Annotated in this window: 221 protein-coding genes, 11 tRNA genes, 4 pseudogenes and 3 riboswitches; of the genes and pseudogenes, 155 read left to right on the plus strand and 81 right to left on the minus strand. The window is 39.4% G+C overall.

Translation table 11 applies throughout. From position 1 onward, the window contains the following. The first annotated feature begins 92 nt into the window (after nt 1–92). From AA980_RS17390 to AA980_RS17440, 11 genes are all read left to right on the plus strand, one after another. Nucleotides 93–165, plus strand: a tRNA-Ala gene (locus AA980_RS17390). Nucleotides 166–173: 8 nt separating this feature from the next. Next, nucleotides 174–266: transfer RNA gene (locus AA980_RS17395), tRNA-Ser, on the plus strand. A 170-nt stretch (nt 267–436) separates the two neighbouring features. After that, nucleotides 437–510 (plus strand) — tRNA-Met (locus AA980_RS17400). A gap of 3 nt (nt 511–513) precedes the next feature. Beyond that, nucleotides 514–590: transfer RNA gene (locus tag AA980_RS17405), tRNA-Asp, on the plus strand. Nucleotides 591–774: 184 nt separating this feature from the next. Further along, nucleotides 775–847 (plus strand) — tRNA-Phe (locus tag AA980_RS17410). Nucleotides 848–871: 24 nt separating this feature from the next. Continuing rightward, a tRNA-Tyr gene (locus AA980_RS17415) sits at nt 872–956 on the plus strand. 5 nt (nt 957–961) lie between these two features. After that, nucleotides 962–1,037 (plus strand) — tRNA-His (locus AA980_RS17420). A 13-nt stretch (nt 1,038–1,050) separates the two neighbouring features. Then, nucleotides 1,051–1,124, plus strand: a tRNA-Cys gene (locus AA980_RS17425). A gap of 11 nt (nt 1,125–1,135) precedes the next feature. Beyond that, nucleotides 1,136–1,209: transfer RNA gene (locus AA980_RS17430), tRNA-Gly, on the plus strand. Between the two features lie 13 nt (nt 1,210–1,222). Continuing rightward, a tRNA-Ile gene (locus AA980_RS17435) sits at nt 1,223–1,297 on the plus strand. A gap of 20 nt (nt 1,298–1,317) precedes the next feature. After that, a tRNA-Asn gene (locus AA980_RS17440) sits at nt 1,318–1,392 on the plus strand. 159 nt (nt 1,393–1,551) lie between these two features. Here the strand turns inward: AA980_RS17440 and AA980_RS17445 are convergent. Beyond that, nucleotides 1,552–2,223, minus strand: a complete 672-nt coding sequence (locus AA980_RS17445; RefSeq protein ID WP_024028721.1) for an HAD family hydrolase — start codon at nt 2,221–2,223, stop codon at nt 1,552–1,554. 215 nt (nt 2,224–2,438) lie between these two features. Between AA980_RS17445 and AA980_RS17450 the strand changes: the two genes are divergently transcribed. Both AA980_RS17450 and AA980_RS17455 read left to right on the plus strand, forming a co-directional pair. Continuing rightward, nucleotides 2,439–3,608, plus strand: a complete 1,170-nt coding sequence (locus AA980_RS17450; protein ID WP_024028722.1) for a uracil-xanthine permease family protein — start codon at nt 2,439–2,441, stop codon at nt 3,606–3,608. 306 nt (nt 3,609–3,914) lie between these two features. Further along, entirely contained in the window at nt 3,915–4,109 is a 195-nt protein-coding gene (locus AA980_RS17455; protein ID WP_024028723.1) for a hypothetical protein, read from the plus strand. Between the two features lie 171 nt (nt 4,110–4,280). On the opposite strand, the gene AA980_RS17460 is transcribed toward AA980_RS17455, so the two are convergent. Continuing rightward, nucleotides 4,281–5,195, minus strand: coding sequence for an MBL fold metallo-hydrolase (locus AA980_RS17460; protein ID WP_024028724.1), 915 nt, complete (start codon nt 5,193–5,195; stop codon nt 4,281–4,283). A gap of 196 nt (nt 5,196–5,391) precedes the next feature. After that, entirely contained in the window at nt 5,392–5,829 is a 438-nt protein-coding gene (locus AA980_RS17465; RefSeq protein WP_024028725.1) for an Rrf2 family transcriptional regulator, read from the minus strand. A 200-nt stretch (nt 5,830–6,029) separates the two neighbouring features. On the opposite strand from AA980_RS17465, the gene AA980_RS17470 reads away from it, so the two are divergent. Next, entirely contained in the window at nt 6,030–6,662 is a 633-nt protein-coding gene (locus AA980_RS17470) for an NAD(P)-dependent oxidoreductase (protein WP_024028726.1), read from the plus strand. 65 nt (nt 6,663–6,727) lie between these two features. Here the strand turns inward: AA980_RS17470 and AA980_RS17475 are convergent, their stop codons facing one another. Then, nucleotides 6,728–7,516: a CPBP family intramembrane glutamic endopeptidase gene (locus AA980_RS17475; protein ID WP_024028727.1), complete on the minus strand. Its 789-nt coding sequence runs from the start codon at nt 7,514–7,516 to the stop codon at nt 6,728–6,730. A gap of 181 nt (nt 7,517–7,697) precedes the next feature. On the opposite strand from AA980_RS17475, the gene AA980_RS17480 reads away from it, so the two are divergent. From AA980_RS17480 to AA980_RS25870, 4 genes are all read left to right on the plus strand, one after another. Then, nucleotides 7,698–8,837 (plus strand): sensor histidine kinase, encoded by a 1,140-nt coding sequence (locus AA980_RS17480; protein ID WP_024028728.1) that lies wholly within the window; start codon nt 7,698–7,700, stop codon nt 8,835–8,837. An 8-nt stretch (nt 8,838–8,845) separates the two neighbouring features. After that, nucleotides 8,846–9,490: a response regulator gene (locus AA980_RS17485; RefSeq protein ID WP_193392252.1), complete on the plus strand. Its 645-nt coding sequence runs from the start codon at nt 8,846–8,848 to the stop codon at nt 9,488–9,490. A 198-nt stretch (nt 9,491–9,688) separates the two neighbouring features. Continuing rightward, complete coding sequence (locus tag AA980_RS17490; protein ID WP_024028730.1) at nt 9,689–10,300, plus strand: TetR family transcriptional regulator; 612 nt, start codon at nt 9,689–9,691, stop codon at nt 10,298–10,300. 2 nt (nt 10,301–10,302) lie between these two features. Continuing rightward, a complete protein-coding gene (locus AA980_RS25870; protein ID WP_024028731.1) occupies nt 10,303–10,740 on the plus strand; it encodes a hypothetical protein in 438 nt (145 codons plus the stop codon). Nucleotides 10,741–11,122: 382 nt separating this feature from the next. Here AA980_RS25870 and AA980_RS17500 read toward each other — a convergent pair. Both AA980_RS17500 and AA980_RS17505 read right to left on the minus strand, forming a co-directional pair. Beyond that, a pseudogene (locus AA980_RS17500) lies at nt 11,123–11,837 on the minus strand (ABC transporter ATP-binding protein). 184 nt (nt 11,838–12,021) lie between these two features. Then, on the minus strand, nt 12,022–13,254 hold the full coding sequence (locus AA980_RS17505) for an MDR family MFS transporter (protein ID WP_024028734.1): 1,233 nt from the start codon (nt 13,252–13,254) through the stop codon (nt 12,022–12,024). Nucleotides 13,255–13,600: 346 nt separating this feature from the next. Between AA980_RS17505 and AA980_RS17510 the strand changes: the two genes are divergently transcribed. Continuing rightward, nucleotides 13,601–14,176, plus strand: coding sequence for a lysozyme inhibitor LprI family protein (locus AA980_RS17510; protein WP_024028735.1), 576 nt, complete (start codon nt 13,601–13,603; stop codon nt 14,174–14,176). 199 nt (nt 14,177–14,375) lie between these two features. Here AA980_RS17510 and hxlB read toward each other — a convergent pair whose 3' ends face one another. Together hxlB and hxlA are read right to left on the minus strand one after the other, a co-directional pair. After that, nucleotides 14,376–14,933, minus strand: coding sequence for a 6-phospho-3-hexuloisomerase (hxlB, locus tag AA980_RS17515; protein ID WP_024028736.1), 558 nt, complete (start codon nt 14,931–14,933; stop codon nt 14,376–14,378). 6 nt (nt 14,934–14,939) lie between these two features. Further along, a complete protein-coding gene (gene hxlA / locus AA980_RS17520; RefSeq protein WP_024028737.1) occupies nt 14,940–15,572 on the minus strand; it encodes a 3-hexulose-6-phosphate synthase in 633 nt (210 codons plus the stop codon). A 207-nt stretch (nt 15,573–15,779) separates the two neighbouring features. On the opposite strand from hxlA, the gene AA980_RS17525 reads away from it, so the two are divergent. After that, nucleotides 15,780–16,145 carry a winged helix-turn-helix transcriptional regulator gene (locus AA980_RS17525; protein WP_024028738.1) on the plus strand — a complete coding sequence of 122 codons (366 nt, stop codon included), beginning with the start codon at nt 15,780–15,782 and terminating at the stop codon, nt 16,143–16,145. Nucleotides 16,146–16,398: 253 nt separating this feature from the next. On the opposite strand, the gene AA980_RS17530 is transcribed toward AA980_RS17525, so the two are convergent. The 3 genes from AA980_RS17530 to AA980_RS17540 form a co-directional block, all read right to left on the minus strand. Continuing rightward, the gene (locus tag AA980_RS17530; RefSeq protein WP_024028739.1) at nt 16,399–17,613 is read right to left on the minus strand and encodes a MalY/PatB family protein; all 1,215 of its coding nucleotides are present in this window, start codon (nt 17,611–17,613) and stop codon (nt 16,399–16,401) included. A gap of 66 nt (nt 17,614–17,679) precedes the next feature. Continuing rightward, a complete protein-coding gene (locus AA980_RS17535) occupies nt 17,680–18,408 on the minus strand; it encodes a helix-turn-helix transcriptional regulator (RefSeq protein WP_024028740.1) in 729 nt (242 codons plus the stop codon). 206 nt (nt 18,409–18,614) lie between these two features. Continuing rightward, complete coding sequence (locus tag AA980_RS17540) at nt 18,615–19,805, minus strand: MFS transporter (RefSeq protein ID WP_024028741.1); 1,191 nt, start codon at nt 19,803–19,805, stop codon at nt 18,615–18,617. 447 nt (nt 19,806–20,252) lie between these two features. Here AA980_RS17540 and AA980_RS17545 point away from each other — a divergent pair, with 447 nt between their 5' ends. Then, nucleotides 20,253–21,293: an alpha/beta fold hydrolase gene (locus AA980_RS17545; protein WP_024028742.1), complete on the plus strand. Its 1,041-nt coding sequence runs from the start codon at nt 20,253–20,255 to the stop codon at nt 21,291–21,293. Nucleotides 21,294–21,541: 248 nt separating this feature from the next. On the opposite strand, the gene AA980_RS17550 is transcribed toward AA980_RS17545, so the two are convergent. Beyond that, nucleotides 21,542–22,375, minus strand: a complete 834-nt coding sequence (locus AA980_RS17550) for a CPBP family intramembrane glutamic endopeptidase (RefSeq protein ID WP_024028743.1) — start codon at nt 22,373–22,375, stop codon at nt 21,542–21,544. Between the two features lie 184 nt (nt 22,376–22,559). Between AA980_RS17550 and AA980_RS17555 the strand changes: the two genes are divergently transcribed. The 9 genes from AA980_RS17555 to AA980_RS17595 all read left to right on the plus strand — a co-directional run bounded on the left by AA980_RS17555 (nt 22,560) and on the right by AA980_RS17595 (nt 32,153). Next, nucleotides 22,560–23,699 carry a sensor histidine kinase gene (locus AA980_RS17555; RefSeq protein WP_024028744.1) on the plus strand — a complete coding sequence of 380 codons (1,140 nt, stop codon included), beginning with the start codon at nt 22,560–22,562 and terminating at the stop codon, nt 23,697–23,699. A 7-nt stretch (nt 23,700–23,706) separates the two neighbouring features. Continuing rightward, nucleotides 23,707–24,351, plus strand: a complete 645-nt coding sequence (locus tag AA980_RS17560; RefSeq protein WP_201779388.1) for a response regulator — start codon at nt 23,707–23,709, stop codon at nt 24,349–24,351. 679 nt (nt 24,352–25,030) lie between these two features. Beyond that, the gene (locus AA980_RS17565; RefSeq protein ID WP_024028746.1) at nt 25,031–25,651 is read left to right on the plus strand and encodes a hypothetical protein; all 621 of its coding nucleotides are present in this window, start codon (nt 25,031–25,033) and stop codon (nt 25,649–25,651) included. Nucleotides 25,652–25,782: 131 nt separating this feature from the next. Next, on the plus strand, nt 25,783–27,012 hold the full coding sequence (locus AA980_RS17570) for a serine hydrolase domain-containing protein (protein WP_024028747.1): 1,230 nt from the start codon (nt 25,783–25,785) through the stop codon (nt 27,010–27,012). 210 nt (nt 27,013–27,222) lie between these two features. Continuing rightward, nucleotides 27,223–28,008: an amino acid ABC transporter substrate-binding protein gene (locus AA980_RS17575; protein WP_024028748.1), complete on the plus strand. Its 786-nt coding sequence runs from the start codon at nt 27,223–27,225 to the stop codon at nt 28,006–28,008. A 181-nt stretch (nt 28,009–28,189) separates the two neighbouring features. Further along, nucleotides 28,190–28,849: an amino acid ABC transporter permease gene (locus tag AA980_RS17580; RefSeq protein ID WP_024028749.1), complete on the plus strand. Its 660-nt coding sequence runs from the start codon at nt 28,190–28,192 to the stop codon at nt 28,847–28,849. A gap of 15 nt (nt 28,850–28,864) precedes the next feature. Further along, nucleotides 28,865–29,602, plus strand: coding sequence for an amino acid ABC transporter ATP-binding protein (locus AA980_RS17585; protein ID WP_024028750.1), 738 nt, complete (start codon nt 28,865–28,867; stop codon nt 29,600–29,602). Between the two features lie 682 nt (nt 29,603–30,284). After that, nucleotides 30,285–30,794, plus strand: a complete 510-nt coding sequence (locus tag AA980_RS17590) for a DoxX family protein (protein ID WP_024028751.1) — start codon at nt 30,285–30,287, stop codon at nt 30,792–30,794. 252 nt (nt 30,795–31,046) lie between these two features. Then, nucleotides 31,047–32,153 carry a hypothetical protein gene (locus AA980_RS17595; RefSeq protein ID WP_024028752.1) on the plus strand — a complete coding sequence of 369 codons (1,107 nt, stop codon included), beginning with the start codon at nt 31,047–31,049 and terminating at the stop codon, nt 32,151–32,153. Between the two features lie 798 nt (nt 32,154–32,951). Here AA980_RS17595 and AA980_RS28275 read toward each other — a convergent pair. Next, nucleotides 32,952–33,281, minus strand: a complete 330-nt coding sequence (locus AA980_RS28275) for an MFS transporter (RefSeq protein ID WP_407937468.1) — start codon at nt 33,279–33,281, stop codon at nt 32,952–32,954. Between the two features lie 509 nt (nt 33,282–33,790). Here AA980_RS28275 and AA980_RS17605 point away from each other — a divergent pair. Beyond that, entirely contained in the window at nt 33,791–34,717 is a 927-nt protein-coding gene (locus AA980_RS17605) for a hypothetical protein (protein WP_024028753.1), read from the plus strand. An 80-nt stretch (nt 34,718–34,797) separates the two neighbouring features. Here the strand turns inward: AA980_RS17605 and AA980_RS17610 are convergent, their stop codons facing one another. From AA980_RS17610 to AA980_RS17640, 7 genes are all read right to left on the minus strand, one after another. Next, complete coding sequence (locus AA980_RS17610; protein ID WP_024028754.1) at nt 34,798–35,682, minus strand: fructose bisphosphate aldolase; 885 nt, start codon at nt 35,680–35,682, stop codon at nt 34,798–34,800. 400 nt (nt 35,683–36,082) lie between these two features. Beyond that, nucleotides 36,083–36,523, minus strand: a complete 441-nt coding sequence (locus tag AA980_RS17615; protein ID WP_024028755.1) for a DUF5085 family protein — start codon at nt 36,521–36,523, stop codon at nt 36,083–36,085. Next, nucleotides 36,516–36,974 (minus strand): DUF5085 family protein, encoded by a 459-nt coding sequence (locus tag AA980_RS17620; protein WP_024028756.1) that lies wholly within the window; start codon nt 36,972–36,974, stop codon nt 36,516–36,518. Before AA980_RS17620 ends, AA980_RS17615 begins: the two co-directional genes overlap by 8 nt. Next, the gene (locus tag AA980_RS17625; RefSeq protein ID WP_024028757.1) at nt 36,971–37,723 is read right to left on the minus strand and encodes a hypothetical protein; all 753 of its coding nucleotides are present in this window, start codon (nt 37,721–37,723) and stop codon (nt 36,971–36,973) included. Before AA980_RS17625 ends, AA980_RS17620 begins: the two co-directional genes overlap by 4 nt. A gap of 9 nt (nt 37,724–37,732) precedes the next feature. Further along, on the minus strand, nt 37,733–38,860 hold the full coding sequence (locus AA980_RS17630) for a hypothetical protein (RefSeq protein WP_024028758.1): 1,128 nt from the start codon (nt 38,858–38,860) through the stop codon (nt 37,733–37,735). Nucleotides 38,861–38,894: 34 nt separating this feature from the next. Continuing rightward, complete coding sequence (locus tag AA980_RS27615; protein WP_024028759.1) at nt 38,895–39,257, minus strand: hypothetical protein; 363 nt, start codon at nt 39,255–39,257, stop codon at nt 38,895–38,897. An 801-nt stretch (nt 39,258–40,058) separates the two neighbouring features. After that, a complete protein-coding gene (locus AA980_RS17640; RefSeq protein WP_024028760.1) occupies nt 40,059–40,508 on the minus strand; it encodes a CoxG family protein in 450 nt (149 codons plus the stop codon). Nucleotides 40,509–40,793: 285 nt separating this feature from the next. Here AA980_RS17640 and AA980_RS27530 point away from each other — a divergent pair, with 285 nt between their 5' ends. The 9 genes from AA980_RS27530 (at nt 40,794) to AA980_RS17680 (ending at nt 50,675) form a co-directional block, all read left to right on the plus strand. Further along, complete coding sequence (locus tag AA980_RS27530) at nt 40,794–40,943, plus strand: hypothetical protein (protein WP_024028761.1); 150 nt, start codon at nt 40,794–40,796, stop codon at nt 40,941–40,943. 162 nt (nt 40,944–41,105) lie between these two features. Beyond that, a complete protein-coding gene (locus AA980_RS17645; protein ID WP_024028762.1) occupies nt 41,106–42,938 on the plus strand; it encodes a sensor histidine kinase in 1,833 nt (610 codons plus the stop codon). Then, nucleotides 42,916–43,617 carry a response regulator transcription factor gene (locus AA980_RS17650; protein ID WP_024028763.1) on the plus strand — a complete coding sequence of 234 codons (702 nt, stop codon included), beginning with the start codon at nt 42,916–42,918 and terminating at the stop codon, nt 43,615–43,617. The genes AA980_RS17645 and AA980_RS17650 overlap by 23 nt, the downstream gene beginning before the upstream one ends. A 99-nt stretch (nt 43,618–43,716) precedes the next feature. Then, on the plus strand, nt 43,717–45,009 hold the full coding sequence (locus AA980_RS17655; protein WP_024028764.1) for an ABC transporter substrate-binding protein: 1,293 nt from the start codon (nt 43,717–43,719) through the stop codon (nt 45,007–45,009). A gap of 62 nt (nt 45,010–45,071) precedes the next feature. Next, nucleotides 45,072–45,764 carry a hypothetical protein gene (locus AA980_RS17660; RefSeq protein ID WP_024028765.1) on the plus strand — a complete coding sequence of 231 codons (693 nt, stop codon included), beginning with the start codon at nt 45,072–45,074 and terminating at the stop codon, nt 45,762–45,764. Between the two features lie 116 nt (nt 45,765–45,880). Continuing rightward, complete coding sequence (locus AA980_RS17665) at nt 45,881–46,708, plus strand: carbohydrate ABC transporter permease (RefSeq protein ID WP_082195771.1); 828 nt, start codon at nt 45,881–45,883, stop codon at nt 46,706–46,708. Then, complete coding sequence (locus tag AA980_RS17670) at nt 46,698–47,534, plus strand: carbohydrate ABC transporter permease (RefSeq protein ID WP_024028767.1); 837 nt, start codon at nt 46,698–46,700, stop codon at nt 47,532–47,534. Before AA980_RS17665 ends, AA980_RS17670 begins: the two co-directional genes overlap by 11 nt. Nucleotides 47,535–47,590: 56 nt before the next feature. Continuing rightward, the gene (locus AA980_RS17675) at nt 47,591–48,931 is read left to right on the plus strand and encodes an FAD-dependent oxidoreductase (protein WP_024028768.1); all 1,341 of its coding nucleotides are present in this window, start codon (nt 47,591–47,593) and stop codon (nt 48,929–48,931) included. 94 nt (nt 48,932–49,025) lie between these two features. Beyond that, on the plus strand, nt 49,026–50,675 hold the full coding sequence (locus AA980_RS17680) for a DUF4127 family protein (RefSeq protein ID WP_024028769.1): 1,650 nt from the start codon (nt 49,026–49,028) through the stop codon (nt 50,673–50,675). A gap of 42 nt (nt 50,676–50,717) precedes the next feature. Here the strand turns inward: AA980_RS17680 and AA980_RS17685 are convergent, their stop codons facing one another. The 3 genes from AA980_RS17685 to AA980_RS17695 form a co-directional block, all read right to left on the minus strand. Further along, nucleotides 50,718–51,338 (minus strand): FMN-binding negative transcriptional regulator, encoded by a 621-nt coding sequence (locus tag AA980_RS17685; RefSeq protein WP_024028770.1) that lies wholly within the window; start codon nt 51,336–51,338, stop codon nt 50,718–50,720. A gap of 180 nt (nt 51,339–51,518) precedes the next feature. Further along, nucleotides 51,519–52,745, minus strand: coding sequence for an EAL and HDOD domain-containing protein (locus tag AA980_RS17690; RefSeq protein ID WP_024028771.1), 1,227 nt, complete (start codon nt 52,743–52,745; stop codon nt 51,519–51,521). Between the two features lie 613 nt (nt 52,746–53,358). Then, nucleotides 53,359–53,778 carry an SRPBCC family protein gene (locus tag AA980_RS17695; protein WP_024028772.1) on the minus strand — a complete coding sequence of 140 codons (420 nt, stop codon included), beginning with the start codon at nt 53,776–53,778 and terminating at the stop codon, nt 53,359–53,361. Between the two features lie 296 nt (nt 53,779–54,074). Between AA980_RS17695 and AA980_RS17700 the strand changes: the two genes are divergently transcribed. Together AA980_RS17700 and AA980_RS17705 are read left to right on the plus strand one after the other, a co-directional pair. After that, complete coding sequence (locus AA980_RS17700) at nt 54,075–54,281, plus strand: cysteine-rich CWC family protein (RefSeq protein ID WP_024028773.1); 207 nt, start codon at nt 54,075–54,077, stop codon at nt 54,279–54,281. 187 nt (nt 54,282–54,468) lie between these two features. After that, a complete protein-coding gene (locus tag AA980_RS17705) occupies nt 54,469–54,984 on the plus strand; it encodes a DinB family protein (protein ID WP_024028774.1) in 516 nt (171 codons plus the stop codon). A 274-nt stretch (nt 54,985–55,258) separates the two neighbouring features. Here AA980_RS17705 and AA980_RS17710 read toward each other — a convergent pair whose 3' ends face one another. Continuing rightward, complete coding sequence (locus AA980_RS17710) at nt 55,259–55,654, minus strand: hypothetical protein (protein WP_024028775.1); 396 nt, start codon at nt 55,652–55,654, stop codon at nt 55,259–55,261. A gap of 737 nt (nt 55,655–56,391) precedes the next feature. Between AA980_RS17710 and AA980_RS17715 the strand changes: the two genes are divergently transcribed. The 3 genes from AA980_RS17715 (at nt 56,392) to AA980_RS17725 (ending at nt 57,683) form a co-directional block, all read left to right on the plus strand. Then, nucleotides 56,392–56,592 (plus strand): cold-shock protein, encoded by a 201-nt coding sequence (locus AA980_RS17715; RefSeq protein WP_024028776.1) that lies wholly within the window; start codon nt 56,392–56,394, stop codon nt 56,590–56,592. A 201-nt stretch (nt 56,593–56,793) separates the two neighbouring features. Next, on the plus strand, nt 56,794–57,138 hold the full coding sequence (locus AA980_RS17720; RefSeq protein WP_024028777.1) for an ArsR/SmtB family transcription factor: 345 nt from the start codon (nt 56,794–56,796) through the stop codon (nt 57,136–57,138). A gap of 29 nt (nt 57,139–57,167) precedes the next feature. Further along, nucleotides 57,168–57,683 carry an SRPBCC domain-containing protein gene (locus AA980_RS17725; protein WP_024028778.1) on the plus strand — a complete coding sequence of 172 codons (516 nt, stop codon included), beginning with the start codon at nt 57,168–57,170 and terminating at the stop codon, nt 57,681–57,683. Nucleotides 57,684–57,813: 130 nt separating this feature from the next. Here the strand turns inward: AA980_RS17725 and AA980_RS17730 are convergent, their stop codons facing one another. Continuing rightward, the gene (locus tag AA980_RS17730; RefSeq protein ID WP_024028779.1) at nt 57,814–58,278 is read right to left on the minus strand and encodes a hypothetical protein; all 465 of its coding nucleotides are present in this window, start codon (nt 58,276–58,278) and stop codon (nt 57,814–57,816) included. 15 nt (nt 58,279–58,293) lie between these two features. Further along, nucleotides 58,294–58,773, minus strand: a complete 480-nt coding sequence (locus tag AA980_RS17735) for a GyrI-like domain-containing protein (RefSeq protein ID WP_024028780.1) — start codon at nt 58,771–58,773, stop codon at nt 58,294–58,296. 108 nt (nt 58,774–58,881) lie between these two features. Between AA980_RS17735 and AA980_RS17740 the strand changes: the two genes are divergently transcribed. The 3 genes from AA980_RS17740 (at nt 58,882) to AA980_RS17750 (ending at nt 60,401) form a co-directional block, all read left to right on the plus strand. Beyond that, nucleotides 58,882–59,844 (plus strand): helix-turn-helix transcriptional regulator, encoded by a 963-nt coding sequence (locus AA980_RS17740; RefSeq protein WP_024028781.1) that lies wholly within the window; start codon nt 58,882–58,884, stop codon nt 59,842–59,844. A 127-nt stretch (nt 59,845–59,971) separates the two neighbouring features. Beyond that, the gene (locus AA980_RS17745) at nt 59,972–60,166 is read left to right on the plus strand and encodes a DUF4177 domain-containing protein (RefSeq protein ID WP_024028782.1); all 195 of its coding nucleotides are present in this window, start codon (nt 59,972–59,974) and stop codon (nt 60,164–60,166) included. 28 nt (nt 60,167–60,194) lie between these two features. Next, on the plus strand, nt 60,195–60,401 hold the full coding sequence (locus AA980_RS17750; protein WP_024028783.1) for a hypothetical protein: 207 nt from the start codon (nt 60,195–60,197) through the stop codon (nt 60,399–60,401). A 192-nt stretch (nt 60,402–60,593) separates the two neighbouring features. Here the strand turns inward: AA980_RS17750 and AA980_RS17755 are convergent, their stop codons facing one another. Then, on the minus strand, nt 60,594–61,226 hold the full coding sequence (locus tag AA980_RS17755; RefSeq protein ID WP_024028784.1) for a flavodoxin family protein: 633 nt from the start codon (nt 61,224–61,226) through the stop codon (nt 60,594–60,596). Between the two features lie 251 nt (nt 61,227–61,477). Here AA980_RS17755 and AA980_RS17760 point away from each other — a divergent pair, with 251 nt between their 5' ends. The 3 genes from AA980_RS17760 (at nt 61,478) to AA980_RS17770 (ending at nt 62,824) form a co-directional block, all read left to right on the plus strand. Further along, on the plus strand, nt 61,478–61,852 hold the full coding sequence (locus tag AA980_RS17760) for a DUF5412 domain-containing protein (RefSeq protein ID WP_024028785.1): 375 nt from the start codon (nt 61,478–61,480) through the stop codon (nt 61,850–61,852). A gap of 66 nt (nt 61,853–61,918) precedes the next feature. Next, complete coding sequence (locus tag AA980_RS17765; protein ID WP_024028786.1) at nt 61,919–62,227, plus strand: hypothetical protein; 309 nt, start codon at nt 61,919–61,921, stop codon at nt 62,225–62,227. Between the two features lie 159 nt (nt 62,228–62,386). Continuing rightward, complete coding sequence (locus AA980_RS17770) at nt 62,387–62,824, plus strand: GNAT family N-acetyltransferase (protein WP_024028787.1); 438 nt, start codon at nt 62,387–62,389, stop codon at nt 62,822–62,824. A 734-nt stretch (nt 62,825–63,558) separates the two neighbouring features. Here AA980_RS17770 and AA980_RS17780 read toward each other — a convergent pair. The 3 genes from AA980_RS17780 to AA980_RS17790 form a co-directional block, all read right to left on the minus strand. Next, the gene (locus tag AA980_RS17780) at nt 63,559–63,873 is read right to left on the minus strand and encodes a DMT family transporter (RefSeq protein WP_024028789.1); all 315 of its coding nucleotides are present in this window, start codon (nt 63,871–63,873) and stop codon (nt 63,559–63,561) included. Further along, a complete protein-coding gene (locus AA980_RS17785) occupies nt 63,873–64,214 on the minus strand; it encodes a DMT family transporter (RefSeq protein WP_024028790.1) in 342 nt (113 codons plus the stop codon). The genes AA980_RS17780 and AA980_RS17785 overlap by 1 nt, the downstream gene beginning before the upstream one ends. A 66-nt stretch (nt 64,215–64,280) precedes the next feature. Further along, nucleotides 64,281–64,379: riboswitch (guanidine-I (ykkC/yxkD leader) on the minus strand. 85 nt (nt 64,380–64,464) lie between these two features. Continuing rightward, a complete protein-coding gene (locus AA980_RS17790; protein ID WP_047771796.1) occupies nt 64,465–64,839 on the minus strand; it encodes a YkvA family protein in 375 nt (124 codons plus the stop codon). Between the two features lie 207 nt (nt 64,840–65,046). Between AA980_RS17790 and AA980_RS17795 the strand changes: the two genes are divergently transcribed. The 4 genes from AA980_RS17795 to AA980_RS17810 all read left to right on the plus strand — a co-directional run bounded on the left by AA980_RS17795 (nt 65,047) and on the right by AA980_RS17810 (nt 72,591). Next, complete coding sequence (locus tag AA980_RS17795) at nt 65,047–67,251, plus strand: methyl-accepting chemotaxis protein (RefSeq protein ID WP_024028792.1); 2,205 nt, start codon at nt 65,047–65,049, stop codon at nt 67,249–67,251. Nucleotides 67,252–67,326: 75 nt separating this feature from the next. After that, on the plus strand, nt 67,327–68,178 hold the full coding sequence (locus tag AA980_RS17800) for an MBL fold metallo-hydrolase (protein WP_024028793.1): 852 nt from the start codon (nt 67,327–67,329) through the stop codon (nt 68,176–68,178). A 208-nt stretch (nt 68,179–68,386) separates the two neighbouring features. After that, nucleotides 68,387–69,184 (plus strand): carbon-nitrogen hydrolase family protein, encoded by a 798-nt coding sequence (locus AA980_RS17805; RefSeq protein ID WP_024028794.1) that lies wholly within the window; start codon nt 68,387–68,389, stop codon nt 69,182–69,184. Nucleotides 69,185–69,561: 377 nt separating this feature from the next. Then, entirely contained in the window at nt 69,562–72,591 is a 3,030-nt protein-coding gene (locus tag AA980_RS17810; protein ID WP_024028795.1) for an efflux RND transporter permease subunit, read from the plus strand. Nucleotides 72,592–72,692: 101 nt separating this feature from the next. Here AA980_RS17810 and bacA read toward each other — a convergent pair whose 3' ends face one another. Then, entirely contained in the window at nt 72,693–73,490 is a 798-nt protein-coding gene (gene bacA / locus AA980_RS17815) for an undecaprenyl-diphosphate phosphatase (RefSeq protein ID WP_024028796.1), read from the minus strand. A gap of 436 nt (nt 73,491–73,926) precedes the next feature. Between bacA and AA980_RS17820 the strand changes: the two genes are divergently transcribed. Next, on the plus strand, nt 73,927–74,679 hold the full coding sequence (locus AA980_RS17820; protein WP_235815156.1) for an EAL domain-containing protein: 753 nt from the start codon (nt 73,927–73,929) through the stop codon (nt 74,677–74,679). 79 nt (nt 74,680–74,758) lie between these two features. Here the strand turns inward: AA980_RS17820 and AA980_RS17825 are convergent, their stop codons facing one another. Next, complete coding sequence (locus AA980_RS17825; RefSeq protein WP_024028798.1) at nt 74,759–76,174, minus strand: PQQ-dependent sugar dehydrogenase; 1,416 nt, start codon at nt 76,172–76,174, stop codon at nt 74,759–74,761. 234 nt (nt 76,175–76,408) lie between these two features. Between AA980_RS17825 and AA980_RS17830 the strand changes: the two genes are divergently transcribed. Next, nucleotides 76,409–77,779, plus strand: a complete 1,371-nt coding sequence (locus AA980_RS17830; protein WP_024028799.1) for an MFS transporter — start codon at nt 76,409–76,411, stop codon at nt 77,777–77,779. Nucleotides 77,780–78,170: 391 nt separating this feature from the next. Here AA980_RS17830 and AA980_RS17835 read toward each other — a convergent pair whose 3' ends face one another. Beyond that, nucleotides 78,171–78,959, minus strand: a complete 789-nt coding sequence (locus AA980_RS17835) for a Cof-type HAD-IIB family hydrolase (protein ID WP_024028800.1) — start codon at nt 78,957–78,959, stop codon at nt 78,171–78,173. Nucleotides 78,960–79,296: 337 nt separating this feature from the next. Between AA980_RS17835 and AA980_RS17840 the strand changes: the two genes are divergently transcribed. Beyond that, complete coding sequence (locus AA980_RS17840; RefSeq protein WP_024028801.1) at nt 79,297–80,004, plus strand: DNA alkylation repair protein; 708 nt, start codon at nt 79,297–79,299, stop codon at nt 80,002–80,004. Between the two features lie 10 nt (nt 80,005–80,014). Here AA980_RS17840 and AA980_RS27880 read toward each other — a convergent pair. Together AA980_RS27880 and AA980_RS17845 are read right to left on the minus strand one after the other, a co-directional pair. Then, nucleotides 80,015–80,157 (minus strand): annotated as a pseudogene (locus tag AA980_RS27880) (helix-turn-helix transcriptional regulator); the annotation flags it as partial. 119 nt (nt 80,158–80,276) lie between these two features. Further along, a complete protein-coding gene (locus AA980_RS17845; protein ID WP_024028802.1) occupies nt 80,277–80,819 on the minus strand; it encodes an ECF transporter S component in 543 nt (180 codons plus the stop codon). A gap of 536 nt (nt 80,820–81,355) precedes the next feature. Between AA980_RS17845 and AA980_RS17850 the strand changes: the two genes are divergently transcribed. The 4 genes from AA980_RS17850 (at nt 81,356) to AA980_RS28165 (ending at nt 83,308) form a co-directional block, all read left to right on the plus strand. After that, a complete protein-coding gene (locus AA980_RS17850; RefSeq protein ID WP_024028803.1) occupies nt 81,356–82,354 on the plus strand; it encodes an FUSC family protein in 999 nt (332 codons plus the stop codon). Between the two features lie 402 nt (nt 82,355–82,756). Next, nucleotides 82,757–83,035, plus strand: a complete 279-nt coding sequence (locus AA980_RS17855) for a hypothetical protein (protein ID WP_024028804.1) — start codon at nt 82,757–82,759, stop codon at nt 83,033–83,035. A 131-nt stretch (nt 83,036–83,166) separates the two neighbouring features. Beyond that, the gene (locus tag AA980_RS27885; RefSeq protein ID WP_024028805.1) at nt 83,167–83,274 is read left to right on the plus strand and encodes a hypothetical protein; all 108 of its coding nucleotides are present in this window, start codon (nt 83,167–83,169) and stop codon (nt 83,272–83,274) included. Then, on the plus strand, nt 83,246–83,308 hold the full coding sequence (locus AA980_RS28165) for a hypothetical protein (RefSeq protein ID WP_328586697.1): 63 nt from the start codon (nt 83,246–83,248) through the stop codon (nt 83,306–83,308). Before AA980_RS27885 ends, AA980_RS28165 begins: the two co-directional genes overlap by 29 nt. Here the strand turns inward: AA980_RS28165 and AA980_RS27890 are convergent. Further along, nucleotides 83,301–83,453: a YjcZ family sporulation protein gene (locus AA980_RS27890; protein WP_235815157.1), complete on the minus strand. Its 153-nt coding sequence runs from the start codon at nt 83,451–83,453 to the stop codon at nt 83,301–83,303. The genes AA980_RS28165 and AA980_RS27890 overlap by 8 nt on opposite strands. Nucleotides 83,454–83,581: 128 nt before the next feature. Between AA980_RS27890 and AA980_RS27020 the strand changes: the two genes are divergently transcribed. Continuing rightward, a complete protein-coding gene (locus AA980_RS27020) occupies nt 83,582–83,809 on the plus strand; it encodes a hypothetical protein (RefSeq protein ID WP_152681176.1) in 228 nt (75 codons plus the stop codon). A gap of 76 nt (nt 83,810–83,885) precedes the next feature. Here the strand turns inward: AA980_RS27020 and AA980_RS17860 are convergent, their stop codons facing one another. From AA980_RS17860 to AA980_RS17880, 5 genes are all read right to left on the minus strand, one after another. Then, entirely contained in the window at nt 83,886–84,416 is a 531-nt protein-coding gene (locus AA980_RS17860; RefSeq protein WP_047771798.1) for a cupin domain-containing protein, read from the minus strand. 227 nt (nt 84,417–84,643) lie between these two features. After that, entirely contained in the window at nt 84,644–85,456 is an 813-nt protein-coding gene (locus AA980_RS17865) for an ABC transporter permease (protein ID WP_024028850.1), read from the minus strand. Then, nucleotides 85,453–86,430: an ABC transporter ATP-binding protein gene (locus AA980_RS17870; RefSeq protein ID WP_024028849.1), complete on the minus strand. Its 978-nt coding sequence runs from the start codon at nt 86,428–86,430 to the stop codon at nt 85,453–85,455. Before AA980_RS17870 ends, AA980_RS17865 begins: the two co-directional genes overlap by 4 nt. A 12-nt stretch (nt 86,431–86,442) precedes the next feature. Further along, nucleotides 86,443–87,252, minus strand: coding sequence for an ABC transporter permease (locus tag AA980_RS17875; protein ID WP_024028848.1), 810 nt, complete (start codon nt 87,250–87,252; stop codon nt 86,443–86,445). Beyond that, the gene (locus AA980_RS17880) at nt 87,252–88,280 is read right to left on the minus strand and encodes an ArsR/SmtB family transcription factor (RefSeq protein ID WP_024028847.1); all 1,029 of its coding nucleotides are present in this window, start codon (nt 88,278–88,280) and stop codon (nt 87,252–87,254) included. The genes AA980_RS17875 and AA980_RS17880 overlap by 1 nt, the downstream gene beginning before the upstream one ends. Before the next feature lie 522 nt (nt 88,281–88,802). Between AA980_RS17880 and AA980_RS17885 the strand changes: the two genes are divergently transcribed. Continuing rightward, a complete protein-coding gene (locus tag AA980_RS17885; RefSeq protein WP_024028846.1) occupies nt 88,803–89,321 on the plus strand; it encodes a GNAT family N-acetyltransferase in 519 nt (172 codons plus the stop codon). 250 nt (nt 89,322–89,571) lie between these two features. Here the strand turns inward: AA980_RS17885 and AA980_RS17890 are convergent, their stop codons facing one another. Beyond that, entirely contained in the window at nt 89,572–89,799 is a 228-nt protein-coding gene (locus tag AA980_RS17890) for a heterocycloanthracin/sonorensin family bacteriocin (RefSeq protein ID WP_024028845.1), read from the minus strand. Nucleotides 89,800–90,808: 1,009 nt separating this feature from the next. Between AA980_RS17890 and AA980_RS17895 the strand changes: the two genes are divergently transcribed. Continuing rightward, nucleotides 90,809–91,183, plus strand: a complete 375-nt coding sequence (locus AA980_RS17895) for a hypothetical protein (RefSeq protein WP_024028843.1) — start codon at nt 90,809–90,811, stop codon at nt 91,181–91,183. A gap of 164 nt (nt 91,184–91,347) precedes the next feature. On the opposite strand, the gene AA980_RS17900 is transcribed toward AA980_RS17895, so the two are convergent. Next, nucleotides 91,348–91,764, minus strand: a complete 417-nt coding sequence (locus AA980_RS17900; protein ID WP_034724194.1) for a hypothetical protein — start codon at nt 91,762–91,764, stop codon at nt 91,348–91,350. Between the two features lie 290 nt (nt 91,765–92,054). Here AA980_RS17900 and AA980_RS27280 point away from each other — a divergent pair, with 290 nt between their 5' ends. The 7 genes from AA980_RS27280 (at nt 92,055) to dmpG (ending at nt 99,416) form a co-directional block, all read left to right on the plus strand. After that, entirely contained in the window at nt 92,055–92,204 is a 150-nt protein-coding gene (locus AA980_RS27280; protein WP_156351186.1) for a hypothetical protein, read from the plus strand. A 351-nt stretch (nt 92,205–92,555) separates the two neighbouring features. Continuing rightward, nucleotides 92,556–93,173, plus strand: coding sequence for a TetR/AcrR family transcriptional regulator (locus tag AA980_RS17905; RefSeq protein WP_024028841.1), 618 nt, complete (start codon nt 92,556–92,558; stop codon nt 93,171–93,173). A gap of 471 nt (nt 93,174–93,644) precedes the next feature. Then, nucleotides 93,645–95,063 carry an amino acid permease gene (locus tag AA980_RS17910; RefSeq protein ID WP_024028840.1) on the plus strand — a complete coding sequence of 473 codons (1,419 nt, stop codon included), beginning with the start codon at nt 93,645–93,647 and terminating at the stop codon, nt 95,061–95,063. 34 nt (nt 95,064–95,097) lie between these two features. Further along, on the plus strand, nt 95,098–96,378 hold the full coding sequence (gene kynU / locus AA980_RS17915; RefSeq protein ID WP_024028839.1) for a kynureninase: 1,281 nt from the start codon (nt 95,098–95,100) through the stop codon (nt 96,376–96,378). A gap of 281 nt (nt 96,379–96,659) precedes the next feature. Then, complete coding sequence (locus AA980_RS17920; protein WP_024028838.1) at nt 96,660–97,439, plus strand: IclR family transcriptional regulator; 780 nt, start codon at nt 96,660–96,662, stop codon at nt 97,437–97,439. Between the two features lie 44 nt (nt 97,440–97,483). Then, complete coding sequence (locus AA980_RS17925) at nt 97,484–98,374, plus strand: acetaldehyde dehydrogenase (acetylating) (protein WP_024028837.1); 891 nt, start codon at nt 97,484–97,486, stop codon at nt 98,372–98,374. 16 nt (nt 98,375–98,390) lie between these two features. Continuing rightward, nucleotides 98,391–99,416 carry a 4-hydroxy-2-oxovalerate aldolase gene (gene dmpG / locus AA980_RS17930; protein WP_024028836.1) on the plus strand — a complete coding sequence of 342 codons (1,026 nt, stop codon included), beginning with the start codon at nt 98,391–98,393 and terminating at the stop codon, nt 99,414–99,416. A 130-nt stretch (nt 99,417–99,546) separates the two neighbouring features. Here the strand turns inward: dmpG and AA980_RS17935 are convergent, their stop codons facing one another. Further along, on the minus strand, nt 99,547–100,059 hold the full coding sequence (locus AA980_RS17935) for a flavin reductase family protein (protein WP_024028835.1): 513 nt from the start codon (nt 100,057–100,059) through the stop codon (nt 99,547–99,549). 266 nt (nt 100,060–100,325) lie between these two features. Between AA980_RS17935 and AA980_RS17940 the strand changes: the two genes are divergently transcribed. From AA980_RS17940 to AA980_RS17950, 3 genes are all read left to right on the plus strand, one after another. Continuing rightward, complete coding sequence (locus tag AA980_RS17940) at nt 100,326–101,102, plus strand: IclR family transcriptional regulator (protein WP_024028834.1); 777 nt, start codon at nt 100,326–100,328, stop codon at nt 101,100–101,102. Between the two features lie 316 nt (nt 101,103–101,418). Then, on the plus strand, nt 101,419–102,915 hold the full coding sequence (locus tag AA980_RS17945) for a 4-hydroxyphenylacetate 3-hydroxylase family protein (protein ID WP_024028833.1): 1,497 nt from the start codon (nt 101,419–101,421) through the stop codon (nt 102,913–102,915). Between the two features lie 26 nt (nt 102,916–102,941). Beyond that, nucleotides 102,942–103,469, plus strand: a complete 528-nt coding sequence (locus AA980_RS17950) for an FAD synthetase family protein (RefSeq protein ID WP_024028832.1) — start codon at nt 102,942–102,944, stop codon at nt 103,467–103,469. A gap of 200 nt (nt 103,470–103,669) precedes the next feature. Here the strand turns inward: AA980_RS17950 and AA980_RS17955 are convergent, their stop codons facing one another. The 3 genes from AA980_RS17955 to AA980_RS17965 are packed head-to-tail and all read right to left on the minus strand — an operon-like array spanning nt 103,670 to nt 105,491. Next, on the minus strand, nt 103,670–104,455 hold the full coding sequence (locus tag AA980_RS17955) for a 2-keto-4-pentenoate hydratase (RefSeq protein ID WP_024028831.1): 786 nt from the start codon (nt 104,453–104,455) through the stop codon (nt 103,670–103,672). Nucleotides 104,456–104,497: 42 nt separating this feature from the next. Further along, nucleotides 104,498–105,289: a 2-keto-4-pentenoate hydratase gene (locus AA980_RS17960; protein ID WP_024028830.1), complete on the minus strand. Its 792-nt coding sequence runs from the start codon at nt 105,287–105,289 to the stop codon at nt 104,498–104,500. 19 nt (nt 105,290–105,308) lie between these two features. Next, complete coding sequence (locus AA980_RS17965) at nt 105,309–105,491, minus strand: tautomerase family protein (RefSeq protein ID WP_034724189.1); 183 nt, start codon at nt 105,489–105,491, stop codon at nt 105,309–105,311. Between the two features lie 274 nt (nt 105,492–105,765). Here AA980_RS17965 and AA980_RS17970 point away from each other — a divergent pair, with 274 nt between their 5' ends. Then, nucleotides 105,766–106,512, plus strand: a complete 747-nt coding sequence (locus AA980_RS17970) for an IclR family transcriptional regulator (protein ID WP_024028828.1) — start codon at nt 105,766–105,768, stop codon at nt 106,510–106,512. A 305-nt stretch (nt 106,513–106,817) separates the two neighbouring features. Then, nucleotides 106,818–108,233 (plus strand): purine-cytosine permease family protein, encoded by a 1,416-nt coding sequence (locus AA980_RS17975; RefSeq protein WP_024028827.1) that lies wholly within the window; start codon nt 106,818–106,820, stop codon nt 108,231–108,233. A gap of 377 nt (nt 108,234–108,610) precedes the next feature. Here the strand turns inward: AA980_RS17975 and AA980_RS17980 are convergent, their stop codons facing one another. From AA980_RS17980 to AA980_RS17995, 4 genes are all read right to left on the minus strand, one after another. Continuing rightward, nucleotides 108,611–109,123: a flavin reductase family protein gene (locus tag AA980_RS17980; RefSeq protein ID WP_024028826.1), complete on the minus strand. Its 513-nt coding sequence runs from the start codon at nt 109,121–109,123 to the stop codon at nt 108,611–108,613. 33 nt (nt 109,124–109,156) lie between these two features. Further along, nucleotides 109,157–110,722, minus strand: coding sequence for a phytoene desaturase family protein (locus tag AA980_RS17985; RefSeq protein WP_024028825.1), 1,566 nt, complete (start codon nt 110,720–110,722; stop codon nt 109,157–109,159). Between the two features lie 117 nt (nt 110,723–110,839). Further along, nucleotides 110,840–111,922, minus strand: a complete 1,083-nt coding sequence (locus tag AA980_RS17990; RefSeq protein WP_024028824.1) for an LLM class flavin-dependent oxidoreductase — start codon at nt 111,920–111,922, stop codon at nt 110,840–110,842. Between the two features lie 318 nt (nt 111,923–112,240). Further along, entirely contained in the window at nt 112,241–112,519 is a 279-nt protein-coding gene (locus AA980_RS17995) for a hypothetical protein (RefSeq protein WP_024028823.1), read from the minus strand. Nucleotides 112,520–112,707: 188 nt separating this feature from the next. On the opposite strand from AA980_RS17995, the gene AA980_RS18000 reads away from it, so the two are divergent. Further along, the gene (locus AA980_RS18000) at nt 112,708–114,462 is read left to right on the plus strand and encodes a thiamine pyrophosphate-requiring protein (protein ID WP_024028822.1); all 1,755 of its coding nucleotides are present in this window, start codon (nt 112,708–112,710) and stop codon (nt 114,460–114,462) included. Further along, nucleotides 114,462–115,259 (plus strand): cyclase family protein, encoded by a 798-nt coding sequence (locus tag AA980_RS18005; RefSeq protein ID WP_024028821.1) that lies wholly within the window; start codon nt 114,462–114,464, stop codon nt 115,257–115,259. Before AA980_RS18000 ends, AA980_RS18005 begins: the two co-directional genes overlap by 1 nt. 125 nt (nt 115,260–115,384) lie before the next feature. Here the strand turns inward: AA980_RS18005 and AA980_RS18010 are convergent, their stop codons facing one another. Together AA980_RS18010 and AA980_RS18015 are read right to left on the minus strand one after the other, a co-directional pair. Next, nucleotides 115,385–115,990 carry a Crp/Fnr family transcriptional regulator gene (locus AA980_RS18010; RefSeq protein WP_024028820.1) on the minus strand — a complete coding sequence of 202 codons (606 nt, stop codon included), beginning with the start codon at nt 115,988–115,990 and terminating at the stop codon, nt 115,385–115,387. A 37-nt stretch (nt 115,991–116,027) separates the two neighbouring features. Beyond that, nucleotides 116,028–116,657, minus strand: a complete 630-nt coding sequence (locus tag AA980_RS18015; RefSeq protein ID WP_024028819.1) for a Crp/Fnr family transcriptional regulator — start codon at nt 116,655–116,657, stop codon at nt 116,028–116,030. A gap of 390 nt (nt 116,658–117,047) precedes the next feature. On the opposite strand from AA980_RS18015, the gene AA980_RS18020 reads away from it, so the two are divergent. The 8 genes from AA980_RS18020 (at nt 117,048) to AA980_RS18055 (ending at nt 125,319) form a co-directional block, all read left to right on the plus strand. Continuing rightward, nucleotides 117,048–118,544: an aldehyde dehydrogenase family protein gene (locus tag AA980_RS18020; protein ID WP_024028818.1), complete on the plus strand. Its 1,497-nt coding sequence runs from the start codon at nt 117,048–117,050 to the stop codon at nt 118,542–118,544. Nucleotides 118,545–118,870: 326 nt separating this feature from the next. After that, the gene (locus AA980_RS18025; RefSeq protein ID WP_024028817.1) at nt 118,871–119,422 is read left to right on the plus strand and encodes a 3-hydroxyanthranilate 3,4-dioxygenase; all 552 of its coding nucleotides are present in this window, start codon (nt 118,871–118,873) and stop codon (nt 119,420–119,422) included. 28 nt (nt 119,423–119,450) lie between these two features. Then, nucleotides 119,451–120,461: an amidohydrolase family protein gene (locus AA980_RS18030; protein WP_024028816.1), complete on the plus strand. Its 1,011-nt coding sequence runs from the start codon at nt 119,451–119,453 to the stop codon at nt 120,459–120,461. Beyond that, complete coding sequence (locus AA980_RS18035; protein WP_024028815.1) at nt 120,458–120,907, plus strand: RidA family protein; 450 nt, start codon at nt 120,458–120,460, stop codon at nt 120,905–120,907. Before AA980_RS18030 ends, AA980_RS18035 begins: the two co-directional genes overlap by 4 nt. A gap of 11 nt (nt 120,908–120,918) precedes the next feature. After that, nucleotides 120,919–122,388, plus strand: coding sequence for an aldehyde dehydrogenase (locus tag AA980_RS18040; protein WP_024028814.1), 1,470 nt, complete (start codon nt 120,919–120,921; stop codon nt 122,386–122,388). 139 nt (nt 122,389–122,527) lie between these two features. Next, nucleotides 122,528–122,709, plus strand: a riboswitch (Lysine riboswitch). A gap of 148 nt (nt 122,710–122,857) precedes the next feature. Then, nucleotides 122,858–123,697: a transporter substrate-binding domain-containing protein gene (locus AA980_RS18045; RefSeq protein ID WP_024028813.1), complete on the plus strand. Its 840-nt coding sequence runs from the start codon at nt 122,858–122,860 to the stop codon at nt 123,695–123,697. Between the two features lie 77 nt (nt 123,698–123,774). Continuing rightward, nucleotides 123,775–124,557, plus strand: coding sequence for an amino acid ABC transporter permease (locus AA980_RS18050; RefSeq protein WP_024028812.1), 783 nt, complete (start codon nt 123,775–123,777; stop codon nt 124,555–124,557). Nucleotides 124,558–124,575: 18 nt separating this feature from the next. After that, nucleotides 124,576–125,319, plus strand: a complete 744-nt coding sequence (locus tag AA980_RS18055) for an amino acid ABC transporter ATP-binding protein (protein WP_024028811.1) — start codon at nt 124,576–124,578, stop codon at nt 125,317–125,319. 170 nt (nt 125,320–125,489) lie between these two features. Here AA980_RS18055 and phnE (AA980_RS18060) read toward each other — a convergent pair whose 3' ends face one another. The 4 genes from phnE (AA980_RS18060) to AA980_RS18075 form a co-directional block, all read right to left on the minus strand. Then, nucleotides 125,490–126,293 carry a phosphonate ABC transporter, permease protein PhnE gene (gene phnE / locus AA980_RS18060; RefSeq protein WP_024028810.1) on the minus strand — a complete coding sequence of 268 codons (804 nt, stop codon included), beginning with the start codon at nt 126,291–126,293 and terminating at the stop codon, nt 125,490–125,492. Then, entirely contained in the window at nt 126,290–127,081 is a 792-nt protein-coding gene (gene phnE, locus AA980_RS18065; RefSeq protein WP_024028809.1) for a phosphonate ABC transporter, permease protein PhnE, read from the minus strand. Before phnE (AA980_RS18065) ends, phnE (AA980_RS18060) begins: the two co-directional genes overlap by 4 nt. Continuing rightward, entirely contained in the window at nt 127,078–127,851 is a 774-nt protein-coding gene (gene phnC / locus AA980_RS18070; protein WP_024028808.1) for a phosphonate ABC transporter ATP-binding protein, read from the minus strand. Before phnC ends, phnE (AA980_RS18065) begins: the two co-directional genes overlap by 4 nt. Nucleotides 127,852–127,976: 125 nt before the next feature. Continuing rightward, nucleotides 127,977–128,876, minus strand: coding sequence for a phosphate/phosphite/phosphonate ABC transporter substrate-binding protein (locus AA980_RS18075; protein WP_407937470.1), 900 nt, complete (start codon nt 128,874–128,876; stop codon nt 127,977–127,979). Nucleotides 128,877–129,071: 195 nt separating this feature from the next. Between AA980_RS18075 and AA980_RS18080 the strand changes: the two genes are divergently transcribed. Next, on the plus strand, nt 129,072–130,658 hold the full coding sequence (locus tag AA980_RS18080; RefSeq protein WP_047771803.1) for a bifunctional metallophosphatase/5'-nucleotidase: 1,587 nt from the start codon (nt 129,072–129,074) through the stop codon (nt 130,656–130,658). A gap of 70 nt (nt 130,659–130,728) precedes the next feature. On the opposite strand, the gene rpiA is transcribed toward AA980_RS18080, so the two are convergent. Continuing rightward, a complete protein-coding gene (gene rpiA / locus AA980_RS18085; RefSeq protein ID WP_268926622.1) occupies nt 130,729–131,433 on the minus strand; it encodes a ribose-5-phosphate isomerase RpiA in 705 nt (234 codons plus the stop codon). A 260-nt stretch (nt 131,434–131,693) separates the two neighbouring features. On the opposite strand from rpiA, the gene AA980_RS18090 reads away from it, so the two are divergent. Together AA980_RS18090 and AA980_RS18095 are read left to right on the plus strand one after the other, a co-directional pair. Then, on the plus strand, nt 131,694–132,803 hold the full coding sequence (locus tag AA980_RS18090) for a YibE/F family protein (RefSeq protein WP_024027280.1): 1,110 nt from the start codon (nt 131,694–131,696) through the stop codon (nt 132,801–132,803). Then, nucleotides 132,800–133,552 (plus strand): YibE/F family protein, encoded by a 753-nt coding sequence (locus tag AA980_RS18095; RefSeq protein ID WP_024027281.1) that lies wholly within the window; start codon nt 132,800–132,802, stop codon nt 133,550–133,552. The genes AA980_RS18090 and AA980_RS18095 overlap by 4 nt, the downstream gene beginning before the upstream one ends. A gap of 129 nt (nt 133,553–133,681) precedes the next feature. Here AA980_RS18095 and AA980_RS25875 read toward each other — a convergent pair whose 3' ends face one another. Both AA980_RS25875 and AA980_RS28280 read right to left on the minus strand, forming a co-directional pair. Then, nucleotides 133,682–134,197, minus strand: a complete 516-nt coding sequence (locus AA980_RS25875) for an SH3 domain-containing protein (protein ID WP_024027282.1) — start codon at nt 134,195–134,197, stop codon at nt 133,682–133,684. A gap of 66 nt (nt 134,198–134,263) precedes the next feature. Next, nucleotides 134,264–134,536: pseudogene (locus tag AA980_RS28280) on the minus strand (SH3 domain-containing protein); the annotation flags it as partial. 308 nt (nt 134,537–134,844) lie between these two features. Here AA980_RS28280 and AA980_RS18105 point away from each other — a divergent pair. Beyond that, nucleotides 134,845–135,849 (plus strand): DUF3231 family protein, encoded by a 1,005-nt coding sequence (locus AA980_RS18105; RefSeq protein ID WP_024027283.1) that lies wholly within the window; start codon nt 134,845–134,847, stop codon nt 135,847–135,849. An 83-nt stretch (nt 135,850–135,932) separates the two neighbouring features. On the opposite strand, the gene AA980_RS18110 is transcribed toward AA980_RS18105, so the two are convergent. Continuing rightward, nucleotides 135,933–137,168, minus strand: a complete 1,236-nt coding sequence (locus tag AA980_RS18110) for an SH3 domain-containing protein (protein ID WP_047771806.1) — start codon at nt 137,166–137,168, stop codon at nt 135,933–135,935. Between the two features lie 489 nt (nt 137,169–137,657). Between AA980_RS18110 and AA980_RS27285 the strand changes: the two genes are divergently transcribed. Continuing rightward, the gene (locus AA980_RS27285; RefSeq protein WP_156351157.1) at nt 137,658–137,834 is read left to right on the plus strand and encodes a hypothetical protein; all 177 of its coding nucleotides are present in this window, start codon (nt 137,658–137,660) and stop codon (nt 137,832–137,834) included. 100 nt (nt 137,835–137,934) lie between these two features. Here AA980_RS27285 and AA980_RS18120 read toward each other — a convergent pair whose 3' ends face one another. Further along, the gene (locus tag AA980_RS18120) at nt 137,935–138,687 is read right to left on the minus strand and encodes an ABC transporter permease (RefSeq protein ID WP_024026787.1); all 753 of its coding nucleotides are present in this window, start codon (nt 138,685–138,687) and stop codon (nt 137,935–137,937) included. Beyond that, nucleotides 138,684–139,415 carry an ABC transporter ATP-binding protein gene (locus AA980_RS18125; protein ID WP_034723162.1) on the minus strand — a complete coding sequence of 244 codons (732 nt, stop codon included), beginning with the start codon at nt 139,413–139,415 and terminating at the stop codon, nt 138,684–138,686. The genes AA980_RS18120 and AA980_RS18125 overlap by 4 nt, the downstream gene beginning before the upstream one ends. Nucleotides 139,416–139,668: 253 nt before the next feature. Between AA980_RS18125 and AA980_RS18130 the strand changes: the two genes are divergently transcribed. After that, nucleotides 139,669–144,597, plus strand: coding sequence for a bifunctional 2',3'-cyclic-nucleotide 2'-phosphodiesterase/3'-nucleotidase (locus AA980_RS18130; protein ID WP_024026785.1), 4,929 nt, complete (start codon nt 139,669–139,671; stop codon nt 144,595–144,597). Between the two features lie 203 nt (nt 144,598–144,800). Here AA980_RS18130 and AA980_RS18135 read toward each other — a convergent pair whose 3' ends face one another. Then, nucleotides 144,801–145,751, minus strand: a complete 951-nt coding sequence (locus AA980_RS18135) for a C40 family peptidase (RefSeq protein WP_047771851.1) — start codon at nt 145,749–145,751, stop codon at nt 144,801–144,803. 456 nt (nt 145,752–146,207) lie between these two features. Between AA980_RS18135 and AA980_RS18140 the strand changes: the two genes are divergently transcribed. Continuing rightward, complete coding sequence (locus tag AA980_RS18140) at nt 146,208–147,314, plus strand: lactonase family protein (protein WP_024026783.1); 1,107 nt, start codon at nt 146,208–146,210, stop codon at nt 147,312–147,314. A 118-nt stretch (nt 147,315–147,432) separates the two neighbouring features. After that, nucleotides 147,433–149,748: a xanthine dehydrogenase family protein molybdopterin-binding subunit gene (locus AA980_RS18145; RefSeq protein WP_024026782.1), complete on the plus strand. Its 2,316-nt coding sequence runs from the start codon at nt 147,433–147,435 to the stop codon at nt 149,746–149,748. A 105-nt stretch (nt 149,749–149,853) separates the two neighbouring features. On the opposite strand, the gene AA980_RS27290 is transcribed toward AA980_RS18145, so the two are convergent. Both AA980_RS27290 and AA980_RS18150 read right to left on the minus strand, forming a co-directional pair. Beyond that, nucleotides 149,854–150,009: a hypothetical protein gene (locus AA980_RS27290; RefSeq protein ID WP_156351156.1), complete on the minus strand. Its 156-nt coding sequence runs from the start codon at nt 150,007–150,009 to the stop codon at nt 149,854–149,856. 262 nt (nt 150,010–150,271) lie between these two features. Continuing rightward, entirely contained in the window at nt 150,272–150,799 is a 528-nt protein-coding gene (locus tag AA980_RS18150; protein WP_024026781.1) for an alpha/beta hydrolase, read from the minus strand. Between the two features lie 276 nt (nt 150,800–151,075). Between AA980_RS18150 and AA980_RS18155 the strand changes: the two genes are divergently transcribed. Further along, the gene (locus AA980_RS18155) at nt 151,076–151,711 is read left to right on the plus strand and encodes a GDSL-type esterase/lipase family protein (RefSeq protein WP_024026780.1); all 636 of its coding nucleotides are present in this window, start codon (nt 151,076–151,078) and stop codon (nt 151,709–151,711) included. A 127-nt stretch (nt 151,712–151,838) separates the two neighbouring features. Here the strand turns inward: AA980_RS18155 and AA980_RS18160 are convergent, their stop codons facing one another. Then, complete coding sequence (locus tag AA980_RS18160) at nt 151,839–152,132, minus strand: hypothetical protein (RefSeq protein ID WP_235815107.1); 294 nt, start codon at nt 152,130–152,132, stop codon at nt 151,839–151,841. A gap of 188 nt (nt 152,133–152,320) precedes the next feature. Here AA980_RS18160 and AA980_RS18165 point away from each other — a divergent pair, with 188 nt between their 5' ends. From AA980_RS18165 to AA980_RS18215, 12 genes are all read left to right on the plus strand, one after another. Continuing rightward, a complete protein-coding gene (locus tag AA980_RS18165) occupies nt 152,321–153,514 on the plus strand; it encodes an oxalate decarboxylase family bicupin (protein ID WP_024026778.1) in 1,194 nt (397 codons plus the stop codon). Between the two features lie 367 nt (nt 153,515–153,881). Continuing rightward, complete coding sequence (locus tag AA980_RS18170) at nt 153,882–154,682, plus strand: alpha/beta fold hydrolase (RefSeq protein ID WP_024026777.1); 801 nt, start codon at nt 153,882–153,884, stop codon at nt 154,680–154,682. A gap of 21 nt (nt 154,683–154,703) precedes the next feature. After that, nucleotides 154,704–154,934 (plus strand): PAS domain-containing protein, encoded by a 231-nt coding sequence (locus AA980_RS28170; RefSeq protein WP_328586672.1) that lies wholly within the window; start codon nt 154,704–154,706, stop codon nt 154,932–154,934. 69 nt (nt 154,935–155,003) lie between these two features. After that, nucleotides 155,004–155,684: a GGDEF domain-containing protein gene (locus AA980_RS18175; RefSeq protein WP_328586671.1), complete on the plus strand. Its 681-nt coding sequence runs from the start codon at nt 155,004–155,006 to the stop codon at nt 155,682–155,684. Nucleotides 155,685–155,883: 199 nt separating this feature from the next. Further along, nucleotides 155,884–158,182, plus strand: a 2,299-nt coding sequence (locus AA980_RS18180) for a bifunctional 2',3'-cyclic-nucleotide 2'-phosphodiesterase/3'-nucleotidase (RefSeq protein WP_236691749.1), incomplete at its 3' end; no start/stop codon positions are given. Nucleotides 158,183–158,189: 7 nt separating this feature from the next. Continuing rightward, nucleotides 158,190–158,468 carry a hypothetical protein gene (locus tag AA980_RS28285; RefSeq protein WP_053005480.1) on the plus strand — a complete coding sequence of 93 codons (279 nt, stop codon included), beginning with the start codon at nt 158,190–158,192 and terminating at the stop codon, nt 158,466–158,468. A gap of 243 nt (nt 158,469–158,711) precedes the next feature. Continuing rightward, the gene (locus tag AA980_RS18190) at nt 158,712–159,389 is read left to right on the plus strand and encodes a FadR/GntR family transcriptional regulator (protein ID WP_024031162.1); all 678 of its coding nucleotides are present in this window, start codon (nt 158,712–158,714) and stop codon (nt 159,387–159,389) included. A 16-nt stretch (nt 159,390–159,405) separates the two neighbouring features. Next, the gene (locus AA980_RS18195; protein ID WP_024031161.1) at nt 159,406–160,569 is read left to right on the plus strand and encodes a trans-sulfuration enzyme family protein; all 1,164 of its coding nucleotides are present in this window, start codon (nt 159,406–159,408) and stop codon (nt 160,567–160,569) included. Nucleotides 160,570–160,659: 90 nt separating this feature from the next. Beyond that, nucleotides 160,660–161,973 (plus strand): ABC transporter substrate-binding protein, encoded by a 1,314-nt coding sequence (locus AA980_RS18200; protein WP_024031160.1) that lies wholly within the window; start codon nt 160,660–160,662, stop codon nt 161,971–161,973. A 64-nt stretch (nt 161,974–162,037) separates the two neighbouring features. After that, the gene (locus AA980_RS18205) at nt 162,038–162,970 is read left to right on the plus strand and encodes a carbohydrate ABC transporter permease (RefSeq protein ID WP_024031159.1); all 933 of its coding nucleotides are present in this window, start codon (nt 162,038–162,040) and stop codon (nt 162,968–162,970) included. Next, a complete protein-coding gene (locus AA980_RS18210; protein WP_024031158.1) occupies nt 162,970–163,803 on the plus strand; it encodes a carbohydrate ABC transporter permease in 834 nt (277 codons plus the stop codon). The genes AA980_RS18205 and AA980_RS18210 overlap by 1 nt, the downstream gene beginning before the upstream one ends. Before the next feature lie 243 nt (nt 163,804–164,046). Beyond that, nucleotides 164,047–164,841: an ABC transporter ATP-binding protein gene (locus tag AA980_RS18215; protein WP_024031157.1), complete on the plus strand. Its 795-nt coding sequence runs from the start codon at nt 164,047–164,049 to the stop codon at nt 164,839–164,841. A gap of 432 nt (nt 164,842–165,273) precedes the next feature. Here AA980_RS18215 and AA980_RS27295 read toward each other — a convergent pair whose 3' ends face one another. Next, nucleotides 165,274–165,432, minus strand: a complete 159-nt coding sequence (locus AA980_RS27295) for a hypothetical protein (RefSeq protein ID WP_160310253.1) — start codon at nt 165,430–165,432, stop codon at nt 165,274–165,276. 412 nt (nt 165,433–165,844) lie between these two features. On the opposite strand from AA980_RS27295, the gene AA980_RS18220 reads away from it, so the two are divergent. Then, nucleotides 165,845–166,564 (plus strand): DUF421 domain-containing protein, encoded by a 720-nt coding sequence (locus AA980_RS18220; RefSeq protein ID WP_236691750.1) that lies wholly within the window; start codon nt 165,845–165,847, stop codon nt 166,562–166,564. A gap of 41 nt (nt 166,565–166,605) precedes the next feature. Here AA980_RS18220 and AA980_RS18225 read toward each other — a convergent pair whose 3' ends face one another. From AA980_RS18225 to AA980_RS18240, 4 genes are all read right to left on the minus strand, one after another. Continuing rightward, nucleotides 166,606–166,791: a hypothetical protein gene (locus AA980_RS18225; RefSeq protein ID WP_024027019.1), complete on the minus strand. Its 186-nt coding sequence runs from the start codon at nt 166,789–166,791 to the stop codon at nt 166,606–166,608. 150 nt (nt 166,792–166,941) lie between these two features. Further along, nucleotides 166,942–167,154: a TM2 domain-containing protein gene (locus tag AA980_RS18230; protein ID WP_235815109.1), complete on the minus strand. Its 213-nt coding sequence runs from the start codon at nt 167,152–167,154 to the stop codon at nt 166,942–166,944. A gap of 137 nt (nt 167,155–167,291) precedes the next feature. Continuing rightward, complete coding sequence (locus AA980_RS18235) at nt 167,292–168,161, minus strand: GGDEF domain-containing protein (RefSeq protein ID WP_024027017.1); 870 nt, start codon at nt 168,159–168,161, stop codon at nt 167,292–167,294. Between the two features lie 586 nt (nt 168,162–168,747). Continuing rightward, nucleotides 168,748–169,026, minus strand: a complete 279-nt coding sequence (locus AA980_RS18240) for a hypothetical protein (protein ID WP_024027016.1) — start codon at nt 169,024–169,026, stop codon at nt 168,748–168,750. Between the two features lie 633 nt (nt 169,027–169,659). Between AA980_RS18240 and AA980_RS18245 the strand changes: the two genes are divergently transcribed. The 14 genes from AA980_RS18245 to AA980_RS18310 all read left to right on the plus strand — a co-directional run bounded on the left by AA980_RS18245 (nt 169,660) and on the right by AA980_RS18310 (nt 186,677). Next, entirely contained in the window at nt 169,660–170,943 is a 1,284-nt protein-coding gene (locus tag AA980_RS18245; protein ID WP_024027015.1) for an ABC transporter substrate-binding protein, read from the plus strand. Nucleotides 170,944–171,019: 76 nt separating this feature from the next. Next, nucleotides 171,020–171,991, plus strand: coding sequence for a carbohydrate ABC transporter permease (locus tag AA980_RS18250; RefSeq protein ID WP_024027014.1), 972 nt, complete (start codon nt 171,020–171,022; stop codon nt 171,989–171,991). Further along, the gene (locus AA980_RS18255; RefSeq protein ID WP_024027013.1) at nt 171,991–172,812 is read left to right on the plus strand and encodes a carbohydrate ABC transporter permease; all 822 of its coding nucleotides are present in this window, start codon (nt 171,991–171,993) and stop codon (nt 172,810–172,812) included. Before AA980_RS18250 ends, AA980_RS18255 begins: the two co-directional genes overlap by 1 nt. Before the next feature lie 94 nt (nt 172,813–172,906). Beyond that, nucleotides 172,907–177,142, plus strand: a complete 4,236-nt coding sequence (locus AA980_RS18260) for a GH92 family glycosyl hydrolase (protein WP_024027012.1) — start codon at nt 172,907–172,909, stop codon at nt 177,140–177,142. A gap of 232 nt (nt 177,143–177,374) precedes the next feature. Beyond that, complete coding sequence (locus AA980_RS18265) at nt 177,375–178,574, plus strand: ROK family transcriptional regulator (protein ID WP_024027011.1); 1,200 nt, start codon at nt 177,375–177,377, stop codon at nt 178,572–178,574. A 370-nt stretch (nt 178,575–178,944) separates the two neighbouring features. Then, entirely contained in the window at nt 178,945–179,577 is a 633-nt protein-coding gene (locus AA980_RS18270) for an FMN-dependent NADH-azoreductase (RefSeq protein WP_024027010.1), read from the plus strand. A 289-nt stretch (nt 179,578–179,866) separates the two neighbouring features. Next, nucleotides 179,867–180,595, plus strand: coding sequence for an amino acid ABC transporter ATP-binding protein (locus AA980_RS18275; protein WP_024027009.1), 729 nt, complete (start codon nt 179,867–179,869; stop codon nt 180,593–180,595). Between the two features lie 17 nt (nt 180,596–180,612). Beyond that, entirely contained in the window at nt 180,613–181,428 is an 816-nt protein-coding gene (locus AA980_RS18280) for a transporter substrate-binding domain-containing protein (RefSeq protein ID WP_024027008.1), read from the plus strand. 72 nt (nt 181,429–181,500) lie between these two features. Beyond that, nucleotides 181,501–182,154, plus strand: coding sequence for an amino acid ABC transporter permease (locus AA980_RS18285; RefSeq protein ID WP_024027007.1), 654 nt, complete (start codon nt 181,501–181,503; stop codon nt 182,152–182,154). A 12-nt stretch (nt 182,155–182,166) separates the two neighbouring features. Then, the gene (locus tag AA980_RS18290; protein WP_024027006.1) at nt 182,167–182,817 is read left to right on the plus strand and encodes an amino acid ABC transporter permease; all 651 of its coding nucleotides are present in this window, start codon (nt 182,167–182,169) and stop codon (nt 182,815–182,817) included. 181 nt (nt 182,818–182,998) lie between these two features. Continuing rightward, a complete protein-coding gene (gene ptsG / locus AA980_RS18295) occupies nt 182,999–184,534 on the plus strand; it encodes a glucose-specific PTS transporter subunit IIBC (RefSeq protein ID WP_024027005.1) in 1,536 nt (511 codons plus the stop codon). A 1-nt stretch (nt 184,535) separates the two neighbouring features. Beyond that, nucleotides 184,536–185,216: an N-acetylmannosamine-6-phosphate 2-epimerase gene (locus AA980_RS18300; RefSeq protein WP_024027004.1), complete on the plus strand. Its 681-nt coding sequence runs from the start codon at nt 184,536–184,538 to the stop codon at nt 185,214–185,216. A 14-nt stretch (nt 185,217–185,230) separates the two neighbouring features. Continuing rightward, nucleotides 185,231–186,034 (plus strand): MurR/RpiR family transcriptional regulator, encoded by an 804-nt coding sequence (locus AA980_RS18305; RefSeq protein WP_024027003.1) that lies wholly within the window; start codon nt 185,231–185,233, stop codon nt 186,032–186,034. Between the two features lie 145 nt (nt 186,035–186,179). Next, nucleotides 186,180–186,677: a PTS sugar transporter subunit IIA gene (locus tag AA980_RS18310; RefSeq protein ID WP_024027002.1), complete on the plus strand. Its 498-nt coding sequence runs from the start codon at nt 186,180–186,182 to the stop codon at nt 186,675–186,677. Between the two features lie 75 nt (nt 186,678–186,752). On the opposite strand, the gene AA980_RS18315 is transcribed toward AA980_RS18310, so the two are convergent. Next, entirely contained in the window at nt 186,753–187,913 is a 1,161-nt protein-coding gene (locus AA980_RS18315) for a M20 metallopeptidase family protein (protein WP_024027001.1), read from the minus strand. Between the two features lie 274 nt (nt 187,914–188,187). On the opposite strand from AA980_RS18315, the gene AA980_RS18320 reads away from it, so the two are divergent. Both AA980_RS18320 and AA980_RS18325 read left to right on the plus strand, forming a co-directional pair. Beyond that, complete coding sequence (locus tag AA980_RS18320) at nt 188,188–189,057, plus strand: GGDEF domain-containing protein (RefSeq protein WP_082195765.1); 870 nt, start codon at nt 188,188–188,190, stop codon at nt 189,055–189,057. 219 nt (nt 189,058–189,276) lie between these two features. Next, nucleotides 189,277–190,401 (plus strand): nitric oxide synthase oxygenase, encoded by a 1,125-nt coding sequence (locus tag AA980_RS18325; RefSeq protein WP_047771813.1) that lies wholly within the window; start codon nt 189,277–189,279, stop codon nt 190,399–190,401. 88 nt (nt 190,402–190,489) lie between these two features. Here AA980_RS18325 and AA980_RS18330 read toward each other — a convergent pair whose 3' ends face one another. From AA980_RS18330 to AA980_RS18340, 3 genes are read right to left on the minus strand one after another with little or no spacing between them, the layout of a single operon-like run. After that, entirely contained in the window at nt 190,490–190,954 is a 465-nt protein-coding gene (locus tag AA980_RS18330) for a flavodoxin domain-containing protein (RefSeq protein WP_024026998.1), read from the minus strand. Then, a complete protein-coding gene (locus AA980_RS18335; protein WP_024026997.1) occupies nt 190,951–191,997 on the minus strand; it encodes a ribonucleotide-diphosphate reductase subunit beta in 1,047 nt (348 codons plus the stop codon). The genes AA980_RS18330 and AA980_RS18335 overlap by 4 nt, the downstream gene beginning before the upstream one ends. Nucleotides 191,998–192,014: 17 nt before the next feature. Further along, on the minus strand, nt 192,015–194,303 hold the full coding sequence (locus AA980_RS18340; protein WP_024026996.1) for a ribonucleoside-diphosphate reductase subunit alpha: 2,289 nt from the start codon (nt 194,301–194,303) through the stop codon (nt 192,015–192,017). 131 nt (nt 194,304–194,434) lie between these two features. Next, nucleotides 194,435–194,635, minus strand: a riboswitch (cobalamin riboswitch). A gap of 279 nt (nt 194,636–194,914) precedes the next feature. Between AA980_RS18340 and AA980_RS18345 the strand changes: the two genes are divergently transcribed. After that, nucleotides 194,915–195,427: a HupE/UreJ family protein gene (locus AA980_RS18345; protein WP_024026995.1), complete on the plus strand. Its 513-nt coding sequence runs from the start codon at nt 194,915–194,917 to the stop codon at nt 195,425–195,427. 81 nt (nt 195,428–195,508) lie between these two features. Here the strand turns inward: AA980_RS18345 and AA980_RS18350 are convergent, their stop codons facing one another. Next, nucleotides 195,509–196,153 (minus strand): YcnI family copper-binding membrane protein, encoded by a 645-nt coding sequence (locus AA980_RS18350; protein ID WP_024026994.1) that lies wholly within the window; start codon nt 196,151–196,153, stop codon nt 195,509–195,511. A gap of 443 nt (nt 196,154–196,596) precedes the next feature. Between AA980_RS18350 and AA980_RS18355 the strand changes: the two genes are divergently transcribed. The 9 genes and pseudogenes from AA980_RS18355 (at nt 196,597) to AA980_RS18385 (ending at nt 202,615) form a co-directional block, all read left to right on the plus strand. After that, the gene (locus tag AA980_RS18355; RefSeq protein WP_024026993.1) at nt 196,597–197,268 is read left to right on the plus strand and encodes a response regulator transcription factor; all 672 of its coding nucleotides are present in this window, start codon (nt 196,597–196,599) and stop codon (nt 197,266–197,268) included. Between the two features lie 3 nt (nt 197,269–197,271). Next, nucleotides 197,272–198,678, plus strand: coding sequence for a sensor histidine kinase (locus AA980_RS18360; RefSeq protein ID WP_024026992.1), 1,407 nt, complete (start codon nt 197,272–197,274; stop codon nt 198,676–198,678). Nucleotides 198,679–198,735: 57 nt separating this feature from the next. Next, complete coding sequence (locus AA980_RS18365; RefSeq protein ID WP_024026991.1) at nt 198,736–199,299, plus strand: SCO family protein; 564 nt, start codon at nt 198,736–198,738, stop codon at nt 199,297–199,299. 126 nt (nt 199,300–199,425) lie between these two features. Continuing rightward, on the plus strand, nt 199,426–199,851 hold the full coding sequence (locus tag AA980_RS18370; protein ID WP_024026990.1) for an OsmC family protein: 426 nt from the start codon (nt 199,426–199,428) through the stop codon (nt 199,849–199,851). 202 nt (nt 199,852–200,053) lie between these two features. Next, a pseudogene (locus AA980_RS27895) lies at nt 200,054–200,143 on the plus strand (hypothetical protein); the annotation flags it as partial. 445 nt (nt 200,144–200,588) lie between these two features. Further along, nucleotides 200,589–201,233 (plus strand): alpha/beta hydrolase, encoded by a 645-nt coding sequence (locus AA980_RS18375; RefSeq protein WP_024026989.1) that lies wholly within the window; start codon nt 200,589–200,591, stop codon nt 201,231–201,233. Between the two features lie 25 nt (nt 201,234–201,258). Continuing rightward, nucleotides 201,259–202,038 carry a DODA-type extradiol aromatic ring-opening family dioxygenase gene (locus AA980_RS18380; RefSeq protein WP_024026988.1) on the plus strand — a complete coding sequence of 260 codons (780 nt, stop codon included), beginning with the start codon at nt 201,259–201,261 and terminating at the stop codon, nt 202,036–202,038. Nucleotides 202,039–202,072: 34 nt separating this feature from the next. Beyond that, entirely contained in the window at nt 202,073–202,198 is a 126-nt protein-coding gene (locus AA980_RS28290; RefSeq protein ID WP_407937469.1) for a tautomerase family protein, read from the plus strand. A 165-nt stretch (nt 202,199–202,363) separates the two neighbouring features. Continuing rightward, nucleotides 202,364–202,615: a hypothetical protein gene (locus AA980_RS18385; RefSeq protein ID WP_024026987.1), complete on the plus strand. Its 252-nt coding sequence runs from the start codon at nt 202,364–202,366 to the stop codon at nt 202,613–202,615. Nucleotides 202,616–202,693: 78 nt separating this feature from the next. On the opposite strand, the gene AA980_RS18390 is transcribed toward AA980_RS18385, so the two are convergent. Next, nucleotides 202,694–203,473 carry a DUF2268 domain-containing protein gene (locus AA980_RS18390; protein WP_024026986.1) on the minus strand — a complete coding sequence of 260 codons (780 nt, stop codon included), beginning with the start codon at nt 203,471–203,473 and terminating at the stop codon, nt 202,694–202,696. 176 nt (nt 203,474–203,649) lie between these two features. Continuing rightward, complete coding sequence (locus AA980_RS18395) at nt 203,650–204,507, minus strand: 5'-methylthioadenosine/S-adenosylhomocysteine nucleosidase (protein ID WP_024026985.1); 858 nt, start codon at nt 204,505–204,507, stop codon at nt 203,650–203,652. A 312-nt stretch (nt 204,508–204,819) separates the two neighbouring features. On the opposite strand from AA980_RS18395, the gene AA980_RS18400 reads away from it, so the two are divergent. The 15 genes from AA980_RS18400 (at nt 204,820) to AA980_RS18470 (ending at nt 224,021) form a co-directional block, all read left to right on the plus strand. Beyond that, on the plus strand, nt 204,820–205,932 hold the full coding sequence (locus AA980_RS18400) for a sugar ABC transporter substrate-binding protein (RefSeq protein WP_024026984.1): 1,113 nt from the start codon (nt 204,820–204,822) through the stop codon (nt 205,930–205,932). Nucleotides 205,933–206,022: 90 nt separating this feature from the next. Further along, a complete protein-coding gene (locus AA980_RS18405; protein WP_024026983.1) occupies nt 206,023–207,543 on the plus strand; it encodes a sugar ABC transporter ATP-binding protein in 1,521 nt (506 codons plus the stop codon). 20 nt (nt 207,544–207,563) lie between these two features. Then, nucleotides 207,564–208,736 (plus strand): sugar ABC transporter permease, encoded by a 1,173-nt coding sequence (locus tag AA980_RS18410; RefSeq protein ID WP_024026982.1) that lies wholly within the window; start codon nt 207,564–207,566, stop codon nt 208,734–208,736. Between the two features lie 125 nt (nt 208,737–208,861). Beyond that, nucleotides 208,862–209,839: a sugar ABC transporter substrate-binding protein gene (locus tag AA980_RS18415; protein WP_024026981.1), complete on the plus strand. Its 978-nt coding sequence runs from the start codon at nt 208,862–208,864 to the stop codon at nt 209,837–209,839. Continuing rightward, on the plus strand, nt 209,836–211,278 hold the full coding sequence (locus tag AA980_RS18420; protein ID WP_024026980.1) for a sensor histidine kinase: 1,443 nt from the start codon (nt 209,836–209,838) through the stop codon (nt 211,276–211,278). Before AA980_RS18415 ends, AA980_RS18420 begins: the two co-directional genes overlap by 4 nt. After that, nucleotides 211,272–212,831: a response regulator gene (locus tag AA980_RS18425; protein ID WP_024026979.1), complete on the plus strand. Its 1,560-nt coding sequence runs from the start codon at nt 211,272–211,274 to the stop codon at nt 212,829–212,831. The genes AA980_RS18420 and AA980_RS18425 overlap by 7 nt, the downstream gene beginning before the upstream one ends. 15 nt (nt 212,832–212,846) lie before the next feature. Continuing rightward, nucleotides 212,847–213,917, plus strand: a complete 1,071-nt coding sequence (xylF, locus tag AA980_RS18430) for a D-xylose ABC transporter substrate-binding protein (protein WP_024026978.1) — start codon at nt 212,847–212,849, stop codon at nt 213,915–213,917. 249 nt (nt 213,918–214,166) lie between these two features. Continuing rightward, entirely contained in the window at nt 214,167–216,512 is a 2,346-nt protein-coding gene (locus AA980_RS18435; protein ID WP_024026977.1) for a glycoside hydrolase family 65 protein, read from the plus strand. Between the two features lie 28 nt (nt 216,513–216,540). Then, the gene (locus AA980_RS18440) at nt 216,541–217,788 is read left to right on the plus strand and encodes a sugar ABC transporter substrate-binding protein (protein ID WP_024026976.1); all 1,248 of its coding nucleotides are present in this window, start codon (nt 216,541–216,543) and stop codon (nt 217,786–217,788) included. A 72-nt stretch (nt 217,789–217,860) separates the two neighbouring features. Beyond that, nucleotides 217,861–218,742: a carbohydrate ABC transporter permease gene (locus tag AA980_RS18445; protein ID WP_024026975.1), complete on the plus strand. Its 882-nt coding sequence runs from the start codon at nt 217,861–217,863 to the stop codon at nt 218,740–218,742. Between the two features lie 5 nt (nt 218,743–218,747). Next, nucleotides 218,748–219,575: a carbohydrate ABC transporter permease gene (locus tag AA980_RS18450; protein ID WP_024026974.1), complete on the plus strand. Its 828-nt coding sequence runs from the start codon at nt 218,748–218,750 to the stop codon at nt 219,573–219,575. An 18-nt stretch (nt 219,576–219,593) separates the two neighbouring features. Then, nucleotides 219,594–220,259 (plus strand): beta-phosphoglucomutase, encoded by a 666-nt coding sequence (gene pgmB / locus AA980_RS18455; RefSeq protein WP_024026973.1) that lies wholly within the window; start codon nt 219,594–219,596, stop codon nt 220,257–220,259. Nucleotides 220,260–220,330: 71 nt separating this feature from the next. After that, entirely contained in the window at nt 220,331–221,383 is a 1,053-nt protein-coding gene (locus AA980_RS18460) for a LacI family DNA-binding transcriptional regulator (protein ID WP_034723266.1), read from the plus strand. A gap of 27 nt (nt 221,384–221,410) precedes the next feature. Further along, nucleotides 221,411–223,024, plus strand: coding sequence for a glycoside hydrolase family 13 protein (locus AA980_RS18465; protein WP_024026971.1), 1,614 nt, complete (start codon nt 221,411–221,413; stop codon nt 223,022–223,024). 370 nt (nt 223,025–223,394) lie between these two features. Beyond that, a complete protein-coding gene (locus tag AA980_RS18470; protein WP_024026970.1) occupies nt 223,395–224,021 on the plus strand; it encodes a metal-dependent hydrolase in 627 nt (208 codons plus the stop codon). A gap of 207 nt (nt 224,022–224,228) precedes the next feature. Here the strand turns inward: AA980_RS18470 and AA980_RS18475 are convergent, their stop codons facing one another. Both AA980_RS18475 and AA980_RS18480 read right to left on the minus strand, forming a co-directional pair. Continuing rightward, nucleotides 224,229–224,582, minus strand: coding sequence for a hypothetical protein (locus AA980_RS18475; RefSeq protein WP_024026969.1), 354 nt, complete (start codon nt 224,580–224,582; stop codon nt 224,229–224,231). Nucleotides 224,583–224,620: 38 nt separating this feature from the next. Then, nucleotides 224,621–224,989: a hypothetical protein gene (locus AA980_RS18480; RefSeq protein WP_024026968.1), complete on the minus strand. Its 369-nt coding sequence runs from the start codon at nt 224,987–224,989 to the stop codon at nt 224,621–224,623. 337 nt (nt 224,990–225,326) lie between these two features. Here AA980_RS18480 and AA980_RS27625 point away from each other — a divergent pair, with 337 nt between their 5' ends. From AA980_RS27625 to AA980_RS18505, 5 genes are all read left to right on the plus strand, one after another. Next, nucleotides 225,327–225,545 carry a hypothetical protein gene (locus AA980_RS27625; protein WP_193392235.1) on the plus strand — a complete coding sequence of 73 codons (219 nt, stop codon included), beginning with the start codon at nt 225,327–225,329 and terminating at the stop codon, nt 225,543–225,545. Nucleotides 225,546–225,876: 331 nt separating this feature from the next. Then, the gene (locus AA980_RS18490) at nt 225,877–227,988 is read left to right on the plus strand and encodes a BglG family transcription antiterminator (protein ID WP_024026965.1); all 2,112 of its coding nucleotides are present in this window, start codon (nt 225,877–225,879) and stop codon (nt 227,986–227,988) included. A 33-nt stretch (nt 227,989–228,021) separates the two neighbouring features. Next, on the plus strand, nt 228,022–228,465 hold the full coding sequence (locus tag AA980_RS18495) for a PTS sugar transporter subunit IIA (protein ID WP_024026964.1): 444 nt from the start codon (nt 228,022–228,024) through the stop codon (nt 228,463–228,465). Next, nucleotides 228,462–228,734, plus strand: coding sequence for a PTS sugar transporter subunit IIB (locus AA980_RS18500; RefSeq protein WP_024026963.1), 273 nt, complete (start codon nt 228,462–228,464; stop codon nt 228,732–228,734). The genes AA980_RS18495 and AA980_RS18500 overlap by 4 nt, the downstream gene beginning before the upstream one ends. 6 nt (nt 228,735–228,740) lie before the next feature. After that, the gene (locus tag AA980_RS18505; protein ID WP_024026962.1) at nt 228,741–230,003 is read left to right on the plus strand and encodes a PTS ascorbate transporter subunit IIC; all 1,263 of its coding nucleotides are present in this window, start codon (nt 228,741–228,743) and stop codon (nt 230,001–230,003) included. Nucleotides 230,004–230,686 lie beyond the last annotated feature (683 nt).

A 230,686-nucleotide genomic window follows, 5' to 3' on the forward strand; every position in this document is an offset into this window, starting at 1 on the left:
AGCTCAGCTTGGTAGAGCACTTGGTTTGGGACCAAGGGGTCGCAGGTTCGAATCCTGTCTTCCCGACCAGTCGAAAAATAAATTTTTAACATGGGGCCTTAGCTCAGCTGGGAGAGCGCCTGCTTTGCACGCAGGAGGTCAGCGGTTCGATCCCGCTAGGCTCCATTTTATTCGGAGGAATACCCAAGTTTGGCTGAAGGGATCGGTCTTGAAAACCGACAGGCGGGTCATACCGCGCGGGGGTTCGAATCCCTCTTCCTCCTCCATATTTTATTACTATTTAATTTTTATTGTCGCGGGGTGGAGCAACGAGCATTGCTTCAATGAATTAACTGCGAGTTGTATCAATCGAGCTGCTACTTGAATAGGCTTACTGAGATTGATACAGTCCATGTAAACAATGAGCATGGGCAAAATTTAATATAATTTTTATCGTCGCGGGGTGGAGCAGTCTGGTAGCTCGTCGGGCTCATAACCCGAAGGTCGCAGGTTCAAATCCTGTCCCCGCAATATGGTCCGGTAGTTCAGTTGGTTAGAATGCCTGCCTGTCACGCAGGAGGTCGCGGGTTCGAGTCCCGTCCGGACCGCCATTTTTTTTATCCAGGTAGATTCATTGCCGTTGATATATATTCTTTCTGTGGCTCAGTAGCTCAGTCGGTAGAGCAGATTGCTTACTTCTTCGAATAAACTACTGTGGCAATCTGCGAGAAAGAACGAAAGTTCTTTTGAGCAAAGGATTTGTACAAACTTGTTGTAGGTAATTATCTTTTTTTTGGCTCAGTAGCTCAGTCGGTAGAGCAAAGGACTGAAAATCCTTGTGTCGGCGGTTCGATTCCGTCCTGAGCCATCTTTATATGAAATATTCTTTTGTGGAGGGGTAGCGAAGTGGCTAAACGCGGCGGACTGTAAATCCGCTCCTTCAGGGTTCGGCGGTTCGAATCCGTCCCCCTCCACCATTATGGCGATTGTGGCGAAGTGGTTAACGCATCGGATTGTGGTTCCGACATTCGTGGGTTCGATTCCCATCAGTCGCCCCATTAATTATAATGTGGCAGCATAGCCAAGTGGTAAGGCAGAGGTCTGCAAAACCTTTATCCCCGGTTCAAATCCGGGTGTTGCCTCCAAATTTAAGCACGCGGGTGTAGTTTAGTGGTAAAACCTCAGCCTTCCAAGCTGATGATGTGAGTTCGATTCTCATCACCCGCTCCAATCATTACCGTTGGGGCCTATAGCTCAGCTGGTTAGAGCGCACGCCTGATAAGCGTGAGGTCGATGGTTCGAGTCCATTTAGGTATCATAAATTTATATTTATATTGTTCCGCAGTAGCTCAGTGGTAGAGCTATCGGCTGTTAACCGATCGGTCGTAGGTTCGAGTCCTACCTGCGGAGCCATATTTTAAAACGTAGTAGTAGAGAGCAAAGTATCTCTACTTTTTTTGTCGTCTAGGAAACGGGTTGAGTGGTGTCAGCCCCCTACTCTTCAGTGCTTGTTAAAACTCAAACAGCCATTTCTTCAAAGAAACGGCTGGATTCCTTTATATTAAGAGCGTATTAGGTCAATAAGCTATTTTTCATTTTAGGTAATATTGTTTTTAGCTCAATTAAGTCATCGATTACCAAATCAGCCTGGGCGAGTTCATCTGCTTGTGCAAAATCAAAATTACAACCAATTGAAATTAAACCATTATCTTTAGCTGCATTTATATCGGATAGACGGTCTCCGACCACTGCTGCTTTTTTTATATTATATTTTTTTAAAATTGTTTTAACTAAATCTCCTTTATCAAGCGTATGTATTTGTTGAATACTGAATGTTTCAGTAACCCAATTATCTAAATGATAATAACTCACAATTGCTTTTAAATATTCCGTTAAACCATTACTCGCTATGTAAATTGAACAATTATTCTCTTTTAAATAACTGAAAACTTCCTTTACATTAGGATATAAAGCACCTTTCCCCGTTCTTATGTTTTCAACTAATCTTTTTAGAAAATATGCATCAGTTTGTTCCCTTACTTCAATGGAATGATTAGGTAACAAAGCTTCCCATACTTTTGGTAATGGCACACCCATAATTTCACGGTATTTATCAATAGGGGTTTTTGTATCCCATTTATTTAGTGACCGCAAATAGTTAAAAGTATCATCGAGTGATAATTCTAAAATTTTATCTGTTTGAAATAGAGTTCCATCCATATCAAAAATCAGTGATTGTAACATTGCGTTCTCTCCCTTTTTCCCAGTGCTCCTTATCTTCTCAAGTTTAACATAAAGACAGAATAACTTAACCAAACCCTATTCACCTAATCCCGTTTGCGGCTTTTTCTTTTCTTAAAAAATCTAAATATACAGAAAATACTTTACAAATTAATTCTAAAAATAGATAGTAGAAATATATGATATATGAAGGGACAATTAAAGGGGGGGGAAAACGATTGAAAAAATTTTTGAGCGCAATCCCATTATCATTCCAGCATTTGTTTGCGATGTTTGGTGCAACAATTTTGGTGCCGGCACTAACTGGTCTTGATCCAGGCAGTGCACTTATTGCCAGTGGTTTAGGAACATTGATTTTCCATCTTATTACACGCGGAAAGGTTCCCACGTATCTAGGTTCATCTTTTGCCTTTATTGCTCCACTTGCGTTATATGTCGGGGAGTTACATTCACCGGGTCAAGCCGTTGCAGGTCTTATCAGCGTTTCCATTGTTTATGCCATTGTATCTATGATTATTTCCTTTGTTGGTTTTGAAAAAGTTCGCAAGGTAATTCCTGCAGTTGTCGTCGGACCTGTAGTAAGTATTATCGGTCTTTCGCTAGCAACCACGGCGGTGACCAGCATGGCTTCGACCAATTGGGATGTCGCTATCGTCAGCCTTCTGGCAGCAGTCATCGCAACGCTTGCTGGCACAAAGGTGATCCGGCTCTTTCCGCTCCTCATCGGTCTTGCAGTAGGGTATGCATATGCAGCGGTGCGTGGATTTGTTGATTTTCATACAATTGCAACTGCACCGACTTTTGCTCTTCCACATGTTGTCATGCCGGAATTCACGTGGGTCGTAATCCTCGGAATGGCGCCGATAGCCCTGGTTACCATCATCGAGGACCTTGGACATATGTTTGTGCTAAATGAGATTACAGGAAAAGATGTGACAAAGAATCCGGGATTTTCAAGCATTCTATGGGGGAATGGCATTGCAACATTAATCTCTGGCTTCATCGGCGGACCTGCGCAAACCACTTATGCGGAAAACCTAGGGGTTCTAGCCATCACACGCCAGTTTTCCAGTAGGATTATTCAAGGCGCTGCGGTTATTGCGATTCTTCTTGGCTTGTTCGCTAAAGTTGGAGCTGTTATTCAATCCATTCCAGTTGCAGTGATGGGCGGCATCTGTATCCTGTTGTTTGGTATGATTGCTGCAATGGGCATCCGTCACCTCATTGAGGAAAAAGTGAGTCTGGCTAATATGAAAAATTTGGTCATCGTTGCAATTATCTTCATCATCGGAGTTGGGTATGCCCATAATGGTATCGCCTACGCTACCATTGCCGGATTGCTTATCTATTGGCTCATACCCGATTTTACAACAAGGAAGGAACGTTAATACGAAAAAGCCATTCCCAACATTTTCAGCGGAATGGCTTTTTATTTGTCTTTGAACAACTAGATCACAGGAAATGGTTTTGGACGTTGAAAGGCTTATATATCAAGGATTTCAACTGTTTTAATTAAACGTTTGTTTGATAGGGAAAATAGTAGAAGATGGTCGTGGACATGATGTGACAGATGATTTGGAGTGAGGTTGCGCATTACAATCTCAAAATATTGGACGCACAATCACTCATTACCCGTCTTTGTTTCTTGTATAATAATATTTAGGTAAAAAAGAGGAAAGAAGGGGAGTGAAAAATTGAAACCGAAAAGAATTACAGTTGTCATTCCAATCATGATAATCGTTATGGCTGTAGCCCTTTGGATGCTTAATAAGGACTTTTCAGAAATACAATTAGGAATTAGATTAATCATTGCAATAGGAGCTGCACTATTTTCAGGATTAATCTCCTATTTTCTTTTTCCAGAAAATGAACGAAGGAAACGGTCTTGATTACATTGAGGTAGTTTTCATAAGGGTAAGAATAGTAACCGCAAGATATTTTGAACTGCCCGCTAACTTTAAATAACTCAAAGATAGCGGGCAATTCTTTAATTTAAACTAACATTTTTTTGATCCGGTTCACCTTGAAACTGCCCCGAACCAAATGGTTGTTTACTCCTTCTAACTGTAAAGCTCCTTTAGGCTTTGAAAATTCTGCTGATAAATCTCCGGAGAAGTCCAATTTTGATATTTAAATGGTATAAGAATTTCCTCTAAATTAGCTGTGATTGCGATTTGAATCATCTCGGCGATATAATCGCTTACTTCTAAAAGGTCTTTTTTTGTTCCAATTGGGCCATGGCCAGGTACAGCTTTTTGAAAATCAAGACTTCCTACTTTCTTTAAAATTTGAATCCATTGCTCAGGGTTGGATTCCTCAAAAAATGAAGGATGAGAATTTACAAATAACAAGTCCCCCATAAATATTACCTTTTCATTTGGAATAAAGAGAACCGCATCACAGTAGGAATGTCCTCCTCCCCAAGTAAAGAGTTTCGCACTCCTTTTTGTTCCATGAAACGTTATTTCCTCTTTAAACGTTTGCTTCGGCAAGACTAATTCTAATGTTGGTAGTGAGGTTTCTACTTCGCTTAAGAAGCTTATTTTTTGCGCTAGCTTAATATCATTGGTTTTCCTCATTTGCGCTTTTAATGAATGAATATAATTTGTAAGATCTTGTATATTATCTATCTGCTGCCTGATTCGTGTTGGTTGGAGATCCTTTATTTTTTCGTAAGTAAGTTGGCTAGAAATAATCGTACTGTCCTGGAAAACCTGATTGCCGCGGATATGGTCTCCATGCCAATGACTATTAATAACAAAGGTGACGGGGCGGTTTGTTATCTTTGTTGCGATAGATTTCAATTCTTCAGCAGCCTGCTGCGTATTAAATGTGTCAAACACAATTGTTTGGTCCCCTAAATCAATAAAGCCAGCATTGCCTACTGAACCACCGCCCTCTTTTGCAATGGCGGCATAAATTCCTTCACTAACTTTTTCAAGACTAAAATGCCTGCTGAAAAATTCTCCATTCATCTAATTTCTCTCCCTTGCCCCTACTTATTTTTTGAAAACTAAGATGTTTGTTTTATAAATCCATTATATGATGGCTATAGGCACCTCGACTACTTATTGAGCAAAGAGTAAATCGATTTGATGTTTTAGAGCGAATATTCGTGCCAGCTCAATGGGGGTATAAAAAAAACGACATTCAAGGAAGGAATGTGGTTTACTAATGATTCAATTTCTCTTTTTCAATAATATCCTTTACTACATCCTCAATCGTTACATGTCCAAGAGCTTTTTCCAATGCCGTTTGGGCAATTTCAAAAAGTGGACCAATTGCATTTTGAATATTTCTACCGACGGGACATTGTGGATTGGGATTTTCATGTATGCTAAACAATTCTTTCTCTTGGACAACGTTAACTGCTTTATATACATCTAGCAATGTAATTTCGGATAAGTTCTTCGCCAATTCAGCTCCTGCTATACCAGGGCGAACGTTTACCAACCCTGCATTTTTAAGCATCCCCATTATTTTTCTGATTACAGCTGGATTGGTGTTTACACTTGCAGCTAGATATTCAGATGTACTTACCCCGCCTTTATTGATTTCAATAAGTGCTAATATATGAATTCCCACAGCAAAACGACTGCTGATAGACATTTCATTTCACCTTCTTTAATAAGATTCAACCTAATAGTATACCTGTAATTAGTTCAATTACAAGCGTATTTTCCTTTTGTATATGCACAAAATGAAAAAAGGATTTATAAAAGTATTGACAAAAAAGCAAGATGTAATTAATATGGTTACAGGTAATCGTTCTAATTACAAGTTAATTATTATTATAGGAGGGCAATAAAATGAAAATTGGAATTATAGGTGCGAGTGGTAAAGCTGGAAGTCTTATTTTGAAAGAAGCAGTTAGTCGAGGACATGAAGTAACAGCTATTGTTAGAGATGCAGCAAAACTTAAAGATAAAAGCGTTTCGGTCATTGAAAAAACTATATTTGATCTTACTTCAGATGATGTAAAAAAGTTTGACGTAGTTGTTAATGCCTTCGGTGCTCCACTTGGTGAAGAGCAGGCACACGTTGATGCTGGACATGCGTTAATTGAGGTACTAAAAGGAACAAAAACAAGAGCAATAATTGTAGGCGGAGCTGGAAGTCTTTATGTAGATGAAAATAAAACCGTTAAGGTAATCGATACACCTGATTTTCCAGATATCGTTATCCCAACAGCTAAAGGGCAAGGGCGGAACTTGCAAGAATTACAGGAAACATCTGCTATTACCTGGACATTTATCAGTCCTTCTGCGGTATTTGATCCGGAAGGAAAAAGGACTGGATCTTATCAATCTGGAAAAGATCATCTTCTAGTCAATTCAAAAGGAGATAGTTACATCAGCTATGCAGACTATGCAATTGCAGTATTAGATGAAATTGAAAATCCCCAGCATACAAATGAACGTTTCACAGTTGTCGGTGAATAAGTGCCTGTCACCACCCGGATTTTGTCGAAAGCTTCGACATTATTCGGGTAGTGACAGGCACATTTTTAATCCTTCTTGAATTGGCGGAAGAACCAGAAGATGAAAAGCCCCCCTAAAACGAGGCCCAATAACCCTTCCCCGTTAAATAAAACGATATTTCCATTAATCAAGCCTTGTTTATTTGTATAAATATCGCCCAGTACGTTTGTATTGATAACACCCCAGACGGAATGGAGGAAAAGAACAGGGATGATGTTCCCCGATAAATAATAACAATAGGAAAATGGAAAACTAAACACAAACACGCAGCCTGCTTGAATCAAGCAAATTAACCAAGGATGACCTATTCCAGTAGCTTTTGCCAAGAAAAAAACAGTAGGAACATGGTACAATGCCCAAATGATCCCCAGAATGATGGTCGCCTTTGTTTTTCCCCATTGCATTGTAAACTTCGGAAGCAGATACCCTCTCCACCCATATTCCTCTCCTAAAACTGTAAATAGATTGATAAGAATTGTGATTACGAGTGTGACAAGCATTTTAACAACTGGTACTGTGTAAGCATTCCATGTTCCGATCCCTAAGATCTGTGATAGGAAGGCACAAAGCAAAACGAAGCCAATCGGATAAAAAATGCCGAACAGCAATGCTTTTGCATTAAGTTTCTGTTTAAATCCATGAACCCCCTCCCGCCCGAAAATACTAAATATAATCGCGATCGCTGCAGGAATAAACATAATGAGTGGAAACATTTTTAGGCCTACACTCGGCTGAATAAACAGAACTGCTGTGACAATCCATGTAGTGATAAGAACAGTCACTGCGTAAAACAATCCGTTATTTTTTAGAACCATAAAGGTCCCTCCTTTGTGAATTCTTTATGGACTAATGGTAATCTTTTGCAGAAAGGCTTGAAAGAAACTAAAGTAACCAGCTGCATATGACTTTAGTTATCATTTGTCGATTACTTTAGGTATCTATTCTGTTTTTTAGCAGAATAGTATAATGGTATTAAAAACGCTGGAGGTGGTTTCATTGACTAAACATAAGCCGCCGATGATCATTTTGATGTTTAGAATTATTCTGATTGTGACGACTTCCATTGATATCCTTTTGCGCCCCCAAATAGCGATTATGTTGAAGGCTGCGTTCATTTTCGGATTCATCCTTCTTCATCTGAATGATCATTTGAGAAATCGTTACCAACTTTTTGAAAACAATCGTAAAATATATTATCTGTCTATGATGGGAAGTATCGTTGGAACAGGTCTATATTTGATTCGATTCGATAGTCTGCCGCTTAACTTTTATTTTGTTTTTCCAATCGTCGAGATTTTCCTCTATCGTCCTTGGATTCAAAGCGGACTGCTCATCCTTCATGTTTTCGTATTTTTGAGCGTAATGTTCGTTCTTAAGGCGGGAGTTCAGCAGGCCTTGTTCCCGTATCTCGCCATGCTGCTGCTCATCTATCTGTTTCGCAGCAACAGCAGGGAGAAAGAAAAGGGAAATCTGCTTAATGCTGAATTGATGGAGGCTAATGCGAAGCTAAAGGAAATCACGATTGTAAAAGAACGGACGAGAATTGCCCAGGAACTTCATGATTCCATTGGTCATGCCTTGATTGCTTTGAAAATGCACTTGGAATTTACCGAGAATATGATTGACACGGACCCAAAAAAGTCAAAAGAAGTGTTAGGCAAAGCTCTCGGAATCTCGCAGACTTCCATTACAGGTCTTCGCAAAGCGGTTGATATCTTAAAAGATGATCAAGCCTGGAAAAACAAGATCAAACTGCGCGATTCACTTGATGATTTAATCGAAAGCTTGCAAATGGCCGGGGGATTGAACTTTGAATTATTTTTCGATGACACGGCCGAGTACACGAGCAAGGAGATCCAAAAGGGGATTTATGAAACGGTGAGGGAGGCCATAACCAACGGAATCAAGCATGGAAATGCGAGTAGTTTTCATATAGATATTTTTGTACACGACCATAAGCTGTTTGTGAAAGTCGAGGACGATGGGGCAGGGTGTGCCGATATTAAAAAATCTCACGGCTTACAGGGAATGGAAGAGCGAATCCATTCATTAAACGGTAACATTCAGTTTGTGTCGACCAAGGGCAATGGTTTTGCTGTAGAGGCGGAAATTCCATTTGTAACGAGTGCGGGGTGATGAAAATGATTGAGATTATCATTGTGGATGACCAAGGGATTGTCAGGGATGGCTTAAAGATGCTTTTAAGTTTAAATGAAGAAATTCGGGTCATCGGGGAGGCGGCAAACGGTGAGAACCTCCTTAGTCTGCTTAAAGATAAGGTCCCGGATGTTATTTTAATGGACATAAGAATGCCAATTATGAACGGCATTGAGGCAACAAAGGCGGTTAAGGCTCACTATCCACATGTGAAAGTAATTATTTTGACCACTTTTAATGAAGATGAGTATATTTTCAATGGACTGAAAAATGGAGCGGATGGTTTTATTCTGAAGGACTCTGATTTAAAAGAGATTATTAAATCCATCAAAGCAGCGCATGAGGGCACGCTAATGCTTCATTCGCAAGTGACAAGCAAGCTTATTAATGCCCTACAGAATGTTCCAGAATACCCGTCTTCCTCTTCCGAGAAAAAAATCGATTTATCAAAGCTGCTGACACCAAGAGAAATCGAAGTCGTTGAACAAATCATGCAAGGGAAAAGTAATAAGACCATTAGCGCAACATTATTTTTAACAGAAGGCACCGTAAAAAACTATGTATCTCGAATACTTGATAAATTAGAACTGAAAAGCCGTTCTGAATTAATAATTTTTCTTAAGGGGAAATAATAGAAGTAGCCGGGGAGTTTTCATCCCCCGCCAGTGCAATATAAGTGCACTGTCACCACCCGGATTTTGTCGGAAACTTCGACATGATTCGGGTCGTGATAGGCACTTTTATTATTTTTTTATTAGCTACTTGAAAGCCGAGAATACTCTCGTTATAATAAAACCGAGAACAATCTCACTTTTAGGAGGCGGAAACCTTTGACACCGAAAGTTTCAGAAGCATACAAAGAGCAAAAAAGGGTTGAGATCTTAATGGCAGCTGCTCAAGTTTTTCAACAAAAAGGCTTCGAACCTACAACCATGAAGGATATTAAAGAGGCTGCAAACATTAGTTTTGGAAGCTTATATTCATACTTTTCAAGCACAGAGGAAATTTTCACGAAAATTTTAGAGATTTCCCATTCGCAAGATGATTCTCAGGAAAAAAGATTGGCAGGAACGGCTTGGGAAAAGATTGAGTATTTTTTGGACTCACAGGCCGCAGGTTTTGAAGGGATTAAGCAATCCATCGTGCCAGTCGCCTATGAATATTTTATGACTGCCTGGAGGGAGGAAAAAAGGCTCCCGCTTTTGCAAAATCGATACGAACAGGCGGTAACGGAGCTTAATTCCTTTATTCAAGAAGGAATAACAAGTGGAGAATTTCCGCCTGAACTATCCGAAACAGCCATTACGAAAATGATTATTTCAATGCTAGAAGGATTGAATATTAGCTCCTTGTTTTTGGAGCAAAAATTAGTTGAGGCCCAAAGTCAGATTGATGTGTTAAAGTCCGTTTTAAAAACTTTATTACATGTGAAGGAGAAATAAACATGTCCCCTCTTCAGATCGCGGCATTTGTAATGCCGTTAGTATTTCTTGTTTACCAAATGATCATTGACTTTGCCAATCTTTATCCGTTTAATGATATCCATTCAAGGGATCAACGCCTGCGTAAATTTGAGGTTTTAGGCAATTATCCACCTCTTGTCATTATCGCGGCCTGTTTTTTCTTTTCTAATGGAATTGGGCATTGGTTTGGTTGGGTTTTGACGAGCATCATTATGGTGATGCATTTATTGGCATGGTGGATTCCTTATTTGACGGGTTATCCGCACCAGGTTCGGGTGGATTATGAAAAATACTTTCATAACACTTATAAATTTTTGCCGGCGATAAAAAATCATATTATCCCGGATGCTGAGCATGTGGGAGTAGGTGTGCTTCTCACGGCAACCCTTATTGTTCAGAGTGTCTATTTATTTACCTAAAAACAATAGATAAATAACGTTTTTAGTATAAAACTAGCATTAGGATGTTCTCCTAATGCTAATTTTTCCTAATAATGGCTGTTTTTGTGAAAAAGTGTTGTTATAAACGACAATTCCCCTCTAAAAAATCACTGGTTGGTGTAAAATTATACGTTTTAGCAAGTTAACCTAATTTATCAGCGATTTTTGTTAGTTTATCAGCGAATCTAGGATTTTATCAGCGAATCTAACCACTATATCAGCGAATTTTCAATTTTATCAGCGAATCCAAAAAAACAACTAGCTTTATGAAAAGAGCCCGACCAAAAAGACGTCTCCGCTCGAAATCCCGCTAAAAATCTGAACATAGATGGGATCTTGTTCTCTTCCAGTGCACGTTCTATTATGAACGATTTCGACCAAGGGGGACGATAAGCGGCGTATGAGTGACCGGGTCTTCGATGACATGGCATTTTAGACCGAATACTTCTTCAATGAGTTCTTCTGTGACGATGTCGGATGGGTTGCCTTGGGCGATAACCTTTCCTGCTTTCATGGCGATCAGATGGGTGGCATAGCGGGCAGCATGATTCAAATCGTGAAGCACAGCCACTAAAGTATTTCCTTGCTCATTGAGATCCGTAAATAATTCGAGTAACTCAATTTGATGTGCAATATCTAAGTAAGTGGTTGGCTCATCCAAAAGAAGCAATGGGGTTTGTTGGGCAAGTACCATCGCAACCCAGACTCGTTGGCGTTGACCACCGGAAAGCTCATCGACAAAGCGGTTGGAAAGCTCAATTGTATTGGTCAGCTCCATTGCGGTCTCAACGCCCTGTTCGTCTGCCTCAGTCCATTGCTGAATGAGGTTTTGATATGGATATCGTCCATGTGCACCCAAATTGGCAACGGTGATTCCATCATGAGCAGTTGAGGATTGTGGCAGAAGACCAAGCTTTTTCGCCACTTCCTTTGATTTATATGTACTAATTTTTTCCATCCAATAGCACATGACCGGCTAAAGGTTTAATTAGATTGGCAAGGGTGCGCAACAGAGTGGATTTCCCACACGCATTTGGTCCGATAATGACTGTAAAGGATCGGTCAGGTATCTCAATCGAGAGATTTTGGGAAATCACGCGATGATCGTGTTGGGTGGTAACATCTTCTGCTCCTAAACGCGAACGGATAGTTGAAATTGCTTGGGTTTGAATGTCTGCTTTTGATATGGCCATAATCAAAGTCACCACCCGGATTTTGTCGAAAGTTTCGACATTATTCGGGTGATAACAGGGACTTTTATCATCCCTCTTTGATCGTCGTGATTTTTCCACTTACAGTTATTTTCACATATGATCGATTTCCAATAATAAAGAATAGAATACTTCCCAGTACTACGAGTGAAATCGTCCAAAACATGATTTGTCCATGATAGTGACTTAGCAAGAAGCCGCCAAATATGGGTCCGATAAAATTGCCTATTTTTCGAAATTGTCCAGCTCCAAAATAGGTTCCTCTTAAATGGTCAGGGGCCAGCTGGTCAATCATTAGACTATTGGACGGAAAGATGAGGATTTCCCCAAAGGTTAACAATATCATGGAAAGGATTGCTGTAACCCAGCCATTAATCATACCGCAAAGCAATAAACCTATGGCCATGAAGGAGGCGCCAACAATCATTACCTGCATCGGTTTATACCGATTTGCTATATGGCTAATGGGCATTTGCAGGAAAACCACCATCACGGCATTAAGTGTTAACAATACGGAAAAAACATAGACCCCATTACGAAGAGTAGATGACAAAAATTGTGGCAGAGTGGAATCTACTTGAACATAGCCAATATTCACTAGGATAATTCCAAGTAATAAATAGAGAAATGCTTTATCCCTTTTGACCATTTTGATTGCTTGCAAAAATGAGACAGATTTTTTAATCGATTGCTCGGATCGGGGAATGGAAAGCTTTTCCATTAATACTAATAAAGCGAATGCATATACAAGATAGATAATCCCGGTAATAGTGAATGACATATTTGCTGAAGTAGTAGCCAGGTATGCTCCTAAAAGAGGTCCAACTGATGCACCGATATTGAGTGCGGTATATCTTAAGGAATAGGCCTTCATTCGGTTCTTCTTTTCGGTCACATCTCCCATTAAGGCCTGTGAAGTTGGTTCGAAAAAGGAATTGCTAAGTCCATTTAAAGCGTTCAGCAGTATAAAACATCCTTGGCTATTCGCAAGCGCAAAACCAAAATAAACAAAGGCAATCGAGAACAAGGCAAACTGCATGACCCTTTTTCTGCCAAAGCGGTCGGATAAATGGCCGCCGATAAATCCGCCAACGGTTGCCATTAATGGGCTCATTCCAACCGTTAAGCCAATAATGACAGGCGACAGGTCCAGATGTCGGGATAGATAAATGGATAGAAAAGGCAAGGTCATAAAGGCAGATCCTCTTGAAAGAATCGTTCCAATTAACAATACCCATACGATTGGATGAAATTCATTGAAATAACCTTTTATTTTGTTCATATATAGATCCTCATTTCTTTCATCTTTTACTCGGAAAGTAAAAGAATGGCTGTGTAACTATATCATGATTTCATTCATATCGTAGCACCATAAATTCCATAAGGAAATTATATATTTTTTATACTTTTCGATAAGGGAATCTTATCGCTTGTCAAAAGCCTGACATTCAAACCTAGTGCTCGTGAAAGCTACAGCAGGATAGTTTAATAAAAGTAAATTTTTAAACAATTGCAAAAACAGCAGGTTGTTTTCCAATTGTTATTATATTAATGTTAGTTAAGTGAAGAATATTGGTCACTTCAGTAATACTACATAAGGGATTTCATTATAAAAGGAGGCCTATATTATGAAAAACAATAGGAAAATGTTATTAGGAATGTTTACTGTAGGATTTGTAATTTTATTGGCTGCTTGTGGGAACTCATCTAAAGAGTCAAGTGCTCCGTTGGACAACCAGTCACAAAACAATTTATCTGAAAAAACAAAGGACGATTCTTCTAAAATGGATTCAACAGAAAATGCTTCAAATACCGACAACACTGATACAAACAATAATGATACAAACAAAATAGTGGATACATCAAACAATGTACCTGCAAAAGAAGAAGATGCGTCTACTAATAATTCTACAGCGAGTCTGAAGGAAAACTATCTTAAGAAATTAAATGATACTAAAAAAGAAATGGACGAAATCGGAAAAAATTCAAAAGATACATCAACATACGGGATGAAAAATGAGCAAGGAAAAAGATACGACGTTTGGGATGGATTGTTGAATGAAGTTTATGGAGTCCTAAAGAAACAACTTACGACAGAAGAAATGGACAAATTGAGAACAGAACAACAGAATTGGATAAAATATAAAGAGGATACTGCATTAGAGGCATCCCTAAAATATAAAGGCGGTACGGAGGAACATTGAGAATATGTAACGGTGCTGGCAAATCTTACAGAGGAAAGAATCTTCAAATTAGTTGAAGATTATATGAAATAATTTTTCATCACTGGCCATACAACAAATTGTGAATTGCTCTACTTAAATAAAATGGAGCTTTAGTTGAAGAAGAAAACCAAAAAATATTAAAAATAACTCAGTTCTTGCCGAACTGAGTTATTATTCTCTATTCGAGATTAGCATGTTTACCATACATTTTATTCGTATCTAAGCCTTTTTTCTCCATAAAGCGCAAGATTAAGGCATCATAAAATAACAACATTGTTTGCTCAAATAGAGATCCCATCGGTTGAATGGTCTTGTAATCACCTTGAGACTGGTCTTTCGTTACTCCCGGTAATTTGACAATAATATCAGCTAATTTTCCAATGGTTGATTCTGGCGAAATCGTTACAGCTGCGACTGTACCTCCCAGGCTTTTTGCCTTTTCAGCAATAGCAACTAAAGTTTTGGTTTCTCCTGAACCTGATCCAATGATTAATAAATCGTCCTTTTCTAAGTTAGCTGTTACGGTTTCACCAACTACATAGGCATCAATCCCCATGTGCATCATTCGCATCACGAAAGATTTACCCATAAATCCGGATCTGCCCGCACCAGCTACAAAGATTTTCTTGGATTCTAAAATCTGATTGACTAATTTTTCTGCTTCTGAGTCAGAGATTAAGTGTACCGTTTGCCTTAATTCTTCCACGACTTTTGCTAAATATTGAGTAGTCTCCATCGGACATTAACCTTGTTTAATTAATTCCTGCATTTCACGTGCAGTGGCTTGTTTATCTTCTTTGCTTGTGATACCGCCGCCGACAATGATGAGGTCAGGGTGTTCCTTGATTACTTCCGGAAGTGTTTCTAATTTGATTCCACCGGCAATCGCCGTTTTGGCATTTTTTACAACGCTCTTAATCGTGTGTAGATCTTCAAAGGAGTTTTTTCCTACAGCTTGCAGATCGTAACCTGTGTGTACGCAGATATAATCGGCACCAAGTTCGTCCAATTCTTTCGCACGGGCTGCAATGTCTTTCACTGCAATCATATCCACAAGGATTTCTTTTCCTTGTTTTTTCGCTTCTTCAACTGCGCCTTTAATGGACTCGTCTTCTGCGGTTCCAAGAATCGTAATGATGTCAGCACCTGCTGCAGATGCTTGGCTTACTTCATATCCAGCGGCATCCATAATTTTTAAGTCAGCTAATACAGTTAAGTTAGGAAAAGCAGCCTTTACTTCTTTCACTGCTTTAAGACCTTCATTGATTACCACTGGTGTACCAATTTCTACTACATCAATGTACTCTTCTACCTCTTTCACTACTTCAATGGCTCCTGGAATATCGACAAGATCTAATGCTAATTGTAATTTCATGTATATTCGCTCCTTTTAGAATAGTGTTATTGGTTGTGCCAAGTGGCTTCCACAAATCAGGTGGAAATGTTTCCTATTGAAAATCCATTTGCTCACCAGCACGATGTTTAGTATACTCACTATGTCAATAAATTAAAAGTACGCACTTTCAACGCATATAGTGCTAAAAAGTATACTATTGGATAAAATAAAGGAGAGGTGAAGGAAATGCCAAATTTAGGAGAGAAATTGTTTAACTGTGAAAAAGAATTAACGCTTGCCGTTATTGGTGGTAAGTGGAAAATGTTAATTTTATGGCATCTAGGCAAGGAAGGAACGAAGCGATTTGGTGAATTAAAGGCTCTTATACCGGGTATTACCCAAAGGATGCTTGTTAATCAATTACGCGAACTGGAAGATCATTTAATCGTTCATCGAGAAGTTTACCCTGTAGTTCCGCCAAAAGTGGAATATTCCTTGACAGAGTATGGAAGAAAACTGATGCCGATTTTAGATGCTATGTATGAATGGGGCAAAAATTATATTGAGTATGTATTGGAAAAAGAACCTGAGCATCAATCCGTTGTTAAGTAGAAAAGGCTTCTTACCATACGGGAAAAGACAATTATAACTTCCCACGGTTTAGCTATTTTTAACCGTGGTTTTTCCATTGCTTTGTATATAAAGAGTAGAGATAACAACAAATTTAATTAAAAAGCCTTGAACAGCGATTTTTACATATTGCTGCTCGAGGCTTTTTTACTTAGAGCCCCCCTTTTTTAAGAACCTTTTGGGCGGTAGGGAGGTCCCGATCTTCAGCTACTTTCATACTTTGCTGCTTTAAACTTTAGCTGAGTGGGGGTCTGACCCCGACATGAAGGTCTTCAAATTCTCTTGCGATTCTTTCGAATGCTTCCTTTATAATCGGCCGTGGAGAAGGGATGCAAATTCTCTGATACTGTAATCCTTCTTCTCCAAACATACTCCCATCCTCTAGTAGAACATTCGCTTTGTTATAAATTCGATCATGAACTTCTTCAGGTGATAGCCCATACGCACTAAAGTCCATCCACATCACGTAAGTCCCTTCAGGAATTCTAACTTTTACATGTGGCATTCTTTCAGCCAAGAAATTGACTACCCATTCCATTGTGCCATCGATGTATTCTTTCAATTGGTTTAGCCAATCTTCGCCCTCATTATATACGGCTATAAGAGCGGAGATTGTGAATGGCGATGCTAATTGAAAGCCCATGGTGTCGATGAATGTTTTTCTTAGCTCTGGATTTGGGATGATCACGTTCGTACAATGAAGTCCTGCTACATTAAAGGTTTTATTGATTGCCGTACAAGTGATAATATGGTCGCCTTTGTCGGTAGATTTTGCAATAGGAGTAAATGTAAGGTTGCGTCTAATTAAATCTCCGTGAATTTCATCCGCAATGATAAGCACATCATTTTCCGCGCAAATTTCAGCTAATTTTTGAAGTTCTTCGCTATTAAGGACTCTGCCTGTTGGATTATGAGGATTGCATAGAATGAACATTTTCGTCTTTTTATCCTTTGCTTTCGCTTCAAAATCTTCGAAGTCAATAGAATAATAACCTTCTTCATCACATTTAAGTGCATTATTGATCACTTGTCTTCGGTTATTTTCTATCGCTGCTGTAAATGGCGGGTAAACGGGACGTTGAATGATGATCCCATCGCCAGGTTCTGTGAATGCTCTTACGGCAATATTTAAAGCATTGACAGTACCTGGGCTATAAATGATTTCTTCCTTCTTGATGTTCCAATTATGTCTCCTGCTAAACCAATGTTGAATGGCTTCATAATACTCTTCGGGAAATATGGAATAACCAAATATCTTATGATCAACCGTTTTATGCAATGCGTCAATCAATGGCTGTGGTACAGGTAAATCCATGTCAGCTGTAAATAATGGGATAGAATCTTCATCATATCTTTCCGTGATGCCGATTTCTTTAATTAATTCCCCGCCATCCCATTTTAATGAATAGGTTCCTCTGCGATTGATTACTTCATCAAAGTTGTATTTCATCTGAAATCCACCCTTCTCTTTTTATCATTCCACTTCCTATTTACCCTTTTTGCATTCAACACAAGTTCAAACTGGCTGCTCATTTGAAAATCTCCCATTTTGCTGTTTAGTATCGAGTTTGTTTAAATACCGATAGACTGTAGCTTCTGATGTTTTCAAATACAATGCCACTTCTGATACAGCACCCTTAATCAAGAAAACGCCCTTTTCATTTAATTGTTTAACTACATCAATCTTTTCATCAGCCGACATTCGATCTGGAGGAATATTTGTTTCCGAAAGAGTTTTAAAAAGAATGGAGGTAGTGAGCTCTTCTATAGACTTATGAAAATCTTCAATTGGATTTTCAATATTGCCTGGAACCCTTCCGTTTAAATCTAAGCCATTTGACGATACCTCAAATACTCCATTGATCAAACTATCCAAAAGATTCCTAGTTTCAACCATTTTGCTTTGATCCATGTTAAAACAAAGCAGACCGACAACATTCCTACTGTCATCTTTAATGAAGAATGTAGACGATCGAACAATTTTTCCTTCATGGGTTTTTCCAGAATAATTTACTAAAAAGTCTTTTTCGACATATGATTTATTCTTTAATATTTTTAAGGCTAAATCTGTAAGTGACCCACCTACTTTTCTGTTGCTAATGTGGCTATTTTTAATTGCAACAATTGAATTCTCAATATTTCTCACATCATGCAGAACGACTTCGCATTGGTTACCCATTACACTGCCTAAAAACTCAACAAGTTGAACATAGGGCTGCAATTGCGAAGGTATGTGATTTCCCATTTTTAAAACCACCCTCCTATTCATAGATAATAATTTCTCATTGTAATAATTTATTATTATTTCTGATTTTCATTATACATAAATTGAAACCGCTTTCAATATTTTTTTAATCTTTAAAATATTTATGAACTAGAGTAAATCGAAAGCCTTGGGAATTAATTCCTAAGGCTTTCGATTGTCGACAAAAGTTATTCCTAGTTTCTCTATTATGATGGTTTCTTTTGTTTTTGGTCTAAAATATGACTAAAGAATGTTAGCAGACTTGCACCGACCGCAACAATCCCACCGACCCATGTTACATTCATTAAATTCCCCTGATGGTATACAATTCCGCCTAGTGCAGAACCAAATGCGATCCCTACGTTGCTTGCCACTGGCATTAGTGAAGCAGCGAGTCCTGTTGCTTTTGGCTGATAAATTCCGGAAAGGTCTATTAAATAAAGTTGGGTAGATGTAGTTAAGAGGATAGCCATTAACGACATCAATCCAATGTTTGCAAGTCCTAAACTAAAATGATTTGTAGTCCAAAATAAGCTTGTCAGAACAACAGCCTGCACGAGAAAAACAAACTGAAGGCGACCGATTGCATTGTGACTGGCAATTTTACCGGCGAGGATATTGCTGAAAATCGAGATAAATCCGTAACCAAATAAGATTAAACTAATTGAATGATTTGGTGCTCCCATTCCCTTCAAGATCGGAACAAGGTACGTAAAGACGGCATAAGTTGCGCCGAATCCAAGAGCGGGAATGAAAAAGGCCATCAAAATTCGTGGCTTGGTCAATAAAGAAAACTGATCCCGTATCGAACTGCGTATTTGGCTGAGCTTATTAGGCAAGACGAAAAAGGATGTTAAAAACGCTAATCCACCTAGGAAGGTAGTTAACATGAAAGTGGCATTCCAGCCGTACCATTCAGCAATTACAGTACCAATGGGCACTCCGACTACATTTGCAAGTGTGAAACCACCGAAAACGAATGATATAGCAAGTCCACGTTTATTAATCGGCATCGTTTCACTTGCAACAATCATTGCTAGAGAGATTAATACTCCTGTTACAATCGCTGTCATAATCCGAAGGGCAAGGAGCATGATGTAACTCGTCGAAATTACGCACAAAGCATTCAGGAGGATGAAAGATCCTATCAAAAACAACATCCATTTACGTTTTGGAAAATGACTTGTTATTGACATCACGATTGGTGTGGCGATGGCAAACGTAATTGCAAACGCAGAAACGAGTGTGCCTGCTTTTGCATTTGTCATATGAAGGCTTGAGGAAATATCGGTTAAGATTCCGACAATAACAAATTCGCTTGTTCCGAGAACAAATGTTAATAAAGTAAGAGTTAAGATGAGCAACCAATGTTGCTTGGATAATTTTGTGGAGTGCATAAATACCTCTTTTCTAAGATGAATGTAAATGTGTCACATAGTAGATACACAGCTTAAACATCATACCATAAAATTAGTTTAGATCCGGTTTGGGGATCATCGAGTATTTTTAAACAGAGATTTAATTCCTTGTTTGTAAATTCTCCGCTTGGAGGTGCGAGGTTAGGTTCAGAGTGTCTTTCCATATGAAAGAATTGAAGCAGGGAGGATTCATATTGATCCCATTTCCCTTCTGTTACTTCAATCGAAAGCTTCGGGCACGGTGCATTCTCGAAGAGTCCGCGTACAATCTGGTCGTATTCCATTAGGAACTAATAGTGAAATTGGTCTAGAATTGGCAGGAAAAAAAGCATTTTTTATCGAATTGATTACCAGAAACTTTGAATTGAGGGTGAATTAGGTTGGATTTTCGGTTTCAAATGGAAAATGAGCGGAAGGAGAAATGTGTTGAATAAAAAGAAAAAAAGATTGATACAGGCTAGTATTTTCATTGTTGGTCTAATTATTATTGCCTTTGTTTTTCCTACTTGGACACCTCCTATAAAAGGTGGCAATAGCATTAGTACGTTAGAGCAGATTGAAATAAATGGGACCCAATTAGAAGTGATGATTAGAGGGCATGACCATTCTAATCCCATTATCCTGTTTGTTCACGGCGGGCCGGGTTGTTCGGAAATACCTTATGTACGAAAGTATCAAGATTTACTTGAGGAAAATTTCACGATTGTGCACTATGACCAGCGAGGCAGCGGGAAATCCTATCACTTCTTTGAGGATTACTCGAATCTATCAACCGATGTTCATGTGAATGATCTTTTGGCATTGACAGACTATTTTACGAAAAAGCTGGGACAACAAAAGGTCCTTTTAATTGGCCATTCATTTGGAACCTATATTGGCATGAAGGCTGCAAGCATTGCCCCTGAAAAATTTTCCGCTTATATTGGAATTGGGCAAGTTTCCGATCATATCCAAAGTGAATTGGACAGTTTAAATTTTACCATCCATCAGGCTAAACTCGCCAAAAACAGGAATGACGTAGAAAAGCTGGAGAGTCTAAAAAGCACGATTGAAACTGGGGAATCGCTGACACCAAGAAGTTTCGTGCGTAAATATGGTGGAGCGGCAAGGCTGATTAATGACAACATGGATTATTTTTGGGGATTTCTGCTAAGCCCAGAATATAATTTACTTGACGTCATTCGTTATGCAAGAGGAGTCTCAATCTCACAAGATATCTTAATATCCGAAGAAAAAAAGCAAAATATTACGAGTCTAGTAAAACGTTTGGAAATACCTTGTTTTTTTGTCATGGGAAAGTTCGATTATATGACGTCCGTTAATGCTGCAAAAGATTACTTCAATAAAGTGGAAGCGCCGGTAAAGGAGTTTGTTATTTTTGATCAATCCGCCCATTATCCTCAATTTGAGCAAAAAGAGCAGTTTGCCGATTGGTTAAACAGAACATGGGGTTTGCTAAATAAATAAGAATAGAACAATGCCTTTCACTCCCTGAATAATGTCAAAGAATTCGATAAAACGCTGGTGCAGACGGTTACTTAACCAAAGGAAACTCGAACGATGATCGAGAAACCATTATAGCGAAAGGGAGGATATTGATGTCAAAGAGTTGTTAAAGAGACTGCTTGACGAGGTGATGCCTATTGAAGAGGTACAAATACGTAAAAAGCAGAAATACACATAAGTGCGTATTTCTGCTGGATTCATTAAAAGCATTATATTAGTTTCTTCAAACCTTCATAACTAGTTTTAACCAAAGGGTGATCCTTCTTGAATTGGCGGATGAACCAGTAGATGAAAAGTGCACCTAAAACAAGACCCAATAACCCTTCCCCGTTAAATAAAACGATATTTCCATCCACCAATCCCTGCTCGTTCGTATAAATATCGCCCAGCACGTTTGTATTGATCACATTCCAGACAGAATGTAGAAACAGGACAGGGATGATGTTCCCTGATAAATAATAGCAATAGGAAAATGGAAAGTTTATCGCAAACACGCAGCCTGCCTGAATCAAGCAAAGTAACAATGGATGGCTTATTCCAGTTGTTTTAGCTAGGAAAAAAACGGCAGGAGCATGGTACAATGCCCAAATGATTCCGAGAATGACGGTAGCTTTTGTTTTTCCCCATTGCTCCGTCAACTGCGGAAGCAGATAACCTCTCCAGCCATATTCCTCTCCTAAAACCGTAAACAGATTGAGGAGAATCGTGATCACGAGTGTGGCAAGCATTTTACCATCAGGAAATTTGTCAGCATTCCAGGTTCCGATTCCTAAAATCCGCGCCAGGACCGCGCAAAGCAAAATAAAGACAAGTGGATATAAAATGCCGAACAGCAATGCTTTTGCATTCATTTTCTGTTTAAAGCCATTGAATCCCTTTCGCCCGAAGATATTAAAGATAATGGCAACGGCGGCTGGAATAAACATAATGATTGGAAATGTTTTTAGACCTATACTCGGCTGAATAAATAGAGCGGCGGTGATGCCCCATGTAAGGATAAGAACTGTTAATGCGTAAAATAATCCGTTATTTTTTTGTACCATTACTGGTCACTCCCTTTGTGAATTCCTTATGGTTCCATGGTAATATTTTGCTGGTATGGTTAAAAGAAACTAAAGTAACCAGGTGCATATGACTTTAGTTATCATTCGCTGAATGACTTTAGGTATCTATTCTGTTTTTCATCAGAATAGTATAATGCTATTAAAAACGATGGATGTGGTTTCATTGACTAAACATAAGCCGCCCATGGTCATTATGATTTTTAGAATCATCCTGATTGTGACGACTTCCATTGATATCATTTTGCGCCCCCAAATACCCCTTATGTTGAAGGTTGCTTTCATTTTCGGAATCATCCTTCTTCATATGAATGATCATTTGAGAAATCGTTACCAATTTTTTGAAAATAATCGTATACTTTATTATATATCGATGATGGCAAGTATCGTTGGAACGGGTCTATATTTAATTCGATTCGATAGTCTGCCGCTTAACTTTTATTTTGTTTTTCCAATTGTCGAGATTGTTCTTTATCGCCCTTGGATTCAAATCGGACTGCTCATCTTCCATGTTTTCGTATTTTTAAGCGTTATGTTTGTCCTTAAAGCCGGAGTTCAGGAGGCCTTGCTCCCGTATCTCGCCATGCTGCTACTGATTTATCTGTTTCGAAGCAACAGCCGGGAGAAAGAAAAGGGAAATCTGCTTAATGCCGAATTAATGGAGGCAAATGCGAAACTAAAGGAAATCACCATTGTAAAAGAACGGACGAGAATTGCCCAGGAACTTCATGATTCCATTGGTCATGCCTTGATTGCTTTGAAAATGCACCTAGAATTTGCCGAAAATATGATCGACACAGACCCGAAAAAGTCAAAAGAAGTGTTAGGGAAAGCCCTCGGAATCTCGCAGACTTCTATTACAGACCTTCGCAAGGCAGTTGATGTGTTAAAAGATGATCATGCCTGGAAAGTTAAGATTAAACTGCGCAATTCGCTTGATGATTTAATCGAAAGCTTACAAATTGCCGGGGGATTGAAATTTGAATTATTTTTTGACGACACTGCCGAGTACACGAGCAAGGAGATCCAAAAGGGGATTTATGAAACGGTGAGGGAGGCTATAACCAACGGTATAAAGCATGGAAATGCAAGAGGCTTTTATATTGAAATTTTTGTACACGACAATAAACTGCTTGTGAAAATTGAGGACGACGGGGCTGGGTGTGCTGATATTAAAAAATCTCACGGCTTACAAGGAATGGAAGACCGAATCCATTCATTAAACGGAAAAATTCAGTTTGTGTCGACCAAGGGCAAGGGTTTTGTTGTGGAAGCGGAGATTCCATTTGTAACGAGTGTGGGGTGATGAAATGATTGAAATTATCATTGTAGATGACCAAGGAATTGTAAGAGATGGCTTAAAAATGCTACTAAGCTTAAATGAAGAGATTCGAATCATTGGGGAGGCAGCAAATGGCGAAGAGCTCCTCAGCTTGCTTAAAGATAAGGTCCCTGATGTTATCTTAATGGACATAAGAATGCCAATTATGAACGGCATCGAGGCAACGAAGGCAGTTAAGGATCAATATCCAAATGTGAAAGTCATTATTTTAACCACCTTTAATGAAGATGAATATATTCTCAATGGACTGAAAAATGGTGCTGATGGTTTTATTCTAAAAGACTCTGACTTAAAAGAGATTATTAAGGCCATCAAAGCTGCGTATGAGGGTACACTTATGCTTCATTCTGAAGTAACAAGCAAGCTGATTAATGCCCTTCAGACTATTCCGGAATACCCTTCTTCCTCTTCCGTGAAAAAGATAGATCTATCAAAACTGCTAACACCAAGAGAAATCGAAGTCGTGGAACAAATTATGCAAGGGAAAAGTAATAAGACCATTAGCACAACATTATTTTTAACAGAAGGTACCGTAAAAAACTATGTTTCTCGTATACTTGATAAATTAGAACTCAAAAGCCGTTCTGAATTAATTATTTTTCTAAAAGGGAAATAGTAGAGAACCGTCCCCTTGCTTCCCCTAAAAAATTTTCCCTCGGCGAAAATAAAAAATGTTCTAAAAAATTTGTAAATATGGTAAAATACTCCTATATATTATATGATGGAGGGCTATTAAATGAGTGATATAGTATGGGGGAGTCCAGCTAGTTTATTTTGTTTAGGTTTTTTCTTTGCAGGGTTGGGAGTCTTTATTAAGCTTTCTAGAATATCTAAGAATTAAAGACTGCAAATTTCATTGCAGTTTTTTTTATGCTTTAATCCTGAAAAACAAGAAATCTCGAAGGAACAACAACAAAAGGAAATCATTGATATGGCTAATGAGATTATACATAACTAATGGGACAGGGACAGGCTCCTTGTCCCAATTATTGTTTAGAGATCCAATGTCTCCTGGGGCATTCTTGTTTTACGGTAAATACTTATGACATATCTTAGAGGACTTATGACATATTTTTGGCTATTTACTACACATTTTCCGCTACTTACTACGCATTTTCCGAAACTTCCGACATTTAGCGGGAATTATTGGCAACTAACTTCGAATTCCGTTTATTTTGGAACCTAAGCTGGTTGAGAGGTATTTTTTTAGAATAATATCCTAATGATTTCCAACGCCTCATATTAATGAATATGTGCTTTTTGCACAAATTTAAAGATGGAAAGGTGGGAAATCGATGTCCTCTAAAAGTCTGTTTCGTTTTTCCGGGAATGTCTTGTTATTGGGCGCTCTTTTAAACCTCGTTGCCGCCATCTGGTCGTTTTTTGTGAATTCCAATTTCCCTTCAGCTTCGGCTAGCGAACTTCAAAATCCACAGTGGGTAGTTTTTAACATTATAGGTTTCGTGGCATACGCTTTGATCCTCATCGGACTGCCTGGACTTTATTTACACCAGTCAGGTGGGAGGGGAGGCAAGGTAGGACTGATGGGATCATTATTTATCGCTCTTAGTACTTTTTTTAGAATCGGAGTGGCTGCCTATTTTATCGCAGTTGTGCCTATACTTGCTGAAAAGGCCCCGAAAATGATTGAAGAAACTGTCTTTTCTGGCTTTGTGCTTTTTCCATTTGGTGCATTTTTCTTTGGCTTGATTGGTTTTATTCTACTTGGGACCTCCATCATTCGCGCAAAAGTATTTCCGACATATGTAGCAATATTACTTATTATTTCGTCTGTAATTGAGGTTTCGGGAATTTTCATTGATGGCGCAACTGCTTCAGCTGTAATTTTGGTGTTAATTGCGCTTACTATGGGTATTGCGCTCGGTGTTATTGGGCTAAGATTAAAATCCAACTAGGGGTGTCAGTCTCTTGTTATCAATGAGGGCAATATTCTCAGATGTGAGGATATTGTCCTTTTTATTAGAAGAACAATGTATCATTTTTTTCCTTGTTGACAGTAAAATTTTTTAGAAATTAAGGAGGTAAAATGAAGAAGAAAACTACCAAGCTATTACTTATTTTCTTAACATTCCTCTTGTTAGGTTCAATACTGCTTGTATTAGTTTCCACTATCATACTTTCCCCACAATATGTTTTTAGGACAATCATAAATGGAGATTCGGATGTAATGGATTACAATGTATTTCCGAGGCGGATTATTCAAAAAAGCTCCCAACCCTATTATTACAAATATAACCTGGATGAATCCTTAAAAAAGATGTCAATAGACTATATGTATAAAGGGAAAGGCAGAACGACACGATTGGATACCTTTCTAAAGGAAACAAATACCACTTCATTTATCATTGTCCACGATGACAAGGTAGTGCTCGAAGAATATTTCAACGGATATGACAAGGATGCGGTTAATACATCTTTCTCAATGGCTAAGTCAATCGATTCGTTGTTAATTGGAATGGCGATTGAAGATGGTTATATAGAAAGTGAAAAGCAATCGATTGCGGATTATATAATCGAGTTCAAAGGAACGAATATGGAGAGGATTACAATTGAAGATTTACTTCTGATGCGTTCAAACATTAGCTATGAGGAAGGAAATATCTGGTTTAGCGACGATGCCAAAACGTATTACATGCCGGATTTACGTAATTTAGCGTTGACTCATACTAATCTGACTACAAAATACCAAGGTAAATTTCATTATAACAATTATCATCCTTTATTACTTGGCATCATCCTGGAGCGCAGTACGGGTAAACATGTAGCGGAATATTTCCAGCAGAAAGTTTGGGATAAGATTGGAGCCGAAAATGATGCTTCGTGGAGTCTAGACAGTAAACAGACAGGTTTTGAAAAGATGGAGAGCGGTATTAATTTCAAAGCGATTGACTTTGTAAAGATAGGCAGTCTGTTGCTTCATGGTGGAACGTGGAATGAACAGTATATCCTGAATGAAAAATGGATAAAACTGTCTACAATAAGCGGATTACCTTTAAATAGAGATGAATATAAAGGCTCATTCTTAGAAAATAAAAATATCGGATATAAATACATGTGGTATAGTACACAAAATAATAATGGGGATTTAGACTTTTTTGCGATGGGAAAGTATGGACAGTATCTATATATCTCTCCGGCAAACAATATTGTTATATTACGAACGGGTAAATCGCTAGGAAATGTAGATAGCTGGGAGGATATTTTTAAAGAAGTATCTTTAAAAGTAGGTAAAGATAAATCCAATCATAGAAATTAACAAGCCAAAAATAACAAGGGTGTATAAAAACTTGTATATTTTTGGCTTGTTAAAATTTGCGCATGCGATCCAGTATCCCCGGAAAGTGACAAGGGATTGTCCCTTTGTCCCTCTTGCCTAAAAAATATTATAGTGTTATAATTCGATAGTGTGATAACATGGTAACGTACTAAAGTAAAATTAAAATCGAATTAAGGTGGTTTTTTTCATATGAAACGTCTAGTATCTATAGTTCTAGTGATCGCAGCGGTATTTTCTGTTTTAACAGCCTGCTCGAATAATACATCGGGCGATAAGGAAAAGGATGATCAAACGCTGATAATCGGTATTGACGATAAATTTGCTCCGCTTGGATTCCGTGACGATGCTAATAATATTGTTGGTTTTGATATTGACTATGCAAAAGCAGCTGCTGAAAAAATGGGCATGAAGGTTAAATTCCAGCCAATTAACTGGAAAACTAAGGAATCTGAACTAAGCAGCGGCCGGATTGATCTTATTTGGAATGGTTATACAATTACCGATGAACGTAAGAAAAAGGTTCTTTTTACAAAGCCCTATTTAAAAAATGCTCAGGTAGTGGTCACACTGGCTGATTCTAAAGTATCCAAACTGGCAGATTTAGAAGGCAAAAGGGTCGGGCTGCAGTCTTTATCTTCAGCTTCGGATGCCTTGGATGCGAATCCAATAAAGTCCAAGATTAAAGATGTGACGGAGTTTTCCGATAATGTGATGGCCTTGAATGATTTAAAGAGCGGCCGATTAGATGCGGTTGTGATTGATGAAGTTGTGATTGATTATTACATGACAAAAGAGCAGGGTACGTTCAAAGTGCTTAATGAATCCCTCGCTCCTGAGGAATATGGAGTAGGCGTGAAAAAAGGGAATGAGGAACTGCTGAACAAACTGCAAAAGGCACTCGATAAAATGAATGAAGACGGCACGGCCGCTGAAATTTCAAATAAATGGTTTGGAGAAGATAAAGTAGTAAAATAATGATAAATAGGTAGCAAAACAGGATTCCAAAGGGACCCTGTTTTGTCTTGCGCTGGGCTACAGAGAGCTATCGCTTTCTGCACGCATTAAGGGAGACTAAGCCGATTTCCAATCGACTAAGTCTCCCTATATCGGGGCTGATCAAGGCTCTTATGCTTTTTGTTATTGGAGGAATCCTGTTATGTCGTTTGAGTATATTATAACGATCCTTAAGCCGATGCTGGAAGGGGCGCAAATGACGGTTCTTTTGTTTGTGATTGCCATTGTTGTGTCGCTTCCGCTGGGCTTTTTGTTAACGTTAGCTGTAAAAAGCAGCTTCAAGCCACTTTCTATGCTGGCACAAGCTTTTATTTATGTGATGCGCGGGACACCGCTTTTGCTTCAGCTATTAGTGATCTGTTTTGGGCTGCCGATGATTCCGGGCATCGGGGAATATTTGGTGCTGGACCGCTTTGTCGCTGCTTGTATCGGGTTTATCCTTAATTACGCTGCCTATTTTGCTGAGATTTTCCGCGGCGGACTTTTGGCCATTGATAAAGGACAGTATGAGGCTGCACAAGTTCTCGGTTTTTCTAAATGGCATATGACGACAAGGATCATTCTGCCGCAAATGTTTCGTATTGCCCTTCCTGCTGTGGCAAACGAATCGGTGACACTTGTCAAGGATACGGCCCTGCTATATGCCGTTGCGGTTCCGGAATTATTGCATTATGCAGAGACAGCAGTCAATCGTGATTTTACGATTATTCCTTTTGCTGTAGCGGGTGTTATTTATCTGCTGATGACGCTTGTATTAACGCTGTTCTTTAAATGGATCGAGCGGCGGTTTAGATTTGAATAAGGAGGGGGAATGAGGATGGCAATCATTGAAGTTTCGAATCTCAAAAAGTCGTATGGCAATCTGGAAGTCTTAAAACAGATTAGCTTTGATGTTAATAAAAACGATGTAGTGGCTGTAATTGGCCCCTCCGGATCTGGGAAAAGTACGATGCTCCGAAGTCTTGTCCACCTGGAAAAAGTTGATGGAGGCAGTATTCGGGTTTCCGGTGATGATCTTGTAAAGGATGGAGTTTACTCAAAGCCAGACGAAATCAAGCAGATTACCACCAAGATGGGAATGGTATTTCAGCACTTTAACCTGTTCCCACACCTAACAGTCAAAGAGAATTTGGAAATGGCTCCACGATTAGTGAAAAAGGAGTCTGCTTCCGATATAAGGAAGCGAAGCAGCGAGCTTCTGCAGAAGATTGGGCTTACGGGCCGGGAAAATGCTTACCCTGCTCATTTATCAGGCGGCCAAAAACAAAGGGTAGCCATTGCTCGGGCGTTGATGATGAATCCTGATATTCTGCTGTTTGATGAGCCTACTTCGGCGCTCGATCCCGAGTTAACCGGCGAAGTCCTGCAGGTGATGAAGGACCTGGCAGAAGAACACATGACCATGATTGTCGTCACCCATGAGATGGGATTTGCAAAAGAAGTAGCCAGCCGTGTTATTTTTATGGACAATGGAGAAATTATTGAAACCGGTCATCCTTCTGATGTATTGACCAACCCGCAATCCGAACGGACGAAGGCGTTTTTAAAACGTTGATGGTGGTGCCGTAGAAGCGTGACGAAGGTAATTATATAGTAACAATTCAGGGTTCAGTCCGAGCTAATTTAACTGCAGGGCTGAACCCTTTTACGTAGGGGTACATGATTTTTTAAGTATTTGGACCAAATTCAATATCCATGTAATCTGCAATGGCTGGATATGGCACAAATTCTAGTGCAGCCGCCAACCATAGTTCCTTTTTATAAAGGCTCTATTATAAATGAATGTTGATTTCACTGTGTTTGAAAAATAAACGGAAAAATTCCGTTTAAATTGGGAAATACTCATATTTTCTTAAAAATAAAGGGAGTATTTCCGCTTATATTATCTAAATCGTTGGATTTTGCCTTATTTAGAGCAGTTAATCGGAATATCTCCGCTTATATCTGCTTCTTAAGCTTCCTCTATATACATTAGCCGGAAATTCTCCGCCTATGAATTTTCATACCTACACGAAAATCATCAATGAAATAATAACAGAGCCTTTATAAAAGTAATTTTTAGCCTGGAGGATTCATTTTTCACAATCTAGTCAAAACTTTGTTGCAAAATTATGAATAACATCACAGACAGCTTTTTTAACTTGGGTAAAGTGCTAATATGTAAGTGTAGTAAGAAACAAACAAGATCTTGTAAAATAAAAAACAAATTAATTTTAATCCTAAGGGGATGGAGTATTATGTTAAATCTTTTAAGAAAAAATACTATTGCTGCAGGGGTTTTAGCAATCATTCGGATTTATATAGGTTATCAATTTATACATGCAGGTTTTGCAAAAATTACAAGCGGCGGATTTGATGCAAGTGGGTTCTTAAAGGGCGCGATTGCTTCTAGCACAGGAGAACACCCAGCTGTTCAAGGCTGGTGGGCAGCATTTCTAGAGCATATTGCATTGCCTAACGCTGATCTGTTTTCTTTCTTAGTGCAATGGGGCGAAATATTAGTCGGAATTGCGTTAATCCTAGGTCTTCTCACTAACTTTGCCACACTAATGGGATTGGTGATGAATTTCTCTTTCTTATTCAGCGGCACGGTGAGCACTAACGGCCAACTGATTCTTTTAGCCTTCTTCGTTCTCGTTGCCGGAGCAAATGCTGGCAAATTCGGCTTAGACCGTTATGCAATGCCTTATGTACGTAAATACTTTACAGTTAAAGGTAATCATCGAAAAGGCACAACCGTTGCTTAAATACTATATAAATAGTCGAGGAAAGGCATTCGAATATTAACTTATTCGGATGCCTTTTTCCGCATTTATTAAACAATATGAATGCTTTAGGAGTTGGATTTACTTTTAATCGCATGACCGCAGATTTTAGGGATTCCTTCCAGCTTGGAATCTATTCCGAATTGGTTCCTCCCATGCTTCTTTAATGTTTTTAGATTTTCATATAAAATGGAACGAGTATGGGAAGGGGACTTTTCCCTGGGAGGGCTGAGGATGAGAAAGAAAAGGAAAGTTATTCTGATTGTTTTTATTGGTATTGCATTTCTATTAACGTTTTGTCGTTCCGATTATAAATATGATGTGAAGAGATATATAAAGGGAAAATATCATTTTGATGTGGATGTACTTAATACACCTACTATTAATACAGGGAATATGGGAAATAGTTCTTTTACTGTAAGACGTTCCGATATACCAGAACTCATCTTTTCCGTTGACACAAAGGGTTTTTTTGTTAATAAAATTACAGGTGATAATTATCAAAAAGTAAACAAAGTTTATCAGTTAAATCAAAAGTACCAAGATTCGGAGGATTACAAAGCACTTTTAGCCAAGGGGATTCATTCGTTTTTGTCTTTTTACGGGATGAGCAAAGAGGAGGATCATCTGGGAGTTTCGCTTGTATTAATGAAGAAAGATGCTTTAGAAATAAACGATTCTAATTTCACAGACCTTTATAATGGTTTACAAACAATGAGGGCATTTATTCCCAATGATTATCTTGCAAAGGAGCTAATCATTCTTGATGCATTTGACAGCAGCCTTAATAATGTCCATTCTACATATGAAAAGCACGGTCCTTTAGGATACTTAAGTTTTGGATGGGAATTAAGCGAGGTAACAGACTCGATTTCTTTCAAAAAGCTCCTAGAGAAAGAAAATGCAGAATCAGGTGAAATGGTAAAAACACATTTTTATAAAAAGGATTTCCATTTAATAAAAGGAATAGAAGCCGATTTAAACAAGTTAGGTTTTTTTGTCAGAAAAGATAGGCATTTCTTTCCTTTAGTCTGCGATTCTACAGCGGAGACGTTTGATGCAATAAATTTAGACACTTGTGACCAATATCGTCTATCGTTAAAAGTTAAAGAGCAAGAATACGAGGAAATGCTTGATCATTTGTCTAATTATAAAGTATCCAAATTTTATCAATCTATTTTGCTTTATAAAGAAACAGGGTTACATATATCAACACTTATCATAGCAAAAGAGAATGGAAGTAATAACGACTTTTTATATTTAAAACTTCAGTTAAATGAAATAAATTCCGAAAATGACGCTAGAGAGGTTTTAAAAAAGGCGATTGACGAAAAGCATTAAAGCCGGGACAAGGGGACTGCGGGACAGGCACCGTGTCCCAAGTACACAGCTCTATTCTCACTCCTCGCCAAACTGTTTACCATGGGAGGGGTCCTGAAATTTACCACCAAAGTCTTCAAAAACTTAAGGGGCTGCTGGCAAGTCATTCTTACTCTGTTCTATATATTGAGCAGACGTTGAACTGAATGTTGAAGATGTTAGTAAAATGTTTAATAGAAAAATTGCCATCAGCCTTATACAAACGATTGTGTAAGGCTGACGAAAATAGTTACTGTGCTTTCTTAAATGTGAGTTCTTTTCCTTTTGTTTCTTTCTTTTACTAACATTATACTTATAATAGAAATGATACTTGCTACTACTAAATACATCGAAATTGGGATCGAGCTATTAAATGTTTTTAGGAGGCTTAATGAAATTAATGGAGCCAATGAGCCTGCTAATATGGGTGCTATTTGATAGCAAAAGGACAAAGCTGTATATCTGATATGAGTAGGGAATAACTCTGTCATTAATGCTGAGTATGGTGAATACGTCATCGATTCAATGAATAAACCAAGCGTAATGGCGGCCATGATGATCCAATTGTTTCCGGTATCCATCATTGGAAACCCAATAAATCCCAAAATGCCGTTAAAATGGCTCCTGTCATATAGATTGGTTTACATCCCCAAACATCACTTAAGTGTCCCATTAATGGAATAAAGAAAAAGTGAAGAGCATGGGCACCAAACATTAATAATAAAATTTGTGAAGTATCTTTATGGACCACAAGTTTTAAATATGTAATGGAGAACGTTACTACCATATAATATAAGTTGTTAAACGTAACGAAACGAGTAAGATTGGAGCCCAATAACCAATACTACTGAATGTTGGAATACATCCCATTAAGAAGGTCGTAATTCCAACGATAATTAAACTAAGCTGTAATAATTTTTTTCGCCCAATTCTATCCCCATAATGACCAAAGACAAGCCCGCCGATCGGTCTGGCTAAAAAGCCTACTGCATAGAGAGCAAATACGGCTAGGATGCCGTCGATAGCGCTTCCAGTTTGTTGAAAAAATAATTCTCCAAAAACTAGAGCTGAAGCGGTACCATATAAGAAAAACTCATACCATTCAGCCACAGATCACCTTCACGTTTCTGGGTCAGGTGATCGATTATTCCTCTTTCATCTTATTTCTTGCACCATTGTTCATATGCATTTTTACTTAAACAGGCTTCTTTGAAAAATAAGACAGGATGGGGGCGGAGCACTTCATGAATCCATCTAGCGGATTTGCCGCTCCACTCAAACTGTCGATATAATAGGCTGCAAAAGATTACTTCAATCAAGTGGAAGCACCGGTAAAGGATTTTGTTATTTTTGATCGAGTGGCCCATTATCCCCAATTTGAGCAAAAAGAGCAGTTTGTAGATTGGTTAAACAAAACATGGGGTGTGCTAGAATAGTGCCTTTCATCACCCGGATTTATGTTAAAGCAATAGGCAGACTAAGTGCCAGGCACCAGCAACCTAAGCAGTTCCCTGCATGATCTTTATTTATTCCGTATATTGTTAATAAGAAGGGATTATTTTCTTATTTGTCGAAATAAACTTAAGACCCACTATTTAAGAAGGAAAGCGGGAATATTTATGCTGAAAAAAGGGATTATTGCCTTATTATTGATGGGAATTGGTTTCCTCTGTACTTCATGCATAACTGTACAGCAAAAACAGACTATTGGTGATGGTGTCAAACTATTCGAAACCGGTTATGATAACAAAATGCGCGATTTCACTTATGATCACAAAGTAGACGATTTTGCCACGACCAATACTGATATTAAAAATTTTATTCTTCTCCAATCCGAGGGTGCATTCATGCTCGGCCCGGCAGGAGTTGATTATTATAAAACCAGTGTGGCTAATATGATTCTAACCTTGCAAAGGTTCACCGATGAGATGGAACAAACGTCCGTTCCAAAGCAGTACAAACAGGCACATGAGGACTTGTTGCAAGCTTATCAAAATTTCTTCGATGCAGTAACGGTTTATCAAAAGGCCTTAAACAAAGACGGCATTACCACTTCAAATATAGAGGGTTTATTCTCCGCTTACCCGCAAATTACACTAGCTTCGGAAAAGTGGTATACACTTTATAAAAAAGGAAAAGCGATTCAGGGACCTAGTAAATATATAGTTATAGGAAACTTGCAGGACCGGTGGTTCTATATAAACAGCACACAATCCCGTATAGAAGAAACCTTGGGCATGATTAAGTCCAATCTACTTCCGCGGGTTGAGAAAAAAGATAATAATAGCGCAGATAAAATGCAGCATAACTTGGTTCATCACCTTCCAAGTGTGATTTTCTATATGAAGATCATACAAGTTCCGGAATCTTTTTCGACCGCACACCAGCACCTTCTTAGTGCCTGCGAAAATTTTTATAATTTTATAAAAGATACCCAATATCAACAAAACAACGAGGAATATCAAGAAAAATTAAAAGGTTGTTATGAGGATATTGAGAAAGCTTGGAAAGAGTGGAAGTTAGTAGAGGGGGAAGACCAATTCTAGATTAGAGCAGTGCCTGTGTCACCACTCGGATTTTGTCGAAAGTTTCGACATGATTCGGGTCGTGCCAGGCACTTTTATTTTTAAATAGATGCTTCGTAAATAGATTCAACTGCCTTCGAAAGGGCAGTATTAAATTCTTCATCTGTTTGATGGACATTTAAATCTTGGCTCAAAGCCCTGGAGAAACTGGCGATTAAACCATCATTCATTTTTAGCTTTTCGTTTGCCTTATCTCTTGAGTAACCACCGGAAAGTGCAACGACACGAACCACTTTTGGATGGTTAATAAGTTCTTTGTATGTGTTTGCTTGTGTAGGAATCGTTAATTTTAACATCACAAATTCATTATCACTCAAATTATTAAGGTGATTTAGAATTTCCGTCTTTAGTAGTTCCTCACACTTTTCTTTTTCGAGGCTATTAATATCCACTTCCGGTTCAATAATTGGAATCAGACCTGCAGCAATAATCTGTTTACCAACCTCGAATTGTTGTTCAACAACGTCTTTAATTCCTGCTATATTGGCTTCTTTGATAACTGAACGCATTTTTGTGCCAAATATATGACGTTCATTCGCACGTTTCAATGTTTCGTCCAGATCGGTGATTGGCTTCATCAATTGCACGCCATTAATTTCCTCAGCAAGTCCTTTGTCCACTTTTAAAAAAGGGACGATGCCTTTCACTTCAGCGAGATAATCGCCCGTATACTTACCCTCAATTTTGCGGTCCATCGTTTCTTCAAACAGAATAGCACCCAAAATTTTACTCGAATCAAAAGCGGGTGATGTGATGATTCTTGTCCGCATTTCATGCACCAAATTGAACATTTCATCCTCGCCCGAATAGGCATCCTTTAAAACACCGTAGGCAGCTAGTGCTTTAGGTGTACTTCCACCACTTTGGTCCAGTGCTGCAATAAATCCTTTTCCCATTTTCATTTTTTCAAATTGATCTTGTTGCATCATCTTTCACTCCTTTTCCCTAATCGTGTCATCCTTCATTGGTATGGAAAGAAATATATGAAGCAATTACATATTTCATTATAGCATTAATGAGGATAAGGTTATAATCATGGTTAAGTCGCTGGGATAAAACGGTTAAAGAAATATCTTAAAAAGTTCTAAATCATCCGAAAATATGGTGAAATGTCCCTACGTTATCGATAATGGAGGGGTATAAATGAGCGAGATCGTTTGGGGGAGTCCAGCCAGTTTATTTTGTTTAGGTTTTTTCTTTGCAGGATTGGGAGTTTTTATTAAGCTTTCTAGAATGCCTAAAAAATAACAACGAAAATCAAAAAATCCACTCCCCAAGCCGGGAGTGGATTTTCGCGATCATCTCGTGTAAGTGCAAGTACATTCCTTACTCGCTAACCCCAATTTTAATAAACGAATACTGAAAATTTTCATCACCAGAAACAACATGAAAGATTGGTGTTGCCTGCTCCAGATTATGCTCCTCCATATAATCGAAAAGCAGCTTATAGGCGGCTTCTGTCTTTGCCTCGACGTTTTCTGCGAGGCAAAGTGAGACCATGTTTTCAATGCTGAAATAGGTGTGGAAGCGCATGTCTTCCACGGGTTCAATCCAGTCCTCCTCCATCGGCATGAAAATTTCCGCGTTTACCATCTCATCGAGCGGGACATTGTGGATGGAGTAGAAGAGCGGGCCGCGCACTGCTGCCTTCAGAGAGCCAACATCGTTTAAAAAATCTTCAAGAGCCTCATTCATATCTAGATAATGGAAGCGATATTTTCGCGAAAGGACATTGGAGAAGCGGATGGAATCGTTTGGGTTAATCATCCAACCGCCCCTTTGCGATCGGGGCATAAATATCAATGATCCCGCCACCGTATACATCTAAATAAATATGGTAAAATGGCTCTTGCAAATCAAAACGGAACTCGTCGGCACAGGCCCGCAGTATTTCATAGGATTCTTCCAGGTCTTCCTCTAAATCAGCATGGCGCAAAATCAGGCAGTCGGCAAACTCCCATTTCGGATAGAACTGATATTTCCCATTTTCCCCAAGCTCAATCGGGGCATTCACCGGCAAGTAAAAGGTATAATCGGCTAAATCGGTTTTCGGGTCATAATTTGCAAATTGATAGATGACTGGGCCTGTCCCATATAGACCGCTTTTGATGACCGCATTTCTTAATTCAACGGCGCTCACAAACCATTCTTCCGATTTACATGTGGCTTTCGCGCTTATCACATTATGAAACACAACCGGTTTCCGTTTAATATTCATCGTTTCACACCTCGTTCTGCTAGTTTTTTAGGCGGCTTTTTCGAAAAGGAATCAAACCGGCATTTACAGTAGGCTAATAGAAAAAACTCTGGCCAGGCGATGGCAATAAAGTACTGTATTAGGACAAATGCCCCCAGCAGGATGTAGATTTCAGCGAAACCACTACCATTGCTTGACAGTGTTTTGATAATCGAACCCCCAAAAATCGTAGCTCCGATGACAAACGATAGACTTATATGACCTTTGGATGTTTGAAAATCGTAGAGTAATTTTCCGCCTTTTTGGAAGGCGCCTTTTTTAACTCGAATAATTGCCCGCCAGGTCGAAAGGAATAAATAGACCAGACCACCGCCAATCAGAACATAACCTGTGGTCCACATATAGTCTGGAGCAAGGCGGTCTTCAAGAGCGAGAAAATAGACCTTATAAAAATCAAGTGAAAATTTTAAACCGATGATGGCAAGTAAAATCGATTGGATCTTTTGAAATTTATATGTATTTTTTGAAAAGGTGAAAAAGATCGCAATCACGAGCTGTGCCAGTAATAAATAAATATCGATTCTAATAAATCGAATCCAGGCATCACGAATAAACATCATGGAGTCGGCTCCCACGGTCACTACGATGGTGGAAACCGCGCTGATTAAAAAAGTGACCCAAAAAAAGGCAGAAATGCGATCAGGGCTTAACCGCCCGTTCGCCACTGTCTTCAGTTCATAGAAATCTGTTTCGTTACTATTTTTTAACATAAGATGCTCCTACCAGAAGATTTTTTTAAGCGAATTGGATATCTTGTTTCCGATTGCTTTTGCCGTCTTAATCGGGTGATTGGCAATGTCCTTTACCCGGTCGGTAACACTTTCCGCCGGCGGTCCGCCAAATTTAAAATTGGCAGCGGCATTGATTGTAAATCCGACAAGGCCCCCGACAACGGTGCCAACAGGAGGGAGGAAGAAGGAACCTGTAACTGCGCCTATCGCCGTTGCCCCGCCTGCCATCCCGATATCAACGCCAAGGTTGACGCCAAACTCTTTTACCTTCGTTGAGTTATAGTTCCATTGTCCGGTATGCTTATCTTGGAAACTGTCCTGAAAATCACTCCACACCGTGAGGCCTGTTCCGAGGATTCCCAGGGCTTTTCCGGTGTTTGCCAGGCCTTGGGCATTTTTCCAGCCTTTAAAATCGTCCCAAACCTTCACTCCGCCAGTAAACCCATCTTTTGCCGCTCTTCCCACTAGCTTCACTTGATCTTGACCAATGTTTCGGACTGCTTTATTTAAGTCATCAAACTGGGTGTTCATAAATTTATTGCGGTTGTTAAAAAAACGGCCGCGATTTTCGTCATAAAGCGCCACACCCTCATTCGCTAATTTTGTGACGAAAGTCCGGCTCCATTTAGCTGTTCCGCTGAGGTTTTGCTTCATTAAGTTATAGTACTTTGAAAATTCCTGGTGGCTGCCTACTTTTCCTCTTACGACCTTAATGAGGACTTTTCCGTCTTTACGATATAGCCTGAAGGAAAGGCCCTTACCTGCCCGAAGAAGGGTTTTCGGGTTAACGGCCATAGCAGTAGCGCCCAGCATGAAATTGCGGACTAGCACTTTCCAGTCATTTGAGCCGGTGATTTTTTTCTCGGCTTCATCATAATAATTGGCTGATTGTTTTAAAAAGCTGTCTAATTCCATTACTTGTTTCGTTAGTTTATCGAGGGAAGTGTTAACAGCCTGGAGCCTGCCACTGAGATTTTTTCGTGCTAAGATGCGGCTATCGATTTGATGGGTGGTGGATTGCAGGTTGGTTTTGGCCGTTATTAATTTTTGCGCTTGATGCCGGACAAGACTGCTGTTTTGCTCAACGCTGCCAGTATTGATTTTGATTTGAGACATGTTTCCGTTTTCACCTCCAGAGTCGACTCTTTCCTTATGGATTTGCCTTGGCTTTAGCAGCGGCTTCGGCTTTTGCCTCTGCCTCCGCCTTTGCTTTCGCTTCTGCCTCGGCCTTCGCCTTCGCTTCTGCTGCTTTTTTCTCTTCTATTTCTCTATGTATTTCATTTGCTGTACTTTGAATATCGTGTCCAATGGAGTCTAATTCGGTTGCCAACCGGGAAAGCTCTGTTGTCAAGTTGTCAAAATGATGATTAATATAGGTCACTTCAGTAGCCTTCCAGCTGCTTTCCAGGCTGCCTTTCACCGTATTCAAACTGTTTTTACTTCCTCTAATATCTGCAGCAATATCATTTACCCGTCTTCCTTGATTAAGGGCATTGCTTAGATTAAATTCCATAATTTCATCACCTCCTCCTATTGTATTATTTCTGATTAGATTTTTTTGGAAAAACGCAAAAAATGAATCGTTTTTCCTATGAGTAAAGGAGAAAGGTCCTAGGTACAGGGGTGCGGTAGCTGGCCGGGCGACAGTGGTGGGATGAGGGGACAAGCCATAGGCTTGATGAAGGACAAATCGATGTCAATTACGACATATTTCTAGCCACTTACGACATAAATACACTCACATTTTACCTCATTTTCAAAACTTACGACATTTACTGGATATTAATTGGAAATTTCCTCGAACCTCGAGAATTTACGACCTATTTTGAGCCACATACGACATGAATCCACTCACATATTACCTCATTTTCAAAACTTACAACATTTGCTGGATATTAATTGGTAATTACCTCGAGCCTCGAGAACTTACGACATATTTTGAGCCACTTACGACATAAATCCACTCACTTATTACCCCATTTTCAAAACATACGACATTTGCTGGATATTAATTGGTAATTACCTCAAGCCTCGAGAACTTACGACCTATTTTGAGCGACTTACTTCATAAATCCACTCACATATTACCTCATTTTCAAAACTTACGACATTTCCTGAATATTAATTGGTGATTGCCTCGGTCCTCGAGAACTTACGTCGCAGTTTCCTCCAATTATGCAAAATAAGAACGCCGTTAGTGAGCTACAGCATCTCTCGCATTTACTCCAATAAAATGAGCAGCTCACTTAATTCTTGTATTAATAGATGTTTAAGTCCAAAGACTTTTAAGGACTGCCCTTTATTAGATCCAAAATTAAATTCTATTAAGCTCCTCCAATTTTGTGGAGATAGCTGTAGCCATTTCTTTTGTTACTTTAGGAAGATAAGACTTTAAAACCGTATTAACCAGTGGACCCATTGCGCCAGCAGCGGTGATTTCTAGAAAGCCTGTTATGCTCGTTTTATTTGTATCTATCGCTTCTGCTAGGAAATATCCTCCGCCTGAAAGTTCCTCATTTAATCCATTTAAATGAAAAGTGACCCGTGTTGGTTCAATCCATTCTTTTATCGTGACCATCAGACTAATCTTTTTCTTTATGAATCCAATGTTACTATTAAATTCCCAGGTGGATTGACGGTTGGAAAATTTCCGATGTTGAATATATCCAGGAATAAGTGGAGCCCAGTTATCCATATCCTTAACAAAATCCCAAACCATATTGATTGGTAAGCCTATCTCAACTTGATGCATTCCGCTCGGCATTCATTTTCCTTCTTCCCATTTCAATATAAAGACCTCCATATATTTATATGTTTTCTCCAGCAATTGCGGGACATGGGGACAGGCAAAGCGTTTTGGATGCCGGTGCTACCCGAAATATGTCGAGAATTGCAGAATAACACTTTCAGAAAAAAGACCGCTGCAGTCACACGTTTGTTCAACAAAAGCCCTTTTTACTTTAAGTGAATTTGCTCAAATCCTCGGGGCATATCGAGTGTTTTTTTGTAAATAATAAGATTGTTAAATAGTAAATTGAGGAGGGTTTGTATGCAGCAGGATAAAGAGAATTTGGGTTCTACTATGAAGCCGGAATTTGCCGCAACTGATGCACAAAAAGTAAAACAAGAAATTCAAAAAGATGTAAGCCAAGGACAAGGTGCAATGACTTCCCGAGAGGCAGGAGCAATGCGCGACTAAAAAACCACTCAGAGTGGTTTTTTATTTTTCTGATTTAAAATTAAACAACTTACATTAATTTCCGATTATAAACCATTCACCATTCTTCACCCCAACAAAGGAATATCCGCTAAAAATGTAGAAAGAAGTAAAAAGGTATTATTTAGGGTGAAGGGGATTCGAATGGAATTAAGGACTATTAAACAAAACATCAAAAGATCGTTACTATCACTTCCGTATCGGGTTAAATTAGTTCTTGTTTTCTCACTGCTTATTTTGACTACGGGAATACTTCTTGGAAGTATTACTTATTATCAAGTTGCAAAATCAAGCCAGGAACGTACAGAGGAGTATCAAATCCAATTAGCAGACCAAATCAATCAAAATTTAGATCGCTATCTGAAAGAAATGCAAATCACTTCATTATCCCCGCTCTATAATCAAGAGGTAATGGATATTCTTATAAACCACCAAGCACCAAGTGATAAAACGATGTTTCCGCCTGCAAATGAAAGAATTACATTATGGCGTTATATTTCTAGTTTGATACATATGAGAAATGAAATTAAGGGAATTCATATCATGGGCAATGATGGAACCATCTTCAGTAATTTAGATTCTAATACCGTCATGCTGAAAGTGTTTGATCGGAATAGTGAATGGTTGAAGACAATTGAGAAAGCTGACGGGAAGTGGGTACTGCTTCCTCTCCACCAGCCTAATTATTATTTACGCAAAGATGTCACTGTTTTTTCTGTTGCGAGGTTGATTAGAGACCCGGAGTCGTATAAACCGCTGGGGATTATCAAAATCGATTTAAAGGAGGAATTAATTCAAGATATTTTAAGTAGAACGAATAAAGCTAGCAGCATTTTTATTCTAAACAAGGAGAATCAATTCATTTATCCAAAAGAAAAAGATCAACTTATGGGGAATACGATTTTGTCAAAAATAAATCTGCTCAAAGAAAACAATCATATGAATATTTCCATTAAGGATCAGAACTATTTGGTGGTATATAATGAGTCACTCTATTCAGGAGTTAAAATGATTATGTTAACTCCAAGTGCAACGATATTAAGTGAAGTAAACCACATCCGTAAAGTGATGATCGTGGTTGTTTTAATAGGTATTTTTATCTCGTTATTATTAGCCTTTATGCTTTCCAAACCTTTGGTAGGGTCTATTTATACGTTAAGAAAAGCGATGGAAAATGTTCAAAAGGGCAATCTGAATCAAAGGGTGTCGATACAATCAAATGATGAAATCGGCCAGCTGGGAAATGGTTTCAATCATATGATTAATGAAATAGACCGTTTGGTGTCAGAAGTTTACAAAACAGGGTTGCGGGAGAAAGAAGCGGAAATCAAAGCATTGCAGAGTCAAATGAATCCTCATTTCCTTTACAACACATTAGAGACGATTAATATGCTTGCTTTAACAAAGGGGAATTTGGAAGTATCCGATATGGTCTCCTCTCTTGGCAGATTATTACGGTATACCATTGATAACTCTTCTAAAATAGTAACCTTAAAGGAAGAGTTGTCTTTTATTCATTCATATGTTGCCATTCAGAAGGTAAGGATGGGGGAGGATCTTCAATATGTTGAAGAAATTGAACCATCTTTACATCATATCCTCATTCCAAAGCTAGTATTACAGCCGCTTGTAGAGAATGCCATAATCCACGGCCTTTTTGTACAAGGCGGGCGGATTGTTATCAAAGCAGCAAGTAAGAATGAAAGTGTAGAGATCATAATTGATGATAATGGCAAAGGAGTTACAACTGAAAAGTTAGAAGTGCTAAGGAAATCATTGGAAACAGGAGAAACAAATCCAACTCAAAACCATACCGGGATTGCTATGCCAAATGTTCACGAACGAATCCAACTGCTTTATGGGAAAAAATACGGGATGAAGCTAGATGGTCAAGAACATCGCGGTTTTTCCGTTATCCTGACAATGCCGATTCAACGAAGGGGGACAGAGAAAATTGAAAGAAATATTAGTGGTTGAAGACGAGGCAGTTATCAGACAAGGTCTAAAGGTTTTACTGGAACAAGTTATGGGTGGTTTTCAAGTATTGGAGGCAAAAAGCGGTGAGGAAGGAGTATCCATTATCCACCAGCGAATTCCCCATTTAATCATAACGGACATCCGGATGGGAGGGATGGATGGCCTTACTTTTATTTCAAAGGTAAGACAAATTTCCAAGGATGTTCCGATTATCATTTTAAGTGGCCATAGTGACTTTGAGTATGCCAGAACGGCCATGCGTTATGGCATAACGGATTATTTTCTAAAGCCAATCAACCGGATTGAACTGACTGAAGCCATTTCAACTATCTTTAAGGAAAACAAAGCAGAAAGTATGCCTGTTTCCAAGCAGTTTCAGGCTATCCTTCAATTTATCGATGACCATTTAAGCCGTGAAATTGCACTCAGTCAAATTGCAGAACATGTATCTTTGAATCCACAATATGTTGGTCAATTGTTTAAGTCTGAGTTAGGAATGACCTTTACGGAATATATGGTGGAGGTACGGTTAAAAAGGGCCAAGAAGTTATTAAAAGAGACCAATTTAAAGGTATATGAGGTTGCACAGCTTTCAGGCTATAAAAGTCCAAAGCATTTTATGACGGTATTTAAGCAAGAAACTGGGATCACGCCGATAGGGTTCCGTAAATTTTCTTAAAATTTTAAAAATATGAGAATACCGAACTATTTCTAGTTCTGAGAGGATATTTATTCAATCCCTTCTTCATTAAAATGAGAAACAAAGGGAGGTTATAACATGATAAAAAAGCTTGGAATCATTTTTTTAGTTATTTTTTTGATAGCGGTTTCATCTGCGTGTAACAAAGATTCCACTACCACTGCCTCAAATGATAAAGGGTCAAAAGCGAAAGATAAGCAGGTGGAATTGACCTTTATGATGTGGGGAAATGAAGCCCACCAAGAGGTCTATAACAAGTTAATCGGAAAGTTTAATGAAACACATCCAAACATTAAGGTGAAAATGGAAAGCGTTCCTTTCCCTGACTATCAACAAAAGATTACCGTACTAGCTGCCGGAAGAGAATTGCCTGATGTAGGATGGGTAGCAGAGCGAATGGTACCACAATTCATGCAAAATGGCATATTAGATGATGTTTCATCTTTCAAAGACGATAAAGAATACAAGATGGACGACTTCTTCCCGTCCACTTTGGATTTGTTTAGAAAAGACGATAAATTATTTGGCATTCCATTTTCAACACCACCAGAGGTTTTGTTTTACAACAAAGATTTGTTCTTGAAGGCTGGTGAAAAAACACCAAACGAGCATGTGCAGGCTGGAACATGGAATTGGGAACAGTTTGAGAAGTCCGCAAAAGCCATCTCAGCAAAAGGAACTTACGGTGCAAACTTCTTCCGGGATTGGAATACTTGGATTCCATTATTATCACACACTTGGAGTTATGGCGGGGATTTATTTGATAAGAATCAAACAAAGTTCACATGGAACAGTTCCCAGGGTGTAGAGACACTAAAGATGCTTGACCGAATGATGTTTAAGGACGGATCCCATCCGAAAGCTGGCGAGCAAGTAAGCTTTGAGTCTGGAAAAATTGGTATGTTCTTTGATGTATATAGTTATGTTTCCCGTGCCCGTGAAGTAAAGGATTTTGCTTGGGATATCGCTCCGCTTCCTGAAGGACCAGAAGGCAGATTCCCAATGCTAGGGCAGGCAGGATATGGATTATTCAAAGGTTCTAAGCATCCGGAGGAAGCAAAAGAACTGCTGAAGTTCTTTACAAGCCATGAGGGAATTTCCGCGACTTCTACTTACTTTGTACCGCCGCGTGAATCGGTCCTTAGCTCGGATGAATTTGTGAATCAGCCGAATAATCCGCCAGCGGAAAGCATTAAACGAGCTGTCATCGATGAAATGGACAATGCAAGACTACAAGCGGGACATATCGAGTGGCAAAAAATTGATAATGCGATTCAATTTGGCTTTGATGAATTATTTGGCCAGTTGAAAAAGCCTGAGGATATATTAAAAGGTATGGAAGATAAGATTGATCCATTGTTGAAGAAATAAAGCGCGATGCGGTTAATCCTTAAATGGATTAACCGCATCCCTTTTACTAGGGGTGTAAAACATTGAGTGCTTCCTTAACACATTTATTAGAAACGAAAAAACTTACCTTAATTGTCAGTCTGCCGGAAAATCGATTGGATCTTGCAAGGGCAGCCATTGACGCCGGTGTTGATGTGATTAAACTGCATGTGAATGTCCATCATCGTGCCTCGGGAAACAGCTTTGCTGCCGTTAACACGTATGAAGAAGTTTTCCGCAAAATTAGAGAGGAATTTTCCGGTCCTCTTGGAATTGTTCCCGGTGGCGAATTCGAAGATATCAAGCGAATGGAGATGGAGCAGTTAATCCAATTAGGTTTTAATTTCTATTCTATTTATGCCCACCATAAGCCGGGCTGGCTTATGCAGCTAGGAGGGATGGAAAAGACATTTGCGATTACCAATGAGTATCGTTTTAGTCAGTTGGGTAAGGTGAAACATCTTGGAGTGTCTGCGCTTGAAGCGTCGATTATTCCTGGAGAAGAGTACGGGACCCCTTTGACCTTTAAAGATATTCTATCCTATAATGCGCTTGTTCAAAGTGTTGATGTCCCTGTAATGGTCCCGTCCCAAAGAAAGATTGAGCCATCGGATATTCCCTTGCTTTATGAGGCTGGGGTAAAAGCCGTAATGCTGGGGGCCGTTGTAATTGGAAAAACAGAAGAAAGTATTAAAGGAGCCATTTCATCTTTTAGAGAAACGATTGATTCATTGTAAAGGAGGCAGCGAAGTTGGAGTTAAAAGTGAAAGCAGCAGAGGGCCTGCCTGTTAAAAAGATACGAAGGAAAATATGGGGTAGTGAAGCCTTTTATGGCTACTTATTTGTTAGTCCGATGGTGATTGGTTTTTTACTAGTTATGTTAGTTCCTTTCATCTATTCCGTATATATGAGTTTAACAGATTGGAAGCTCCTAGGTGACCCCAATTTTATTGGCAGTGAGAATTACCAGCGTCTAGTGAATGACCCTGATTTTTGGGAGGTTATGAAAAATACACTCCTTTTTTCCGGGGGCTTGGTTCCGTTAAACATTGTGATTGCGTTGTTACTGGCGCTGCTTCTGCAACGTCATTTACCCGGGATTGGCCTGTTTCGAACGGCTATTTTTATTCCGGTTATGACCTCTATTGTCGTTTGGTCAATCATATGGAAGTACATGTTTGGAACGGATGAAGGATTTATTAACCAACTACTCGATGTTTTTGGCATTACTGGTCCTGCCTGGCTATACGACCCAAAATTTGCAATGGGTGCTGTTATTGTTGTAAGTGCGTTGAAAAATGTCGGTCTAAATATGGTTCTATTTCTTGCCGCTCTACAGCAGGTGGATAAAAACCTTTACGAAGCATCCTATTTAGACGGTGCAAATAAACTTAAACAATTTTGGAATGTTACCCTTCCTATGATTACACCGACTGTCTTTTTAACGTTAATTTTAACCGTAATTGGCTCGATGAAGGTATTTGGGCAGATTTATGTGATGACAGGCGGCGGACCAGGAAATCATACGAAGGTATTAGTTTATTATATTTGGGAGAATGCCTTCAAATTGTTTGATTTTGGCTACGCTTCTGCCATTGCCATTGTTTTATTTGTGATTATCTTATTCTTTACACTCGTTCAATGGAGTGTAAGAAAAAGGTGGGTTTTCCATGAACAATAAGAAAAAAAATAATATTTTTATAAAAATAAGCTTTTACGGAATATTATCGATTATCTCTTTGATTATGATTGTTCCATTTTTATGGATGATTAACACATCATTTAAGGACTCTACTAAAATATTTTCGTTTCAATTCATTCCTGATCCATTTAGGTGGGAAAATTATCTACATGTCCTAAAAACGACTCCATTCCATCTATTTTATTTTAATAGTTTTTACATTGCCGTTTTAGTCACAATTGGGACGATTTTCTTCGGTTCACTAGCCGGTTATGCCTTTGCAAAATTGAAGTTTAAAGGAAGCAATCTCCTGTTTTTATGTTTATTAAGCACGATGATGATTCCTGTCGAAGTAATTACGATACCACTTTTCCTCTTCATGAGAGATTTAGGTTTGATTAACACCCATGTTCCCTTAATCGCTATCCCTATCTTAGGTCCGGCGGGAGTGTTTGGGATTTTCGTTATGAGACAATTTTTCTTATTGGTTCCAAAGGAATTAGAAGAGGCGGCAAAGTTAGATGGCTGCTCCTATTTTCGAATCTACTGGAATATCATGCTGCCGCTTTCAAAACCGGCGATTGCAACGTTAACAATCTTTACCTTTTTAACAAGCTGGAATGAATTTTACGAGCCGCTTATTTATATCAATTCAAAAGAATTGATGACCCTGCCATTAGCTCTGGCCCTATTCACGGATGAAGTAGGAACAAGGTGGGAGTTATTGATGAGTGCGTCGGTGATGGCTACTGTTCCATTGTTAGTTATCTTTTTCTTTGCCCAAAAACAGTTTATCGAGGGCGTCACGATGACGGGCGGAAAATAATTGTAAAAGGATATTGGGATGACAGGCGGAAAAAATTTTAAAAGGATGTGTCTGGTTTGAAAACAGAACTAACTTTTGATGTTGTGGTTGCAGGCGGGGGGCCGGCCGGCATCAATGCAGCGATTGCCTCAGGGAGAGCCGGAGCAAAAACACTTCTGATTGAAAGATATGGTTTTTTGGGAGGGATGTCGACGGTTGCACTGGTGTATCCGTGGATGACCTTTCATACGAATTCCGGTAAGCAAGTTATCAAAGGAATTGCTCAAGAAATTGTCGAGCGGTTAATGGACATAAACGGTTCACCGGGCCATTTACGTGATACGGTCGGATTCACCTATTCGTTAACCCCTTATCATCCGGAAAAATATAAACTATTGGCATTAGATATGTTGGAGGAAGCTGGAGTTGAAGTGCTTGTTCATAGTTTCGTAGATAAAGTAGAAGTGGAAGGAAATCAAATTTCCGCGCTTGGTCTTGCAACAAAATCTGGCCCTATCCGCGTTTTTGCCAAGAGATTTGTAGATACGACAGGGGATGCCGATATCGCGTACCTTTCCGGCGCTCCTTGTTTAAAAGGAAGAGATGATGACCATAAAACCCAGCCAATGACGATGAAGTTCCGGATGAGGGGTGTAAACCTTGAAAAAGTAAAAGAGGCGATGAAGGCAAATCCGAGTAATTTTTACAAGAAGACCCCCATAGAAGAACTAGATCACATTCCTTTAACGGGCGTTCAGGGCTTTTATAAGGAATGGAGTGAATCCGGTGTCCCTATTAATCGGGACCAAGTTCTCTTTTTCGCAGGGCCGGAGGAAGATGAAGTGCTTGTCAATTGTACCCGTGTGCAAGGGCTGGATGGAACAGATGTGTTTGATTTATCCGCGGGGGAAAAAGAAGGAAGAAAACAAGTACTGATGATGGCAGAGTTCCTGCAAAAGAAAATTCCGGGTTTTGAAAAGGCATCTATTTCTGCTGTGGGAACTCAAATCGGTATCCGCGAAACACGTCGGATTGATGGCCAATATGTTCTTTCCATTGAGGATGTTGTAAATGGCAAGAAATTCGAGGATACCATTGCTCTAAGCGGCTACCCAATTGACATACATGATCCAAGTGGTAAAGGCGTTCAAGCAAAAGACATCGAAGGAGATGGCAGCTATGGCATCCCGTACCGCTGCCTCGTGCCCCAAAAATTTGATAATTTATTAGTAGCAGGGAGGTGTATTTCAACCACTCACGAAGCATTAGCCACCACAAGACTAACCCCAAGTGCAATGGCAACGGGGCAGGCTGCCGGAGTCGCAGCAGCACTCTCCATCACCGATCATGTCGCACCAAAAGACCTAAACATCACCAAGCTAAGGGCACATTTAGCTGGAAATGGGGTAGTACTTTAAGAAGCATGGGGACGGTTCTCATGCTTCATTAACTAAGTTTTTTGAAGCAAAAGAACCGTCCCCATGGTCTTTTGTCAAAAAAAGGAGGAAAATCGTGAAGCATTGGAGAAAAATTTTTTCGATAGGCCTTGCTGTTGTTTTATTGTTTAGTTCTATGGGGATGATTGAAGCTGCTGGGAAGGAGAAGTCGCTGGCTACCATTTTAATGGTCCCTTTGGATGATCGCCCAGCCAATATTTACTTTCCTCAGCATGTTGGACTGTCATCGGGTGTAGAAGTGATGATTCCGCCAAAGGATATGATTGGTTATTTCACTGAACCGGGTAATGGTGAGGAAATCAGTAAATGGATACTCAAAAATGCTGATAAGGCAGATGGGTTTGTCATTTCCACAAGTATGCTTGCATATGGAGGTCTAGTTGCTTCACGTACAGGTGTTAAATCATTAGATGACTCGCTTAAGGATATTCAGGTCATTAAGAAACTGAAAGAATTATATCCAAATAAGCCTGTATATGTATACGATACGATTCAAAGGCTGGCAGTAACGGCTATTAACGATGAATATGAAAAGTATTATTCTCTTATAAGCGAATGGGCGATTTTGTATGATAAGGTCGTTAATTTAGGAATGGATGGTAAAGAAAGACTAGCACAACTTGAGTCATTAATCCCTGCTGCTGTTTTAGAAGATTACAAGAAAGCTAGAGCTAGAAATCACACAGTGAACAAATTAATGATTGATTGGGTTGATCAGGGTTACATTGACTATTTAATTTTATCCCAAGATGATGCTGCTCCTTATGGAGTTCATCGTGCGGAGAGGGAGCTATTAATTGATAAGGTCAATGAACTTCAAGTTCAGGATCAAGTTTCCGTTTTTCCCGGTGCAGATGAAGTGGATGTAGTATTGGTATCCCGATTTGTTAACCGTTTCTTCCATTCCTTACCAAAGTTCTTTGTTGAATACGGAGGTATCGACGGAAAGGATTGGATTGCGCCTTTTGAAGATACTACTTTTGATTACAATGTGCAAAAGCATATTACTTCAGCGGGTGGTACGATTGTTGGGAATGAAAAACAAGCAGATATTTACCTTTTGTTAAATACACCTTCGTCTAACAGTTCAACGAGATCAAAAGATATTGATGGACTGGTTAATAGAACTAAAGAGTTAATCGCAAATGGTAAGCAGGTCGCCATTGGGGATGTTTTGATTGTTAATAAGGCCGATGAAGAATTAGTCATGAAGCTTGCCTCGGAGGTAGATTTGACAAAAATTCTTTCCTATAGTGGCTGGAACACTGCTGGAAATGCACTTGGGATTACTGTTGGTCATGCTGCTTCAAGGTATGTCTTTTTAGCTCAAAAATCTGGGTTTGGGGTTCCATTGTATGAACAAACGGCGAAAGCACATTACGAATTTTTACTTCACCGGTTTGCCAAAGATCAGGGCTATAAAAATGTTGTCCATCCGGCAGCACGAGCTTATATCCAACAAATAGGGGCAAGCGAGTTTTCCCTTGGTGACAAATATGACCTAGTAAACAGCTTTGTTAAGGAGAAACTTACACAAGAAACTGAATACTGGTATCAATACTTTGATGGTAAGCAGATTTACATTGGCTCAAGGGGAAACAAAGACTTTTATAAAACAATCTCTTCATTAGAAAGAGTCCATGTAAAACTACCTTGGCCGCGAATCTTTGAAGCCGAACTTGAGCCAACATTGAAATTGAATTAATGAAGGTGGGACGAGGCACGGGCGCCTCGTCCCAATTCAATTTCATTTATTTAATTTTTGTAGATTTTTTCTCATAAGGGATGCAATCTGTTTATTATTTTGATCGGAGGTACTTTCTAGCTGCTTAATAACTAACTCTTGTCGTTCAACAGAATGATTTTGACTTAATTTAGCTTTGGCTTCAATTTTTATGATTTTTATTTTGAACGCAACAATCCCTTTACTCATTCCTTCGATAAAACTCTGTTCTACATCATTTAACTTGTATGAGCTGTCTGGATTTTCATATTTATTTACCAGGTCATTTAAAGAATTGTATATTGCTTTTTCATCGTCGATAATCTCCATCTTTCCATATAGATGGATAGACACATAATTCCAGGTAGGTACTGCTTTGCTTGTTTCGTACCAAGAAGGGGAAATATAACAGTGAGGACCTTGGAAAACCGCAAGAATCTGTTGGTTTTCTATATCCTTCCATTGCTCGTTTGGACGTGCAAAATGACCATATAAAGCATGCTCACTTTTATTTAATATCAGTGGGAGATGAGTAGCATACGGTTCACCGTTATGCTGAGAAAATAAAGTTGCGAAGCTGTATTTTTCGATAAAGTCATAAATAATTTCTTCATCATCAATTTTAAAATATTTAGGTATATACATAATTAATTCGCCTCGTTTCAACTGACCTACTTCCGTTTTTGCATCCTTTTCACTACTTAAGGTTTCGTGAAATAATGTGATAGCTAAGATTCCTGTTTAAAACACGTCAATCTCAATGTATAACCTATCATAATGGGACAATGGGACAGGCTCCTTGTCCCAAAGTACTTCCTATGTACCTTAATTCATTAAATTCTTAGCCCAAATAAATGCTTCATGATAGCAGTCCAAGGCAATATCATCTTGGATTTGCAACTTCTTACACCAAAGGCTAACGTCCTCCCAGGCTCCTCTTTCTATCGAAGTAATCAAATCCAATGTGTTTTTCATCTGATTAGCTTTGCCTATTAGAGCATCACAAATGTCATCTTGAAGTGGTATTAATTGAAGTATCTTCTCCATCTCCATACCTAGCAATGCATCCATTAAAGAAAACAAACCGGTTAAGAAGTAGGAGGAAGATTCCTTTCGATTACTTTTACGTAAAGAAATAAGTTCACACACTTTTGCGCGAATGAGACTATTGTTAAATAATTCTCTAGACCATTCATTCTTTCTTGTGGTCGTTCCCCTGAGTGATAGAATATAGAGCCACCTTTTAAGTTCATTTAATCCAAGGCGAACAATGGCTTGTCTAATTGAATTTATTTTACTAATTGAGCCATATGCTGGGGAATTACTAAGTTTAAGTAGTTTATAAGTTAGCGATACATCCTGTTCAATTAACTGGGTTATCAAATCGAGATCTGGTTCACTATGAGACAAATGATTAATGATAGGAAAATAATTTTGAAAATACTCTGGTACATCATGAGTAGATAGAATGACAGGTTTAGAAAAAAAATATCCTTGAAAATATTCATATCCAGATTTTACTGCTGATTCAAATTCCTCTATCGTTTCGATTTTTTCTGCCAGCAGGGTATAGTCGTATTTTAGAGAAAGCCTTTCGATTATTTTTCTCATATAGGGCAAGGTATCTCTAAAATCAACCTTCACAATATTGGCAAGTTCCAATAAGGGGAAGTAATATGGATTATCTTTTTTTAAAACAAAATCATCAAGCGCGATTTGAAAACCCTTAGACTTTAGTTCTTGGCATATATCCAATATTTCCTGAGTTAGTTCAATTGTTTCTAATAGTTCCACTACAATTTCATTTGGATGGAGATAGGTCGGAAGCCTTAGTTTCAGTAGATTTTCAGTAAAGTTAATAAAGCAGACTTTACCATTAGAAAGTTCATCCATTCCGATATTAATAAAACTATTAATGATAACATCAGTCGTAGCGACATCTCCGTTTATTTCAGGAAAACTGTTGTCTAGATTGTTTCGGTAAAGCAATTCATAAGCAAATATCTCTTTCGTTTTTGTGAATATTGGCTGTCTGGCGACAAAAACATCCATAATACACCCCCAAAAATCTAGCATTAAAATGAAAGTTACACGAAATTTGAATAGCAAAGATCTAATAATCCCAGATATATATAAATTTTCCTAATATAAACTAAATATATCTTAAAAAACGATGTTACTCAATAGTTTGTAAAAATTTTGAAAATTTTTATCTTATTACCTCGAATAAGGTTAAAAAAATTAAATTTTGCCAAATTTTGATTTCAGAAGTCTGTTCATGTAACGTTTGGGGTCATTGCTGTTGATGAAGGATATATGACACCCTTACAAGTTGAAGAGATTCATTTGAAGAAAAAACAGGTAGATAATTCCAATTAATCCTTTCTGACCGGCTTGAGACGATTTTCATTGAAAATACTAGTGTCTGCCAAGCCTAGAAATTTTTCGAAAGTTGATAAGAGTTCATTGCATGTATAGAAGATAACACAAAATGACACCACACTTATTATGATAATCATATAAATAAAAAATGGCAGAATCCGTGGATATTGAATAATCATAGCCACAGACTCATGCCACTTTTTTATTTGTGCCTTATTCACGCCACTGATTTAATTTAGTGCCCTTATAAAACTGATTACAAGGGCATCTCTTCTTTGCTTTTTTAAATAGATTCCGCATATTTTTTGAAATTATCTAGGATTGCCTGCCATCCTTGTTGTTGGAACTCGATTGGATTGGTAGTTTCTGCATCAAATGTTTCAATAACTTCGGTTTGGTTTTCTTGGCCTTTAAAAGTGATGTTAACTTTTCTTCCATCACCCAGTGTATAAGCAATAACCTCATGTAATTTCACTTCATCATAAGTTCCGCCAAAATCGAAACCAAAACTGCCGTCTTTGGCTTCCATTCTTGAATGGAATTTCCCGCCTGCCCTTAGATCATTCTCAGCAATTGGTGTGTGCCAGTCATCTGAAGCGCTGTTCCATTTTTTTATATGAGTTGGCTCTGTCCAATATTCCCATACCTTTGCTACTGGTGCTTGAACTGTTGTTTCTACAGTTACTTTATTAGATGCTTCCATTTGATTTTCCGCCTCTCTTAATAGCAATTTTTTTAAGCGATGTCCACAATAGATGCCTGACTATATTTTAGATGATTTCGAAATATTACGCTACTTCTTCATTGTCTCCTTTTACAGTCCTTGTCATTCATTTACTCGCTATCACTAACCTAAGCTGCAAAACTTATGCTGTCTTTTTTTTATTCAACAAACGGAAGGATTGCTTTTTCTTTGTTCAAGGTCAGGCTAGTCGCACAATGAGAAAATAAGTTATGCTAAAATTATCATAACGTTAAAATTTGTAAGGAGGGGGTTAATTGTCCAATAAAAATTGTCCTATATGTGGAAACGAAAACGAATGTATGACAGGTGCTGGAGAACTGAATAACTGCTGGTGTTCTGTAGAAGAATTTCCTAATGGAATCTTTGAATTAGTTCCTCTAGAAAGTCGAAGAAAGCATTGTATATGTAAAAATTGTTTAAATAAATACAAGGAAGAGCAGAGAATAATTAAAAATAGGTAGATGTTCAAGGATTGGCTAAAGAATGGCACTTAACCGTTGGCAGTACCTTTTTATCTCTTTAAAAAGAAGCTCAATAAGCTATTAAACTTATAATGTGAAGGAAAACTCAGGAGAATACTTTTCATCGCAGAGAATATATACAGAATAGGAATCTAAGTACGTACTTTCTAGTGAAGGGAGAAATCTCATGAATAACTTAGTAAATGACAATCTGTTTGAAACGAGAAATAACCTAGTAAAGGTGATTACTTTATTAAGTGATGCACAATTTAATCGTAAACCTGATACGGATATGTGGAGTATTGCACAGGTTTGCCATCACTTAGTTTTAGTGGAAGAGGCATCTATAAAAGCGATTGTATGGGGATTAAAAGAGAGTGATCGTACTCAGAAAGAACGTAAAAACGTTCACCATATCATATTGGATAGAACGAAAAAGTTTAAGGCTCCAAAGATTGTCGAACCAAGTGCAGAACCATTTGAAGTGCAGCAAATAATTGATTTGTTAAACGCTTCGAGAAAAAAATTGATGACGTTTCTTAGTACTATAGAAGATCAATCGATATTGGCAGAAAAATCAGTGGGTCATCCTGCTCTTGGTGAATTACCGCTTGATCAATGGATTGAACAGATTTATTTACATGAACAGCGTCACATTGAACAAATTAAAGAGATAAAATTACTTTTAGATGTGCGGTGCTAAACTTATGGATATAAACGGATTGTTGTTTAAGCGACTACACAAATTAACCCTCCAAACCAATTGTCAAAGGTACAATATTTACCTTCCTTTAACTAACAGAGGATAGTGTTAAAATTAGAGCTGTCATTGTGGCAGTTCTTCTTATTGAGCTAATGAGTCAGAACACCGAGAAGCAACAAGGTGTAAGTGCTGGTGGAAATCAACATTCACTTTTACCACAGCCAAAAAAATAAAAAATAAGCCCAGTCCGTATGAACTGAACTTTGCTCTGTATTCATGCAAAGATAACTACAAGTAAGCACGATAAAAATGTTATACCTGCTAAAGGAGTCATAATCAATTTCTCTTTGTTACTTTTTGAAGCCAGATTCCCTAATGTATTTAAACCCATAAAAATAGTAATAATTATGACTAAAATATTCGTTGGTAAATAGAATGATACTGTTAAAATCTTAGAATATAATAAAAAAATAAAACCAAAAAAGAGTAGTAATAATGCTGATGTCAAACTCATCATTCTCATTTTCTTTGGTAATACACCCTGATATTTACCACCCCAGCTATATTCGGCAAGTGGAAACCCTAAAAAAAGTAAGACTTGAAAGATAGCAATACCACTTGACACCACTGCCACGATAATTGCGGCTACATGGATTAATAACTCTTTCACAAAAAGCCTCCTTCCGATTTTAATTAACATAACAATTTACAAAAGCAAGTTTTGATGTTAAAAACAAACCGCCCTACTTATAATGAATTATACAATATATCCCATAAACTCCATATACTAAAAAGGAAAAACATTAAATACTTCTTAATACGTATTCTCAGGTAGTGAAATTTTCGCATTTTTTAAGTCATATTAATACAATAAGGAAACGTTTTGTCTCAATGGGGGTGAGGGTAGTGAGTATGGCTGCTTGGTTTGGTTTCGGCATTGGAGTAGCGGCTGCAATAGGTTTATTAGGAAAATCGAAAAGGAAAAAATAAATTTGTTTCTTCGAGATGAAAAAAAGTCTTTTTTTATTATCAGGATGCTTAATAAGCTAATATATACAAAAATGCTCAGAGTTCACTGAGCATTTTTTTTCCACTTATTATGCTAATTAGCTTGTTAAGAATAGTTCCCTGCCCGCCACTCCTAGGGGGCTTTCCTTAAAGATACGTGCTGGGGGTTATTATGGCAAGTAACTCCTTAAAATGGGAGATTTAATATTCATAAAGAATGGTTTGTGAAATAAGGATGGTAAACTTGCAAACACTTTCGAATAGTGGTATTCTAAGGTAGAATTATTTTTGTTCGGCGGTTTAAAGGATAGTATAAGTTGAACTTTTCGTCTTAATGATCACTGATAGCAAGGATAGTAACATATTGTGTGCAAAAGCACACAGCAGGAGGAAACACACATGGAACAAGGTAAAGTAAAATGGTTTAACGCAGAAAAAGGTTTTGGATTCATCGAACGCGAAGCTGGAGACGATGTATTCGTACACTTCTCAGCAATCCAAAGCGAAGGCTTCAAATCATTAGACGAAGGTCAAACAGTTACTTTTGAAGTAGAACAAGGTCAACGTGGACCCCAAGCTACTAACGTACGTAAAGCTTAATAATAATTGTCTAATATAAGACAGGCTCTATTTTAGAGTCTGTTTTTTTTGTTTCATTGGTCAAAAATGGATACTTTAGTTTTTGAATATTCCTTGACGGGAATATTCCTATGAAGGTATAATCGATTCAATAGGAAGTTAATACTAGTGATGATGTAGATGTGCTTTAACCGGAGACCATCACTTGACGAGGTGAGGAACATGTCAGGGAAGATTCCGGGCGTGAACATGACAACGCTGAGCGCTTTGTCTGAACCAAATCGTTTGAATATCGTCGAACTTTTGCGTAACGGTCCCCTGACCGTTGGGGAAATTGCCGACCAGCTGGGACTCCGGCAGCCCCAAACTTCGAAGCATTTAAAAGTGCTAAGCGACAACGGGATTGTGGAAGTGCAGGCCGAGGCTAACCGCCGCATCTACAAGCTCCGGCCGGAACCCTTCCAAGCGCTGGATTCTTGGATACAGTCCTTCCGGAGTGTTATGCAAGAAAGATTCGACAATCTAGATGATTATTTGAAGGAATTGCAGAACAAGGAAAAATCATAAAATTATTTCATGATCAAGGAGGAATTACAATGTCAAACAATGAAATGGTATCGAGAGTAGAGAACGATCGGGTACTGGTACTGGAGCGCGTTTTCGATGCGCCACGTGATCTCGTATTCAAGATGTTTAAAGAGTCGGAGCATCTGAAACAATGGTGGGGGCCGAGGGGCTGGGAGATTCCGGTCTGCACCGTTGATTTCCGTCCGGGAGGCGTTTGGCACTACTGTATGAAGTGTGTCGATCAAAATCTTGGTGAATTTTTTGGTATGGAAGCATGGGGAAAAGGGGTTTATAAGGAGATTATCGAGCCGGAGAAAATTGTCTACACGGATTACTTTTCGGATGCCGAGGACAATGTGAATGATTCCATGCCGTCGACCGAGATGACATTGGAATTCATCGATTTGGGTGGAAAGACAAAGCTGATAAACCGTGCTGAATATGTGTCCGCTGAAGCTCTCAAGACTGTCATGGACATGGGCATGCTGCAGGGTATCACCGAAACTTGGGACCGTTTGAACGAGCTAGTAGAATCGCTGAAGTAGAGTTATCGTACCGCTGATTTTTATGGCGATTCGAGACCGCGGATAAGTAAATGATGTTATTGCAAAAAAAGGAACAGCACCCTCTAATTTGATGGAGAGGTGCTGTTTTGTTATTGGAATGCCTAGTACTTTAATATTCTCCTTTAATGACAAAATACGAGCCCCGAATGGTTCCAGCCAGTTTAGACTTTTGCCTAGCAAACTTAAACTTCCCTTCTAACTCCTTTGGTATCTCCATCCCCTCAGAAAGCTTCAAACCAACGGCCCGCTTCTTAGGGTCATCAACCGTATACATGACATTGATCGAAAGACCATCCTCATAAAAGACGTAGGCAATTTTGATATTTTCCACTTGAAAACGCGATGTTTCTAAAGGTTTGGCCGCGAACTCAATATCACGTTCTTCTTTCAAAATTCGGTTCACATAATCAAGGGTCTCGCCGGACTCGCTAGCTGGTACAACCGTAAATTCATGCTTGTATTTGTTCATAAAGTAACGAGCTTCATTCGCACGCAAACCAGCAAGCGTTTCTGCTACCGGTGAAGACTCTAAACCAACCGTAGACACATTTTTAAAATCAACGATATAGGACATTTCCAACCCTCCTCATTATTTCCTAACAACAGGAATCCACATTTCACCAAAGACTAAACCGTTTCGCTGCCCCATCTCAACTGTTGTATTTGGCCCGCCAACATAGGCAACATTCTTTGCTTCTGCCAAGGCCTGACCAAAGGCAATGCCAGTAAGTGTATTACTTAATTCCTCAGCCGTCTTCGCTTCCCCTTTCACAACCAGGTATTCCCCCTTTGGAAATTGGATGACTCTAGTTGCTTCTGGCAGTGTTTCTTTTGTCATGACGCCAGCATAATGCATCATCTTGTTATTCACCGCTTCGTTTACGGCAAAAATATAATCATTTGTGGCTACGGCCTTTAAAGTATCAAGCTTGCCATCTTCTTTTACGGCGTGCCAAAAGTCTGCTTTTTCCTTGGTTATGCCGGCATAGTCTGTGTAATCACTCTTAAGCTCTGTTCCAATACCTAAAACGGTAAAGCTGTCTTTTTCTTCAATGGTATAATTTGTCATTTTTAAAACCTTCCTTTTTTTAATTTATCAAATGATTTGTTTTTCCACTTGATGAGTTTATAATAACTTTAAATCATGTCAAAAAGTGATACTGTTTAGGAGGTCCCGATGAAAAAAGTTGAACGGATTAATACGATTATGCGGTATATCAACAACCGAGCCCACTTTACTATTTCTGAAATCATGGGAGAATTCAACATCTCTCGTTCGACAGCTATTAGAGATATCAGAGAAATCGAAGCCATGGGGATGCCACTTGTCGCTGAAGTTGGAAGGGATGGGGGTTATTTTGTCATGAACAACTCTGTCCTGCCCACTGTCCGCTTTACCGATAATGAGATTAAAGCTCTTTTTATTGCCTTTATGGCCACAAGAAATCAACAACTCCCTTACCTAAAGAGTCGTCAGTCATTAGGTGAAAAATTACTAGGCCTCATTTCAAAAAACCAGCAAGATGACCTTGTTCTTTTAAATCAAATCTTGCTTTTTGAAGGGACCAACCCTTATAATCCCGACTTGCTTGATCTTTCAGACCTCCCCCATCCGATGTTAGAAAAACTCATTCAAATCCTTCTGTTGGATCACTATTTATTGATTACGATCCAAGAAGAGAAGGTAATCAAGTCTTATCCAATTTATCTCTTGCACCTGTATCGTGAAAAAAGCCTTTGGCTGATCGAGGGTTTTGACTTAAAGGAAGAAAAGAAGCAGATTTTTCCTGTCGACCACCTCACCAATGTCGACCCATACCCGACGAAAAAAAGATTAAGTAAGAAACAGATTTTAGAAAAACTAAGTAAGCAGGAAGAAGCAGTCAACCTTGTCTTTGAACTTGGTCCAAAGGCGATTGTCCAGTTCAAAAAATACCATCCTTTAAAAGTGTCGATTTCCTATACGAATCCTTACCAAACCACAGCCATTCTAAAGACTTTTATCAATGTTCATAATCCCGAAGAATTGACCGAAATAACAAATTGGCTGCTTTTTCTAGGTGGGGATATCAAGGTCAAGAAAGTGCCAGAAGAAGTCTTAGAAGGTATACAAGAGAGGCTATGCTTAATATGCCCATAACAGCGCCGGTTAAAACCCAAATAATTTTGAGCTTGAGTAGCAACAGTTTGAATAGTAAAATAAAATCTTTGTTTATGGAAACTTTTCCATTAGATTCAACGTATATATAAAATAAGGGGGAATTATTATGAGTACATATGAATATGAAACAGTTAAAATCGAGAGTAAAGGTTTTTTAAAGACTACCATTAAAAAGGACGACCTATTAAATGAGTATGGAAAAAATGGATGGAAGATAGTTTCAGCTTTTACTGAACAAATTTCTGGTACAACAACTGCTGTGTATTATACGTTTATGAAAGAAAATAAAACTACCATTTAATTAATTTAGATTTGAAGGGGGAATAATTTTGGCAAAAAAAAAGTCAAATAAAAGTGATGAAAAAATTGGCTTGATAATATCTCAAATAATAATCACAGCGATTTTAATTGTAGATATATTCGTTTTTATTAATCAAGATTCAATCATCGCTAAATCACTTGCAGCGATTTCTTTTGTCGGGTTTATGTTTTTATTAATTCCGTCTTTAAAGTTAACTTTAAAATTAAAAGGTTAAACTGCTATTCAAGTAACAGGTACATAGTTGAAAATCTAGCTGCCATTTAGAAGGCTTGGCTACCTGATGAAACAACTTCTAAACAATCCCGTACAGTATTTTCAAAAAAAGAAGCAATCCAATTCTATTTGAATCGGACTGCTAGTTTAGCATGTTATTTGAGTTTTAAATTCAAACTTTTCAAGCACCCTACTATGGACTTTCAATCACATTTCCTTCTGCCGGAATCGGATACTCTTTCAGCAACCGGGCAAAATGCAGTAAATTGTAAGCAGTTATTTTTGCGTGTTGCATCGTAAAATCGTTCTCTTTCCCGTTTGCCTCAATAAAGGATGGACCAGGGCCCGCTTCTCCCACCCAATAGGTATCCACATTTGGAGGAATCGTAAATCCAATATGCGACAATGCGTAAATTAGGTAGCTTGAGACGTTTTTCCCACCGTCTTCATTCCCGGTCACAACCACTCCGCCCACTTTGTTATAGTAAATGTACTGGCCTTTATCGTTCGTAAGACTGCTTCCACCATACAATCTTTCTACAACCAAAGTGGCCAGACTGCTCTGTTCGCCAAGCCAAATCGGTGAGCCAAGCAAAAGGATATCCGCCTGCTTCACTTTTTCAAAAATCTCTGGCCATTGATCCTTATCATTCACTGCCTCATGGGTAATTCCAAGGCCGATATTATAATCAGCCATCCTGAGCACTTCCGTCTCTGCTCTGTTTTCATCAAAAATTTTTACAATCTCGTTAATCAGCGCACGGGTATTGGATTGCTGTGTGCTGTCTTTCAAACTGCAATTTAAAACTAGCGCTTTAATGCTCATTGATACATCTCCTTAGGTCATGGTAATAGTATTTCTATACCCTGAGAATTTTTTATAAAACTAGACTGCAAAACGATTCCTCGAACAAAACCGCAATAGTCTTAAATAATATCTCTTCTTGAACAAAAGGGTAGTTTAAGAATAAGTTGATGAAATTTATTGAAAAATTTTATACTTAATTATATTATTATACATAGAATATCTATATACATAGAATGTTTATAATGCTAAATAAAATTAAGGAGATTACAATGAAAAGTAAAATATCAATACTTAAAGTGTTACTTATTTTGGGACTGTTATTTGCAGGAATTATTGCATATGGAGTGTATTGGGTTTTCTTTGATTGGAGCCGATTTAAAGATGAATTAATCAACCAATCTACTTCTCCAAATGGTACATATACGATAAATGCATATCTATCTAATGGTGGTGCAACAGTTTCGTATGCAGTTTTGGGAGAATTAGTCTTTAATAAAGAAAATAAAAGATCGAAGAAAATATATTGGCAATATAGAGAGGAAAACGCAAAAATAGAATGGATAGATGACAATACAGTGATTATAAATAACGTGGAACTGATGTTACCTAATGAAACCTATGATTATAGAAGTGGGATAAAATAATTATTAAAAATTATTTTATTGAAAGAAAAAGTAATATTTGGGCTAGTGGAAAGGAGATAAAGTTTGATGATTAAGAGGAAATTTTTAGTCCTTTTATTTTTAATAGCAAACCTTTTAGTCTTACTGTCACCATTTTTCAGCAAAAATTTCGTAAGCAATTATGATGATCTAAAAAATGCTGCATTTGGTTTTCCGTTTTCTTTTGTTAATCAAGACCTATCCAGCTATGACCCACCATTTCCTTATGTTATGTCTATTTCTTCTCCCTGGGAAAATCCTATGTCAATAAATCTGTTATCTTTAATTGCCTCTTTGTTGGTTGTAAATGTACCAATTTATGTTATTTACTATATATATGGTTTACTCAGGAAGTAATTTTTCATAATTTTCAGCACTTAGTTCCAAAGTGTCTTATTCGACTAGACGGGGCAGGTTAGTACAAGAAGAATTCAAGTTAATAATAGCCTTTAGCAGAGAATTATTGGGATGTAATACTAAACTGAATAAAAGGAAATTAAAGGACTGATTCAATTAATGGATATTAGAAAACCTAACAATTTTGAACTAAAAAAGGTATTATCTCTTTCTCCACAAGCTGTTTATGATGGCACATTAGGTGAAGTAGAACCTACAAAAGAAAAAATTGACCAACTTGTTAAACCACTTTTGGAAAAGGGAAGCTATTATTTAATAGCAACAGAAAACGATAAATTAATGGGCTGGATTCTTATAGGGGCTAGCAAAGACCAATTTACTGATATGATGAATGGATTTATTTACGAACTATTTGTTATAGAAGAATTTAGAGGGAATGGGATTTCCAAACTGTTAATGAGGGCAGGTATTGACCATCTAAAACAAGATGGATATTCAGAAATCCGTCTAAGTGCATTTGCGGGGAATCAAGCAATTAAACTGTATGAAAAATTGGGATTTACCATTAGGACAATTACTATGAGTTTGCAGTTATAAGAAACTAACTTATTTCATTAACGGGGGCTTTTGTTAAGGATGATATGATCGCTGCGGCGGTCTTTTCTTGTTGCACTAACAGGGCAAGTTACTTTAAGAATGATTATAATTGAATAAAGAACTTAACTCAGAAGTGTTGCAGTTTCTTAATTATGGAGGTAAATGATGAAGTTTTTTATAAAGTTAAATACTATTAGTGCCTTATACGCTGTAGCGTTGTTTATAGCAATCGAACTAATAGTAAATGTATCTCATATTAGTACGTTAACTGGATGGGAATGGGATAATGTTTATTGTGTAATTGCTGTTATTAATGTTATTGGACTTCTACTTTCGACAATTTTATTCATTTTCTTAACAAAAAAATGGACTATAGGTAGAAAATACAGCTATTTGTCACTCCTTTTGTGGGCACCATATTTTATTCTTTTTTTCTCTTTTTTCCCTGTTGTTTTTCCTATTAATGCAGGAGTAACACTTTTTCCGAGATTTAGCCTTCTGATTTATGGGTCGGTCATTCTGTTTCCTGTTTACATATTATTTATTAATCTATATGCTTCACCTCTACGTACAGATTATGAGGAATAAGGCGTTAATAATGATGATCACTTTTTGCACCTAATTCATCTCGCTTATTGACCTAACGGTGAACAAACTAAAAAAGCTGCAAATAGTCCGAATCAGGATACTAAATGCAGCTTATTTTCTTCATAATACAATCTAAATACTCCTTTTTATGAGACGAGTTTCAGACCTATTGCAGCACATAAAACCATAGCTATGAAAATTAACCTTTTCCAGTCCTTTGATTCGCCATATAAAAGCATTCCTAATATCGCTCCGCCAGATGCACCAATTCCTGTCCAAATTGCATAAGCTGTTCCCATAGGGAGTGAATTCATTGCATAAGCAAGAAATAAAAAGCTTGCCCCAAACCCTAGTAATAATAGAATGAATGATTGCCAATTACGGTCCATATGCAATTTATTTATCATAGCAACACCAAACATTTCACAAAAACCTGCTAAGATTAAAGAAATCCATGCCATTAGGATTCGTCTCCTTTCTGAACAGTATCGTTTGTAACTAATTTCAAGCCAATTACTCCTGCTAATAAAAGTAAAATTAAGAGTACCTTTTCCACTTTAAATGGTTCGCCATAGAATAGAATTTCTGAAAGAACAGTTCCTGCTGTACCTAATCCCACAAAAACGGCATATACAGTTCCTACGGGAAGTTTTCGTCCCGCCATAATCATTACATAGAAGCTGATGATGATGGATATAATCGTTCCAGTCCAACTCCAAAAGTCATCTGCGTGTTTCAATCCAATAACCCAAAATACTTCAAATAGAGCCGCAATAAATACTTTAATCCAGTCTGTATTCATTCGAACACACCTCCAATTTTATTTTACTCTAAAAACAAAAAAGCCTGGAAGATAACTGTTAACAGTTTCTCCCAGGCTTTTATCCTTCCGTGACACAGCATGGCTGTGAGTTTTCTCTCGGACCAGACCAACACTAACTGTAGCGGAACCCTAGAAAACATTCGATTTATGCAATTACTTTAATAGTATACACATTTTTGAATCATAGTCAATATTAGCCTTAAAGAGCTTGTAACTGGTTCGTTTTCCATTAACCATTAAGACCTAACATTGCTTCTTCAGCTTTCTTTTTATGTTCCTTCGTAATATATTTATCTAACGTTTTGAACGCCGCAAAAATGGCTGTGGCATCATCTGTAAATCCTAAAATTGGTATAGTATCGGGGATTACGTCAAATGGATTGATCACGTAAGCTAATGCTGCCAAGGCCACGCCTTTTACCCATAATGGAGTTTTTTGATCAATCGCACAATAATACATGGCTACACTATCCTTCACGAAAGGCACTTTTCCGGCAATCCTTTTTGTTTTAGCCCAAAAACCCTTTTTTACGTATTTCTCATTTTTTTCTCTATTATATTGATGTTGATCATCCTCTGGGTTGAAAAAATTAGTTTTCATCATGAAATGCCTCCTTAATTAACTTATTTGGCAGGATAAAACTATATTACCCTCTAGTTACTATTTACCCTCTTTTAGTCTAATCCATTTCAAGTCCATTCATTTGATTCTGCTATTGTTAAACTATTGTAAAATTTAATGAAATAAGGTAATTCACTAGGTCCAAAGGTGTATATTTTTATTATAAAGTCAACAGAGAGTAGGTAAAACATGGGGTCTAAGAAGATATCAGTCGGAACATTGTGGAAAGCACTAAGAAATAGATATATGAAAGTATCTATTGGGATGAAATTATGGGGAAGTTATGTCATCATCATTTTGTTCTTCGCTTCGATTACGTTTGTTTCCTATCAGAACATAAACCACCTAAATACTCAATTGCACGGGTTAGGAACGTCCAAGGTGCCTGCGGGTGAATTGATCGGAAACTTAAAAGAGGAAGTGACTAGAATAAGTCTTTATACGACCAAGCATGCTTTTGAACAAAATGTTGAGGAAAAGTCAAACATGGCGAATATTGTACATAGTGACATCAAAAAAGTCAGAATACATATAGCGGAAATGGAAATGTACGCAAATCAACCAGAAGATAAAAAGTTATTAACAAACTTTAATGATGACTTTAAGGAATACACTGCTGCAATTCCGAAGTTCATAGCAAATTCGTTAACCGGAAATCAGGCTGGGCTGCAAAAACAGATGGAAGTATTAACGCCACTTGGCGAAAAAACAAACCTAGCTCTAGATCAGCTGCAAAAAGGTATTCAAAAGGAAACACAATCAGTCATCAAGGATGCAGAGCAGAGCTCAGCGAATGCTATCAAACAAATGATTATTGTTTCCGTTATTTTAGCTCTTTTTAGTATATTAGTAGCATTTTTAATTACTAGAATCATTAGAAGGTCTGTTTTAGGGGTTATCAAAAATGTTGAGAGCACTACGAATTCAATTGCTGAGATAAAAAAATCAATTGATCGAACAGTTTATAGTTCAGGAGAGTTAGATACTTCAATGAATAACGCAAACCATTCGGTAAGTGAGCTGGTTGCGTCCATTCATCAAGTGGCAGGGAATACCAATGAAACATCGGCAAGTGTGGGTGAAATCTCTGCTGCGGTAGAACAAATGAGTGCCTCTGTTAACTTGGTTGCAGGAAGTGCCAATCATTTATCCACCTCCACAATGGAAACATCTTCTGCTATTCAAGAAATGATGAGCTCCATCGAACAAGTCGCTTCTAATGTAAATAATGCCAGTGCAGGTGTAGATCAACTCTCGGCAGCGATTGAGGAAATGAGCGGATCCATAAAGGGTGTAAATGAACATTCCAACGACTTACAGGTTCAGGCCGAACAAGCATCACATATCATTGATGACATGATTGTTTCTATTAAACAAGTAGCGGACAGTGCGAAAACAGTTAATATCCTTAGTACCTCTGTTAAAAATGATGCGCTAGAAGGTACGAATTCTCTCAATGAAACATTGAATGGAATGAAGGAAATATCCCAGGTTATTATCCAAACTAGCGATATGATGGTAAGTTTAGGAAAGCGATCGGAAGAAATCGGCGGTATTGTCAAAGTCATTGATGATATTGCAGAACAAACTAACCTGTTAGCACTCAATGCTGCGATTGAAGCAGCACGTGCTGGAGACCATGGAAGAGGATTCGCTGTTGTGGCAGGTGAAGTCCGGAAATTGGCAGAACGTTCCACACAAGCTACAAAGGAAATTGCTTTCCTTGTTAACGGAATTCAAGCTGAAACTGCGGTTGCTGTAACAACCATTCAAGAAGAGGCAAACAAGGTTGAAATAGGAAACCAATTGGCGAATAAAACGAAACAAGCCATCAAGAAAATTACTGAAGGTATTGCAAAAGTAACAGAGGAAATGAACCAAATTGCGAAGGCTACGGAACACCAAACAAGAAATAGCGAAAATATAACATCCACGGTGGAGAATGTGACCAAGCGAGCTTCGGCCATGACGTATTCCACTAAAGAACAATCCATTACTGCGGAGGAAATTGTAAAAGAGATCTTTAATATTAAAGACCAGGTACAACAAATTGCAATTGCTACTACTGAACAAGCCAGGGGAGGGACTGCCATCGTAGCAGCCGTCGAAAATGTAGCAAATCAGTCCAACTCTGTTACATATACGACGAAAGAACAGGCCCATATTTCAGAAGAGATTGTGAGGAATATTAACAGTATTAAAGAGATGGTTCAACAAATGAAAACGGCAATGAATAAACAAGCCGAATATGGGCAGGAAATAAAACTAGAAGTAGAAAATGTTCTGAAACAAACGGAGGAATTGAATGCCAGTATCGAGACACAAAGCAGAGAAGTAGTTGAAGTTGTCCAATCCGTTACAGAAGTAAATACACAAATTGATAAAATCAGGTAATTCAGAGCGTGCCCTTCTCCTTCTTCCTAGAATTTGATATTATGATGACACTAATTATCGAGAAGGAGACTAGTCATGCAAAAACTTCAAAAAACTTCAGAACGCATCGTTTATTTGCCGCCGTATCAAGAAACCGATCGGCCTATTTTAGCAGCAGTAGTGGGGGAGGAACGGACATTACTCATTGATGCGGGGAACTCTTCCAGTCATGCACAGCTGTTTTTGGCGCAATTGGAGGAACTTCACATTAGGGGCGACCTTCTTGTTCTTACACATTGGCACTGGGACCATGTCTTTGGCATGAGTGATATGCCCATGCCCGCCATCGCTTATAACAAAACAGAAGAGAAAATCAAAGAGCTGCAGACGCTGTCATGGGAAGATGAATTCCTTGATCAGCGAGTGAATGAGGGGACGGAAATTCCGTTCTGTGCGGATGCAATCAAAAAAGAGCTTGGTAATCAGCGTGAAATCACTCTCACTACGCCAGCAATCATATTCGACAATCGACTGACAATCAACCTTGGCGGCGTGACCGGTATAATTGAACATGTCGGCGGGGACCATTCCGCAGACTCCTGTGTGATTCACATACCTGAGGAAAAAGTGCTGTTTCTTGGCGATTGTTTGTATGCAAATCTTTATTCGAAAAAATGGAGCTACACGATTGAGAAAACGCGGCGTTTAATCGAGCAAATTGAAACATATGAGGCTGAGACCTTTTTCCTTTCTCATCATGAAGCGCCATTAACGAAAAAAGAATTCCAATCCATGCTTTACGTGCTGAAAAGTGCCGCAAACTTAACAGAAAAATTTATTGGAGACCAAAAGGCGATTGTGGCAGAAATGTCGAAGGAGCTTCAAAGAGAGTTAAATGAATTTGAGGCGGAGACAATTGAGTTTTTTGTGAATGGGTATGGGGAGTGAGAGGACACGATTCCTGTCCTCCCTTTCTTTAGATTTTGGTTGAGCAATCGCAAGTGTCGGTGTTTTTGCGGATTGTTGAATTTGTACAACGACCGTTCTACATAGGTGTTATTTTTAGAAAATTATTAATCATGTAAAGAGTTCGCCAAACAGCACGATAATAGATTAAAATAAATGAAAACTGTCATTTTAGGAGGAACTTAGTTACATGAGAGTAGCGATTGCACAATTATCCACAAGTGTTGATAAAACTGCTAATTTAGAAAAGGCGATACAGTACATTGCAAAAGCAAAAGGGGTGGGGGCAGATTTTGTTATCATCCCGGAATTTTATATGGCGCTGGCTACCCCTAAGTCTGGTGTATCGCCGGTTGATGCAGCTGAACCGTTGGATGGTCCGTTTGTTGCTGCCCTAAAGGAGGCAGCCCGTGTAAACGAAATCTATGTCATTTGCGGCCTGTATGAATCAAAACCAGATGACCAAAAACGTGCCTATAACACAACTGTATTTATTGATCGTTCAGGAGAGCTCGTTCATTCTTATCGCAAAACGCATTTATACGATGCCTTTAGTTATCATGAGTCTGAGACGATTATTCCAGGGGATAATCAATACAAGATAGTAGAAACAGAGTTTGGAAAAATCGGTTTAATGGTGTGCTACGAACTGCGATTCCCCGAGATTGCCAGACAATTTGCCCTTCAAGGAGCAGATATCCTGTTTGTTCCTGCCGGTTGGGTAGCGGGACCGATGAAAGAGGACCATTGGCAAACGCTTATTCGTGCGCGGGCAATTGAAAATACGATGTTCGTCTTTGGTGCAAACCTCGTTGGCGATATTTTCTCCGGTCGCAGTGTCATGGTCGATCCAATGGGTGTGATACTAGCAAGCGCAGGCGAAGAAGAAACGTTAATTGTTTCCGATATTGACATAGATCGAATCCGCCGTGTAAGAGAAAAACTTCCGAGTGTAAAGAACCGGAAGCCGGAGTTTTACCGCTTATAGCCTGCTTGGCAGGTCCCGAGATTTGTAGAAGAGTTTAGCTTGTTTACAGCTAAACTCTTTTTTTTCGGGGGCAAATCCCCACTCTCCTGGCAATCTCCAATGCAAAAGAAACCCAAAAAAACATAAGAACCGTCCCTATGCTTCCAAAAGATATGACATTTGTCACTATAAAGTAGGGTTCGGGGGAATTAAACTAGATTTAGCTGGGAAATTATAGGTCTGAGGTCGTAGGTGATATTACACCAACTGCCCGATGCTGATTATGAAATGGAAAACTTATAATAAGCAGGTAGGATTATCCAGAAGTCAAAACTAAAACATGAAAAACACAGGGGAATGGAAAAAAAGAGTAGCTATTATCGGAGGGGAAGAGAGTAATGAGATCATGGATTAAATTTTCACTAAAGAATGCAGGGGTTATTTTTATTGCCATGTTAATGGTGATTGCCGGGGGGATTTATTCAGTCAAAACGATGAAGATGGAGTCAATGCCGAATGTCGACATTCCGTATATTGTCGTCCAGGTTCCTTATATTGGAGCCACGCCTGACCAAGGATTAGAGGATATTGGTAAGCCATTAGAATCGGCATTGTCGGGGATAAAGAAGCTAGATAATTTGTATATTGAAGCACATAGTAATGTCGTCGTAGGGATTCTTGAATTTAATATGAGTAAGAATATGGACGAAGCGGAAAAGGATGTCACAACGGCCGTCGCTTCCATCAAGCTGCCAGCAGGTGCAGAAAAGCCTGCAATCCTAAAGGACGGCCCATCGGCAGCACCCGTATTTACTTTTGCTCTTTCGTCTGAAACTGCCAATCAATCGGACATGACCCAATTTATCAATGAGCGGATCAAGCCGGCTTTGACAGGAATCGATGGAGCGGGAAGCATTGATATTTCCGGTGAGACAGAAAAGGAAGTGGCAATCAAACTCGATCCGGAAAAAATGAAGCAGAATGGAATCACGTATGAGACAGTCAAGCAAACGCTTTTAGCGCACAATTTTTCATTCCCGGCGGGGCAGGTAAATGTTGAAGATAAAACCTTCAATGTGCAAGCTGATTTCAAGCTGAATTCAGTTGAGGATGTTAAAAAAGTTCAAATTTTGGCTCAGGGACCTGCTGGAATGAAAAAACTAAGCTTGTCAGATGTCGCGACCGTTAATTATAGCAACAAAAAGGAAACGGTCTACACTCGCTTGAACGAAAAGCCAGCCGTTCTAGTAGAAATGTTAGCAATTCCCGGCTCTAATACAGTGGAAGTAGTGGAGCAGGCAAAGGAAAAGCTAGATGCATTAGATCTTCCTGCCGGCTACAAATTAACAAAGCTATTTGACACATCAAAAGAAGTAAAAACATCTGTTGATGGGATGTTGCGGGAAGTATTGCTTGGCACATTATTTGCTGTTATCGTCACGTTCTTATTCCTTCGTAATATAAGAGCAACGATTGTTGCCGTTCTGTCCATCCCGTTATCGATATTAGCCTCGATGATTACATTAAAATATTTGGACTATAGCTTAAACATGATGACCCTTGCTGGAATTGCTGTCGCCGTCGGACGGGTGATTGATGATTCGATTGTCGTCATTGAAAATGTTTACCGGCGAACCTTATCAAGCCCGAAGCGTGATGAAAGATTGGTGCTGACAGCAGCCAAAGAAGTAGGTGGGGCGATTACCTCTTCCACCCTGACGACGATTGCCGTATTCGGGCCGCTTTCCTTTGTTCCCGGGATTGTTGGCAAGTTCTTTGCTCCGTTTGGGATCACGGTCATTGTCGCACTTGCGTTTTCCTTAATCGTGTCGTTAACCGTGGTGCCATTGTTGGCCAAATTATTTTTACTGCGGATCAAGCACCAAGAGGTAAAAGAAACGCTTTTTGAAAAAGCTTATAGACATGTATTATCATGGGTTTTAACGAAACGGGCTGTTACGATTGTGTTAGCGATTATCTTGTTTGCCGGTTCGTTGGCATTAGCCCCATTGATCCCGCAGAATTTCTTACCGCAGGAAAAAGCAGTCTCCTATCGTTTAATAGGTGACTTACCAGCTGGAACTTCATTAGAGAAAGCAAACAAGCTCGCGGTTAAAGTAGAAGACATTTTGAAAAATGAACAGGATATTAAACATACGCAAACGATTGTAAGCGGGGAGCATATTCGTTTTTCCATCGATTTAAACGATGGCGTCACAAAAGAGCAAACAAATGAGTTTGAAAAAAGTGTAAGAGCAAAAGTAGAAAAATTGGACGCTTCCATGCGGGTGGCGCTTTCTCCTGTTGGGATTGTTGGAACAAGTGGTTTAGCGTTAATGGTCGAGGGCGGGAATGCCGAAGATTTAGAGACGGCCGGAAAAATGATTACCGATAAAATTAAAGGTATTGATGGCTTAGAAAATGTGGAATCCAATCTCTCAGGAGTCAAGGAACAGCTCCAATTGAAAATCAATGATCAGCTAGCGGCAGAAAAAGGGTTAAGTCCGATCATGATTGCGGGCTTTGTGAGAGAGCTTATTGCCGGTGATCATGTCGCTGAGATGCAAGTTGAAGGAAAAACAACGAGTGTCAATTTGTCATTGAATAGCACTTCCGAGGGCACCATCAATGATATTATGAGTCAAAAAGTGACCAATCCGATGGGGCAGCAAGTAAGCCTTTCAGAAGTAGCTACCCTGACGAAAACGCCAAGTCCGTCCGCGCTGTACCGTTTAAATCAGCAGCCATATGTGCAGATTTCCGGACGGATCACGACGGATAATTCTTCAGGTGTGCAGGCAGAGGTCGATAAACGACTAAAAACCTTAGATTTACCAAAGGGGATAAGCTATCATTCAGAAGGTCAAGCGCAAGCGATGAATGAAGGGTTTACCAATATGATGCTTGCCATGGCCATTGCGGTTGTCCTAGTGTTTATCGTGATGTTGATCGCATTTGGGAATATGCTAATGCCAGTAGCTATCCTATCTTCGCTGCCATTCTTATTTTCAGGTGGATTGCTAGGATTATATCTGACGAATCAAGCACTTGGGATGCCGGCTTTGGTTGGGTTCCTGATGTTAATCGGTATTGTCGTCACCAATGCGATTGTCTTGATGGAGCGCGTGAAGCAGAATGAGAAGAAGGGCATGGCGGTGGGCGCCGCGTTACTTGAAGCTGGAAAAACCCGTCTCCGCCCGATTCTCATGACCGCTCTCGCGACAATCGGTGCATTACTGCCATTAGCACTCTCAAGTGATGGCGGATTAATTTCACGATCGCTGGCGATTGTTGTTATTTCAGGGCTGCTGACATCTACCCTGTTAACCTTGGTGGTTGTCCCGACAACGTATCATGTATTACATTCGGTAAAAGGAAGATTATCTCAGAAGAAAACGAAGAAGATGACTGAAAGGGAATCAGCGTAGCGTCTGGAATCACAATCTGTCCCTAGATACAAAAAAGCCTGTAATTGTTAATTCTGACTAATTAACAATTACAGGCTTTTAATTTGTTTGATTGACCGGACTTAAAGTATTACAAATATAATGAATAGAGCAGCCAATGCAATTCGATAATAGGCAAAAACGGTTAGACCAATCTTTGCTAGTACCTTAATGAACACGATTGCTACACACATTGCTACTACAAATGCAGTGACAAAACCGATTGCAAACATAGGAATATCACTCGTATGTAAGAAATGTAAACTTTTAATTAGATCCAATCCTGTTGCACCGACCATAATCGGAAGTGCGACTAAAAAGGAAAATTCGGCAGCCGTTTTATGATTGGCACCAGCTAGTAATCCCCCTGATATGGTGGATCCGGCACGTGAAAAGCCAGGGATTACGGCTAAGCATTGAAATAATCCAATCGTTAGCGCTTGTTTATAGCTCAGTTCATCAACTGTAGAGGAAACGAATTTCCCGTGTTTTTTTTCGGCAAATATCATCAAAATTGCGCCGGCTATAAGGCTGACTACCACAACATTAGGCGAAAAAAGTTGATTTTTAATGAAGTTATGCAGCAATAGGCCTACTAATGCAGCGGGTAACACGCCCAAGATGATGTGAATAGCGTCTAATTTCTTTTCTGGCTTTCCAATGGTGCTGAAATTTAATAGTGAAAGGTATCGCTTCCAATATAATACTAAAATAGCCAGCATAGAACCAAGTTGGATGATGACTTCAAACGTATTAGCCTTTTCGCCTTCAAACCCTAGTAAATTACCAACTAAAATCAGGTGCCCTGTAGATGAGATCGGCAAGAATTCAGTTAATCCTTCTACGATTCCTAATATAAAAGCAATAATATTTTCGCTCATTGTTTATCGTTTAGCCTCCATTTGTTGTCACATACTTTACATCAAGAAGATATAGATTTTTTTCGACAGATTTTACAAAAATTCGAACACATGCTTACAAATTATAGTATTTGAAGCTACATAATACAACATTTTTCTAAAAATTTTACAGAAGTTTAACATTAACATTTCCATTTGGATAAATTATGTAATATTAAATTTGCTTATATGTTAGTGTTTTTGCCACCATAGCAGAATTTACAGAGAATCAAAGTGAAATTTACATCATTTTCACATTGGATTATTAGTATATAGGTAGATGATAAATAAGTGGGTGCAGCGAATGGACAGTCAAAATAGCGAGATTTTTTCAGGGGAAAGTCCTTTTTATTTATATTTAAAGCACTTAAACAACAGAGGGAGGAAAGAGATTTTATATATTAAAAGGTTGAAGGAAATGCAAAAAATCATAAGAAATAATGCTTTAAATACGTTCTTTCAGCCGATTCTAAATTTAAAGTCAGGAGAAACGATTGCTTATGAAGCGTTAAATCGTCCAGCTGTAACTAAGTTATTTCCTAGCACTGAAGAGTTCTATGAATTTATCGGGCAATCTAATCAAGTGTTCCTTTTTGAATGTTTCTGTAGAAACCTTTCGCTTAAAAGATTTATTGATAGATTGAACGATAATTTGATCCCGAGTACCTCATTGCTTTTTATCAACATTCACCCACATGTCCTGCTCGATTCTAATTATCATAGTGGTGAAACGCTCCAACTCTTATCCAAACTTGGGATTGAACCGAAACAGGTCGTTTTTGAATTGACTGAGAGAAGTGCTGTTTCAGATGTTGCACTTTTTGAAAAAGTCCTTGCAAACTACCGTTCACAAGGATTTCGGATTGCAATTGATGATGTTGGTTCTGGATACAATAGTTTAAAGTCGTTAATCTATTTAAAACCAGAATTTATCAAACTAGATAAGTCACTTATTCAAAATATTGATCAAAATCGAGAACAGCAGCAGCTGGTGAAAATAATCATTGAGTATGCTAAACAATCTTCGACAGAAATAATAGCTGAAGGGATTGAAAGAATCGAAGAACTGGTTTTCACTTGTGAGCACGGTGTCCATTACGGTCAAGGATATGCTCTTGGAAAACCACATAAGGAAATAAAACCTGGGAAGATCCCGCAGTATTCTATGTAGGGGTGCGGGGACAGGCACCTCGTCCAAACTTGGCCACCCCCGCCATGAATTATAGGGCAAGGTGCCTGTCCCCCTGACCCTATGGAGCAATTTCAAACACAGTGCCTTGGTTAAAATCAGTCACTTTCATAGAGCCGTAAACGCCCAAATATAGTCTGGTTTGATCCAGATTCGTTCCCAAATTAACAAAATAAGCTAACCCGGACCCAAAATTATAATCAGTTTCAATCACACTAAAATCATCTAGTTTACCATCTGTTCTAACCCTCGTATAAGCTAAAACTCCTCTAACCGGAGGTCTGGACTCTTCATGCCTCGCAAGATCGGTAAACACAACACTCCCCGTTAAATCGGGGATTCCATTCCCCATATAGGCTTGCACTCCTGTAAGTGCAGTTCCTCCAAACTTATCGGGCCGGGGATCTTTATGAAAATAACTAGTTAAAGGCGGAAGACGGCTCACTGATGTTTTTACTGCTTCATTGTAATAAACAATGGTTGTCTCATCCAAATTCGGATTTTCAGAGCAGCCCTTTATAATCGAAGTAGGAAAGGCACCTTCCCACCCGCGCCAGCCAAAGTTAATCAATCCTTCTTGGTCAGATGAAGCTTGAATGAGCTGGGGAACCGGTATTGGCTTATAATGAACGAATGAAAAAATCGCCTCTGCCAGATCCTGCCCGACATTTCCCACATATTTGATATACTGATGATAAAACCTTTGAAAAGAAATACCTGGTATATTGCGGACCCCTTTGGCCATTACAGTTAGCGTTTCCTGAATAGGTGCGGGCAGTTCATTAAAACGTGTGACTACAGGTGGATTATTGATGGATGTATTCTTATCTACATCAATTTCAATTATCTTACCGGCAATCTCCATATCGTCCTGGCTTAAATTTAAATGATCATAGCCCGCTCCGCCATCTCCAGTTGTTAATACAAGCTTTCCTGTTTCAGGTGAAAAGTTTAAGCTATTGACACCATTATGATTGAAAAATGGTCTTCTTAAGTTAAGTAATATCCGTCGTCTTTGCGGCTGCCCATTCGATTGGAGAATCCATTCTTCCACTGTATCAATATGATCATATTGAGTTTCTCTATTTGTCCACCTTAGGTTTAAGGTTCCGGGATCACATGGGTTAGGCTTAAATTTTTCAGAAAGAGCTCCTGGACCCTGTGTTCCAGCTACTGAATAATGAAGATAAAACAGACCGTTATACTGAAATTCGGGATGAAATGCCAGTCCTAACAATCCCCGTTCATCATAGCCCGCACCAGAAACACCTGGTTCAGAAGTACCTAGTTTTATGATTCTCTGGCGAATATCTAAAAAACTCCTTAAACTTGAGTTTTTTATGTAAAAGATCTCTCCTACCTGGGTTGCAATAAACAAGCTTTCAGTTGAGTCACCTGGAAGGATAGTAGTTTTCAATACAGTGGGTAAATTTAACTTACTTACAATCGGCCGTAAACGAACCTTAACTTTTTTCACCTAACTTTCCACCCCTTCATATTGTTTTCTTCTATAAGAATATGAAAAGATCTGTTCTATAAGTACCAAACTTGGAAGCATGGGGACGGTTCTAGTGCTTTTTCTTAACCATGAAATGTGAATAAAACAGACCATGAGAACCGTCCCTGTGGTATCTTAATAAAAAATGAACAAACTATATTAATAAAAAATGTTAGTTAATCAAAAATATTGAGCTATAGGAGATAAAAATTTATGTCAGTGATTCATAATGAATTTGTAGTTAAAAATCCAAGGTTATTAATAGTGGCAATTGCGCTAGGGGTCATTTTAAATCCCTTAAATACGACGATGATTACGGTAGCATTGCCAGCTATCCAAAATGAGTTTCTACTTACATCAGGAGATATTTCTTGGTTAATTGCTTCCTATTTCATTGTAAGTGCTGTTTTTTTACCTCTAATTGGTAAATTAAGTGACTTTTACGGAAGGAGGAAGATCTTTCTATGTGGATTGATTTTGGTTTCTATTTCTTCTCTTTTGGCTCCTTTATCTCCAAATATGTTGTTTTTAGTAGGAATGAGAACAATACAAGCAATCGGGACATCCGCTCTTTATCCTGCCGGAATAGGGATGGTTCGAGCTTATATTAGTAAAAATCAAAATCGAGTAATCGCTACATTAGCTGTATTTGCAACCACTTCAGCGGCATTTGGACCAACGATAAGTGGATTATTAATTCAGTATGGCGGATGGCCTATTATCTTTTATGTTAACTTTCCTGTTATCATTATGTCTGCAATACTTGCTTTAAAATATATTCCCAAAGACATAAAGAATGACGAAAAAACATACAAATGGGATATTATCGGGATTATTTTGTTTGGTTCACTCATGTCTTGTTGGATGGTCTTTTTACAATCATTGGAAAGAGGTTTCAATATATGGACCTTCATTCTGTCAATCATGATTACCCTTATATTTTATTACTATGAAAAAAAGAGAACAGAGCCATTTATCAATGTTGGTTTTTTAACCAAAAATTTAAATGTCTCCTTCATATATGTTCAATATATATTAGCAACGATTGTTTTTTTCTCTATGCTTCTTTTCATGCCAACTTATTTACAAAATGTGCTCATGCTTGACTCCAAAACAGCAGGAATAATGATGCTGTCTATTTCTGTATTTGCTATGATGATGACGCCTATTGCGACCCGTTGGATAGAAAGTATCGGATTCAGAACTCCGTTAATATTTGGTGCCATAGTGGGGATCGCAGGTGTTGGTTTATTACTAACTTTCAATAATACTTCCTCTCTAGTCTGGTTGTTCATGATATTAGCAATTATTGGAATTAGTAATGGGGTACTTAGCATAGGATCACAAAACCTTCTCTACTCTATTGTGATGAAAGAACAAAGTGGAATTGCTTCAGGTTTACTGATGACATCTAGATTTATAGGGAACATCCTTGCCTCTAGTTTATATGGTGTGATGTTTGCATCTGGAATAAATGATGTGAATAAAAATTCAATGACCTCCGTCTTATTAATCGTATCAGTTATTATGATTCCGGGAATAGTCTTCATTACAAAGAGCAAAGCTTTAATAGGTAAACAATAGGAAATTTCTCTTTTTCCGTTATCCCGAGTCTCAATGTGGTGTTGATTAAGTTTTAGGGAAGCATGGGGACGGTTCTAGTGCTTTTTCTTAACCATGAAAAGTAAATGAAGAAAAACATGAGAACCGTCCCTTTGGTATCAGTATGCTGAATTCATATGATAACCCCTTCTTTTGTTAAGGCTCTATTAAAAGTAAATGTTGATTTCACTGTATTTGAAAAATAAACGAAAAAATTCCGTTTAAATTGGGAAATATCCATTTTTCCTTAATAATAAAGGGAGTTTTTCCGTTTATATGATCCAAATCCGAAAAAAAAATAACAGGTATGTATCTAACGAAATAGATCCACAGCTGTCATTTTTTTATTACAAAAAGTTATGTTGAAATAACTCTAAACTGCATATGATTTATGAAGATAGCGTTCTATAAACTCAGCTAATCCATCATTTTCGTGGTGTCCTGTTACAAAATCAGCTGCTGCTTTAACCTCTTCACTAGCGTTCCCCATTGCCACGCCCGTACCGACATGACGAAGCATCTCTAGATCATTGGGGCCGTCTCCAATGGCGACGACTTCGCTTGGACTAATTCGAAATGTGCGAAGTAAGCTTTTTATAGCAGACCATTTGGAAACATTAGGAGCAACCAATTCAAACCCGTCATTCCAATTGATGACTGCTGCTTCGTTTTTAAACAATGCGGATAGTTCTGGTCTTGGTGCACCTATTCGCACACTATATTTAAGAACATCTTGGTAATTTGCTTGTCTTAAATCTCCAATATAACGCGGCGGAATTTGCCCTACTTTTGTCCAATAATCGATTTCTTCATTTGTTTCCTTACAATAAAGCCCACTTGCTGTATGAATCATAACATTACAAGGATTTTCAGTGGTCAGATGGTGGAAACGTTCTTCGTTCAGTTGGACGGTTTTCATTTGCAAAGCGCTTCCTGTTTCTGCATCGTGAATTGCGGCGCCATTCAAGCAGATCATTGGAGTTCGTAATCCAATTTCTTTATGGTAGGGAGCGGTTACTTCATAATGTCGGCCAGTAGCCAGAAAAACCTGGACTCCCTGATTAACGAGCCCATAAATGGCCTCCATATTTCGGCTGGAAATGTTGTTTGAGGATTTTAGTAGTGTACCATCCATATCAATAAATACTGCACGTACCTTCATTTATACTGCCCCCTCATCCGTTGGTAAACCAATCTTATCATCTGAATATTAAAGCCTTGTAAACGCAATGTACAGATTAAATGAAGTTTATCGGGAAACAAGGGACGGTACTATGCAAGTTATTAATAATATGCCAATAACGGATGTAAGAGTTGAACATCAAGCTGCCATCTTTTTGAGCAACGGAGCCTTTGTTGAAGAAGAATATTAGGTTATGGAGTAGAATATTTGAATAAGATTAATGATAAAATTGAGATGTAATGAAGTCTTGATTAAGAATATAATCTAGTTGGTTACAATTAAATAGGTATAAATTAGGGAAGGAAGTGCAAAAACTATGGATTTTGAAACAGTTATGCAGGAGCTTGAAGTCCTTGGCAAGGAACGAACTAAAAAAATATACATATCCAATGGTGCACACGAGCCGCTTTTTGGGGTAGCTACAGGTGCTATGAAACCAATCGCAAAGAAAATAAAAATAAATCAACGTTTAGCTGAAGAGCTTTATTCCACAGGTAACTACGATGCAATGTATTTTGCAGGAATTATTGCAGACCCAAAAGCTATGACTGAGTCGGATTTTGATCGTTGGATGGATGGGGCGTATTTTTATATGCTGTCCGATTATGTCGTGGCAGTAACTTTATCAGAGTCAGATATTGCACAGGACGTTGCTGATAAATGGATTGCAAGCGATGACGAGCTGAGAATGTCAGCGGGCTGGAGTTGTTACTGCTGGCTTTTAGGGAATCGAAAAGACCATGAATTTTCCGAAAGCAAGATTTCCACTATGCTGGATCTGGTGAAAAATACGATTCATGATTCGCCAGAACGAACGAAATCCGCTATGAATAATTTTCTATATACCGTGGGGATTTCCTATGTGCCGCTACATGAAAAGGCAGTCGAGACCGCAAAGAAAGTAGGCATAGTAGAAGTCAAACGGGACAAGAAAAAAAGCAGTTTCCTAAACGCTGACGAAAGTATTCAAAAAGAAATTGATCGAGGGAAACTTGGTTTCAAACGCAAATATGTAAGATGTTAACTGGCACTACTTATGGGCAAAATAAGTATAATCTCTCTTGTAAACCTTCTAAGACTTCTTCTGGCACATCCCTGACCTTGATATCCCATCTGGGGAAAGTAGCCAATTTGTTATTTCGGTCAATTCTGCGAGATTATTAACATTGATAATAGTAAATTTTAATGTTGTTGTAGTAAATGGGGGCATATGAAGTACAAAGAAGGATAGATAAAGCAAATTTTATCTATCCTCCTTTTTTGCCTTTTGTTGCTGGTTACTTTTTGTATTAACAATCAATTTCTATTTGTTGTCTGTCCAATTCTTTTCTTAAAGCGTCCTGCAAGAGGTACGACAATGATACCAGCTATTACGACCTGCATAATGTTTCCAGGGATGGAGCCGAATGGCTGTATCCAGTTACCGTAAAGGATTACTTCGGTAAAATAGTAGCCAACGACTTTTATGATCAGTGCAGTTGCAACTGCCAGTGTGTTAACAAGGACTCTTTTGCCGGGTACCTTTTCGGAAATAAGTCCGGCTAAGAAGCCCATTGCACCTACGATGATAAATGTAAACGGTGCCCATAGTGCCCAGCCAGAGATAAGATCGAAGAAACCCATTCCGAAAGCACCTGCTATGGCTCCGGATTTTTTGCCGTAAACCAAGGCTGCTATAAAAAGAGGCACGTTACCTAAATGGATTAAACCTCCGTTACCCATTATTGGGAGCCTTATGTTGATAAACATGGTGGCTACAAGGGTTAATGCGATGAAAAGTGCATTGATGACTATGGCTCTTGTTTTAGTTGTTCCTATTGGTGAGTATGCTGAATTCATATGATAACCTCTTCTTTCTTTAAAATAATATCATACAATCAGATACTTAATAAAGACGATCATTTACATTTTTATTCCCTGAAGTGCTTCTATCGGAGTATGTTATATGAATAAAAATAAGCCTAAAATGTGCAAGTTGTGCATGAAAACTTGCATATTTTAGGCTTAAAAATTTTATTCATTACTGTGCTAAAGCACCCGTTAGCCATCCATGAATCGAAAAATCATCGCTTCACCACAGAGAATGAAAGCAAGAATCTTAGCAAATTGTTCACAAATAGAATTAAAGTTATTCATATAATTGAGCCTCCTTTTACAAGAAAAATATCCCTAGTATATTATTTAATGGAAGCCTTGAATATGTAGGAATTCTTATAATAATTGAAATATCCTGCTTCTTTAGTAATAGCACACCTGAATCTTGGTTTGTTTGGTTTAGGTTACAAATTGCGAGTGTGGTTAAGAACAAACATCTGTATAAATAGTGTTAACCAAAACAAAATAATAACTAAGGTAATATATCAGGAGGTAGCTATGTGAATAACAAAAAACTATCGTTCCAACATAAAATAAGTTTGTGTTTCAAAATGGTAATTGGTTCATCCATTTCGTGGGAATTAGCTATTTTATTTGGTTCAAAGTACCCATATTTAGCCCCCATCTCACTTATTCTGTGTTTACAGGCAACTCTTATTAAGTCCATAAGATTTGGAATAGCAAGAATTGTTGGTACGATAATTGGTGGTGTAACGGTTTCTATTCTTGCACCTTCTTTACATGCAAACGGATGGTCAATCGCTATTATAATGTTGGTAAGTCTTATAATTCCACTTATTTTAGGGGCAAATGCAACAAGCCTTCATCAAATTGCTCTCAGCGTTTTGCTTGTTCTTGAATTTGAACATAAACTCCCTGGATATGGGATTGATCGAATTCGAGATTCAATTATTGGAGTGGTGGTAGCTTTGCTACTACTTATATTTATTCACCTTCCTAATCTTACAAAAGGTGCAATAGCAGAAATTGAGGAACTACCAAATAAATTAGCTTATATGCTGAAATCTTTGGGAACATGGTTGGAAGCAGGGGCACCTCATAAAAATTATTTCAATGAAGAATTTAATCAATTACGTAATAAATTATTCGAAATTGAAAAAAAGATTAACCAAGCCCAATTAAGTGTAAAATTTAACCCTTTGTTAAAAAAAAGTAAACAACAAATAATTGAGGGAGATTTTCTGTTTAAAACATTGAAACAAATGAATGCCGATATAGAGGTCCTGTTCAAAATAATGGAGGAGTGGAGAAAATCTGGTTCGTTATCAAAAGAAGTTATGAAATTATGGGTGCAAAATTTTTTAATATTAGAGGCATCACTTCGTAATTGGAATGAGGAAAAAGCAATTTCAGATGTTTTATTTAATGAAACATTTCCAAATGATAAATTTTACTTCACAGCTATTTGGCACGGGCAACATCTTATATCAACACTTAAACAGTCTCCTCGTCTTCCCTTATCACGGTTAAAGAATTAACAATCATGCATATTTTGATATTGTGAGTATCCAGTGTAATTTCAAAAACCCATAATGGGATTATATGAGGAGTATTAACAATGTTAATAAAGTTATCCTCAAAAAATTCGATTGCAATCTTGTTAATTTTACTAGGTTTTTCCACAACTGCCATTCGGGGGTACTTTTGAAAAGGTGATGTTGGATGGAAATAATATGACGGAAATAGTTAAGAAAATGGAATTGCCACTATCTAGTGAATAGGGCTTATTGCATTTCTTAGGAAAAACGTTGATTATATCCTTTTTAATGATGTTTGTCCCTGACAAAACTTGTCTAGAATTTATATACATATTAGTAATAGCTTGAATAAATAGTTACTTACTATTTGTTAAGACTGAGCAAGATGGGAGGATAAAAAGCTTGCCTTCAATTATAAAAATAGGAGTTCTTTTTGTAAACTCTCCCCAACCCAATGCAGCAATCAACGTTGGTGAAACTGTTATTAATGGAATGGACGCCAACAGGCAGTATAATCAAAGCATTGGTGGGAATTATGGTATTAATAATGTAATTACAAATAATCTAAGTACTATCAATGGAAGAATCGATGGGCAGATCTTTGATCAAGACTTCAAACCATTCATTGGTGTCGGAGGAATGTTAAAAAGGAGAGGATTTACTTTATACCGTAATATATAGGGCTTTTCCCCTCTATAGCCGAGGGGTTTTTATTTGCAAATTTCGTTGGCCTAACTTTTAATTTTTCTAAATTCCCGCTTCGCCAATTACTTGATAAAGAATGCTGGTACTATCTTGATGATTACGGTGAAATGCTCACAGGATGGCAATTCATTAAAGGCAAATGGGACTATCTAAATCCTAATGGTGACATGCGGATTGGATGGCTCCGTGAAGGACAAGTGGTACTACCTCAATGAGGACGGCAGCATGGCGACTGGTGAAATCACGTAAAAGGTAAAAAATATAATTTGCGGGCGAATAGATCACCTATTGTGACCACTCGTGATGGAGTAGTTAGAGAGCCCATAAAGGACGCTCCTATAATAATTAGAAGAATGAATAATACAACGATTAATGCAAAAACTTTAACAAGCACCTTCCAAATCTATAAACTCCATCAATATGATGAATTCGTTTATTTTTTTGAGAATTTATTTGATAATACAAACAAAGTTAATAGATACTCATAATATAAAGTAAAACTAATTTTAAGAGGTGTTAGAATTGACTCATCATATTACAACTGGTCCAATGCCTGGACATCCTGAAGCTTGTATTGCTCAATATAATCATAAAATTCTCAGTCACACTCCTTCTATCTACCATTCCAATCATCATTATTCCAATCATCATTTTCCCAATCACAATCACTTAATTCCATATATTCAGCAACCAACGACAGGTTTTGTTCATTATGGGATTCCATCTTGGAGAACGCCAACTGCTCGTTAGTGGAACAACAAAAAGGCTTTACTCCTCTTTGAAGTAAAGCCCCCGTTCGTAAAAGAAGGTATTAATTAGAATTCTATTATTCCGCCGCTAAAGCCTGTGCTTTAGTTAAATGAACCGTACCAGATGGATGTTGCGGAGGAGCATATATAGAATAAAGTTTTAAAGGGATATTACCTGTATTGGTTAGATTATGCCAGGTGCCAGCAGGTATCATAATGGCAGAATCATCATAAACTTTTTGAACAAAGTTTAAATTATCTTTTCTCTTGCCCATTTGCACAACTCCTTGCCCTTTTTCAATCCGTAAGAATTGGTCAATGTTTGGGTGAATTTCTAAACCGATGTCTTCACCAACATTAAGACTCATCAATGTAACTTGCAAATGATTTCCTGTCCACAAAGCGGTACGATAGGTATTGTTATGCTTCGCCGCCTCATTAATATTGACTACAAATGGTTTCCGCCCATAATCTTTTACCTTATTTCTTGCGCTGTCATAAATATTCCAGTAATCAGGCTGTCTTATATAATTATTATACATTGGGACATTAGTACAATAAACATTAGGTTGAAATGGGTATGGATACATCCAAGGAGAATAGGACATCTAATTCAATCCCTTCACAGGTTTATACAAATTATCGTATGACTATTTTATGGGAATGTTCTTATATACAGGGCGAACTTAGCCCAAAACAGTTGGTCAATTTAATGGAATTATTGAAGAAAAGATAAACACAATTTTCAACTAACCTTCCAGTTAGTACAGTAAAATTAATAGCCAGAAACACTGTGGGTAAGATTGTCCTGCTGCTAAAACAAAAACAGCTTTTGTTAAAAAAGAACCATATTTCCAGTTTCCTTTGCGTGTATTTCTGCCTTTTTTAATAGGAATACGGAAGCTGTACATAAAAGGGCGAGAACACAAAATAGTATAAAGGATTGTTCTCCCAATTCGACCAATCCTTTGCCGTTAAGTACAAGATCCCGGAAAATTTCAAGAACATAGGTTAACGGGAAGAAGAAGGCAATGATTTTCCCCCATAACGGAAATGCTAGGACGGGGATCCTTACACCTGAGAAAAACTGCATTGGTTCCTCGAAGATCGTGAACAAAATTCCTGCATCTCGAGAAAATAAAAAGACGATATTCAGGAAGCCCCCCCAGACAATTGCCGATATGCTTAGCAGGATGAAGGCTACTGGCACATTCCACCAGTGAATTTCACCTGCGTGGCCGGTTGTCAAAAGGACAAGAAGGGTGAATGCAGTGAACAGCCATACAGCTTCTAGCATATTACCTGCCGCTCTGGCGAACATGACAGTCAGGCGGGGAACGGGAGTCAAGAATATAAGCTCAAGCGTTCCTGCCTGCCGTTCGTATGACATATTCCATGCCGATTGAACAAGGCTCCAAAAGTAGATATAACACATATAGCCTGTTAGCAGATACATCGTAATTTGGTTAACATCCATGTATTTGGAGAGCTGACTTGAGCTGGACAAATTAAATGGTTTAAAAGAATAATAGGCTGTCACAAATAAAAGTGCCGGCCATATGAGCAATGAAAAATAAATAAGCTTATTGTGAAAGTTATGCTGGTGGCTTTTCACTACTTCTGCCTGCAAAATGGAAAGGATTCTCATGCGGATTTCTCCTTCGCTAAAGCAAGAATAGCATCTTCCAGGCGAGGCCGCTTTAGCTCAAGCTTTTGGATGGACACGGATTCTTTCACACATAGATCAATAATCTGAGCAGTAGGATCAAAAGGAGCCTTAATTTGCATAACCGTAGAATCGGCATTTTCAGTGAATCCTAATGTGCAGCCAATGAGGCCCTGCTTCATTCTGTATTGTACCGGAGCGGACAGGACGCTTGTTTCAATCGTAACATGATAATCTTTTACCACCGAAGCTGTAATATTTTCAGGAGTATCGTGTAGAATTAAAGAGCCTTTTTCGATAATATAGACCCTATCGCAAAGCTCCTCTACTTCTTCCAGATAGTGGCTTGTTAAAAGAATCCCTTTGCGATCTGACTTGGCTAGTGTCTTAACCATTCCTCTTAGTTGTTTGGCAACCGGGGCGTCAAGACCAAGTGTTGGCTCATCTAGAAATAAATACTTGGGGTCATTAATAAGTCCGCGGGCAATTTGAAGCCTTTGCTTCATGCCTTTTGAATACAATTCAACAGGAGTATCGGAAGCATTCGTTAACCCCACTATATCAAGCAAATACTTGATCCTTTTTTCTAAAGCATTGCCCGATAATCCATAAAGTTTGCCAAAGTAGCGGAGGTTTTCAGCTCCTGTCAACCGCCAATACAGCATTCTTTCTCCTCCGGCAATCATGTTTACCATTGCTTTCACCTGGATGGCATCCTGAACAGCATCTAGGCCGTCAACTGTAATCGTGCCCTCTGATGGATTTAACAAAGTACTAAGCATTTTAATCGTAGTTGTTTTGCCAGCGCCATTTAAGCCGAGCAAGCCAACAATTTCGCCCTCATTAATGGTTAAATTAAGACCGTTTACTGCCCGCACTATTTGCTTTTCTGACCGAAAAAAGCTTTTCTTCTTTTTTACTGAATAAACCTTTCCTATTCCTTTTGCTTCAATCACTTTTTACACTCCCTATCCAAAATGCTTTTCTAATACGTATTTCTCCATTCTTTTAATAAGGAAAGAACCGATAGGAAAATAGACCAATCCAAGGATGATCATTTTCCATAGGAGCTGTATTGTCTCCACTAACGGTTTTCCTTCGATCCATACCATCCTTAATGCGTCTACTCCATAGGTTAACGGCATGATATTCCCAATCCACCTTAATCCATCCGGCAAAAAACTGGCAGGGAAGGTGATGCTGCAAACCAATCCCATCATCACAAACAAAGTGTTTTGTGTGATATATGTATCTCTGAAATACAGCATAAAGGAACCGAGTACCAATGCCTGAGAGAAAGTAGCCGCAACCAGGATGACAAGAACGCTAAGGACACCCGGCCAATTTATATGATGCAAATGAAGACCAAAGAAATACCCTGCACTTGTGATCACCGCAAATTCAACACAGACCCTCATCAACCCCTGTGCAACATACCCTAGAAAATACCCCTTTCGTGATGAGGGGGTAAGAAGGAGGGATTCAAGTGTACCTTCCCTCAGCTCGGTGATCAGAGCCCGACTTGCAATCATAAGGAGGGAGACGGAAAAGGAATAAAGGAGCCCTCCCAAAATTACATAAGAAAGATAATCATTCGTACCGGCATATGTAGAAAAACTGCTGGATAAATCCTTCTTAAAAACAAAAAAGTAGCTTAGATATGCAAAGATAATAATATAGAATCCGCTTAAGATATGACCTAAAAAGAACGACCATGGAAATGCCCGCTTCATGACCAGGTAATTTCGCTGGAACGTAGCAGAAAATGGCAGCCACATTATGTTTCCTCCTTATAGCCAACATAAGGCTGATCAAAAAACTGGTTTAGATCGACCTTTAATTGGTCCAAAATGTTTTCGTTTGCTTGATAAAAAACAAAATAACCATGCCTCTCGCCCGTGATTAACCCCGACTTCTCGAGGGTTTTTAAATGCTTCGATATCGTGGCTTTTGCCAAACCGGTCGAATCGGTTAACTGCTGTGTGCAATAGGGATGATGATGCATCAATTTAAGAAGCTTCATCCTTGTTCTGTCTCCAAGTGCCGATAGTATCGAAAGCAAATCCTCAGGAACGGCATTTTCCATCCTTTCATCCGGAAGGGGTACCTGCATATAAACAATAATATGAGGAGCTTCCAATCCTACGAGCAGATGGGGAGCGATGAAACTGGAAGGATAAACCGTTAAAGTATTGATTTCTTCATACGAAAAAATCCAGGTCTCTGCTTTGTAAAACCTAACAGACTTCAAATCAAGCTTGAACCGCGGATGAATCTTGTTCATCGCATGACAAGGATTGACTTCAAATGCACTCTTTAAATCATAAACCGATTTAATTAGCCATGGTTCAACCCTGAACAATTCCCTAGCAAAATGATTTTGGTGATACTCATATAAAAAGTCGCACAGCTTCTCCCGGAAATATAAAGGTTTTTCATGTACTTCCAATTCAACCAAGGTAGAAGCGGCTGTCGAAATATGGGCACGCTTTCCAAGGAGAAGGGAGAGAAAATCGTCTGTAGATAGTTGTTTTAACCGCTCGATTGATTCTTCTACATGCTTTTCCTGAAGTTGTAAATAATCATCTAAATCAAGAAAGTTTAACCATTCATTGCTGATCTGACCAAAGTAACTGACCGCATCCCAAATTTCCGGAGACATGGTCCTTTTCATTTTTTCTGCCCATTCTTGCCTCGTCAGGTGATGAGCGGGATTAGACAAAACATGCAAACTTGTGATTAGTTCCCGAAAGGGAGAGTAAATGATCCGTACATGTTTTTTTAACCAGAGATTTAAATCTTCCATTGTCGACTTCCTTTTATTTGATTCGTTATATAACGAATCAAATTGATAATTTTGCAAAATTATTCAATATTCTAAGTAACAGCCATCCATTTGTCAATCATTTATTAGGTTTGTTGATTGATAAAGTTATAAAGAAGGAATGGCGTTCTGATATTATTAAATATAAGTAAACGCTTAAACTTAATGAACAAACGAAGCTTTTAAAGAAGGAAATCTGAAGCTCATACTTGAATGTTAAATATTGGTATTTTTTTAGTTAGTAGGAAGTGCCTCTCGTGAAATTTCAAAATTCAAAAGGAGTTGCATTGTTATGAAAATTATAAAGAATAATACTAGGGTCATTATACTTTTTATCATGCTAATAATTTTTTTAGTTAATTTCTTTTCAAAAAACAATCAAGCGAAAGATATAACAGCTATATCTGGCTTATTAATAACTATTATTATTTTGATAATAGAGAAAAAATATAAAAAACAGAATTAACGTGGTTCGAAAATGAAAGATAAAAGGAGGAAATGATATTGGTTTACATTGAGTGCCTTGAAGGGTTCAATATAAAAAATGCTACGAATGACGATAGTAGTAAAGTTATTAAAATGTTAAAACGGATCGCTCTATGGATGAAAGATAATGAGATAAACCAATGGAGGTTTCTGTTAGATGGAGGTGACGATGAAGAAATTGAACAAGCGATAACCAATCAAGAAACGTATATTGTTTTAAAAGATAACGATATTGTGGCTACATTTACACTTTTATCTAAACAAAGTGAATGGGACAGGCATATTTGGGGTGAGGATATTACCTCAAAATCACTTTACTTACATAGACTTGCAATTATTCCTACATATATGAACAAAGGTTTAGGTAGAAGTATTTTGGCTTGGATACAAAACATTGGAAGTGACAATGAATATCTTAGATTGGATTGTGTTGCTGATAATAGTAAATTAAATAACTTTTATAAGATTAATGAATTTGAACTTGTTGATTTAACGGATGGTCATAATAAATATCAAAAATGTATAAGAAAGAATTAGAAACAATTCAACTAAAGTGTCCGTTAATCCAAGAAGGATTAACGCTTATTTTTATGGAACTTCTTCAACTAACTACAGTTTAGCGAAAGAGGAATTCTTTTCTTTACCATTGTAAACTATATTTAATGTACTATAATATTTCCATATCATATACACCAAAGAAGTGCCCACGCGGCAGTTTGCGGGGACACTTCTTTTCATAATAAAGCATTTGTTGAAGATTTACCAACCTCCAAAACAGCTAAACCAACTAAATAAAGCCCATACCACCGCACATCATGCCGCCGCACATCATGCCGCCACACATCATGCCGCCGCACATCATGCCACCGCACATCATGCCGCCACACATCATGCCACCGCAACGCATACCGACAAATAATCTCAAATCCTGACTCTGAGGACCCATAGGAATTAACCGGCCAACATGGAATGGATCCATTCCTAAAGTATGAAGTTCATTATGATAATTGAACATTTTTACCTCCCCTGTTTATTTAATAATTAGGTTATACTGACATCTAACAAGAGATTTGAATGAAGTGTAATTAAGAGATACTACGTGTACTCTCTTCAACAAAATATGCTTACTTTTAGGTGACTGTTACTGATTTAAAAGCCTATTTTATGTTAAAAGCTTCATAAAATGTTGTGTCTGGAAGTAACGATGGGGATTAATTTTATTCAACTTGTTTTAATTCTCAACGAAAGATCTCTTTAAGGGGAAGATTTGCTTTTGAAAAGGAAGGAACCCCGTCAACCTTATTCTTGTTAGGAACGAGAGGTGGACTACTGCCCTAGTTTGTGTCGGAGCATGATTGTGAAGTATTACACCTAAACTATCGGGGGCTTGAGTGGAACAAGGAGTTGCGGCGGTATCTCCTTTTTTCTTATTGAGCTAAAGGCTTGGTAATACAGAAAAACGTGCAAAAAAACAAAGCCTAGCATTCAAATAAATCAATGCATATTAGAAATGGTTTTTCAACTAAACGGTGTTTACTTAAGATCAGGCTGCCTTAATTGGCGGCTTTTTAATATGCAACTTACGGCGTTCTTGACTGATTTTTTTGATCAATAAGACAAAGTACCATAAAGTGTTAATGTAAAAATAATTCAAATAATTAGAAGGGTGATTTTATGAGCTTAAGATTAAGGGAAACAAAGGGGTACTTCCAATATAGATATAAAGATTATTTGTGGATGCTATTAGCGTTTGGAATAGGCAGCTTAGCGGTTGTGCTTTTTAGTGACAAGGTGACTTACACGTTATTACCGTGGTTGTTGGGAGGCTTATTAGTTTCTGAAGTCTCACATTTTAATAGTTGGTGTAGAAATAATTACAAAGGAAACAGAGATTAGTTTTAGATCAGGCTGCCATTATTGGCGGCTATTTCTTATCTGACAAACGGCGTTCTATTCTTTTTTCAACTAATTGGGTAGTAAAGTGCAGAACAAGAAAACCAGGTAATTACAGAGGGGGAGAATTATTGAAAACTAAAAATATAGTTATAGTTGTATCTGTCTTGCTAAATCTTATATTAGGTTTTATGGTTATTTATGAAAAACAGACTGGCAATGAGAGTCCTACAGATATAGGATTATCATTCAAAGAAGCAGTAAGAACAGAGAATTATGCACTTGCTAAATCTCTCATTGCTCAAGGACGTAAGGAATATATACCAGATGAGACATTAAAAAAGGTAAATGACATAATGAGTTCTGGCACAAACTTTCAAACTTACGAGTTGTTAGAATTTGATAATGGAGAAATGGTATTACTAAACTTTACTCCAAATGAGAACTATGACGTAAGTTCTCGTTGCTCGAGGGAATTACCAATTAATATCCATGAAATGTCGTAAGTTCTGAAAAATAGGTAATAAGTGAGTGGAATTATGTCGTAAGTGACTAGTGCTCAAAAATATGTCATAAGTGTTCTAGATTCATTATAATTCTCATTTTGGTGCCTGGCACCACCCGTAGGAAAAGCACCCTTTAGCTGAATAAGTTCAATTCTAAATATGATTTATTCATTTAAATGTTTGTAGTCTAATACTTCTACCTTAAAGCCATGGCTACATCCAATTTTAGGACTATCACAAGATGGAGATACTCTTACTTTAACCAAGTCTTTTGCATATTCAAATGGATTATTGTTCCTGTTAGGAACTTGAATTCTTATTGAAATATCATAAGAATGATTGTTGTTATAAATAATATTAACAATCCTCTGTTGCTGCCAGCCAAAACCAGAAGCCTCTTTTCCTCCATACTCTTTTATTACCCTTTTATCTATTGCTGGAAATATAATATCTCTAATAATATCTTCTGGTGTAACATACCAGTCTTCTGCATAAGGTTTAATTTCCTTGGGCTCTGGAGGTTTAGCATTGACCAAGTTATCTGTGGCAAACATTAATAAAATCGTAAAGAGAACAATCATTTTTTTCACGATGCACACTCCTATAATTTTTACTGTTAGATTTCGCATCTTCAATTAGTCTTATCCACAACAGCTACGAACGTCTTTTTTCTTTTATTGATTAGGAAAAAAATAGAGTTGAAAACAGATTGAATAGGGTGTAAAATTACACTAAATGATACATAAATTACTTATAGAAGAGGGCCGATGAATAAGGAGCATATAATCGAACTTGGGGAAACCTTCGTTTAGAAAAGGAGTTAGGAAAAGTTAAATCATTATCTGAAATTTAGGAGAGGGGTAATTCATAGGTGAAAAATATTTTACTAACTTTATCGATTTTGATCGTAATATTAGGAAGTGCCTTTGTTATTCCGAAAGCTTTTGCTAAAGATACAGGAAAAACAACTACTAATGATACAGAAAAGATAACTGCTAAAGATTTAAAAACAATCATTTGAACAATGGGTTAAAGAAAACGAAGAGGAATTTATGCCTGTATACCAAAAAGGTTTAGATGAACATGTGTTTGAAATTCCATTATCTTATAACGAATGGATAAAATTAAACCATTATGGGCAGTCACCTAACTGATATTAAAGAGGAAATATAGAATAATAGTTACGATTATTAATACAGGTCATATTATCACCCGTCTACCTGGACGTTAGAGTGGATTTCGGGTCCAAAGAATCCTTGAAACTGAAAAACTTCGCCATTTGTAAATCTGGTGGAGTTTTTTATTCTTTTTCGCTATGATGAAGGTAAAATACTATTCATTGAGAAGTAGTAGAATTGATAGGTGAATTACGGTGAGAGAGAATAATAACCTCGAAGACGGCAGACATTTAAGGTCCATAATAACCCGAAATAAAATCATCAAAGCTGCACACGTTGTTTTTTTACGAGAAGGCTTTAGAAATACAACGGTTAAACAAATAATGGCACAAGCAAATATCGGCTATGGCACTTTCTATGGTCATTTTAAAGGAAAAGATGACCTATTAATTGTATTAATGGAAAATGTGATGTCCAAATTCTTTGCGATTGCGAACAGCCCATTTTTCCCTTTATCGAAGGAAAATGCAAAAGAGATCATTTTAAGCCAAGTATTAAATTTCCTGAAAATAGCTGATACCGAAAGAGATATTATGAAAGTTTTTTCAGAGGCGATTGGTCTCTCCCCTATTGTGCATCAAAAATGGGAAGAAATTAGGCTGAAATTTATCCAAAGTATTACAAAAGATATTACCTATTCCCAATTTAAAGGGCTGGCTCGGACGGATTTAAAGGCAGAAATTGTGGCTAGAAGCTGGTTCTTCTCAAACGAAATATACCAATGGGAAATTGTTTTTAATAAAAGTAATTTTTCACTTGAAGAAATTGCATCTTCCTTAACTACAATGTATGTTGATGCGATATATTTTTAAAAAAGAACGGATAGATTGATAAGCTGAAACAATTTGACATGATGTCATAAATAATTGTTACTTGTTTAAAAACTTATCGTTAAGCTTCAATTTTGGTAGAATTTGTGTTTATTCTGCGTATGAAAAAGTATGACTTTCTATTGTTGTTTTGCAATCAAACAATACTATGAAAGGCATGCTTTTTTATTTTTTCGCATTGTGGGCTGAAACTAGCTATTTCGAGAAAATCTAATAATAAATATATATTTTTTCTTAACATTATGTCCAAAATATAGTCTGAAATATTATGGACATGATGTCGGGTATATATTATAATCAGAACTATAAGAATATACAGTATATTCTGAAATGAAGTTCGACACTTTAAAAGGCTGCAAATTTTTATCCGAAAAAAGGAGAGGAGGATTAATTGAAAAAAGGAATTACTTTTATCTTTCCATAGATTGACTTCTATTATCCGAGGTGAGGAAAATGAAAAAGAATGATAATTTCCAAGATATTATTGAAAGGGAGAAAGGATTAAATAAGAGTTTAAAAACCTCCCAGCTTACGATGATTGCCATTGGCGGTGCGATAGGAACTGGATTATTTTTAGGTAGCGGTCTAGCAATTGGCAGTGCGGGTCCAAGCGTAATAGTAAGCTATGCGATTGGCGCATTAATCGCTTTGCTGCTGATGGGGTGCCTTTCTGAAATGACAGTTGCTCATCCGACTTCAGGATCATTTGGTGCTTACGCCGAACGCTATTTAAATCCTTGGGCAGGGTTTACTGTTCGTTATTCATATTGGTTTAGTCTTGTTTGTGCAGTTGGTACAGAAATCACAGCAGTTGCCATTTACATGAAATATTGGTTTCCGACCGTTCCGGGGATTGTATGGATCTTACTATTTTCTGCGACGCTTCTTTTTGTAAACGCTACCAGTGTAAAAATGTTTGGTGCTGTTGAATATTGGTTCTCCCTTATTAAAGTTATCGCCATTGTTGGTTTTATTATCTTAGCGGCCTATGTCATTGTTGGAGGAAATCACACGAATATCGGAACACAAAATCTAACTATACATGGTGGTTTTTTCCCAAATGGGTTTTGGGGAATGTGGATTGCAATCTTTGTTTCACTCTTTAGTTATTTAAGTATTGAAATGATTGCCGTTAGTGCCGGGGAAGCGGAAGACCCTGAAAAAGCAGTGCCAATTGCACTTCGCTCTGCGGTTATTCGTCTTATCTTATTTTACCTATTAACGCTTTTCCTTATGATCATGATTGTACCGTGGAGTTCCGCAGGTTCAGACAAAAGTCCATTTGTAAAAGTGATGGAGATTCTTCATATTCCAGGAGCAGCAGGAATCATGAATTTTGTTATCCTTATTGCTGCTCTTTCAGCTATGAATAGTCAATTATATATTTCTACTCGAATGATGTTTTCGTTATCGCGCGCGGGATATGCCCCTAAGAAGTTAGGCCAGTTAAGCAAAAATAAAGTTCCTGTTATTGCTTTATCTACTTCAGCAATCGGGATTGCAATAGCGGCGGTTTATTCAGTTATTTCCCCTGATACAGCATTTGTACAAATGATCTCAATTTCAAGTTTTGGTGCGATGTTTGCTTGGTTCATGATTTTTGTGACACATTTCTATTTCCGTAAAAAGTGGGATCAACAGGGTGGCCGGAAGCTTCCTGTACGAATGATTGGTTATCCTTACTTAACCATTTTGGGTGCAATTTTGTTAGCGTCTGTCGTGTTATCTACTTGGTTTTCTCCTATGTTTAAGGATACCTTACTAATTGGCTTTCCGTGGTTAATTTTCATATCAGTCGCCTATTTTATTTGGAAGAAAACGAAGTCAAAAAGTCACGATGAAAGTATAAGCAACAAAGGCGCCGGCTTATAAAAATTTATTAAACTAATATAAAGGGTGACATAAAATGGTAAGGTTTGAGAACAGCTTGGAGTTTGCTAAGCGGAAGGACCGTGAAGATGTCTTAAGCGATATACGGGAGCGGTTTAGTATTCAAGAGAATGTGATCTATATGGATGGAAATTCATTAGGTCTATGTTCGAAGGATGCAAAAGAGGCATTGTTCCATGTGATTGATCTTTGGGAAAAACACGGAATCGGTATTTGGGATGTCGAGGACAGTAAATATTTTCTCTATCAAAAAGTTTTAGGTGAAAAGCTTGCACAATTGATCAATGCCGAGGCAGACGAGGTAACGGTTATGACTAATACGACCATTAATATCCACCAAGGAATTAGTACCTTTTATAAGCCTACACCGGAACGTTACAAAATTTTAGTGGATGATCTTAATTTTCCAACTGACCGATATGCTGTCGACAGTCAAGTAAGATTAAAAGGGTATGATCCAAGAGATGCAGTTAAGGTCATTCCAAGTCCCGATGGAAATCTAATTTCCGAGGATGCCATTATTGAAGGAATGACAGATGACGTGGCGTTAATACTGCTTCCGTCCGTCTTGTACAGAAGTGCGCAGCTGCTTGATATGGAACGGATTACCGCGGAAGCACATAAAAGAGGCATAATAATTGGCTGGGATTTGTGTCATTCTATTGGGGCTATTCCACATGATTTCAAAAAGATCAATCCCGATTTTGCAGTTTGGTGCAATTATAAATATATGTCCGCCGGGCCGGGTGCCATTGCTAGTTTCTATATCAATAAAAAGCATTTTGGAATGGAGCCAGGCTTGGCGGGGTGGCATGGAAATAATAAAGAAACACAATTCAAGCTGCTAAATGATTTTGATCATGAATTAAATGCTCATGGATGGCAGACAGGAACGCAGCCGTTATTTTCAATGGCGCCGCTAGAAGGTGTTTTGAAGATCTACCATGAAGTCGGCATGGAGAAAATTCGGGCGAAATCATTGGACATTACCGCATATTTAATGAATCTTGTCGATGAACGTCTGGTTAAGTATGGTTATTCCATTGGCAATCCTCGTGAAGATCATAAACGCGGGGGTCACGTATGTCTTGTACACGAAGAGGCCTACAGAATTTGCAAAGCATTGAAAAAACACGGTGTGATCCCCGATTATCGTGAACCGAATGTAATAAGACTTGCGCCTGTTGCACTTTATGTTTCATACGAAAACGTATATCGTCTCGTAGAAATACTTGAAGAAATCGCTATTAATAAAGAATACGAGAATTATAGCAATACTCGAACTTTGGTTGTATAAATCAAAAACCGAAACTAAATTAAATAGTGGGATCATCATGGAAAAGGGACATCGTTTTGATGTGCCTTTTCTCTCTTTATTGCCTGAACTGAAGGTTTACGTTTGTATTTGTCATCGAATGGCCACTAGGATTAACTTTCCATCAGATTATGGAGATACTCTTGCAATAGGGATGAAAATTCAGAATTTTATTGACGAATGCTTGCTTCATACTATACTATTAAATCATACTTAAATATTTACGAATGATATTCGGTAATGTCGAATGGAGGAGGAGAAAAATGGCTGAACGCCTAATCCAATCTATAGAACGAGCAGCAGACATCCTCGAATTGTTTCTGGACTTTGATCAGGAACTAAGTGTAAAGGACATAAGCGTTAAACTTGGATTGTCTAAGAGTACCGTTCACGGTCTTATCAAGACCCTTGAATATCGAGGATACTTGCAGCAAAACAAGGATGATTTGAAATACAGGCTTGGCCTGAAGCTATTTGAGCTTGGAAACAGGGTTAGTCATCAATTTGATCTTGGAAAAATTGCCCGTCCTGTTATTAAAGAACTTGTAGATGAATTAAAGGAAACCGTTCACCTGGTTGTCTTTGAACGCGGAGAAGTCATTTACATTGAAAAGTTAGACGGTCCACGGGCATTAAGAATTTACTCTCAAGTTGGAAAGCGTGCTCCGATTCATTGTACCGGGGTAGGAAAGGCGATTCTAGCTTTTCAAGAGGAAGAAGAAATGGAAAGGCTTCTCTCAAATTCAGATTTGGAATCGTATACAGAGTACACAATGACCAATAAAGAAGAGTTGAAAAAACATTTACTTCTTATTCGAGAACAAGGCTATTCCATCGATGATGAAGAAATTGAATTAGGACTTAAGTGTGTAGCCGCACCAATATTTGATCATCATGGTCAGGTGATAGCGGCGATTAGCTGTGCAGCTCCTAAGGTAAGAATGGATAACCTGAGACTTTCTGAAGTCAGTAAGCAAATTCAACTAGCAGCTGCAAGTATTTCACAGACCATGGGTTACAAAACCAAACCAGCACATGTGTAGGCTTGGATACAAAAAAATTGATTCATACAAAGGAGGAGAATATTTTGTCAAAAGTAAAAGTTGCTATTTTAGGTTCAGGAAATATTGGAACCGATCTCATGATTAAGCTTGGACGCTCTGATGTTTTAGAGCTTACCGCTGTAATTGGGATTGATTCAGAGTCGGATGGTTTACGACGTGCAAGAGAATTAGGGTATTTAGCAATTGATACAGGTCTGCAAGGATTTCTGGAAAACCATTCTGACTTAGCGGATATCGTGTTTGATGCTACCTCAGCAAAAGCTCATGTCCGCCATGCCAAAATGTTAAAAGAGGCTGGAATTAAAGCCATCGATATGACGCCGGCAGCCCGTGGGCCATTTGTTGTTCCATCCGTTAATATGGGGTCGAATATCGAAGAAGCAAATATTAACTTGATTACCTGCGGTGGTCAGGCAACCATTCCGATGGTTCACGCGATAAATCGTGTCAGCCCTGTGGAATATGCTGAAATAGTCGCGACGATTTCAAGCAAAAGTGCTGGCCCAGGAACACGTGCGAATATTGATGAATTTACTGAAACCACTTCGAGAGGAATTGTAGAAGTTGGCGGCGCGAAAAAAGGGAAAGCCATCATCATCTTGAACCCGGCAGAACCACCAATTTTGATGCGGGATACCGTCTATGCCCTTGTAGAAGAGGGAACAATGGATGAAGCAAAAATTACGCAATCCATTAAAGAAATGGAAAAAACGGTTCAATCCTATGTGCCTGGATACAGACTGCGTACAGAGCCAATATTCGATGGAAATAAAGTGACCATCTTTATCCAAGTCGAAGGGGTTGGGGACTACTTGCCTAAATACTCCGGCAACCTTGATATTATGACAGCAGCAGGAGTTAAGGTAGCCGAAGAATTTGCGAAAAATCAATTAGCTTATCAGCTAGTTAAATAGAAAGGGGTCTTACCAAATGACAAACGCCCGGGATATTTATATCACAGAAGTCGCATTACGTGATGGTAGCCATGCGATTGCCCACCAATTTACGGTTGAACAAGTCCTAAAAGTAGCAAAAGGGTTAAATGATGCGGGAGTTCCTTATATCGAGGTTGCACATGGCGATGGCTTATCGGGTTCCTCCTTACAATATGGTCTTTCTAGAACCAATGAAATGGAATTAATCGAAGCAGCTGTTTCGGTTGCTGACAAGGCTAAAATTGCTGTTCTTTTAATACCGGGTATTGGTACGGTTAAGGAATTAAAAGAAGCGGCAAGCTTGGGTGCCAAAATGGCACGGATTGCCACTCATGTGACGGAAGCGGATGTTGCTCCCCAACATATTGCAGCAGCAAAAGAACTAGGAATGGAAACGGTCGGATTTTTGATGATGTCCCATATGGCACCGGTTGAAAAGCTTGTAGAACAAGCCAAATTAATGGAAAGCTATGGTGCTGATACGGTGTATGTCGTTGATTCGGCAGGAGCATTACTTCCTAATCAGGTCCGCGAGCGGATTCGTGCCTTGAAACAAAGTTTAGGAATCAATATTGGCTTCCATGGCCATAATAACTTGTCTCTTGCAATGGCGAATTCATTAGTTGCTATAGAAGAAGGGGCAACACGCATCGATGGAAGTGTCCGCTGTTTAGGTGCCGGAGCAGGTAATACACAAACGGAAGTACTTACTGCTGTGCTGGACCGGATGGGAATTCAAACAGGAATCGATGTTTATAAAATGATGGATGTAGCCGAAGAAATTGTTGCACCAATTCTGGAAACACCACAGGAGATTACTAGGGATGGTCTTGTTCTAGGATATGCAGGTGTCTATTCAAGCTTTGCGCTTCATGCGAAACGGGCTGCAGCTAAATTCGGTATTGATTCACGCGATATTTTAGTAGAATTAGGCAACCGCAAGGTAGTCGGCGGTCAGGAAGATATGATCGTTGATGTAGCTGCAGAAATTGCTAAAGCAAAGGCCGAAGCGGTACTGTAATAAATAGAAGAAAAGAGAAGCCAACCACCTATATGTAAGTAGTTGGCTTTTTTCTATTATTAAAAATGGGGATCATTCATTTTCTTCTATTATATATGCATGTATGGGGGTGTTCTTAAATAAACATCCACTACACAGACTGTTTTGGGCGATAAAACTCTTTGGGAATTGGCCCGAAAGTTCTACGGTGATACAGCATTGGATCTTGATCTTGATTGATTTGCAGGTCTGTCACTTCTCCAATGAATACGGTATGATCGCCCGCTTCAATGGCTTTAAATGTTTTGCATTCAAATACCCCAAGAACACCATCGATAATAGGTAATCCATTGCTTGAATGTTTCCAATCGCATGTACTAAAACGGTCAGGATGTTTAGTAGCAAACGTTTTACAAAGTTCTACCTGTTCTTCTGCCAATACATGAACAGCAAAATTCCCACTTTCTTTAAATTCCTCAAGTAAGGAAGATCTGTGATCGATAGACCATAGAACCAATAGTGGATCAAGCGAAACAGAAGCAAATGAATTTACTGTTAGTCCCACAGGTGTTCCATCTTCTTTTTTGGTTGTAACGATGGTCACTCCGGTCGGATAGTTTCCCATAATTTGTTTAAATAAGTCTTGTTTGGTTTCTTTTTGCATGTACTCTTTCTCCTTTTCTGTTGAAATGGATTGCATTTCTACTATTATAAACAGAATATTTAAAACTCTAAGTCTCTACATCCAACATTATGAAATTTCGTAAAATTCTTTTGATAAGGAAAATGTAAGCATTTACTATTTAATGTTTGTGATAAGAGATAGTCTATTTTATAATTAAAATTATGTACATATTTTGAATTTTCCGAAATGTTGATTTCCTTTTATTTATTTTAAAGAAGGTTTGAATTTAGGAGAGTGAGTTAATATTGATTAATTCAGTAAGTAGAGCATGCCAAATTTTAAATTGTTTTACGCAGGACGAACCCGTTTTAGGAAATGCAGAGATTGCAGAAAAGCTGGGATTGAGTACAAGTACTACGCATCACCTTATTACAACCCTTTGCAAAGAGGGGGTTTTAATGAGAGATGTGGACAAAAAGTATCGGCTTAGCTGGAAAATACTTGAATGGAATAATAATGTAATGTTTCAGCAAGATTTTTATGATAAAGCGATGCCATTAGTAAAAGAATTAATAGTGAGATTTAAGGGGACAGCGCATATTTCCATGTTTGATCAGGGAGATGTAGTCCATGTGTTAAGAATTAATTCCAAAGATTTAGATTCTGTTCCAACGTATCTCGGGGTAAGAATGCCTGCCTATTGTACAAGCGCAGGGAAAGCATTACTTGCTTACAATAACGCTTATCTTCAAAAAACAGTCGAAAAAGGATTAACGAGACAAGGTCCGAATACCATTACCGATGTTAAGCTGCTTGAAAAGGATTTGAAGTCTGTTCGCGAACAAGGTTACGCCATAAGCGATAATGAAAATGATACGCGCACCTATGCCATAGCTGCTCCAATTTTCTCCTATTCTGGGGAAACAATTGCTTCCGTTAATTTAGTTGGCCCAATAAACTATATGAAGGGGCTTCATCGTCAACACATTATCCAAAGTGTTGTAAATACGGCTAAAGCCATTTCCCGAGAGTTGGGCTACATTGAGTTAAAAAGTGCCAATAAGAAATATGCCAAAAGATAATTCTATTTAAGTTTAGATTATTTAAAAATAAATCCAAAATTTTCATAAAAATTTCACTATTTTAAATCCTGTGATCGAAGTATATTGTTTTCTTAAGTATAGTGATAAACAAATAGTAAAGATTGGAGGATTGAAGGACTTAAAGATTACGAATTTGTAAACGTTATCATTTACTTTTAGGTCTTATGAATGTGCTTACTGCCTGCCCTTGGCAGCATAAACTAATCCAACTGTCTAATGAATTCTTAAAACGCAAATACTCGAAACAGGGATACATTTAGCTGACAATTTTTATGAAATTTGGAGGGAATAACGAATGGGGATCAGAACAGGAGAACAATATATTAACGGTTTAAGATCTCGTACACCAGAGGTCTGGCTTCGCGGTGAAAAAATCACAGATGTGGTGAATCATCCAGTATTCAAACAACCAATTAAAGAGATTGCTAAGTTGTTTGATTTACAACATGACCCTGAATACCAAGATAAAATTACACATATTTGCGAAGAGACTGGCGAACGGGTGAATAATGGGTATCTTATTCCTAGAAATGGGGAGGATCTTAAAGCACGCCGGCAGCTATTTGAAATATGGGCTGAATCTACTTTTGGTTTGATGGGCAGAACACCGGATTTCCTTAATATTGTTGTGACATCCATGGCAACAAATGATTGGTTTTTCCGTCAGTATGGTGAACAGTATGGCGATAATATCATTAACTATTACCGCTATATTAGAGATAATGACTTGTTCTTGACTCATGCTATCGTAAACCCGCAGAATGACCGCAGTAAAGCTTCGTTTGAGCAAAATGATGAGTTTTCTCACCTTGGGGTAGTAAAAGAAACTGAAGCGGGATTAATTGTACGCGGTGCTAAAATGTTAGCAACTCTTGCACCTATTACAGATGAAGTAATCGTTTATTCCTATCCAGGATTTAAGCCGGGCGATGACAAGTATGCAATTTCGTTTGCACTTCCACTTGACACTCCTGGGCTTCGTATTTATTGCCGTGAAGAAATGCAAGATGGCAAACGTTCTACTTGGGATCATCCATTAGCATCGCGTTTTGAGGAAATGGATGCGATTTTAGTATTTCATGATGTCCTCGTACCATGGGAACGAGTATTTATTAATCAAAATGCAGAAGCAGGAAATTTACTTTATCCTAAAACAGGTGCAAACCTGCAGCCTTCCCATCAGTCTGCCGTCAGAGGTTTGTGCAAGCTTTCCTTTGTAACAGATGTTGCCTGTTCAGTAGCAGATGCCATCGGTGTAGATGGATTCTTGAATGTACAAAATCAATTATCTGAACTGATTCAGGGTGTAGAGACCATTCGGGCTTTGGCGCGAATTGCCGAGTATGAATATACGCTGACAGACCAAGGAGAAGCTTTGCCAAACATTGTGCCGTTGGAAACAATCAGGGGATTGCTTCCAAAAATGTATCCTAGGGCCATTGAAATATTACAGACGATTGGTGCAGGAGGCCTGTTGATGTCACCATCGGGGGCAGATTTTGTCAATCCGGAAATCATGGAGGACATGGAGAAATATTATGTCGGTCGATTAGGCGTATCTTCGGAAAAACGAGTCCGTTTATTCAAATTGGCATGGGATTTATGTGGAGAGGCTTTTGGTCAAAGGTTATTACAATATGAACGTTATTATTCCGGTGACCCTGTCCGTAAAATGGGAATGTTCTATAATGTGCATAAGAAAAACAATCCATCCTATCCGCTTGTGGAACGGGCATTAGAAGAATCTCTGCTTATGTCCGAGGAATATAAGACCAAGGTGCAAAATGTGTAAAAAACACCATGAAGAGAGGTAATCCATTGGAAGTCCATCAAACTGACAGTCTTCAATTACCTGGATCAGTTGTTGCTATTGGTGCCTTCGATGGTGTGCATCGCGGACATCAGGCTGTGATCCGTGAGATGGTAAAAAACAGCCGTTTAGAAGGGGTGCCGAGTGTTGTTTATACATTTGATCGATCCCCTCGTTCTTTTTTTCAAGGGGCGCAAGTATTGACAACGCCTAAAAAGAAGATTCAACTGATGGAAGATTTAGGGGTAAATCATATCGTTCTTGCCAATTTCGATCAACAATATTTGCAGCGAACAGCCGATGACTTTATCGAAGAGGTATCGTTATTGAATCCTTTAAGAATTTTTGTTGGTGATGATTTTCGCTTCGGCCATAAACGGACGGGAGATGTTACATTATTAAAACAGCATTTTGCAGTACCGCCGATTCCTCCTGTTCGCAGTATGGATGGAGAAAGGATTTCTTCCACCAGAATTAGAGAACTTATTTTACAGGGAAAACAAGAGCAGGCACTTCCACTTCTTGGTTGGACCTAATTGTTCAGGGGACTGCCTCTCCGAGTATTAAATAGCACAGCCAGCAATTTCAGCTGGCTGTGGCTTTTTATATCTGTCATAAATTTATTGCGCAAAACCGCAGCAGATCCTGCGCTATGGGTAAAATTCCTCCAAATAAAATAAAGACAGTATAACCAGTTTTAAAAGCTTAAACTAGTTATACCGTCTATAAGAAGAATCTATTCTACCACATGGAAGCTAACATCGTTCATTCCGTCAAATTTGACGGAAATGTAGTCGCCAGCGTTAAAACGGACCGCTTCGGTAAGGGAACCTGCTAGGATAATTTCACCGGCTTTCAGTGATTTTCCTTTCCGGCTGAGCATAGCTGCCAGCATAGAGATAGACAGTGCAGGGTGCCCTAAAATAGCGCAGCTGGTTCCGAAGGCTTTCGCTTCGCCGTTAATGAATATGGTTGCACCGACTAAATCGGATTGGAAATCCTCAGGTTTACGTAAGCTGTCCCCGAGAACCACTCTAGATGCGGACGTATTGTCGGCAATTACGTCGGGAAGAGTGAACTTGAAGTTTTCATACCGGCTGTCGATGATTTCTAAGGCAGGGAAAATGTACTCGGTTGCATCTAAGACGTCTTCAACCGATAAATTTTCTCCTTCTAAGTCTTTCTTTAATACAAAGGCCAGCTCCGCCTCTACTTTCGGATGAATCAATTGGCTGACAGAGATGCTGCCGCCGTTTTGAACTTTCATATAATTAAACACATAACCGAAGATCGGCTCTGTAACGTTCATCTGGGTCATTTTTGCTTCACTTGTCAGCCCCATTTTTGGGCCAAAAATGCTATCGCCTGCTTCCAGTTTGATTTTGATGATTTCATCTTGGATTTTATATGCATCCTCTACCGTCAGCTCAGGATTTTCTGCGGTAATTCTAGTTACTTCTCTTTTATCCAGTTCTGCTTGATGAAGAAATTCAGCAAGTGAATGTATTTTTGTTGCTTCCACCGTTTTCACCTCATTAATAGTTTTTCATGATCCGAACACGTCTTAACTAAAGCTAACTGATACCTCTCCTAACCCTGCGAATCGGGCTGTGAATTGGTCTCCAGGGTTGACGGCGACTGCTGCGGATAGGGCTCCTGAAAGGATGATTTCCTCAGCCTTTAATGGAATATCATACTCTGCTAATTTTGTAGCAAGCCATGCAACACAATTGGCAGGATGTCCAAGGGCTGCTGCACCGACACCAGTATTCACTAATTTACCATTTTTATATAAGCCCATACCTAATTGGGCGAGGTCTACCTCTGAAACTGCAAATTTTTGTTCTCCAAGGACATATAAGCCGGAAGAGGCATTATCGGCAACGGTGTCCTCAATAGTAATCTTCCAGTCTTGGACGCGACTATCGACAATTTCAAAAGCAGGGACAATATATTCTGTTGCCAAGAGCACATCAAGGGACGTGATATTAGGGCCTGTTAAATCCTTTTTCAGCTTAAAGGCAATTTCCGCCTCGATTTTAGGCTGACAAAGAATATTTGCTGGAATAACGGAATTATTTTCATATTCCATGCCATTTAGAAGGTGACCGTAATCAGGCTGGTTTACCCCAAGCAAATCCTGCATCGCCTTTGAGGTAAGACCGATTTTTTTCCCTGTTATGACTTGCCCTTGATTCAGCTTATCCTGAATGTTGATCAGCTGGATTTGATAAGCTTCATCAATGGTTAAATCAGGATTGTCAGCTGACAGGGGGGAAATTCCTTCTCTTTTTTGCTCCGCATTGCGGAGAAGAAGAGCAAATTCTTCCGTTTTTTTACTAGATTGAACAGTCACTTGAACTCTCTCCTTTTTATCATTCGCTTTTTAGTTTGGTGCCGATAGCAAAACGATTTGCTGGAACCTCATTTACTATCACACGAACAGATTCGATGGGTGCATTTAAGCTTTCCGAAACCGTTCGGGCTACATTTTTCATACAAGTTTCAATCACTTCATTATCCCTGCCTTGCACGAGTGTAATTTGAACAACTGGCATTTTTTCACCCCAAATCATGAACAGGAATAGAAAAACATCCCCTTGTTCGACAATATCGAATGTCGTTCTTAAATATTGATACTTCTATTATAAATTAAACACAATAGGTAAAGTCAACATATTTTTAGTTTATTTTGAAAATTAATTGATTTCTATACCTAACCGTTCCCTTGCTTATGAAAAGGGAGTTTCTTATAATAAATTTAATATAATTCTAACTATTTTGTTATTAATGCTATCATTTTAAGATTTATTTTGAAGGGGCGAATCTACTATGATTGAGTCCGTGAAAAAGGCATGCCAAATTATCAGCTGTTTTTCTAATGAAGAACCTGTATTAGGGATTGGCGCAATCGCTGAAAAATTAGGGCTACATGTTAGTACGGCACACCATATCGTCACGACATTGTGTGATGAAGGTGTATTGATGAAAGATCAAAAGAAAAAATATCGACTTGGCTGGAGAGTCCTTGAATGGAATAATCATGTGATGTTTCAGCAGGATGTGTATGAAAAGGCAATGCCGATAGTAAAAGAATTGATTCTTAGATTTAAAGGAACTGTCCATATTGCGATGTTTGACAAAGGGACGGTTGTTTTTGTATTAAGGGTGTCTTCGGAGGAATCTACACCAATTCAAACCTATATCGGGTCTAGGAAGCCGGCTTATGCGACCAGTTCTGGAAAGGTCCTGTTGGCTTACAATTCTGTTTATTTACAGGAGACGATAAACAGGGGCTTGTCACATGAAGGTCCCAATACGATAACGGATATTAACCAATTGAAAAAGGAGCTTGCGGAAATCCGTAAAAAAGGCTATTCGATCAGCAATAGTGAAAATTCGGATGACATGTATGGAGTGGCAGCACCAATCTTCTCCTATTCAGGAGAAATTATCGCAGCGGTTAATTTAGTCGGTCCCCCGTCCTATATGCAGGGCAGCAATGGTGATATGATTATCCGCAGTTTGAAAAGCACCGCACAATCTATTTCAAAAGAGCTGGGGTATATTGAAATTTAGGTAAAGAGTCGTGTTAGAGGCAAACTACCTTTTTTGCCGAATTTAAACCATGGCTGTAGTAAACTCATTCTTTGGGTTGGCTGCAGTTATGGTTTTTTTATTTATCTTTATATTTTTGAAAATATATAATTTTCAAAAAATAAATAATCATTATGTTAATGAATTTACAATGAACTGCTGGATTTGCATTTACAATCATGAACAAAGGGTTGACCTTTATCAACTTTCGAGGAGAGTGATAATAACATCAACAAATTTAACCGTCTCTTTCAAAATTTATTGATTATGTTAATGGAGGGGTAAAAATGGGTTTTAGTCTTAATTTGAAACAAAAAATGGATGACCATGCCTTAGAAAGTATTCCTGACAATGAACGTAAATCTTGGCTGCAATTATCCAATAACACAATGGGGGTTTGTTCCACCATTGCCATTATGATGTTCGGTGCATTAGCGACTTTTTCTGCTGGGATGAAAGTAGGATTACTAGCAGGTATTGTTACGATTTTAATTGGAACAGCTATCGGGTTCCTTCTTGGTGATATTTCTCGAAAGGAAGGGCTTTCTAGTACAGTCATTACTCGATACTATGGATTTGGAGTGAAAGGTTCAGTAGTATCTTCTATTGTTTTTGGTTTTATGGTTCTTGGCTTTTTAGCTTTGGAAAATGCTTTACTCTATAATGGAGTACTGTTTTTCTTTAAAATGAAGCCAACCGCGTTAAATGCTGTTGTCATCTACGGGATTTTTACTTTAGCATGGATCTCCTTAGCCTTATTTGGCATCAAATTAGTATATAGGGTAGCGGGAGTTACATTATTAGCTCTTACGATAGTTTTACTATACATGATCATTCATACGATGGGGTTCAGTGGAATCAGTTTAGGAGAAAGTATGTCCTTTGGTCGTCAGTTTGGACCATCCCAAGGCATTATGGATTTTGTTGCTGCTTTTAATATTTTAATCGGTTCTAGCGGAGCTTTAGCACTAACAGCGGCAGATTCTTGTCGATATGCACGTACTGGCAAAGATGTATTTTTGGCCAATCTTACTGGAATGTTAGTAATGAATATTGGTATGGTTATTGCTGGTGGTACCATTGCCTATATTGGGATGGAAAAGGTAGTCAATCATTATGTAGCAACCAGAGGCTTAACACATCAGGCGGCTTCGGCAGTTGCTTTAAATGATATGGCATCGTTTTTCATTATCATGGCAGGGGTCATCGGATTTATTGTCTTATTCCTTGCAAATGGGAAAGCACAAGTATTAAATACGTATAGTGGTTCCTTAGCAATGACGAATGTTTTTTCTGCCTTTGGATGGAAAGGAAACCGCGCCTTATCCGTTGTTCTTTGTAATATTATTGCTTTAATTATGATTGCAATGAATATTTTGGGTTTAGTAGCAAAATGGTTAAATATGTTAGGTGTATTAACTACTTGCTTAGCTACCATCGTTATCATCGATCATTATTGGGTAAAGAAAATTACACATAGAGAGGTTGGTGTCCATGTATGCGATACACTGAATGTCGCTGGAGTACTTACACTAATCCTCGCCTCTATAGCGGCTTTAACAATGAGCTTCATCCCAATGCCATTTGTAACTTCTACTGTTATAAGTATTGTCCTTTATCCTATCTTACGGTTATACATTTTTAAGCCAAACCTTGCCTCTAGTCAACACGACCATCCTACCGGCGCTGAAATAAAAGCTTAATAAGGTAGTGATGGTTCTTTCACCTCGTAGGAGTAGGAAGGGCCGTCACAACTACTGCGTAAGGGTATTTCTTTCCTAAGGGAAGAAGAACCGTCTGCACACAGCTACTAAAAGAATACATCTAATAAGAAAAAGAGGCTAATAAACTATTTTACGTAGATTATTAGCTTCTTTTCATTTCAATATATGAAAAATTTGAAGGTGGAATATCTATTGATTTAGTCTAGAACTGTTAAACGGTGGGAGAGAGTGTTTAGACCATCGCGCAGGTATATTCGGCAGCTGTAGTAACTCTGTATTTGTTTAAGAGGGAGCGGGCATAGGTCAAGGAGGATGATGCCATTCTATGCCCCAATAATTTTTTTATAAAGACCTGCTTATACAGGTAGTTTTTGATTATAAAATTCTTTTGGAATAGCACCGAATACTCTACGGTGATAGAGCATTGGGTCTTTCTCTTTATCGACTTGAAGATCTATCACTTCGCCAATTAATACGGTATGATCGCCTGCTTCAATGGCTTTAAAGGTTTTACATTCAAATACCCCAAAAGTCCCTTCAATAATGGGTAATCCGTTGGGGGAAAGCGCCCAGTTGCAAGTACTAAAGCGGTCTGTATGCTTGCTAGCAAAAGTTTGACAGAGTTCTCTTTGTTCTTCTGCTAAAACATGGACGGCAAATTTTCCGCCTTCCGTAAATTCCTTGAGTGAGGACACTCGATGATCAATTGACCACAGCAGCATTAAGGGATCAAGGGATACAGAAGCAAATGAATTAACAGTTAGTCCCACCGGTGTTCCATCCTCTGTCGTTGTCGTAACAATCGTTACACCTGTTGGATAATTCCCCATAATTTGTTTAAATACCTCTTGTCTTTTTTCTTTATTCATAAAAAACCACTCCCTTTAAAATGTTGAATTAGTTCATTTAATTTGCAGGGCTGCTAGATAGCCGGAAGTTCCCCCAAGACCCGGTCCCGGATGGGTGGAGGCTCCGATATGAAATAAATTTTTAATAGGTGTTTCATGTCTTTGATATTTGGAAGTTGGCCGCCATAACAGCAACTGATCAATTGATGCCACACCGGAATAAGGATCCCCACCGACTAAATTGACATTAGCTGACGCTAAATCTAAAGGAGAAAGAATTTTTCTACTTAAGATAATGTCTTTGAAGTTCGGGGCATGCTTGCTGATACGTTTTTCAATCCGTGCTGCATAGGCTTCAATTACCTCTTGGGTATATCCATTAGAAGTATCAATTTCATCTAAGGCATCCCCTTTTAAGTGCCTAGGCATCTCTAATAACTGAACCCAAAGTGTATGCTTCCCTTCCGGGGCACGGCTTGGGTCAAATGCTGTATGCTGACCAACGGCAATGGTGGCATCTTTTGGCAGCAGTCCGATAGACACTTCGTTTACTGATTGACTTACAGCTTCAACTCCACTTGTGATGTTGATCATGGCTGCTCTTCTAAATTCAGGATTTTCCCAATTCAAAGGGGCATCTAAAGCATAATGGATTTGCATTGATGCGTTGCCATATTTAAAGCTTTTCAAATCTTTCTTTAGTGATTCAGGTAGGGACACTTCTGTTAAAAGCTTCTCATATAATTGGTGGGGAGTTACATTTGCTAGAACATAATTAGCGAAATACTCCTGCTTTTCAGTCTGGACACCTTGTACTTTACCATTATTAATAAGAATTTTATCCACGTTCTCACTGGTTATAAATTGGCCGCCATTTCTTTCGACGATTTTCATTAACGCCTTTACTAGTTGATTACCGCCTCCTTTCGGAATTGGCATACCGGCGGCTTCAAGAGCAAATATGAGAACCTGGAGCATAATATTACCTGCTGCATCATTCGGACCAAGCCCTGTATGCAAAATCCAGGGGGCGAGGAGTGCTTTAATAACATCACTTTCGAAATGCTGGTCAAGTAACTGCGAGGCAGACTTCAGCATGGTTCCTACTTCTCTTTTAAATTCCTGAATTCCCTTTCTCCTAACCGTTTTTAGTATTTTACGGATGGAAGACCAGGAAACAGGTTCATTTGATAGAAGATGAAATACAAAATCGGAAATTTCTTCAAATTGCTCCATTAGGTCACGATACCTGTCCCCATCACCGGCCACAATCTGATTAAATGCTTGGATATTTTTTTTTCGATTGGCATATAAAACAGCACTTTTACCATTAGGTAAAATGACTCCGGCAGCAACATCCGTATTGAGGTATTCAAGGCCGTTTTTTTCTAGATCCTCTTTGAGCTCTGCATAGGCAGGACCGGAAACGAAATTTGGATGCCAGCCGGAAAAAACATCTGTTTTAAAGCCCGGGGCTGTTATTTCACTTGTTTTAATACAACCACCTATCCAATTATTTTTTTCGAGGACTAATACTTTGTGCCCTTTTTTTGACAAGCAGGCTGCCGCAGTTAATGAATTAATACCACTTCCAATAATTACGGTATCAAAATGCTTCATTACCGCCCCTCCAATTTAGTATTTATGCCGTGAATACATGTATAAGAATAGATAGGAGGGGAATGCGGATGAAAAACATTCCCCTTTAAAAGTTTAAAACTTTATTATGATGACTGATTAAACGCGGTTTAATTGTGATTCTTTGGTATTTTTAAAGTTCGGCATGACTCTCTTGCTTAAAAGTTCCTGCTGTTTTAAAACTTTCCAATGATCCATGCCGCCATAATTTGTCAAGAAGTCAATTTCAACCAATCCTTCAACCTCTTGCTTGATTTTATCAATCTTTTCACAAATTGCCTCAGGTGTTCCGGCCCAAACAACATTTTTCTCTAATAGTTCCTCATAGCTCATTCTTGGGAGACCTTGTAAGATACCTTTTGTATAGAAATGGAACCCCGCGTTCTTCATTCTTTCTACATCAGGTAATCCAACTGTAGGAGCAGCATTTCCTAAAAGGAAATTATAGAAATGTTCTTCAGCTTCTTGCCTAATCTGTTTTTCGTCTCCATCGCTCATATAAATGGAACGCAGCCAGATAATTTTAGGTTCGTGCCCATTTTCCCAGCAAGCTCTTCGATATATGTCGAATTTATCCAATAAAGTTGCTAGGGGCAATAAAGGAGGAACAAAAATTCCCCAGCCTTTTTCCCCGGCTTGTCGATAAGTATGTTCACTTGTTCCTCCGGTAGTAAATGGAATCTTCTTCTGAAGAGGATGAGGAACAACTTCTACATTATCAACAGTATAGTATTTACCAAAGTAGGACACTTTCTCTCCTCGAAGTGCCTGCTCAAGTATAGCAAGTGCTTCCTCAAAACGCGGTTTGGCTTCCTCAATTGGAATAATTCCTTGGTTTGGATAAACCCATGCGTGACCACGACCGACACCTGCTTCTATACGTCCATTTGTTATAAGATCAGCGGCTGCAATTTCACCCGCCAAACGCAGCGGATTTTGAGCTGGCAAGATATGAAGTGCCGTTCTAAAGCGAATATTATTTGTCCGGCTGGCTACTGCTGAATATACCGCTAATGGGCTTGCTGAGATAGAAAATTTTGAAAAATGATGATGATCAATAAGAGAATAAACATCAAAACCGGCTTTATCGGCATGGATGATTTGTTCGATTACTTCATCATATACTTGTTTTTCCGTTTTTCCAGAAGGCAATTGCATTTCAGAATAAAGTCCAAATTTCATTTCAAACAACTCCTTAAGATTATTTTTACTGCTTGATGGAATTGTATATTTAAAGCCCCCTCTTCTTCTGCTAACTCATTAACATTATTAATAAATCAATTTTCGAAAATTTCAAACAGGTGAAGAAAATAACCAAAATGTTAACTAATTAACTTTAAGATAATGTGGATAATTTTCGATCAAAAAGAAATGAGTCAAGATGTTAATTTGACTATAGAGCATAATGGTACAACTTGATTCTGCACTTGAAATTAGAAAAAACTCCTATTGTAGAAGTTTTGTTTACGTTGCAAACAAGCTTCTACTTAGGAGTTTTTACTATACAGCGGTATTCATATACTCGGCCAAAAGGTTGATAAGATTGCCTTTTCCAAACTTGATTTTGCATTCTTCTACATTTTTTAATGAACTAACATAAAAAAGAAGGAAATCTAATATTTTTTTTCGACGAACCTCTATACTTTCAGCGGAATTTTTATAGAACCATTCATCGATTGTGTTGTATACACCCCTGTTTAAACCAAATGTTTCTTTACAATACCTGGAAAACAACTGATCAGGAAGATTAATTATTGTTTTTTGTTCAACAAATATCATCGAATTCCCCCTTTCTATTTATTACTCTACAAAATAAAAACAGTAGTCATTGTTAAACTATTAATATTTTTTTATAAACCTTTGCGAAATTTTAGGATAATTGTTAATGGATTAACGGAAGCAAAATATCAGTGCAGTATGATATAGCTAGTAAAAGTTATCAAAAAACATGCAAGGAGGAATTTCATTTGTATAACACTGGAGCAGCATTTTTAGAAGCTTTACAAGAAGCAGGTGTTTCTTATATTTTTGCTAATTTGGGAAGTGACCACCCGGCGATTATTGAAAATTTGGCGATCGCCAAAAAGGAAAATAAGGAATTACCAGAAGTCATTACCTGCCCTCACGAATTTGTGGCATTAACTGCTGCGCAAGGGTATGCACAAGCAACAGGTGAGCCGCAGGCAGTGATCGTTCATGTAGAATGCGGTACACAAAATTTAGGTGGAGCCATTCATAATGCCTACAAAAGCAGAGTTCCTGTATTAGTTTTTGCTGGTGCATCACCATATACCCAAGAAAATGAATTGGCTGGAAGCCGAAATGAATTTATTCATTGGATTCAGGATGTTTTTGACCAACGCGGGATTATGCGCGGTTATACAAAATATAATAATGAAATTCGAACCGGAGCAAATGTCAAGCAGCTTGTACATCGTGCATTACAAATTGCTAAAAGTGATCCTAAGGGTCCAGTTTACCTAATGGGACCAAGAGAAGTGATGGAAGAGCCGGCCAAGCCCGTAGAGATTCAAAAAGAACTATGGGAGCCGATTTCCCCGGGAGCCATTTCTCCACAAAAAATTAAAGAATTAACGAATGATTTATTGTCAGCTAAAAATCCACTTGTTGTTACCTCTTATTTAGGAAGAAAAAAAGAAGCGGTTGAAGAACTAGTGCGTTTATGTGAACGATTGGCGATTCCTGTCATTGAATCCATACCAAGTTATCTGAATTTTCCGAGTGATAATCCGATGCACTGCGGTTCCTATTGGAATACTGAAAAGCAGATTAACGTTCTTGATGAAGCCGATTTTATACTCGTATTAGATAGCGATGTTCCATGGATTCCTGTAAGAAACAAACCGTCTAACAATGCAACTATTTATTACATTGATGTTGATCCGTTGAAAGAACAAATGCCTTTATGGTATATCCCATCAAAACGTTTTTTTAAAGCAGATGCATACACAGCACTTCAGCAAATTAATGATTACCTGGATAAAAATAGTGATATCGATCAAGGGGTGGTATCCCAGCGCTGGAAACAACACTCTGAATACCATAATCGACAAGCAGAAGAAAGAGCTATTATAGAAAAGGCAGAAAGCGATGTAATTACACCTGAATTTCTAACCGCCTGTATAAGGGAAATAACAGACGAAAATACAATCGTATTGAATGAAGGAATTACAAGTCATGAGATAATATCCAACCATATAGGGGCAACTATTCCTGGGTCTTATTATGGAAGTCCTGCAGGTTCACTTGGATGGAACGGTGGTGCCGCAATAGGGATGAAATTAGCTAATCCAGATAAGACGATTATCAGTCTCACTGGAGATGGTTCCTACCTATTCAGTATTCCTTCCACTGTTCATTGGATGGCAAAAAGATATAATACCCCATTCTTAACAGTTATTTATAACAACTCAGGTTGGAAGGCGCCAAAACAGTCAACGCTTGGTGTCCACCCACACGGTATCGCCAAACAAACGGAAGAATTCTTTGTCCATTTTGACCCGCCGGCAGATTTATCGAGAATTGCTACTGCTGCTGGGGAGGCGCATTCAATTATGGTGAAAAATCGTGCGAAGCTGAAAAGTGCGCTTAAAGAAGGTTTGCAGTTTGTGAAAGAAGGGAGATCTGCTGTTATTGACGTTTATATCCCACATGTTTATACGGCTGAAAATACCAATACCTTCGTAAAGGAGACAGTCTAATGATTGTAAAAGTAAATATTTTGGAGTCCCTTATCAATCAGATTGCAACGGGAAAAATAGAAGTTATCGATCTGTCGCAAACCCTGAATGAAAAAACCCCTGTTATTCAGTTGCCAGAGCCTTTAGCAACAACGGGTGGATTTAAATTAAAACGGTTGTCAATGTATGATGAGAAAGGGCCAACTTCGTACTGGAATGATTTTACCGCAGGTGAACATTGTGGAACCCATTTTGATGCGCCAATTCACTGGATTAGTGGTAAACAGCATGATAGTGTTGACTCGATTCCAACGAAGAACATGGTGGGAGAAGCATATGTGATTGATATCAGAGAAAAAGCAAAACAGAATCCAGATTATTGTGTAACAGTGGGGGATATTCTTGCATTTGAAGAGCAATACGGAAGAATTACGAAACATTCGTGGGTATTAATTCAATCCGGATGGGCGCAATATGTAGATGATCACGAACATTTTTATAATATTGGCGCCGATGGACTGCCACATACACCTGGGATTAGTAAAGAGGCTTCTATTTTTCTTGCAGAGGAACGCGATATATTGGGAGTTGGTGTAGAAACCGTCGGAACAGATGCGGGGATTGCCGGTTCATTCGACCCTCCATACCCAAATCATCATTTCATGCACGGCGCGAATAAATATGGCCTCGCCCAATTGACAGCTTTAGAAAAACTTCCTGCAAAAGGAGCTGTTCTCATCGCTACTCCGTTAAAAATAGAAAAAGGCAGTGGAAGTCCTGTTAGGGTTCTTGCCTTGGTAGAAAAGGGTCAGGATTAAAGAAAATTGAAATAAAAAAATGAAAGGTGGACTTTTTCACCTTTCATTTTTTCAAGCAGAAGGGTTGCGAAAATGCATAATTTAAAAAAAGGATTTATTAAGCTTGTTTAAGAGCTTAGATAAATTCATAGTCTCGCCTTAAGTGCTTCAGGGTCTACTATGTAAATCTTTCTATTCTTGATTGAAATGATCCCTTCGGAGGACCATATTTTTAGAATTTTATAGATTGTGATTCTTGTTAAGCCGGTATAGCACGATAGTTCCTGTTGGGTTAAATTGATTTCTTTGCTTTCAAGAGAATTCATCAAATATAGAAGCGATTGGGCGATTTGGTATTCTGTGCTGGTACTTGTAATATTGATATTATTTAAAAGGAGCTTTTCTTTAAGAATAAGGGATTCAGCAAATAAAATTGTTACCTCTGGGTGTCTTTGAATGAGGTTATGATAATCTTGTTCTGAGAAATAGTATACAACACTATCTGTATGACAAACAGCTGAACAATAGTATGGTAAATGATCAGCTTCACCCGCTATAACTCCTGGTCCAACAATATCTAAAATCCTTTTCCCTTCCTCTAGATTGTTAGAGATAATTTTTACTATTCCTTTATATATATAATAAAATCCAGTTCCTGTGTGACCTTGTTGGAAAATGCATGATTTTTTTTTGAAAAAGAGTCTCTTGCCGTACTTTAAATAATCTGTCCAAGATTGTCTTAATGTAATCAACAGTATTTTCCCCTTTCGTTATCATATGAACCAGATTTTAGAGTGAAACTTCTGCTTTATTCCTGATATAAAGCGCTTTCAAGTTGTTGAGGTCTAATATGTGAATCATGTGTCCCTTTCGTGCAATTATATTTTCATCTAACCATTTATGCATAATTTTGTAGATTGTTACTCTTGAAGTTCCAATATATTTTGCAAGGGAATTTTGGGAAATCGAAAAAGGGCTTTTATTATGCTTTTGATAGAGCTGAACAAAGTAGTATGCCATTTGCTGCTCAAAAGGCTTATTGATCATTCCAATGGTTTCCACAAGTGATCTAATATTATAAATCAGTATATTCATAAAAATTTTGTTTGCTTCCGGATGTTCTTTACATATTTTAGTGAATGCTTCTGCAGAGAAATAATAAAGTAATACGTCTGAATCACATACGGCTGTGGTTGAATAGGGTTTTTCTGTAATCCCTTCTTGTCCTAGTAAGTAACCATCAATTACGTAGTCGATGATTCGTTCTTTCCCATCTTCAGAAAGAAGCTGGATACTCATCTTACCTTTGGCCAAGTAGTAAAATCCAGAGCTTTTGTTCCCTTGTGAAAATAAAATATCTCCTTTCGCTAAGGTCTTTTTATTACTATAAATAAGAAAAGGTTCCCATTCATATCTCATCTATTCTCCTCCTATTTTTTCACTAGAAATATGCTATTCTTTTTTTATTTAAAATAAAATTCTGTAAATTTAGATATTTATGATAATTATGATATATAATTTCTTATTAAAATGCTAACTCTTTAACAAAAATCCCTATTTAAATGTTAAATCTTTAACAAAAATAAAGTTAGGAATTTTTGCATTAATGGAATAATACGTTAATTTGTTAACTATTCTTGCTATTTTGCCTGTTTATAATATATGTAATCTCGAAATAATAAGGGATCATGAGAGGCTTTCAAGTTACTTTGTTGCATAAGTGGAGGTGGTGACTAATAGCTAGCATTTAGCTTAAAAAATACAAATAAATTCTATTATTATTAATCTATGCAATGGAGGAGAAATCGTATGGAAACATTGACACAAATCAATCCTAACACAATCGAATTTGCTGAAAAGTATGGTCCAATTATCAATGGGCAGATGGTAGAACCGATCAATGGTTATATTGATGCAGTTAACCCGGCAACTGGAAAAGTACTTTCAAGAATAGGCCGCTGTGGTCAAGAAGAGATTGATCAGGCTGTAAGAGCAGCAAGAGAGGCATTTCCAGGATGGTCCAACACACCGATTGAAGAACGGGCAAGGCTTTTAAATAAAATTGCTGATGTGTTAGAAGAAAACCAAGAGCGCTTAAAGCTGATAGAATGTATGGATACGGGTAGGGCTTTGCATGAGTTCGATCCGGATTATCAACTCTCAATTTACCAATTCCGTTATTTCGCCGCTGCGATGCTTACCTTTTATGAAGGCGAATCCCGACCTGTTCAAAACGGTTATTTAATAACAAAGAAAGAGCCGCTTGGTGTCTGCGCCCAGATCATTCCTTGGAATGTTCCAATGATTATGACATCTTTTAAGCTAGCCCCAGCTTTAGCAGCTGGTAACACTGTTGTATTAAAGCCAGCAGAAGATGCATGTCTATCAGTTATGGAGTTTATGAAACTTGCAGCGGAAATTCTCCCTAAGGGTGTTATCAACGTTGTTCCAGGTTACGGAGAAGAAGCAGGCCAATCACTAATTGATCATCCAGATATAGACAAGCTGGCCTTTACCGGCAGTGTAAATGTAGGCCGTTTAGTTGGTAAAAAAGCGGGCGAAAAACTCATTCCTGTAACACTCGAACTTGGTGGTAAATCACCTCATATTGTTTTCCCAGATGTGGACATTGACCAGGCCGTAGAAAATGCTGTTTTTGCGTTTACTACCTTTAATGGGCAAAGCTGCATTCTTGGCACACGGCTTCTTATTCATCATGACATTTATGATAAGTTTGTTGAAAAATTAATTGAGAGGGCAAAACAAGTAAAAATTGGCCCGCCTACTGAACGTTCGACACGCATTGGTTCCATAATAAATGAGAAACAAGCGAAACGAGTGTTGAACTATTTTGAGATTGCCAAAAACGAAGGTGCGAAAATTCTTCATGGTGGAAATCGTGTGACCGTTCCAGGTCATGAAAATGGCTATTTCATTGAACCAACTGTTATTGAAGCGGAACCGCACATGAGAATTGCCCAAGAGGAAATTTTTGGTCCAGCTTGTACAGTGACACGCTGGAATGATGAGGATGAAATGATTAAAATAGCAAACGGTGTAGATTATGGGCTAGCAGCAGGGATTATGACAAATAACCTTGAAAGCGCTTTAAACACTGCTAATAAACTTGAAGCAGGAAGTGTCTGGATCAATTCTTATTTTAACTTCCAATCAGGCGCTCCATTTGGCGGTTACAAAAACAGCGGCGTGGGAAGAGAATACAGTAAAGAAGCACTCGATGCCTACAGCCAGTCCAAAACCATTGTCGCAGCATACAAACTCCCTCCAGCAGGATTTTTTAAATAATATAAAGTATATAGTTGTCCCTGTATTTCTATAAACTACACTGTGCGATGGGTGGTCTTTCGCCAAAGACAAACCATAGCTGTTATGAACTATTCTTTAGGGAAACTAGTTTATACAGTTGTGGTTTTTTTGTTGTCTTTCAAAAATTGTATAAGGAAATTATTTTTTTAAAAAATTCAACTAATTTCACATTATGAAAAAACTCAATTTTTATGAAAGCGGTTTTACACTATATTGGTAATAGAAACCTAGTAGATTGTAAGGGTGATAAATTCTCTTGAGCCTTTACTAAGAAAAATAAATTGAAAATTGGGGGAATTGTAAAGATGGCAACGATGACAAAATTAAATGCGTTTAATCTCGTGAAATGGATTGAAGAAAATAAGGATCAACTGAAGCCGCCAGTGAATAATAAGGTGCTTTGGGAAGACTCCGAATTTATTTGTATGATTCTTGGCGGCCCGAACAGACGCCGCGACTTCCATGTCGATCCATCCGATGAATTTTTCTACCAAATTAAAGGCGATTGCTATGTTGAAGTTATTAATGACGGAAAGCGTGAAGTCGTAACTGTAAAGGAAGGAGAAGTATTTATGCTTCCTGCAAACGTGCCGCATTCTCCACACCGTGTTGCGGACACTTTCGGCCTTGTTATTGAACGCAAGCGTGGAGAAGGAGAACTAGAGGATTTCGTTTGGTTCTGTGATAACTGTGATCGTGAAATGCATCGTAAAACTGTTCAATTAACAAATATTGAAACCCAAGTAAAAGGAGCCATTCAAGAATTCAACAGCAGCAAGGATCTTCGTACTTGTGAAAGCTGCGGCCATGTGATGTCAGAAGAAGTAAACGAATGGAATCCTAAAAATAATCAATAAGAAATATTTTTAAAGCGGAGGAGAAAGCATGAGAGTAGATTTTCATACACACATCATTCCAGAAGACATTCCCAACTTCGCAGAAAAATTTGGCGGCGAACGCTGGCCGACGCTCGAGAAAACATGTTCCTGCGGTGCAAATATTATGGTGGCCGGGAAGGTGTTCCGCGAAGTAACGCATCAGGTATGGGATCCTGAACAGCGAATCAAGGATATGGATGAAGAAGGTGTGGATATCCAGGTATTGTCACCTATTCCTGTGACATTCTCCTATTGGGCTGAGCCAGAAGCAGCGGAGGAAATGGCGAGAATTCAAAATGATTTTATCGCCGAAACCGTGAATAAGTATCCGGACCGCTTTATCGGGATTGGAACGGTTCCGCTCCAGGATGTGGAGGTTTCAATTCGCGAAATGGACCGTTGCATGCATGAGCTTGGATTAAAAGGCATCGAAATCGGGACGAATATCAACGGTCAGAACCTCGATGATCCTGCTTTTACCAAGTTCTTTGAAATGGCGGAAAAATGGGAAGTTCCGTTGTTTGTACACCCATGGGAAACATTAGGCAGAGAGCGGATGCCGCGCCATAATTTCATGTACACTGTCGGAATGCCGAGTGAAACAGCGCTTGCTGCCGCTAGTTTAATTTGCGGCGGTGTGATTGAAAAATTCCCTGGACTAAAAGTTTGTTTCGCTCATGGAGGCGGGTCATTCCCATATATATTACCGCGCCTTGATCAAGGATGGAAGGTATGGCCGCATTTAAGAGTTATAAATAAGCCGCCAAGCTATTATGCGAAGAACTTTTATTTTGATTCATTGAATTATGATCCCTTAAACATTAAATATTTAGTCGATCGTTTCGGTCATGAAAAAATTGTCATGGGATCTGATTATCCGTTTTTACTTAGGGAGATCCCGCCTGGAGAAGTTGTTGATCAAACTGTGGAGCTTACAGAAGAGCAAAAACAGGATATTTTAGGCAGAAATGCCCTTGCCTTTCTAAATATTGAAATAAAGGAAGAGGTTAAATCATGAGTACACCGGAAGAAAAGCTGGAAGAACTTGGGCTGGAGCTGCCGCCATTACGTCCTGCACATGGAGATTATGTCGGCTGTGTCAGAACGGGGAATCTGCTGTTCACCGCTGGTCAGGGTGTGGACCAATATCACGGCAAACTGGGCAGAGATTTAACAGTGGATGAAGGGTATTTAGCCGCCCAACAATCTATGTTAAACCTTTTAAGTGTTGTGAAAAATGAAATTGGTGAATTAAGCAAGGTGAAGCAATTCGTCAAGGTACTTGGAATGGTCAATAGCACGGAAGAGTTTACCGACCAGCCGAAAGTCATGAACGGTGCATCTGATTTACTCATGAAGCTTTTTGGTGAAAAAGGGAAGCATGGTCGTTCAGCGGTGGGAATGGCGCAATTACCGAACAATACCGCAATTGAAATTGAGATGATTCTTGAGATCGAGGAATAGGAGGAACAGGTGTGGCGAAAGAATTAGTAGCTGAAAATACCATCATTCAAGACGCGAAGCTTTTTATCAATGGGGAGTATCGGGACGCACTCTCAGGGGAAACGTTTGACTCCCTTAATCCTGCCACAAATAGCAAGCATGCATCGGTTGCCAATGGCGGAGTAGAGGATGCCAAGCTTGCCATCGATGTGGCCCAGCGCACGTTTGCGAGCGGGATTTGGAGCAAGATGCCTGTCGAAGAACGATCCAAGATCCTCTGCCGGATGGCTGATTTAATAATGGAAAATGTCGATCGGCTGGCCCTTGTTGAAACGTTAGATGTCGGAAAGCCGATTAAGGAAAGCCGCGGATTTGATATCCCCCGTGCAGCCCAAAACTTCCGCTTTTTCGCAGAGATGGCGAAATACATGGTACACGAACACTATGATATGAGCCATTATATGTCCTATGTCCAGTATGCGCCTGCGGGTGTCACCAGTTTAATCATTCCGTGGAATCTGCCATTCATGCAAATGACGTGGAAAGCATCTGCTGCATTGGCGGCAGGGAACACTGTCGTGGTGAAACCGGCATCTTATACGCCATTAAGTGCCGTTTTACTTGGCGAAATTGCCAATGAAGCCGGATTGCCGCCTGGTGTCCTGAATATCATCACCGGCCCGGGAAGTTCGGTTGGGACTGTGATGGCGTCGCATCCATCGGTACGGAGAATTTCATTTGTTGGCGAGTCCAATACAGGAAAAACAGTAATGCGCAATGCTGCTGAAAACTTAATTCCTGTTTCATTGGAGCTTGGCGGTAAATCGGCAAATATCGTCTTTGAAGATGCGGACTTGGATGAAGCGGTTGCTGGTTCGATTGAAGCGATTTTCCGCAACCAGGGTGAAATTTGTTTAGCCGGTTCGCGCATCCTTGTTCAAGAAAAGGTATATGACCAATTTTTAGATAAATATGTTGCTGCTGTGAGGAACATTAAAGTCGGCGATCCGACCGACGAGTCTACAGATATGGGTGCGCTCGTATCGAAGGGGCATTTACAATCGGTTGATGAATACGTACAAATCGGGCTAGCCGAGGGAGCAAAGCTTGCCCACGGTGGTAAGCGCGTTGCCGGACTTACAGAAGGAAACTTCTATGAGCCGACTGTTCTCTATGATGTAAGTAATAAAATGCGGGTTGCCCAGGAAGAAATCTTCGGACCTGTACCAGTGATCATTCCCTTTAAAACGGAAGAAGAGGCGATTCAAATCGCCAATGATTCCATTTACGGTTTGGCGGGTGTTGTGTGGACAAATGACTTGAGACGGGCGCATCGTGTGACCTCCCAAGTGCATTCCGGCTTATTATGGGTGAACTGCTGGTACGTCCGCGACCTGCGCACGCCATTCGGCGGAGCCAAAGCAAGCGGCATCGGCCGTGAAGGCGGACGCCACAGCTTCGATTTCTACACAGAAGCAAAGACGATTACAATGAAGAAATAACGTTTGTTTGGTTACGTACGGGCCCTTTCGATGCGCTAATAAATGGCTGAGAATCGACGATAAATAGGTTCTCTTACCTTGACAAATTCTAGTGGTTCAGGTAAAATCAGAGCATAATTTAATAGGACCTCACTTTTGCTAGTGAGGTAGAGGCGCGGTATTTATTAGTCTTTAGTGGAGTTTGAGAAGCTATGATTCTAAAGAGAAGGAAATGTCGCCGAAGCTTGTAATATTCTCAGTATTACTTGCTGGGTCTGCAGTGAAGAATTGCAGGACTGTCTCAATAAACGTCCCGGTTTATTGAGTTGTGCTATCTCATTTGGGGAAAGAAGAGGACTTTAGGGTAATTGTATATAACGAGACCTGAGTTTACCTCAGGTCTCTTTTTATTGTACAAATTGCCTGAAAAAACATACTTGTTGCCTTGCAGGAGGCAGAATTTTTTTGAAAAAAGAGGAGGAGAAATGTAATGAAAAGAAAAAAATTATCATTTTTAATAGCAATCTCTTTAACTATGATGCTGTTATTATCAGCATGTGGTACGAGTGATTCAGGAGATAAAGGGGCAGCGGAGAAAGAAACGTTTAAGGTGGGTCTTGAAGCGGGGTATGCACCATTTAACTGGACGCAATCGAGTGATGCCAATGGCGGTGTTAAAATTGATGGCAATGCGGAATACGCTGGCGGATATGATGTAGAAATCGCCAAAAAAATTGCCGATGGCTTAGGGAAAAAGTTAGTGATTGTGAAAACAGAATGGGACGGGCTTGTTCCGTCGTTAACTTCTGGAAAAATTGATGCCATCATCGCCGGAATGTCACCAACTGCTGAGCGCAAAGAGACGATTGACTTCACAGACAACTATTATAAATCGAATTTAGTGATGGTTGTGAAAAAAGGCGGAAAATTCGATGGAGCTTCTTCCATTCAAGATTTCAAAGGAGCAAAGATATCAGCTCAATTGAATACCTTCCACTACTCGGTCATTGACCAGATAAAAGGGGTAAATAAGCAGCCGGCGATGGATAACTTCCCGGCAATGAGGGTGGCCCTTGAGTCGGGCGTCATTGATGGATATGTTTCCGAACGCCCAGAAGGTATAAGTGCTCAGTCCGCTAACGAAAAGTATAAAATGATCGAATTTAATGACGGCTTTAAAACATCGGATGATGATACCGCGATCGCTGTCGGCGTTGCGAAAAACAGTAAATTAACGGATAAAATTAATAAAATCTTATCGGGAATTTCAGAAGATGAACAGACCAGCATTATGGATGCTGCTATTAAAAATCAACCGTCAGCCCAATAATGATGAGGGAAAAACCGGGTGCATTCACTTGCATTCGGTTTTATCCTTTCTAAGTTTTTTAAAAAAGGAGAACAAATATGACTTTTGATTGGGTAATAAAAATTGTTTCAAACAATTGGCCTATGTTCCTTCGCGGTGCGGGGATTACGCTGTTAATTGCCATTATTGGTACGATTTTAGGTTCCCTTATTGGCCTTATAATAGGGGTTATTCGAACGATTCCGATGCCTGAACGAGGAGTAAAAAGAATTTTCCTTAAACTAATCAATGCAATTCTTTCGATCTATATTGAGGTATTCCGCGGAACACCGATGATTGTCCAAGCAATGGTCATTTTCTATGGTTCAGCGTTAGCGTTCGGTATGGATATGAACCGAATTTACGCGGCGATCTTAATCGTATCGATTAATACCGGGGCCTATATGTCGGAAATCATTCGCGGTGGGATTATTTCAATTGATAAGGGACAGTATGAAGCAGCACAGGCGATTGGAATGAATCATTTTCAAACGATGAAGAATGTGGTCTTGCCGCAGGTGATTCGCAATATCTTGCCGGCAACAGGTAATGAGTTTGTGATTAATATTAAGGACACGTCCGTGCTTAATGTTATTTCTGTTACAGAGTTATTTTTCCAGACGAAATCAATCGCTGGGAATAACTTCAGGTATTTTGAATCGTTTTTCATTGCTTGCGTGCTTTATTTTATTATGACGTTTACCGTGACGCGCATTCTCCGCTACATCGAAAAGAAATTAGACGGACCGGATAATTATATGATGTATGCTAATCAAATGCAGGTGGAGACACCTGAAAATATGCTGCAGAGAACAAAAAATGGTCCTGGTCAGAACTTTTAGGTAAAGGAGGGGTATCAAATGGAAAAGGTTGTTGAGATTCAGCACTTAAGTAAATCTTTTGGGAGCCATGAAGTATTAAAGGATATTAATTTCACCGTCAATAAAGGGGAAGTTGTTTGTATTATTGGCTCATCCGGCTCAGGGAAATCAACACTTCTTCGCTGTGTTAATCTTTTGGAAAAACCGAGTGGCGGCCAAATCATCTATCAGGGAGAGAACATTTTAGATAATAAGCATGATATTACCGCATACCGGACAAAATTAGGGATGGTTTTCCAGCAATTCAATTTATTTAATAACCATAATGTGTTAAACAACTGTACTGTTGGACAAATGAAAGTGTTAAAGCGTTCCCGTGAAGATGCCGAAAAAGTGGCAATGAAATATTTGCAAGTTGTCGGTATGGATCAATATGTGAATGCAAAGCCGAAACAATTATCCGGCGGGCAAAAGCAGCGTGTCGCCATTGCCAGAGCACTTTCAATGGAGCCGGATGTAATGTTATTTGATGAACCAACATCAGCGCTGGACCCAGAAATGGTGGGAGAGGTTCTTAAAGTAATGAAGGAGCTCGCTAGCAGTGGCCTCACAATGTTAATCGTCACCCATGAAATGGGATTCGCAAAAGAAGTATCAGACCGTGTTGTGTTTATGGACAAAGGTGTGATTGCGGAAGAGGGAAGTCCTGAACAAATCTTCAATCAGCCAACCCAAGAGCGCACGAAAGAATTTTTAAAACGCACACTGACCCAAACAGTTTAGTGGGAGTGCCACGGCTTGTGGCACTTCTGCTAAGTAACAATCTATTTTTTAAAAAGGGAAAACGTTCTGGAATACAGCCCACCTCCCCTATTTATAGATTAAATAACCAAAAACCACCCTTTTGTTCATGTAAGGGTGGTTTTTCATTTCTTCAATCTTTCGTTCTATTTTTAGATAATTTTCTTACGCAAGTATCCAGAAATAAGATCGATTAAGGTAACCATGACAATTATCCCTAAGAGGATAATGCCTACACGATTCCAGTTTCTGGAGGTTAGGGCGAAAATAAGCGGAGTACCTATTCCGCCGGCTCCAATGACACCAAGAATGGTTGCTGACCGAACATTAATTTCAAAACGATAGAGAGTATAGGATAGAAATCCGGGAATAACCTGAGGGAGTACCGCAAACCATAGGATTTGGAAACGGTTAGCCCCTGTTGCTAATAAAGCCTCGGCAGGGCCTAGGTCCATATTTTCAATTTCCTCAGAGAATAGCTTTCCTAGCATCCCAATGGAATGGAGCCCTAATGCTAATACGCCGGCAAATGATCCTGGACCAACTGCTTTAATAAACATGATGGCCATCACGAGCTCAGGAAATGTTCGAATGAAACTAAGAGAAAATTTCCCCGTGCCTGAAAGGGTATGCCCTTTGCTCATGTTGCGAGCAGCCCAAAAGGAAAAAGGAATGCATAATAGAGCAGAAATAAATGTACCTAAAACCGCAATCGCTAGCGTATCGAGTAAGCCGTGAAGTAAATCTTCCCCGCCGGGCTCAGATACAAAACTCCAATCTGGGTGAAAAAGTCCGTTAAAAATAGCTTTAGATATTTGCCCAGCCGTTGGTTTTATTTCGGGAACCCCCATACCGGCAAAGGCCCAAATGTAAATAAGAGCGAGGACAAGATAAACACTCCAGAGCCCAATGCGATTTTTCTTACGTCTAGGAATCTTTCTAGTTGCTGTGTTCATAATAACTTCTCCCGTAATTTCGTACTGATATAGTCAATGATTAACACGACAACTAATGTATAGACAATGATGGAGCTTGCTTTATCGTATTCAAGAAATCCGAGCGTTTTATTGTAAAATAATCCAATTCCGCCTGCACCAACAAGTCCTAATACGGCAGCTGCCCGTACATTAATTTCAAACGTGTATAATACATAGGAAATAAAATGGGCTTGTATTTGGGGAATGATCCCAAACACAATAAGTTGAATTTTATTCGCTCCGACTGAAATCATCGCTTCGAGCGGCCCAGGGTCGATGGATTCAATCGATTCATAGGTTAATTTTGCAATTAAACCAATCGAAAAAACGGTTAATGCCAAAATACCAGGTAACGCTCCGAGTCCAAAGATTGCAACAAAAATGGAGGCTAGTAGTAAATCAGGAACAGTCCGAATTAAATTTAGGATGAAACGTGCCGGATAAAAGATCCATGAATTTTGAACAATATTACTAGCTGAAAAAAGAGCAACTGGAATTGAAATAATCGCGCCAAACGTCGTTCCGATCACAGCCATCCGAATCGTTTCCAGCATCGCCCCGGTTATTTTATCAAAATAACTCCAGTTGGGAGGAATCATTTGTGTTAACAAATCCAACATATTGGGAAATCCAATTATGAACTCGCTTAAGGATGACTCGGTATTCACAGAACTTCCCCAAAGAAGTAAGAGGACTAGTATGGCTGTCAGATATCCTTTTATTTTACTGGGAGGTTGAGGTACCCCTTTTTTCTGCGCTTGAATCATAGAACTGCCGCTCCTAATAACTCGTCTTTATGAATGGGACGGCCATAAATTTCAGAAAATGTTTCATCCGTTGCCCATGCTACAGGTCCATCAAAAACAACCTCGCCAGCTCGCATCCCAATAATTCTTGTCGCATATTCTTTGGCTAGATCAACGTGATGAAGGTTCACGATGGTGGTAATCCCTAATTCCTTGTTGATTCTTCTTAAGTCATCCATTACCTGTTTTGTTGTTAGAGGATCCAGAGAAGCTACCGGTTCATCGGCCAATATTATTTTTGCTTCTTGAGCTAACGCGCGGGCAATGGAAACTCGCTGCTGCTGACCGCCTGATAACTGATCTGCCCGGGTATAAGCTTTATCTAAAATATTCACACGTTCGAGTGCATCAAAGGCTAGATTTTCATCTTCTTTAGGGAATAATCCGAAAACGGTTCGTAATGTGGAGTGATATCCCACTCGTCCGGATAATACATTTCTTAGTACAGTAGACCTCTTTACTAAATTAAAACTTTGAAAAATCATCCCGATATCGCGGCGAATTCTTCTTAAGGCGGCTCCTTTTGCATGTGTAATCGACTTGCCGTCAATTAAGATTTCTCCCTCGGAAATTTCTGCTAATCTATTTATTGAGCGTAGTAACGTTGACTTACCTGCACCAGATAATCCAACCACCACTACAAACTCACCATTTTCAATTTTTAAGTTAATATTACGTAATCCTTTCACACCGTTAGGATATGTCTTGGAGACATTTTTAAATTCAATCATTTCTTTACCAACTTTCTTCATTTGATATCAATCTGGTTGAGAACGAAAAGGAAATAGGTAAAAAAACCAAGCCAGTAAATGAAGACTTACTGGCTCGAATCATATTAACCATGGAAACTATTTATCTACTCTGTTTTTACTTTTTTAGCATAATCACGTACGATATCAAACACTTTATCGTCAGATGGTGTATAGCCTTCATGGGAGTATATATCTTTAATAATTTGGTGTCCTTCTGTATCTTTTCCGATTTCAACAAATGCATCTTGAATCTTTTTCACCCATTCTTCATTCATGTCTGTACGAACAGAAATGGTGTCATTAGGGATTTTTTCAGTGAACTTAAGTGCCTTTGTATCTTCAAATACTTTTGGATAATCCTTTTTTACGATATTACGGGCATCTTGGAAAATAACGGCTGCATCGACATCACCATTAAGAAGGGCAATGACAGCTTGGTCGTGACCTTTCACCGTTACTCCTTGAACATCTTTAATTGGATCAATTCCGGCATCCAATAAAGAGGCTGCAGGCCATACATATCCAGCTGAAGAAGTTACGTCTTGGAAGGCAATCTTTTTACCTTTTAGGTCTTTAATATCATTGATGTTAGAATTTTTTTTCACAATAAACATGGATTTATAGAAGTCTACTAAATCTTGAGTAGGCTGACCCGTTTGATTATCTACGCCAAACCGCTGTGCTTGAAGTAACACGTTTGCTGCCCCTTTTTCATGCGCCAACACATAGGCAGTCGGCGGTAAGAAGCCGATATCTACTTTTTTGGAAGCCATTGCTTCAATGATTGTATTATAATCCGTGGAAACACTCACTTTTACAGGAATGCCTAGTTTATCACTTAATAGCTTTTCTAACGGTTTCGCTTTTGCTTCTAACGTATCAGCATTTTGTGATGGTACGAATTGGACGGTTAGAGTTTCAGGTGCATATGAAGCATTTTTAGCCGAAGCATCTTTTGAACTGCCGCAACCACTTAAAATGCCTGCTGCAAGAGTTAATGACATGCCGATTGCTGCTAATCTTTTTCCTTTGAACATCTGTGAAACCTCCATGTAAAAAATTTTTATGATTACAAAAGGAATAGTACCATGATAGTGCAGCTGTTTTATGTTAAGAAACAGTAAACTTTGTAAATTATTGTTTGTTCATTTCGTTTTACTAGTATAATGATGTTGAATAAGCTGAAAGGAAGTTAGAAGATGCCGACTCCAGAAAAACGGTGTGAATTGGTGATTATCGAAACGAGTGATCTTCATGGAAATGTCTTCCCGATTAACTATGGAAATCATCAAGAAACGAACTCAGGAATTGCTAAGATTGCACAGCTCATTAACCAGGTGAAACAAAAGTATGATTACACATTTCTGATTGATAATGGAGATGTTATTCAAGGTACACCGTTAACTTATCACTACGCTAAATTCCTTCATGACAAAAAAAATCCAATGATCAGCATTCTAAATAGCCTAGATTATGATGCTGCGATAATTGGAAACCATGAGTTTAACTATGGAATGGGCTTGTTAAAAAAAGCAGTAAACGAATCCAATTTCCCTTGGCTTTCCGCCAATATTTTAAGTGAAGAAACAAACCAGCCATTATTTGGCAAGCCTTATTTGATCAAGGAATTTGATAATGGACTTAAGGTGGCTGTGCTGGGGGTAACAACCCATTACATTCCTAATTGGGAGAATCCAAGCCATATTGAAGGCTTACGTTTTGAAGATGCGCTGGAGACAACTAGGAAATGGGTCAAGTATTTGCAAGAACATGTGACATACGATTTCCTGATCGTTTCCTACCACGGAGGCTTTGAACGCGATTTGTTATCAGGGGAGCCTACCGAGTCATTAACCGGTGAAAACCAAGGCTATCGGTTGTGCCATGAAATTGATGGAATAGATGTTTTGCTTACGGGCCACCAGCATCGGCAAATTAAGGAACATATCAATGGCGTAACCGTCATTCAGCCGGGATTTAATGGGCAGGCATTAGGTAAGGCTGTAATCCAATTTCAATTTGAAGATGGTAAGTGGAAGGTTGTAGAAAAAATTGCTGAGATCGTACCAGTGGAAGATACCACCGAACCTGTCAAAAATGTCTTAGAGCTAGCAGAAGAATACGAAAGGCAAACCCAGAAATGGCTAGATCAGCCGATTGGGAAAATTGAAGGAGATTTGACGGTTGATAATGCCTTTGCTGTAAGGGTAAAGGATCACCCATTAATTGAATTCATTAATAACGTCCAAATGGACGCAGCAGATGTGGATATATCAAGCACTGCTCTGTTTCACAACCAATCGCCGGGATTCTCTCAACATGTCACGATGAGAGATATCGTTTCAAATTATATTTATCCGAATACCTTAAAGGTCATCCGTATTTCCGGGCAGGATATAAAGGATGCTTTGGAAAAATGCGCCACCTATTTTGTCGTTGATGAAAATCATGAACTAAACGTAAATCCTGCGTTTGTTGAGCCGAAGCCCCAACATTACAATTATGATATGTGGGAAGGAATCGAATACGAATTAAATATCTCAAAGCCCTTCGGATCCCGTGTCGTCAAACTTAACTATCATGGGAAGCCAATCAACCTTTCAGATCAATACGATGTCGTGATGAATAACTATCGAGCTGGAGGCGGAGGAGACTACGAGATGTTCAAAGATAAACCAGTAATCAAAGAAATTCAGACAGACATGACCGAACTATTAGCCAACTACTTTTTAACAAGAAAAGCAGTATCGGCAAGCTGTAATAATAATTGGAAAGTAACTTTCTAAGGAACGAGGGGACAGTCCCAATTTGAATAAAAGAGCTTGGAATATTGACTTTTCCAAGCTCTTTGTTGGTTCATATGATATTTTCACTTTTTTTATTTAAAACTTTTACCTCGCCTTCTCCACCAATTATGATGGTGTTTGTCATTCCGATGAAGAGACCAGTTTCTACTACCCCTAATAGAAGCTTTAATTGATTATGCAGCTCTTCGGGATTAGGGATGGTCTGGAACTGACAATCTAAAATGTAGTTTCCGTTATTTGTAACGAAGACTTTCTCTTCCCGTTTTCTTAAATGCAGAGTGGCGCCGAGCAGCGCAATCCTTTTGGCGGTCACTTCCCAGCCAAAGGGGACAACTTCAATCGGGAGGGGGAAACCACCTAAGGTTGTGACCATTTTTGATTCATCGGCTATAATAATTAGCTTCTTCGCATTGGCACCGACAAGCTTTTCACGTAAGAGAGCTCCGCCGCCGCCCTTGATCAAGTTGAAATTGTTGTCAATTTCATCGGCCCCGTCAATCGCTATATCCAGACAATCTACTTGGGAGAAATCGGTTAACGGAATATTAAATTCCTTGGCCCAGTCTTCTGTTTGTAAAGATGTAGGTATTCCTTTAATAGTAAGCCCCTGTTCGACTAACTCGCCCAATTTTTTCAATAGCCAATAAACGGTTGAACCAGAACCTAAGCCAATCGTCATTCCATCCATAATAAATTCTGCTGCTTTCTCACCAGCAGCTTTTTTTCTTTCATCTATCGAGTTTAAGTTTAACAAAGGAGTCACCTCACTCTTTTTTTCAATAATAGCATATGTTGTATTTTCCTTAAAATCTATCACACCTACTACAGCAGGTTGAGGGTCATTATTCCTTCTCTTTTTTGTGCCCATTAGTGAGACGGACGGCCAAGAAACGTTCCCCATGCTTTGCTTGACGAGGTGAAACCATTCTTGTTATTCTATCTAATTAAGTGGATTGGTAACCATCCCCTTAAAAATCAACTAAATTCCACTTGAATCATGGAGGTTTATATTGCATGTTCTATTTTCTAAAAAGAATAGTCTCTAAACATACAATCATTCTAGTAGTTTGTTTTGCCGCCTCTATGTGGTTTGTTTATCACAATCATTCATTTTATGAACGTTCAATCGCCAAAGTTATCGAAACAAAAGTTGAAGATAGCACTGAAACAATGGATAGGTACAATAATGAGGATCGACTTTTTACTCAGGGCATCATTGCGGAAATAAAAAATGGCCCCCAAAAAGGACAGACTATCCATTTAACAAATCAATATTCCTCATCCGGAGCTTATGATCACGAATATAAGGTTGGCACCGAACTTTTTGTTTCGATAGAAAAGGCGGGAAAGATAACCGGGAAAATCCTAGACGTAAAACGAGATAAATACCTTCTGCTGGTCACATGGATGTTTATCTTTACATTACTGATAGTCGGAAAAAGGCAAGGGCTATTTTCAATTATTAGTTTAGCCGTCAATGCCTTGTTGTTGTCCTATGCCTTAGATGTTTATTTACACACTTCAGGGATAAGTTTGTTATGGATTTGCAGTATCAGTGTGATTGTATTTACGGTCATCTCGTTGTTACTCGTGAACGGCTTTAATGAAAAAACATATGCTGCCATTGTTGCCACGCTGCTAGGGACATGTATTTCGCTATTGATTACTTATAGTGTAATGTGGGTAACTTCAGAGCAGGGTTTACGCTATGAAGAAATGCAATTTATCGCGCGCCCATACAAAATGGTGTTTATGGCAGGGTTATTTATTGGATCACTAGGGGCCGTTATGGATGTGGCCATTACCATGTCTTCTTCCTTATTTGAGCTGTTTGAAAAAAATAAAAACATATCTGTAAAAGCACTAAAAACATCGGGAATGGAAATTGGAAAAGACATTATGGGCACGATGACCAACGTTTTGTTCTTTGCCTATGTCAGCGGCTCGATTCCAATGATTATTTTGTATTTGAAGAATGCATCTCCAGTAGGATTTACCCTTTCGATGAATTTATCGCTGGAATTGGCACGAGCACTAGCGGGAGGGATTGGAATTGTGTTAACGATTCCGATTGGTCTATACGTTACACTTTTTTTCCTATATAGAATGAGGGCTAAAGCATGAATGTACTTGTATGGTTGGGAATTATTTTGTTTATATTAATGAGATTGATTGGCGGGAAAAAAGGAACACGGTCCTTTTTGGCCATATTCCTCAATTTTGGTGTAGTGCTGATAAGTATTTTATTTTTGACCACTCCAAAGGTTAATCCGATTATTTTCATAGTGGTGGCATGTATTGTTATCAGTTGTATTAATCTATTTTATATTAATGAGGTGAATAGCAAAACAATAACAGCCTTTATTTCTACGCTGGTCACCATTGTTATTTTACTTTTGTTTATTGTGATCGTAGCGAAAAAGACGATGATTCAAGGGTTCGGAGAAGAAGAAGTCGAGGAGCTGAGTATATTTTCCCTCTATATTGGCGTCGATTTTGTTAAAATAGCTGCTGCCGTAATGATTATGGCTGCTATTGGCGCGATTACGGATACGGCAATTGCGATTTCCTCTCCAATGAGCGAAATCTTTCTTCATCATCCGACAATTAGCCGAAAAGAGTTATTCACTTCTGGAATAAGAATTGGCAGGGATATTTTAGGCACAAGTGCAAACACCATGTTTTTCGCCTTCTTTGGCGGCTACCTAGGATTACTTCTATGGTTTCAAGTGTTTTCCTATTCATTCGGAGAAATCGTCAATTCAAAAATATTTAACGCCGAAATGATCTCCATCCTATGTGCCGGAATCGGAATTTCACTTGTAATTCCCATTACCTCCTGGGTCACGGCCTTCATATTAGTAAAAGAATAAAGGGACGAGAGGGGGCACCTCGTCTTTGTCCAAACCAAAAAAGAAGCCTCACATTGAGGCTAAAGGGTATGTGCTATTTAATAGAATGTAAAGTCAATTGTTGACCTCTGTTTCCTTCAAGTGTTAAGGTTACGCTTTTCCTTGGTGGGTAAATAATTCATTTACCAGATTGCCGGAGGCTTTTGCTCCATATGTTTGGCCATCAGGCGTGATGAAACGAAAAGTTCCTTCAGGGTCTATTCCTCCTATTTGCGCCGCTACGATTATTCGATTCGGAGTAGCAACAGTTGTCGCAGGGATGTTGATTGTTTGGCCAATTTGCAACTTTGTTGGGTTTACTGTCGGATTTAATGCTTGAATGGCCGAGGCAGAGACCCCGATTGCTTGACCGACTTTTGTAAACGTATCACCGCTCTTAATCACATATACAGATGAACTTACTGGTGTGCTGTTGCTTTTAGAAGGCTCAGTATTTGTATTTGCCGGTTCATTATTCGTTAAATATGTCATATTAACAAACGCTTTTTTTCCACCCCACTGAATCTGAGCCCAACCATTGGAAGTTGATATCACAGACACTTGATCGTTTAATTTTAACGATCCTAGTACCTGACTGTTCGTAGAAGCAGCTTCTCTAACTCTCAACGATGTGGCAGTGACTACCATTGTTTTTGCTTGAGATTCAACTGCATGTTTTTGTGAAAGATAGTCAGCGCTGACAAAACAAACACGCCCCTTAATCAGAATCCCAGCCCAGCCGTTTTCTACGTATGCAACCTTTACAACATCCCCTTTTTTATAGGTTCCAATAATACTACTTGCAGTGGTTGGCTGCGAGCGAACATTAAGAGTAGTGGCGGTAACCGTTCTGTCCTCTACTTTTGGTAAAAGAATGGTTTTACCGTCAATGGAAAACGTAGTTCCTGAACTGCAGTGTCTTGTAAAATAAGCGACATGAGGACAGGTTCTCTTATCATCCCGAATGGAATAAAGTGGTCACTTTTTAAATGAGTCATTTTAGGGACAACTCTCGACGTTCTTTTCAGGCAATTTCTCTTGTGTGGTAGGAACAAAGAAAGATCTCAGAAAAACAAACAAGTACCTTTTCAACGAGGTACTTGTTTGTTTTCTATAGAGGGATTTGCATCCGGTTCACTAGATTTTAAGGAGGATGTGGAGTTTCTTATTACTGCGGAAAGTCCCTCCCCATGAAATTGGGGATTATTTTTCGCTTACATAGTTTATTTGATATAGGGAAAGATACCCCAATGACACCAGTAGGAGGAAGAGATATGACGAAGAATCATGAGGTTGGTTTGACATCAGCTGAAATAACAGGATTATGGTCCACCTATATAGGTGAATCAATGTCGATTTGCATGACCAAACATATGTTGAAATATTTGGAGGATGCCGACATAAAGCCCCTCTTGGAGGAGTCTTTAGCAGTGTCTCAAAAGCAAGTTAGTGAAATTCAAACGATCTTTATGAAAGAAAAGTTCCCGATTCCTAAGGGATTTACCGATGATGATTATAATTCCGATGCGCCAGCTTTATTTTTCAATTTATTGCCGCTAAGTTATGTTTATGGCATGAGTCGTTTATCTATTGTAAATTATGGAATGATGGTTACTGCAATGGCGCGAGAGGATGTGCGGTTGTTCATTTCTACATGCTTGAATTCGTCCCAGGACCTATTTAACAAGGCGATTACGATTATGCTGAAAAAGGGAATTTATGATCGCCCAGCTATGATACCTTATCCTGAAGGTATCGAATTTGCCAAAAATCGTGAAACTTTCTTGTCCAAATGGTTCGAACCACAAAGACCCCTTAATGTACAGGAGTTAACAGCTATTTTTTTCAATAGTGAAAGAAATTATTTTGGCTTGGTTTTTCTAACCGGGTTTATTCAGGTCGTAAAAGACGAGAGGATCAAGAAGTATTTGATAAAGGGGAAAAAATTAGCAGAAAAGCAAATTAAATTCTTAAATGATACACTAAGAAAGGATGATTTGCCTGTGGCATCTATGATTAATACGGAAATATCGATGTCCACCATCTCACCCTTTTCAGAAAAGCTGATTTTAAATTTGATTACAATGCTTAACTCAACAGCGTTAACCTTTTTAGGACATTCACTTTCCACATCTTCAAGAGCAGACTTGTCCGTTGAATATTCGAAACTTATGGTTGAGATTATGCAATATGGGAAAGAAGGAATGGATTTGCTGATTGAAAGGCAATGGTTCGAGGAGCCTCCCCATGCCCCCAATCGAAAAGAATTGGCGAAATAGGACGATGGTAGGACGAGGGGACGCTTCTCTCGCTTCATTTTTTAATTTGAAGCACAAGAATCCCCAAGCCTCGCGTCCCTCTGTTATTGAAGAGAATGTAAAGTCATTTGTTGACCTCTGTTACCTTCAAGTGTTAGTGTTACGTTTTTTCCTTGGTGGGTAAATAATTCATTAATCATGTTGCCTGAGGCTTTTGCCATATGAGTGTATCCATCAGGCGTGATGAAACGAAAAGTTCCCCCAGGGTCTACTCCACCTATTTGTGCTGTAACTGTTATTTGATTTGGAGTAGGGATGTTGATTGTTTGGCCAATTTTCAGTTTTGTTGGGTTTACTGTTGGATTTAATGCTTGAATGGCCGAGACTGTGACCCCAAATGTTTTACCGATTTTTGTAAACGTATCACCGCTCTTAATCACATACACTGTGCTGTTGGTTTTAGAGGATTCAACTTTTGTATTTGCCGGTGCGGTATTCGTTAAATAGGTTGCGCTAACAAACGCTTTTTTTCCGCCCCATTGAATCTGAGCCCAACCATTGGAGGTTGATGTCACAGCTACATGATCGTTTAATTTTAACGAACCTAGTATAGCACTGCTCGTAGAAGCAGCCTCTCTTACCCTTAACGATGAGGCAGTGACAACCATTGTTTTTGCTTGAGATTCAACTGCATGTTTTTGTAAAAGATAGTCAGCGCTGACAAAACAAACCCGGCCCTTGATCAGAATGCCGGCCCATCCGTTTTCTACGAATGCAACCTTGGCAACATCCCCTTTTTTATAGGTTCCAATAATACTACTTGCAGTGGTTGGCTGCGAGCGAACATTAAGTGTAGTGGCGGTAACTGATCTGTCTTCTACTTTTGGTAAAAGAATTTTTTTACCGTTAATGGAAGTAAGCCCATTGGCATCTAATATTTCCTGTGCAGTGACCCCATGTATCGCAGCGATTGTTTCAATTTTCTCACCGCTTTTTACTTGATATGTATATTCCTGAATAAATGCTGCATCCGCAGTGCTTGAATATAAGCCAAGCACAACGGTAAAAATGCCAGTCACTATCAGTTTTTTTACGACATTTTTTTGAATCCATTGGTTAACCTGTGAAACATAGGTATTCCAATCTGCTTTAATATCTTTTAAGAATCCTTTGACATCTAATACATTTCGAAGATCAAACTGTATGCTTTTATAATATTCACGTTTTTCCATCCTCGAAGTGAAAACCGGTACACTTTTTGTGTGCTTGCTTTTTCCGTAAGTTTCTTTTCTGCTTACTGTTAATTCACCATTTACTGTTAATTCCTTCGTCAAAATCATCAATTCTCCAATTCTCTCTTTTTAGTTATAAATAAGACCATGACTCAGATGATCTCCCCACTGTAATATTCGAAATGTTGGATCGTTTTCTGTCTTAAAATTGTAATAATTTGATTCCAGTGTCTGTCAATGGTTGATTGGGTTTTCCCCAACCCGAATCTTTTGTCGCAAACCCCATGAAAATTTAAAATATTATTATTTTTCCAAGCAAAGTTTTTATAGTATAACGTGTTTCGGACAAGGGGGATATAAAGAAGAATCCTTATAATGCACATGGTAAAAAATATTGATATATCAATATTTTTTACGGTTTTTCTAATATTTTTACTTTTCGGTTTCGCGTTCATATTCTCCCGGAACTGTGCTATTATCATTACGATTTTGGGATGACTTTTTTAAAAAATAATTGCCATGATGTTCGAAGGAATCTCTCCAAGCTTTCATGCCTAAGGTAACATCGTGGGAAAATAATCGAGGGGTAGGATGGAAGTGAACACGATGGGTTTGGAGCAAAGTGAGAACCGGGATATCTTGGTGGAAATCAGAGAACTGAAAAGCAGGCTGAATGAACTGTATCGGCAAAATGGTCCGGCAAGTTCTGATTATATTTCACTGTCATTAAAGCTGAATTATTTAATGAAGGAATTTTTTGAGGTAAATCTTTAAGTACTTTGGAGGTTCAACCGACAATCTGAGGGGGATGGAAAGTCCCCTCAGACTGTCGGTTGAACTTTATCCATTTTATCGCTAGAAAAGGTCTTACTATTTATCGCGCCCGTAACATCTGCATTCTTTGGTTGAATAGTGATGGATAGGATAGAGTCCCGAGCATGATGCTTGTGACGGCTGCGGTGGTTAAGAGCAAGAATAAAATGAGCAATTGGAATTGCACGGCTTGAATCGGATCGGCCCCGCCGATGATTTGGCCGCTCATCATGCCCGGGAGCTGGACGAGCCCAATGGTTTTTTGGCTTTCAATTGTCGGAATCATGCTTGCTTTAATGGAAGTGATCAGCTGGGTGTTGATGGCCTGTTTGGGTGTTCCGCCAAGGGACAGGATGAGTTCCGTTTCATCCTGTCGTGATTCTATCTCGGCAGAAAACCGGTTAAGGAACAAAATGGCGAGGACCATGGAGTTGCCAATGACCATACCGCTGAGTGGGATGATATATTGGGCAGACCGCGGCGTTATGTTGAAGCCAAGTATAATTCCTTGCGTCAGTACTTCAATAAAAATCAAGGTAACTGCCACTTTCCATGTGATGCCTTTAATCACACTTCCTTTTTTTCTAGCATTTAGTGTGGCTGCGCCAATCATGACCATTACCATCAGTAGTATATAAAGAGGGCTATCCGCTTCGAAGATGAATTGAAGAATATAGCCGACCGCAAACAGCTGGATGATGGAACGTATGGTTGCAATCAGCGTGTCTTTTTCCAGCCCTAGATGGAGTGTTTTTGATAAAAAAAGCGGAATTAGGACGAAAACAAGCGCGATGGATAGTGCGAGATAACTCATTGTCCTTCCCCTTTCACAAAACGTTTCACTTTTTCATTAACCGGCGCCTTCAGCAGGCTGCTTTCCCCCGTTTCAATCACTTCCCCACCCATCATCACCCAGGTGTATGCCCCGATTGTCAACGCCTGCTCCAAATTATGAGTAATCCAGATGATGGTCGTGTTGAATTTCCGGTTTATTTTTACAATCAATGCTTCGATTTCCTTCTGGGATGCCAGGTCGAGCGAAGACGTAATTTCATCGAGCAAAATGACGCGGGGACGGTTAACCAGTGTACGGGCAATCGAAACCTTTTGGCGTTGACCGCCCGATAGATCTTTACTATTTCGGTGCAAAAATGATGCATCCAGGCCTACATCGGTCAATAAATTTCGCGCTTCTTCCTCCGCTAGTTGTTTCCCCTGCAGCACCATGGGCAAAGCCAGATTTTTGAGTACGCTGCCGCTGATCATTGGTGCACTTTGCAGCGCCATTCCCACATAGCGCCGCAATTGGACCGGTTCGTAGCTATCGATGTTTTGCTCATTAATAAAAATTTCTCCTGAATCAGGCGACAGCAGCCCGTTGCATAGTTTAAGCAGTGTCGTCTTTCCAGCTCCTGATGGCCCGACCAAAGTGGTGATTTTGCCTTCAAGAAACGAACCGGTAATATCTTTTAAAATCGGCTGATTGTCAACGGAATAATGCACATCCCGAAAATGGACAGCCGGTTTATGGTCCAATGACATCATTTTCACTTCTTTCCATGCTCCTTTTGGGAATGAATTATATCATAGATGTTCCCTAATCCCCTATCCCAATTTATTATCCCACCAATGTAGGTTTTCTGAGAGGTAAAATGATTGCCATTAATGAATTTTTAGTAAAAAATATTATAAAATTTTAAAATTGTGTAAAATTTTATGAAATTTCTATCATTATTATCTGAAGGCTTGTACAATAGATTTGAAAGATCATAAACTCTTGAAAGGTGGGAAAAAGTTGAATAGAAAAATTATAAGAAACATTCGTAGTAAAATCTTTAAAAGTTCTCTCGCTTTAACTCTCGCAGCAAGTATGATCCCTTTCTCATTTAGCCCTGGAGTGGCTAATGCAGAAACAGCAGGAAACACGGCGACTCTTCGTATCTTAGAAACAACGGACCTACATAATAACATTATGTCCTACGATTATTATCAGGATACCGGTGTAGGTCTCAACTATGGTCTATCCAAAACAGCGAGCTTGATTGGCCAGGCAAGATCAGAGGTTCCAACGGAAAACTCCATGCTGTTTGATGCAGGTGACACGCTTCAAGGTAACCCGATGGCTGATTATGTGGCAAAAGTGAAGCCAATCACCAAAGCAGATACACACCCGATGTTTAAAGCTATGAATCTATTAAAATATGATGCTGCGATTGTCGGTAATCATGAATTTAACTTTGGTTTAGACTTTCTTGACACGGCGCTAGCAAATGCTGCATTTCCGATTGTAAACGCTAACATTTATATTGATGATAAGGACGGAAATCCGGATAACGATAAAAACTACTTTACGCCATATGAAATCATTGATAAAAAAATCAAGGATAAAAATGGTCAAGAACAAACAGTTAAAGTAGGGGTTATCGGCTTTGCTCCTCCGCAAATTATGCAATGGGATCGAGATAAAGTTGAAGGAAAACTGATTATTAAAGACATTGTTAAAACCGCAAACAAGTTTATCCCAGAAATGAAGGCAAAGGGCGCTGACGTCATTGTTGCTATCGCTCATTCTGGCTGTGACATTGCTTCAGAAGGAAAAGAAGCGGCGGAAAATGCTGTTTTCGACTTAACGAAAGTCGACGGCATTGATGCCATGCTTTTTGGACATTCTCATACGAATTTCCCTGGCTCTTCTTTTAATGGTAAAAAGGGAATTGATAATGAAAAAGGACATATTAACAATACACCCGCTGTTGAAGCAGGTTATTGGGGAAATAACCTAGGTGTTCTCGATTTAGAATTGGTTCAACAAGCAGATGGAACATGGAAGGCTGACAGAGCGAATTCAAAATCCGTTAACCGCCCTGTTACCGCTGCAACAACTGCAGTTGACGAGATTGTCAATGCAGTAAAACATGAGCATGAAGCTACCCTAGATTATGTACGTGGCAAGCTTGGGGAAACTCCGGCTCCATTAAATACGTTTTTTTCACGGGTAATTGATGACCCGGCGCTTCAACTTATTAATGAGGCACAGACTGACTTTGTAAAGAAATATATTGCCGAGCATCGTTCGGACTTGAAAGATATACCGGTCATTTCCGCTGCGGCTCCATTTAAAGGCGGATCAAGTTATACGAATATCCCTAAAGGTGATATCTCTATTAAAAGTGCGAATGACCTTTATATCTATAATAATACGCTTAAGGCCCTTCAATTAACAGGTGCCCAAGTAAGAGAGTGGTTAGAATTGTGTGCGGCAGCATTCAATAAAATTGACCCAAACAAAGAAGGCAATCAAGATTTACTCGATAACGGTTTCACTCCTTACAATTATGATGTGATTGACGGTCTTAAATACCAAATTGATGTAACAAAAGAGGCCCGATATACAAGGAATGGTGTGAGAACTTCTTCTCAGGAACATCGGATTATCAATTTAACGATGATGGATGGAACACCTGTCAAAGATGATCAAGTATTTATTCTAGCAACTAATAACCACCGTGCTGGCGGCACAGGGAACTATCCTGGTACAGGTGCTGACGCAAAGCTGGTTCTTGATTCATTGCTCGAAAACCGCGAAGTATTGATGGATTATATTAAAGAAAAGAAAGTAGTCAATGCTGTTGCGGATAATAACTGGAAGATTGCTCCTGTTGGCGGTGTGGCTAAATTAGTTTTCAACTCTTCTCCAGATGCAAAAGCCTATTTATCTTCAGCACCAAATCTTAAGGATCTTGGTCCATCAACGATTCGGCCGGGATATCAGCTCTATGAATTAGATCAAAATGTCCATGTGAAACTATTGGGTATCAATGATCTTCATGGACAATTGGATTATTCGACAACGGTTAGTGGACAGCCAGTGGGCGGTATTGAATATTTAGCAGGATATTTGAAAGAAAAAGAAGCAACAAACCCTTCCCATACGTTAAAGGTTCATGCCGGCGATGCGGTTGGAGCCAGCCGTCCGGTATCAGCATTAATGCAGGAAGAACCGACTATTCGCTTCTTAAATGAACTTGGTTTTGATGTTGGGACTGTTGGTAACCATGAATTTGATCAGGGCGTTACCGAAATGATGCGTCTCATCAACGGGGGAAGCCATCCTAAGACCGTTGATAAATTCGGTCCCTTTGAAGGTGCGAGTTTCCGATACACGGTAGCGAACGTTGTCGATGAAAAAACAAACCAGCTTATTTTACCTCCATACGTCATCAAGGAAGTAGACGGAGTCAAAATTGGTTTTATAGGAGTCGTGACAACGGAAACTCCTACGATTGTTACGCCTAGCGGTGTAGCCGGAGTGAAGTTCACCGATGAAGTCGAGGCCATTAATAAATATACGGCCGAACTTAAAGCAAAAGGCATTAAGGCCATCGTGGTTCTTGCCCATGAAGCTGGAAGCTCATCTACGAATGGCTCGAACCCGACTGGAAAGGTGGTTGAGTTTGCAAAAAAGGTTGATGATGAAGTTGACGTAATTTTTGGCGGCCACAACCATGCGTATTTGAATTCAACTGTAAATGGAAAATTACTGCTTCAATCGTATTCGTACGGAACAGCTTTTTCAGATGTTGATTTAACAATTGATCCAGTTACACAGGATATCGTGGCAAAAGAGGCCAAAATCGTAAGAACGGTGCAAAACAAAGAACATCTTGATATTAAAACGAAAGCAAAGCTTGATGAATATCTAGAATATATTCAACCAATCACAAGTGAAGTAGTAGGGGAAGCCGCTACTGCGATTAGCCGTTCTACTAGTTCAGCCGGCGAATCGGCACTGGGCAACCTCATTGCCGATGGCATGCGCGCGAATACCGGAACGCAATTCGCCTTTATGAATTCAGGCGGTATCCGTGATGATATCAAAAAGCCAGGTCCAATTACTTGGGGCGATCTATTTGCTATTCAGCCGTTTGGCAACGATATTGTTACGATGAAATTAACTGGTGACCAAGTAAGAATCTTACTCAACCAACAATGGGCTGATTCTGGGTCGAAGATTATGCAGATTTCCGGATTGAAATATACTTGGACAAGTAAACTGCCGATTGGAAATAGAGTGTTAGATATTTATCTTCCAGATGGTACGGAAGTTGACCCTAAAGGCGAGTATACGGTTACGGTAAATAACTTTATGGCAGATGGCGGAGACGGCTTTACCATCCTTAAAGAAGGTAAAGAAAGAGTAACCGGGACAACTGATTTTAAAGCAATTTTTAACTATGTAAAAGAACAATCGGCTATTAAACCAATAGCCCCAGTTATTGAGGGAAGAATTTTAAGAGATGTTGTAAAAACCCCAATTGTTCAAGTGTCGCAATTTGATTCGATTTTACGCGGACAAACGAGCCCAGGGGCAAAGATTGTTGTGTCCATTGGCGAGAAGAAATTCGACGAAGTCACAGCTGATGCTACAGGTAAATTTGAAGTGGAAATTGGTAAACAAGCTGTCGGTACAGAGATCACTTTAGACATTACTGATACACTCGGTAATAAAGGTACGTTCAAAGTGACAGTCGCAGCACCAGCAGCACCGGTCGTAAATCCGGTAACTGATGCGGATGTTGTCATCACCGGAACTTCTGAAGCAGGAGCAAAAGTAGTGGCGAAAGCGGGCGATAAAGAACTAGGTACTGCGGTTGCTGATGCAGAAGGCAAATTTGCCGTCACTATTGCGAAGCAAGCAGCAGGAACCATTATCACGGTAACAGCGACAGATGCAGCTGGAAACGTAAGTATCGCAACAGAAGTAACCGTCAGCGACGCAACAGCACCAGCAGCACCGCAAGTAAATGGTGTTACGGATGCGGACGAGGTTCTTACTGGTACAGCTGAAGCAGGCTCGACAGTAATAGCAATTGTTGATGGAAAGGAAATCGGCCAAGCGACTGCAGATTCAGCAGGCAAGTTTGAAATCAAGATTGCCAAGCAAAAAGCAGGCGTAAAGATTTCCGTAACGGCAACAGATGCGGCAGGAAACACAAGTGCTGCAACAGAAGTCACTGTAAGTGCTAAAGTCGTTGAGCAGCCAGCTAAACAAGGTTGGAAACTGGAAAACGGCAAATGGTATTTCTACGACAATGATGTGGCCAAAACAGGCTGGTTAAAGGACAAAGAGAAGTGGTACTACTTAGGTGCCGATGGAGCCATGGTAACAAGAGCGTGGGTTCAAACCGGAGCGAAGTGGTACTACCTAGGTGCCGATGGAGCCATGGCAACAAAAGCGTGGGTTCAAACCGGCGCGAAATGGTATTACTTAGGTACTGATGGAGCCATGGTAACAAAAGCGTGGGTTCAATCGGGAGCAAAATGGTATTACTTAGGTGCTGATGGAGCTATGGTAACAAAAGCATGGGTTCAATCAGGCGTGAAATGGTATTACTTAGGTGCCGATGGAGCTATGGTAACGAAAGCATGGGTTTTATCCGGTGGAAAATGGTATTACCTTGGCCATGATGGGAAAATGCTCGAAAATGAATGGCTGTTGGACAAAAATAAATGGTACTACTTAGGTAAAAATGGTGCTATGGCTGCTACTTCATGGGTACTATCCGGCGGCAACTGGTATTTCATGGACAACAATGGCATCATGAAAACAGGCTGGGTATTGACAGGCGGAAAATGGTACTATCTCTACACAAATGGAAAAATGGCAGCAAACACGATCGTTCAAGGGTATAAACTTGGAGCAGACGGTGCATGGATTAAATAGCAGGGTAATTTGAAAAATTCATTGAGCAAGGCCCTTTCTCGTTATGCAAGCGAGAAAGGGCTTTTTTCCATTAGGAAACGATAGATTCAATTAGGTTTAGATAACTTTGACAAAGTTCTCTGAAGACAGCTTCATCCGATCAACATTCTAATATAAAAAAACATCCACCAGGTTATTTGTAGCCTCCGAGTGGATGTTTAATATTATTTCACATATCTTCGTGCACCAGCATATTCTTTCCCAAATCCGGAGGCTTCAATATCATCGTTGCGAACGTGGGTTGAGGAGTTAGGCGAGTGGATCATTTTACCATCACCTATATAGACGCCTACATGGTGAACGCTTCCTTTACCCTCATTGTAGGCGAAGAAAAGCAGGTCGCCTGGTTGGAGGTCTTTTCGATCAACTGGTGTGCCGTATTTGGCTTGCACAGAGGAATCTCTTGGAATCAAAATACCATTTGCTTGATAGATTGTGTAAGTAAATCCCGAACAATCAAACCCGAATCCTGATGTGCCAGCCCATAAATAAGGGAGATTCAAGAATTTTTTTCCGGTATTAACGATATCTTCTCCGGTTGGGGCTGGAATATCTGCTTCAGTATTATAGACGGTGACATCTGCTTTTTTCAGCCATTTCTTGCCGTGACTTGGTGTAGCGACTAACACTTCGTTTTCGAATTCTTGCATAACCGGCAGCCGGGTATTGAAACTAAGCTCAAGGAATTCGTTTTTTTTGTGTTTTTCATTATATAACCAAGCTGTTGGCGAAGTTACTAAGGCAAACGGGCGGTGCAACTGATTTTCATAGCTTTTTTCCTTCGTTAATTGAGCTGCTGGCATCCAGCCTGGATAGCCTACGTCACTTTTAGGAGTAAATTGATTGTGGACCGCAACCTTCACCCAATCTCCTTGCCTTTCGAGAACGGTCACTTTGGATCCATATAGGGCTTGTGTTTCCAGCTTTCCGACAAGGCCGAGTTTATCTTGATACGTCATGCTCGTCGTCCATTTTCTTAAATCAGCCGGATTAGTGGCAGAAGTGGTGTCGACTTCTCTTAAAATATTAGGTTTTGTCCATACAGTTGCCACGGAAACATCAATGTAAAACGTATCAGTCAAGTCCGTCTTGTCCGTTTCTATGTCTTTTGCCATTGCCCAGCTTGCTGACAAAAAGAACACACCTGCTAAAAGTAATACAAATACAAATCGTTTTCTCCAAAACACTGTAACTATCATCCTCTCTTTTATTGTTTTAATAGGAAAGAAAAACTTTCCGCTAATACCTTTGCCTCGCTCCGTGAAGTATCAGTTAATGAGGTGAAAAAGATGTAGATTACTTTTGTGTTTTTCAAATGAAGTGTTTAAATAAATCATAGTGGTAAGCGCTTCCAATAACGACGGTTGGATTTACCTATTTTTGGAATAGGGGCCTCATCCCAATTACCTAAAAGCGGAGGGAGAGTCGTTTTCGTTTCGGGATTACCAAATTCTCGTTTTGCTGAAGAAAGCTCAGTGGGATAAGTGTCCGATAATCCTTTAAACCAATTATTTGGGGAATTGAAATGGTAAAAGCACCATATAAAACTATAAAAGGAGGAAAGTTATAAAATGCATATAAACAAATATTTCCGTGCGAATGCGAGTATGGTTTACATTATGACTAATAATGAAGCAATGAATCAAATTATTGCCTTTTCCAGGGACAAGAATGGAATGCTCACCTTTATGGGTTCGTACCCAACTTATGGTAGAGGTACTGGTACAAAGGAAGTCTCCACGGCAACGGCAAACGATGGTATCGATCCCCTTACATCACAAGGAGCCCTAACTTTGTCCCGTGATGGACGGTTCCTGCTTGCAATGAACGCAGGAGACAATAGTATCAGCAGTTTTATCATTACTGACAGCGGTGCACCCGTTCTCGTGGATGTGAAGCCATCAGGAGGTGCTCAGCCTAATACCGTAGATGTGTTTGGTAATCTTGTCTATGTTGCCAATGTAGGGAATGTAGCTAACAATTTCGCCTCCAATATCTCTGGTTTTCGCATAGATAATAACGGACGCCTTACTCCTATCCCCGGATCCACTCATTCTCTCAGTACTATCAATGCTCAGCCCGCTCAAGTTCTCTTCACTCGTGATGGTAGTAAAATCCTTGTATCCGAGCTTACTTCAAACCATCTCAGTGTATTCCATGTAAATCAAAATGGTACGGTTACAGAGCCAATCGTAAATGATTCTTATGGTCAAGGACCATTGGGTGCTTATTTTCTGTCCTCTGGAATCCTTTTAGTTACTGAAGCCGATTCAAATGCCCTGTCATCCTATTCAATGAGCAACGACGGGATTCTTCATGTGATTAGCGGCTCAGTCCCAAATGGATATAAGACCGCTTGCTGGGTTGAAACAACGCGGGATGAACGTTTTGCCTACGTTACCAACACCTTAAGTGCCACCATCTCCACCTACCGAATCGATCCCAATGGAGCACTGTCAGTGGTAAGGCATATTACGAGTACACCATCAGGTACATCTCCTGGGCTTCCGATGGATGTTGGAGTGAGTAAAGATGGACGGCATTTTTACACCCTTAACGGAAATCAGGGTACAGTCTCCGTATTTTCCATTCAAGATGATGGAAGTCTAGTTAGGTTGCAGGTTGCTGCTTGGACTAACTTTCCTTACCTTGGATCGCAAGGGTTAGCTATTCTTTGATTTTATTAACTTCACTATATATGGTTTATTTCAACGTCACAGTATTTATCTTTATTTACACGAATATTAATTTAATGGGAAAGGTTTCATGAAAACCCGACGGTTAGGAGGGATTGACGTGGATGTAATTGGAAAAGGTGTCATTCGTAAAGATGCTTGGGATAAAGTGACAGGAGACGCGAAATACACAGATGATTACCAATCAGTTGGGATGCTTTCTTGTACAAAGGTCATCAGTCCCTATGGACACGCTACGATCACTTCGATTGACACGACAGAAGCACTAAAAATACCAGGAGTTAGGGCGATTATCACAGGAGAACATTATCCGCTTACAGGTGAGGCCATTCGCGACCGCCCGCCAATTGCTGTTGGTAAGGTCCGTTACCACGGAGAACCAGTTGCATTAGTTGTTGCTGATACACCTTCACAAGCTAAGAAAGCAGCTAACTTGGTTAAGGTCAATTATGAATTGTTACCTGTAGTAAATTCACCTACACAGGCGTTCCAAAAGAATGCTCCTCTCGTCCATGAGAGGTTAGGCGAATATAAAAAGGAGGAAGATTCACACCCGGTTCCGGGAACAAACATTGCAACGCTTACCAAAATTCGCAAGGGGGATATGGAAAAAGGATGGTCTGAGAGTGAGGTAACAGTAGAAGCAAGCTATTCCTTTGCCCCTTCAGATCATGCCGCAATGGAAACAAGATGTTCAACTTGTGAGATTTCACGTGATGGAATCATCAATATTATGACCTCATCTCAGGCACCTTATATGGTCAAAACACTGATATCTGAATTCTTTGGTGAAGATATAGGGAAGATTGTTGTTCACACGCCGTTTGTTGGAGGAGGCTACGGTGGAAAAGCACCCGTTCAGCTTGAAATACTTGCCTACTTAGCATCGAAGGCTGTTGGCGGCCGACCCGTAAAGGTTTTTAATACGCGAGAAGAAGATATTATTACATCTCCATGTCATATTGGTTTAGACGCAACAGTTAAAATTGGGGCTGACCATAACGGGAAAATTAAAGCTATGGAACTTCTTTATTTGTGGGATGGGGGTGCTTATTCGGATAAAGCCATTGATGTAACGAGATCGGGGGCGGTCGATTGCACAGGACCCTACAATGTGGAAAATGTCTGGTGTGATTCGTACTGTATGTATACCAATCATCCGTATGCCTCACCATACAGAGGATTTTCCCATTCCGAGCTTTCCTTTGTGATCGAACGAACGCTGGACCTACTTTCACAAAAACTGAAGATGGATCCGCTTCAACTTAGGTTTTTAAATGCCATTAGGCCAGGAAATACATCACCGACAAGGGTTCTTTTTAATAAAAGCAATCTAGGTGACTTACCACATTGTATTGAGAAAGTAAGACATTTAATCAAGTGGGACGAAGGGCCGATTAAACAGATAAATGAACGTTATGTAAGAGTAAAAGGCGTAAGCTGCAGCTGGAAAACGTCAACGATTGATGCCAACGCTCCCTCAGGTGTTATTTTAACATTTAATCGGGACGGTAGTATCAATTTAATGTCAGGCCTAATCGAAATTGGGACGGGAACTAAGACTGTGCTTGCTCAAATTCTTGCCGAGAGACTTAAAATGGATGTCGATAAAATTCATGTCAGAATGGAAGTTGATACCCAGACCATGCCGGAACATTGGAAGACCGTTGCCAGCAGGGGAACATTTATGGCAGGCAGGGCCACCTTAAATGCCGCAGAAGATGTGATTAACCAATTAAAAGAAGTGGCCTCATGTGTGCTGAGAGCACCGAAAGAAGATTTAGAAGTGGCAAATAGTCGGGTGTTTTTAAGGGATGATCCATCCATTGGGCTCCATTTTAAAGATATTGGTTATGGATATAAGTATCCCAATGGTAACGCGATTGGTGGTCAAATTATTGGTAGAGGAAAATATATTTTACGTCACATAACGTATTTGAATCCCGAAACTGGAGCTGGGAAGCCCGGTCCAGAGTGGTCCGTTGCGGCTTATGGAGTAGAGGTAGAATTTGATCGTAAAGATTATACGTATCGACTGGTTAATGCTGTGACGGTGGTGGATGCTGGCAGGGTGATGAATGTAAAAACAGCGTTAGGTCAGGTTATGGGGGCAATGAGTATGGGGCTGGCATTCGCCGGAAGAGAAACATTTTATTTTGATGATTTAGGGAGAGTTATGAATCCGCAGCTTCGGACGTATCGCCCGCTCCGCTATGGAGAGAATCCTAATTACTTGGTTGATTTTGTTGAAAATCCAGCGATTGATGGCCCATACGGAGCTCGTGGAATAGGAGAACTAGGGCTAATGGGAATGCCCGGGGCCCTCGGGAATGCATTGTCCGTTGCCGCTGGTGTTTCGCTTCATAATCTGCCCTTAATTCCGGAATTGATTTGGAAAGCAAAGGATAAGCAATAAAGAAAACATAAATAACCTAGTCAATCCTGAGGAATCAACTAGGCAATATCCATTTCAATTTAAAGATTTTCCACAAAAGGTGGAAATGTACTTATACACTAAAAACTATTGTGTTAGTCCTTCATCAGTAGCAATTGGTTGAATCTCATTCGTACTACCCTTTTTATTTTTCTCATTAGTACCGTTTTGTTCCTCGAGTTGATGAAGCTGGTTTTTTACTGCTTGAGAATTTATCATATTGTTCTGAGTGTCTTTATTCATTTGTCTATTACCTCCTTTAATATTAAGATGGTTCCTGATTATGATGAGTAGATCAATTAAAATTTATACAAAATTTGAATTTAATTTTAAGTACAAGGAGTCAAAGGAGTATGAAAACAGGTAGAGGGATAATCGGTTATTAAAACATGGTGGAAATTAATAAATTTTATACAAAAAAACGTCATTTTAATCGTAAAAATGACGTTTTTTAATCTTCTTATCACTTTTTCATTTCAATCTCAATTCTCTTTGCCATCTTTCATTAAGCGGAGAGGAACAGCTTCACGAGAACCGCCTTGTCGTCAGGATTCTCTTCTGGGAAGAAGTGGCCACCCTTTATCGCCTGCCCTTGCACTTTCGGAGCCCATTGCCGCCATATGCCGAGCGGACCGCCGTCTTTTGCATAGTAAGTGTCAAGCCAGCCGCCCTCCGCCCACAGGTGCAGCATCGGACACTCAATTTTTTTCGACGCTTCTTTGTCCTCGCGGTCGTGTTCGACATCGATCGTCGCTGCAGCTCGATATTCCTCGCAGATACCATGCACGCGGCCCGGATTGTAATAGGTTGAAACGTACTCTTGCAATACTTCGCGGCCGAAGGAACCTTCGCCGAAGGGGTTATGGAAGACGGCCTCGGGAGCACCGAGCAGATAACTCTCTGGCAGCGGTGGTTTCTGCGACAGTAAACTCCAGGGGCAGTAGGTTTGAGCAAAGCGCGCATCTGCTCGTTTCCACGCTTCGAAAATCGGAATTAGCATTGAATATATTCGGTTAACTTCGCCAATTTGCATGACCCAACAACGATAATTTGATTTAGGAGGCTAAAAGGTTACAGGGGTAGGCATTAGAATAGTATGAATTTGATGATAATTGAAATAATCGCAGGAAATATAAAATTTGAAAATGTAAATCCAGAGGTTGATAAAGTTATTGAAGCCCATCAAAGGTTACTAGTTACTTATGGGGAGAAATTAGGGTATCGAGTATTTAGAGCGGTAAAGATTTAAAATCTCCATTCATCTTTTACTGAATAGTATAAGAATATAACTATTTAGATGAGGTGAATTATGGATTTCAATCATTTACGTTATCTTGCGATAGGCGATTCCCTTACTGTGGGTATCGGTATTCCGGTTTTGGACCCTGGATTTGTTGGAAATTACAGATATCTTAGCCAGAAAATTTTAAAAAAGCGTATTTATTTGCAAAAATTTGCATGGTCAGGAGCTACGACAAAGGATGTGTTATCTATGCTCAATGCCCCGATTGTTACGGAAGCTGTAAATTGTGCAAATATCATCACGATAACAGCTGGAGGGGATGATTTAATAAACGCTGCTAAAGGATTTATTATAAATAAAAACGAAGAAAGTATATCCCAGGCTATTAAACAATCAGGGAATAACTTCTCAAAAATATTAGAAAAAATTCACCATCTAGACAAACAAGATAAATATATTTTACGGTTAATGAATTTATACAATCCAATTATCGATATTCCTATAGCAGATGAGGCGATTAGAGCGTTTAATTCATTGATTAACAGTTTTGGTCGGGAATTGAATGTTAAAGTAGCTGATATCTATAGTGTATTTAAGGGGAATGAAAAAGTTTTATTATCATCAGGAGGAGTCCATCCTAATAGTAGGGGATACTATCAAATGGCATTAGCTTTTAGTAGGCTCGGATATGCCCCATTATAGGGCTAAAGGCTGTAAGTATAATCTAATCTTTTTTGTTTTATGAGCTATTACTTATTATTTTTCTAGCAAAAGGCTGAGCATCATCGTTAGCCTTTTGCTATTAAATTTATTTTTTAACTTATTAGCCTTAAAAAGAGGCTACATCGGGATCAGCAGTATGAGATTGTTTTGGGAATAGGAATCCTGTGGTGTAAGGTGATGATTGGCCTTTTAATCGAAAAGCTTTTTCAATTTCAACTGCAGCACGACGTGCATCTTCTACGGTGCGCTTGCCAGTCACAATGTCGTTCATCAAGTTTAATGCCATAAAATTCGCTGCTTCTTGATCGCATTTAGCCGTAGCTACTGGGATGTTGGCGGTAATAACCACTAAATCCATAATCCATTTAAAATCCCTCATGCCATATTTTATACTGGTCATTTGTCCATCGTTACAGTGGGAAGCTTGGCATGCACAAACAAGATTGGGTGTAATTGTTTTTATACAAGCATGTATTTCTTGAATAAGGGATGCCCCTGTTTTTTATCAATAAGCACTTTTTGAAGCCCAAGTCATACACTATGAAAAAGAATTTTCCCAATGTAATCCCATAAAAGAGGAGTGTAGTTATGGAAAAACGAACCATTAGTCAAATGGGTGGGAATGTCCCTCAACCTATCCGAAGCGATGGAGCTGGAGGGATAGACTCCGGCCCGCGTAATATTATGCGGGACATTCAAAATCCGGATATGCTAGTCCCACCTATTACGGATGCAGGCTTGCTCCCAAACTTGAAATTCTCATTCTCAGATACTTCAATGAAATTAGATCACGGAGGATGGTCCCGCGAGATCACGGTGAGGGAACTTCCTATAGCCACCACCCTGGCAGGAGTAAATATGAGTTTGACTGCCGGCGGAGTACGTGAACTCCATTGGCATAAACAAGCAGAATGGTCGTATATGCTGTTAGGACGGGCACGTATAACTTCGGTTGACCAACAAGGAAGAAATTTTATTGCCGACATAGGCCCGGGAGATATTTGGTACTTTCCCCCAGGTATTCCTCATTCAATCCAAGGGTTGGAACATTGTGAATTTCTGCTCGTCTTCGATGACGGGGACTTTTCCGATCTTTCCACCTTATCCATCTCCGACTGGTTTGCACATACTCCCAAAGATGTTCTGTCTGCAAATTTCGGAGTACCAGAGAGTGCTTTTGACTCTATCCCTTCTGAACAGGTATATATTTATCAGGGAGAGGTACCAGGTTCACTAGAAAGTCAGGAAGTCCAGTCACCCTACGGAGATGTTCCTTTAACCTTCAAGCACGAGCTATTGAAACAAACACCAATTAAAACGCCTGGTGGTAGTGTACGAATTGTGGACTCTTCAAACTTTCCAATTTCGAAAACAGTTGCAGCAGCACTCGTTGAGATTGAACCGGGTGCAATGAGAGAAATTCATTGGCATCCCAATAACGACGAATGGCAGTATTACCTTACCGGACAAGGGCGGATGACTGTATTTACTGGGAATGGTACAGCTCGCACATTTGACTATAGAGCTGGTGATGTCGGATATGTACCTTTTGCTACTGGACACTATATTCAAAACACCGGTACCGAAACATTATGGTTTTTAGAAATGTTCAAAAGCAATCGCTTTGAAGACGTGTCACTAAATCAATGGATGGAACTGACTCCTAAAGATTTAGTTATGAGCAACTTAAATGTTGGAACAGAATTGATTGATTCTCTACGGAAGGAGAAATGGCCTGTTGTGAAATATCCCGGGTATTCCTACTACCCAAAAAACAGGTAGATAAGAGGAGATTTGCTCATCCATAGAGTTGTGGTGGTTTTTACTATGTGCAAGACAATTTATCCTCACTTAAATTAACGGGGGAGTTACTTGTAGATCCAGCTGCCATAATTGGTGGCTTCTTTGTTATTCAACTTAAGGGCAGTTAGTGGAATAAGGGATAAGGTTAAATGATATTTATGGATGAAGATATGATTTCAAATAAGGAATATCCTGAATTTTCCCACCGACTAATAGCAGGTCCAAGAAGCCTGTCCCCATGTTCTTGTTAAGAGAAAAATTAATTAGTCGATTTTTACTAGATATTTAAGGTGTAATCCATCAAAATGAATATAATGATAAAAATTTGGAAGAGGAGACATTGTTCATGAATGATGTGTTAAAACGAAATAATGTAAGGGTGATGGGACAGGGAGAGCAAACGATTATTTTTGCGCATGGATTTGGTTGTGATCAGAGCATGTGGCAATATATTGCTCCTAAATTTGCTGAGAGTTATAGAATTATATTATTTGACTATACAGGGTCAGGAAATTCTGATATCACGGCGTACCACTCTGATAAATATAGCACGCTTCAAGGATATATGCAGGATGTCTTGGATATTATTGAAGAAATGGGTCTTCAACAGATACTATTCATAGGTCATTCGATTAGTTCGATGATTGGGATGCTTGCTGCGATTGAGCGGCCGGATTACTTTGATAAATTAATTATGATTGGGCCTTCGCCTTGTTATTTAAATGATACAGACGGTTATGTTGGCGGCTTTGAACAAACTGATATTAACGAATTACTAGCTTTGATGGAGATGAATTTTGCAGGATGGGCAAGCTATATGGCGCCATTTGCTATGGACCAAACTAAAGATCCCAAGCTAACTCAAGAATTAGAGAATAGCTTTGTCTCAACGAACCCGCGCATAGCAAGGGAGTTCGCGGAGGTAACATTCTTTTCGGATTATCGCGCGAGCGTACCATCAGTGAAGGTACCTACACTAATTATTCAATGCTCGAATGATAGCATTGTTCCAATCGAAGTAGGAGAATATTTACATAAGCATTTACAAAATAGTACGCTTCAAATCATAGAGGCAAGAGGGCATTATCCACATATTAGCCAGCCTTTAGAAACAACTAATATGATTATAGATTATCTAACGAATTAATGAATAAAAGGGAGATTATTTATGGATGAACGATTAATAGAGGCACCTTGTGGGTTTTTATCGATGGACCATAATGGATCTATTATCGAGGTCAATAAAACCTTTCTTGAATGGATCGGCTTCAAGCAAAAGAATTTAGTAGGAAAGCATTTTGAATCGTTATTGACGACAGGAAATAAGCTGATTTTTCATTCTTATTTTTATCCGAATATTAATTTGCATGGGCATGTTGAAGAGCTATTCATAAATTAAAAAAACAACATGGGTGAATCCGTTCCATTTTTGATGAATGCTAGACGTTTTAGGCAGGATGGTCTAGAAATGATTGACTGTATTTTGGTTCAAATGAAGAAGCGAATTGATTATGAATTAGAATTACGCACGACTAAAAAACAAATGGAAGAGGCCTACTTAGAAAAGAATCGAGCTTTTGCAAGACTTGAACAAATCTATCTTGAAATTGAAAAGAAACAGATTGAACTAATGGAAATTAATTCAGGATTAGTAGAAATATCGAATACTGATAAGCTCACAGGCATTCCGAACAGAAGATTCTTCCAAGAAAAGCTAGAAGAGCAGATTGAATTGTATCACAAAGGAGAAACAACATTCTCGCTGCTGATTATTGATATTGATCATTTCAAAAAAGTAAATGATACATATGGCCATCAAATTGGCGATATTGTACTTGTGAAATTAGCAACCATCCTAAAGACTCAGGCGCGGTCCGAGGATATAGCTGCGCGATTGGGTGGCGAAGAATTTGTCATCATTCTTCCGCATACCGATGTGGATGAGGCAATATTGCTGGCTCAGAAGGTTAATCAAGAGGTTGAACTAGCTGAATGGACAGAAACAGGCAGCTTAACAGTAAGTGTTGGGGCAGCGACATTTACTGAGAAGGATACAGAAGCATCTATCTTGAAAAACGCAGATCAAGCTCTCTATGCTTCCAAGGAAAATGGTCGAAATCGCGCCACACATTTTAGCGAGTTACCATAATAACTGGGTGCCAATTTCCTGCCTTTCCTCCCAATCTATAACAATAGAGGCCAGGTTTGGGCAGACCCGGCACACGAATTCAAACTAGTCATCTCTCTATTGTATGTGCAAACGCAATCACCCCAATACTTGTAAAGTTGCTAGAGTCACTGTATAATTTTTCGGGGTACTAAATATTTTGTCGAAGGGTGGATGATTTGTGTTGAAAAAAGGAAAAGTTTTTCTGAATGCTATTTTAATAGCTTTTCTTGTTGCTGCGTCAGTACAAGGCTTATTTCCTGCTGGAGTAAAAGCAGATAGTGAAGCTGGTACAGGGAACTCAGCAAAGTTACGTATCTTGGAAACTACGGACCTTCATTCGAATGTTATGCCGTATGATTATTATCAAGGTACAGACCAAGGCATTAAATATGGTTTGGCAAAGACAGCAACACTGATCAAGGCGGCTCGAGAAGAAGAAGGAGTTACAAACTCGATGCTTTTTGATGCCGGCGATTCCATCCAAGGGAATCCATTGGCAACGTATGCTGCCAAAAACCTGAAGGAAGACGAAGTTCATCCATTGTTTAAAGCAATGAACACTCTTGACTACGATGCAGCGATTGTCGGAAACCATGAGTTTAATTATGGCCTGCCGTATCTGGATCGTGTCTTAAAAGACGTGAACTTTGATGTGGTAAACGCGAACGTTTATCGCGCTGACAATGGTGAAAACTATTTTACTCCATATGTCGTTATTCCTAAAAAAATTATCGATGACGCTGGCAATGAATCGACGATTAACGTTGGAGTCATCGGTTTTGTTCCACCACAAATCATGAATTGGGACAAGTTCCATCTGGATGGAAAAGTAACAGTTGAGGGGATTACGGAAACAGCAAGAAAATTCATCCCTAAAATGAAGGAAGAGGGCGCAGACATAATTGTCGCGATTGCTCACTCCGGCTGTGACATTCAGGAAGAAGATGATCAAGAAGCCGAGAACGCTGTTTATGAATTAACGAAGGTTAAGGACGTCGATGTCATGCTGTTTGGGCATGCGCATACAACATTCCCAGGGGCAAGCGGCTTTAACAATAAACCGGAAATTGATAATAAAACAGGACATATTCATGGCGTTCCTGCCGTTGAAGCAGGAAAATGGGGCGACAATTTAGGCGTCGTGGATTTAAAACTTGTTAAAGATGAAAAGGGCAAATGGACTGTTGATAAGCAAGCTTCTAATTCAGCGAATCGTCCAGTTTCCGTAGATACTCCATTGGATCAAGAAATTGTTGATGGAGTAAAAGACATGCACGAGGCAACGATTAAGTATGTGAATGAAAAAATTGGCGAAACGAAACAGCCTTTGTTCAGCTTTTTCTCAAGGGCAGTAGACGATGCCAGTTTACACCTTGTGAACCTGGCGCAAATCGATTATGCAAACAAATGGATTCCATTGAATAAACCAGAATTAAAGGGAATTCCAGTTGTTTCGGCGATGGCTCCTTTTAAAAATAATACAAATGTCGCTGTCGGCGATCTTTCAATTAAAAGTGCAACAGATTTGTACAACTTTGACAATACAATTAAAGCGGTAAAAATGACTGGGGCTCAAGTGAGAGAGTGGCTTGAATTTTCGGCTTCATCTTTTAAACAGATCGATCCAGCTAAAGAGGAACAACAAGAATTACTTGATAACTCTTTCCCTGGATACTTATATGATGTAATTGATGGTGTTAAATACCAAGTCGATGTTACCCAGCCAAGAAGATATGACTGGAGCAAGGGTGTCCTTGAGAATGCGGATTCACAGCGAATCATCAATTTCAAGATGATGGATGGTACGCCGATTAAGGATGATCAAGAGTTTATTGTTGTGACCAATAACTACCGTGCAGGCGGCGGCGGGAAGTTCCCGGGCTTAGTTGATGGAACGGCTGAGCTAGTGCTTGATTCTACTGATGAAATCCGTGATATTTTGATGGATTATATTAGAGATAGAAAAGTTATTGATCTGAAGGCAGACAACAACTGGTCGATTGCACCAGTTGACGGAAATGTAACGATGACATTTACAGCTTCCGCGGTTGCAAAACAATATCTGGACTTAGTGCCAAATATTAAAGCTCTTGGTGAAGAAAACGGGGGCAGCCAAACCTATCAATTAGTCCCAAGTGCCAATGAAGAACAACCGGAACCGGTTAAAGAAGGTTGGCAATTCGAAGACGGCCATTGGTATTTCTATGAAGATGGCGCGGCACATACTGGTTGGTTAAAAGATAAAGTGAACTGGTATTACCTTGGTTCTGATGGAAAAATGCTAGAAAATGACTGGGTATTGTACAAAAATACTTGGTACTATTTAGGCAAATCAGGCAAAATGCTAGAAAATGCCTGGGTACAGGACAAAAATGTCTGGTACTACTTAGGTAAAGACGGCAAAATGCTAGAAAATGCCTGGGTACAGGACAAAAATGTCTGGTACTACTTAGGCAAATCAGGCAAAATGCTAGAAANACAAAAATGTACTACTTAGGCAAATCAGGCAAAATGCTAGAAAATGCCTGGGTGCAGGACAAAAATGTCTGGTACTACTTAGACAAATCAGGCAAAATGCTAGAAAATGGCTGGGTGCAGTACAAAAATGCCTGGTACTACCTAGGTAAATCAGGCAAAATGCTAGAAAACAGCTGGGTGCAGTACAAAAACAAATGGTACTACCTTAAAAATGATGGAACCATGGCAGTAAACACTACCGTCCAAGGATACAAAGTCGGAGCAGACGGAGCATGGATTAAATAAGAATACAAAGGCCAATTCCCAACGTTAACACGGGGATTGGCCTTTTTTGAGTTTCGGTGCTTTGTTGAAAAATGAACGCCAGCCCCGCCATTTTTAATTGTGTTGGCTAAACCCCAAGTGGGACAAGGAGCCTGTTCTTGATTGTATATTTGACATTTCTGAACTTTCAGAATAAACTTTACCTATCGGATAGGTAGACAGCTGGATGGCAGTGAAAAATTAGACTTAGTAGGTGAATGTCTAATGAAAAGTATTAAAAGGGTTTCTATGCATGAAATGATTGCAGCGGAAATCAAGAGATTTATAAACGAACACGACTTAAAAAGAGGAGATAAGCTTCCATCTGTTGCGGAATTGACAGCGATTCTAGGTGTTAGCCGCTCGAGTATACGTGAAGGTCTCCGCTATCTTGAAGGGTTCGATGTCATCGAGGTACAAAACGGAAAAGGGATTTTTGTTAAAGAAGGCGACGCCTTAAAAATCGAAGCAAAAATCGATGTCGAGCAGGAAAAGAATTATTTATTACATATTAGTGAACTTAGGAGAGCACTTGAAGGAAAAGCAGTCGAGCTAGCCGCAGTAAGGGCAGCGGATGAGGAAATTCAAGAAATGGAAAGGCTGCTGGCCGAGGTCATTTCCCTGAAAGATGCTGGGATTGATTCTTCGAAAGAGGACTGGGAGTTTCACAAAGCCATTTATAAGGCTTCCCATAACCCTTTGTTAGAAAGTGTTGCTGAATCTGTCTCTGACACCTTTAATAAGCTGTGGAATAAACCGTTTGGGATTGAGCATATTTTCGAGGATACCTTACCCTTTCATTGCACGATGCTGGATGGTATTAGGCAGCACAACCCGGCGTATGCCTTGCAAGAGTTTAATAAGTTAATTGATACAGCTGAACATACTGTTCGAAAAATTTAAGAAAGAAGGTATTAACATGACGAACGATTTGTTTTCAGATGAGCATATTTGCACACACCTAGGCGACGATTATGGCCGGTTTCATGGGGCGGTTGTTCCTCCTATCTACCAAAACTCGCTGTTTGTCTTTGATAATTTTGACCGGCTCACAGAAGCGATGAAGGACGAGCAAGGCAGTTATTTATACTGGCGCGGGACGAATCCAACCGTTGAAATTGTCGAGAAGAAATTGGCCGCACTGGAAAAAGGCGAGAAATGTAAATTATTTGCCTCCGGGATGGCAGCCATCTCGGCAGCGATTTTAACCTTCTTGCAAGCTGGTGACCATGTGTTAAGCGTCAGCAATATTTACGGACCGACAACGAAATTTTTTACCTATGTTGAGAAATTCGGGATCAGCCATACGAATACGCTTCACACCGATCTTGAGGCAATCGAGTCATTAATTCAACCAAATACAAAGGTGATTTATTTAGAAAGCCCAACGACCATGTCCTTTAAGCTTGTCGATTTGAAGGCTATTGCTTCGATTGCCAAGCAGCGCGGAATTAAAACGATTATTGATAACACCTGGGCGACTCCATTGTTCCAGAATCCGATTGCATATGGAATTGATATTGTCGTCCATTCAGTTTCCAAGTATCTAGGAGGACATAGTGATCTTGTCGGCGGGGCCCTGATTACAAGCAAGGAAATTATGGATCATCTATTTTACCATGAGTATCAGTTATTCGGCGGGGTGATGCCGCCCTATGAAGCGTGGTTATTAATGCGCGGACTGCGCACCCTTCCGCTCCGCATGAGAGCACATCAAGAGAGCGGTATGAAAATGGCGTTATTTTTAGAAAATCATCCTTCTGTAAAAAAAGTTCATTACCCTGGCTTACAAAGTTCACCTGACTATGAACTCGGCAGACAGCAATTAAAGGGCTATGCCGGTTTGATGAGCTTCGAGCTCGTGAATAATTCGTTCGAGTCAGTACGACAGGTATTAAATAGTTTAAAACTTTACCAAATTGGCGTTTCCTGGGGCGGTTTCGAAAGTTTAGCCATCTCCCCAAACTATGGATATAACACCGAACAACTAGTGGAGAGCGGAATCGACCCGGGTTTAATTCGCATATCCGTTGGTTTAGAGAACATCGACGAATTAATAGCAGACATGAACGCAGCGTTGTAAGTGGGACGAGGAGCCTGTCCCTGCTTTCGGTATAGGAGGAGTTTATTCCTTTTATATAAAAAAAACATGTCAGAGGGGGATTAAAGTTTGATGCATCATCTTAAAAAGGGATTTCTGCTTTTGGTGTTAATGATGGTATTTATGGGTCTCATCGCAGGCTGCAGCAGCTCAGATGCAGGAACAAAGGAAAAAGACGGAAAAGTCACGTTAAGGATGGTTGAGAGTATTACAAGCCCTGCAAGAACAAAACTGTTAAAGGAAATGTTAAAGAAATTTGAAGACGAAAATCCAACCATTAAAGTAGAGTTGATTTCTCCGCCTCTAAAGAGTGCAGACGAAAAAATATCCCAAATGCTGATGGCAAAAGAGGATATTGATGTTTTGGAAGTTCGCGAACAAACGGTTAAAAACTTCTCCAATAATAAATTTATTGAGGATCTTTCCCCCTATACAAGCAAGTGGGAGAATTGGAATACGTTAACGGAAACGATTAAGCACGGAGCTACTGCTATCGATAATAAACCTTACTATATTCCGTATGGTGTTTATGAAAAAACATTATTCTATCGAAAAGATTGGTTTGAAGCGGCGGGCTTGGCGGCACCAAAAACGTGGGATGATTTGGTTGCGGCAGCTATTAAACTAACAGACCCTTCCAAAAATCGCTATGGCTATAGTTTCAGGGGTGGTGCGGGTTCACCGGATTATATCGAATTTATGACCTGGTCCTACTTGGGTAAGCAAATCGCGCAAAAGGATGCTTATTTTACGCAAGATGGAAAAGTGATGTTTGAAACACCTGAAGCGGGAAAAGTCCTTGATACCTTTGTGAAATTGTACAAAGAAGCATCCCCGCCTGATTCGATTAGCTGGAGCTATCCGGAAATGGTTCAAGGCTTCACCTCCGGCATGACGGCCATGTTGATTCAGGATCCAGAGGTTATAGTTACAGCTGAAGAAAATATGGAAAAAGGAACATGGGCCACAGCTCCACTGCCTAAGGGAACGCCATCTGGGGTAGCCCAACAGCCTGCGGGTACAGCTGGCTGGGGAATCGGTGCTTTTTCTAAACATAAAGAGGAGGCCTGGAAGCTTGTTTCTTTCCTATCCAGCCCTGAACAAAATTTATTCTTCGCGAAAAATAATTCATTAATTCCGATTCATTTAAGCGCCGGAGATGATCCATACTTCAAGGAAGGCTATTTTAGTTCCTATATTGAAATGAATGCTAAGCCGGAAGAATTCTTAATTGCTGACCGCCCTGTTGAATATAAGGGTTATGCTGAATACCGATCATTGGCCGAGAAGGATATTCAGGCCCTGCTGTTAGGTAAGGAATCGAAGGAAGATGTATTATCCAAATGGACGGATTTTTGGAAAAAGGAAAAAGAAAACAAAAAATAGCAGCTTATGGGGGCAGTGAAGTTCTGCTGCCCTCCTTGTTTTTTCGGAAAGGAGCAAATGAACCTTGAAAACGCAAACTGAAACCGTTGCGGAACGAGGCTTGCCGTCGTTTCTTATATCTAAACATGGACTTTTTATATTCCTTTGTTTACTTCCAGCTTTATTACTTGTAACTGTTTTTATCTATTATCCCTTGTTCAAAGGTGTAATCATGGCTTTTCAAAATTATTCATTATTTGACTTAACGAATATTAATTTTATCGGCCTGGAAAACTTCAAAACGGTAATGGCTGAGTCTGGTTTTAAAGAATCACTGATTAATAGCTTCTACTGGGTGTTTTTTTCATTGATTCCTCAATTTGTGATTGGTTTCATCGTCGCCCTCTTATTAAGGAGGAAGTTCCGCGGCAGAGGGATTTATCAGGCATTCATCTTTTTTCCATGGGCAATGTCCGGTTTTTTAATTGGTTTGATTTGGCGCTGGATGTTAAATGGCCAGAGTGGTGTAATTAACGACTTGTTGCTGAAGCTGCATCTTATTGATTCTGCCATTCCGTTCCTATCGGACCCGAACTGGGCGATGGTTTCAGTCATCGTCGCGAATGTTTGGTATGGGATTACCTTCTTTGCGATCATGATTTTAGCTGCCTTGCAATCGATTCCCGATGAATTGTTTGAAGCCGCTAAGATTGACGGGGCCAACTATGTCCAGCAGCTTTTCAAGATAACCATTCCTTATATCATGCCAACCCTTATTGTAACAACCTTATTACGGGTTATTTGGATATTAAACTTCCCGGATTTGATCTATTCGCTAACAAACGGCGGACCTGCTGGTTCAACCCATATTCTTTCGACTTTTATGCTGGAGAAAATTATTTTTGGACAAAACTACGGACAAGCAGCGGCTGTCGGGGTGATTATGATTTTCTTACTGCTGTTCTTTTCTATTTTCTATGTATTGGCTACGAAATTTAATAAGGCGGGTGATTTTTAATGGGGAGACAGATCAACTGGCGATTGCTGTTTAAGGTTATTTTCCTATCCTTATTCCTTGTCTTTACTGTGTTTCCGCTTTACTGGATTTTTATTACTTCTTTAAAACCAGGGAAGGATATGTTTACTTTCCCGATTCACTATTGGCCGGAAACGATTACGTTTGATAATTATATTAATATCTTTAAGATTTCTAGCTTTAATATCTATATTGTAAATAGTTTAATTCTATCAATTGTCGCAGGGTTTTTCTCGCTAATCATTGCGCTCTTAAGCGGGTATGTTCTTGCCCGCTTTGAGTTTAAAGGCAAGACACAAGTCATCTTTGCTTTCTTTATTACGCAAATGATTCCCATCTTTATTGGTCTTGCCCCGTTATATTTATTAATGTCCAAGCTGCAGCTGCTCAATAAGTTACCATCGCTTATGCTCATGTATACGGTGATGATGATTCCTTTTTGTACGGTGATAATGAAAGGTTTCTTCGAACGAATTCCTTCTAGCCTTGAAGAAGCGGCAATGATTGATGGATGTTCGCGGATTACCGCTTTATTTAAAGTCATCATCCCCGTCATGCTGCCTGGTATTGCGGCTACCTTTATTTTTGCCTTTGTTCAATGCTGGAACGAATTGTTTCTAGCGATTATGTTCATCGACAAGGAGGAGGCAAAAACGATTCCTGTAGCCATGAATTCCTTTATCACGAAATTTGACATTGATTGGGGCGCGATGTCGGCAGCAACCGTCCTATCCGTCATCCCAACACTCATTCTATTCGCATTCGCCCAGAAATACATCGTTGAAGGAATGACACAAGGATCTGTTAAGGGGTAGGGAATTATACCTTGCACCGGTTACAATACTACCTTATGGCAACCCATTCCCTGCTTCCTTCCAAATTCAGTGCTTGGCACGGATGATTTGGTATTGGTTTGCTGTACGTCACCCGACCGAGATATTATCGGAGCTAGGGAAATGGCGGCAAAAGGAATTGTCCAAGTAGTCCCTTTTAGTAAGTCATATGGTGTAAAATTAGGAATTGAACCATTATCATTCATTTAATGGAAGGGGATTACGATGACAACAGATACAATGACAAAACCATTAATTGAAATTGAACATATCGGCAAGACGTATCAAACAAGAAATGGAGAGGTTCCCGCTGTAAAGGACCTCCATTTCAATGTCCATGATGGGGAGTTTGTTTCCCTTTTAGGCCCAAGCGGCTGCGGCAAGAGTACGTTACTGATGATTATTTCCGGTTTAGTGAAACAAACGCAAGGCAGGGTGAGGGTAAAAGGGAAAGAGGTTAATGAACCTAGAACGGATGTCGGGATTATTTTTCAAAAGCCTTTGCTATTAGTGTGGCGAACCATTCTTGATAATATAATGCTGCAGGCTGAGATCAGAAAATTACCCTTAAACGAGTATCGGGTAAAAGCGAAGGAATTACTGAGATTAGTGGGCCTCGAAGGGTTTGAGAATAAATATCCTAAAGAACTTTCAGGGGGCATGCAGCAGCGCGTTGCCATTTGCAGAGCTCTTCTGCATGATCCGCAAATCCTGCTAATGGATGAGCCATTCGGTGCCTTGGACGCGCTAACAAGGGAACGAATGGGGTCTGATATCGAACATCTTTGGATGAAGCATAAAAAAACATGCTTTTTAATCACTCATGATATTGAAGAAGCCGTCATGCTGTCTGACCGAGTATTAATCCTTTCCAATCGTCCTTGTGAAGTGAAAAAGGAAATCAAGATTGACCTTCCGCGCCCAAGGCATTGGAGCTTAAGAGAAACGCAAAAGTTCGGAGAATACACGCACCAGATTCGAGATGTATTCACGGAAATGGGCGTTTTAGCAAGGAACTAAGGCATTGGTTTATATTTGGACTATCAATGCTTATGGTCGGTATCTCACTGTTTGGGTTATTTCTCGGAATTTCCTAACCGGTTCAAACCACCTTGTTTGTGAATGAATTCCAACATAATCGGGCAACAGTAACCGGTATCTACTTTTCCCAATTACATAAATTACCGTGTTTGTCCCGGACTTGAACATTACAGTATGTGAGTTACACTTTTGGTAGTGACAGCTGTAGAATTTTCGCCGATTGGGACTTACAAAGTCGATGTAGAAGCCCTCTACGTAGGTGTTTTCGTGGATTTAAAGACAAAAAATTGAAGTAGAACCGCCTTACTTAAAGGTTTTCGAGGGATTTGGGGCATAAAGTTGCAGCAGAACAGCTCTCCGTCACAATACCCGCCGATTGTGCCCGTCCGGACGATTTTTCCGAAGGAACGGTCAAAATCCCCGGACGATTGTGCCCGTCCGGACGATTTTTCCGAAGGAACCGTCACAATACCCGCCGATTGTGCCCGTCCGGACGATTTTTCCGAAGGAACGGTCAAAATCCCCGGTCGATTGTGCCCGTCCACACGATTTTTCCGAAGGAACGGTCAAAATCCCCGGTCGATTGTGCCCGTCCGGACGATTTTTCCGAAGGAACGGTCAAAATCCCCGGTCGATTGCGCCCGTCCGCGTGATTTTTCCGAAGGAATGGTCAAAATCCCCGGTCGATTGTGCTCGTCCACACGATTTTTTCGAACTTATGCCGCAGTTTCCCCCAATTACGACAGATTTTCGATCACTTAATACCCCTTTTTGGCTGCTTATTACATATTCCATGGTGCTAACGACATATACCCGGGCGCTAACTAAATTTTTGGACTTACGATATTATTGGAGAGCACCGTGTCCTGGTTCTGATCGGAGGTAGATGGGTCGTGGGGACAGGCTCTGTGTCCCAACCGGTAAATATTCCTTTCAAGTTTGGTTAATAATGAAATGGTGGTGTTGTGATTAAACCTGAAGGATGGATGAAGTGGAAAATTTAATCATTACGATTTCACGGACTTGTGTTTCGTTTTTAATTCTAATGATCGTGTCGTTATGGATTGGAAAACAAGTAAACTCTGGTAATAACCATTACAATTTTGCCTTATCGATCACAATTGGTGCGTTCATTGCCAATATGGGGTTTGATACATATTTAAAATTTATTCCGATGCTTGCCGCGTTCCTTGCCCTTATTGCCATGTATTTTCTCAGTTCTCTCATTTCTACGCACAGCCGACGTTTTCGTTTGTTGCTTTCCGGGGAACCGACAGTTGTAATGGAAAATGGGAAAATTTTGGACGGAAATATGAAAAAAGTAAGGTATACATTAGACGATTTAAATCAGCAGCTGCGGGAGCAGGGGATATTTGATGTATTTCAAGTGGAATATGCACTTTTAGAGGTTAGTGGCAAGTTATCTGTTATGAAAAAGAAAAAGTTTCAATCTTTAACGAAAGGAGATTTTCATCCAACCCAACAGAATTCAAAAATTCAGCTTCCAATCGAACTAATCATGGATGGGACGGCCGTTGAAAAGAATTTTAGCTCGCACTATTCCAGCACATGGCTTAACCAGGAATTAAAGTTAAGAAATTTGCAAATGCAAGAAATACAATACGCCGTCATCTCATCAAGTGGTTCACTATTTATCGATTTATTTGAAGACCATATAAAAGCTCCATTAGATCGCGAATAGGGGACAGGCACCGTGTCCCATTAGGTGCTGTCCCCCCGTCCTTAGTTGTTTACTAGATATCGGTCATACATTTCTAAATCTTCTAGAAGTCCGTGTTTATAAACTAATAACGCCTTTTTAACGATGGTGCTATGATTCCCACATTTTAGCTCCTGCTCACATTCAGCTAATTCCCTGGTTTTTACTATGCTTAGCTCATTAAAAATGCTTCCCAATTCTCTCCCCATTTTTTGCTCCCCCAACTCTCCAGACTATAAAACTATTTCATAGCTTCAGCATCGCCAACTTTTTCATAGATTATACGTAGAGAGGGATGAGGATCCTGTTTTTCGCCCACCCTTTATACAAAAAAAAAGGACAAGGTGCCCCTCGTCCCACTAAGAGTTGTATTGTCTGTTCCATTCTTCATCCGTTTTCGTTAGGTAGAGTATTCCTTCAATTAATCCAATAAGGCCGGGGATACCAGTCCAGCTAAATAAAATATATACGATGCCCATTCCAATTTTACCAAGGTAAAATTTATGTATCCCCAAACTGCCTAATAATATACCTAATACTCCAGCAGTCACTTTAGATTTCATGTGAGTCACCTCCTTATTACAATAATATACAATTGTAATCCTTCTCGTCTATATCTTTATTATGGGAAATTTCAGTTTATTAAAAAATGAAACAAAAAAATTAGGCGACTATAAAAAAATGGGACAAGGAGCCTGTCTCCATGTCCCTAATAACTGCCACCACCAACGGCATTCTTTCCTGATGATTTGACTTTATACATCGCTGTATCAGCACTTTTTAATAAGGATGAAGGAGTATCCCCTTGGTTCTTAAAGGCGATGCCGATGCTGGCGGAAATCAGCAGATCATTGACATTTAGCTGCAATCCACTTGAAATGTTCGCTGCAATTTCAGAAGCCTCTTCTTTGTCGGTCCCCAATAACATGACAATAAATTCATCACCGCCAAGGCGGCTAACAAAGGTAAAGCCATTTCGGAATCGTTTTAATTGGTGGGCTACCTCTTTTAATAGGTGATCTCCCTGCTCGTGTCCATACCTATCATTCACCTGTTTAAATCCGTCCAAATCAATGAACATGAGGGAAACGGATTGCTCTCCTTGTAATGAGGCCGATAACTTTTCCATAAAATAATGTCGGTTAGGAAGGCCTGTTAGCGAATCATACAAGGCGAGCTTTTTTAATTTCCGATTCAAACTTTGTAACTGTAATTGTTTTTCTGTTAATTTCTCCGATAATAAACCTACACTAATGGAGCATAAAAAAGTAACAATGGCCACACCGAGATGGAGCGATAATTCTTGGTTAACTAATTCGGCCACTTGTAGGTACTTTTCATATAGTAACCAAAACAGGTGGTAGATATTAACGATCAACGCCGCAAAGAGCCCGCCTGCAAATCCTAAATAATAGGAAAAAATAAAGCATGGAAACAATAATAAAAACCAAACCATATCATCAATATAAAATATATCTAACTTAGTTAAAAAACCTGGGCTGATTGTAAATCCAACGCACAATGCGATAACACCCTTCGGTATTTTCCGCAACGATTTCATATTTATACATAACATCATTGATTCTTCCCCCCTCGTTCTAACCCATTTAAGCTAATCAATCAAATCGGTGCTAATGGCGCTTAATACAATCCATGTTTTCAATGATAATCCCCGATTGTGCATTTCTGGGAAATTTTACAGTTTTAACAGCCGCCCTTGAATCGTTTTAATAAATGGAAATAGACCAATAATAATTTTAGCATATTTTGTCGAATTGAGTTGGTGGAAACAGTAATATATAAGGGACGGAGGGACTAGCACCTTGGATTGATTTTTCGGGTGCGGCAATTACCGGTGTGGTATGAGTAGGTATTGATGGTCTACCAGATGCTTCGGTAAGGTTCGTGTGATGGCGGTCTGGTATAAGAATGATTGTGAGGTACTTGAATAATAGATTGTGAATTAATCTTCCGCTAGATAAATAGAAGAAATACAGATCAATTTTCGATTTAGCGAAAGCTAGTGGAAAGATGAATGATAATTGGAAATTAATAATGGTAGGCATACTAATAAAGAGGGTTATTAAACAAATTTACAAAAAAATTGGATGGCGACTGAATTCCAGTCGCCAAAAAAAATAATATGTAGACCAAAATACTTAAAATTAACCCAATGAACCTAATGAAGCTATGCCTACCCAGAATAAGATTTTCATTCCAATTGAAACGACGCCTAAAATAATTGCAGTTATAGACATACCTCTCTTTATTGTCTTTCTCATTCCAACAGCACCAAAAATGATTGCTAAAACTCCTAGGATATAAGGTAAAAATGGAACCCAATTTAAGACAACAGCAATAATCCCCAAAACTAATCCAGCAACGGCTAATCCATTACCTTCTGCCTTTTGAACGTAAATTGTTTGAGTCTGTTCATTACTCATTTGATTCACTCCCTTCTGATATTATTAGGACCTAATTCCTATCCTTTATTAAATTTAGAATTTTTTTGAAAATTTGTCAACACGTTTCGGTAAATTCAGACAAAATTTAGACAAAATTTTGGCTAGAAGTGGGAATGCAGGCTTAAATAAGTTAAATTGGCTAACCAGATAATGATCCACTTCATTTAACAGTAGTTGTGTCTTAAATTCAGTTTGAACTCTTTGCTTTTCTTCTGGTGAAAAAATAATTCAATAATAAATTTTATCGATCACTTAGATTATGAAACTTACGACCTATTTCCAGCCCCTAACGATCCATAATACGCAATATACTCCATTCACTAGAGATAATATGGAAATTATCGTGATTTCTGACCATTGAGAGGTCCGTAGGGATAGTTACCTAGTCCCCATGTCCAGAATTGTCGAAACACAGGGTTTTATGGTGAAGGGATTTGGTAGACAGATATTTCTGAATATAATACGCTTAAGTTACGTCTTATTAAAGTGATTTTAAGAAGTCCTCTAGGTATTACATATTATTATTTAGGAAAATGAGAGGGAGTGGATATTTTCAACAAGAAAAATTGTAAACGCTTCAAATATTAAAATAAAAAATAGGGGGAAATAGAAATGAAGAAAAGATGGTTATCGCTAGTTTCATTGTTACTAGTATTCTCATTTATCATTTCAGGTTGTTCCAGCTCAACTTCCACAAAGGATAAAGACGACAAAAAAGCGGCGAAATTAGAGATTTTTAGCTGGTGGACAGGGGCCGGTGAAGAGGATGGCCTGAAGGCATTAATTAAGCTTTTTAAAGAAAAATATCCGAATGTTCCCGTTGAAAATGCTGCTGTAGCAGGTGGTGCCGGAACGAACGCAAAAGCAGTTCTTGCCAGCAGGATGCAGGGGAATGATCCGCCAGCGACATTCCAAGTTCACGGTGGTGCTGAGTTAAACGCAGGATGGGTAGCTGCCGGGAAAATGGAGCCGCTCAATGATTTATATGAAAAAGAAGGCTGGAAAGATAAATTCCCGCAATCGTTAATTGATATGGTAAGCAAGGATGGCAATATTTACTCTGTTCCTGTGAATATTCACCGCGGGAATGTCATTTGGTATAACAAGAAAATCTTTGCTGACAACGGCTTAACTCCGCCGAAAACATTCGATGAGTTCTTTGCCGTAGCCGATAAGCTGAAAACGAAAGGAATTACGCCATTATCATTGGGCGATAAAGAGCCATGGACTGCGACGATGCTATTTGAAGATATCCTCGTGGGAACGATTGGCACGGAAAAATACATTAAACTTTGGTCTGGTGACCTCCCGCTAAATGATCCAGGTGTAGTCGAAGCAACGAAAACCTTTAAGAAAATGCTCGATTATGTGAATGCGGACCACAGCTCCCGTAACTGGCAGGATGCCTCGCAAATGGTCGGCAAGGGTGAAGCAGCGATGAATGTCATGGGCGACTGGGCCAAGGGCTATTTTGTTAATGATTTAAAATTAAAGACGAATGAAGATTTTGGTTTTATTACCACGCCAGGAACTGAAGGTGACTTTTTAGTTATTACCGATACATTTGGATTGCCAAAAGGAGTTAAAAATCCAGATGATGTAAAGAAATTCTTGTCTGTCCTAGGGTCTGTTGAAGGGCAAGATGCCTTCAACCCATTGAAAGGATCGATTCCTGCCCGGATTGATGCCGATCCTGCTAAATATGACGAATACGGAAAGCAAACCATCGCGGACTTTAAAGATGCCAAGTTAGCACCAAGTTTGGCTCACGGTTCTGCAGCGCCGGAAGGCTTCCTAACGAAGGTCAACCAAGCAATTAACATCTTTGTCACGCAAAAAGATGTTGATCAATTTATTGACTCTTTAGTAGCGGCTTCTTCTGATTTGAAAAAATAAGGAATTTAAGAAAAAGGAGGAAGGAGGGTCGTTCTTCCTTCTTTTTCATACATAAATCAAGTTAGGGGTTTTCATGATGGAGCTAAACCGAACAGAGAAAGGATCAGCTGTCTTGCCTGAAACAAAAGCCAAACGGAATCGGAAGCTAACAACGGACCATTTATTAGCCCTTTGTTTCATCCTACCCTCGATTGTGCTGATTGCTGTATTTGTTTACGGGTTTATTGGCTGGACAGGTTATGTCAGCATGAGTAACTGGAATACGTTAGTGCCCGACTTTTCCTTCGCCGGTTTAAAAAACTATGCGTATTTATTTCAAGACTACCGTTTCCAAGCAGATTTACGGAACACCTTAGTATTTACGGTCCTGTTTATCGCCGTAGTGGTCTTGGCGGGACAAGCGTTAGCTATATTTCTAGATCAAAAGATTCGCGGGGAATCACTTTTTCGAAACATTTTCTTTTTCCCGATGGCCTTATCATTTGTAGTAACGGGGGTTGTTTGGCAATGGCTGTTGAACCCGACAACCGGCGTTAATTTATTTTTGAAAAAGTTCGGGCTGGACTCCATGTGGTATACGAATACCGATATCCTTGCCGGTTTTAAATGGGGAAAAATCGAGTTCGGTATTCCTGTGGCGATTATTGCCGTCGTCATTGCCGCTGTTTGGCAAATGACAGGCTTTTCGTTAGCGATGTATTTAGCGGGGCTGCGGGCGATTCCGGAAGAGTTGAAGGAAGCAGCCAGAATCGATGGCGCTTCGGAGTTTAAAGTCTATCGAAAAGTAATTATTCCATTACTAAGGCCAATCACAGTCAGTGTCATTATTATCATGGCCCACATTTCGCTTAAAATATTTGACTTAATTTATGCGATGACAGGGCCAGGAGCGAATTTTGTGACCGATGTTCCGGGTGTTTATATGTTTGAAACAACATTCCGCGGTAATTACTATGCAAACGGTGCCGCGATTGCAATCATCATGCTGCTGTTTGTCGCCATTTTCATTGTTCCATATCTCATTTCAAGTAGAAAGGGGGAGTCATAATGGCACTCAAAAGCATAAGCAAACCGTTGTTATATCTCATTTTAATCGCACTGAGCTTATTTTTCCTCATGCCTGTTTATGTCATGGTGGTTACGAGCTTAAAACCATTGGACCAGGTTACCTTGAGTGATATGTGGAAGCTGCCGTCAGTCCTGGATTTTAGCAGTTATGCAACGGCCTTTACGAAATTGACTCCCAATCTATTAAATTCCTTTTACCTTGTCATCCCTGCGACATTGCTATCAGCGTTATTAGGTTCATTAAATGGCTACGTGTTGTCAAAATGGAAGTTTAAAGGCTCGAATACGATTTTTACACTGATCTTATTCGGAATGTTTATTCCATATCAAAGTATCTTAATTCCGATGATCCAATTCCTGCGTGAAATCGGGTTGTATAATACGATCCCTGGTCTCGTTTTTGTCCATGTGGTTTACGGGATTCCGATTACCACCTTAATGTTTCGAAACTTTTATGCCAATATTCCCGATGAAATGCTAGAATCGGCCAAGATTGACGGTGCAGGTTTTTTACGGGTGTTTCGCTATATCATGCTGCCGCTGTCGATTACGGGATTTGTCGTCGTCGCAATTTGGCAATTCACTAATATTTGGAATGAGTTTTTATTTGCAGTAACCATCACGACTTCTGATCAGCAGCCAATTATGGTCGCTTTACAGAACCTTTCTGGGAGCCAAATCGTCCAATGGAATGTGCAAATGGCCGGTGCCCTTCTTGCTGCCCTGCCAACCTTAATCGTGTATATCTTTTTAGGAAAATACTTTGTCAAAGGGCTATTAGCGGGATCGGTTAAAGGGTAGTTCTATTACTTTTAAAAAGAGGGGGGTGATTGTGTTCTGAATTTATGGAATCTTTTTCAACTGACTTTAAAAAGATTTTAAAGGAGGATAAAGTATGAAAAAAGTAGCATTAAAAAGGATTATTTCTAGTATTGTTTCCCTTGCAGTCCTTGCAGCTGTCCCGGTAATCCAAAAACCGTCAGTACTGGCGGCATCGTCCGCATCTACAACATCAGCAAATACTGAATTCTTTAGCTCGTTTGAGAAAAACGATCCACAACTTAATTGGACCAATACTGTGGAAACGGATGCAAATGGAAAGAAAATGAGCTCAGGAATTGATGGGAATGTTAAGCGGGATTTAATCCTTGGCGATATTACCGATAAGGTTGTTCAAGTAACAGCGAGTGCAAACAATCCTCCAAATGAAATCGATTCTAAGTTGATCGACGGGGACCCGACAACAAAATGGTTAGCATTTGAACCAACTGCAAACATCGTCCTTAAGCTGTCAGAACCAGTGGCCGTTGTCAAATATGCCTTAACATCTGCTAATGATGCTAAAGGAAGGGATCCAAAAAACTGGACATTATACGGTTCCTTAGACGGAACTAATTGGACAGCCGTCGATACACGAGAAGGGGAAGATTTTAAAGATCGCTTCCAACGAAATATGTATGATTTAAAAAATACTACAAAGTACTTGTATTACAAATTTGACATTACGAAAAATGCCGGTGACAGTATTACCCAGTTAGCGGAAATTGCTTTATCCGACGGAATTGAAGTTCCACCACCGCCGCCAGGAGATATGAAGTCAGCTATCGGCAAAGGCCCATCTAGCTCCTATACAGCTAAAACAAATGTGGGCTGGACTGGATTAGGCGCCCTTAATTATTCGGGTACACATCTTTTAGACGGAAGAGCGTATTCTTACAACAAGCTTTATGATGCTGACATCCTTGTTACCCCAGAAACAGAGCTTTCTTATTTTATTGCCCCGGAATTTACAGACAAAAATCATAATGACTATTCAAGCACATATGTCTCTGTGGACCTTGCTTTTTCAGATGGAACCTACCTTCATGATCTGAAGGCAGTAGACCAGTATGGTGTAGGACTTAATCCGAAAGACCAAGGTGATTCAAAATACTTATATGTAAACCAATGGAACGTGATAAGAGCCAAGATTGGTTCCGTCGCAGCAGGAAAAACCATAAAGAGGATTCTCGTTGCTTACGATAATCCAAAAGGACCTGGAGCGTTTAGAGGCAGTATTGATGATATCAAAATTACCGGAAAACCGGTTCACAAGACATACGGTTCGCCAATTGACTATGTAAATATTCTTCGCGGGACACAATCGAATGGATCATTTTCTCGTGGGAATAACTTCCCTGCCGTTGCGGTCCCGCATGGATTTAACTTTTGGACACCAACTACTAATGCAGGATCTAGTTGGATTTATCAATATCATGAAAGCAACAATGCCAATAATCTTCCGCAAATCCAAGCTTTCTCTGTCAGCCATGAACCAAGCCCATGGATGGGAGACCGGCAAACATTCCAAGTGATGCCATCTGCTTCGACGGCAGCTACACCAAGTGCAAATCGTACTTCACGTGCATTAGAATTTAACCATGCGAATGAAATTGCTCAGCCTCATTATTACAGTGTGAAATTTGAAAATGGGATTCGTACGGAAATGACTCCAACAGACCATGCGGCAATGTTTAAGTTTACCTTTACAGGTGCCACATCTAACCTCATTTTTGATAATGTTGACAACAATGGCGGCCTGACAATTGATGCAAACACAGGAGAGATTACCGGCTATTCTGATGTGAAAAGCGGCCTATCTACTGGAGCAACGCGCTTGTTCGTCTACGCGGCATTTGATAAGCCTGTCATAAAAAGTGGCAAATTAACAGGTGAAAACAGAAACAATGTCACTGGATATGTCCGATTTGATACGACTAAAGCTGAAGACAAAGTGGTCACCATGAAAATCGCGACATCCTTAATTAGTGTGGAGCAAGCAAAGAAAAACCTTGAACAGGAAATCGGCTTGACTGATACGTTTGATGGACTAAAAGAAAAAGCAAAAACAGAGTGGAATAAAAAGTTGGGGATCATCGAAGTAGAAGGGGCTTCGGAGGATCAGCTCGTGACGCTTTATTCTAATTTATACCGTCTGTTCTTGTATCCGAATTCCGCCTTTGAAAATGTCGGAACCACAACGGCCCCAGTCTATAAATATGCAAGTCCGTATTCGGCGGCAACTGGACAAAATACAGCTACCACAACCGGCGCGAAAATTGTCGACGGAAAAACGTATGTCAATAACGGCTTCTGGGACACGTACAGAACGGCATGGCCGGCCTATTCTTTATTAACGCCAAAGATTGCCGGTGAATTGATTGATGGATTTGTCCAGCAATACAGGGATGGCGGCTGGATTGCACGCTGGTCTTCACCAGGATTCGCCAACTTAATGCCGGGTACGAGTTCGGATGTAGCCTTTGCGGATGCTTATCTGAAAGGGGTTACGAATTTTGATGTTCAGAGCTTTTACCAATCGGCGATTCGAAACGCAGAGGCCGTCAGTCCTAATGCCGGCACTGGCCGAAAAGGATTAACAACCTCGATATTTGATGGATTTACCAATACAGGAACCGGTGAAGGGTTAGCATGGGCGATGGATGGCTATATTAACGACTTCGGGATTGCTAATTTGGCTAAGGCTCTAAATGAAAAGGGCGACAAGAAGGATCCTTACTATGCTAACTATGCGGCTGATTATCAGTACTTCCTAAATCGTGCGCAAAACTATGTGCATATGTTCAATCCATCCATCGGATTTTTTAATGGCAGAACAGCAAATGGGGCATGGAGATCAACTCCGGGTAACTTCAATCCTGCTGCTTGGGGCAACGATTACACAGAAACAAATGCCTGGAATATGGCGTTCCATGTACCGCAAGACGGACAGGGGCTGGCAAATCTCTACGGTGGAAAAGAGGAATTGGCTGCTAAGCTTGATCAATTCTTTAGTACACCAGAAACAGGCTTGTTTCCTGGCTCATATGGCGGGACAATCCATGAAATGAGAGAAGCAAGAGATGTCAGAATGGGGATGTATGGCCATAGCAATCAGCCGTCCCATCATATCGCCTACATGTATGATTACGCTGGACAGCCATGGAAGACACAGGAAAAGGTCCGCGAAGCCCTTGATCGACTTTACATTGGCAGTGAAATCGGCCAAGGCTATTCCGGAGATGAAGATAACGGTGAAATGTCCGCCTGGTATATCTTAAGCGCGATGGGATTCTATCCGCTTAAAATGGGTACACCTGAATATGCGATTGGCGCGCCGTTATTTAAGAAGGCAACCATCCATCTGGAAAATGGAAAATCAATTGTCATTAACGCTCCAAATAATAGCAAAGAAAACAAATATGTTCAGAGTATGAAGATTAATGGAAAGCCATATACCAAAACATCGATATTACATGCAGATATTGCCAATGGTGCGGTAATTGATTTTGAAATGGGCTCTAAGCCATCTAAATGGGGCAGCGGGGATCAGGATCTCCCGCAATCGATTACTCCGGGGTCTACTGATGGGACATCTTTGTCTCCACTGCCATTACGAGATGTAACAGATCGTTTAGTTGCAGCGGATAAAGGAGCTGTTACCGTAAGTGATGAGGGGAATGGACAATTATTATTTGATAACACATCAAACACTCAATTATCTTTGAAGAGTAAAACCCCATCGATTGTGTATCAATTTAAGGAAGGCAAACAAAACGTAAAAATGTATACGCTGACTTCTTCAAAAGCATCACAGAATGAGGATCCAAAATCTTGGGTATTAAAAGGTTCAAATGATGGGAAGAGTTGGAGCGTCCTTGATCAAAGAAAAAATGAAACGTTCCAATGGCGTCAATATACAAGGGCCTTTACGATTCAACATCCAGGGAAGTATTCACAGTATAAGCTCGAAATAACAGAAAATGGCGGAGCAGAGGTTACCACTTTAGCAGAGCTTGAGCTCCTAGGCTATGATGATGTAACCAATAGCTATCAGGCCGTGAATGAACTAATGGAACAATTTAAACAGTCCAAAGACTTAACAGGTCCAATGGCTGTACAATTGACCAACAGTTTAACCACATCGCTTGATCATTTCAAAAAGGAGCATAAGGATCAGGCAATTAAGCATCTGGAAGATTTCTTGAAGCACCTTAATAATAAAGGTTTACAGGACCGAATTTCTCCAAAGGCAAAAGCGGCCCTATCTGCCGATGCGAATCAACTGATTGTATTACTATCAAGAGATTAAGTGATTAGATTTTGAAAAAATAAAATCGCAGTACCTGACCATGAATGTCGTAGGGGGTCATCTACTCCTATGGCATTCTGGTTTTAAAAATCTCTAAGGTTTGCGGTCATAGAAGTTTGAAAGATAAAATGCTAGGTAAAAACGCTGGGATAATTGGTGCCGGATAGTTTGTCATATGATTTTTTAAATAAAATTAATTCATGTACATAATCTGTTAGGCGGGGTATTTTGTATGAAAGAATATGTAGAGCAAAACCTTACGAAAAAGATGAATTCAATAAAAGTCCTTGATTTTATTCGGAAAAAGGGCCGGATTACGAAAGCTGAACTAGCTGATGAGACAAAATTAACGTTTGCGGCGATTTCAAATATTATCAATGGGTTAATCAAGAACGGCATGATTAAGGAATGCGGCGAGGGACTGTCAAGCGGCGGCAGAAAGCCGATTCTATATGAATTGAATTCGGAAGCCTTGTATGTAATGGGAATCGATATTACCGTTGATGAAAAGGTTAGGTTTGGTTTATTTACCTTTAATACCGTACTGGTTAGTGAATTATGCCTGGATTCTCCGGTCATAAAAGGGCCAGATGAATACATCGAGATTATCAAAAAAGGAATAATGGAGCTAATTGAGCAGGAAGGTATTGACTATCAAAAAATTGTCGGGATTGGGGTTTCAATCCCGGGGCCGATTAACTCGATAACCGGTGAGGTCGTCTCACCACCCAATTTACCCCTATGGAGACAAGTTCCCTTAAAGAAAATTTTAGAAAAAGAATTTCAGATCCCCATCAAAATTGAAAAAGACGCCAATCTATCGGCACTGGGCGAAAAGTGGTTTGGGGCAGGGAGAGAGGCTGAAAACCTAGTCTACCTGTTTGTCGGTGAAGGGATTGGCAGCGGCGTGATCTTAAATGGAACGCTGATTACTAATAAAGGGTTTGGGATTGGTGAAATCGGCCACTGTACCATCGATAGCTTTGGGCCTCGCTGTAATTGCGGAAATTACGGGTGCTTGGAATTAAAAGCCTCTGGCCTTGCCATCGTGAAGAAGGTGAAGGAAGGATTACAACTAGGTAATAAAACAAGTTATCATTATCCCGCTATTGAACAAATTTCGTTTTCTCACATATTAGAAGCAATAGAAGTGAAAGATCGGTTTACCATCGAAGTGGTCGAAGAAGCAGCGAACTATCTTGGGATTGGCCTAACAAATGTGATCAATTATTTTAATCCAGACCTGATTATTATTGGCGGGAAACTTCCCGAGAAATATGAAAAAATGATCGAACTATCAGCCAACATTGCTAGAAGTCGCGCCATCGAAGTATTTCAAAAAGACCTAACCATCATCCCAGGCAGCCTAAAAGAAAAATCAACCATAATGGGCGCAGCCGCTTTAATATTAGAGGATATTTTTAGAAACTAGGGACGAGGAGACTCGCCCCAATTTTTGTGCCCATCCAGGCGATCTTTTCCTTTACAATACTGTTTCTACTTCAGATTCATGGACTAATTCTATGTTAAATTTATTGCCATTCTCCCTAATTTCCCAATACCCGGAGGTGTACTTATAAATAACTGTATAAAGCTTCCCATTGTAATGCACTTCTTCTAATTCCAAAACAATCACCCTATCTATAAAAAATGAGTGATACCATGTATATTCCGTATTAACGTGTTTATTCCAAATACTAGTTTTCTTCCCATAAGTATTTCAGTTGACGAATATTCTTGTGTAATATATTATTAATTCGAGATATTCACATCAAAGATAAACAAAAGGAGATTTTAATATAATGAACATCTTAGTAGTAAAAGCAAATAACCGTCCAGCTTCAGAAGCTGTATCAAGTAAAATGTATGAAACTTTCATGGAGAACTTAGAAGGTGTGAACGTAACAACTTACGATGTGTTTGCGGAAGACATGCCTTACTTTGGTCAAGATTTATTCAATGCTTTTGGTAAAATGCAATCAGGTGAAGAGTTGAATGACGTTGAACAACGGATTTTAGCAGCTAAACAAAAAGCAATGGACGCTTTAACAGCAGCAGATGTGGTTGTTTTTGCATTCCCATTATGGAACTTAACAATCCCTGCTAAATTACAAACGTTCATCGACTATGTATATGCTGCAGGTTTTACCTTTAAATATGACGAAAATGGCCAAATGGTCAGCCTAATGACTGATAAAAAAGCCGTTATTTTAAGTGCACGCGGTGGTATTTACTCTACACCAGAGGCAGCACCAATGGAAATGGCTGCAACCTACATTAAAAATGTTGTTGGCGGCGTATTCGGGATGGAAATCGTTGATGAAGTTATTATCGAAGGTCATGCTGCAGCGCCAGCACAAGCTGAAACCATCATTGCAGATGGTTTAGCAAAAGTAGCAGAAGTTGCAAAAAGCTTTTCCGCAGTTGCAGTTTAAGTAAGAGTCATAAAAAGGGGCCAGTCCTCCGCTGCTTTTAAGCAGAGGGGAACTGGTCCCTTTTTTCGCTTGGTCCAAAATTTTGTCGAAGACCAATCGACAAAAAAATGATTAAGTTTAGCGGTAATATTCAAAAATTTCCGAATTGATGTTTACCAAATTGCAAATAAAGGTATATGTCTATATACCTGTTAATTGTTTTTCAATTCAAAAGGGTCGTAATTTGGTGGCAAAAGACAATTCGACAGGCCGCATACATAATAAAAAAACAACAGGAAGGAGGATTGGCGTGATTCGTTTTGATTCTGTTAACAAATATTTCGGGAACTTTCATGTTCTCAAAAATATTAATCTAGAAATTAATAAAGGGGAGGTAGTCGTTGTCATCGGACCTTCTGGATCAGGGAAAAGCACGCTGCTTCGCTGTATTAACCGGCTCGAAACAATCACGGACGGAGAATTAACCGTTAACGATTTGAAAGTGAATGATAAAAAGACGGATATCAATCAGTTAAGGCGAAATATTGGAATGGTATTTCAGCATTTTCACTTATATCCACATAAGACCGTTCTTGAAAACATTACGACGGCACCCATAAAGGTATTAAAACAATCGAAAGAGGAAGCGGAGAAAGTAGCCAGATCCTATCTTGAAAAAGTAGGAATACCAGAAAAGGCAAACTCCTATCCAGCTCAGTTGTCAGGGGGCCAGCAGCAAAGAGTTGCGATTGCAAGAGGTCTTGCGATGAAACCGGAAATCATCCTGTTTGATGAGCCTACTTCTGCTCTAGATCCGGAAATGATTGGTGAAGTGCTGGATGTTATGAAAGCATTGGCGAAAGAAGGGATGACGATGGTTGTCGTTACCCATGAAATGGGATTTGCGAGAGAAGTTGCTGATCGCATCATATTCATGGATCAAGGGCAAATTCTTGAACAGGGAAAACCGGCTGATTTTTACGCGAATCCAAAAGAAGAAAGAGCGCGCCTATTTCTCAGCCGTATCTTAAATCATTAAAAACTAGGGGGATTACTATGTTTAAGAGTAAAACTAGTAAGATTGCGGGAGTTCTCTTATTATCGGCTTCCATGCTGCTTTCAGCGTGTGGCAAAGGGGGAGATAAAGAAACGTCAGGTTCAGCAAAAAATGCTTTGGAGCAAATTAAATCAAAAGACAAAATTGTCATCGGTGTAAAGTATGATACAAGATTATTTGGACTTAAAAACCCATCTACCGGTGAAGTAGAAGGTTTTGATATTGATATTTCAAAAGAGCTGGCAAAGGACCTTGTTGGGGACGCGAAAAAGGTTGAGTTTAAAGAGGTTACATCCAAAACCCGTATCCCAATGTTAAACAATGGCGATATTGATGCAATCGTCGCAACGATGACGATTTCAGAAGAACGTAAAAAAGAAGCTGATTTCTCAGATGTTTACTTTGATGCCGGACAATCACTGCTTGTCAAAAAGGGAAGCCCAATCAAAGGACTTGAAGATTTGAAAAAGGGTACGAAGGTTCTTGCGGTTAAAGGCTCAACATCGGCGATAAATATCAGTCAAAAAGCTCCAGACACTACTGTATTAGAATTTGAAAACTATACCGAAGCCTTTACAGCATTGAAAGCTGGCAAGGGCGATGCCTTAACGACAGATGATTCCATTCTTTATGGAATGGTTGACCAAGATTCAAACTATGAGCTCGTCGGTGGTACTTTTACAGATGAACCTTACGGAATTGCGGTTAAAAAAGGAAATGAAGAATTAGTCGACGCGATTAATAGCGCTTTGAAAAAGATGAAAGAGAACGGAAAGTACGATGAAATTCACAAAAAATGGATTAGATCCAACTAACAGCTACTGATATCGGGATGAGCAGACCATGCTCATTCCTTGCCACTTCTTAAAAAAAGGAGGGAGATCTTTTTGCTTGATTTTTCAATACTGCTCAATAACTTGGATACATATTTAGAAGGATTTAAAAATACCGTGCTGGCTAGTATCATTGCCTTGCTTGGAAGCTTTATTATTGGCGTGATAGTAGCAGTTATGAGAATCGCGCCTATTAAACCTTTAAATTGGATTGGCAGCGCATATGTTGAGTTTATCAGAAATATTCCTCTTCTCGTCATAGCCTTCTTCTTTTATTACGGTCTTCCTGCAATCGGTGTTACGTTACCCGCATTTGTGGCAGGTACGATCGCCCTTGCCATTTATACGGCTTCATTTATTGCGGAAGCGATTCGTGCTGGAATACAATCTGTACCGAAAGGGCAAATGGAGGCAGCAAGATCATCAGGTCTCACTTATTTGCAGACGATGAGGACCATTATTTTGCCGCAAGCTATTAAAATAGTCATTCCACCAATTGGCAACCAGTTTATTAATCTTGTAAAAAACTCAGCTATTTTGGGAATGATCGCTGGTTTAGATTTAATGTACTTCGGTGACCTTGTTTCCTCCCGTACCTTCGTTACATTTCCTGTATATATTTTTGTAGCGATGTTTTATCTTGTTCTAACAATACCATTAAGTCTAGGCGTTGGTTATTTGGAAAGACGCTTGGCTAGAAGCAATTAAGGAGGGGGAATTATGGATATTGCAGGAGCTCTCTCATTCGATCATTTAAAATTCCTCGCTGCTGGGTTTAAGGTGACGCTTTATATTGCCTTTATTTCTATTATATTAAGCTTTATTATTGGAGTCGTATTTGGGACGTTACGTTATGCGAAAATTCCGTTCCTATCGAAGGTCGTGGCAGTGATTGTTGAAACGATTCGGAATCTGCCGCTGTTGCTCATCATTTTCTTTACCTATTTTGCCCTGCCAGAAGTGGGACTAAAGCTAAGCCCCTCGACTGCGGCGATAGCGGCATTGACTGTGTTTGAATCGGCGATGCTCGCTGAGATTGTAAGAAGCGGCTTGAATTCCATCGATAAAGGACAAAAAGAAGCAGCCCGTTCTTCAGGGTTAACGTATATCCAAACATTATGGACGGTTGTCATGCCACAAGCACTTCGGCGAATGGTACCTCCGATTGTCAGCCAATTTATCTCGTTATTGAAGGACACTTCATTGTGCGTAGTGATTGCTTTACCGGAATTCATGCACAATGCCCAAATCATCTATGCCCAAAACATAAATTACATTTTTCCAATCTTTGCTGTCGTTGTATTCATGTACTTTATCGTCAACTATTGTTTATCATTAATCGCACGCAGGCTAGAAAACAGGCAAGCATAGGAAGCAAGGGGACGGTTCTCCTGCTTCTTTTTTCTTCAATTAAGAACCGTCCCCATGCTTCTACCTTTTCCAAAACTTACCTATGGAATAGTAGCTAAATTTGAAAACCCTTTCTTGATTTTTATAAATAAATATTCTATACTAACACATGAAAATAATTTTCATTTTGGAGGTTAGTTTGATGAATAGTTTCTTCGAGAAAGCGCAACAATTTGGTAAGTCATTCATGCTTCCAATCGCAGTGCTTCCGGCAGCGGGTTTGTTGCTCGGAATCGGTGGAGCATTGTCCAACCCAAACACGGTTAAAGCCTATCCGTTTTTAGATATTTCTTGGTTGCAAAATATATTTACCATTATGTCTAGCGCCGGCTCGGTGGTGTTTGCCAACCTGGCATTGCTGTTTGCCATTGGTATTTCTGTTGGACTGGCGAAAACAGATAAAGGAACAGCAGGTCTTGCAGGTGTGTTAGCATTCCTCGTGATGAATGCAACGATATCATCTTTGTTAACGATTACAGGCAAAATGAATGTAGAAAACCCTGCAGCGGTTGGCCAAGGAATGACGCTTGGCATTCAGACACTTGAAACAGGTGTTTTCGGTGGTGTGGTTGTCGGGATCTTGACATCATGGCTGCATAATCGCTATAACAAAAAGCAGCTTCCACAGTTCCTTGGCTTTTTCAGCGGTTCGCGCTTTGTGCCGATTATTGCTTCGTTCGCGGCCATCTTTCTAGGTGTAGCAGTTTTCTTTGTTTGGCCATTTATTCAAAAGGGAATTTTTCAAATGGGCGGCCTTGTTGAGGCAACAGGTTACATTGGCACGTTCATTTATGGATTTGTTCTGCGGATGCTTGGACCATTCGGTCTGCACCATATTTTCTATATGCCATTTTGGACAACCAGCCTTGGCGGCGCGTTAACAGTCGACGGCAAGCTTGTCGAAGGAACACAGCGGATCTTCTTCGCCCAGCTGGCGGATCCTGAGACACATAAGTTCTATATTGGTACTGCACGGTTCATGTCCGGGCGTTTTATTACGATGATGTTTGGTTTAGTTGGTGCCTGCTTGGCGATGTACCATACGGCAAAACCGGAAAACAAAAAGAAAGTTGCCGGCTTACTCGCTTCAGCCGCACTTACTTCTTTCCTAACAGGAATCACAGAACCAATTGAATTTTCATTCTTGTTTATTGCTCCCGCACTTTATGTTTTGCATGCGTTCTTGGATGGTATGGCATTTATGCTCGCTCATATTTTCCAAATTACAATTGGGCAAACTTTCTCAGGCGGATTTATTGATTTCATTTTATTCGGTGTTTTACAAGGCACGGCAAAAACAAACTGGCTCATGGTTCCGGTCATTGGTATTCCATGGTTCTTCGTCTACTATTTCTCATTCAAGTTCATGATTAAGAAATTTAATTTCAAAACACCAGGACGAGAAGAAGCAGGCGAAACAGTTGTGAATGTCACAACTAAAAGTGAACGGGCTCAAGCAATTGTCGAAGGACTTGGCGGAAAAGAAAATCTGCAAAATGTTGACTGCTGTGCGACTCGTTTGCGTGTGACAGTTACTGATGCGGGACGTGTCAGTGATGATATTTTGAAAAAGACAGGTGCACGAGGTGTCGTGAAAAAAGGAAACGGCGTTCAGGTCATTTATGGACCAGAAGTCACCATTATTAAAAATGAAGTTGAAGAATTGGTGGGTGAATAATATGCTAGAAAACATTAAACGAGGTCTCGTTGTTTCCTGCCAGGCGTTGGAACAGGAACCCCTTCATAGCTCAATAATCATGTCAAAAATGGCGCTTGCGGCTAAAGAAGGTGGTGCCGTTGGAATCCGAGCGAATTCAAAAGCAGATATACTGGCAATAAAAGAAGAGGTTTCCCTTCCAGTGATTGGCATCGTGAAACGGGATTATGACGATAGTGAAGTCTTCATTACCGCTACGAAGAAGGAAATCGAGGAATTGATTGAAAGCGGCTGTGAAATGATTGCCTTGGACGCAACGATGAGAAACAGACCAAATGGTTTATCACTTGAAGAACTTGTTTCTTTTGCCCGTGAAAAAAATCCAGCGGTCCAGTTAATGGCGGATATCTCATCGATTGAGGAAGCTGTCAATGCGGAAAAGTTGGGATTTGATTGCGTAGGTACAACCCTTTATGGTTATACAAAAGAAACAAATGGGAGTAAACTATATGAGAATGATTTTGCTTTTTTAAAAAATGTTCTTAAAGAAGTGAACATTCCTGTCATAGCGGAAGGAAATATTATGAGCCCTGAAATGTTGAAAAGAGCGTTTGAACTCGGGGTGTATTCCGTTGTTGTCGGCGGTGCAATTACACGTCCGCAGCAAATTACGGCCCGCTTTGCGGCTCAAATTCCAAAGTAAAAAGGGTGTTATTGATGTCTTCGGTGTTGAATGAGATCCAGAGTATTTACTCATCCTTATCTGATAAAGAAAGAAATATTGCTAACTATATTCTGGCCAATCCGGAAGAGGTCTCCCGCAGCCATATCCAGGAGCTGGCAGATGCTGCAAGTGTCTCCATCAGCACGATCACTCGTTTTGCCAAAAAGGTCTCTTGCCGAAATTTTGTTGAAATGAAGGTGAAGCTGGCCGGTGGTTCTGAAGCTAAGGAAGCGGAAGGAATTGAACAGACATTGTTCGCTTCTTATCGTGATATGCTGGCAGATGTCCAGTCGTTAATGGATCCAGAGCCTTTTTCCAGGGTGTTGAATTATCTGAAAGAAGCCAAGCGAATTTTCATTTATGGCTTAGGAAGTTCAGGTTTGGCGGCACAAGAGTTGAATTATCGGCTGAGCCGGATGGGCTTTATTTCGGAAGCAGTCACAGACCCGCATTTGATGATTATTCGCAGCACGTTGCTGCAAGAGGGAGATTTGATTTTAGCCTTTTCACGGTCAGGTCAAACGCCCGATTTGCTGCAATCCGTTGGAATGGGCAAGGACAAAGGAGCAAAGCTGATTGCCTTTACCGCCTTTGGGCAAACCCCGCTGACAGAATTATCGGATGAGGTCTTGTGGACGGTGCATCCACTAAGAAACAACTTTTTGTTAACGGGACTGGATATGAGCACCCTATACCTGATTGATAGAATCAGTTTGCACTTCCTTTCAGAAAAAGATCGAGAAGCGATGTATCTCCAAACAGTCGAAGCGATAAGAAATAGAGGAAAATCGGAATAATGGTGCCTGACACCAGTATGTGACAATTTTTTGAGTTAGCAATTTCAAATTACTGAATAGGCAGGATACCGTTTGAAGCAGCGGTATCCCTTTTCTACAAGGAATCCTCCAAGTTAACAATACAATCCAAAAGGAGATTAGCATGATGTTTAAAAAGTTATTTGGTTTAACTTCAACGAAAAAACAAGAAACTATTTTAGCTCCTGTAACAGGACGGCTCGTCCCGATTGAAGAAGTGCCAGATCCAACGTTTGCGGAAAAAATGTTAGGGGATGGGATTGCCATTGTACCGTCAGAAGGGATGGTCGTTGCGCCTGTTGATGGTGAAGTTATCTCCATTTTTCCAACTAAGCACGCCATCGGACTTAAAACAAAGCAGGGGCTGGAAATCCTCATTCATATTGGACTTGATACGGTGAATATGCAAGGCGAAGGATTTGAAGCATTTGTTGAGATTGGTGACAAAGTAGCAGCCGGAACAAAGCTCATCAGCTTCTCCATTGAGTTAATCAAAGAAAAGGCAACCAATATCATTACCCCAGTAGTGATAACCAATTCTGAGATTTTGAAGGAACTGCACCACGGAGACATCTCTGAAGTAATAAGCGGAAAAACAGAAATCATGAACATGGAACTCAAATAAATTTTAAGGGTGTCAGGCACCATGTGAAATTTTCACATGGTGCCTGACACCCTTTGTACTATATTCATAGTGAATTTAGGCGTTCAATGCTAATTGGATCATTAGTTCGATTCCCGCTGGGATGGCGGCTTCGTCGATGTCGAATTTGGGATGGTGGTGCGGGTATTGGCTTTTCTCGCTTTGCATGCCAACATTGATGAAAGCTCCGGTTTTTTCCTTTAAATAATAGGAGAAATCCTCAGCGCCCATTACTGGATCCTTTTCCAGAAAGACATCTTCGCCAAAGGATTTTACAATGATGTCTTTGGCCACTGCACATGCCTCCGGGTGATTGTATAATGGCGGTGTTCCTTCGATAAAGTGGTAGTGGCCTTTTGCGCCGAAGCTTGCGCATAGCGATTCCGTTAATTGAGCCGTTTTTTTGTGCATCAACTCTGCTCCATCAAACGACATGGCCCGAATCGTGCCTTGCAGTGTAACTTTTTCGGGAATGACATTATAGGAATTGCCTGCCTGCATCCCGCCAAACGAAATCACGCCTGCATGCAGCGGGTTCAAACTTCTGCTGACAACAGATTGAAACGCCTGAATAAGGTGGGTGGCGATGTAGATTGGGTCCACTGTTTGATGTGGATAGCCGCCGTGACCGCCTGTTCCTTCGATCGTAATGTCAAAATCATCGCTCGAGGCCATGGCATATCCGGTGGCAAAGCCAATTTTTCCAAGAGGCATACCGGAAAGATAGTGAATGCCATAGATGGCATCGACTCCATCCAATACCCCCTCTTTAACAAGCTGTTGGGCTCCGCTTGGCGAGGCTTCCTCAGAGCTTTGAAAAATCAAGACAATGTTGTTTTTTACGAGATGAGGATTTTCACTCATCCATTTGGCAGCCGCAAGCAGGGTTGCGGTATGTCCATCATGGCCGCAGCCGTGCATAACGCCGGGTACGGTTGAAATATACGGCTTGTTGTCGCCTTCTTCATGAAGCGGAAGGGCATCCATATCGGCTCTAAGCGCAATGGTTTTGTTTCCTTCCGATCCTTTAAAAAAGGCAACCACATTTGGTGCTGAAAACCGTGAATCTATCGGAATACCAAATCCAGTTAACTTCTCTTTAACATAAGCAGCTGTCTTAAATTCTTGTCCTGATAGCTCAGGGTGCATATGAAAATGCCGGCGCTGCTGAATGGTCCAAGCGACGAGGTCTGAATCTATTAATTTTGTCTGTATCATGATTGACCCTCCAGATGGTTATTTTTCTAAAATGGGTGTGAATTTTTATACATTAATTGTAATTTATATTCAGTGATAATGCAACTAGAAAGCAACTAGTAAGAAGTGTCAGCCGCCAGTTGAACGAATCGATCTGTAAATAGGGCAACGGAATTTTTTGATTAATCACATTTATTGATAGTTCTGTAATTATTGTCATTCATTTGTTTATACTCCAATTTTCGACAAAATGTGATAATATCAAAGATAATACAGGAATCGAAGGGGTAAGAACATGATGTCGTTAAGTGTTAAGTGGGAATCGTTTCAAAGAATGCCTAAAATGATCTTAGGGCTGTGCATAGTATTAACGGTCCTTCCAGGCTTTTTAGCTAGATTGGATATGTTTTATATTGATGATATGGTTTGGTTTTTATTGCTGATTCCTTGCTTTATTTTTTCCTATTATTTAGGATTTGCCGGTGGATTCTTTGCAGCATTGACGGTTAATATCTATCATCTTCTTTGGTTCATTTATGAAAAATATTTGCGGATGGCGGAATTAATCAACCAAGAATTATCACTCCATGTGGGTGTGGCCATCGTTACTTTTTTGTGCGCGATTGGTGTTGGACTATTGTCGGAAAAACTAACCGAAAAACAAATGCAGCTACAAAGTTTGAATCAAAAATTAAAGCATTTAGCCTTGTATGATTCTCTCACAAGTCTCCCAAACCGCCATTATTTCATGGAAAGATTATCTGAAGCTTTACAGGGCGAACAATTTGTTTGCCTGTTGTTTGTTGATTTAGACGGATTTAAAAAAGTGAATGATACCTATGGTCACGAAGAGGGCGATCACATATTAAAAGAAGTAGCTAATCAGTTAAACTTGTGCTGTCATTGTCATGATTCTATGTTTGTAAGCCGCCTTGGGGGCGATGAGTTTGTTGTCATGTTCGTGGGGGCAGGCAAAGAAAGATCAACCGAAATAGCGCAGGAAATCTTGAAGAAGTTACAACTGAAAGTACATGATTTGAGGATTTCGGCCAGCATTGGCATTGCCATATCTAAACATGGCGATACCCCCTCATCCCTATTAAAAAGTGCGGATACCGCCATGTATCATATTAAATCAACGGGAAAAAATGCGGTCGGAGCCTGACACACCTCTCGTTTTTTTCTGACAGAATGGAGGATATCCGGTACTATTCCAATGGAAAAGTACCAGATATCCTTAATCCTAACAAGAATAAATGTTCTAGTATGAATTCTAATACCTTCCTCCAGACTATATAACACTATCATTCTACCTAACAGTATCTTATCCCTTAAAAGCCGTTACTCTGTTATTTGACTCCATTATGATATTATTAGGGCATCAATGATAATAGGAGGCTTTAGTTTGAATTACGATTTACTTAAGGAAGCAATGGAATTTATTCATGCCTGTTATAGGGAACTAAATAAAACTGATCAGGAAGTAGAAAATAGGTTGAATGAAATTGATATACAGATAAGAAACCAAGGTTTTTATGAACACACATCTATCGAACTTGAATATGGGGCAAAAGTGGCTTGGCGTAATAGTAATCGTTGTATTGGAAGATTATTTTGGGATCATTTAAATGTTATTGATAAGAGACACTTAAATACAGAAGAGGCGATTTTTGACGCATTAATCGAGCACATGGAGTTTGCGACGAATAAGGGTCGTATCCGACCTACTATTACTATTTTTTCACAGAAAGCTGCTAATAAAAAGGTACGAATATGGAATCATCAATTGATTCGTTACGCAGGATATCGTACTGAACAAGGCATTTTAGGGGATCCTGACTCCTTAGCTTTTACCGAGGCTTGTATAAATCTTGGATGGGAACCCAAGTTTGGGAAGTTTGATATCCTACCATTAGTCATACAAATAAACGATAATAGCCCAAAAATGTTTGAAATTCCAGATAATGTTCCTCTTGAAGTTCCACTTCGTCATCCAAATTACAAATGGTTTGAAGATTTACAACTGAAATGGTATGCAGTCCCTATTATTTCGGATATGATGCTTGAAATTGGTGGCATTACTTATACTGCAGCTCCATTTAATGGTTGGTATATGGGCACTGAGATAGGTTCACGAAACCTTGCTGATGATTATAGGTATAATCTTCTTCCGAAGATTGGATCTTTAATGGAGTTAGATACGAAAAGTAATATATCGTTATGGAAGGACAGGGCACTGGTAGAAATGAATACAGCAGTCTTACATTCTTTTAAAGAAGATGGGGTTAGTATTGTTGATCATCATACGGCTGCTCAACAGTTTAAAAAATTCGAGGAAAAAGAACTAGAAATGGAAAGGCCGGTTACTGGTAATTGGACTTGGCTCATTCCGCCATTAGCACCTGCGGCAACGCACATTTTTCATAAACGATATAATAATGAAATCATAAAGCCTAACTATTTTCACCAACCAAAACCTTATAAACTTTTTGAGAAAAGCCAACATTAAAGTTGGCTTTTCAGGCTGTCGAAAAACTTTCGATAGCCTTTTATTTTATTCCCTTTCATTAATAATTCACCGCGTTAATTTACTATTTTCAAGTTTTTGCCAAATGGTGCCTGACACCATTTTTAAGTTTTTTCCAAAGTATTTCAACGAATCTCTGGCATCGTTCATGGTCTTTTGTTTGTAGGGCGATTTCAATTTTTAGTGTGACTGCTAAGTTGCTGTGAACGTAGAGCATGTCGCGAAAGGCATCGACTGCACCGCAAAATTGGGGATAAAAGCTATCGCCTGTTCCGACAACACCCGTCACAACATGCTTGATATCCTGGCTTTCAAATGATCGATATAGGATGTGCATTTCTTCAGGGATTTCCCCATCTCCCCATGTATAGGTTCCAATTACGACCGCATCAAATGCAGATAAATCCTGCAGAGGGAAATGTTCAACACGAAACAGATGTACCTCTATGTTTTTCTCCAAGAATAATTCCCTAATGAAATGGACGAGTTCTTCGGTATGCCCCGTTTTTGAGGTATACACGATGGCAAGTTTCATAGTTCATCGAAACCGTTCGATTTCGACACCTTCGCATAGGTCCGTGATTTTTGTTCAAAGAAATCAGATTTGGTTCCGTTCATCATTTCATCGCTGAACACATGAATCCATGGCATCGGATTGGCTTGCTCTTCATACAGATTCGCTAAACCAAGCTGGCGCAGCCGTTTATTTGCCAAGTATTCCGTATACCTATCGTACTCGTCCAAATCAATTCCCGTAATATCTTTAAGGATGAAAGTGGCCCACTCTTTTTCCAGCTCGACAGCTTGTCCAATGGTTTTATAAACATAGTCGATATTTCCCTGATGATTCAATTCTGGATTTTCTGTTAACAGAATCCGAATAAACTGGGCGATGAAATAAGCGTGCTGCATTTCATCCCGCTGGATGTAGCTGATCATTGTGCTCGTCTTGAGCATTTTTTGCTGACGGGCAAGGTGATAGAAAAAGGCAAATCCCGCATAAAAATAAATCCCCTCAAGATTTATCGAATTCACCGCTAATTGAAACAAATTTTGCGGAGTAGGGGCTTCACGAAAGCTTTCATATGCCTGCAAAATCAGCTGGTTTCGTTTTTGCACAATGGGGTCACTTTTCGCTTGATTGAACCGTGCCTTCTGTTCGCTTAACGGGACAAGTGAGCTAAGGATGTAAGAATAAGATTCATTATGGACTGCCTCCTGCTGAGCGATGACGGCAAAAATCGCTTTAAAGCTGGAATCGGTCACATAATCCATCACTTGTGTCATCGTTGGTGTTTGCAGACTATCCAACGAGGCAAGCTGCGTATTAATTCTTAAAAAGACATCTTTCTCGGCCGCACTAAGCATTTCCCATTGTTTAATATCATCCTGCATATTAATTTCCTGCGCCTTCCAAAAATTCCCCAATAATGTTTGATACAAATCGTACATTTGCGGGTAAGCAATATCATTCCAGTTTAGCAGACCGGAAGACTCGCCGTTAATGATCCCGGTTGATTTATTAGGAAACTCCGGGTTCAACAATTTTATTTTTGCTAATGGTGCATGAATATCCATCTGAAAAAACCTCCTATTTAACTTTGGCACGCTTCACATTCTGCTATTTCTGCTTGTGAGGTACTTCTAACGTAGTACGTTGTTTTTAGCCCATGTTTCCAAGCTTCCAAATGCAGGTTCAGTAATTCTTTGGCTTTAATATCATGGCGAACATAAAGGTTGAAGCTGATCCCTTGGTCGATGTGGCGCCCGCGGGCCGCATTTTGTTTAATGCTCCATACTTGATCTAATTCATGTCTTGCCCGGCGGTAATACAGGTACGTTTTATGATTCAAGTCCGGGGCAGTGACTTTGAATTTAAAATTTTTCTTCTCCTCCGCATATTCAACCGAATAGATGGGGTCAATGCCATCTGTAGAGCCGCCGATTTTCGCGGTTGATGAGTTAGGAGCTACGGCCATTAACCAGCCGTTGCGGACTCCATGTTCCTTGATCTCCTCCAGTAACTCCAGCCATCTTTCCGAACGATAATTTTTCCGTTCAAAATAGGCCCCCGTTTGCCACTCAGATCCTTGAAACTCCCGATAGGCGCCTTTTTCGATTGCCAATTCTTTAGAGGAGCGGATTGTATAGTAAGCAATGTCCTCATACAGTTGGTCAGCCAATTCCACCGCGGCCTCGGACTCCCAGTGAATGCCTTCAAGGGCAAGCAGATGATGCCATCCGAACGTTCCGAGACCAATGGCCCTGAACTTTTGATTTGTTATCTGAGCCTGTCCAACCGAAATTGTATTTAAATCAATCACATTATCCAGCATTCTTACTTGAATGCGAATCAATCGCTCTAGCACCTTAGCCGGGACCGCTTTTGCGAGATTAATAGAAGACAAGTTACAAACCACGAAATCACCGGGCTTCCGAACGATTACAATGTTCCCGTCATCATCCTGATATTCGTTTACGATCGTTGTCGCAGACATATTTTGCGCGATTTCGGTGCATAGGTTGCTGCAATAAATCGAGGTGCGGCCGGCCCCAGCCAAATGCTTATTGGGATTTTGTCTGTTTACTTCGTCACGGTAGAACATATAGGGGGTACCCGTTTCCAACTGGGATACCATGATCCGGGCCATAATATCCATCGCACGGTACGTTTTCCTTGGCAGCAACGGATGATTCACGGCTTCTTCATATTTTTTTGAAAAATAATGCTGATCGGTTTCATCATAAAAATCCTCAAGTCCGAGCAGGTTCCCGTTATCATCCTTCCAGCCGATATATTGCTTCACTTGATGGGGACAAAAGGTATGCCACTCACCGATACTCCTGCCATTCTCATCTGTTTCCTGCAGTTTTTTCATAAAAAGATCGGGTATGGTCACACCGGTAAAAATATCATGAGCTTTACGGCGTTCATCACCATTATTCGTTTTCAAATCAAGAAAGCCGTTCATAATATCTTTATGGAAGACATCCAAGTACACAGCAATCGCGCCTTGGCGCTGACCTAGCTGGTCGACACTTACCGCAGTATCATTGACCAGCTTTATCCACGGAACCACCCCTGAAGAGTTGCCTTTGAATTTTTTAATATCGGAGCCAAGTGCCCGGACTTTTCCAAAATAGAGGCCAATGCCGCCCCCATCTTTACTCAGCCTCGCGGTATCCCAATTATTTAAATAAATACCGTCAAGGGAATCGTCAACGGTATCAATGAAACAAGAGGATAGCTGGCCGAAACTTTTGCCGGCGTTCGCAAGTGTTGGCGTCGCAACAGTCATATAGAGATGACTTAGGGCCCAATATGCTTCTTTTACAAGCTTGAGGCGGTGAGCCGAGTGTTCATTCTGCATGATCGTCATTGCAATGATCATAAATCGCTCTTGCGGCAATTCATAAACATTTCGCTCATGATCTTGAGCAAGATAGCGATCCGCTAGTAAAAATAACCCGATGTAAGTAAATAGAGTATCCCGTTCGGGGTCAATCACACTAGCTAATTCATCGATTTCGTCTTTCGTATAGCTGCTTAGTAGTTTACTAGAGTAAATGCCGATTTCTGTTAATTGTTTAATGAGGTGGAAAAAATCTCCGTAGTTTAAGGTGTGGTCGTATCCGCGGTTCTTGGCCGCCTTTTGATACAATTCATTCAAAAATAACCGAGCCGACACAAAGGTCCAATCCGGCTGATCCATGGCAATCTGATTGATGGCATAGAGGAGTGCCTGCTGGTTGACTTCATCCTTCGGTACGTCCATTTCTCTGATTTGTTTTTCAAGCGTGGTTGTATCCAATTGGTATTTTTTTGAAGCTCGTTTGATACAATCTAATACTAATTGAATTTCATCATTTACTTTTGTTGTCATCGTCATATCCCCTTTAACAAAAAAATCCGCTCAAGGGATTTGAGCGGATGAAACGGATCACTAAACAAAAGGAAAAAATAGACATCCTGCCTTTTGCTGCCACCGTTCATCTCCTCAATCCCCGAAGAAGTGAAACAACTTAAGAAAGACAGGTCTCCTGACTTATGCGTCACTCTACTTTTGAGCCCTTCCCATATAAGCGCTTATTATCATAAACTTACTTATACAGTGGTCTGCTCATTTCGTCAGCATTTACAGTTGCGGGGGCAGTACCGGATTCTCACCGGATTCCCTATTAAGCCGTTAACGGCATCTGTTCCTAAGGCAAATACAATATATAGTTTTAATTCCAAAAAAATAAACAATATGTAGATGTTTAAGTTAAAGTCAATCATAGTATAAATAGTTTTATCTTTCAAGTATTTTATACGAGGCACCATCAAATACGGGATAACAAATACATCCATGAAAGCAAGAAATTTTTTTGTGTATCTTAAAAATTATTTACAAAGAGATTACAAAATTAAAAATATTTTGTGGTATTATAGACATTATTCGACATAATGTGACGAAAAAGGGGATGTATCATACTATCATTTTTCCAGTTAGGTATGAACCATATTTTATCCGGATATGATCACCTACTATTTTTATTCTCCCTGTTAATCGCTAGGCAAACGTTTAAACAATATGCTGCGGTCATTACTTCTTTTACGATTGCACACTGTTTGACATTGACATTAACCGTTCTTAACATCATCAACATCTCTCCAAGCATCGTGGAACCAGCTATTGCCTTAAGCATTTGCTATGTTGCGATAGAAAATATTGTCCGTAAAGAAGTGAGAAGCCGCTGGATCATCACTTTTGTATTTGGGTTAATTCATGGTATGGGTTTTGCTGACCTATTAAAAGGAATGGATTTACCAGCAAAAAACTTAGCCATTGATATATTCAGCTTTAATTTAGGAATCGAATTTATTCAGCTTGCCATTGTTTGCGTCATGTTACCACTGCTATACTTTGTTCGACGTTGGAAATATTCTACTCGAGCAGTAAACGTTTGTTCTGCCGTAGCATTCCTACTTGGTGGTATCTGGTTAACGGAACGACTATTTTTCTAGATATATTAAAATAAACAAAGCCTTGATTCTTCATAAGAAGATCAAGGCTTTGTTTATATCTAAGTCGATTGAGTTGATTCGTTATTTTTTACGGATTACGAGGATAACCGCTACTAAAGATAATAAAACAGAAATGACCGATAAAATTAATGGTAGTGAATCAGTTGTGTCAGATGTGGTTTTCGTTTCTTCTGTCTTCGTTTTTTCATCTTGCTGGGTAGCGCTGTGTGAATCATGGTGATCTGTCGACGTACCTGCAACGATGTCAGTGATGGAATGAGGTGTATCTGCACCTTCGTCACCAGTCCATTCCACTACGCTGCCGTCTTTATAGTATTGAAAAGCATCCCAAGCTGCTTTCGTAGCATGATCAGGGTTTTTGGCCACAAAGATAAATGATTGGAATTGGCCGGGCAGGATGCCTTCACCAGTTGCCTCAAATGTAAATGTTGTGACTTTTCCAGCCGCGTCCTTTTCCTCGCTATACTTCCAGCCTGGTACAGGTTGATAGGACATAATTTCTACCCCCGCTGGTGCTTTCATGGTGAGTTTTGTTGTTGGAATTTCTTTTTCAACTGGGACTTTTACGGTATACGTTTCCCAAGCGCCTGTCGTTGAAGTTTTAGGTGCTACGGTCACATGTGCACTAGCGATACTACCAAACAAAAACAGCCCTAAGCATGTTGGTAAAAAGACCTTTAACATTTTCTTTAATGGATTTCTCATTTCATATTCTCCTCTTAGTAAAATTAATAGTCTTCTAGATGATTGCCTGTATTATCTAGCTATCTTTTATCATAAAGCGCATTTGTGAAATAAAAATGAAGTTTTTTATTTTTTTTTGGTGTCTTAAAATGGGCTGTTGATTTCCGCTCCAGGCGGCTTCGCGCACCTTAGGGCGTGCCGGTGAGCCTCCTCGGCGCTAGCGCCTGCGGGGTCTCACCAGCCCCGTACTCCCGCAGGAGTCTTCGCCGCCTGCATCGAAGATCAACGAGGTTATAAAATCAACAGTGCTCTTTTATCTCAGTTTTACTCTAAACAAACTTCTCTTGTTATTTCGAAAATCCCTGACATTTCCATAGTTAATTCATTCAATAAAACTTCACAAGTTATTGGTAAGCTAGGTATGATACTTATATTACTAACTAAAAAGTGAGGAATTATCTTGGATGGATATTACGATTATGATCGTAGATGATGAAGAACAGATGAGAGTATTAGTGAAAACATTTTTACAAAATGAAGGATATTCCGTTGTACAGGCAGCTAACGGAATAGAAGCTCTTTCAAAAATCCATAAAAAAGCGCCGGATCTAATCCTTGTTGATATCATGATGCCATATATGGACGGTTTTACTTTTACGGAAGAAATGAAAAAAATTAAAGATATTCCCCTTATTTTCTTATCGGCTAAAGGAGAGGAATGGGATAAGGTGTATGGGTTACGAATTGGAGGCGATGACTATATCGTCAAACCGTTTCATCCTGATGAACTTCTAGCGAGAATAGAATCGGTATTAAGGAGAGCAAAGATTGCCTCGCTGCCAGCGACTCGATTCATGTTTGGCCCGCTTATTCTAGATATTGACTCCCATACAGCCATGCTTGATGGCCAATCCCTGTCTTTAACGCTAAAAGAGTATGAGCTTCTTCATTTACTGGCTAAAAATAAAGGAAAATTGTTTTCAAGAGAACAACTGTTACATTCGATTTGGGGCTATGGATACACGGGCAGTGAACGGACGGTAGATACACATATTAAGACATTGCGCTTAAAATTAAAAGGTTATAGCAGTCTTATTCAGACCATTTGGGGTAAAGGCTATAAATTTGAGGTGTAAAGAGTGAAGACATTGAAGTTTACTCTCAGTCAGAAAGTATTTGTCCTAATTATAGCGATTATTGCCTGCACGATTTTATTTTCCTTTCTCTTCCTTCATTTTCTTTACAAAGAGTTATACTTAAAAAGCATCCGTGATTCGGTGATTTATCAAGGAGAAAATACCGCCTCCCATTTTCATTATGGGTCATTAAATGATGAAATCATTGATAAAATCCATTGGTTTAACGTTGTTTCTGAATATGAAGTGATTGTCGTTAGTAATTTTGAACAGCTTGATGATCATTTTCCTTATAACATTGACGGTGAACACTTGATCAAACAAAGTGACCAGAAAAAATTAGCACAGGGAAACTATATTATAAAAGAAGGTCATGTAAAAGAAATGGACCGAAATATTGTCGGGGCAGTGTTTCCGATTCAGAGTGATAAAGGTCTGATTGGGCTGATATTTATCTATGTCCCGCTAGCGGCCATGCAAGAAGTCTTTCAAGGGAGTATTCCCATCCTCATTCTTGTAGGCAGTGTTTATTTCCTATTGTTGTTTATTGTCGTGAATCGAATTCGTTATTCCCTATTCAAGCCATTAACGGACATTCAACAACTGTCTAAAGAGGTAGCAAACGGAAATTACTCAAATCGGCTCGCCCCAGATCAAATGGATGAAGTCGGTCAACTTGCGGAAGCTTTCAATTTAATGAGTTCATCCTTGGAACAGCAAGAAGAACGGAAAAAAGAGTTCATTTCAAATGTTGTTCATGAATTAAGGACACCATTAACGTATATTGGCGGTTATACACAAGCACTAAAACAAAATTTATATTCTTCTAAAGAGGAAGCTGACAGTTATTTAACGACAATTGAAAAAGAAACGGAGCGATTAAACAAAATTGTTCATGACTTGATAGATTTGAATTATTTGCAAGAAAATTTGTATGAAGTAGAAGAGGAACCCATTGCGATTGCGCAGCTTCTCTACGACACGATCGACCTGTTTCAGATACGCTTGACACAAAAAAATATTCAAACCCAAATGAACATTCAAGAGGACATTATTATTAGTGGTGATACGAAGCGAATGGAGCAAGTATTTTATAATATTATTGATAACGCGGTAAAATATTCGCCGCCTGAAAGTGAAGTAAAGGTAGAGTTACGAAAAGAAGCTGGAATGATGGTATTTCGTGTTACCAATAAAGGGAATATCATTAATAAAGAAGATATCCCGCGAATCGGAGAACGTTTTTTTCGAACAGACAAGGCACGTACCCGATCTACCGGAGGGTCTGGATTAGGTATCTCGATCGTGAAGCAAATTGTTGCCTTGCATCATGGGACTTTTTCGATAACAAGCGATCCTTTGGTGGGGACGGTCGTTATGATCCAGATTCCCGCTTTCTATGAAGAATAGCTCGGCAATTCGAGGGTGTGTCGAAACGGATACACCTCCCAAGGAGAAACAAGCATTATGAGAAAAATATGTTTACTTATCCTCCTGCTATCGTTCATCTTGTTAACAGCATGCGGAATGAACAAAGATATACCCTATCAAATCAAACCATTTACATTTACAGATCAAAACGAGCAGCCATTTGGCTCGCAAAACCTAGAGGGGAAAATCTGGATCGCTGACTTCGTATTTACGAATTGCGAAACTGTCTGTCCCCCGATGACAGCAAATATGGCGGCCCTTCGTGATGCCATCAAAAAAGAAAAACTTCCCGTTGAATTTGTCTCGTTCAGTGTTGATCCAACTGTGGATATGCCTGATAAAATAAAAGGGTATATGGAAAAATTTACGGAAGATGAAGCAAACTGGCATATGCTGACTGGGTATGGGCAAAAGGAAATCGAAACATTTGCACTTGAAGAATTTCATACACTGATCCAAAAACCGAACTCTTCCAATCAGGTGATTCATTCAACTCGTTATTATCTAATCGATCAAAATGGGAAGATTGTGAACCAGTATGGCTTTCAAAAATCTCATTTTCCAGAAATAATCACTGATTTAAAGAAAATTACAAAATAGGCTCATCGTTTTAGACATTTTCCTGATTACTGTCCTTAAGTGATACTCAGTTTTAGGTGCCATCCAGGTAATTGGAAATAGGGAATGCTTTAATTGGTTAGAATAAAACGGGAAAGGGGTATGAATATGGATTTTACAATTAACTGGAAAGAGAAAATGGCATTTTCGGGGGTAACTCCCTCCGGGCATGAATTTAACATGGATGCGGACCCGCAAGTGGGGGGAGAGAACACGGGCGCGCGACCAACAGAAATACTGTTGCAGGCAGTTGCAGGCTGTACAGGAATGGATATTATCTCAATCTTGCATAAAATGCGCCTAGAGCCTTCCGCCTTCCAAATGGATGTGAAGGGAGAACGAGCCGAAGACCATCCCAAAAGATTCACAACGATAAACATTCATTATGCGTTTGATGGAGACCTGCAGGAAGACAAGGTTATCCGAGCGATTCAATTATCAAAAGACAAATATTGTTCCGTCTCCCATTCCTTAAATTCGGAAATAACCGTAAGCTACTCCATCAATGGTGTGAAAGGTACAAAAGACATATAATTTTTCAAGAAATCAAGCAGGGACAGAGGGACAGTTTACAGGCTCCGTGTCCCATTTTCACCATATTAAAACGAAGGAAGCCCCTACTTTTAAGTATGGGGTGGAATTCGGTTTTTTTTTATTTTTTTGGAGTTTAATATCTTTTTTAAGAATATTTTGATTCATTATAATAAGAATGAGTGTTCGATGTGTTAAGAGATGAGACTTTAAGCTAAAAGGAGGAGTTTTAGAGGGCAACGAAGAAATTAATACAATTAAGGCGTTATTAGAAAGATTCCCAGAGGCACGGATTATATAAAAATATGTGATTAGGCTCCCGTAATGATCCGCCAGCGTTTTTCATCGTTCACCCGGAAATTATAAAAAATTAGCATGTGGATAAATTCATTGAGGCATGGAGCCGAATAATCTGAAACGCATTCTTATAAAGGTTATAAGCGACCGAAGCCAAGAACAAACTGGACGTTCGGTAGCCGATGACTGAGATCCAACAAATAAACAATGTTTTCAGGTGAAAAATATTGGCTAGAAACGTATCCTGATTATTATTAAGCAATATTTGGCTTGAGTACTAAGCGATTGAAAGTTCGCTAAACAAAAAGGAACAGGAAGCCTTCCACCAAATGTACCTCCACCTAGACTACATGCGCCAAAAAGTCCTAAAATAGGGAAGCGGGGAGTTTCCCCATGGAATTTGTGAATTAAAATACATTTGTTGGATACAAGGAGGAAACTGAATGGAAACCCCAATGATTTATGAACTGCGTCGCCCAAAGAATGTTATTCCTGGGAAGAAGTATCCTGCATTGTTTGTCATGCATGGGATTGGCAGTAATGAACAAAACATGCTTTCATTAGTTGATGAGTTAGAGGAGTTCTTTTATATATTTAGTATAAGGGGGCATCTATCCCAAGGGCCTGGGTACGCTTACTTTACTATCCAGGGCTACGGTAATCCACATCGGGAAATATTCGATGAAGGGATCGATAAATTAACACACTTTATTGATTATGCATCTGAACAATATCCGCTGGATTCAAACCAAATATTCCTGCTAGGTTTCAGTCAGGGAGCAATTGTTTCTATGACTTTAGCGTTAACACTGGGTAACAAAATAAAAGGTGTTGTCGCATTAAGTGGATATATTCCTCTATTTGTAAAAGAAGAATACACTATTAATCCTGGTAAAAATCTATCTGTTTTTATTTCACATGGGGAATTCGATCAGGTTCTGCCATTTGAATGGGGTAAAGAAAATGTCGAATATTTCAGTAAGTTAGGTATTCCTGTAGCGTTTAATACGTATTCTGAAGGGCACACGGTAAGTGAAAAAAATCTACAAGATTTTCAAACATGGCTATTAAATGATGTACAAAAATAAAGAAAAACAAAGGGAGGAAATTTAGATGATGCCATCATTATTTGTAGCTCATGGTGCACCATTGCTTGCAATCGAAAATAATGAGTATACAAAATTTTTAACTCAATTGGGGCGGAATATGCCTCGGCCTAAGGCGATTATTTTATTTTCAGCTCATTGGGAATCTAACGTTCAAAAGGTTGGCGATGTTGACCAATATAGCACGATTTATGATTTCGGCGGCTTTGATGAAGCACTTTACAAAATTCTATACCCTGCTCGTGGAGATAAACAAATTGTCAAAGAAATAGAGGAATTATTTACTGAGAGTGGAGTATCTTTTGAATTGGATACACAACGTGGTTTGGATCATGGTGCTTGGATTGTTCTCCGCTTACTTTATCCAAATGCAGATATTCCAGTCATCTCCATGTCCGTCAATTCTAGACTTACCCCAGAAGAGCAATATAAAATCGGAAAGACTTTGTCAGCATTGCGAGCTCAGGACATTTTAGTAATTGCCAGTGGAGGTACAGTGCATAACCTCAGAGCGGTAAAGTGGAATGACAATGGACAGGTTGATCAATGGGCACAAGAATTTGAAGATTGGTTAGCACATCATTTGGAGAAATGGGATTTAACAACACTTTTTAAATACGATTCTTTGGCTCCGAATGCAGAAATTGCTGTACCTCCATATGGGTCAGAACACTTTATCCCTATTTTTTATGCGATGGGAGCAGCAGACGATAGCCAAAAAGCAACATTACTTCACCGCAGTTTTCGATATGGCAACCTTAGTCACAGCGTATGGCAATTTGGATAATGTTCCGGAAATGATAAAAATAGAGTCATAAAACATGAATATCATTCAAGTCCATCTAATTGAAGGCAGATCTGCAGAATTAAAGCGGCAATTGATTTCAGAAGTTACATCTCTTGTGAGCAGAACATTAGGAAATGCCCCAGAAACTATAGAGTGTTAATAAATGAGGTTCCTGAAGAAAATTGGGGAGTAGCCGGCGTGCCAATTAGGCTTTATAGAAGACAGATTTAATATTTCCACTAATCCCCTATTATACTTGTCCATAACGATTATAAATTATATACGTATAATGTCGTATGGTTCATAAGTAATAGGGGGTGAAAAAATGTCGGTTGGACATTATTATGGAATGTGTCATAGACACATGGGTAGAGCTGTTGAAATCAGAACCCATGACGGAAGAATTCATAGGGGAATCATACATCGTGTCTCCAGAGACAGAGTTTTTCTTCAACCACTTGGGCGTCCTAGAAACCTAGGAGGTTTTGGTTATGGAGGCTGGGGCTGGGGCTTTGGCGCTGGAATCGCGTTAGGTTTTATTGCTTCAATAGCAGTACTTTCTTTCTTCTTTTGGTAGCGATAATTTGATCATTTCTTGATTCAATAATAAACAGACGAGAATTTTTTTCGTCTGTTTATTTTCCGTTTTATAGTACTATCTTATTATTTGAGCAATATTATCTGTGTTGATATTAAGGAGATCCTTACTTGTTTTGTTAGTTGCTTCAATATAATTCTTAACCAAATAATATCCAACACTGTATCCTGCCATTTTCGGATAGAAACGTAATCCATACAATATGTTTTGATGTTTAATATCACTTTTTAGAATATTTCTATTTGGGAACACTATGTTATTCCACATTTTCTTTAGTTCTTCATTGGAATAATAGGATGTCCACGCAGCTAAAAATTCTTCACCCATTCTTTCACGTACTGCATTTTCAGCTAATCCTTCCAAAATGATTGTATCCAACAATACGTAATCATCTTCGTCTTTTTGATACTTGAATAACCGACAAACATGGTTATACTCATGTGTAAACAATGCCCTTATTTCCTTTTCAAAGTTATCCTCTGAAATAAATAAAAGTAGTTTATCTTTGAAGGCCAAACCTGATTTTCCGTTAAAGTCCTGTTTTAATTTTCTGTTGAGTATATCGGATGGAAAAATATAAATAGGGATATTTGGTCCTTCCCACACTTTTTGAAGTCGTAGGTTTTCCTCTTGTACAATCTCCCATACTTTATTTTTTTGTAACTTTTTCACTACCATGTTTCCGTTCCTGAGAGGATAATACATTCCATATTGAGTTAAGTAATCGTAGATTTCGGAAGCTGAAGCATCCTCAAAGTGTACGATTAACTTTTCGCATATTTCAATTGGTTTATGATATAAATCGTGTAACCACTCATCTGTTCTAATCACTCCCATATCTGCACTCCTAACTACATATTTCATTAAAAATACATTATGCACTTAGCATATAAACGTTCCGAAACTGATTAAAAACTATCCAAAATAAAGAGAAGCATCTGCAATACATGCATCTGCTTCTTCAGAGGTAAATATATTTGATCTGGTTCGGTGGTAGTAAGATCAATATTTCATTAATTCGCCAAGCTGGAAAAGGGGCCATTCCCCATGGTCTTGACAATCTCAACGGCAAATTCGGCGCAATATTGCCCGGCGGTTTCTAAATCTTCTATTTTATCACCTGAAACTTCAGAGTTTGAGACTGTTCTGACTGATAGGAAAGGAATGTTGAAGCCTATTGCTACTTGTGCCACTGAAGCGGCTTCCATTTCTTCCACACTTGTACCTGCTTTCTTGTGGAACCAGTGAATTCGGTCTACTTCCCTGTTCAAAAAGTCGGAACTGCCGACTTTCCCGATGACTACTTTTCCATACTTATACTTAGGGGCGGCACGTAACGCTGCTTTCACAAGACTGGGGTTGCTCTTAAAGGAGGCATACTCTTTTATTTCCCCATTTTCTCTCATTTCTGTTTTGACGAATTTCCATGTTTTTGGACGAATTCCCTGGCCCTCTCCTAAACGCTCCGAGCTAAGCCTGCCGATATTCATCACCTCCATACCAATCACGGAATCAAATACACGGAGATTCGGATCATGTCCTCCTGCCGTTCCTTGATTAATAATTGCCCTTGGATCATAGTGTTCGATCAGTAACGCGGTTGAAGCTGCTGCATGAACCATGCCGATTCCGGTTCTTGAAATGACGACGGGAATCCCTTTTATTCTTCCAATATAATAGCTATAATTACCATGGGTTTCTTGTTTATATTGACCCATTTCTTTAAGAAGAACAGAAATCTCGATGTCCATCGCTCCTTGAACAGCAATAGGCTGCCCGTCTTTTTGGCGGCTGCTTGCTGCTTCCTTCATGGAAGGAAATCCAGCTAGAAAAAATGCCATCATCATTAGTAACGCCGTAAAAAACCTCATCCAAAGACCCTCCACCTAAAGTAGTCTCATCCAACTTGATGCAGCAGTAATATACTGCGATTCAATCTAGGTTATATTATTTTTCAACTATCAGAAATCTATCCAACAGCATGGGAGCATTCCTCATAAAGTCGTAGACAACTTTATGAATTGGAATAAGCAAATTAGTTAGAGATTAGGGACTGCCACATTGTCCCAGAATAAAAAATTGCAGATGATGATAAAAGAATACCCTTTGTTACCGCTTACATTACATTTCCACCCAGATATAATTGAACTGTAGTCATAAAATAAAGTTCGGAGGAAACCAGAATGAAAAAATTAGTAAAAATGCTTTCTTTGATGATGGCAGTCATGCTCTTCACTGGCATGCTAGCAGCTTGCAGCGGCAAAACCGGTGGTAAAGCAGGTAAAGTTGATGTAGGAATCGTATTGCCGACAAAGGATGAGCCAAGATGGGTGCAGGACGAACAACGATTTAAAGATGCTTTAAAAGGCTCAGATTATACGACAGAAATTTTATTCAGCCAAGGTTCTTCCGCTAAGGAAAAAGAGAACGTTGAAACACTCATTAACAAAGGCATTAAGGTTCTCATTATCTGCCCGCAAGATGGAGATGCAGCTGCAGCTGCAGTTGAAGCAGCGAAAAAAGAGAAAATCACAGTTATTTCATATGACCGTTTAATCACACATACAGATGCTGTTGATTACTACGTTACATTCGACAGCGTCGCAGTAGGCGCAGCACAAGGGCAATACTTGATTGACCATGTAAAAGGTAAAGATATGCCATTATATCTTTATGCCGGCGCGGCTTCTGACAATAACGCGTTCTTGTTCTTCCAAGGAGCTTGGAGCGTTCTTCAGCCAAAAATCGCTGATGGAACATTTAAAGTGGCTAACTCCAGTGCAGCTGAAGGTCTAAAAGAGAAGCAAGAGCTTTCACGTGAAGAATTAAGTAAAATTTTAGGTCAGGTTACCACAAACTGGGATGCGAACGATGCAAAAAACAAAGCGCAAACCCATTTAACAGCTGCAAGTGCGGCATTAAAAGGTGATGTAGCTGTATTAGCTCCAAACGATGGAACAGCACGTTCAATCGCTGATGTATTCGCATCTGACGGGGATATTAAGAGCTATGTGGTAACAGGTCAAGACGCTGAAAAAGCATCGATTCAATACGTAATTGACAGCAAACAATCCATGACCGTTTTCAAGGATGTTCGTACGCTTGTTAAGGATGCAATGGGGATGGCTGTTACGATTCTAGATGGAAAAAAACCTGAAACAACTGGAACATACGATAATGGCAAGATTAAGGTTAATGCAAAACAAACGAATGTTATTGTTGTGGATAAAGAAAATGTGAAGAAAGAACTAATTGATTCAGACTACTACAAAGCAAGCGACTTTAAAGGATTGTAAAAAGCTAAAGCAAAGGTGGTTGCAAAATAGTGATAGTTTCTCTATCACTATTTTGCAATTATAACCGTTGTTTTGTAAGGGGGGAGCAGGATGAGTAAGTACATTTTGGAAATGAATCAAATTTCTAAGCATTTTAGCGGAGTGAAGGCACTTAGCGATGTTAATTTTAAAGTGGAAAAAGGTGAGATTCACTGCTTAATAGGCGAGAACGGAGCGGGGAAGTCGACACTGATGAAAGTACTTAGCGGTGTGCATCCTTATGGGACCTATGAGGGTGATATCGTTTTTGAAGGTGCTGTGCAGCAGTTTAACAAAATTAGTGATAGCGTTAAGGCTGGCATCGGAATTATTTATCAGGAGCTGGCGTTGTTTCCTGACCTCTCAGTCTACGAAAATATCTTTGCAGGTAACGAAGTGAAGCGCGGGGGAATTATTGACTGGAACCAGACTATCGTTCAAGCGAAGAAAATGCTGGAAAAAGTAAAGCTGGATGTAAATCCTGATACATTAATTAAAGATTTGGGTGTTGGAAAACAGCAGCTTGTCGAAATCGCCAAAGCGTTAAGTAAAGACGTAAAGCTCCTAATTTTGGATGAACCAACCGCCGCTCTCAATGAGGATGACAGCGAAAATCTTCTTGAGTTATTAGGTGAACTGAAAAGACAGGGAATCACCTGCATCATGATTTCACACAAATTGAAAGAGGTAATCTCCATTGCTGATAAGGCGACTGTGCTCAGGGATGGACAAACAATCTGTACGTTGGATGCCGCAAAAGGAGAAATTCAGGAGAGCATTATCATTAAAAATATGGTTGGGCGCGAAATCGATGACATTTATCCAAAAAGAGAAAAGAAAAAAGCAGGCGAGAAAATTCTCGAATTATCTAACTGGTCCTGCTATGATCCCCAATTAGGCAGACAAGTCATTAAAGATGTAAATCTTCATGTTAAAAAAGGCGAAATCGTCGGACTTGCAGGTTTGATGGGCTCAGGAAGAACAGAACTTGCACTTAGTATTTTCGGCAATGCCAAGTCCTATAAGCTGCACGGAGATTTAGTATTGAATGGAACATCAACAACGCTTAAACACACTAGTGATGCAATCAAAGCAGGAATCGCTTATGTAACGGAAGATCGAAAAGGCGATGGGCTGTTTTTAATACAAGATATTAAAAGTAATATTTCGGCTGCCAATCTAAAGGGCATCTCGAGAAAGGGAGTCATAAACGACAATGAAGAAATCAAAATAGCAGAAAACTATAAAAACTCCCTTACCATTAAGGCCTCGTCATTGGAGCAGATGACAGGGAATTTAAGTGGTGGCAATCAGCAGAAAGTGTCATTAGGTAAATGGTTATTTGTTGGTCCAAAGCTTCTAATATTGGATGAACCAACCCGCGGAATCGACGTAGGTGCAAAATTTGAAATTTACACAGTGATGAATAAATTAATTGAAGCAGGTATGAGCATTGTCATGATTTCTTCTGAGCTTGGTGAAGTACTCGGAATGAGTGATCGCGTGTATGTCATGGCTCAAGGTGAAATTAAAGGTGAAATGAAGGTTGAAGAGGCCAACCAAGAAAAAATAATGCAGCTTGCTACGCAATAACGAAATAGGAGGTTAAACGAATGAACTTATTCAAGGAACTAAAAACCCTACTCAGTGAAAATATTCGTGAATACGGAATGTATATTGCCTTATTTGTTATTTTCCTTACATTCTCCTTTATGACGGACGGACTATTTATGTCTTCTCGTAATTTAAGTAATCTACTCGATTCAACCGGTTACATTGCTGTACTGGCAGTCGGAATGACACTTGTTATTGTCATTCGGCATATTGATTTATCCATCGGATTTTTAGCGGGATTCCTCGGCGCCATTACCGCTATTCTCCTTATGCATGCAGGAGTCCCTATGTATATTACGATTCCTATCATTCTTATTTTGGGAATTATTATTGGACTGTGCACCGGCTTCCTAGTTGCCCAAGTTGGCATACCTGCCTTTGTCGCAACCTTGGCAGGGATGCTGATCTTCCGAGGCGCCCTATTACAAGTCACCGAAAAAACAGGTACGATTATTATCCAGGATAAAGCTTTTAATATGATCGGAAACGGATATATACCTTCACTTCTCGAAGTGAACGGTCTTCATTTGCTTTCGCTGATTGTTGGATTTTTAGGTATTTTACTATATATCTACAGTGATATACAAACACGTAAAAACAAGATTAAGTATGGCTTCGAAGTTATTTCTAAAGAGATTTTTGCTCTGAAGGTTGTATTTGTTTCAGCAATTATTGCTTATATTACGTGGATTCTCGCAGGATATAACGGATTTTCCTGGACGGTCATCATCATGGTATTGATTGTTGTGATCTATCACTTCCTTACAACAAAGACGGTGCTTGGGAGACATATCTATGCTGTGGGAAGTAACCCGGAAGCAGCGCATCTTAGCGGTATGAATGTGAAGAAAATCACCTATATTGTCTTCGGTTCAATGGGAATGCTTGCAGCGCTTTCAGGTATTCTATTTACTTCACGTTTGCAATCGGCGACGACAACTGCAGGGACATTATTTGAACTTGATGCCATTGCCGCGGCATACGTCGGTGGTGTATCTTCTGCCGGTGGAGTTGGTAAAGTAACTGGGGCTGTGATTGGTGCGATTGTTATGGCTGCCCTCACGAACGGAATGAACTTACTCGGAGTCGGAATCTCCTATCAGTACATGATTCGCGGCGGAGTATTAGCAGGAGCTGTTATTTTTGATGTAATGACACGGAAAAAGAGATAGTTTAATAGTATAAACCGAGGGACCCAAAAAGTTCCTCTTTTTTAATTTATACCATTATATTGAAGAATGGCAGTTAGATGATATGATGAATTTAGTCGATTACTTTTGTAAAGGAGATACTTTTCGTGCGGAAAACTAGTATTCTCATATTATCTTTGATCTTCATCATTCTTTGTTATTTAACATTCATATCAGCAAAAAAAGTTTTTCGCTCCGATTGGCAATTACCTCAAGCAATCGACCACAGGCAGGAGCAGCACCGTCTTGTGCTAATCACACAAGATATGGAAACCCCCTTCTGGGATAAGGTCGGTAAAGGTGCCAGGAAGCAAGCTAAGAAGGATGGAATCAGCCTTGAAGTTTGGGGAATCTATGGAAACAACCAAGAAGATTTCTTGAAGAAAATAGAAATTGCGATCCACTCAAAGGTGGATGGCATTATTATCCAAGGGCTCGATACTGCCGAATTTAAAGAATTAACGAGAATCAAAGCTTCGTTTTATGGAATTCCAATCATTACAGTTGCGAACGATGTTCCAATGAAGGAAAGTCTTAGAAGAACGTACGTTGGTTCTGATCAATATCTGGCCGGAAAAATGATTGCGCAGCAATTGCTTACAGACGTGGGTTCAGAAGGAACGGCCGTCCTCATGTACGACAGCCATCAAGTATATTATCAAACAGAGAGGCTCCGTGGAATTCAAACCGTTCTGAAGGATTACCCAAACGTTAAAATTATAAATGCGGAAACGACTGATACTAGAGAGCAAATTATGGCCGCTACCCGGGACGTGCTTAATCGAACACCTAATGTAAATGCCTTTATAGTCGTTAATGCGAATGCCGCCGGGGCGATGGCTCAAGAAATTAGAAAGCGCTATCAGGCGGAACACTATCACCTTTATACATTTGATGATGGTCCGGAATCGTTAACATTGCTTAAGCAGGGGCGGCTGGACGCGATGATCGAGCAGTCTCCTGAGAAGATGGGGGAGATTAGTGTAGAGCTTATTGGAGAATGGTTAAGCGGTGACACGGTACCGCTTAATATTGACGGTTATTTTACTGATATTAAAATTGTGAAAGCGGAAGACGCCTTATGATCAGTATTCAAAAGAAAATATTAATACTCACCACAGTTGTTTTGTTCATAATGTCCGTTATTTGGATTGGGTTAACCATATATAACCATCAAACTCAACAACAATATAATAAAATTCTGCAACGGTATTTAAGTATCAATGAAGTCACAAGTGCAAGTCAGCATGTGATAACAGACCTTAACAACTACATGCTGATGCCGTCCGCTAAGAATCTAGACAGTCTTAATCAAAGTAAGGAGGAAATTCAAACAGCGAAACGGGGAGTTTATGCGCTAAGAAATGTAGAGAATAATTTCACATTGACTAATTATCTTAATTTGATTGATAGTCTTATTGAAACATCGAACCGTTTACTGTTGTTTTATTCAGAGAAAGATACGGAAGCTTCAGTGAAAGAATTCAGTGAGGCTATGCGTATCTCTAGTTACATTTCTGAGATGTCGCTTACACTAATCGACACAGATCTTAAATCGTATGACCGCTTCTATCGCGGCATTATCGAACAATCCGGAGAAGTCATGAAACTGGGTATATGGCTTTTACTGTTGATAACGTTCCTGCTTCTGTTAGTTACATATAGGATGTCATTGAGTATTACGAAGCCGGTATTTAAATTGACACAAGCGGCAAATGAATTGTCAAAAGGCAGGTTTGATTTGCAAATTAACGTAGGAACCAATGATGAAATAGCCTTTCTCGCGAGGACGTTTGATCGAATGCGGATCAATATCAATAATTTAATTTTGGAAATCAAACAAAAGGCGCAGCTTGAGCGTGAACTGCAGCAGAATAAACTTCTGTTGCAGGAAAGCCAGTTTCGGAGCCTGCAAAGTCAAATCAATCCACACTTTTTATTTAACACGCTCAATACCCTTTCAAAGAAGGCCTATCTTGAAGGCTCGGAAGAAACGAGCGATCTGCTCGTGAACGTCGCTGGATTATTACGCTACAATTTAAAGCGAATTGACCGATCTGTCACGCTGGTTGAGGAAGTCGAAGTGTTAAGGAAATATATGGATATTCAAAAGGCAAGGTTTACAGATCGTTTACTTTTTTTTATGGAAGTAGATGAATCCTGCTTGCACGTTAAGATTCCAGCCTTAACCTTACAGCCAATCATCGAGAATGCTGTAATTCACGCAATTGAACCCCAACCGGATGGCGGAGTCATATGGATTCGGATTATCGATGGAAATGAACAGATTAGGATTGAAATTGAAGATAATGGCGTGGGGATGGCAGAGGATACAATTAAACAAATCCTAGAGGAGAAATTCATCCAAACAGAAGGTCATTCTACAGGGATTGGATTTAGTAACGTTGTAAAGCGTCTGCGTTTCTTCTACGACTATGTGAACGTAATCGATATCGTAAGTAAAGAGGGCCATGGTACGAAAGTAATCATAAACATACCAAGAAAGAGTGAAAAAGCATGCTAAAGCTCCTGATTGTTGATGACGAACAGATAGAGCGTGAAGGGGTGCAAGCCATTTTAGAAAAAGCTTACCCGGAACTCGCCATCGAACAGGCGAAAAACGGGGATATCGCAGTGCAAATGGCAGCGGAATTCACACCGGATGTCATCTTAATGGATATTAAAATGCCAGGGATGAACGGGCTTGAAGCGGTTGAACGAATCGCGGCAGAGTATCCTCATATTAAGTTTATCATGGTCACTGCCTATGATACGTTTAATTATATGCGCCAGGCGATTAAGCTGGGGGTTAAGGACTATTTGCTTAAACCGAGCAAAGCTAGCGACATTAAAGCGACAATTGGTAAGGTATTAAAGCAGGTTGAGGAAGAGCGACAATCACATCTGAAAAGCAGGCTTGAGAAGGAAGCGCTTCAAAAGACATTAACACTTGTTGAAACCGATGTGGTTACCCAGCTGCTGTTTGATCATGTACATGAAGTTCATGTAAGTATGCTTGTAGAAATGTTGGACAATCCATCCACGAATGAGATGTTTGTCATGATTGTTCTGTTACCAGCAGGTTCGGAAAACTTATATTCTGCCATTAAAGAAAAAGTCAGAAAGACGAGGAGCGGCTGGGTCGGCGCGTTGTACGGAAACCAACTTCCCATCATTGTGTTCCGGCAGCCGGAAAAATCGTTCAGGTCGGAAGCCGCTACTCTTGCTCGTGAAATCCTTTCCGTAGCAAAAAACGGCCTTCTTACTGGCTGGTTTGTCGGAATAGGGAATACCTGCGGTTCACTGGACCAGATTCGTCAATCCTACCAGGAATCACTTATCGCTACTATTGACACGTCACTTCCGCTGAAGTTCCGTTTTTATTCCGAGGTACCTGTTCTCAGTGATTTGAACAATGGTCTTCAAGTTCTCCATCACAAAAAAGAGTTTTTAGATCAAATTCGTCTCGGGCAGTGGGAGCCAATTCGTAAGGATGTTTTGAAGATCATTCAATGCTACGAAAGCGAAGGTGCTAATTTGTTACTAACGCAGCAGCGGGTGCTTGAAGTACTCTGGATGATTACAAGGGTCATGAGTGAAATGGGAGTAGAGTCAGTAACGCCGCTATTCTCCTATCAAACTATTGATTACCGCCAGCTTCGTACGGAAACGACACAAATGCTAGACCGCATGATGAAGTCGTACGTGAATCACTTTGATAGGCTCGGAGCAGATACAATCCATCAAATTAAACAATATATCTTTGAACACTCTAATGAGGATATTTCTTTGGATGCGCTGGGGAGGAAGGTCGGCTTGAGTCCGATGTATATAAGTAAAATTTTCAAGGAGAAGCTGGGAGTCAATTATATAGACTTACTGACTGAATGCCGAATTGAGAAAGCTAAAAAACTATTGGCTGATCCTGAGAAAAGTATCAAAGAAATTACCTTTGAGGTAGGCTATCACGACCCTAATTATTTCAGCAAAGTGTTCAAGAAAATGTGTGCCGTTTCTCCAAAGGAGTATCGGAGTACACTCCTCGGAAAAAAGATAAAAGCATCTAGGCTTGATTGAAAAGGAGAGAAAGAGATGGGACGGGCTTACATCGGAACAAGGCTGATCGCACTCACACTGACTTTCGTTTTTTTTGTCACGGGCTGCGATGGCGGCAATATTAACCCTGAAACTAAAGCTCCTATGAAAGTGCCAAAAAGCGAAACCCCTGCTAAAGATCAGATTACAATAGGTTTTTCAATGGATACATTAAAGGAAGAACGTTGGCTAAAGGATAGAGATCTTTTCAAAGAGGAAGCAGAAAAGCTAGGTGCAAAAGTGGAAATTATGGAAGCCGACGGAGACGATGCATTACAAATTGTTCAAGCAGAGGAGTTAATCAGTAAAGGTGTTGACGTCCTTGTAGTCGTTCCTTTCAATGCCGAATCAACTGCTTCCATTGTGAATAAAGCACATATAGCAGGTATTAAGGTCATTTCATATGACCGGCTAATCAAAAATGCAGATATTGATTTATATATATCCTTCGATAATGAAAGGGTAGGAGAATTGCAAGCGGAGGCAATGACAAAGTTGGTGCCAAAAGGTAAATATGTATACATCGGGGGAGCGGAAACAGATAATAATGCTCATTTATTCAAAAAGGGGGTTTTTAACATACTGAAGCCGTTCATTGAAAGCGGCGACATTACCGTCGTTTTCGACCAATGGACCGAAAACTGGACCCCTGCTAATGCCTATGCGAACATGGAGGCTGCTCTAGGAGCAAATCATAATCAAATCGACGCAGTCATCGCTGCAAATGACGCAACAGCTGGCGGTGCCATTAAAGCACTTGAATTACAGGGACTCAAAGGAAAAATCCCAATTGCCGGTCAAGATGCAGAGCTGGCTGCTGCAAAGCGAATCGTCGAAGGTACTCAGATTATGACAGTATACAAGCCAATCAGGTCACTGGCAAAAACAGCAGCTGAACTTGCCGTCAAGGTAGCGAAAGGTAAAAAAATAGAAACCGACAGGAAAGTCAACAATGGAAAAATAGAAGTACCTTCTGTCCTGCTCACGCCAATCGCAGTGGACAAGCTCAACATCGACGAAACAATAATTAAGGATGGCTTCCATTCAAGAGAAGAGGTTTATCAATAGTAAGGGACGAGGGGACATAGCCTATCCCCTCGTCCCATTCGACAACCGATGTCATAATTTTTTCGCAATTAATTATTTGACATTGTGAGGATAGCATTTTATACTAAATTTGTAGCGATTACTAAAACGTTTTCGAAAACAGATTTATTTTTTTATCCAAAAACTAAAACGTTTTCGTTTATTCGAGAAACCAATCTTTAAATTTTTTTACCAGAAAACTAAAACGTTTTCGAAGGGAGTTATTTCAACATGATGAACTATTCTTTAGGCAAAGGGGAGCATCAGAATTGGGTTGTCTCTGATGTGAATTTTTCCGAAGACAGTCTAGGGAAAAGCGAGGCGATTATGTATCTTGGAAACGGATACATGGGTCTGCGCTCGACAACAGAAGAACCCTATCTAAAAGAAGTGAGAAATTGCTTTGTCGCAGGAACCTTCAATAAATTTGACACAAGCGAAGTGACGGAGCTGCCAAATATCGCAGACGTAACGCGAATCGATATTCGCCTTGATGGTAAGCGCTTTAGTTTAGAATTTGGCGAAACGAAAGAGTATGTAAAACAGTTAAATTTAAAGACGGCTGAATTGATTCGCACGTTTGATTGGGTATCGCCGCAAGGAAAGGAACTGCGCTTTCATTTTCGAAGATTTGTTTCGCTCGAAAATCTTCATTTAATCGGGATGAAAATGGAAGTCGAAGCCTTAACTCATCCAGTTGTCATTAGCTTTGAGTCAGGGATTAACTCACAAATGACGAATTCGGGTGCACAGCATTTCCATGAAGGAGAGCGGAGAATTTTCGATAAACGTTTCGTTCAGCTGATTCAAACAACAACGGAAACGAAAATCGATGTAGTTATTAATACTGTTCATAAGGTTTTGGTGAACGGGAAAGAACTTGATAAAGAGCCAATAATGGAAATGGACCGTCGTAAAGTCTGGCTTCACTACGAAACGGAATTGCAGCCGAACGATACATTAACGGTAGAAAAGTTAACAACAGTGCATACGAGCCGTGACAAGGAAGCCGGTCACGAACCATACGATTTAGTTCAATTACGCGAAATCTCGCTTACTAATCTTCGGCAAGCGTTCGTCAAAGGCTATGAAACATTATTTACGGAAAGTACGGCTGCATGGCAAACAAAAGTATGGGATCGCAATAATTTCCATATTGAAAGTGAAAATCCGTTTGATCTCCTCGCCTTACGATTTGCACTCTACCATTTAACAATTATGACACCGGCGCATGATGAACGAATGGGAATTGGTGCAAAAGCATTCAGCGGTGAAGGATATAAAGGCCATTCCTTCTGGGATACAGAAATTTTTATTCTGCCATTCTTTACGTATTCGAACCCTGAAATTGCGAAGTCTCTATTAAAATATCGTTATCACGGCTTGGCGGGTGCTAGAAGGAAAGCAGAGGAAAATGGTTTTGACGGGGCAATGTATCCATGGGAAGCTGCTTGGCCGACGGATGGGGAAGTAACGCCAGTCTGGGGTGCCGTCGACATTGTGACCGGTGAGCAGACAAAAATTTGGTCAGGGTTTATTGAACAGCATATTACCGCTGATATTGCCTTTGCCGTCTGGCAATACTATCAGATTACTAATGACCAAGAATTTATGGAAAAGCATGGCTATGAAATGATTTTTGACACAGCGAGATTTTGGGCAAGCCGCTTAGAGTGGAACGAAGCGAAACAAGAATACCATATCAATTGTGTTGTTGGCCCGGATGAGTATAAAGAGCATGTCGACAATAATGCATTTACCAACCATATGGCCCATTTCAACATGAAGCTGGCGATGGAGTATTATCAAGAATTGAAAGAAAATCGTCCGGAATTGTTCGCAAGTTTAGACAGAACACTAGACTTAGAGAAAGCGTATTCATTATGGACTGATAAAATTGGCAAAATCTATTTGCCGCAGCCAAGGCCAGAGGATCTCGTCATACCACAGGATGATACGTATTTAAGCAAAAAAATTATCGATCTTGAAAAATATAAAAATCAAGCAAAAGTAGGCTCGCTCTTCCGTGACTACAATTTAGCGCAAGTCAATGAAATGCAAGTAACCAAGCAAGCGGATATAATGATTCTGTTCTTGCTTTTGGAAAATAAGTTCGGCCCAGAAGTCAAACAAGCAAACTTTGATTACTATGAGCCGAAAACATTGCATGATTCATCGTTAAGTTTATCGACCCACTCCATTTTAGCGAATGATTTGGGCCATGAAGAAATGGCTTATTCACTCTTTAAAAGAGCAACTGAAATTGACTTGGGTCCATTGATGCATACTTCCGACCAAGGTGTTCATGCTGCTTCAATCGGCGGGATTTGGCAATCAGTTGTACTGGGATTTGGTGGTGTCCGGATGTTAGACGGAAAACTGCGTATTAACCCTCGCTTGCCAAAGCATTGGCGGGAGCTGCGATTTTCAATCAACTGGCATGGCAGTCCGTTACATGTTGAAATTACGGGCGATACGCTCACAATTAAATCTGAAACGAAAGATCATGTTGTCGTAGAGGTCTTTGGTCAATCCTATCAATTTGTTGAAGAAGTTATTATTAATATAAATAAGTAAAACAAATCATTTTAGGGGGTCATTTTTTATGAAAAAGATAGCTGCATTTGCACTTGCTACCTCATTATTACTCGGCGTTACCGCTTGCTCTTCGGGAGAAAGCACTAAAACAACGGCTAAAGACGATACGATTACCTTAGCGGTATGGGGATCTTCTCCAGCAGAAACCAAAGGTCTTGAAACGACTGTAAAAAGCTTTGAAAAATCGACTGGTAAAAACGTGAAAATCGAAGTGATTCAAGATAATTTTCAAGATGCGTTAACAGCTAGATTTGCGGCGAAAAATGCTCCAGATGTCTTTTATATGGAATCATTTGCAGCACCAAAATTTATTAAAAGCGGTGTGTTAGCCGATATTTCAGACGATGTGAAAAATCAGGATGACTTTTATCAGCCGGTATTAAACTCTTTTAAAGATGATGAGGGTAAATTATTTGCTGTACCGAAAGATTATTCGACACTTGCCTTGTATGTGAACACGGATTTATTAGAAAAGGCAGGATACACGATGGCTGATGTTCCATCTGATTGGGATGGATTGTTAAACTTCTCCAAAACCCTTCAAGGAAAATTGGCAAAAGATCAAGCTGCAATGGTGTTCGATACATCGATGGCCCGTCACATGAGCTCATTAATTGCCAGCGGATTAAATCCAGTTACTGCTGAAGGAAAAGCAGACTTTACATCTAGTCCAAAAGCGCTTGATTATTTACAATCACTTATTGACGGACATAAAGAAGGCTATCTTAAAAATGCAAAGATTGATTTAGGCGTTGACTGGGCGGGTGCTGCCTTTGGGACGAATAAAGCAGTCATGATGATCGAAGGAAACTGGGTATTAAGTGCCTTGAAAACTGATTACCCAACGGTTAAATATGAAGCACTAGAAGCTCCTACTGTCAATGGCAACAAAGAAACGATGACATTCACAGTTGGCTATGCGATTTCAAAGGACTCTAAACATAAGAAAACAGCTGTAGAATTTATTAATTACATGACAGGTGATGGGCAAAAGCAATGGAGTGAGCTTTCCGGCACATTCCCGACTCGCCAGTCCGTAGCAGATGCCATGAAACTTGATGAGGACAAAGTGTTAAAAGCACATATTGAAGGTGCAAAATATGGTACGGTGTGGTCTTCCGGTGTGAACCTCCCAGTTATTTCTGGTGCCTTTGATAATCAGTTCTTAGCGGCACTAAATGGCGATAAATCAGTTAAAGATGCGATGAAAGCTGCAGAGAAAGAAGCAAATGACGAAATTGCACGCCAACAATAGGATGTAAGAATAGAGGGGGCGCATGATTATCGAGTATGCCCCCTCTATTCTCCTTTATACGAGGTGAATGAGATGGGAAATAGGCGCTATCTGAATTTCCAAGGTTACTCCTTTATGATGCCGGCATTACTGGCGATTCTTTTCTTTACAATTGTTCCAGTCGTGTACGCGTTTTTCATGATGTTTTATAAAGTAGATATTTTATCCGGTGCAAGGACGTTTATAGGCCTTGATAATTTTCGAAAAATATTTGAAGACCCGAAGTTTTGGGCTTCGTTTACCAATACATTTCGTTATGTGTTAGTTGTTGTTCCGATTCAAACGGTGATTGCGATGGCATTGGCGGCGTTATTAAATAGCAAAATCAATTTCAGCCGCGGTTTTTTAACGATCATGTTTATTCCAACATTAACCTCTTCGTCGGCGATGACACTGATTTTTATGTGGCTGTTTAATAATAATGGATTAATGGCGAATATGATGGAACAATTATTTGGCATGAAGGTTGAATTTTTAACGAATCCAAGTCTTGCTTTAACGGTTATTATGGCAATGAATATCTTTTCCACTGTTCCACATTTCATGGTTGTCTTTTTGTCAGGTTTGCAAGATATACCGGACAGTTTATATGAGGCAGCATCTTTAGATGGAGCCAATTCTTTTAAGAAATTCCTTCATGTTACTGTCCCTCAGCTGATGCCGATTACGTTTTATGTCATTACGATGGGTTTAGTAGGCTGTTTTCAAATCTTTGACCAAGCCTTTATCCTTTCTGGCGGTACAGGGGGTCCACAGAATTCTACATTGACGTTCTCACTGTATATTTATCAGCTGGCCTTCACCAGCAATGACATGGGCAGAGCAACAGCTTTAGCATTTGTACTCGGAACGATTATTTTCGCCGTTACGTATATAGTCAATAAACTATTAAAAGCGGACGAAGTAAATGGGTGATGACAATGAAAAAGAATAATAAAAAACTTAAAATTTTCGTTTATACATTGTTAATTATTTATTCAATCTTTACCCTTGCTCCGTTCTTGTGGAGTATCTTGACTTCTTTTAAAACGACTGCTGAAATCGCAGCGGGCGGAACGATTTTACCAGAAAATTGGAGCCTTAAAGGGTATGAGACGGTCCTTGCTTCACAGCTGCCGACTTGGGTTGTCAACTCCTTATTAGTTGCCTTACTTACAACCGGCATTAACCTTATTTTTAATACAATGGCAGGCTACGCATTAGCCCGGATTGATTTTAAAGGGCGCCATGTTTTGTTCAGTATGTTGCTAGCGTTAATTATGATTCCATCACAAGTGACGATGATTCCCTTGTACATCGTGGTATCGAAGCTTGGATTAGTGGATACGCATTGGTCTATTATTCTTACGACGATGATTAATATTGGCTATATTTTTATGATGCGGCAGTTTTTCGTTAACTTCCCAAGAGATGTGGAAGAGGCTGCAACCATGGACGGTTTATCAAAGATTGGCACCTTTTTCAGGATTGTACTGCCGAATGCCAAGGCCGCCGTTGCGACACAAGCGGTGTTTGTCTTCATGGGCGTATGGAATGAATTTATGAAGCCATTGCTGTTCATTTCCAGCCCGGATAAATACATGCTGACACAAGGGTTAAACTCGCTTGCGAAGGCTTATAAAACGGCGACCCAATGGGACGTCATCATGGCGGGCGCGCTTATTTCCATCATTCCGATTTTTATTATTTATATTGTGCTCAACAAGTATTTTATTACGAGCAATGATCAAACAGCCGGAGTGAAATAACTACTAGGGGAGACTATCATGTTAAAAGCAGTTATTTTTGATTTAGATGGAGTGATTACCGATACAGCTGAATGGCATTATTTAGCCTGGAGGGAATTGGCGAACCGTATCGGGATTGATTTTAACCGTGAATTTAATGAAGAATTAAAGGGCATCAGCCGTATGGAGAGTTTGGAAAAAATTCTTGCGTTGGGCGGTAAAGCTGATCGATATAGTGAGACGGAAAAAATTGAGCTAGCCAGTACGAAAAATGATCACTATGTTCAACTTCTAACGCAAATGAAGCCGGATGCTATTTTTCCAGGAATAAAAGAGTTGCTGGAAGAGTTAAAAGCGAACGGCGTTCTGATTGGATTAGCGTCTGCCAGCAAGAATGCACCGGCGATTTTACAATCGCTCGAAATTACGAATTATTTCCAAACGGTTGTCAATCCTGATGAGGTGGAGAGAGGGAAGCCGGCACCGGATATCTTTTTAAGGGCCGCGGAAAAATTAGCGGTCTCACCAGCAGAGTGCATCGGGATTGAAGACGCAACGGCGGGAATTACGGCGATTAAGGATGCCGGGATGTATGCCGTTGGTGTTGGCACCATTGAAAAAATGAAGCAAGCGGGTGCTGATTTAGTGGTTGAAGATACACAGGAGCTTGTTTTATCTGTATTATTGCGGGAATTTAACCAATAATTTGTTGACGGGAAAAATAGATTAAAGATAATCTAAGAAAAAAGGGTTTAAATAGGAAGTGGGTTTTGACGTTGGCTACGATTAAAGATGTGGCGAAAGAAGCCGGTGTTTCAATTGGCGTTGTATCCAAGGCGTTTAACAATTATCCGGATATTAGTGAAAAAACAAAACAGCGGATTTTTGAAGTGGCGAAGGAATTAAATTATTCTCCCAATCTTGTCGCTAGAAATTTATCGTCAAAAAAACAAAATACGATTGGCATGATTACATCAGGCTTTTTTGATAGCGGTGTGAAGGATAATAACAATTCCTTCCAATTATTCAAAGGTGTTTATACCGCTGTGGAGCAAAACCAATATGAGCTAGCGATCTATCTGATTGATTCATTGAAACAGAAACAAAAAAGCTATGCCCAATTTTGCAAGGAGCGAAATATTGGCGGGGCCGTGTTAGCAGGAATCCGTATCGATGATCCCTATTTTAAAGAATTGATTGATACCAAGATTCCCTGCGTTATTTTGGATGTAAAGACAGGTAATGAAAGTGAATTTATCGGGAGTGTTTCCATCAACAATCGTGCCGCCAGTAAGGACATAGCCCGCTATTTATTAAACCGCAATCATCGGGAAATCGTCGTGGTCACTGGTAAAAAAGAAACATGGGTCAATGTGGAACGGACAGCAGGTGTGAAGGAAGCGATGGATGAGTACGGTCTTGAACTCAAGGATGAGAACATTTTACCTGCTAGTTTTTCTGAAAATGAAGCATATTTGCTGACAAAGGAGCTATTGGAGACGAGGAAACCGACCGCTTTCCTCTGCTTTAGTGACTTAATGGCGCTAGGTGTGATGAAGGCGGTTAAAGAAGCAGGTTTAAGGATTCCGGAAGATGTTTCCGTAACGGGCTTTGATGGCATTTTAATTAGTGAATTTAGCCAGCCTGGCCTAACGACGATTGAGCAGAATTTTTTCGAAATGGGCAAACAAGCGGCATTATTGCTCCAACAATTGATGGAAGGCACCTCTTCCGAAAGAAATATTTATGTGGATTATCAATTGGTTGAACGAAATAGTGTTGGTTCGGTGCCTGTCACTACCCGATTTTTGTCGAATAAAAAAGTATAAAAGCGATTTAAGAAGGAATGATTAGACGTGAAAAAAACGTGGTGGAAGGAATCGGTGGTTTATCAAGTCTATTGGCGCAGTTTTTATGATACGGATGGCGATGGATTTGGGGATCTAGAAGGGGTTATTCAAAAATTAGATTATATTCAAAACCTCGGTATCGATGTGATTTGGCTGAATCCTTGTTATGATTCACCTGATATTGATAACGGCTATGATATTGCGGATTATCGGGCGGTTATGCCGAAAGCGGGAACGATGGAAACCTTTGACCGGCTTCTACAGGAAGTGCATAACCGCGGGATGAAGCTCATCATGGATTTAGTCGTAAACCATACGTCTGATCAACATCCATGGTTTAAAGAAGCAAAGTCGTCCAAGGATCATCCAAAAAGGGACTACTATATTTGGAGGAAAGAGCCAAATAATTGGCGTTCGTATTTCACCCCATCCGCATGGGAGTTTGACCTGCGGACAGAGGAATATTACTTCCATTCTTTTGCTGTTGAGCAGCCGGATTTGAATTGGCAGAACCCTATTGTTCGCCAAGAGATTTATTCAATCATGAAGTTTTGGCTTGATAAGGGCGTCAATGGTTTCCGTATGGATGTCATTAACCTGCTGGCCAAACAAGAAGGTTTTCGTGATGCAGAAAACCCTGAGGATATCTCCTATCTTGGCAATAACCCTGGGATTCATGACTATCTGCAAGAGATGCATGAAGAAGTATTGAAGCATTATGATATTTTTACAGTCGGGGAAATTCCGTTCGTCACCCCCGAGGATGGGCTTTTGTATGTGGGGGAAGATCGCCAGGAACTTCACACCTTATTCCATTTTGAAGTCTGCGATTATATGGCTGATTGGGATATGGAGCGATTTAAAGAAATACAGCGCCGCTGGTATCGAGGGTTGTGGGGGAAAGGCTGGAACTCCCAGTTTTTAAATAATCATGATCATACCCGCTTAGTGACTCGGTTCGGCAATGACACTACTTATCGAGTAGAAGCGGCCAAATGTTTTGCGACTCTTTTACACCTGCTGCCGGGAATGCCGTACATTTACCAAGGTGAAGAAATAGGGATGACGGGTGTTCGCTTCAACTCCATCGAGGATTATCATGATATTGCGATGAAAAATAAGTATCAAGAAGAAGTGGAAAAAGGTAGGGACCCTGAAGAAGTGTTTGCTAGTTTACTTCATCTTTCCCGCGATAATTCACGTACTCCTGTTCAGTGGAACGATATGCCGCATGGCGGATTTACAAACGGAACTCCGTGGATAAACGTGAACCCGAACTATAAGGAAATAAACGTTGCGGCTGCCCTAAATGATCCAGAATCAGTTTATTATTTCTATAAAAAATTGATCCAGCTGCGAAAAGAAAATGAAGTAATGGTCTATGGCAGTTTCCAGGAACTATTCGAAGACCATCAGCAAATCTATTCATTTATTCGCGAATTAGACGATGAGAAATGGCTAGTAGTCCTAAATATTTCCGAACAGCAAGTACAAATAAAACTGCCAGAATCCCTATCATTACTTGAAAAAGAACCCCTTTTGGCAAATTATAATCATCAAGAAGAGCAAAATTCTGAACTACAAATGAGACCATACGAGGCAAGAATATATCGGATTTAGTGACTAGAGACAGGCTCCTTATCCCTAAGCGGGACGAGGAGCCTGTCTTATCTATAATCCGACACAATGTTGTAATTGTAGGTAGAATTTAATCATTTTCCGGGGAATATTGTTCTTTTTTCAGATCAAAGATTCGACAAATACTAGTTAATACAACCACGAATCTGAGGAATACAAAAAGGAAAATCTGCACCAACGATGGAGTGAAGTTGGTAATTTTACTGTGCAGCGAGATTTATATTCTGCTTTTTAATTAAAAAAATAGGAACATTTTAAATTCCTACTAAACAGAACAAATGTTTTGGTGTAAAATAAAGTGTGGTGTTTTGTGAAATATCCACAACAATTTAAGTAAGAGGTGGAAATACAATTGAATGGGACAGCACATTTAGCAATAGGAGCGGCGACAGGATTTATCGTTGCAAATACTTTTCAAGCTCCGCCCTCTACGACACTCTTATTAGTCGGATTAGGAGGAGTATCTGGTCTAATCCCTGACCTTGACATTGATGGGAGTCTTCGTGGCAAAATCACCATATCTCATGAGGCAATTCGGACCGTTGCCCAGCTCATTGGGGCTTTGATGATCGCTTATAGTTTTTATGAGGGCGGCGTTAAGGAGAAATGGCTTGGGGTCGGCATTGGATTGGGTTTGATGGTTGTATCGTCGCTGATAAAGCAAAAACATATGCTAACGATCACTGGAGTCGGTGTACTTGCAGGGGGGCTCTCCTTACAAGAACTATGGTTGCTTCTCCTTGGGATATATATTTTAATCGCATCCTTTGTATCACACCGCAGCTATACCCATTCTTTATTGGGCGTCATTTTCTTCGGGATTATCGCTTCCAAATTAGAAGCGTCCCTCAGAATTGACGGTGTTTTCTATAGCTGCCTTGCAGGATACATTAGTCATTTGATAGCAGATCTTAAAATCTTACCATTCAATAAACGAGGGATTAAACTATTTTTACCTGTTTCAAAGAAGGAAATATAGCTTCCTGGATTAATAGGGACGAGGGGCAGGCTTCTTGTCCCTGGACTAAAATGCGACACAAAATTGAATGTTAGGTAGAATTGAATCATTTTCCGGGGAATATTGTTCTTTTTTCAGATAAGAGCTTCGACAAATATTTCCTTTACTGAGGCATCACAAAAGAGCCCCTTTCGTTACCGGAGCGAAAGGGGCATTTATCTTACTCTTTTAGTCGTCCTTAGTTTTTAGTTTCAAAACCTCTTCGAACATTAATCCCGATAAAAAAACTACTTCCTCAACTGGTTTCCCTTTGATCTCGTATACCGTTTCCTTAAATCCAAAAAAGCTGCTGGTATTGGTTTTTCCAATCACTTTTCCAACTTCGAATTTTCGTTCTCCAGTTGTTTGATCATAGTATTCTTTATATGTTTCAGATCCGCCATAATAGATTCTATCTTTATATGTAATGGTATCATGATCAACTTTGTAAACATCTAAACTAGCATATTGGATATAAAATATACCAACGATAACTATTGGTAAAAATAATAATAATAGAAGCCATCTTTTTCTTTTTAACACAACTGCACTATCATTTCTTACATTCTATGATAAAAAGTCTATTTCTCTAAAAACACCTTTCTCATATTCCCGGCAAAAGGCATTCCCTTTTTACACAATCCTTGCAAGGTTTCTTTTGTGATCCTCAGTGTTGCTATAACAACTTTTTGAGTAATATATTCTTTTAGTGTCCGTCCCTTTTTATCACGAAATTCACTCTCTAACCGCTCCTGCGGTGGCTGATAGGACTCTAGCCATTTCACTACCTCGTTTTCCAAAAATCGATATTCATTACCAATCAAATAATGCGGCATACCATCCTTTAAATAGGCATTCATTTGAGCTTTGGTTACCTTAAGCTTTCCAATTAATTCTCCTCTTAAAAGTAAAGCAGCCGGAGATTTCTGTTTTGTTTTTATATCAATCACACTCTCCTACGTACGTTCATTCTGTTGTATGGATAAATTATACTATTAAGGCGGAAAGAATTAAATAAAAATGGTAGAACTGGTAACGAATTCAATATAGTGTCAGGCACCACTCGTGGACAATTCTAATTCCGAGGTTGCTATGGATATTCACAGTGCCCATAGGTGGTAGGAAAAGCATCCGGCGGGCACTCTGGGAGGTTCACAGTGCCCGTAGGGGCAGGAAAAAACATATGACGGGCACTCTGGAAGGTTCAGAGTGCCCGTAGGGGTAGGAAAAAACATATCACAGGCACTCTGGAAGGTTCACAGTGCCCAAAGAAGCAGGAAAAAACATATGACAGGGACTCTAGGAGGTTCACAGTGCCCAAAGGGGCAGGAAAAAACATATGACGGGCACTCTGGGAGCGATACTGGTCTGCAAATTAGCGGCAGCGGTACGGATCCTGATTTATGGCCGAAGTACAATTTGATCCTTAATTGTGAATCACATGATAATCGCGACCCTCGTGATGAAGATGCAGACGGATTTGCTGCGAAATTAGGGGTCGGTTAAGGCAATGTGTTTAAAGGCAATATCGCCCATCACAATATTGATGACGGCTGGGATTTAAACAACCGGACAAATGAAGGCGCCAATAAGCCGATAACGCTAGATGGACTTCCGATGTTGAGTATGTAAGCAAGGAGTGTTTTCCATTGCATCATGAGCAACTGCTGCGAGTGGAAGGTTCTCTTCGAATGATTGGTCCAACTTTTGCACAAATAGATTGGCGTTATTTGGTCTCTACATTTTGTAGAGCAAGGCGTATACTTAAGTTAAGCAATCGCTCAATATTAATAAAGTCCCTTTTTGCACAGATTAATTGTGAAGGGAGGAATTTCATATGTCACTCGATCAGCGCAGTACTGCCATTCTTTCTCACTTAGTCAAGGCTCAAACATTTGTCCCTGTGTGGGAAATAACGGAGAAATTTCATATTTCCAGAAGGACGATTTATTACGATATTGGAAAAATCAATGATTGGCTGCAAGAAAATCACCTCCCAGCAGTGAAGCATGTTCGCTCAGCGGGATTTATATTAGAAGAGGAAGCAGCCACTCAGGTTCCTGAAAAGTTAGGGACATTGAAAACCTGGCATTACGAATATTCTGCCAAAGAGCGTAAAGCGTGGCTGGCCATTTACTTGATGGCCCGGGATATTCCGTTATTTCTCGAAGATTTAATGGAGAAAATCCGGGTTAGTCGCAATACGACCATTGAGGATCTAAAGGGATTGAGATTGGAATTAGAGCGGTTTGACTTAACCTTGGAGTTCAATCGGAAATCCGGCTACGTGATTTTGGGAAAAGAAGATGATAAACGGAAGGCGATTGTCCACTTTCTCCAACATGTTTTGCTTGATCAAAATTGGCAATCATTTTTAGCTAAAATTCCATTGATTTTTAATAAAGAGGCAGAGCATTTTGATCTGTTTGATTTTGAAAAGTTGAAAGCGGTTCAACATATTATCGGTGAAAGTGAACAAGAATTAAATCTTCAGTATACCGATGAATTTTTATACAGTCTGGCTGTTCGTCTGCTGCTATTTTGCAGGAGGGTAACAGACGGAAAAAAGATTTCCGTTGACCCTATTGAAAAGGATGTTTTGCGGGAAACAAAGCAGTACCAAGCTGCCGGGAAAATTGGTGAAAAGCTTTCTGTGTTGTTTGGCATTGACTTTCCAGAGGATGAAGTTTTCTACATCACAAAGCATTTGCTTAGTTCGAGGGTGCAATTTTCTGATGAGCTGCAAGTTACTCTTCATCATAGTGATGCAGATATTCTCGCCGATGTCGTCACCCAGATGGTGACTGATTTTCAGAAATATGCCTGCGTTTTCTTTCAGAACCGCAAGGAAATCGAGAAGAACCTCCTGCTTCATGTGAAACCGGCTTACTACCGGATTATTTACGGATTAGAATTTGAAAGTGATATGACCGAGTCCATCAAGCAAAAATACGAAGATATTTTTTTACTGACGAGTAAGATCATCCCCCATTTAGAGGCGGTAGTTGGGAAAAAAGTAAATGAACATGAAATTGCCTTAATTGCAATGCATTTTGGGGGATGGATGCAGAAAGCAGGTGCAAAGCCAGCAGGCCGAAAAAAGGCTCTCCTTGTTTGTACCAATGGAGTGGGGACGTCCAGATTGCTTTTGCATCAATTAGAAGGGCTCTTTTCCACGGTTGATTTAATTGGAAGCGTTTCGTTAAGGGAGTATAAAAAAAAACATTATGATGTGGACTTTATCATTTCCACCATTCCGCTTGAGGAAAAAGATAAACCCGTTTTTGTCGTTAGTCCCATACTGACCGAGTCGGAAAAGGAAAGCCTGTTAAAAAAAGTGATTGGGCAATCCAATACGAAATCGAAACAAAATTCTTCGATTGAAGTTTTAATGGAAATTATTCAAAAACACGCCAATATCGTTAATACCGAAGGGCTTCAGCAAGAACTCAAGCAATATCTTTACAAGCCTGAAAAGGTTGTAAAGGAAGTGGGAAAGCCTTCATTAAAGGAGATTCTTAAAAAGGAACACATTCAAGTGAAAATGGAGGTTCCTGATTGGAAGGAAGCTATTTGGGCGGCGGCGGCCCCACTTCGGAAACATGGGTTCATTACAGAGGACTATGTACTGGCGATGATCGATAATATTGTCAAAATGGGCCCATACATTGTGATTGCTCCGAAGGTAGCGATTCCGCATGCAAGGCCGGAAGACGGAGTTATCGAGCTGAGTATGAGTTTATTAAAGCTTACTGATGCGGTTCATTTTTCCGATCAATCCATTCATGATATCCATCTTGTCATAGTATTGGCGGCTATTGACGGTGAAACGCATTTAAAGGCATTGTCTCAATTAACGGATCTCCTTTCGAATGAAAAAAGCTTTAAGGAACTTATGCTGGCAAAAACAGCAGAGGATATTTTTGAATTAATTAGTCAGTCTTCTTAAGAGATACTATTTTTACGAAAGAGTTGAATGCCAGTGCTTAAAAAATATTTAACAGAAGAAATGGTTCAATTTAAAGAAGAAGCCAAGAATTGGGAAGAAGCAATCCAACTAGCTTCCGAACCCTTGTTGAAAAATCATTTGATTGAAAAAGAATATATCGATACGATGATTGAAAATGTAAAAAATCTAGGCCCGTATATTGTTTTATTACCGAAGTTCGCCATGCCCCATGCAAGACCTGAAAATGGGGTGAATCAATTAGGATTAAGTTTACTGATTCTGGAGAATGGCGTCCAGTTTGATGGCGGGAAATTTGCCAATGTCTTTCTCGTGTTAGCTGCTCCAGACAAGGAGTCCCATTTGACGCTTCTTTCTGAGCTGTCTACTGTTTTATCCAGTCAAGAAAAGGTTGATGCATTAGCATCGGCAAAAAATTATCAAGAAATATTCGTGATTTTAGAGGAGGAAGCAAAATGAAAATTTTAGTCGTATGTGGTAATGGGTTAGGAAGTAGTTTTATGATGTCCCTTAATGTACAAAAGGCAATGAAGGAATTAAATATCGAAGGAAGCTGTTCGCATACGGATTTAGCTAGTTCAAAATCAGAACAGGCAGATTACTATATTGGATCACCTGAAATCATGGATCAATTGAATGATGGAAAAAGAAAAGTCATCTCATTGATCAATATGTTCAGCTTAGATGAAATTAAAAAAGCGCTAACCACTCACATATTGGAAGGTTGATAAATCATGTTACATTTAATCATGAATGATATTTTAGGAACCCCGGCAATCTTAGTTGGTTTATTTGCCTTAATTGGATTGCTATTACAGAAAAAGGGAATTGCGGATGTGGTGTCAGGCACCTTAAAGACTATAATGGGCTTTATTATCTTGGGTGCAGGGGCAACAGTTCTTGTGGGTGCACTAGATTTATTTGGGCAAATGTTTGAACATGCCTTCCATATTAAAGGAATCATTCCAAACAACGAAGCGATTGTGGCTTTAGCCCAAAAGACATTTGGTGCTGAAACAGCGATGATTATGGTATTTGGTATGGTGGTAAATATTGTATTAGCCCGTTTTACAAAATTTAAATTTATTTTCTTAACAGGTCACCATACGATGTTCATGGCTTGTATGCTGGCAGCTGTATTATCAGCCAGTGGAATAACGGGTGTAGCCCTGATTGTGATTGGCTCTATTATTCTAGGGGCACTAATGGTATTTATGCCTGCGCTGCTACAGCCGTATACTAGGCAAATTACCGGTTCTGATGATGTGGCAATTGGTCACTTTGGATCGTTTGGCTATTTTGTATCAGGTACAATTGGTAAATATTTCGGAAATAAAGAAAAATCAACAGAAGAAATTAAAGTACCGAAATCCCTTGGATTCCTTCGTGACTCTTCGGTCGCATTAGCATTAACAATGGCTTTAATGTTTATCGTTGTTGCTGGTTTTACAGGATCTTCCTTCATTGAAGATAAACTAAGCGGTGGAACAAACTTTATCGTATTCTCCCTTACCCAAGCGATTACATTCGCCGGTGGAGTATTCATTGTATTAGCAGGTGTTCGAATGGTTATTGCGGAAATCGTTCCCGCATTTAAAGGAATTGCTGATAAGGTCGTTCCAAATGCGAAACCAGCTTTAGATTGCCCAATTGTCTTTCCATTTGCACCAAATGCAGTAATTGTTGGATTCTTATCCAGCTTTATCGCTGGTGTTATCAGTATGTTCTTACTTCCTATTTTCGGATTAGCTGTCATTGTACCTGGTCTTGTTCCTCACTTCTTTACAGGTGCCGCTGCAGGAGTATTCGGGAATGCAACAGGTGGCAGACGTGGAGCAATCCTAGGCTCGCTTGCTAACGGATTAATCATCAGTTTCTTACCAGCCTTGCTGCTGCCTGTCCTTGGTTCACTTGGATTCAACGGAACAACATTCGGTGACGCCGACTTCGGCATTGTCGGAATCTTATTAGGTAATCTTTTAAAATTGTTTATGTAAGGATCGATAGATTTGCAGATTATGAAAAAAACATGCCGCCGGGGCAGAAAAAGAAACAATAGTTTTTGAAGGTTGAAAAACTTACCTTCTTAAACAAGTAAAGAAAACGACTATCAAATTTTGATAGTCGTTTTTTACTGAAAATAAGGAAGGAATCACCGTTAAAAGGAAGAATGCCTGGAATAACTTTGAAAAGAGGGAGGTTGGGAGTAGTGAATGGCACCAATAACAGATATACATGGTATCTCCACAGGAATTCCATATGTTATACTAGCAATTTAGAAACCTTGAGTTTCCGTTAAAGGATATTTTTGGATATTAGGAGAGAAAGCTATGTAGTTTGTTTTTGCAGTTACTGCTGCCAGCTGCTTTGGTTTAAGGGGAATCCTTTATCATTGGACATCACAGCGACCGATTGATCGCAATTGTGGGAATTCTTATCCTTCGTATGTCTCCTGAAATTTCGGTGCCTGACACCCAACGTAAGGAAGATGGGGAGCAAATTGTTCTCTGTCTTTTTTGCCGTTGGAAAGCCTTTCAATCAGTGCAGTTATACCACAAAACAAGCTGTAAAAAGTGGGCATTTTAGTGGTCTCCGACATGCACTTAGTCCCCTTAACAGGACAAGTTATCCGTCTGTATTAACTGAATATTTTATGTATTGACAAGTTTTTGAAAATATA

This window comes from Neobacillus vireti (genome assembly GCF_001026695.1).
In the GTDB taxonomy this organism is placed as follows: domain Bacteria; phylum Bacillota; class Bacilli; order Bacillales; family Cytobacillaceae; genus Neobacillus; species Neobacillus vireti.

Excerpts from the sequence above, each read along its gene's own strand:
- AA980_RS17445 (WP_024028721.1), bottom strand. The coding sequence starts at position 2,223 with ATGTTACAATCACTGATTTTTGATATGGATGGAACTCTATTTCAAACA.
- AA980_RS17460 (WP_024028724.1), bottom strand. The coding sequence starts at position 5,195 with ATGAATGGAGAATTTTTCAGCAGGCATTTTAGTCTTGAAAAAGTTAGT.
- AA980_RS17465 (WP_024028725.1), bottom strand. The coding sequence starts at position 5,829 with ATGTCTATCAGCAGTCGTTTTGCTGTGGGAATTCATATATTAGCACTT.
- AA980_RS17470 (WP_024028726.1), top strand. The coding sequence starts at position 6,030 with ATGAAAATTGGAATTATAGGTGCGAGTGGTAAAGCTGGAAGTCTTATT.
- AA980_RS17475 (WP_024028727.1), bottom strand. The coding sequence starts at position 7,516 with ATGGTTCTAAAAAATAACGGATTGTTTTACGCAGTGACTGTTCTTATC.
- AA980_RS25870 (WP_024028731.1), top strand. The coding sequence starts at position 10,303 with ATGTCCCCTCTTCAGATCGCGGCATTTGTAATGCCGTTAGTATTTCTT.
- AA980_RS17505 (WP_024028734.1), bottom strand. The coding sequence starts at position 13,254 with ATGAACAAAATAAAAGGTTATTTCAATGAATTTCATCCAATCGTATGG.
- AA980_RS17510 (WP_024028735.1), top strand. The coding sequence starts at position 13,601 with ATGAAAAACAATAGGAAAATGTTATTAGGAATGTTTACTGTAGGATTT.
- hxlB (WP_024028736.1), bottom strand. The coding sequence starts at position 14,933 with ATGGAGACTACTCAATATTTAGCAAAAGTCGTGGAAGAATTAAGGCAA.
- hxlA (WP_024028737.1), bottom strand. The coding sequence starts at position 15,572 with ATGAAATTACAATTAGCATTAGATCTTGTCGATATTCCAGGAGCCATT.
- AA980_RS17525 (WP_024028738.1), top strand. The coding sequence starts at position 15,780 with ATGCCAAATTTAGGAGAGAAATTGTTTAACTGTGAAAAAGAATTAACG.
- AA980_RS17530 (WP_024028739.1), bottom strand. The coding sequence starts at position 17,613 with ATGAAATACAACTTTGATGAAGTAATCAATCGCAGAGGAACCTATTCA.
- AA980_RS17535 (WP_024028740.1), bottom strand. The coding sequence starts at position 18,408 with ATGGGAAATCACATACCTTCGCAATTGCAGCCCTATGTTCAACTTGTT.
- AA980_RS17540 (WP_024028741.1), bottom strand. The coding sequence starts at position 19,805 with ATGCACTCCACAAAATTATCCAAGCAACATTGGTTGCTCATCTTAACT.
- AA980_RS17550 (WP_024028743.1), bottom strand. The coding sequence starts at position 22,375 with ATGGTACAAAAAAATAACGGATTATTTTACGCATTAACAGTTCTTATC.
- AA980_RS17565 (WP_024028746.1), top strand. The coding sequence starts at position 25,031 with ATGTCCTCTAAAAGTCTGTTTCGTTTTTCCGGGAATGTCTTGTTATTG.
- AA980_RS17570 (WP_024028747.1), top strand. The coding sequence starts at position 25,783 with ATGAAGAAGAAAACTACCAAGCTATTACTTATTTTCTTAACATTCCTC.
- AA980_RS17575 (WP_024028748.1), top strand. The coding sequence starts at position 27,223 with ATGAAACGTCTAGTATCTATAGTTCTAGTGATCGCAGCGGTATTTTCT.
- AA980_RS17580 (WP_024028749.1), top strand. The coding sequence starts at position 28,190 with ATGTCGTTTGAGTATATTATAACGATCCTTAAGCCGATGCTGGAAGGG.
- AA980_RS17585 (WP_024028750.1), top strand. The coding sequence starts at position 28,865 with ATGGCAATCATTGAAGTTTCGAATCTCAAAAAGTCGTATGGCAATCTG.
- AA980_RS17590 (WP_024028751.1), top strand. The coding sequence starts at position 30,285 with ATGTTAAATCTTTTAAGAAAAAATACTATTGCTGCAGGGGTTTTAGCA.
- AA980_RS17595 (WP_024028752.1), top strand. The coding sequence starts at position 31,047 with ATGAGAAAGAAAAGGAAAGTTATTCTGATTGTTTTTATTGGTATTGCA.
- AA980_RS17605 (WP_024028753.1), top strand. The coding sequence starts at position 33,791 with ATGCTGAAAAAAGGGATTATTGCCTTATTATTGATGGGAATTGGTTTC.
- AA980_RS17610 (WP_024028754.1), bottom strand. The coding sequence starts at position 35,682 with ATGCAACAAGATCAATTTGAAAAAATGAAAATGGGAAAAGGATTTATT.
- AA980_RS17615 (WP_024028755.1), bottom strand. The coding sequence starts at position 36,523 with ATGATTAACCCAAACGATTCCATCCGCTTCTCCAATGTCCTTTCGCGA.
- AA980_RS17620 (WP_024028756.1), bottom strand. The coding sequence starts at position 36,974 with ATGAATATTAAACGGAAACCGGTTGTGTTTCATAATGTGATAAGCGCG.
- AA980_RS17625 (WP_024028757.1), bottom strand. The coding sequence starts at position 37,723 with ATGTTAAAAAATAGTAACGAAACAGATTTCTATGAACTGAAGACAGTG.
- AA980_RS17630 (WP_024028758.1), bottom strand. The coding sequence starts at position 38,860 with ATGTCTCAAATCAAAATCAATACTGGCAGCGTTGAGCAAAACAGCAGT.
- AA980_RS27615 (WP_024028759.1), bottom strand. The coding sequence starts at position 39,257 with ATGGAATTTAATCTAAGCAATGCCCTTAATCAAGGAAGACGGGTAAAT.
- AA980_RS17640 (WP_024028760.1), bottom strand. The coding sequence starts at position 40,508 with ATGCCGAGCGGAATGCATCAAGTTGAGATAGGCTTACCAATCAATATG.
- AA980_RS27530 (WP_024028761.1), top strand. The coding sequence starts at position 40,794 with ATGCAGCAGGATAAAGAGAATTTGGGTTCTACTATGAAGCCGGAATTT.
- AA980_RS17645 (WP_024028762.1), top strand. The coding sequence starts at position 41,106 with ATGGAATTAAGGACTATTAAACAAAACATCAAAAGATCGTTACTATCA.
- AA980_RS17655 (WP_024028764.1), top strand. The coding sequence starts at position 43,717 with ATGATAAAAAAGCTTGGAATCATTTTTTTAGTTATTTTTTTGATAGCG.
- AA980_RS17665 (WP_082195771.1), top strand. The coding sequence starts at position 45,881 with ATGGTGATTGGTTTTTTACTAGTTATGTTAGTTCCTTTCATCTATTCC.
- AA980_RS17670 (WP_024028767.1), top strand. The coding sequence starts at position 46,698 with ATGAACAATAAGAAAAAAAATAATATTTTTATAAAAATAAGCTTTTAC.
- AA980_RS17685 (WP_024028770.1), bottom strand. The coding sequence starts at position 51,338 with ATGTATATACCTAAATATTTTAAAATTGATGATGAAGAAATTATTTAT.
- AA980_RS17690 (WP_024028771.1), bottom strand. The coding sequence starts at position 52,745 with ATGGATGTTTTTGTCGCCAGACAGCCAATATTCACAAAAACGAAAGAG.
- AA980_RS17695 (WP_024028772.1), bottom strand. The coding sequence starts at position 53,778 with ATGGAAGCATCTAATAAAGTAACTGTAGAAACAACAGTTCAAGCACCA.
- AA980_RS17705 (WP_024028774.1), top strand. The coding sequence starts at position 54,469 with ATGAATAACTTAGTAAATGACAATCTGTTTGAAACGAGAAATAACCTA.
- AA980_RS17715 (WP_024028776.1), top strand. The coding sequence starts at position 56,392 with ATGGAACAAGGTAAAGTAAAATGGTTTAACGCAGAAAAAGGTTTTGGA.
- AA980_RS17720 (WP_024028777.1), top strand. The coding sequence starts at position 56,794 with ATGTCAGGGAAGATTCCGGGCGTGAACATGACAACGCTGAGCGCTTTG.
- AA980_RS17725 (WP_024028778.1), top strand. The coding sequence starts at position 57,168 with ATGTCAAACAATGAAATGGTATCGAGAGTAGAGAACGATCGGGTACTG.
- AA980_RS17730 (WP_024028779.1), bottom strand. The coding sequence starts at position 58,278 with ATGTCCTATATCGTTGATTTTAAAAATGTGTCTACGGTTGGTTTAGAG.
- AA980_RS17735 (WP_024028780.1), bottom strand. The coding sequence starts at position 58,773 with ATGACAAATTATACCATTGAAGAAAAAGACAGCTTTACCGTTTTAGGT.
- AA980_RS17740 (WP_024028781.1), top strand. The coding sequence starts at position 58,882 with ATGAAAAAAGTTGAACGGATTAATACGATTATGCGGTATATCAACAAC.
- AA980_RS17745 (WP_024028782.1), top strand. The coding sequence starts at position 59,972 with ATGAGTACATATGAATATGAAACAGTTAAAATCGAGAGTAAAGGTTTT.
- AA980_RS17755 (WP_024028784.1), bottom strand. The coding sequence starts at position 61,226 with ATGAGCATTAAAGCGCTAGTTTTAAATTGCAGTTTGAAAGACAGCACA.
- AA980_RS17760 (WP_024028785.1), top strand. The coding sequence starts at position 61,478 with ATGAAAAGTAAAATATCAATACTTAAAGTGTTACTTATTTTGGGACTG.
- AA980_RS17765 (WP_024028786.1), top strand. The coding sequence starts at position 61,919 with ATGATTAAGAGGAAATTTTTAGTCCTTTTATTTTTAATAGCAAACCTT.
- AA980_RS17770 (WP_024028787.1), top strand. The coding sequence starts at position 62,387 with ATGGATATTAGAAAACCTAACAATTTTGAACTAAAAAAGGTATTATCT.
- AA980_RS17780 (WP_024028789.1), bottom strand. The coding sequence starts at position 63,873 with ATGGCATGGATTTCTTTAATCTTAGCAGGTTTTTGTGAAATGTTTGGT.
- AA980_RS17785 (WP_024028790.1), bottom strand. The coding sequence starts at position 64,214 with ATGAATACAGACTGGATTAAAGTATTTATTGCGGCTCTATTTGAAGTA.
- AA980_RS17790 (WP_047771796.1), bottom strand. The coding sequence starts at position 64,839 with ATGATGAAAACTAATTTTTTCAACCCAGAGGATGATCAACATCAATAT.
- AA980_RS17795 (WP_024028792.1), top strand. The coding sequence starts at position 65,047 with ATGGGGTCTAAGAAGATATCAGTCGGAACATTGTGGAAAGCACTAAGA.
- AA980_RS17800 (WP_024028793.1), top strand. The coding sequence starts at position 67,327 with ATGCAAAAACTTCAAAAAACTTCAGAACGCATCGTTTATTTGCCGCCG.
- AA980_RS17805 (WP_024028794.1), top strand. The coding sequence starts at position 68,387 with ATGAGAGTAGCGATTGCACAATTATCCACAAGTGTTGATAAAACTGCT.
- AA980_RS17810 (WP_024028795.1), top strand. The coding sequence starts at position 69,562 with ATGAGATCATGGATTAAATTTTCACTAAAGAATGCAGGGGTTATTTTT.
- bacA (WP_024028796.1), bottom strand. The coding sequence starts at position 73,490 with ATGAGCGAAAATATTATTGCTTTTATATTAGGAATCGTAGAAGGATTA.
- AA980_RS17820 (WP_235815156.1), top strand. The coding sequence starts at position 73,927 with ATGCAAAAAATCATAAGAAATAATGCTTTAAATACGTTCTTTCAGCCG.
- AA980_RS17830 (WP_024028799.1), top strand. The coding sequence starts at position 76,409 with ATGTCAGTGATTCATAATGAATTTGTAGTTAAAAATCCAAGGTTATTA.
- AA980_RS17835 (WP_024028800.1), bottom strand. The coding sequence starts at position 78,959 with ATGAAGGTACGTGCAGTATTTATTGATATGGATGGTACACTACTAAAA.
- AA980_RS17840 (WP_024028801.1), top strand. The coding sequence starts at position 79,297 with ATGGATTTTGAAACAGTTATGCAGGAGCTTGAAGTCCTTGGCAAGGAA.
- AA980_RS17845 (WP_024028802.1), bottom strand. The coding sequence starts at position 80,819 with ATGAATTCAGCATACTCACCAATAGGAACAACTAAAACAAGAGCCATA.
- AA980_RS27885 (WP_024028805.1), top strand. The coding sequence starts at position 83,167 with ATGCTCACAGGATGGCAATTCATTAAAGGCAAATGGGACTATCTAAAT.
- AA980_RS17860 (WP_047771798.1), bottom strand. The coding sequence starts at position 84,416 with ATGTCCTATTCTCCTTGGATGTATCCATACCCATTTCAACCTAATGTT.
- AA980_RS17865 (WP_024028850.1), bottom strand. The coding sequence starts at position 85,456 with ATGAGAATCCTTTCCATTTTGCAGGCAGAAGTAGTGAAAAGCCACCAG.
- AA980_RS17875 (WP_024028848.1), bottom strand. The coding sequence starts at position 87,252 with ATGTGGCTGCCATTTTCTGCTACGTTCCAGCGAAATTACCTGGTCATG.
- AA980_RS17880 (WP_024028847.1), bottom strand. The coding sequence starts at position 88,280 with ATGGAAGATTTAAATCTCTGGTTAAAAAAACATGTACGGATCATTTAC.
- AA980_RS17890 (WP_024028845.1), bottom strand. The coding sequence starts at position 89,799 with ATGTTCAATTATCATAATGAACTTCATACTTTAGGAATGGATCCATTC.
- AA980_RS17900 (WP_034724194.1), bottom strand. The coding sequence starts at position 91,764 with ATGATTGTTCTCTTTACGATTTTATTAATGTTTGCCACAGATAACTTG.
- AA980_RS17910 (WP_024028840.1), top strand. The coding sequence starts at position 93,645 with ATGAAAAAGAATGATAATTTCCAAGATATTATTGAAAGGGAGAAAGGA.
- kynU (WP_024028839.1), top strand. The coding sequence starts at position 95,098 with ATGGTAAGGTTTGAGAACAGCTTGGAGTTTGCTAAGCGGAAGGACCGT.
- AA980_RS17920 (WP_024028838.1), top strand. The coding sequence starts at position 96,660 with ATGGCTGAACGCCTAATCCAATCTATAGAACGAGCAGCAGACATCCTC.
- dmpG (WP_024028836.1), top strand. The coding sequence starts at position 98,391 with ATGACAAACGCCCGGGATATTTATATCACAGAAGTCGCATTACGTGAT.
- AA980_RS17935 (WP_024028835.1), bottom strand. The coding sequence starts at position 100,059 with ATGCAAAAAGAAACCAAACAAGACTTATTTAAACAAATTATGGGAAAC.
- AA980_RS17945 (WP_024028833.1), top strand. The coding sequence starts at position 101,419 with ATGGGGATCAGAACAGGAGAACAATATATTAACGGTTTAAGATCTCGT.
- AA980_RS17965 (WP_034724189.1), bottom strand. The coding sequence starts at position 105,491 with ATGCCAGTTGTTCAAATTACACTCGTGCAAGGCAGGGATAATGAAGTG.
- AA980_RS17970 (WP_024028828.1), top strand. The coding sequence starts at position 105,766 with ATGATTGAGTCCGTGAAAAAGGCATGCCAAATTATCAGCTGTTTTTCT.
- AA980_RS17975 (WP_024028827.1), top strand. The coding sequence starts at position 106,818 with ATGGGTTTTAGTCTTAATTTGAAACAAAAAATGGATGACCATGCCTTA.
- AA980_RS17980 (WP_024028826.1), bottom strand. The coding sequence starts at position 109,123 with ATGAATAAAGAAAAAAGACAAGAGGTATTTAAACAAATTATGGGGAAT.
- AA980_RS17985 (WP_024028825.1), bottom strand. The coding sequence starts at position 110,722 with ATGAAGCATTTTGATACCGTAATTATTGGAAGTGGTATTAATTCATTA.
- AA980_RS17990 (WP_024028824.1), bottom strand. The coding sequence starts at position 111,922 with ATGAAATTTGGACTTTATTCTGAAATGCAATTGCCTTCTGGAAAAACG.
- AA980_RS17995 (WP_024028823.1), bottom strand. The coding sequence starts at position 112,519 with ATGATATTTGTTGAACAAAAAACAATAATTAATCTTCCTGATCAGTTG.
- AA980_RS18005 (WP_024028821.1), top strand. The coding sequence starts at position 114,462 with ATGATTGTAAAAGTAAATATTTTGGAGTCCCTTATCAATCAGATTGCA.
- AA980_RS18015 (WP_024028819.1), bottom strand. The coding sequence starts at position 116,657 with ATGAGATATGAATGGGAACCTTTTCTTATTTATAGTAATAAAAAGACC.
- AA980_RS18020 (WP_024028818.1), top strand. The coding sequence starts at position 117,048 with ATGGAAACATTGACACAAATCAATCCTAACACAATCGAATTTGCTGAA.
- AA980_RS18025 (WP_024028817.1), top strand. The coding sequence starts at position 118,871 with ATGGCAACGATGACAAAATTAAATGCGTTTAATCTCGTGAAATGGATT.
- AA980_RS18030 (WP_024028816.1), top strand. The coding sequence starts at position 119,451 with ATGAGAGTAGATTTTCATACACACATCATTCCAGAAGACATTCCCAAC.
- AA980_RS18035 (WP_024028815.1), top strand. The coding sequence starts at position 120,458 with ATGAGTACACCGGAAGAAAAGCTGGAAGAACTTGGGCTGGAGCTGCCG.
- AA980_RS18045 (WP_024028813.1), top strand. The coding sequence starts at position 122,858 with ATGAAAAGAAAAAAATTATCATTTTTAATAGCAATCTCTTTAACTATG.
- AA980_RS18050 (WP_024028812.1), top strand. The coding sequence starts at position 123,775 with ATGACTTTTGATTGGGTAATAAAAATTGTTTCAAACAATTGGCCTATG.
- AA980_RS18055 (WP_024028811.1), top strand. The coding sequence starts at position 124,576 with ATGGAAAAGGTTGTTGAGATTCAGCACTTAAGTAAATCTTTTGGGAGC.
- phnE (WP_024028810.1), bottom strand. The coding sequence starts at position 126,293 with ATGAACACAGCAACTAGAAAGATTCCTAGACGTAAGAAAAATCGCATT.
- phnE (WP_024028809.1), bottom strand. The coding sequence starts at position 127,081 with ATGATTCAAGCGCAGAAAAAAGGGGTACCTCAACCTCCCAGTAAAATA.
- phnC (WP_024028808.1), bottom strand. The coding sequence starts at position 127,851 with ATGATTGAATTTAAAAATGTCTCCAAGACATATCCTAACGGTGTGAAA.
- AA980_RS18075 (WP_407937470.1), bottom strand. The coding sequence starts at position 128,876 with ATGTCATTAACTCTTGCAGCAGGCATTTTAAGTGGTTGCGGCAGTTCA.
- AA980_RS18080 (WP_047771803.1), top strand. The coding sequence starts at position 129,072 with ATGCCGACTCCAGAAAAACGGTGTGAATTGGTGATTATCGAAACGAGT.
- AA980_RS18090 (WP_024027280.1), top strand. The coding sequence starts at position 131,694 with ATGTTCTATTTTCTAAAAAGAATAGTCTCTAAACATACAATCATTCTA.
- AA980_RS18095 (WP_024027281.1), top strand. The coding sequence starts at position 132,800 with ATGAATGTACTTGTATGGTTGGGAATTATTTTGTTTATATTAATGAGA.
- AA980_RS18105 (WP_024027283.1), top strand. The coding sequence starts at position 134,845 with ATGACGAAGAATCATGAGGTTGGTTTGACATCAGCTGAAATAACAGGA.
- AA980_RS18110 (WP_047771806.1), bottom strand. The coding sequence starts at position 137,168 with ATGATTTTGACGAAGGAATTAACAGTAAATGGTGAATTAACAGTAAGC.
- AA980_RS18120 (WP_024026787.1), bottom strand. The coding sequence starts at position 138,687 with ATGAGTTATCTCGCACTATCCATCGCGCTTGTTTTCGTCCTAATTCCG.
- AA980_RS18125 (WP_034723162.1), bottom strand. The coding sequence starts at position 139,415 with ATGTCATTGGACCATAAACCGGCTGTCCATTTTCGGGATGTGCATTAT.
- AA980_RS18135 (WP_047771851.1), bottom strand. The coding sequence starts at position 145,751 with ATGGCAAAAGACATAGAAACGGACAAGACGGACTTGACTGATACGTTT.
- AA980_RS18140 (WP_024026783.1), top strand. The coding sequence starts at position 146,208 with ATGCATATAAACAAATATTTCCGTGCGAATGCGAGTATGGTTTACATT.
- AA980_RS27290 (WP_156351156.1), bottom strand. The coding sequence starts at position 150,009 with ATGAATAAAGACACTCAGAACAATATGATAAATTCTCAAGCAGTAAAA.
- AA980_RS18150 (WP_024026781.1), bottom strand. The coding sequence starts at position 150,799 with ATGCAAATTGGCGAAGTTAACCGAATATATTCAATGCTAATTCCGATT.
- AA980_RS18155 (WP_024026780.1), top strand. The coding sequence starts at position 151,076 with ATGGATTTCAATCATTTACGTTATCTTGCGATAGGCGATTCCCTTACT.
- AA980_RS18160 (WP_235815107.1), bottom strand. The coding sequence starts at position 152,132 with ATGACCAGTATAAAATATGGCATGAGGGATTTTAAATGGATTATGGAT.
- AA980_RS18165 (WP_024026778.1), top strand. The coding sequence starts at position 152,321 with ATGGAAAAACGAACCATTAGTCAAATGGGTGGGAATGTCCCTCAACCT.
- AA980_RS18170 (WP_024026777.1), top strand. The coding sequence starts at position 153,882 with ATGAATGATGTGTTAAAACGAAATAATGTAAGGGTGATGGGACAGGGA.
- AA980_RS28170 (WP_328586672.1), top strand. The coding sequence starts at position 154,704 with ATGGATGAACGATTAATAGAGGCACCTTGTGGGTTTTTATCGATGGAC.
- AA980_RS18175 (WP_328586671.1), top strand. The coding sequence starts at position 155,004 with ATGATTGACTGTATTTTGGTTCAAATGAAGAAGCGAATTGATTATGAA.
- AA980_RS28285 (WP_053005480.1), top strand. The coding sequence starts at position 158,190 with ATGTACTACTTAGGCAAATCAGGCAAAATGCTAGAAAATGCCTGGGTG.
- AA980_RS18190 (WP_024031162.1), top strand. The coding sequence starts at position 158,712 with ATGAAAAGTATTAAAAGGGTTTCTATGCATGAAATGATTGCAGCGGAA.
- AA980_RS18195 (WP_024031161.1), top strand. The coding sequence starts at position 159,406 with ATGACGAACGATTTGTTTTCAGATGAGCATATTTGCACACACCTAGGC.
- AA980_RS18200 (WP_024031160.1), top strand. The coding sequence starts at position 160,660 with ATGCATCATCTTAAAAAGGGATTTCTGCTTTTGGTGTTAATGATGGTA.
- AA980_RS18210 (WP_024031158.1), top strand. The coding sequence starts at position 162,970 with ATGGGGAGACAGATCAACTGGCGATTGCTGTTTAAGGTTATTTTCCTA.
- AA980_RS18215 (WP_024031157.1), top strand. The coding sequence starts at position 164,047 with ATGACAACAGATACAATGACAAAACCATTAATTGAAATTGAACATATC.
- AA980_RS18220 (WP_236691750.1), top strand. The coding sequence starts at position 165,845 with ATGGATGAAGTGGAAAATTTAATCATTACGATTTCACGGACTTGTGTT.
- AA980_RS18225 (WP_024027019.1), bottom strand. The coding sequence starts at position 166,791 with ATGGGGAGAGAATTGGGAAGCATTTTTAATGAGCTAAGCATAGTAAAA.
- AA980_RS18235 (WP_024027017.1), bottom strand. The coding sequence starts at position 168,161 with ATGATGTTATGTATAAATATGAAATCGTTGCGGAAAATACCGAAGGGT.
- AA980_RS18240 (WP_024027016.1), bottom strand. The coding sequence starts at position 169,026 with ATGAGTAATGAACAGACTCAAACAATTTACGTTCAAAAGGCAGAAGGT.
- AA980_RS18245 (WP_024027015.1), top strand. The coding sequence starts at position 169,660 with ATGAAGAAAAGATGGTTATCGCTAGTTTCATTGTTACTAGTATTCTCA.
- AA980_RS18250 (WP_024027014.1), top strand. The coding sequence starts at position 171,020 with ATGGAGCTAAACCGAACAGAGAAAGGATCAGCTGTCTTGCCTGAAACA.
- AA980_RS18255 (WP_024027013.1), top strand. The coding sequence starts at position 171,991 with ATGGCACTCAAAAGCATAAGCAAACCGTTGTTATATCTCATTTTAATC.
- AA980_RS18260 (WP_024027012.1), top strand. The coding sequence starts at position 172,907 with ATGAAAAAAGTAGCATTAAAAAGGATTATTTCTAGTATTGTTTCCCTT.
- AA980_RS18265 (WP_024027011.1), top strand. The coding sequence starts at position 177,375 with ATGAAAGAATATGTAGAGCAAAACCTTACGAAAAAGATGAATTCAATA.
- AA980_RS18270 (WP_024027010.1), top strand. The coding sequence starts at position 178,945 with ATGAACATCTTAGTAGTAAAAGCAAATAACCGTCCAGCTTCAGAAGCT.
- AA980_RS18280 (WP_024027008.1), top strand. The coding sequence starts at position 180,613 with ATGTTTAAGAGTAAAACTAGTAAGATTGCGGGAGTTCTCTTATTATCG.
- AA980_RS18290 (WP_024027006.1), top strand. The coding sequence starts at position 182,167 with ATGGATATTGCAGGAGCTCTCTCATTCGATCATTTAAAATTCCTCGCT.
- ptsG (WP_024027005.1), top strand. The coding sequence starts at position 182,999 with ATGAATAGTTTCTTCGAGAAAGCGCAACAATTTGGTAAGTCATTCATG.
- AA980_RS18300 (WP_024027004.1), top strand. The coding sequence starts at position 184,536 with ATGCTAGAAAACATTAAACGAGGTCTCGTTGTTTCCTGCCAGGCGTTG.
- AA980_RS18305 (WP_024027003.1), top strand. The coding sequence starts at position 185,231 with ATGTCTTCGGTGTTGAATGAGATCCAGAGTATTTACTCATCCTTATCT.
- AA980_RS18310 (WP_024027002.1), top strand. The coding sequence starts at position 186,180 with ATGTTTAAAAAGTTATTTGGTTTAACTTCAACGAAAAAACAAGAAACT.
- AA980_RS18315 (WP_024027001.1), bottom strand. The coding sequence starts at position 187,913 with ATGATACAGACAAAATTAATAGATTCAGACCTCGTCGCTTGGACCATT.
- AA980_RS18320 (WP_082195765.1), top strand. The coding sequence starts at position 188,188 with ATGATGTCGTTAAGTGTTAAGTGGGAATCGTTTCAAAGAATGCCTAAA.
- AA980_RS18325 (WP_047771813.1), top strand. The coding sequence starts at position 189,277 with ATGATAATAGGAGGCTTTAGTTTGAATTACGATTTACTTAAGGAAGCA.
- AA980_RS18330 (WP_024026998.1), bottom strand. The coding sequence starts at position 190,954 with ATGAAACTTGCCATCGTGTATACCTCAAAAACGGGGCATACCGAAGAA.
- AA980_RS18335 (WP_024026997.1), bottom strand. The coding sequence starts at position 191,997 with ATGGATATTCATGCACCATTAGCAAAAATAAAATTGTTGAACCCGGAG.
- AA980_RS18340 (WP_024026996.1), bottom strand. The coding sequence starts at position 194,303 with ATGACAACAAAAGTAAATGATGAAATTCAATTAGTATTAGATTGTATC.
- AA980_RS18345 (WP_024026995.1), top strand. The coding sequence starts at position 194,915 with ATGAACCATATTTTATCCGGATATGATCACCTACTATTTTTATTCTCC.
- AA980_RS18350 (WP_024026994.1), bottom strand. The coding sequence starts at position 196,153 with ATGAGAAATCCATTAAAGAAAATGTTAAAGGTCTTTTTACCAACATGC.
- AA980_RS18355 (WP_024026993.1), top strand. The coding sequence starts at position 196,597 with ATGGATATTACGATTATGATCGTAGATGATGAAGAACAGATGAGAGTA.
- AA980_RS18365 (WP_024026991.1), top strand. The coding sequence starts at position 198,736 with ATGAGAAAAATATGTTTACTTATCCTCCTGCTATCGTTCATCTTGTTA.
- AA980_RS18370 (WP_024026990.1), top strand. The coding sequence starts at position 199,426 with ATGGATTTTACAATTAACTGGAAAGAGAAAATGGCATTTTCGGGGGTA.
- AA980_RS18375 (WP_024026989.1), top strand. The coding sequence starts at position 200,589 with ATGGAAACCCCAATGATTTATGAACTGCGTCGCCCAAAGAATGTTATT.
- AA980_RS18380 (WP_024026988.1), top strand. The coding sequence starts at position 201,259 with ATGATGCCATCATTATTTGTAGCTCATGGTGCACCATTGCTTGCAATC.
- AA980_RS28290 (WP_407937469.1), top strand. The coding sequence starts at position 202,073 with ATGAATATCATTCAAGTCCATCTAATTGAAGGCAGATCTGCAGAATTA.
- AA980_RS18385 (WP_024026987.1), top strand. The coding sequence starts at position 202,364 with ATGTCGGTTGGACATTATTATGGAATGTGTCATAGACACATGGGTAGA.
- AA980_RS18390 (WP_024026986.1), bottom strand. The coding sequence starts at position 203,473 with ATGGGAGTGATTAGAACAGATGAGTGGTTACACGATTTATATCATAAA.
- AA980_RS18395 (WP_024026985.1), bottom strand. The coding sequence starts at position 204,507 with ATGAGGTTTTTTACGGCGTTACTAATGATGATGGCATTTTTTCTAGCT.
- AA980_RS18400 (WP_024026984.1), top strand. The coding sequence starts at position 204,820 with ATGAAAAAATTAGTAAAAATGCTTTCTTTGATGATGGCAGTCATGCTC.
- AA980_RS18405 (WP_024026983.1), top strand. The coding sequence starts at position 206,023 with ATGAGTAAGTACATTTTGGAAATGAATCAAATTTCTAAGCATTTTAGC.
- AA980_RS18410 (WP_024026982.1), top strand. The coding sequence starts at position 207,564 with ATGAACTTATTCAAGGAACTAAAAACCCTACTCAGTGAAAATATTCGT.
- AA980_RS18420 (WP_024026980.1), top strand. The coding sequence starts at position 209,836 with ATGATCAGTATTCAAAAGAAAATATTAATACTCACCACAGTTGTTTTG.
- AA980_RS18425 (WP_024026979.1), top strand. The coding sequence starts at position 211,272 with ATGCTAAAGCTCCTGATTGTTGATGACGAACAGATAGAGCGTGAAGGG.
- xylF (WP_024026978.1), top strand. The coding sequence starts at position 212,847 with ATGGGACGGGCTTACATCGGAACAAGGCTGATCGCACTCACACTGACT.
- AA980_RS18435 (WP_024026977.1), top strand. The coding sequence starts at position 214,167 with ATGATGAACTATTCTTTAGGCAAAGGGGAGCATCAGAATTGGGTTGTC.
- AA980_RS18440 (WP_024026976.1), top strand. The coding sequence starts at position 216,541 with ATGAAAAAGATAGCTGCATTTGCACTTGCTACCTCATTATTACTCGGC.
- AA980_RS18445 (WP_024026975.1), top strand. The coding sequence starts at position 217,861 with ATGGGAAATAGGCGCTATCTGAATTTCCAAGGTTACTCCTTTATGATG.
- AA980_RS18450 (WP_024026974.1), top strand. The coding sequence starts at position 218,748 with ATGAAAAAGAATAATAAAAAACTTAAAATTTTCGTTTATACATTGTTA.
- pgmB (WP_024026973.1), top strand. The coding sequence starts at position 219,594 with ATGTTAAAAGCAGTTATTTTTGATTTAGATGGAGTGATTACCGATACA.
- AA980_RS27625 (WP_193392235.1), top strand. The coding sequence starts at position 225,327 with ATGACAGGGACTCTAGGAGGTTCACAGTGCCCAAAGGGGCAGGAAAAA.
- AA980_RS18490 (WP_024026965.1), top strand. The coding sequence starts at position 225,877 with ATGTCACTCGATCAGCGCAGTACTGCCATTCTTTCTCACTTAGTCAAG.
- AA980_RS18500 (WP_024026963.1), top strand. The coding sequence starts at position 228,462 with ATGAAAATTTTAGTCGTATGTGGTAATGGGTTAGGAAGTAGTTTTATG.
- AA980_RS18505 (WP_024026962.1), top strand. The coding sequence starts at position 228,741 with ATGTTACATTTAATCATGAATGATATTTTAGGAACCCCGGCAATCTTA.